This is a genomic window from Ureibacillus aquaedulcis (assembly GCF_030418165.1).
GTDB classification, from domain to species: Bacteria; Bacillota; Bacilli; order Bacillales_A; family Planococcaceae; genus Ureibacillus; species Ureibacillus aquaedulcis.
Window position 1 is genome coordinate 115,343 of record NZ_JAUHTQ010000004.1, and the last position, 178,894, is coordinate 294,236.

Annotated in this window: 182 protein-coding genes, 1 pseudogene and 1 other annotated feature (1 of these 184 only partly in view); of the genes and pseudogenes, 134 read left to right on the forward strand and 49 right to left on the reverse strand. The window is 37.7% G+C overall.

From position 1 onward, the window contains the following. The 6 genes from QYB95_RS07485 to QYB95_RS07510 all read left to right on the forward strand — a co-directional run. A protein-coding gene (locus tag QYB95_RS07485) for a threonine synthase (protein ID WP_301137880.1) crosses the window boundary here: on the forward strand, positions 1-693 show its 3' portion. The gene continues 411 nt to the left of window position 1, outside the view; the window shows 693 of its 1,104 coding nt (coding positions 412-1,104); the start codon falls outside the window, past its left edge; its stop codon occupies positions 691-693. A gap of 1,226 nt (positions 694-1,919) precedes the next feature. After that, positions 1,920-2,813 (forward strand): SDR family oxidoreductase, encoded by an 894-nt coding sequence (locus tag QYB95_RS07490; RefSeq protein WP_301137682.1) that lies wholly within the window; start codon positions 1,920-1,922, stop codon positions 2,811-2,813. Positions 2,814-3,144: 331 nt separating this feature from the next. Next, positions 3,145-3,843, forward strand: a complete 699-nt coding sequence (locus tag QYB95_RS07495; protein WP_301137683.1) for a S1 family peptidase — start codon at positions 3,145-3,147, stop codon at positions 3,841-3,843. A gap of 231 nt (positions 3,844-4,074) precedes the next feature. Beyond that, positions 4,075-4,431, forward strand: a complete 357-nt coding sequence (locus QYB95_RS07500) for a phage holin (protein WP_301137684.1) — start codon at positions 4,075-4,077, stop codon at positions 4,429-4,431. Positions 4,432-4,560: 129 nt separating this feature from the next. Continuing rightward, on the forward strand, positions 4,561-6,132 hold the full coding sequence (locus QYB95_RS07505) for a flagellar assembly protein A (RefSeq protein ID WP_301137685.1): 1,572 nt from the start codon (positions 4,561-4,563) through the stop codon (positions 6,130-6,132). After that, entirely contained in the window at positions 6,133-6,861 is a 729-nt protein-coding gene (locus QYB95_RS07510; protein ID WP_301137686.1) for a glycerophosphodiester phosphodiesterase, read from the forward strand. A 78-nt stretch (positions 6,862-6,939) separates the two neighbouring features. Here QYB95_RS07510 and QYB95_RS07515 read toward each other — a convergent pair whose 3' ends face one another. After that, positions 6,940-7,170: a DUF2627 domain-containing protein gene (locus QYB95_RS07515; protein ID WP_301137688.1), complete on the reverse strand. Its 231-nt coding sequence runs from the start codon at positions 7,168-7,170 to the stop codon at positions 6,940-6,942. A gap of 283 nt (positions 7,171-7,453) precedes the next feature. On the opposite strand from QYB95_RS07515, the gene QYB95_RS07520 reads away from it, so the two are divergent. The 10 genes from QYB95_RS07520 (at position 7,454) to QYB95_RS07565 (ending at position 20,348) form a co-directional block, all read left to right on the forward strand. Next, positions 7,454-8,548: a Leu/Phe/Val dehydrogenase gene (locus QYB95_RS07520; protein ID WP_301137689.1), complete on the forward strand. Its 1,095-nt coding sequence runs from the start codon at positions 7,454-7,456 to the stop codon at positions 8,546-8,548. A gap of 75 nt (positions 8,549-8,623) precedes the next feature. Beyond that, complete coding sequence (gene lpdA, locus QYB95_RS07525; RefSeq protein ID WP_301137690.1) at positions 8,624-10,042, forward strand: dihydrolipoyl dehydrogenase; 1,419 nt, start codon at positions 8,624-8,626, stop codon at positions 10,040-10,042. A 171-nt stretch (positions 10,043-10,213) separates the two neighbouring features. Further along, entirely contained in the window at positions 10,214-11,164 is a 951-nt protein-coding gene (locus tag QYB95_RS07530; RefSeq protein WP_301137882.1) for a thiamine pyrophosphate-dependent dehydrogenase E1 component subunit alpha, read from the forward strand. After that, entirely contained in the window at positions 11,164-12,147 is a 984-nt protein-coding gene (locus QYB95_RS07535) for an alpha-ketoacid dehydrogenase subunit beta (RefSeq protein WP_301137691.1), read from the forward strand. Before QYB95_RS07530 ends, QYB95_RS07535 begins: the two co-directional genes overlap by 1 nt. A 14-nt stretch (positions 12,148-12,161) precedes the next feature. After that, positions 12,162-13,469, forward strand: coding sequence for a dihydrolipoamide acetyltransferase family protein (locus tag QYB95_RS07540; RefSeq protein ID WP_301137692.1), 1,308 nt, complete (start codon positions 12,162-12,164; stop codon positions 13,467-13,469). Between the two features lie 215 nt (positions 13,470-13,684). Then, positions 13,685-15,379 (forward strand): methylmalonyl-CoA mutase family protein, encoded by a 1,695-nt coding sequence (locus tag QYB95_RS07545; protein WP_301137693.1) that lies wholly within the window; start codon positions 13,685-13,687, stop codon positions 15,377-15,379. Further along, positions 15,376-17,526, forward strand: coding sequence for a methylmalonyl-CoA mutase (gene scpA, locus QYB95_RS07550; protein ID WP_301137694.1), 2,151 nt, complete (start codon positions 15,376-15,378; stop codon positions 17,524-17,526). Before QYB95_RS07545 ends, scpA begins: the two co-directional genes overlap by 4 nt. Then, a complete protein-coding gene (gene meaB, locus QYB95_RS07555) occupies positions 17,526-18,620 on the forward strand; it encodes a methylmalonyl Co-A mutase-associated GTPase MeaB (RefSeq protein ID WP_301137695.1) in 1,095 nt (364 codons plus the stop codon). Before scpA ends, meaB begins: the two co-directional genes overlap by 1 nt. A gap of 54 nt (positions 18,621-18,674) precedes the next feature. Then, the gene (locus QYB95_RS07560; protein WP_301137696.1) at positions 18,675-19,115 is read left to right on the forward strand and encodes a BrxA/BrxB family bacilliredoxin; all 441 of its coding nucleotides are present in this window, start codon (positions 18,675-18,677) and stop codon (positions 19,113-19,115) included. A gap of 222 nt (positions 19,116-19,337) precedes the next feature. Continuing rightward, positions 19,338-20,348, forward strand: coding sequence for an aromatic acid exporter family protein (locus tag QYB95_RS07565; RefSeq protein ID WP_301137697.1), 1,011 nt, complete (start codon positions 19,338-19,340; stop codon positions 20,346-20,348). 16 nt (positions 20,349-20,364) lie between these two features. Here QYB95_RS07565 and prli42 read toward each other — a convergent pair whose 3' ends face one another. After that, positions 20,365-20,457: a stressosome-associated protein Prli42 gene (prli42, locus tag QYB95_RS07570; protein ID WP_156967325.1), complete on the reverse strand. Its 93-nt coding sequence runs from the start codon at positions 20,455-20,457 to the stop codon at positions 20,365-20,367. A 124-nt stretch (positions 20,458-20,581) separates the two neighbouring features. Here prli42 and mce point away from each other — a divergent pair, with 124 nt between their 5' ends. Together mce and QYB95_RS07580 are read left to right on the forward strand one after the other, a co-directional pair. Next, positions 20,582-20,995, forward strand: coding sequence for a methylmalonyl-CoA epimerase (gene mce / locus QYB95_RS07575; protein WP_301137883.1), 414 nt, complete (start codon positions 20,582-20,584; stop codon positions 20,993-20,995). Positions 20,996-20,998: 3 nt separating this feature from the next. Next, complete coding sequence (locus QYB95_RS07580) at positions 20,999-22,546, forward strand: acyl-CoA carboxylase subunit beta (protein WP_301137698.1); 1,548 nt, start codon at positions 20,999-21,001, stop codon at positions 22,544-22,546. Between the two features lie 48 nt (positions 22,547-22,594). On the opposite strand, the gene tatA (QYB95_RS07585) is transcribed toward QYB95_RS07580, so the two are convergent. From tatA (QYB95_RS07585) to tatC (QYB95_RS07595), 3 genes are all read right to left on the reverse strand, one after another. Then, complete coding sequence (gene tatA, locus QYB95_RS07585) at positions 22,595-22,777, reverse strand: twin-arginine translocase TatA/TatE family subunit (RefSeq protein ID WP_301137700.1); 183 nt, start codon at positions 22,775-22,777, stop codon at positions 22,595-22,597. A 128-nt stretch (positions 22,778-22,905) separates the two neighbouring features. Beyond that, the gene (locus tag QYB95_RS07590; RefSeq protein ID WP_301137701.1) at positions 22,906-23,133 is read right to left on the reverse strand and encodes a twin-arginine translocase TatA/TatE family subunit; all 228 of its coding nucleotides are present in this window, start codon (positions 23,131-23,133) and stop codon (positions 22,906-22,908) included. Between the two features lie 26 nt (positions 23,134-23,159). After that, positions 23,160-23,900 (reverse strand): twin-arginine translocase subunit TatC, encoded by a 741-nt coding sequence (tatC, locus tag QYB95_RS07595; RefSeq protein WP_301137702.1) that lies wholly within the window; start codon positions 23,898-23,900, stop codon positions 23,160-23,162. 173 nt (positions 23,901-24,073) lie between these two features. On the opposite strand from tatC (QYB95_RS07595), the gene QYB95_RS07600 reads away from it, so the two are divergent. The 3 genes from QYB95_RS07600 to QYB95_RS07610 are packed head-to-tail and all read left to right on the forward strand — an operon-like array spanning position 24,074 to position 26,857. Further along, positions 24,074-24,325, forward strand: a complete 252-nt coding sequence (locus QYB95_RS07600) for a hypothetical protein (RefSeq protein WP_301137704.1) — start codon at positions 24,074-24,076, stop codon at positions 24,323-24,325. A 22-nt stretch (positions 24,326-24,347) separates the two neighbouring features. Beyond that, the gene (locus QYB95_RS07605) at positions 24,348-25,124 is read left to right on the forward strand and encodes a gluconate 2-dehydrogenase subunit 3 family protein (protein ID WP_301137706.1); all 777 of its coding nucleotides are present in this window, start codon (positions 24,348-24,350) and stop codon (positions 25,122-25,124) included. Positions 25,125-25,138: 14 nt separating this feature from the next. Beyond that, entirely contained in the window at positions 25,139-26,857 is a 1,719-nt protein-coding gene (locus QYB95_RS07610) for a GMC family oxidoreductase (RefSeq protein ID WP_301137707.1), read from the forward strand. Between the two features lie 163 nt (positions 26,858-27,020). On the opposite strand, the gene tatA (QYB95_RS07615) is transcribed toward QYB95_RS07610, so the two are convergent. Both tatA (QYB95_RS07615) and QYB95_RS07620 read right to left on the reverse strand, forming a co-directional pair. Then, positions 27,021-27,206 (reverse strand): twin-arginine translocase TatA/TatE family subunit, encoded by a 186-nt coding sequence (tatA, locus tag QYB95_RS07615; protein WP_425609184.1) that lies wholly within the window; start codon positions 27,204-27,206, stop codon positions 27,021-27,023. A 71-nt stretch (positions 27,207-27,277) separates the two neighbouring features. Beyond that, the gene (locus QYB95_RS07620; RefSeq protein WP_301137708.1) at positions 27,278-27,505 is read right to left on the reverse strand and encodes a twin-arginine translocase TatA/TatE family subunit; all 228 of its coding nucleotides are present in this window, start codon (positions 27,503-27,505) and stop codon (positions 27,278-27,280) included. 272 nt (positions 27,506-27,777) lie between these two features. Between QYB95_RS07620 and QYB95_RS07625 the strand changes: the two genes are divergently transcribed. Together QYB95_RS07625 and QYB95_RS07630 are read left to right on the forward strand one after the other, a co-directional pair. Next, complete coding sequence (locus tag QYB95_RS07625; RefSeq protein WP_301137709.1) at positions 27,778-28,035, forward strand: hypothetical protein; 258 nt, start codon at positions 27,778-27,780, stop codon at positions 28,033-28,035. Between the two features lie 221 nt (positions 28,036-28,256). Then, on the forward strand, positions 28,257-29,369 hold the full coding sequence (locus tag QYB95_RS07630) for a M20/M25/M40 family metallo-hydrolase (RefSeq protein ID WP_301137710.1): 1,113 nt from the start codon (positions 28,257-28,259) through the stop codon (positions 29,367-29,369). Positions 29,370-29,579: 210 nt separating this feature from the next. Here the strand turns inward: QYB95_RS07630 and tatA (QYB95_RS07635) are convergent, their stop codons facing one another. From tatA (QYB95_RS07635) to tatC (QYB95_RS07645), 3 genes are all read right to left on the reverse strand, one after another. Then, on the reverse strand, positions 29,580-29,762 hold the full coding sequence (gene tatA / locus QYB95_RS07635; protein ID WP_301137711.1) for a twin-arginine translocase TatA/TatE family subunit: 183 nt from the start codon (positions 29,760-29,762) through the stop codon (positions 29,580-29,582). 126 nt (positions 29,763-29,888) lie between these two features. Next, positions 29,889-30,116, reverse strand: a complete 228-nt coding sequence (tatA, locus tag QYB95_RS07640; protein WP_301137713.1) for a twin-arginine translocase TatA/TatE family subunit — start codon at positions 30,114-30,116, stop codon at positions 29,889-29,891. A 26-nt stretch (positions 30,117-30,142) separates the two neighbouring features. Further along, the gene (tatC, locus tag QYB95_RS07645) at positions 30,143-30,883 is read right to left on the reverse strand and encodes a twin-arginine translocase subunit TatC (RefSeq protein ID WP_301137714.1); all 741 of its coding nucleotides are present in this window, start codon (positions 30,881-30,883) and stop codon (positions 30,143-30,145) included. Positions 30,884-31,085: 202 nt separating this feature from the next. Between tatC (QYB95_RS07645) and QYB95_RS07650 the strand changes: the two genes are divergently transcribed. The 4 genes from QYB95_RS07650 to QYB95_RS07665 all read left to right on the forward strand — a co-directional run bounded on the left by QYB95_RS07650 (position 31,086) and on the right by QYB95_RS07665 (position 34,653). Further along, on the forward strand, positions 31,086-31,337 hold the full coding sequence (locus QYB95_RS07650) for a hypothetical protein (protein ID WP_301137715.1): 252 nt from the start codon (positions 31,086-31,088) through the stop codon (positions 31,335-31,337). Between the two features lie 19 nt (positions 31,338-31,356). Further along, the gene (locus tag QYB95_RS07655; RefSeq protein ID WP_301137716.1) at positions 31,357-32,124 is read left to right on the forward strand and encodes a gluconate 2-dehydrogenase subunit 3 family protein; all 768 of its coding nucleotides are present in this window, start codon (positions 31,357-31,359) and stop codon (positions 32,122-32,124) included. A 69-nt stretch (positions 32,125-32,193) separates the two neighbouring features. Beyond that, complete coding sequence (locus tag QYB95_RS07660; RefSeq protein WP_301137717.1) at positions 32,194-33,909, forward strand: GMC family oxidoreductase; 1,716 nt, start codon at positions 32,194-32,196, stop codon at positions 33,907-33,909. Between the two features lie 255 nt (positions 33,910-34,164). After that, entirely contained in the window at positions 34,165-34,653 is a 489-nt protein-coding gene (locus tag QYB95_RS07665; protein ID WP_301137718.1) for a chemotaxis protein CheW, read from the forward strand. Positions 34,654-34,692: 39 nt separating this feature from the next. Here QYB95_RS07665 and QYB95_RS07670 read toward each other — a convergent pair whose 3' ends face one another. After that, the gene (locus QYB95_RS07670; RefSeq protein WP_301137719.1) at positions 34,693-35,361 is read right to left on the reverse strand and encodes a VTT domain-containing protein; all 669 of its coding nucleotides are present in this window, start codon (positions 35,359-35,361) and stop codon (positions 34,693-34,695) included. Between the two features lie 228 nt (positions 35,362-35,589). Between QYB95_RS07670 and QYB95_RS07675 the strand changes: the two genes are divergently transcribed. From QYB95_RS07675 to QYB95_RS07695, 5 genes are all read left to right on the forward strand, one after another. Then, a complete protein-coding gene (locus tag QYB95_RS07675; RefSeq protein WP_301137720.1) occupies positions 35,590-36,099 on the forward strand; it encodes a DUF1648 domain-containing protein in 510 nt (169 codons plus the stop codon). Between the two features lie 159 nt (positions 36,100-36,258). Continuing rightward, positions 36,259-36,618 (forward strand): fluoride efflux transporter FluC, encoded by a 360-nt coding sequence (locus QYB95_RS07680; protein WP_301137721.1) that lies wholly within the window; start codon positions 36,259-36,261, stop codon positions 36,616-36,618. Beyond that, positions 36,606-36,950 (forward strand): fluoride efflux transporter CrcB, encoded by a 345-nt coding sequence (gene crcB, locus QYB95_RS07685; protein ID WP_301137723.1) that lies wholly within the window; start codon positions 36,606-36,608, stop codon positions 36,948-36,950. Before QYB95_RS07680 ends, crcB begins: the two co-directional genes overlap by 13 nt. 45 nt (positions 36,951-36,995) lie before the next feature. Next, a complete protein-coding gene (locus QYB95_RS07690; protein ID WP_301137724.1) occupies positions 36,996-37,487 on the forward strand; it encodes a nucleoside 2-deoxyribosyltransferase in 492 nt (163 codons plus the stop codon). Beyond that, a complete protein-coding gene (locus tag QYB95_RS07695) occupies positions 37,484-37,963 on the forward strand; it encodes a DUF4064 domain-containing protein (RefSeq protein ID WP_301137725.1) in 480 nt (159 codons plus the stop codon). Before QYB95_RS07690 ends, QYB95_RS07695 begins: the two co-directional genes overlap by 4 nt. Before the next feature lie 126 nt (positions 37,964-38,089). Here QYB95_RS07695 and QYB95_RS07700 read toward each other — a convergent pair whose 3' ends face one another. Then, positions 38,090-38,608: a methylated-DNA--[protein]-cysteine S-methyltransferase gene (locus tag QYB95_RS07700; protein ID WP_301137726.1), complete on the reverse strand. Its 519-nt coding sequence runs from the start codon at positions 38,606-38,608 to the stop codon at positions 38,090-38,092. 248 nt (positions 38,609-38,856) lie between these two features. On the opposite strand from QYB95_RS07700, the gene QYB95_RS07705 reads away from it, so the two are divergent. The 5 genes from QYB95_RS07705 (at position 38,857) to QYB95_RS07725 (ending at position 43,791) form a co-directional block, all read left to right on the forward strand. Then, positions 38,857-40,761: an FUSC family protein gene (locus tag QYB95_RS07705; protein WP_301137727.1), complete on the forward strand. Its 1,905-nt coding sequence runs from the start codon at positions 38,857-38,859 to the stop codon at positions 40,759-40,761. A gap of 214 nt (positions 40,762-40,975) precedes the next feature. Beyond that, complete coding sequence (locus QYB95_RS07710) at positions 40,976-41,515, forward strand: NADPH-dependent FMN reductase (protein ID WP_301137728.1); 540 nt, start codon at positions 40,976-40,978, stop codon at positions 41,513-41,515. 155 nt (positions 41,516-41,670) lie between these two features. Beyond that, positions 41,671-42,507 (forward strand): ABC transporter ATP-binding protein, encoded by an 837-nt coding sequence (locus QYB95_RS07715; RefSeq protein ID WP_301137729.1) that lies wholly within the window; start codon positions 41,671-41,673, stop codon positions 42,505-42,507. Between the two features lie 63 nt (positions 42,508-42,570). Continuing rightward, positions 42,571-43,140 carry a signal peptidase I gene (lepB, locus tag QYB95_RS07720; RefSeq protein WP_301137730.1) on the forward strand — a complete coding sequence of 190 codons (570 nt, stop codon included), beginning with the start codon at positions 42,571-42,573 and terminating at the stop codon, positions 43,138-43,140. Between the two features lie 159 nt (positions 43,141-43,299). Beyond that, on the forward strand, positions 43,300-43,791 hold the full coding sequence (locus tag QYB95_RS07725) for an SRPBCC domain-containing protein (RefSeq protein ID WP_301137731.1): 492 nt from the start codon (positions 43,300-43,302) through the stop codon (positions 43,789-43,791). 60 nt (positions 43,792-43,851) lie between these two features. Here QYB95_RS07725 and guaC read toward each other — a convergent pair whose 3' ends face one another. After that, positions 43,852-44,835, reverse strand: a complete 984-nt coding sequence (gene guaC / locus QYB95_RS07730; protein ID WP_301137732.1) for a GMP reductase — start codon at positions 44,833-44,835, stop codon at positions 43,852-43,854. 268 nt (positions 44,836-45,103) lie between these two features. Between guaC and QYB95_RS07735 the strand changes: the two genes are divergently transcribed. Both QYB95_RS07735 and QYB95_RS07740 read left to right on the forward strand, forming a co-directional pair. After that, positions 45,104-45,337: a hypothetical protein gene (locus QYB95_RS07735; RefSeq protein ID WP_301137733.1), complete on the forward strand. Its 234-nt coding sequence runs from the start codon at positions 45,104-45,106 to the stop codon at positions 45,335-45,337. A 180-nt stretch (positions 45,338-45,517) separates the two neighbouring features. Beyond that, positions 45,518-45,733, forward strand: coding sequence for a hypothetical protein (locus tag QYB95_RS07740; protein ID WP_301137734.1), 216 nt, complete (start codon positions 45,518-45,520; stop codon positions 45,731-45,733). A 112-nt stretch (positions 45,734-45,845) separates the two neighbouring features. Here QYB95_RS07740 and QYB95_RS07745 read toward each other — a convergent pair whose 3' ends face one another. Next, the gene (locus QYB95_RS07745; protein ID WP_301137735.1) at positions 45,846-47,513 is read right to left on the reverse strand and encodes a sigma-54-dependent Fis family transcriptional regulator; all 1,668 of its coding nucleotides are present in this window, start codon (positions 47,511-47,513) and stop codon (positions 45,846-45,848) included. 398 nt (positions 47,514-47,911) lie between these two features. Between QYB95_RS07745 and QYB95_RS07750 the strand changes: the two genes are divergently transcribed. The 7 genes from QYB95_RS07750 (at position 47,912) to QYB95_RS07780 (ending at position 55,143) form a co-directional block, all read left to right on the forward strand. Further along, complete coding sequence (locus tag QYB95_RS07750) at positions 47,912-48,700, forward strand: 3D domain-containing protein (protein WP_301137736.1); 789 nt, start codon at positions 47,912-47,914, stop codon at positions 48,698-48,700. A gap of 491 nt (positions 48,701-49,191) precedes the next feature. Beyond that, positions 49,192-50,496, forward strand: a complete 1,305-nt coding sequence (locus tag QYB95_RS07755) for an ammonium transporter (RefSeq protein WP_301137737.1) — start codon at positions 49,192-49,194, stop codon at positions 50,494-50,496. Positions 50,497-50,575: 79 nt separating this feature from the next. Beyond that, positions 50,576-51,538 (forward strand): DUF294 nucleotidyltransferase-like domain-containing protein, encoded by a 963-nt coding sequence (locus tag QYB95_RS07760; protein ID WP_425609185.1) that lies wholly within the window; start codon positions 50,576-50,578, stop codon positions 51,536-51,538. A 28-nt stretch (positions 51,539-51,566) separates the two neighbouring features. Continuing rightward, entirely contained in the window at positions 51,567-52,289 is a 723-nt protein-coding gene (locus tag QYB95_RS07765; RefSeq protein ID WP_301137739.1) for an exonuclease domain-containing protein, read from the forward strand. Positions 52,290-52,641: 352 nt separating this feature from the next. Then, on the forward strand, positions 52,642-53,385 hold the full coding sequence (locus QYB95_RS07770; protein WP_301137740.1) for a GTP cyclohydrolase II: 744 nt from the start codon (positions 52,642-52,644) through the stop codon (positions 53,383-53,385). An 18-nt stretch (positions 53,386-53,403) separates the two neighbouring features. Next, positions 53,404-54,510, forward strand: a complete 1,107-nt coding sequence (ribD, locus tag QYB95_RS07775) for a bifunctional diaminohydroxyphosphoribosylaminopyrimidine deaminase/5-amino-6-(5-phosphoribosylamino)uracil reductase RibD (RefSeq protein ID WP_301137886.1) — start codon at positions 53,404-53,406, stop codon at positions 54,508-54,510. 81 nt (positions 54,511-54,591) lie between these two features. Further along, positions 54,592-55,143 carry a 5' nucleotidase, NT5C type gene (locus QYB95_RS07780; protein ID WP_301137741.1) on the forward strand — a complete coding sequence of 184 codons (552 nt, stop codon included), beginning with the start codon at positions 54,592-54,594 and terminating at the stop codon, positions 55,141-55,143. Positions 55,144-55,207: 64 nt separating this feature from the next. Here the strand turns inward: QYB95_RS07780 and QYB95_RS07785 are convergent, their stop codons facing one another. Further along, complete coding sequence (locus QYB95_RS07785; protein ID WP_301137742.1) at positions 55,208-55,756, reverse strand: biotin transporter BioY; 549 nt, start codon at positions 55,754-55,756, stop codon at positions 55,208-55,210. Between the two features lie 343 nt (positions 55,757-56,099). On the opposite strand from QYB95_RS07785, the gene trhO reads away from it, so the two are divergent. The 4 genes from trhO (at position 56,100) to QYB95_RS07805 (ending at position 60,273) form a co-directional block, all read left to right on the forward strand. Then, positions 56,100-57,059 (forward strand): oxygen-dependent tRNA uridine(34) hydroxylase TrhO, encoded by a 960-nt coding sequence (gene trhO / locus QYB95_RS07790; protein WP_301137743.1) that lies wholly within the window; start codon positions 56,100-56,102, stop codon positions 57,057-57,059. 584 nt (positions 57,060-57,643) lie between these two features. After that, entirely contained in the window at positions 57,644-58,882 is a 1,239-nt protein-coding gene (locus tag QYB95_RS07795; RefSeq protein ID WP_301137744.1) for a DNA polymerase IV, read from the forward strand. Positions 58,883-58,940: 58 nt separating this feature from the next. Beyond that, a complete protein-coding gene (gene rnz / locus QYB95_RS07800) occupies positions 58,941-59,879 on the forward strand; it encodes a ribonuclease Z (protein WP_301137745.1) in 939 nt (312 codons plus the stop codon). 163 nt (positions 59,880-60,042) lie between these two features. After that, positions 60,043-60,273 (forward strand): acyl-phosphate glycerol 3-phosphate acyltransferase, encoded by a 231-nt coding sequence (locus QYB95_RS07805; RefSeq protein WP_301137746.1) that lies wholly within the window; start codon positions 60,043-60,045, stop codon positions 60,271-60,273. Between the two features lie 254 nt (positions 60,274-60,527). On the opposite strand, the gene proC is transcribed toward QYB95_RS07805, so the two are convergent. Continuing rightward, entirely contained in the window at positions 60,528-61,334 is an 807-nt protein-coding gene (gene proC, locus QYB95_RS07810) for a pyrroline-5-carboxylate reductase (protein WP_301137747.1), read from the reverse strand. A gap of 313 nt (positions 61,335-61,647) precedes the next feature. After that, positions 61,648-61,868 (reverse strand) — a binding site (T-box leader). Positions 61,869-62,019: 151 nt separating this feature from the next. Between proC and QYB95_RS07815 the strand changes: the two genes are divergently transcribed. Beyond that, on the forward strand, positions 62,020-62,961 hold the full coding sequence (locus QYB95_RS07815) for an MBL fold metallo-hydrolase (protein WP_301137748.1): 942 nt from the start codon (positions 62,020-62,022) through the stop codon (positions 62,959-62,961). A gap of 49 nt (positions 62,962-63,010) precedes the next feature. Here the strand turns inward: QYB95_RS07815 and hmpA are convergent, their stop codons facing one another. Next, entirely contained in the window at positions 63,011-64,183 is a 1,173-nt protein-coding gene (gene hmpA / locus QYB95_RS07820; protein ID WP_301137749.1) for an NO-inducible flavohemoprotein, read from the reverse strand. Between the two features lie 229 nt (positions 64,184-64,412). On the opposite strand from hmpA, the gene QYB95_RS07825 reads away from it, so the two are divergent. The 4 genes from QYB95_RS07825 to argH all read left to right on the forward strand — a co-directional run bounded on the left by QYB95_RS07825 (position 64,413) and on the right by argH (position 68,512). Continuing rightward, a complete protein-coding gene (locus QYB95_RS07825; protein WP_301137750.1) occupies positions 64,413-64,856 on the forward strand; it encodes an RrF2 family transcriptional regulator in 444 nt (147 codons plus the stop codon). A gap of 82 nt (positions 64,857-64,938) precedes the next feature. After that, complete coding sequence (locus QYB95_RS07830) at positions 64,939-65,688, forward strand: SDR family NAD(P)-dependent oxidoreductase (RefSeq protein ID WP_301137751.1); 750 nt, start codon at positions 64,939-64,941, stop codon at positions 65,686-65,688. Between the two features lie 173 nt (positions 65,689-65,861). Beyond that, positions 65,862-67,076, forward strand: coding sequence for an argininosuccinate synthase (locus QYB95_RS07835; RefSeq protein WP_301137752.1), 1,215 nt, complete (start codon positions 65,862-65,864; stop codon positions 67,074-67,076). Between the two features lie 65 nt (positions 67,077-67,141). After that, on the forward strand, positions 67,142-68,512 hold the full coding sequence (gene argH, locus QYB95_RS07840) for an argininosuccinate lyase (RefSeq protein ID WP_301137753.1): 1,371 nt from the start codon (positions 67,142-67,144) through the stop codon (positions 68,510-68,512). Positions 68,513-68,895: 383 nt separating this feature from the next. On the opposite strand, the gene QYB95_RS07845 is transcribed toward argH, so the two are convergent. Then, positions 68,896-70,353, reverse strand: coding sequence for an aldehyde dehydrogenase family protein (locus QYB95_RS07845; protein WP_301137754.1), 1,458 nt, complete (start codon positions 70,351-70,353; stop codon positions 68,896-68,898). A gap of 173 nt (positions 70,354-70,526) precedes the next feature. Here QYB95_RS07845 and QYB95_RS07850 point away from each other — a divergent pair, with 173 nt between their 5' ends. Then, positions 70,527-70,877 carry a DUF3889 domain-containing protein gene (locus tag QYB95_RS07850; RefSeq protein WP_301137755.1) on the forward strand — a complete coding sequence of 117 codons (351 nt, stop codon included), beginning with the start codon at positions 70,527-70,529 and terminating at the stop codon, positions 70,875-70,877. A gap of 34 nt (positions 70,878-70,911) precedes the next feature. Here QYB95_RS07850 and QYB95_RS07855 read toward each other — a convergent pair whose 3' ends face one another. Beyond that, a complete protein-coding gene (locus QYB95_RS07855; RefSeq protein WP_301137756.1) occupies positions 70,912-71,397 on the reverse strand; it encodes a hypothetical protein in 486 nt (161 codons plus the stop codon). 183 nt (positions 71,398-71,580) lie between these two features. On the opposite strand from QYB95_RS07855, the pseudogene QYB95_RS07860 reads away from it, so the two are divergent. From QYB95_RS07860 to QYB95_RS07870, 3 genes and pseudogenes are all read left to right on the forward strand, one after another. Next, positions 71,581-72,057 (forward strand): annotated as a pseudogene (locus tag QYB95_RS07860) (RNA polymerase sigma factor); the annotation flags it as partial. Beyond that, on the forward strand, positions 72,047-72,934 hold the full coding sequence (locus tag QYB95_RS07865; protein ID WP_301137757.1) for a hypothetical protein: 888 nt from the start codon (positions 72,047-72,049) through the stop codon (positions 72,932-72,934). The pseudogene QYB95_RS07860 and the gene QYB95_RS07865, both read left to right, overlap by 11 nt. A 31-nt stretch (positions 72,935-72,965) precedes the next feature. After that, the gene (locus tag QYB95_RS07870; RefSeq protein WP_301137758.1) at positions 72,966-73,748 is read left to right on the forward strand and encodes an alpha/beta fold hydrolase; all 783 of its coding nucleotides are present in this window, start codon (positions 72,966-72,968) and stop codon (positions 73,746-73,748) included. Between the two features lie 86 nt (positions 73,749-73,834). On the opposite strand, the gene QYB95_RS07875 is transcribed toward QYB95_RS07870, so the two are convergent. The 5 genes from QYB95_RS07875 to QYB95_RS07895 form a co-directional block, all read right to left on the reverse strand. Continuing rightward, entirely contained in the window at positions 73,835-75,100 is a 1,266-nt protein-coding gene (locus QYB95_RS07875; protein ID WP_301137759.1) for a glutamate-5-semialdehyde dehydrogenase, read from the reverse strand. Between the two features lie 38 nt (positions 75,101-75,138). Further along, positions 75,139-76,221: a glutamate 5-kinase gene (gene proB, locus QYB95_RS07880; RefSeq protein ID WP_301137760.1), complete on the reverse strand. Its 1,083-nt coding sequence runs from the start codon at positions 76,219-76,221 to the stop codon at positions 75,139-75,141. Positions 76,222-76,652: 431 nt separating this feature from the next. After that, a complete protein-coding gene (locus QYB95_RS07885) occupies positions 76,653-76,790 on the reverse strand; it encodes a hypothetical protein (protein ID WP_301137761.1) in 138 nt (45 codons plus the stop codon). A gap of 85 nt (positions 76,791-76,875) precedes the next feature. Continuing rightward, positions 76,876-76,998 (reverse strand): hypothetical protein, encoded by a 123-nt coding sequence (locus tag QYB95_RS07890; RefSeq protein ID WP_301137762.1) that lies wholly within the window; start codon positions 76,996-76,998, stop codon positions 76,876-76,878. Between the two features lie 379 nt (positions 76,999-77,377). Further along, a complete protein-coding gene (locus tag QYB95_RS07895; protein WP_301137764.1) occupies positions 77,378-77,914 on the reverse strand; it encodes a GNAT family N-acetyltransferase in 537 nt (178 codons plus the stop codon). Positions 77,915-78,208: 294 nt separating this feature from the next. On the opposite strand from QYB95_RS07895, the gene QYB95_RS07900 reads away from it, so the two are divergent. From QYB95_RS07900 to QYB95_RS07910, 3 genes are all read left to right on the forward strand, one after another. Next, the gene (locus tag QYB95_RS07900; RefSeq protein ID WP_301137765.1) at positions 78,209-78,631 is read left to right on the forward strand and encodes a MarR family winged helix-turn-helix transcriptional regulator; all 423 of its coding nucleotides are present in this window, start codon (positions 78,209-78,211) and stop codon (positions 78,629-78,631) included. A 73-nt stretch (positions 78,632-78,704) separates the two neighbouring features. After that, complete coding sequence (gene hslO, locus QYB95_RS07905; RefSeq protein WP_301137766.1) at positions 78,705-79,598, forward strand: Hsp33 family molecular chaperone HslO; 894 nt, start codon at positions 78,705-78,707, stop codon at positions 79,596-79,598. 119 nt (positions 79,599-79,717) lie between these two features. Next, on the forward strand, positions 79,718-80,833 hold the full coding sequence (locus QYB95_RS07910; protein WP_301137768.1) for a PQQ-dependent sugar dehydrogenase: 1,116 nt from the start codon (positions 79,718-79,720) through the stop codon (positions 80,831-80,833). Between the two features lie 62 nt (positions 80,834-80,895). Here QYB95_RS07910 and hpaB read toward each other — a convergent pair whose 3' ends face one another. Next, entirely contained in the window at positions 80,896-82,347 is a 1,452-nt protein-coding gene (gene hpaB / locus QYB95_RS07915; protein WP_301137769.1) for a 4-hydroxyphenylacetate 3-monooxygenase, oxygenase component, read from the reverse strand. Positions 82,348-82,773: 426 nt separating this feature from the next. Between hpaB and QYB95_RS07920 the strand changes: the two genes are divergently transcribed. From QYB95_RS07920 to QYB95_RS07960, 9 genes are all read left to right on the forward strand, one after another. Then, positions 82,774-83,151, forward strand: a complete 378-nt coding sequence (locus QYB95_RS07920; protein ID WP_301137770.1) for a MerR family transcriptional regulator — start codon at positions 82,774-82,776, stop codon at positions 83,149-83,151. Between the two features lie 36 nt (positions 83,152-83,187). Further along, complete coding sequence (locus QYB95_RS07925; protein WP_301137771.1) at positions 83,188-84,498, forward strand: hemolysin family protein; 1,311 nt, start codon at positions 83,188-83,190, stop codon at positions 84,496-84,498. A gap of 112 nt (positions 84,499-84,610) precedes the next feature. Next, on the forward strand, positions 84,611-85,030 hold the full coding sequence (locus QYB95_RS07930; RefSeq protein ID WP_301137772.1) for a hypothetical protein: 420 nt from the start codon (positions 84,611-84,613) through the stop codon (positions 85,028-85,030). Positions 85,031-85,250: 220 nt separating this feature from the next. Next, the gene (locus tag QYB95_RS07935; RefSeq protein ID WP_301137774.1) at positions 85,251-85,637 is read left to right on the forward strand and encodes a retroviral-like aspartic protease family protein; all 387 of its coding nucleotides are present in this window, start codon (positions 85,251-85,253) and stop codon (positions 85,635-85,637) included. Between the two features lie 115 nt (positions 85,638-85,752). Further along, positions 85,753-86,427 (forward strand): GNAT family N-acetyltransferase, encoded by a 675-nt coding sequence (locus QYB95_RS07940; RefSeq protein WP_301137775.1) that lies wholly within the window; start codon positions 85,753-85,755, stop codon positions 86,425-86,427. Between the two features lie 266 nt (positions 86,428-86,693). After that, positions 86,694-87,758, forward strand: a complete 1,065-nt coding sequence (locus QYB95_RS07945; RefSeq protein ID WP_301137777.1) for a branched-chain amino acid aminotransferase — start codon at positions 86,694-86,696, stop codon at positions 87,756-87,758. Between the two features lie 204 nt (positions 87,759-87,962). Then, the gene (locus tag QYB95_RS07950) at positions 87,963-88,112 is read left to right on the forward strand and encodes a YfhE family protein (RefSeq protein WP_301137778.1); all 150 of its coding nucleotides are present in this window, start codon (positions 87,963-87,965) and stop codon (positions 88,110-88,112) included. A gap of 160 nt (positions 88,113-88,272) precedes the next feature. Continuing rightward, positions 88,273-88,935, forward strand: a complete 663-nt coding sequence (locus QYB95_RS07955; protein ID WP_301137779.1) for an MOSC domain-containing protein — start codon at positions 88,273-88,275, stop codon at positions 88,933-88,935. A 240-nt stretch (positions 88,936-89,175) separates the two neighbouring features. Next, positions 89,176-89,631, forward strand: a complete 456-nt coding sequence (locus QYB95_RS07960) for a helix-turn-helix transcriptional regulator (RefSeq protein WP_301137780.1) — start codon at positions 89,176-89,178, stop codon at positions 89,629-89,631. Positions 89,632-89,779: 148 nt separating this feature from the next. Here QYB95_RS07960 and QYB95_RS07965 read toward each other — a convergent pair whose 3' ends face one another. Next, a complete protein-coding gene (locus QYB95_RS07965) occupies positions 89,780-90,283 on the reverse strand; it encodes a GNAT family N-acetyltransferase (RefSeq protein WP_301137781.1) in 504 nt (167 codons plus the stop codon). A gap of 126 nt (positions 90,284-90,409) precedes the next feature. On the opposite strand from QYB95_RS07965, the gene prpE reads away from it, so the two are divergent. After that, complete coding sequence (prpE, locus tag QYB95_RS07970; RefSeq protein WP_301137782.1) at positions 90,410-91,201, forward strand: bis(5'-nucleosyl)-tetraphosphatase PrpE; 792 nt, start codon at positions 90,410-90,412, stop codon at positions 91,199-91,201. 52 nt (positions 91,202-91,253) lie between these two features. Here the strand turns inward: prpE and QYB95_RS07975 are convergent, their stop codons facing one another. Together QYB95_RS07975 and QYB95_RS07980 are read right to left on the reverse strand one after the other, a co-directional pair. Then, positions 91,254-91,646: an RDD family protein gene (locus QYB95_RS07975; RefSeq protein WP_301137783.1), complete on the reverse strand. Its 393-nt coding sequence runs from the start codon at positions 91,644-91,646 to the stop codon at positions 91,254-91,256. A gap of 358 nt (positions 91,647-92,004) precedes the next feature. Further along, positions 92,005-92,169 carry an aspartyl-phosphate phosphatase Spo0E family protein gene (locus tag QYB95_RS07980; RefSeq protein WP_301137784.1) on the reverse strand — a complete coding sequence of 55 codons (165 nt, stop codon included), beginning with the start codon at positions 92,167-92,169 and terminating at the stop codon, positions 92,005-92,007. 769 nt (positions 92,170-92,938) lie between these two features. Here QYB95_RS07980 and QYB95_RS07985 point away from each other — a divergent pair. The 4 genes from QYB95_RS07985 to QYB95_RS08000 all read left to right on the forward strand — a co-directional run bounded on the left by QYB95_RS07985 (position 92,939) and on the right by QYB95_RS08000 (position 97,012). Beyond that, entirely contained in the window at positions 92,939-93,409 is a 471-nt protein-coding gene (locus QYB95_RS07985) for an SRPBCC family protein (protein ID WP_301137785.1), read from the forward strand. Between the two features lie 202 nt (positions 93,410-93,611). Beyond that, a complete protein-coding gene (locus tag QYB95_RS07990) occupies positions 93,612-95,135 on the forward strand; it encodes a DEAD/DEAH box helicase (protein ID WP_301137786.1) in 1,524 nt (507 codons plus the stop codon). Positions 95,136-95,204: 69 nt separating this feature from the next. Next, a complete protein-coding gene (locus QYB95_RS07995) occupies positions 95,205-95,975 on the forward strand; it encodes a YqhG family protein (protein WP_301137787.1) in 771 nt (256 codons plus the stop codon). Positions 95,976-96,181: 206 nt separating this feature from the next. Next, positions 96,182-97,012 carry a carbonic anhydrase gene (locus QYB95_RS08000; RefSeq protein ID WP_301137788.1) on the forward strand — a complete coding sequence of 277 codons (831 nt, stop codon included), beginning with the start codon at positions 96,182-96,184 and terminating at the stop codon, positions 97,010-97,012. A 66-nt stretch (positions 97,013-97,078) separates the two neighbouring features. Here the strand turns inward: QYB95_RS08000 and cbpA are convergent, their stop codons facing one another. Beyond that, positions 97,079-97,729 (reverse strand): cyclic di-AMP binding protein CbpA, encoded by a 651-nt coding sequence (gene cbpA / locus QYB95_RS08005; protein ID WP_301137790.1) that lies wholly within the window; start codon positions 97,727-97,729, stop codon positions 97,079-97,081. A 215-nt stretch (positions 97,730-97,944) separates the two neighbouring features. Between cbpA and QYB95_RS08010 the strand changes: the two genes are divergently transcribed. Next, the gene (locus QYB95_RS08010) at positions 97,945-98,361 is read left to right on the forward strand and encodes a DUF378 domain-containing protein (protein WP_345783710.1); all 417 of its coding nucleotides are present in this window, start codon (positions 97,945-97,947) and stop codon (positions 98,359-98,361) included. 121 nt (positions 98,362-98,482) lie between these two features. On the opposite strand, the gene QYB95_RS08015 is transcribed toward QYB95_RS08010, so the two are convergent. Continuing rightward, on the reverse strand, positions 98,483-99,124 hold the full coding sequence (locus tag QYB95_RS08015) for a hypothetical protein (protein ID WP_301137791.1): 642 nt from the start codon (positions 99,122-99,124) through the stop codon (positions 98,483-98,485). A gap of 323 nt (positions 99,125-99,447) precedes the next feature. Between QYB95_RS08015 and QYB95_RS08020 the strand changes: the two genes are divergently transcribed. Together QYB95_RS08020 and QYB95_RS08025 are read left to right on the forward strand one after the other, a co-directional pair. After that, positions 99,448-99,933, forward strand: coding sequence for a hypothetical protein (locus tag QYB95_RS08020; RefSeq protein ID WP_301137792.1), 486 nt, complete (start codon positions 99,448-99,450; stop codon positions 99,931-99,933). A gap of 5 nt (positions 99,934-99,938) precedes the next feature. After that, positions 99,939-100,463 carry a D-glycero-alpha-D-manno-heptose-1,7-bisphosphate 7-phosphatase gene (locus tag QYB95_RS08025; RefSeq protein ID WP_301137793.1) on the forward strand — a complete coding sequence of 175 codons (525 nt, stop codon included), beginning with the start codon at positions 99,939-99,941 and terminating at the stop codon, positions 100,461-100,463. 59 nt (positions 100,464-100,522) lie between these two features. Here QYB95_RS08025 and QYB95_RS08030 read toward each other — a convergent pair whose 3' ends face one another. Continuing rightward, entirely contained in the window at positions 100,523-100,741 is a 219-nt protein-coding gene (locus tag QYB95_RS08030; RefSeq protein ID WP_301137794.1) for a hypothetical protein, read from the reverse strand. Between the two features lie 237 nt (positions 100,742-100,978). Here QYB95_RS08030 and QYB95_RS08035 point away from each other — a divergent pair, with 237 nt between their 5' ends. From QYB95_RS08035 to QYB95_RS08050, 4 genes are all read left to right on the forward strand, one after another. Continuing rightward, positions 100,979-101,815 carry an N-acetylmuramoyl-L-alanine amidase gene (locus tag QYB95_RS08035; RefSeq protein ID WP_301137795.1) on the forward strand — a complete coding sequence of 279 codons (837 nt, stop codon included), beginning with the start codon at positions 100,979-100,981 and terminating at the stop codon, positions 101,813-101,815. Positions 101,816-101,963: 148 nt separating this feature from the next. Next, entirely contained in the window at positions 101,964-103,526 is a 1,563-nt protein-coding gene (locus tag QYB95_RS08040) for an alkaline phosphatase family protein (protein ID WP_301137797.1), read from the forward strand. A gap of 126 nt (positions 103,527-103,652) precedes the next feature. Continuing rightward, on the forward strand, positions 103,653-105,131 hold the full coding sequence (locus tag QYB95_RS08045; protein WP_301137798.1) for an aldehyde dehydrogenase family protein: 1,479 nt from the start codon (positions 103,653-103,655) through the stop codon (positions 105,129-105,131). Between the two features lie 179 nt (positions 105,132-105,310). Next, complete coding sequence (locus QYB95_RS08050) at positions 105,311-105,718, forward strand: hypothetical protein (RefSeq protein ID WP_301137799.1); 408 nt, start codon at positions 105,311-105,313, stop codon at positions 105,716-105,718. Positions 105,719-105,756: 38 nt separating this feature from the next. Here the strand turns inward: QYB95_RS08050 and QYB95_RS08055 are convergent, their stop codons facing one another. Beyond that, on the reverse strand, positions 105,757-107,499 hold the full coding sequence (locus tag QYB95_RS08055; RefSeq protein WP_301137800.1) for a B12-binding domain-containing radical SAM protein: 1,743 nt from the start codon (positions 107,497-107,499) through the stop codon (positions 105,757-105,759). Between the two features lie 265 nt (positions 107,500-107,764). Between QYB95_RS08055 and QYB95_RS08060 the strand changes: the two genes are divergently transcribed. From QYB95_RS08060 to QYB95_RS08110, 11 genes are all read left to right on the forward strand, one after another. After that, positions 107,765-108,391: a nitroreductase family protein gene (locus tag QYB95_RS08060; RefSeq protein WP_301137801.1), complete on the forward strand. Its 627-nt coding sequence runs from the start codon at positions 107,765-107,767 to the stop codon at positions 108,389-108,391. A gap of 254 nt (positions 108,392-108,645) precedes the next feature. Beyond that, positions 108,646-108,750 carry a YjcZ family sporulation protein gene (locus QYB95_RS08065; protein WP_301137802.1) on the forward strand — a complete coding sequence of 35 codons (105 nt, stop codon included), beginning with the start codon at positions 108,646-108,648 and terminating at the stop codon, positions 108,748-108,750. A 311-nt stretch (positions 108,751-109,061) separates the two neighbouring features. Continuing rightward, positions 109,062-109,331: a hypothetical protein gene (locus tag QYB95_RS08070; RefSeq protein ID WP_301137803.1), complete on the forward strand. Its 270-nt coding sequence runs from the start codon at positions 109,062-109,064 to the stop codon at positions 109,329-109,331. Positions 109,332-110,265: 934 nt separating this feature from the next. Continuing rightward, complete coding sequence (locus QYB95_RS08075; RefSeq protein ID WP_301137804.1) at positions 110,266-110,769, forward strand: tripartite tricarboxylate transporter TctB family protein; 504 nt, start codon at positions 110,266-110,268, stop codon at positions 110,767-110,769. 12 nt (positions 110,770-110,781) lie between these two features. Further along, positions 110,782-112,302: a tripartite tricarboxylate transporter permease gene (locus tag QYB95_RS08080; protein ID WP_301137805.1), complete on the forward strand. Its 1,521-nt coding sequence runs from the start codon at positions 110,782-110,784 to the stop codon at positions 112,300-112,302. Positions 112,303-112,325: 23 nt separating this feature from the next. After that, the gene (locus QYB95_RS08085) at positions 112,326-113,333 is read left to right on the forward strand and encodes a tripartite tricarboxylate transporter substrate binding protein (protein ID WP_301137806.1); all 1,008 of its coding nucleotides are present in this window, start codon (positions 112,326-112,328) and stop codon (positions 113,331-113,333) included. Positions 113,334-113,440: 107 nt separating this feature from the next. Beyond that, entirely contained in the window at positions 113,441-114,970 is a 1,530-nt protein-coding gene (gene garD, locus QYB95_RS08090; protein WP_425609188.1) for a galactarate dehydratase, read from the forward strand. A 42-nt stretch (positions 114,971-115,012) separates the two neighbouring features. After that, entirely contained in the window at positions 115,013-115,951 is a 939-nt protein-coding gene (gene kdgD / locus QYB95_RS08095; RefSeq protein WP_301137808.1) for a 5-dehydro-4-deoxyglucarate dehydratase, read from the forward strand. Positions 115,952-116,033: 82 nt separating this feature from the next. Beyond that, positions 116,034-116,999, forward strand: coding sequence for a hydroxyacid dehydrogenase (locus QYB95_RS08100; protein ID WP_301137809.1), 966 nt, complete (start codon positions 116,034-116,036; stop codon positions 116,997-116,999). A gap of 3 nt (positions 117,000-117,002) precedes the next feature. After that, positions 117,003-118,079 carry an Ldh family oxidoreductase gene (locus tag QYB95_RS08105; RefSeq protein WP_301137811.1) on the forward strand — a complete coding sequence of 359 codons (1,077 nt, stop codon included), beginning with the start codon at positions 117,003-117,005 and terminating at the stop codon, positions 118,077-118,079. After that, complete coding sequence (locus QYB95_RS08110; protein WP_301137812.1) at positions 118,079-119,146, forward strand: Ldh family oxidoreductase; 1,068 nt, start codon at positions 118,079-118,081, stop codon at positions 119,144-119,146. Before QYB95_RS08105 ends, QYB95_RS08110 begins: the two co-directional genes overlap by 1 nt. Before the next feature lie 217 nt (positions 119,147-119,363). On the opposite strand, the gene QYB95_RS19305 is transcribed toward QYB95_RS08110, so the two are convergent. The 3 genes from QYB95_RS19305 to QYB95_RS08120 form a co-directional block, all read right to left on the reverse strand. Next, positions 119,364-119,666, reverse strand: coding sequence for a DUF7010 family protein (locus QYB95_RS19305; RefSeq protein WP_425609189.1), 303 nt, complete (start codon positions 119,664-119,666; stop codon positions 119,364-119,366). A gap of 443 nt (positions 119,667-120,109) precedes the next feature. Further along, positions 120,110-122,062: a methyl-accepting chemotaxis protein gene (locus QYB95_RS08115; RefSeq protein WP_301137813.1), complete on the reverse strand. Its 1,953-nt coding sequence runs from the start codon at positions 122,060-122,062 to the stop codon at positions 120,110-120,112. Between the two features lie 258 nt (positions 122,063-122,320). Continuing rightward, positions 122,321-123,439, reverse strand: a complete 1,119-nt coding sequence (locus QYB95_RS08120; RefSeq protein WP_301137814.1) for an S-layer homology domain-containing protein — start codon at positions 123,437-123,439, stop codon at positions 122,321-122,323. A 284-nt stretch (positions 123,440-123,723) separates the two neighbouring features. Between QYB95_RS08120 and QYB95_RS08125 the strand changes: the two genes are divergently transcribed. After that, a complete protein-coding gene (locus QYB95_RS08125) occupies positions 123,724-123,927 on the forward strand; it encodes a hypothetical protein (RefSeq protein WP_301137815.1) in 204 nt (67 codons plus the stop codon). Between the two features lie 60 nt (positions 123,928-123,987). On the opposite strand, the gene qoxD is transcribed toward QYB95_RS08125, so the two are convergent. The 5 genes from qoxD to QYB95_RS08150 form a co-directional block, all read right to left on the reverse strand. After that, positions 123,988-124,269, reverse strand: a complete 282-nt coding sequence (gene qoxD / locus QYB95_RS08130; protein ID WP_301137816.1) for a cytochrome aa3 quinol oxidase subunit IV — start codon at positions 124,267-124,269, stop codon at positions 123,988-123,990. A 1-nt stretch (position 124,270) separates the two neighbouring features. Beyond that, the gene (qoxC, locus tag QYB95_RS08135; RefSeq protein ID WP_301137817.1) at positions 124,271-124,867 is read right to left on the reverse strand and encodes a cytochrome aa3 quinol oxidase subunit III; all 597 of its coding nucleotides are present in this window, start codon (positions 124,865-124,867) and stop codon (positions 124,271-124,273) included. Continuing rightward, on the reverse strand, positions 124,867-126,813 hold the full coding sequence (gene qoxB / locus QYB95_RS08140) for a cytochrome aa3 quinol oxidase subunit I (RefSeq protein ID WP_301137888.1): 1,947 nt from the start codon (positions 126,811-126,813) through the stop codon (positions 124,867-124,869). Before qoxB ends, qoxC begins: the two co-directional genes overlap by 1 nt. Before the next feature lie 70 nt (positions 126,814-126,883). Continuing rightward, the gene (qoxA, locus tag QYB95_RS08145; RefSeq protein WP_301137818.1) at positions 126,884-127,804 is read right to left on the reverse strand and encodes a cytochrome aa3 quinol oxidase subunit II; all 921 of its coding nucleotides are present in this window, start codon (positions 127,802-127,804) and stop codon (positions 126,884-126,886) included. Positions 127,805-128,163: 359 nt separating this feature from the next. Next, positions 128,164-128,304 carry a hypothetical protein gene (locus tag QYB95_RS08150; protein WP_301137819.1) on the reverse strand — a complete coding sequence of 47 codons (141 nt, stop codon included), beginning with the start codon at positions 128,302-128,304 and terminating at the stop codon, positions 128,164-128,166. A gap of 168 nt (positions 128,305-128,472) precedes the next feature. On the opposite strand from QYB95_RS08150, the gene QYB95_RS08155 reads away from it, so the two are divergent. The 20 genes from QYB95_RS08155 to QYB95_RS08250 all read left to right on the forward strand — a co-directional run bounded on the left by QYB95_RS08155 (position 128,473) and on the right by QYB95_RS08250 (position 149,760). Further along, positions 128,473-128,991, forward strand: a complete 519-nt coding sequence (locus QYB95_RS08155; protein WP_301137820.1) for a hypothetical protein — start codon at positions 128,473-128,475, stop codon at positions 128,989-128,991. Positions 128,992-129,512: 521 nt separating this feature from the next. Further along, entirely contained in the window at positions 129,513-130,679 is a 1,167-nt protein-coding gene (locus QYB95_RS08160) for an acyl-CoA dehydrogenase family protein (RefSeq protein WP_301137821.1), read from the forward strand. 143 nt (positions 130,680-130,822) lie between these two features. Continuing rightward, positions 130,823-131,962, forward strand: a complete 1,140-nt coding sequence (locus QYB95_RS08165) for an acetyl-CoA acetyltransferase (RefSeq protein WP_301137822.1) — start codon at positions 130,823-130,825, stop codon at positions 131,960-131,962. After that, positions 131,963-132,361, forward strand: coding sequence for a Zn-ribbon domain-containing OB-fold protein (locus QYB95_RS08170; RefSeq protein WP_301137823.1), 399 nt, complete (start codon positions 131,963-131,965; stop codon positions 132,359-132,361). A gap of 299 nt (positions 132,362-132,660) precedes the next feature. Continuing rightward, positions 132,661-133,872, forward strand: a complete 1,212-nt coding sequence (locus tag QYB95_RS08175) for an MFS transporter (protein WP_301137824.1) — start codon at positions 132,661-132,663, stop codon at positions 133,870-133,872. Positions 133,873-133,957: 85 nt separating this feature from the next. Further along, complete coding sequence (locus QYB95_RS08180) at positions 133,958-135,508, forward strand: class I adenylate-forming enzyme family protein (protein ID WP_301137825.1); 1,551 nt, start codon at positions 133,958-133,960, stop codon at positions 135,506-135,508. Between the two features lie 33 nt (positions 135,509-135,541). Next, positions 135,542-137,581 (forward strand): dipeptide ABC transporter ATP-binding protein, encoded by a 2,040-nt coding sequence (locus QYB95_RS08185; protein WP_301137826.1) that lies wholly within the window; start codon positions 135,542-135,544, stop codon positions 137,579-137,581. Continuing rightward, positions 137,578-138,525, forward strand: coding sequence for an ABC transporter permease (locus QYB95_RS08190; RefSeq protein ID WP_301137827.1), 948 nt, complete (start codon positions 137,578-137,580; stop codon positions 138,523-138,525). Before QYB95_RS08185 ends, QYB95_RS08190 begins: the two co-directional genes overlap by 4 nt. 45 nt (positions 138,526-138,570) lie before the next feature. Continuing rightward, positions 138,571-139,476, forward strand: coding sequence for an ABC transporter permease (locus tag QYB95_RS08195; RefSeq protein ID WP_301137828.1), 906 nt, complete (start codon positions 138,571-138,573; stop codon positions 139,474-139,476). A 40-nt stretch (positions 139,477-139,516) separates the two neighbouring features. Next, positions 139,517-141,139, forward strand: a complete 1,623-nt coding sequence (locus QYB95_RS08200) for an ABC transporter substrate-binding protein (RefSeq protein ID WP_301137829.1) — start codon at positions 139,517-139,519, stop codon at positions 141,137-141,139. 96 nt (positions 141,140-141,235) lie between these two features. Continuing rightward, positions 141,236-142,204: an MBL fold metallo-hydrolase gene (locus QYB95_RS08205; protein ID WP_301137830.1), complete on the forward strand. Its 969-nt coding sequence runs from the start codon at positions 141,236-141,238 to the stop codon at positions 142,202-142,204. Between the two features lie 95 nt (positions 142,205-142,299). Further along, on the forward strand, positions 142,300-143,064 hold the full coding sequence (locus QYB95_RS08210) for a beta-ketoacyl-ACP reductase (protein ID WP_301137831.1): 765 nt from the start codon (positions 142,300-142,302) through the stop codon (positions 143,062-143,064). 18 nt (positions 143,065-143,082) lie between these two features. Further along, complete coding sequence (locus QYB95_RS08215; protein ID WP_301137832.1) at positions 143,083-143,532, forward strand: MaoC family dehydratase N-terminal domain-containing protein; 450 nt, start codon at positions 143,083-143,085, stop codon at positions 143,530-143,532. After that, positions 143,529-143,927, forward strand: coding sequence for a MaoC/PaaZ C-terminal domain-containing protein (locus QYB95_RS08220; protein ID WP_301137833.1), 399 nt, complete (start codon positions 143,529-143,531; stop codon positions 143,925-143,927). Before QYB95_RS08215 ends, QYB95_RS08220 begins: the two co-directional genes overlap by 4 nt. Before the next feature lie 90 nt (positions 143,928-144,017). Beyond that, on the forward strand, positions 144,018-145,193 hold the full coding sequence (locus QYB95_RS08225) for a thiolase family protein (RefSeq protein ID WP_301137834.1): 1,176 nt from the start codon (positions 144,018-144,020) through the stop codon (positions 145,191-145,193). 38 nt (positions 145,194-145,231) lie between these two features. Next, positions 145,232-145,810 (forward strand): TetR/AcrR family transcriptional regulator, encoded by a 579-nt coding sequence (locus QYB95_RS08230; protein ID WP_301137835.1) that lies wholly within the window; start codon positions 145,232-145,234, stop codon positions 145,808-145,810. 41 nt (positions 145,811-145,851) lie between these two features. After that, positions 145,852-146,316 (forward strand): peptidoglycan recognition protein family protein, encoded by a 465-nt coding sequence (locus QYB95_RS08235; RefSeq protein WP_301137836.1) that lies wholly within the window; start codon positions 145,852-145,854, stop codon positions 146,314-146,316. 379 nt (positions 146,317-146,695) lie between these two features. After that, the gene (locus tag QYB95_RS08240; protein ID WP_301137837.1) at positions 146,696-147,028 is read left to right on the forward strand and encodes a hypothetical protein; all 333 of its coding nucleotides are present in this window, start codon (positions 146,696-146,698) and stop codon (positions 147,026-147,028) included. A 206-nt stretch (positions 147,029-147,234) separates the two neighbouring features. Continuing rightward, positions 147,235-148,014, forward strand: a complete 780-nt coding sequence (locus QYB95_RS08245; RefSeq protein ID WP_301137838.1) for a gluconate 2-dehydrogenase subunit 3 family protein — start codon at positions 147,235-147,237, stop codon at positions 148,012-148,014. Between the two features lie 30 nt (positions 148,015-148,044). Beyond that, complete coding sequence (locus QYB95_RS08250; RefSeq protein WP_301137839.1) at positions 148,045-149,760, forward strand: GMC family oxidoreductase; 1,716 nt, start codon at positions 148,045-148,047, stop codon at positions 149,758-149,760. Positions 149,761-149,826: 66 nt separating this feature from the next. Here the strand turns inward: QYB95_RS08250 and pabB are convergent, their stop codons facing one another. The 3 genes from pabB to QYB95_RS08265 all read right to left on the reverse strand — a co-directional run bounded on the left by pabB (position 149,827) and on the right by QYB95_RS08265 (position 152,500). Further along, positions 149,827-151,566, reverse strand: a complete 1,740-nt coding sequence (pabB, locus tag QYB95_RS08255; protein WP_301137840.1) for an aminodeoxychorismate synthase component I — start codon at positions 151,564-151,566, stop codon at positions 149,827-149,829. Beyond that, positions 151,563-152,144, reverse strand: a complete 582-nt coding sequence (locus tag QYB95_RS08260; RefSeq protein WP_301137841.1) for an anthranilate synthase component II — start codon at positions 152,142-152,144, stop codon at positions 151,563-151,565. The genes pabB and QYB95_RS08260 overlap by 4 nt, the downstream gene beginning before the upstream one ends. 146 nt (positions 152,145-152,290) lie before the next feature. Continuing rightward, positions 152,291-152,500 carry a hypothetical protein gene (locus tag QYB95_RS08265; protein WP_301137842.1) on the reverse strand — a complete coding sequence of 70 codons (210 nt, stop codon included), beginning with the start codon at positions 152,498-152,500 and terminating at the stop codon, positions 152,291-152,293. A gap of 149 nt (positions 152,501-152,649) precedes the next feature. Here QYB95_RS08265 and purU point away from each other — a divergent pair, with 149 nt between their 5' ends. After that, positions 152,650-153,555, forward strand: coding sequence for a formyltetrahydrofolate deformylase (gene purU, locus QYB95_RS08270; RefSeq protein WP_301137843.1), 906 nt, complete (start codon positions 152,650-152,652; stop codon positions 153,553-153,555). 84 nt (positions 153,556-153,639) lie between these two features. Here the strand turns inward: purU and QYB95_RS08275 are convergent, their stop codons facing one another. Further along, entirely contained in the window at positions 153,640-154,464 is an 825-nt protein-coding gene (locus QYB95_RS08275; protein ID WP_301137889.1) for an EcsC family protein, read from the reverse strand. 207 nt (positions 154,465-154,671) lie between these two features. Between QYB95_RS08275 and QYB95_RS08280 the strand changes: the two genes are divergently transcribed. The 6 genes from QYB95_RS08280 (at position 154,672) to QYB95_RS08305 (ending at position 160,253) form a co-directional block, all read left to right on the forward strand. Next, positions 154,672-155,412: a hypothetical protein gene (locus QYB95_RS08280; protein WP_301137844.1), complete on the forward strand. Its 741-nt coding sequence runs from the start codon at positions 154,672-154,674 to the stop codon at positions 155,410-155,412. A 155-nt stretch (positions 155,413-155,567) separates the two neighbouring features. Further along, positions 155,568-156,218, forward strand: coding sequence for an SDR family oxidoreductase (locus QYB95_RS08285; RefSeq protein ID WP_301137845.1), 651 nt, complete (start codon positions 155,568-155,570; stop codon positions 156,216-156,218). A 250-nt stretch (positions 156,219-156,468) separates the two neighbouring features. After that, positions 156,469-157,968: a malate:quinone oxidoreductase gene (locus tag QYB95_RS08290; protein ID WP_301137846.1), complete on the forward strand. Its 1,500-nt coding sequence runs from the start codon at positions 156,469-156,471 to the stop codon at positions 157,966-157,968. Positions 157,969-158,206: 238 nt separating this feature from the next. Then, positions 158,207-159,502 (forward strand): arsenic transporter, encoded by a 1,296-nt coding sequence (locus tag QYB95_RS08295; protein WP_301137847.1) that lies wholly within the window; start codon positions 158,207-158,209, stop codon positions 159,500-159,502. A 15-nt stretch (positions 159,503-159,517) separates the two neighbouring features. Beyond that, on the forward strand, positions 159,518-159,940 hold the full coding sequence (gene arsC, locus QYB95_RS08300) for an arsenate reductase (thioredoxin) (RefSeq protein ID WP_301137848.1): 423 nt from the start codon (positions 159,518-159,520) through the stop codon (positions 159,938-159,940). Between the two features lie 4 nt (positions 159,941-159,944). Beyond that, complete coding sequence (locus tag QYB95_RS08305) at positions 159,945-160,253, forward strand: ArsR/SmtB family transcription factor (protein ID WP_301137890.1); 309 nt, start codon at positions 159,945-159,947, stop codon at positions 160,251-160,253. A gap of 168 nt (positions 160,254-160,421) precedes the next feature. Here QYB95_RS08305 and QYB95_RS08310 read toward each other — a convergent pair whose 3' ends face one another. The 4 genes from QYB95_RS08310 to QYB95_RS08325 form a co-directional block, all read right to left on the reverse strand. Further along, entirely contained in the window at positions 160,422-161,426 is a 1,005-nt protein-coding gene (locus QYB95_RS08310; protein ID WP_301137850.1) for a nucleoid-associated protein, read from the reverse strand. A 234-nt stretch (positions 161,427-161,660) separates the two neighbouring features. Then, positions 161,661-162,272 (reverse strand): methyltransferase, encoded by a 612-nt coding sequence (locus QYB95_RS08315; protein ID WP_301137891.1) that lies wholly within the window; start codon positions 162,270-162,272, stop codon positions 161,661-161,663. 27 nt (positions 162,273-162,299) lie between these two features. Further along, positions 162,300-163,298, reverse strand: coding sequence for an LLM class flavin-dependent oxidoreductase (locus tag QYB95_RS08320; RefSeq protein WP_301137851.1), 999 nt, complete (start codon positions 163,296-163,298; stop codon positions 162,300-162,302). A gap of 18 nt (positions 163,299-163,316) precedes the next feature. After that, the gene (locus QYB95_RS08325) at positions 163,317-163,601 is read right to left on the reverse strand and encodes a DUF3219 family protein (RefSeq protein WP_301137853.1); all 285 of its coding nucleotides are present in this window, start codon (positions 163,599-163,601) and stop codon (positions 163,317-163,319) included. 453 nt (positions 163,602-164,054) lie between these two features. On the opposite strand from QYB95_RS08325, the gene QYB95_RS08330 reads away from it, so the two are divergent. From QYB95_RS08330 to proS, 12 genes are all read left to right on the forward strand, one after another. Continuing rightward, entirely contained in the window at positions 164,055-164,528 is a 474-nt protein-coding gene (locus QYB95_RS08330) for a spore coat protein (protein ID WP_301137855.1), read from the forward strand. A 23-nt stretch (positions 164,529-164,551) separates the two neighbouring features. Beyond that, a complete protein-coding gene (locus QYB95_RS08335; RefSeq protein WP_301137857.1) occupies positions 164,552-164,983 on the forward strand; it encodes a spore coat protein in 432 nt (143 codons plus the stop codon). Between the two features lie 242 nt (positions 164,984-165,225). Then, complete coding sequence (locus QYB95_RS08340; RefSeq protein WP_301137858.1) at positions 165,226-165,417, forward strand: spore coat protein; 192 nt, start codon at positions 165,226-165,228, stop codon at positions 165,415-165,417. 144 nt (positions 165,418-165,561) lie between these two features. Continuing rightward, positions 165,562-166,218, forward strand: coding sequence for a ribonuclease H family protein (locus tag QYB95_RS08345; RefSeq protein ID WP_301137859.1), 657 nt, complete (start codon positions 165,562-165,564; stop codon positions 166,216-166,218). A 178-nt stretch (positions 166,219-166,396) separates the two neighbouring features. Then, the gene (scpC, locus tag QYB95_RS08350) at positions 166,397-167,902 is read left to right on the forward strand and encodes a succinyl-CoA:acetate CoA-transferase ScpC (protein ID WP_301137860.1); all 1,506 of its coding nucleotides are present in this window, start codon (positions 166,397-166,399) and stop codon (positions 167,900-167,902) included. 129 nt (positions 167,903-168,031) lie between these two features. Beyond that, positions 168,032-169,981: an elongation factor G gene (locus QYB95_RS08355; RefSeq protein WP_301137861.1), complete on the forward strand. Its 1,950-nt coding sequence runs from the start codon at positions 168,032-168,034 to the stop codon at positions 169,979-169,981. A 107-nt stretch (positions 169,982-170,088) separates the two neighbouring features. Further along, on the forward strand, positions 170,089-170,292 hold the full coding sequence (locus tag QYB95_RS08360; protein WP_301137863.1) for a hypothetical protein: 204 nt from the start codon (positions 170,089-170,091) through the stop codon (positions 170,290-170,292). Positions 170,293-170,612: 320 nt separating this feature from the next. Further along, on the forward strand, positions 170,613-170,891 hold the full coding sequence (locus QYB95_RS08365) for a hypothetical protein (protein ID WP_301137865.1): 279 nt from the start codon (positions 170,613-170,615) through the stop codon (positions 170,889-170,891). A gap of 357 nt (positions 170,892-171,248) precedes the next feature. Beyond that, positions 171,249-172,958: a methyl-accepting chemotaxis protein gene (locus tag QYB95_RS08370; RefSeq protein WP_301137867.1), complete on the forward strand. Its 1,710-nt coding sequence runs from the start codon at positions 171,249-171,251 to the stop codon at positions 172,956-172,958. Positions 172,959-173,132: 174 nt separating this feature from the next. Next, on the forward strand, positions 173,133-173,963 hold the full coding sequence (locus QYB95_RS08375; protein WP_301137868.1) for an MBL fold metallo-hydrolase: 831 nt from the start codon (positions 173,133-173,135) through the stop codon (positions 173,961-173,963). A 78-nt stretch (positions 173,964-174,041) separates the two neighbouring features. Beyond that, the gene (locus QYB95_RS08380) at positions 174,042-174,983 is read left to right on the forward strand and encodes a hypothetical protein (RefSeq protein ID WP_301137869.1); all 942 of its coding nucleotides are present in this window, start codon (positions 174,042-174,044) and stop codon (positions 174,981-174,983) included. Positions 174,984-175,627: 644 nt separating this feature from the next. Then, positions 175,628-177,064, forward strand: coding sequence for a proline--tRNA ligase (gene proS, locus QYB95_RS08385; RefSeq protein ID WP_301137871.1), 1,437 nt, complete (start codon positions 175,628-175,630; stop codon positions 177,062-177,064). 638 nt (positions 177,065-177,702) lie between these two features. Here proS and QYB95_RS08390 read toward each other — a convergent pair. Beyond that, on the reverse strand, positions 177,703-178,608 hold the full coding sequence (locus QYB95_RS08390; RefSeq protein WP_301137872.1) for a cation diffusion facilitator family transporter: 906 nt from the start codon (positions 178,606-178,608) through the stop codon (positions 177,703-177,705). Between the last annotated feature and the right edge of the window lie 286 nt (positions 178,609-178,894).

The window sequence follows — 178,894 nt, forward strand, 5'->3', positions numbered from 1 at the left end:
CGTTGTAATATTGCCTGTGATATATATCTAAGCGATGAAACTTCACCGAAAAAGATTGCTCAAATAAAAGCCCATGGAGCAACGATTAAAGCAATTCGTGGTACACGAGAGGACATTGCAGCTGCGGCACAAAAAGCAGTAGACGAAGAAAAAGTTTTTTACGCAAGTCATGTGTATAACCCTTATTTTTATGAAGGAACGAAAACATATGCCTATGAAATTTATGAACAATTAAATGGTGCTCCTGATGCTTTAATTGTTCCCGTTGGAAACGGTACGCTTCTCCTGGGTGCATATTATGGCTTTAAAGAGTTATTTGAAAATGGATTAATTGATAAAATGCCGAAAATCGTTGCCATTCAAGCGGTAAACTGTGCACCTCTTGTAAAAGCTTACGAAACCGGGGAGGAAACAGCACAACCTGTGACGAATAAAGGTACTTTAGCGGAAGGGATAGCCATTGCTGCACCAGCGCGTTCTCAACAAATTTTAGAAGCTGTACGGAATACCAATGGCACATTTATTGATATTGAAGAAGATGAGATTCTGAGTGCACGAACTGAACTAAGTGACAAAGGATTTTATGTGGAAGTGACATCAGCAGTAAACTATGCTGGCTACATCAAGTATAAAATGGCAACAGAAGAAAAAATAATCATACCACTTTGTGGAGCAGGTATTAAATCAAAATAAATCATAGCTACTATAAAAATAAGAGTTGATGTATTAATGTCTAAATAAAAAGTAATGCAAAAAAACTGAGATGATGTACATTAGTATCAAAGTGGGCAAATATAGGGTGGGTGAGAATCTCTGTAATAAGTATGTCCTGGAACTAATAGGGAAGTGTTATAAAAATCCTTACAAAAGTAAATCCATATTTTGGTAATTATCTATTCTATGTACTATATAATAGATTAAAAGGGGTTTTTTCATGTTGGTAAATTCCATCATCTATTGGTGGCCGATACTAATTGTATTTGTTTTTATTATTTTGCAAACGGTGGTTACTATTAAAAAAAAGGTACTGTGGAGTTTAGCTCTTTCAATACTTTTTACAGGATTTACATTCTTTGCATTCTCCTTTTTTGATCTAGTTGTCATACTAGTTTTTGTCTGTGTTATATCCTGGGCAATCCCACTTGTAACATATTTTACCAGGTAATTAAGCAATGTAAACTTTGTTTTATGATTATTAATAATGCTGACAAGCTCTAATATAAGATAGTACAGTACAAACCTAAGCTAGGGAAAGTTACTGTATGTTAATAAAATCCATTACATATTGGTGCCTGTTTTAGTTACCAATAGTTAGGCTGTGACGATTATAGATAAGAAGTTTAAAAAATATGAATTATTAACTATCTGAAAGCATTATGCAATAGATTATTCAACAGTCGGGCACATTTCTATAAGAAATGTGTCTTTTTCCATTCAAGGGGCATATTGTTGAAACACATTCAATAAGAAAGCATTTGTAGCGCTAGAACATTTGGATTATCAAATAATAGAAGGAAAACTCGGATAATAAACTCCTTCGATGTAAACGAAGGTGAATATGTTCTTGGGGCTCAGTTTAAAATTAAAGAATAATAGTTTTAGTGAATTTATATTTCAACAGGGGCTTTAGTTAAATTACGATTTTCTGCAATCTTGCGCTTTCCTTGTACGAGGAAAGTGTTTTTTGCTATACAACCGAATAAGACCTGCTTGGAGCTATCTGCATGGTTTTGGTAAGGGTGATAATCACAGTAGTTCTTATTAATTTATGGATTTGAAAAGTGTAAAAAATCGGGAGCAGTTTAAAGTAATGCGCACAGGGTAAAAAATGTACCAGAGATTAATCTGTGAATGTTTAAAGTCTTAGTGAATTTTTTATTCATGGCTTTAAATATTAAACAAGATAGGAGATGACTTTGATGAAAAACCCACATCTAACCGATCCACGTAAGAAATTTTATACACAAAAATTCCCGGATCAAGAGCAGGACACTCCAGCGCTGCAGAGTGAAATGAGCCCTAAACCTGACTGCGGAGAAGAGTCATATAAAGGATACAATCGCCTGGAAGGGCGCAATGCCTTGATTACCGGTGGCGATTCCGGAATTGGCCGTGCCGCCGCCATTGCCTATGCCCGCGAAGGTGCAAATGTGGCGATCCAATTCTTCCCTGGTGAAGAAGAAGATGCGAACGAAGTCAAAGAACTAATTGAAAAAGCAGGCAGAAAAGCATTGCTGCTACCGTATGACTTGCGGGAAGATGGCACAGCGACGGAAATTGTTACAAAAACTGTGGAAGCTTTTGGCGGATTGGACACGCTAGTATTGAATGCTGCGCAGCAAATCGCACAGCCAACCCTGGGTGATTTAACAATGAGTCAAGTGCAGGATACCTTCAAAGTAAACATCATCAGCATGTTTGAGACCGTAAAAGCTGCCGAAGAACATCTGGAACCAGGAAGTGCGATTATTACTACCACATCCGTGCAATCTTTCAATCCGTCCACATCTTTAATGGATTATGCCGCTACAAAAGGTTCTATAAGCAACTTTATGATAAACCTTTCCTCATACTTTGCTTCCAAGGGGGTGCGTGTCAATGGGGTTGCGCCAGGACCAATTTGGACACCATTGCAGTTGGATAATGGACAATTGGAAGGGCAAATCCCAGAGTTTGGCCAAAACACTCCACTTGGCCGTGCGGGACAGCCTGTAGAACTTGCGCCTGTGTATGTTCTTCTAGCATCCGATGAAGGGAGTTATATCACGGGGCAGATTTATGGGGTGACCGGTGGCGAGCCGATCGACTTATAATCTTAAGTGTGAGTCAAAATAAAAACACCTTACTCGAATTCAGAGCGCTTTCTACTCCTCTTTTATCACGGTATGGCAACAAGTAAAAGAAGATGGACAAATAGCTTTAGCATTGATAATTTAAAACGCCGTAGTTAGTGTTTAAATCACCTCGAAATAAATATACCGAGGTGATTTTTTTTGTTTTATTTATCTATTTCAAAGCTGCTTTTTTTAAGTCCAAAAGATAATTAACGTGGCTATCAATCTTTTTGGAGAGGAAAACCGCTGGTTACATTTTTTCATATAATACCTAGAAAAGAGGAGACGATAATTTTTAGGAGGATTAGGAATGGACTTTTCAAAACAGTTTGACAGGATAAAAGGGTCGGTGGTAAATATCTGTGTTCTCAATAATGCGGAAGATAAAAAAATTCTGTCCTCAGGGTCGGGGGTATTAATCGGTGATGGCACTAGAATCATCACTTGTTCCCACTGTATTAAGCCTGATCTTATAAATGTTGCCAGGTTTTCAGGTGAAGATAGTGCGAAAGAATGTAAAATTGTTTTTAATGATCCCAATAAAGATATTGCAATTCTAGAAGTTGATAAATCTCTTGGTAAAGGGGTTAAAATAGGCGATTCTTCGTCGGTGGAAATTGGGCAGGAAGCATTTGTCGTTGGATTCCCTTTGAATATAAAAAAAATAACTGCCCTTTCAGCCAATATTGCTGGATTTGAACCATTGAATGGATTTGAATTAATCAGGATTGATTCATCTATCAACCATGGTAATTCAGGTGGACCGTTATTTAATGCGAAGGGCGAATTAGTTGGAATAGTGAATGCAAAGCACGGAGGGTTATCTTATATTTTGACCGAAGTCCAACAGGCAACACCAAAAGAAATGGAGGTAATTGGTGGGACAAATCTTGTTAAATTTATTCAGGTCTTGATGAAACAAATGCAAAGAAATTTGAACCTCGGCATTGGCTATGCCATCCCTATAAATACGGTAGTGAACAGTGTAAGATCGTCAAATTCATTGTAAACAAGATATTAATAGATAGTTTAATAAATTATTTGCACTATTATTTATTGGGTTATAAAAATCCAATTAATGAGGGTGCTTTTTTTAATCCCCAACCCACAAAGCACACCCAAATCACGTCAATAGATATGTTTTTTGCATTTGAGTAGGCAGTTACTTCTATTCTCTATCAAACTGGAAAATAGTATAGAAACAAGAGCTCCTATACTTTTAGCGAAAGAGGAACAGATCATGAAAATAAATTGGAAAGTTCGTATTAGACATAGACAATTTTGGGTGGCAATCATTTCAGCATTCGTTTTATTGGCCAATCATGTTGCATCATTATTTAGTATGGATATCACTTTAATTAGTACAAAGATACAGCAATTATTAGAAACGATTTTCCTCATACTAGCCCTTTTTGGTATTGTTATTGATCCGACAACAGACGGAGTTCAGGATAGTTCCCAAGCGATGGATTATTCAAGGCCAAGAAAAGAAACAGATAAAGATGAAGCAAGCGTGAAAAAAGCAGGAGAAGCAAAGCAAGAAATGAAAACAGAAGTGGAACAACAAGAAGAAGCAAATCATGAAAAATTAAAATAAACGCCGGCAAAATAACATTAAAAAAATGGAGTGTGTATCGAAAGTCATTATTTTGCTGATTCAGGATAATGCTCTAAACAAACTGGAAAATTTTATTTATACTAGGACATGGGAGTGGGGTGTCTTACGATGATTATATTTTCCAATAACTATGTAAAACTTATAGAAGAGAACAATAAAGTATTTTTATATACCATCCAGCCTAATTTTAAGTTGAAGGACTTTGATGAAGTTTTAAGAAAGTACCCACGGATTCGATTAACTAATTTTGCGTTATTAAAAAAAACATTGGAAGCAGAATCTCTGCAACAGGTTGAAATTGGTCAATGGCTCCCAGTCATTGAGTTAGAAATATCTAAAGACAAAATGTCAGCCAATATCTCGGTCAATGAAACGACTGAAAACGTAAAGAATAATCAACATACCATCCTTCAAAATTTAGAGGAATTACTATCCAAAAATCAAATTAAGCATGGTATTAAAGAAATTGAAATTCCTGCACTCATTACCGGAAAGTCCTACTGCATTGCTGAAGGTACACAGCCTGTAAAAGGTGCGGATGCTATTGTTAAGTATCTAGAGATTCCGGAAAGAAAACCAGTCATTCATGAGGATGGAAAAGCAGATTATTTTGAAATGAACTTTATTTTTGAGATTAAAGAAGGGGACTGGCTGGGTGAAAAAATTCCTCCTCAACCAGGAATCGAAGGGGTAAATATTTTCGGCGACAATGTGCCTGCACCTTTTGGTGAAGATGTACCTCTTCAATATGACCCACAGGCTGCAAAAGAAGTACAAGAAAATGGAAAAATTATTCTATACGCCTCAAAAACTGGGGCAGTTGAAAACCTCCAAGGACTACTGACGGTTACAAACCATTTAATAATTGATGGGGATGTAGGAACTGCTACAGGGAACATACAATTTGATGGCTCCGTCTCGATACGTGGAACAGTAAATAGCGGGTTTTCTGTGAGAGCAACCGGGGATATCTCGATCGAAAGTCCAGAAGGAATAACGGGTGCCAAGCTTCTCAAATCAGAAAAGGGGGATATTTTTATAAAAAATGGCCTCTTTGGCCTCGGCGATACAGAGGTTGAGGCAGGAGGAAGCATTTTTGTAAAACATGTAAACGATGCAAAACTATTTGCACAAAATGAAATCGTGATCGGATTTTATTCGTTAGGTTCCTATTTAGTGTCAGATTCCATTCTATTGGATGAAAGAAATGGCAAGATTATAGGAGGTAAGGCAGTTGCCAAGAATTCGATTATCACGGCTTTTTCAGGGAACAGATTAGAAAGGCGAACAGAATTGATAATCGAAAGCTTAGGTAAACAGGAAACGTATGACAAAATTCAGGAGAAAGCAGCCCTCTTAAAGAGTACGCGTGAAGAAACTTATGAATTAACGATAAAAGTAAATGAGGCAAATAAACATATTAGCAAGCTGAATCGACAGCAACTTCAAAGCTTAAAGATTTTGCAACAAGAATTGGAAAAGAAGAAAATGCACTGTGACCGGATTGATAAAGAAATCCAGCAGTTAATGCACGCTATCAAAAATATCGGAAAAGAAGAAATTAATGTTACGAAAGAGGCCCATCCGGGTACCTTTATTAGGATTGGCAAGAAATCCTCTTTACTTAACAAAAGTAAACAGGGGAAGTTTATTATAGAATATGGAGAGTTGAATGTATAAATGTTAAGTAGAATCCCAATCTATGCCCACAGGGGAGCATCTGGCTATGCTTTGGAAAATACATTTAAGGCCTTTGAAAAAGCCAGGATTCTTGGCGTAGATGGTATAGAATTGGATGTACAATGTACGAAGGATAACCAGTTGGTTGTGTTCCATGATTCAGATTTGTTTCGCTTGACTGGCGTAAGGAAGAGAATCAATGAATGCACTTTAAAAGAGTTATTGAATTTCCCGCTGGGCAAACACTTTTTTCGGCGCTTCTCAAAAGAACGGATCCCCACTTTACAGAAAGTCGTGGAATGGGCCAATTACTACAATATGCCCTTAAATATCGAGTTGAAGGAAACATTGCTTGATAAGCATAAGGCAATTACAGATTGTCTGCAAAGATTGGAATTGCCAAGGGGCAGTCATTTTTCTTCATTTCATGACGAATTGATGAGAGTAGTGAAAATGCAAAGACCGGATTTTCAAACGGCTATCATTGTAACTAAGAAATTCAATTGGCAGGAGTTATCAAAACTATCCCATATAGATGCACTCCATGCCCATAGAAGATATTATAAACCGCCATATTTAAAGGCAGGCCTTGAGGCGGGAAAGGGACTTCGGTACTATGGCATTACAGGAAAGGAACCATATCTAGCCGATCCAGATCCATCTGTTATTGGTTGGATAACAGATTTTCCGGATATTGTAGCAAAGGCAGCAAAAAGAAAATTAAAATAGACGTTCAATTTAGAAGGAATTTGGTTATCCTCAAGTTGAGCGTCTTTTTTATGTCGGAATAAAGTATAAATTTCTTTTTTATTGAACCTTTGGCGGAATTTTTCCGTTTTTACGATCTCGATGGATTAAAAACCCAGCAAAAAATCCAAGCCCAACGACCAAGAAAATGATCCCGATACTGAATTGTAGCCATAACCAGGGAAACGGTGAAATTAATTTGCCGAATAATGTATCTCTCATAAATTTAATTCCTGCGCCAGCCATCAATGCGGGAATTAACATAATGATAAACGCTAACATTCTTGCCATGTCTTAACACCTCACTATAACATTAATTGTACAATGGACAGGCTGAAAGTCAAGAAACACTAGCTTTTTACATAAAATAGAATAATGTTTTTTGATAGTTCGAAAAATTCTTAATATAACAATTTTGGCATTTATTATTGCCTAATTCCGGAATAAAAAGTATGTTTAGATTAGGTTATAAAATTTTTGGAAGTACCAGTATGATTTTAGCAGTTCAGTACATTTTTAACGAAATAAAGTAATATTCGAGAAAGAAAACGCTTACTTAATTGGAGGGAATGTTATGGAAATTTTCAAATATCTAGAGAAGTACGATTATGAACAAGTTGTTTTCTGCCAAGATAAAACTTCTGGTTTGAAAGCCGTAATTGCTATTCATGATACAACACTTGGTCCTGCATTAGGTGGTTGCAGAATGTGGACGTATGCAACAGAAGAGCAAGCAATTGAAGATGCACTCCGTCTGGCTCGAGGAATGACTTATAAAAATGCAGCTGCAGGTTTGAACCTTGGTGGTGGAAAAACTGTTATTATCGGAGATCCTTTCAAAGACAAAAATGAAGAGATGTTTCGTGCGCTGGGTCGTTTTATTCAAGGGCTGAATGGGCGATATATTACAGCAGAAGATGTTGGGACAACTGTTTCCGACATGGATTTAATCCATGAAGAAACGGATTATGTAACTGGAATCTCACCAACATTCGGTTCATCAGGCAACCCATCCCCGATTACCGCTTATGGCGTATACCTTGGAATGAAAGCTGCTGCTAAAGAAGCATTTGGCAGTGATAGCTTACAAGGCCGGACAATAGCTGTGCAAGGACTTGGAAATGTGGCGTATACCTTATGTGAATACTTATATAAAGAAGGCGCTAAATTGGTGGTTACTGATATCAATCAGAAGGCAATTGATAGAGTTGTCAATGATTTCAATGCGATAGCGGTCGAGCCTAACGAAATCTATCAACAAGAAGTTGATATTTTTTCTCCTTGTGCCTTGGGAGCAATCATCAATGATGAAACGATTCCACTATTAAAGGCAAGAGTGATTGCAGGTTCTGCAAATAACCAGCTTAAAGATTCGAGGCATGGCGATATCATTCATGAAATGGGCATCGTTTATGCACCGGATTACGTAATCAATGCTGGAGGCGTTATTAATGTTGCAGATGAATTATACGGTTATAATAGAGAACGTGCTATGAAACGTGTAGAAACAATTTACGACAGTATTGAAAAAATATTCGAGATTTCTAAGCGCGATAATATACCGACATATCTAGCAGCGAACCGTCTTGCCGAAGAACGGATTGAACGTATGTCAAGATCGCGTTCACAATTTTTAAAGAATGGAAAAAATATCTTAAACGGAAGATAATTTTATATTTATTTGAAAGTATCTACGGGGAGTGAAGAGTTTCTTTGCTTCCCCATTTGGGTAGGAGGGATTTATTTGGCTCAAGAATATGATTTAGTTATTCTGGGTGGTGGAACAGGAGGCTATGTAGCCGCGATAAGAGCATCACAGCTAGGTCTTAAAACGGCAATTGTAGAAAAGGAGCAGTTGGGCGGTACTTGTCTTCATAAAGGGTGCATCCCAAGTAAAGCTTTGCTGCGAAGCGCCGAAGTTTACCGACAAACAGCTAATGCTCATGCCTTTGGTATTGAAGCGCCTGAAGTGAAACTGAATTTTACGGCAGTCCAAAATAGAAAGACTGGCATAGTTGAGCAACTTCATAACGGTGTGAAAGCATTGATTAAAAAGGGGAAAATCGATGTTTATCATGGTACGGGCAGAATTCTGGGGCCATCCATTTTTTCGCCGATGCCGGGAACGATTTCAGTGGAAATGGAAGGGCAGGAAAATGAAATGCTGCTTCCGAAAAATGTAATTTTAGCAACTGGCTCAAGACCTAGAAATTTAGATGGGATCAATGTTGACGGACAAACAATTCTTTCATCTGATCATGCTTTAGAATTAGAAGCGTTGCCTAGTTCCATCATCATTGTTGGCGGAGGAGTCATTGGGATTGAATGGGCTTCAATGTTAGCAGACTTTGGGGTGAAAGTATCGGTTTTGGAATATGGCAATCGAATTCTTCCAGGTGAAGATCAAGAAGTGTCGAATGAAATGGAAAAACACCTTGTAAAAAGAGGTGTTGAAATAATAAAAAATGCTGAATTGCTGTCCGATTCCATTGAAGTGGGGGATGGAATCAAGATTTCTGCCAACATAAAAGGGGAGCATCAATCTTATTTTGCGGAGAAGCTGTTACTGGCAGTGGGTCGCATCGGTAATATCGATGGAATTGGATTAGAAAATACCGAGATTGAGACTGAATCACATTTCATCAAAGTAAATGATGTATATCAAACAAAAGAAAAGCATATTTACGCGATCGGTGATGTGATCGGGGGTATGCAACTTGCACATATCGCTTCACACGAAGGCATTGCAGCTGTTGAACATATTGCGAGTGGCGAAAAGAAACCGATCGACTATACAAATGTTGCCCGCTGTATATATAGCTATCCGGAAGCTGCTAGTATTGGGTTGACGGAAGAACAAGCAAAAACAAATGGGTTCGATATCAAAGTTGGTAAATTCCCGTTTAAAGGAATTGGTAAAGCTTTGGTTTACGGGGATGCAGAAGGATTTGTTAAAATTATAGCAGATAAAGAAACTAACGATCTATTAGGTGTTCACATGATAGGACCCCATGTAACAGATCTTATTTCAGAAGCTGCATTAGGGAAGTTATTGGACACTACTGCTTGGGAAATCGGCCAAACCATTCACCCCCACCCTTCATTAAGTGAGATAATGGGGGAAGCAGCTCTAGCCGTAGAAGGAAGAGCAATACACTTTTAAAAAATAGATTAATAGATGTTCGAGACTAAGAAGGTAATTGGTACCAACTAAATTATATGGATTAATGGTAATGAGATGAAGCTTTCCACTTTATTGAAAGGGGATGTTTATGTGGGAGAAGCAAAAAATCAACATCAGCAATTAGGGCTATCTGATAAAGATGTGCTCAAAATGTATGAGACGATGTTAATGGCAAGACGCCTCGACGAAAGAATGTGGCTGCTTAATCGTGCTGGTAAAATACCGTTTGTCATATCTTGTCAAGGTCAAGAAGCTGCACAAGTAGGAGCGGCATTCGCACTTGACGAGACTAAGGATTATATCGCTCCATATTATCGAGATATGGGAGTAGTACTACATTTTGGAATGACGGCAAGAGACCTGATGCTATCAGCGTTTGCAAAAGCCGAGGATCCGAATTCTGGTGGACGTCAAATGCCCGGACACTTCGGACAGAAAACAAATCGTATTTTAACGGGTTCATCTCCTGTTGCGACTCAAATACCCCATGCAGTTGGCGTAGCACTTGCAGGCAAAATGAGAAAACAAGATTATTTGGCATTTGTTACTCTAGGTGAAGGCTCTACGAATCAAGGAGATTTTCATGAAGGGGCTAATTTTGCAGGTGTTCATAAGTTGCCGGTCATTATTATGGTTGAAAACAATCAATATGCGATTTCTGTGCCCATTGAAAAACAATTAGGCTGTGCAAAAGTATCCGATCGAGCAATCGGCTATGGAATGCCGGGTGTTACGGTGGATGGCAAAAATCCATTGGAAGTTTACCGTGTAGTAAAAGAGGCTGCAGATCGGGCAAGACGAGGAGAAGGGCCAAGTTTGATTGAAACGGTTACTTACCGTCTGACAGCGCATTCATCAGATGATGATGATAGACAATATCGTACGGCTGAGGATATTGCCGAAGGTAGAGCCAAAGACCCGATTAAGTTATTTGAAACTTATTTAATAGAGTCGAATACGGCAACAGTAGACGATTTTACACAACTCAATGAAAAAGTGATGGCTGTCGTTAATGAGGCCACGAACTATGCGGAGAATGCTCCTTACGCAACTCCAGAGCATGCACTGAAATATGTGTACGAGGAAGGAGAAGAGGGCTGATGGCAGTGATTTCTTATATTGAAGCGATTCAACTGGCAATGAAGGAAGAAATGGAAAGAGACGAAAATGTCTTTATCCTAGGGGAAGATGTCGGCCTCAAAGGTGGCGTATTTAAGGCAACTGCCGGCCTATATGATCAATTTGGAGAATCTCGTGTACTTGATACACCATTAGCAGAAAGTGCGATAGCGGGCGTAGCAATCGGTGCAGCGATGGTTGGAATGCGTCCTATTGCCGAAATGCAATTTGCCGACTTTATTATGCCAGCCGTAAATCAAATTGTGTCAGAGGCTGCAAAAATTCGCTATCGTTCAAACAATGATTGGCATTGTCCAATTGTTATCCGTGCTCCTTTTGGCGGGGGAATCCACGGTGCACTTTACCATTCCCAATCCGTGGAAGCATTATTTGCCGGTACACCTGGCTTAAAGATTGTAATTCCTTCTTCACCATATGACGCTAAAGGCTTATTGAAGGCGGCTATTCGAGACGAAGATCCCGTATTATTCTTTGAACATAAACGTGCCTATCGATTAATAAAAGGTGAAGTACCTGCAGATGACTATGTACTGCCTATTGGTAAAGCCGAAGTAAAACGAGAAGGCGATGATATTACGGTAATTACCTATGGCTTGGCAGTAAATTTTGCTATCCAGGCAGCGGAGCGACTTGCAGACGATGGGATTCAGGCTCATATCTTGGATCTACGAACAGTTTACCCATTAGATAAAGAATCAATTATTGAAGCAGCAAGTAAGACAGGGAAAGTATTATTAGTTACGGAAGATAATAAAGAAGGCAGCATTATGAGTGAAGTTGCAGCGATTATCGCAGAACACTGCTTATTTGACTTGGATGCACCGATTAAGCGCCTGGCTGGTCCGGATGTTCCTGCTATGCCATACGCACCGACAATGGAAAAATATTTCATGATTAATCCTGAAAAAATAGAACAAGCAATGCGAAGCTTGGCGGCGTTCTAGAAGGGGGATATTAGATGTCTATTGAAAATATTTTAATGCCACAGCTGGGAGAAAGTGTGACCGAGGGGACAATTGAAAAATGGTTGGTAACGCCTGGCGACAAGGTCAACAAATATGACCCGATTGCGGAAGTGGTAACCGACAAAGTAAATGCAGAAATCCCTTCCTCCTTTACTGGAACGATAAAAGAACTAATTGCAAAAGAGGGCGAAGCATTACAGGTTGGCACAATCATTTGTTCAGTTGAAGTAGCAGGTGAAGCGACTGAGGATACCCCAGCTACCCAGCCGTCAAATTCTAGTGTCAGTTCAGACAGTATAAGTGCAACTAATCAGGTTCAAACAGAAAAGGCGGAACCGGCTAAAACTGCTTCTAGTTCTTCATCAAAAAAACGCTATTCACCAGCTGTTTTACGTCTGGCCGAAGAACATAATATCGACTTGCAACTAGTAGAGGGTACAGGTTTGGAAGGTCGCATTACTAGAAAAGACCTTCACAAACTCATTGAAACTGGCCAAATACCGCAAACAGAATCTTTATCTAGCGTAAAGCCTGTACAACTACCAGAAGAAAAGACAACAGTGGTTCAAGACAAAGCTGCTGCATTTGAAAGTGCTGTCCATGATATTGAAATTCCCGTTTCATCAGTACGCAAAGCTATTGCCAAGAATATGGTGCGGAGTGCACAAGAAGTGCCCCATGCCTGGATGATGATGGAAGTGGATGTAACGAACCTTGTAGCTTACCGCGATGCCATCAAAAATGATTTCAAGGCTAAAGAAGGATTCAACATAACTTATTTCGCCTTCTTTATCAAAGCGATTTCAAGAGCACTAAAAGAGTTCCCGATGATGAACTCAGTTTGGGCGGATGACAAAATTATTCAAAAGAAGGACATTAATATTTCCATTGCAGTGGCTACGGAAGATGCCCTATTTGTTCCTGTAATCAAACATGCTGATGAAAAATCCATAAAAGGCATTGCAAAAGAGATTCATGAGCTATCTACAATTGTCAGAGGCGGAAAGCTGCGTTCAGAGCATATGCAAGGCGGAACATTTACAGTTAACAATACGGGGTCATTTGGATCTGTACAATCAATGGGAATCATTAATTATCCACAAGCTGCGATTATACAAGTCGAGTCAATCGTAAAAAGGCCCGTAATTATGGACGGTGGGATGTTTGCTGCACGTGATATGGTAAACTTATGCTTATCTCTTGACCATAGAATATTAGACGGGCTTGTTTGCGGGAAGTTTCTGAAAAGAGTAAAAGATATTCTCGAAAATGTAAATAAAGACACGATGTCCGTGTATTAAAAGTAAAAGAAGCCTTGTCCATTAAGGCTTCTTTTATTTTTGTACTTTAATGGAAAGCTTTTCTAATGTAGAATTGAATTATAAAATGAACAAAAGTTGGTGGAGTTGACTACGCTCAACGAACTACTTGTTCAAATGGCGGGATATTAATGGGAGAATCCTGCAGTTTATTAAAATGGGATTATAGGTAAAGGGGGAAGCTTTTTAGCGAGAATATGTCAATTCAAATGAAGAATATTCAATTTCCATCAGCTAGTTATGATGAGTGGAAAGAACAAGCAATAAAAGCATTAAAGGGGAAGCCCTTCCAATCATTATTTACAGAAACAATTGAAGGGGTCACACTTGAACCCCTGTATACACAAGAAATGTTGATGGACAAACTAGGGGATAATTTAGAAAAGCAAATTTCGACTATCAGGTCGTTAAAGGACAGCGCCGGCTTTAAAATTTCACAACAAGTTTACGGTGAGACCTCATCACAGTTCTTCACATTGCTACAAGAAAGTGTGGAAAGAGGAAACGATTGTGTAACAATCCACAGCCGAGTTCCTTTTAAATGGGATGAGGAAAATTTAACGCTATTAGCGAAATACTTAGCTGAAAATACGTTTAAACTTTTTATAGAAAATGAGAAAGACCCAATCTTGAATGTTTTTAATAAAATCAATGCACCATCCGTAAAAGGTTTTATTATTTCGCATCAAGGAAATATGTTGAGTAATTTTGAGAATGTAAGATCTATTTCGATAAATACCATTCCTTATCATCATGACGGGGCGAGTGTCATAGAAGAATTGGCCATTTCCCTTGCATTGGCAGCCAAATATGCAGAGCAAGAGGGAAGCTATGAGAAAATGATCTCCAAATCCTTTGTCAGCTTTGCCATTGATACACAGTTCTTCCTGGAAATTGCAAAACTCCGTGCCTTCAAAGTATTGTGGAAAGCGTTTTCAAAAGCCTATAAAGTTGATAAGCCTGCTGCAATTCCAGTGATGGCGGAAACCTCTTTGCGCAGCTATACAAAAGCAGACCCATATGTAAACCTATTACGTGCAGGAAACGAAGCATTTGCTGCCCTGATCGGCGGAGCGGATTATTTCACTGTTCATCCACATGATTGCTTAACAAAGCCAACAGAAAAATCGATCAGAATCGCCCGCAATGTTTCATTGGTATTAAAAGAAGAATCGTTTGTTGAAAACGTTCTTGATGCATCGGGAGGATCATATTTTATCGAAACCTTAACAGCCGACTATGCAGAAAAAGCTTGGGAGCTATTCCTGGAAATCGAAAAGGCTGGGGGTATTGATGCATATACCCAATCCGGTCAACTACAAGCAAGATTGGACCGACTATTCGAAAGTAGACTTGATGCAGTACAAACAAGAAAAGATTCACTTATTGGAACAAATATTTATGCAAACCCAGCAGACGAAGTACCAGCAGAGACAAATCCTCAATTTGCCCAGATTAAGCGATTAGCGATTCCATTTGAAAAATTACGGGTGAACTATAAAGAATTCAAACCGAGAATTGCCATCTTGACTTATGGAAAACTAAAAGATTTCAAACCTCGTGCAGATTTTGTTGATGGATTTTTTGCTACCGTCGGAATCGTGCCGGAAAAATCAGGCGAAATTACTAACATAGAAGCTGCAAAAGATTGGATGGAACAAGCAAACTACGATTATGTGGTAATTGCTGCAAAAGATGAGGATACAAAACTGTTACTACCTTCAATTCTTGAGCTTCAACCAAAAGGCATATTAGTGGATGTTGCCGGCAAGTATAAACAGGAGCAAGAAGAATGGCTAGAAAAAGGTTTGAACGGCTTTATATATGCAGGTCAAAATATTGTTGAGAAGCTAACAGAAGTTCTTGAAAGCTTGAAGGGGGTACAACAATGAGTAAACCACATTTCGAATCCATTCATATAAAAGATATTTTGGAAAATGAAAACCTGCAATCTAAAGGCAACTTTATGACCAATGAGGGCATCGAGGCCAATGCATTCTACAATAGGGAGGATATCCATCATCTCAAGCATCTAAATGACGTTTCAGGTGTTGCACCAAATACACGTGGGCCGTATCCGACAATGTATGTTGCCCGTCCATGGACCGTTCGCCAATATGCAGGGTTTTCGACGGCAGAGGAATCGAATGCATTCTACCGCCGTAATTTAGCGATGGGTCAAAAAGGGTTATCAGTCGCATTTGATCTAGCTACACACCGTGGATATGACTCGACACATCCCCGAGTAAAAGGGGACGTAGGGAAAGCGGGCGTAGCAATTGATTCGATAGAAGACATGAAAATACTGTTTGATGGCATTCCTCTGGATCAAATGTCTGTGTCAATGACAATGAACGGTGCAGTATTGCCTATCATGGCCTTTTATATTGTAGCAGCCGAAGAACAAGGCGTTGCCCCGGAGCAACTTGCCGGCACGATTCAAAACGATATATTAAAAGAATATATGGTTCGTAATACGTATATCTACCCGCCGGAAATGTCCATGAAAATTATTGCTGATATCTTTGAATACACAAGCAAGTTCATGCCAAAATTCAATTCCATTTCTATTTCCGGATACCATATTCAAGAAGCAGGTGCCACAAACGACATTGAACTAGCATACACACTAGCTGATGGACTTGAATACGTACGTACTGGCTTAAAAGCGGGAATAGATATTGATTCATTTGCACCGCGTTTATCGTTTTTCTGGGCGATTGGGATGAATTATTATATGGAAGTCGCGAAGATGAGGGCAGCTCGACGGATCTGGGCACAGATGATGAGCACATTTAACCCGAAAAATCCGAAGTCCTTGGCTTTACGTACCCATTCGCAAACTTCGGGGTGGTCTTTGACTGAACAAGATCCATTTAATAATGTGACAAGAACATTGGTTGAGGCAAACGCAGCAGCCATGGGGCATACGCAATCTCTCCATACCAATGCACTTGATGAAGCAATTGCTCTGCCAACAGATTTCTCTGCCCGTATTGCCCGTAATACACAACTATTCCTGCAGGAAGAAACAGGAATGACGAAAGTTATTGACCCATGGGGCGGCTCTTATTATGTCGAGAAATTAACAGATGAACTAATTGAAAAAGCTTGGACATTGATTGAAGAAATCGAAGGACTTGGCGGCATGGCTAAAGCGATTGAAACAGGCTTGCCGAAAATGAAAGTCGAAGAATCGGCAGCAAAGCGCCAAGCAAAAATTGATTCTAAAACGGAAACAATAGTAGGAGTCAATAAATATTTGTTGGATGTGGAAGAACCAATTGATATTTTGGATATTGATAATTCCATTGTTCGCCAAAAACAAATTGAACGATTGGAAAAGCTTAAAGCGGAACGAAATGAAGAGGAAGTCCAAAAACATCTAGCCCGCCTAACCCATGCTGCACAAACAGGTGAAGAAAACCTTTTGGCAGTTGCAGTCGATGCGGCCCGTGCACGCGCTTCCCTTGGTGAAATTTCAGATGCCATTGAACAAGTATCGGGTCGCCACAAGGCGGTTATCCGTTCGATTTCCGGTGTGTATTCTTCCAATTTCTCAGATGATGAATTAATTCGGGAAGTTAAGCAAATGACGGATGAATTCCTGGAAAACGAAGGCCGCCGTCCGCGAATCCTTGTCGCAAAAATGGGGCAGGATGGTCATGATCGCGGAGCAAAAGTAGTAGCGACAGGTTATGCGGATTTAGGCTTTGATGTAGATATATCGCCATTATTTATGACACCTGAGGAAGCAGCACAAATGGCTGTTGAAAATGATGTACATTGTGTGGGCGTTTCTTCCCTTGCGGCCGGACATAAAACATTAGTACCTGAACTAATCGAGGAACTCAAAAAACTTGGACGACAAGATATTATCGTCATTGTTGGGGGCGTTATTCCGGCACAAGATTACCAATTTATATACGATGCCGGTGCAGTAGCAATCTTTGGGCCAGGAACGGTTATCCCGGTATCCGCCATAAAGATCATCGAAGAAATTTATCGACGTTTAGGCTACGAGGAAGTGCAAGGTTAATGGAGCGCAACAAAAACTTGCAGGAAGACAGAGGCGCTTTAAGTGTAAGGAACGGAGTGAAGGGTGGTCATGATGGGATGGCCATCAAGCCAAAAAGATTCAAGAAAACCAGCCAGGGTGCAATAGACATTCCAAAATTGGCAGGTGAAGTCCTAAGTGGACAACGAACATCCCTGTCAAAAGCTATCACGCTCATTGAAAGTTCGAATAATGAACACAAAGAACAAGCTCAAATGCTGCTGCAAGAGCTTCTTCCATATACAGGCGGGAGTATTCGGATAGGAATAACAGGTGTCCCGGGCGCTGGAAAAAGTTCTTTTATTGAAGCCTTTGGAACAATGCTTTGCAATATGGGGAAAAAGGTTGCAGTCTTGGCGATCGATCCAAGTTCCACCCTTTCCGGGGGGAGTATACTGGGAGACAAAACCCGAATGGAAGAATTGAGCCGCAACAAAAGTGCTTTTGTACGACCCTCTCCAAATGCGGGTACCTTGGGCGGAGTGCATAAGAAATCCAGGGAAACCATGCTTCTTTGCGAAGCAGCGGGGTATGATGTCATTCTGATCGAAACAGTCGGAGTTGGCCAAAGCGAGACATATGTACGCGGGATGGTTGATTTTTTCCTATTATTAGTGTTAACAGGTGCAGGTGACGAATTACAAGGAATGAAAAAAGGCATTATGGAACTTGCTGATGGTGTCGTTGTTCACAAAAGTGATGGAGATAATGTACAAAAGGCGAGAAAGACTGTACGGGAATATATGCAAATCCTCCACTTTCTGCAGCCGGCAACACCAGGATGGATGAGTAAGGCATTGCCAGTATCCTCAATTGAAAAGACAGGTATTACCGATGTTTGGGAGATGATTTGCCAGTTTGAACAAACCAGCAAGGAAACTTTAGTATGGGAATCCAGACGTCTCAAACAGACAAAAGAGTGGTATCATTCTATGATCCGCGATACATTAATAGATACGTTTTTCCAAAATACTGATCGTAGAATTCAAGTAAAGTCAATTGAAGAAGCCATACTGCGCGGAGAAATTACTGTAACACAAGGGGTTTCAAAGTTGTTTCCAAAAGAAGCAAGATAATCTGCAAATGGCCGTCTTTATGTTAAAATGTATAGTTGAGAGGAGCGATAAATCATGAATATGGATTACGATTTATTTATGGAAGAAATTAAAAGAACAGCACGTGCAGAAATTGAAGGAGCAGGCTATGAACAGCTTAAAACTCCCGAAGAAGTTGAGGAAGCATTCGCACGTCCTGGAACTACACTAGTAATGGTGAACTCTGTATGTGGCTGTGCTGGAGGCATTGCACGTCCAGCTGCTGCTAACGCTATTCATTATGATAAACGTCCAGATCACTTGGTAACAGTATTTGCAGGACAAGATAAAGAGGCAACAGCAGCTGCACGCCATTTATTTGGGGATAATCATATTCCATCATCACCAGCGTTCGTTTTGTTAAAAGACGGTAAAGTAGTAGCCGATATCGGTCGTCATGAAATCGAAGGACACGACCCAATGTCTGTTGTTACAAATCTTCAAGGCAACTTTGAAGAATACTGTGAAGAAGTATAATTATTAATTTCTTTCACAAATTTTTCTGGAACTGTTGGTTGGGAGATAAATGCTAACCTACGTCCAAAAATTCCTTTAAACAATAGTTTTAAGGACATATCTGCAGATAAGAAGGGTGAAACTTCCTTGTCAGCGTTGATAAACTAAGGCTGATCGCTTATATATTGGCAATCAGCCTAGTTTTCTAATGATTTATTTTGTCGCAATTTTCAGTCGCGAAGCTTGAAGGAGGAAGTCGATATTAAAAGGTACAAAATCGGCTATCGAACGATTAAAACAGCTGTAGGTGCAACAATTGCCATCGCCATCGCGAGTTATTTTAAGTTGGATTTTGCATCCTCTGCAGCCATCTTGACGATACTTTGTATTCAAACTACGAAAAAGAAGTCAGTGCATGCAGTATATACAAGATTTGTCGCTAGTTTGGTAGGTATGGCATTTGCCTATCTTTTATTTGAAACATTTGGCTACAATCCGATTGTACTCGGAATTATGATCCTCATATTTATTCCGACAATCGTCTCCATCAATGTATCAGCAGGCTTTATATCAAGTGTTGTGATTATTATGCATTTATATTCCGAGGCAAATTTTACAGTTGGATTATTTCTAAATGAGCTAGCTTTAATGGCAATCGGATTTGGAACCGCCTTGGCAGTGAATATGTATATGGGTGATTATCAAAAGGACCTGGAGCGTTACATTGACGAGCTGGAAGCTATTTACCGGTCAATATTCTCGGAAATCGTAAAATATTTGCGTAATGGAGATACTTCCTGGGATGGAAAAGAAATTATTGAAGCCGAAAACCTGTTGAATAAGGCAAAGTCTCTAGCCTTCAAGGATGTTGAGAACCATTTGACCCGTAAGCAAAATGAATTCTATCTTTATTTTGATATGCGGGAGAAACAATTTGAAATTATTGAGCGAGTACTTCCAAAAATTACAACCCTGCCTGTTATGGTACAACAAGCGGAACTGGTAGCGGATTTTATGGAGGATTTGGCGGAAAATGTCCATTCGGGAAATACAGCCAAAAGCTTTAGGGAGAAATTAGAAAGGGTTAAAAAGGAATTTGCAAAAATGCCTTTACCAGAAACGCATCAAAAATTCCTCGCTATGGCATCCCTTTATCAATTCATTGAAGAGATGGATGAGTATTTGGTGATCAAACAATCTTTCAAAGGATTTAAGAAGAAGGAAAAAAAGAAGGCGATTACAGAAAAAGTGTAATCGCTAATGGCAGGATTTAGAAGAATGATAGTCCAAATGCTAAAGTAGAGATTACCATAATTGCTATCATGCTATATACAACGATTTTCTGAAATTTTTTATTACTCATAAGCGTTTCTCTCCTTTGTTTCTTAATTTTAAGTTTAACAAATTTAGAAAATAACACAAGTACGTAGCGAATAGTTTTCAAATTAGTTAAAATATATATGTACTATAACAGAAGGGGTGCTATGATGGAGAAGGTGGATCATATTGGGATTGCTGTTAAAAACTTGGGTGAACAAGTTACATATTATACGGAAACACTTGGATTGAAATTACTGAAAATTGAAGAAGTTCCTTCACAACAGGTTCGAGTAGCTTTTATAGATGCCGGAAATGTGAAACTAGAACTACTGGAGCCAATGAGTGAGGAAAGTGCAATCTATAAACATATTGAAAAACGCGGCGAAGGGATTCAGCATGTAGCTTTTGGCGTAACTGGAATTCGAGAGAGGATGCAAGAATTGCGCGGTAAAGGGGTGCGTATTCTCTCGGAAGAGCCAAGTCCGGGGGCAGGGGGAGCGGAAGTAGCCTTCCTGCATCCAAAGGATTCTTTTGGTGTTTTATATGAGCTTTGCGACAAAAGTGGAAAAGGGGATAAATGAGCGATGGATATGTTTGAAAAGATAAATGAAATGTATGACCGAAAGCGTGAAATCGAGCTTGGAGGGGGAGACCTACGAATTGAAAAACAACATGAAAAAGGGAAACTGACAGCTCGGGAACGTATTGATTTATTGCTTGATGAAGGTACCTTTGTGGAGATCAACCCTTTTATTACTCATAGAACAACAGATTTTGGAATGGACAAGCAAATTGGACCTGGTGATGGGGTAGTGACAGGCTTCGGGAAAGTTAATGGACGAAATGTCTATCTATTTGCACAAGACTTTACCGTATTTGGCGGTGCACTTGGAGAAATGCATGCCATGAAAATTGCCGCTGTAATGGATTTGGCTGCGAAAAATGGAACACCTTTCATCGGGATTAATGATTCAGGCGGGGCTCGTATTCAAGAAGGAGTACTTTCATTGGATGGATATGGTCATATCTTTTACCGCAATTCAATCTATTCAGGCGTAATTCCGCAAATTTCGGTAATTATGGGACCATGTGCAGGAGGAGCTGTTTATTCACCTGCAATTACTGACTTTATATTAATGGTTGATAAAACCTCGCAAATGTTCATTACTGGACCAAAAGTAATCGAAACAGTAACGGGTGAGAAAATCTCCTCCGAGGATCTAGGTGGTTCAAAGGTGCATAACACGATTAGCGGTAATGCACATTTCCGTGCTCCTTCTGAAGAGGAATCTATTGAACAGATTCGCAGATTGCTAAGCTACCTGCCTCAAAGCTATAAAGAAAAGACACCAAAGCTGGAAAGACCGCAAACAGATGATTACCGCCCCGATATCATCGATTATGTACCAATCGAACCTACTAAACCATACGATGTTCGTAGAGTAGTAGAACAAGTGGTGGATGATGGGTCATTTTTGGAAGTGCATTCTGAATTTGCCAGGAATATTGTAGTAGGTTTTGCTCGAATTGCGGGTGAATCTGTTGGATTAGTTTGTAACCAGCCTAAGGCACTTGCAGGCGGTCTGGATATTGATTCATCGGACAAAGCCTCCCGATTTATCAGAACATGTGATTCCTTCAATATTCCAATCATTACATTTGAGGATGTTTCTGGTTTCTTCCCGGGTGTAAAACAAGAGCATGGTGGAATTATTCGACATGGTGCAAAAATTCTATATGCTTATTCGGAAGCAACAGTTCCGAAGATTACAGTTATTTTGCGTAAAGCATATGGTGGGGCATATGTGGCATTAAACTCAAAAGCAATTGGCGCAGATTTAGTATTTGCTTGGCCAAATGCTGAAATCGCCGTTATGGGTGCTGCTGGTGCCGCGAATATTATCTTTGCAAATGAGATTGCCAAATCAGCGGATCCGGAAGCAACGCGTGCTGCAAAAATCGAAGAATACAAAGAAAAATTTGCTAATCCATATGTAGCTGCTTCCCGAGGAATGGTAGATGATGTCATTGACCCACGTGAAACACGCATTAAATTAATTCAGGCACTTGATATGCTTTCAAATAAAGAGGAAACAAGGCCTTCAAAAAAACATGGGAATATCCCGTTATAGAAAAGAAAAAGAGTTGTTCCAAAATTACTTTTGGACAACTCTTTTGTATTATATCTTTTCTTCTTTAATATTGTCTTCTTCGTCTTCTAAAACCCCTTTAGTAGAATCTTTGAAGTTTTTCATAGATTCACCAATAGAGCGTCCTAGTCTAGGTAGTTTAGAAGGACCAAAAATGATTAAAATTATCACTAAAATAATGATTAAGCCTGGAATCCCGATTGAGTTAAGCATAATTATTTCCTCCAAATTGAAAAACTGCACTGTAAATAAATTCCTATTAATCTCCTCTAGATAACATTGCACTAAAAAGTTCCACTTTTATCTAGAGATGACAAATTTCTTAACGTGATAGTTAGGAATTATTTTTTTACAACCTCTTCTTTCTTGTTATCGACTAATGTAAATTCTTTTTTAACTTCCTTGAACTCACCAGTTACATCATCTACAACATCTTTTGTAGAATTTTTGAATTCTTTTAATGTTTGTCCAACGGCTTTACCCAATTGTGGCAGTTTAGATGGCCCGAATAATATTAATGCAATTACTAGGATAATAACTAATCCTGGTACTCCGATTGATTGTAACATAAGAACCCCCTTATATTGGTTAATGCTCAGTTAGTAACTTCATCAGCATTGTTTAATTGCTTTTTATAAGTTTTCTCCGAAACTATAATACTTATTTCAAATAAAAGCAACAAAGGAATAATAATTAAGAAATCAGAAACAAAATCAGGTGGAGAAATCATAACACCAACTATAATTAAGATAAAGTATGAAACTTTTCTCATTTTTCGTAAACGAACTGGAGTGACAATTCCTAACTTTGTTAAAAGCAAGATTATAACTGGTAGTTCAAATACAAGGCCTACAGGAATTAATAGATTAAACATTAATGTAAAGTATTGTTGTATCCCATAAGTTTCAGTTGCACCGATTGATTCATTTATATTCGACATGAAATTTAGCATTAATGGAAATAAAATGAAGTAACTAAAAGAAACACCAATTATAAACAGGATAAACGCAATTGGAATAAATATCCCAGCACTTGTTGCTTCACTATTAGTTAGACCTGGTTTTGTAAATTGCCAAAGCTGATGCATCCCTACAGGTAATGTGAAACAAATTGCTACTAAAAGTGCACACTTAACATAGATGGAAATGCCATCAGTATAACCAAATACATTCCAATCAACCTGTTTTGCAGCATCCTGAGATTTTAAAAACTGTAAAATATCAGGTGCGAAAAAGAAGCCTAGCAATAACGTAATAACGAAAATTATACAAATCATTATAAGGCGTTTGCGTAACTCTTCCAAGTGTTCTACTAATGTATATTCTTTTTCCTCCATACTTTCATCACCCATTCGAAAAATACAATATTAAAATAAAAATTTGATTTTAGTTTGTTTTTTGTTATAGAATAAAATAGTTTCAAGGAGCCATGTAAATTATACACACTTGAAACGAAAAGTAAATAGATTAGTACTTTAAGATTAAGGTGCATAAGGGGGAGGATTAAAACTTGACAGAATATAACCGTGACGAGTTAATCCAAATTATACAGATGTTAGCAGGATTACTGCTTTTTAGTGGGTATGCCTTAACACTTGATTACTTTTTTGGAGATGTAAAGACATTTTCTCTTTTTGGTTCAGGTTTGGGATTAGCTATAATACTAGCTTGCTGGATTGGTAGAAATCATCTAGCATTCATAGTTAGTTCAGTCTCTATGTCATTAGTATTATCAATTTTTTACACTTTAGGAGCAATTTAGTACTTTTATTGGAGGAGCTATTATGTCAGAAAAAGAACAAAATTTTACAGCAAAAAAATCGACTAGACGTAATTTCTTGAAAAACTCAGGATTAACTCTAGGAGGCTTGGTTCTAGGGGGAGCAGTAACAAGCCTAGTTGTAAAGGATACAGAAGAAACAGTCACAACTTCTGGACCTGCACATTCAGCAAATCAAAATGAAACGGTCAACCATAACAAAGCTTTAATGTTCTTTACACCAGAACAGTACTCTACTATTTCCGCAGCAACAGAACAAATCTTTCCAGAGACAGAAGTAGGCCCAGGCGCCGAAGCACTACTAGTACCTTATTTCATTGACCATCAATTAGCAGGAGCATATGGATTGATGAGTAAAGAATATACAAAAGGTCCATTTTATCCTAAAGAAGCAACCCCATTATTTGGCCACCAAACACATCTAACACGTCAAGACATTTTCGTATTAGGAATTAACCTATTAAATTCCGAGGCTACTAAAAGATACGAAAAAAAATTCTATGAACTTGAAGCTGAGCAGCAAATTGAGATTCTAACAGCGGTAGAAGCAGATGAAGTGGAGTTAAATGCTGCAACTACACCGTCTTACTTCTTTAAATTATTGCGAGCAGCCACACTTGAAGGTGTATATTCTGATCCATTGTATGGCGGAAACAAAGATATGGGTGGTTGGAAAATGAAAAAGTTCCCAGGTCACCAAATGTCATATGCAAACATGGTAGAAAAAGAAGAATTTGTTGAAATTGAGCCGCAAAGCTTAACTGCTCAACATAATCATTAATTGGGGGTACAACAATGGCAACAACATTACCAAAAACAGATATCGTATTAGTAGGAGTAGGTTGGACAGGAGGAATTATTGCTGCAGAACTTACAAAGAAAGGTTATAAAGTAGTAGGTCTGGAACGTGGTAAAACGCGTTCAACGAGTGATTACTTGATGGTCCATGACGAACTTCGTTACGCGAATCGAAATGAGATGATGCAAGATCTATCTAAAGAAACTTGGACTGTTCGACATGACCCGAGTCAACGTGCATTACCATATCGTAATCATGGTTCCTTCTTAATCGGAGATGGATTAGGTGGTTCTGGTGAGCACTGGAATGGTTTAACATATCGTTTTATGCCTTATGATTTTGAAATACGTTCGAAAACGATTGAACGATATGGTGAAGAGAAAATTCCTGCTGATATGCCACTGCAAGACTGGGGTATTACATATGATGAATTGGCTCCTTACTTTGACAAATTTGATGAAATGATCGGTTTATCCGGAGAAGAAAATCCACATCCTGATATGCCAAAAATTAAATATCCAACAGCTCCATTAAAAGAAACTCCTGCAATGAAAATGTTCCGAGAAGCAGCAACTGCGCTTGGGTATCACCCGTATACAGCACCAGCTGCAACTTTGTCTGAAAGTTATACGAACAAAGACGAAATCACACGTGGAGCATGCCAATATTGTGGGTTCTGTGAAAGATTCGGTTGTGAATATGGAGCAAAAGCATCTCCAATCGTGACTGTTCTACCTGTAGCTGAAAAAACAGGTAATTTTGAAGTTCGCACTGAATCCTCAGTTCGTCGCATCCTCCACGAAAATGGAAAAGCGACAGGTGTATTATATATCGATACAAAAACAGGTGAAGAATTTATTCAACCAGCGACTGTAGTTGCAGTAACAAGTTATATTTTGAACAACGTACGTCTTCTATTATTATCAAAATTAGGTAAACCATATAATTATGAAACAGGTGAAGGAGTTATTGGTAAAAACTATGCATATCAAATGACTTCTGCATCATCAACTGGATTCTTTGAAGATAAAGAATTCAACTCATTTATTGGTACAGGGGCACTAGCTGGAGTATTAGACGATTTCAATGGTGATAATTTCGACCATACAGATCTAGATTTTATTCACGGTGGTAATATCGCATTAGGCCATTATGGAAGACGTCCAATCGCAAATAATGCAACACCAAAAGGAACTCCATCTTGGGGTAAAGAGTTTAAAGATGCATCTATCTATTGGGCAAATAAATATATGGGCGTAGGTTCTCAAGGTTCAGTAATGCCTAATAAAAACAATTTTTTATCGCTGGATCCACAATACACAGATCAATATGGCGACCCATTATTAAGTGTTACATTCAACTATAAAGATAATGAAAGAAATCAACAAAAATATATCCGTGAAATCACTACTAACATCTTAAAAGAAATGGGTGCAACGGAAGTTACAACACCAGGAGATCAAGAGGACTGGGATACTACAAAATACCAAACAACTCACAATACAGGTGGAGCTATTATGGGTGCAGATCCAAAAACTTCTGCGTTAAATAATTATCTTCAAATGTGGGATTGTGAAAATGTATTCATACCTGGTGCAAACGCTTTCCCTCATAACTCAGGTATGAATCCAACAGGTACAGTTGGGGCTTTAGCATACCGTGCTGCAGAAGGTATTGAAAAATATCTTGCAAACGGTGGAGGATCATTAGTTTAAAATAAAAAAATTATTTTGATGAAATTCTGCATCAAATTTTAGTCAACAAAAAGGTAGTTGGAGAAGTTCTCCTTCTACCTTTTTAATATTTAATAATCTAACTTAGCTTACTTGATGATCGTATTTAATCAAATTGTATTGGTACTAATGAATATTACTATAATTATTTAAATTTTGTCTCTTTATTATTATCTTCTTCGTCTAATACACCTTTAGTTGATTCCTTGAAGTTTTTCATGGACTCTCCAATAGAGCGGCCTAATTTTGGAAGTTTAGAAGGGCCGAAAATAATTAAAATAATAACCAAGATAATGATTAATCCCGGAATGCCGATTGAACTTAACATCATAATTTCCTCCAATGATGAACTACATAGATAAACTAACTGGTTTGAATCATTACATGCAGTTCATTTAAAATTTACTTTTTTGTAGTATCTTCTTTTTTTAGATCGACTATGGTGAACTCTTCTTTGACTTCTTTAAATTCTCCTGTCACATCATCCACAATATCTTTTGTGGAATTTTTGAATTCTTTCAATGTTTGTCCAACGGCTTTTCCCAACTGCGGCAGTTTCGATGGACCAAATAATATTAGAGCAATAGCTAGTATAATTACTAATCCTGGAATTCCGATTGACTGTATCATAATCAATCCTCCTTTGTTTGTTAGTAGTTAGTGTGTCCAGCTTTTATTTTTTAACTTATTATTTATAAGTTTGTTCAGAAATGCTAATACTTATCTCACTATAATGATACTGATACTAAAAAAATCAATTATCCTACTAGCTTAGTTTGACTTTGGAGTAACTAGTTATGATTAACAAATACCCTTTTTAGATAAAAATAATCAGCAAGATTAAAAAAGACTATTATTTACGGATGGGCTATAAATACAGAAAGTTCTTATGGAGGGATAGAATGACTCAGTATAACAGCGAAGAATTATCATTGATATTACAAGTTATAGCAGGGATTACATTAACGATGGGGATGGCATTTACTTTATCTGTTTACCATGGTTCAGTACCCGGCTTTGCATTAATAGGGGCTGCAGTTGGTTTAGCAATCATAATTGGTTGTTGGGGTGGGATGAAGCATCTGGGATTTATGGTAGCGATTATCTTGGTATCAATTGTTTTATCCATTTATTTTAACTTTAGCGCTTTATTGGGATAAAATATGTAAGTAAATAATGTGGGAATTTTTATGAACGGCCGCCTTAAAAAAGGGGCCATTTTTTGTATTTAATTTAATCCGTTCACTGAAGAGGTGCATTGATAATAAATTACAGATGTTTGAACTATGATCTCTTCAACCAAAACAAGTAGTGTTGGGTTGTCTTCATTCCTTTAGAGGCGTAAAATAAAAGAATATTGACTTATAAGGGAGTTTTTTATATGAATAGCCGCTTAGTAAATGAATTTCTGGAATTGGTACAAATTGATTCTGAAACAAAACATGAAGAGATTATCGCACCAATCCTTGTTAAAAAACTGGAAGAGATGAGATTCGATGTCCATCAAGATGATGCACATACTCGAAATGGCCACGGTGCGGGAAATATCATTGCTACATTAACTGGGACACTGGATGCGGAACCGATCTATTTCACTGTCCACATGGATACAGTAGTCCCAGGGGCGGGAATCAAGCCTGAAATTCGGGAAGACGGTTATATCTACTCGGATGGGACGACGATTTTAGGAGCAGATGATAAAGCCGGGATGGCGGCCTTGTTTGAAATGGCCCGTCGATTAGATGAACAAAAAATCGAACATGGAACAATTCAATTCATTATAACTGCTGGGGAGGAAAGCGGCTTGGCAGGTGCTAAAGAATTGGATCCATCCTTGATCCAAGCGAAGTTGGGCTTTGCAGTAGACAGTGATGGGAAAGTAGGTGGAATTGTTACAGCAGCGCCTTTCCAAGCAAAGCTGGAAGCTAAAATTATTGGTAAAACAGCACATGCTGGGGTAGCTCCTGAGAAGGGGATTTCTGCTATTACTCTAGCAGCAAAAGCAGTAGCGAAAATGAATCTTGGCAGAATTGATGAGGAGACGACAGCAAATATAGGCCGTTTTGAAGGTGGGAAAGCGACGAATATTGTTTGTGATGAGGTTTATATTTTGGCTGAAGCTCGTTCCATCAACAAAGAAAAATTAGATGCTCAAGTGAGCCATATGAAAGAAACATTTGAAAGTGTTGCACGAAATCTAGGTGGACGAGCAGAGGTTGATATTAAACTAATGTATCCAGGTTTTTCGGTAACCGAGTCTGACCGAGTTGTACAAATTGCAATACAGGCTGTAGAAAACATTGGACGTAAAGCCCAGCTTGGAACTTCCGGCGGTGGAAGTGATGCAAATGTAATTGCAGGGTTCGGTATCCCGACAGTGAATCTTTCTGTGGGTTATGAAGAAATTCATACAACGAATGAACGCATGCCGATTGAAGAATTGGAGAAGTTGGCGGATTTGCTAGTTGAAATCGTTAAATGCTCAGCTAAATAGTGTGCAAATTTCGTAAAGGGGCTAGTAGGGGAAAGATTCCTATTAGCTCTTTTTACTTTTTTGGTTCTTCTTTAGGATTGAAAAATTAGAATTTTGATGTTGTTTGTTGGGAGATTGTCTCATAAAATTAGTTATATAAGATAACCAAAAGTGCTCATACTTACGGATTCTCATCGATTCCGCAAGTATGAGCACTTTAAAATTTCCTGATTATAGCTTTTCTTCTTTTTTCACTTCGTCATCATCATCCATGACACCTTTAGTAGATTCTTTGAAGTTCTTCATTGATTCTCCAATAGAACGGCCTAATTTCGGTAATTTTGATGGACCAAAGATAATTAAGATGATCACCAGGATAATGATTAAACCTGGGATACCAATTGAACTGAACATATATTTTTTACCTCCAACAATAACTGCTGTTAAGCAGATTCACTTTATATATATCCTCTAATATAGTTTGCCCCGTAATATAACAGGTGCAAGCATTTAGTGGATCTATAAGTATATTTGTGCAGCTTATTTTTTTGCAGTTTCTTGAGTTTTGCTTTCAGTTAGTTTGATTTCTTCCTTAACTTCCTTAAACTCCTCTGTTACATCCTCAACTACATCTTTTGTTGAATCCTTGAACTCTTTCAAAGTTTGTCCAACAGCTCGTCCTAGTTGTGGAAGTTTAGATGGTCCGAAAAGAATTAAGGCAATAACAAGGATTATAATTAATCCTGGAACTCCGATTGATTGAAACATATGATGATCCTCCTATGAATTGTTGCTTATTCTGTTGCTTCGGTTTGTTTCTGCAAAGATTTTTTGTAAGTTCTCTCAGAAACAAGAATACTTATCTCAAATAATAGTAATAGTGGGATAATAATTATAAAATCTGACACAAAGTCAGGTGGTGTAATACTTATACCTACTACAATCAATATAAAATAAGAAAGCTTTCTCATCTTTCTTAAAAGCTTGGGATTAACAATACCCAATTTGGTTAAGAACAAGATCACTACTGGCAGTTCAAACACGATACCGACTGGAATTAACAAATTAAACATTAAAGTGAAATATTGCTGCATCCCGTAAGTCTCGGTTGCTCCGATAGATTGATTTATATTAGCCATAAAGTTCAGCATAAGCGGGAATACAACAAAGTAACTGAACGATACACCAATTATAAATAGAATAAAGGCTAGTGGAATAAATTTTGCTGCACCAGATGCCTCTTTATCTGTTAAACCAGGCTTTGTGAATAACCAAAGCTGATGCATAGCAATGGGCAGGGTGAAACAGATTGAAATTATTAAAGCGCATTTCACATAAATAGATATGCCATCTGTGTAGCCAAATACATTCCAATCAACATGTTGAGCAACTTTTTGTGATTTAAAGAACTGTAGGATATCAGGCGCGAATACAAAACCGATAAGCAGTGTCACAACGAACACAATACTTATAATTATGAGCCTTTTCCGAAGTTCAGTCAGATGCTCAACTAATGTAAATTCTTGATCTTCCATATATTCAACCCCCTTTCCAAATAACCTAAGTGCCTAAAATCCTATGCAGGCAAAATAAAAAAATAAAAAATGTATACAAAAAAATTGAATATTATACTAATCTGTTATAGAATGAAATAGTTTTTCAGGAACATCAATAAATTATACACTCTTTAAACAAAAAGTAAACTGATTTCATTGAGTGTAAAAGGGAGGGGTTTATGTGACAGAATATAACCGCGGTGAATTATACTCAATCATACAAGTATTAGCAGGAATTACACTAATAACTGGATATGCTTTAGCAATTAATAACTACAACGGTAATGTACCTGCATTCTCGCTGATTGGATCGGCATTAGGCTTAGCAATTATACTAGTTTGTTGGATTGGTAGAAGACATTTAGGTTTCATCATTAGTTCAGTCGCAATGTCTGTCGTTTTATCGGCCTTTTTTATTGTAGGCGCAATTTGATTTAAGGAGGATTCTGATTATGTCGGAAAAAGGACAAAATTTTACTGAAAAAAAATCAACAAGACGTAATTTCTTAAAAAACTCAGGATTAACAATTGGTGGGGTAGTTCTAGGGGGAGCAGTTGGTAGTCTTTTAGGAAAAGATAATGCTACTGTAACTGAAGAGACAGGGCACCAACAGCACGCTGCTGAAACATCTTCATCAAATACAAATGCAGCCTTGATGTTCTTCTCGCCGGAACAGTTCCAGATTACAGAAGCTGCAGTGGAAAGAATTTTCCCTGCTGATGATAATGGCCCTGGTGCAAAAGAATTATTGGTGGCTTATTTCATCGATCACCAATTAGCAAGTGGATGGGGTACAGGTGCGAAGGAGTATACTTCGGGACCATTTTTCCCAGGTGAGGGAACACAAGGTTATCAAAGTTCATTAAACCGCCAAGATGTTTTCACGATTGGTTTAGCAGCTCTTGAAAGTCAAAGTAAAGCTACATATGAGAAATCATTTATAGAGTTATCAGAAGAAGAGCAAGATGCAGTTCTTACAGAATTCGATGATGGTAAAGTAAAAATGAAGGGTGTTTCTTCGGACTTCTTCTTTAGTTTACTGCGCTCAACAACAATTGAAGGTGTTTATGCCGATCCTCTATATGGCGGTAACGCAAATATGGCAGGTTGGAAAATGAAAAACTTCCCAGGACACCAAATGAGCTTTATGAGCATGATTGAAAAAGATGAAGTTATTAAATTGGACCCAATTCCATTATCTTCACAACATGGTCATTAATTTTAAACAAGATATAGAGATTCATAAAATTACGTATGATTTATAATAGATACTTAGGAGTGGAATATAATGGTAACAACTTTACCTAAAACAGACGTCGTAGTAGTCGGTGTTGGTTGGACAGGCGGTATCGTAGCTGCTGAACTATCAAAAAAAGGCTATAAAGTAGTTGGACTAGAGCGTGGTAAAGGTCGTACTACGGCAGACTACTTAATGGTGCACGATGAACTGCGCTATACAAAACGTCATGAAATGATGCAAGACTTATCAAAAGAAACAATTACATTCCGTAACCATGAAAAAATGCGTGCACTACCTATGCGTCAACATGGTGCGTTCGTTGTTGGTACTGGTGTAGGTGGATCCGGTGCTCACTGGAGTGGACAAAACTACCGCTTCCTTCCTTATGATTTCCAAATCAAGACAATGACTGAGGAAAGATATGGTAAAAACAAACTGGACTCTAACTACATTTTACAAGACTGGGGAATTACTTACGATGAGTTGGAGCCATATTTCGACACGTTCGAGAAAATGGCAGGTATTTCCGGTGAAGAAAATCCACTTGGCGGATTTAGATCAAATCCTTACCCAACAGGACCAATGAAAACATCACCACTTTTACAAACATTCAAAGATGCAACGACAAACTTAGGTTGCCATCCTTATATGGTTCCTTCTGCGAATCTTTCTGAAGATTACACAAATCCAGATGGAATTAGCCGTGCTGCATGTCAATATTGTGGTTTCTGTTCACGTTATGGCTGTGAGTATGGTGCTAAAGCCGATCCTGCAGTGACAGTGGTTCCAACTGCCGAGGCTACAGGTAATTTTGAATTGCGTACACACTCACAAGTAGTGGAAATCCTTCACACAGGCAATAAAGCTACAGGCGTACGCTATGTAGATGTTCAATCAGGTGAAGAATTTATCCAACCTGCAGAAGTTGTAGTGGTATCAAGTTTCACATTAAACAACACACGTTTACTATTATTATCAAATATGGGTACTCCATATGATTCAAAGACTGGTAGAGGTGTAATCGGTAAAAACTACGCATACCAAAACAACTGTGGTGAAACAGTTGGGTTATTTGATGATCGTCAATTTAACCTATACATGGGTGCTGGTTCAATGGGTGTTGCAATCGATGACTTCAATGGAGATAACTTTGACCATACAGACCTAAACTTTATTCATGGTGGTAGTATCTTCCTGCTGCAAACGGGTAAAGGACCAATCGGATTCAACCCAACAAAAGATGGTACGAAAAACTGGGGTAAACAATTTAAAGAAGAATCTATTAAATACTATTCTAGTCAAGTTGCTATCGATGCTCAGGGTGCGAACCTTGGCCACAGATATCACTACCTAGATCTTGATCCAACATATAAAGATGCTTGGGGTATGCCACTTTTACGTATGACTTATGATTACGAAGATCAAGACCGTGAAATGGCGAAATTTATCGGTGACCAAACTGAAAAAATTGTAAAAGAAATGGGTGCAACTCATACTTATACAAACAGAGAGCAAGGACCATTCGATATCGTTCCTTATCAATCGACACATAACACTGGTGGCGTAATCATGGGTTCTGATCCAGAAACAAGTGCAATCAACAACTACATGCAAATGTGGGATTTTGATAACGTATTTGTTCCAGGGGCAAGCGCATTCCCTCACAACGGTGGTTATAACCCAACTGGTACAATCGGAGCATTATCTTACCGTGCTGCTGAAGGTATCGATAAATACTTGAAAAATGGCGGTTCTTTAGTTTAATCTATCAAACTAACTATATAACTATAAATTAATCTAATAAGATTCTAGTCAACAAATTTATCCTCTCTAAGTAGACAATGAATATGCTATGGAACGAATGGCTATTACATTTATACTTAGCGGGGATTTTTTTATGAAAAAGTGAAATAGGCATGCGAACATTAAATACTCGTAAAAATCTGAACTATTTTAAGCCGATTTCTACGGATAAGTTGTATAATAATCTTTAAAGTCTTTTTAGCCTGAGGTGATTCAATGTCATTTGAAAAAGTAGTTATTTTTAGTAGCGGTCAAGAAGAATACGCGGTACCGGTTGAGCAGGTCGTATCCATTGAGAAATTGAGCCCCATTACACCTATTCCTCATTTGCCAAAGTATTTGCTTGGTTTTGCAAGAGTCCGGGGAGAGCTCATACCAGTCATCGATTTCAAACGTATCTTATACAATCAATCGAGCCAGGGAGATTTATGTCGAATTGTTGTGCTCAATACGGATATCGTAAATTATGGTTTAGTCGTGGACGAAGCAAAAGAAATTATTAACCTAACAGAAAATGAAATTAAACAAGTCGGGCTTGTAAACTATTCAAAAACACGCTACTTTACTGCGATAGCAAATTTGGAGGAGCGAATGATTGCCTGCGTGGATCCAAAGATATTAGTAGATTCGCTGGAGGGAATTCGGGAAATTATTGAGTACTTACATAAACTGCTTGAAGACGAAAGAAATCAGCTGGACTCATAAAAATAAAGAGCTAGTAGGGTAAAGCATCCTACTAGCTCTTTATGATTCACTGTTTTTGGTAATGGCTATATTCTTTTTATGGAAATGAGCGAGAAAACCGTAAATACTCGGAATAAACATGATGACGGTAATTAAGGCGAGTGTAAATAATAAGTTTTCTTCAACCCAGGGGATATTCCCCAATCCAAAACCAGTCCCTAACCAAATCAAGGTCCAGATTAATGCACCAAGTACATTATAACGGACAAAATTTATATAAGAATGGTCAGTAAACCCTGCAATAAACGGAATCATCGTTCGCATTAAGGGTATAAACCTTGAAAAGGTAATCGCAACTTTCTCATACTCATTCAGGAAATCGCTTGCTTTTTCAATACTGGATTGTGAAATCATTCTTTTTAGGTAATTTTTATCAGCAGGTATTTTTTTGAATACTCTTCCTAACAAAAAATTATTGCTATCTGCCAATGAGGTGGCAACAAATAGTAACGGGAATAATAATACTAAATTTAATTCGCCGACAGCAGCGATTGCGCCACTGGCGAATAAAAGTGAATCACCGGGCAAGAAAGATAGAATAACAAATCCTGTTTTGCCGAAGACGATTAGAAATAGCAATAGGTATATATAGATTCCAAACTCGTCTATGTAATAATATAGTTCAGAATCAAGCTTTTGCAGTACTTCAAAAATTTCAGACATACTCATATAGCTAGCTCCATTTCTGTCATTTCTAACTATTTCTTCTTAAATTATATTCTCAAAATGAAATAATTAACCTGCATTTATCCTTTTATTTACTAAATGTATCAAAATTCTATCTAAATTAACGTGTTTCACTTCTACTTTTCACATAATTGCAGATCTTGAAACTTTTTCAATTCAAAACCGTATAGTAGAGAAACCAATAAAATGTAAGTATTTGAGGTGAAATGAATGCCGAACAACTTACCCTACAGGCCAATTCTAAAATTACCAAAAACCAAACTTGAAAAAATCATGGATGGCATCGGAATTTTATTTTTTGGAGCTGCGATTATTTTCCTAATGCTGAATTGGAATGCCATTCCTGGACAAGTGCCTGCTCATTTTAATGGAGCTGGGGAGGTGGATCGTCTTGGGTCGAAGTATGAGTTGATTATCCTTCCCATTATCGGTCTGTTTATTTATGCGCTCATGGGCCTGTTGGAAAAAGCACCTCATATGCACAATTACCCTGAGCGTATCAATGAATCGAATGCAGAACTTTTTTATTTGCATAGCCGCAAATTATTGAATATCGTCAAAAATATACTTTTAACGGTGTTTGCATTTTTAATCGTTCAAATCAGTCGTGTATCCTTAGGGGAAATCGATACTTTAAGTATTGGGTTTGTCCCAATTATCCTGCTCGTATTATTTGGTACTATCGGAATCGGCTTATACAAGCAATCGAAAATAAAATAAAATAAAACAAAAGACTGCAATGCTGCCATCTCCAATTTACTGGGAACCACTGAAAGAATATACTATAATACAGATAATACAGTGAAATTAACGTGGCAAGATGATTGAATTTAAACAAATAATCTGCTGTGCTAAACATTCTGGATGGGAGAAAAAGTTTTGAAAAATGGTTTGCATGTATTTTTTGGTGGTATGCTTGGGAGTCTTTTGCGTTACATTGTGCAACTTTATACATCTACATCGGTAATGCTTTGGATCGTCAATCTAATAGGCAGCTTCGTCCTTGGTAGTTTAAACGGTTTTTTCTTAAGGAATGATAAGCCGGCTAAGCTTTTTTTAACTACAGGGATGCTGGGTGCATTCACTACCTTTTCCACCTTTACCGGCCATTGGTTTACTAGACTGCAAGAACATTTTCTATTAGGTGTCCTATATGCTCTAGCCATGACCTTCTTATGTTTTGCTGCAGCTTATTTTGGGTACTTTCTGAATCGGGGTAAACAAACATGGAATGGATAATTGTGGCGCTGGGAGGAGGCGTAGGGGCAACGCTTAGATATTTTGTTCAATTGTGGATTGGAAAAATGAAATTGCCCTCCTATTGTGCAACAGCAATCGTTAATATATTGGGTTCCTTTATACTGGGCATTACAAGTCATATAATGATTGAATCAAGTTCACTGATGGCTTTTTTAACCATGGGAGTTTTAGGAGCTTTTACTACTTTTTCGACGTTCGCATTTGATATTGTAAAACTAATGGAAGTAAAAAATAGGGGAATGGCGTTCCTATTTATCGCAGTGAACTTGGTAGGCGGTATTTTAGCCTTTTGGCTGGGGTGGATCCTTTAGTTATAGATAGTGAATGAAATACATACATTAAAGGCGGTAATTAAAATGAAAGCATATTTGGCAAATGGATTATTCTCGATGGGGGATCGATTGGTAAACGAATTGCTTGCTAGTGAAATTAGGAAGGAAATACCGGAAATCGAGCTATATGTTCCGCAAGAAAATGATGCAATCAATGATAAACATGCATTTGCAAATAGCTTGGCAATTGCGGATGCCGATATGAATAAGTTGCAGGAAAGCGATGTGCTTATCGCCGTTTTGGATGGGATTGAAATAGATTCTGGCGTAGCAGCTGAAATCGGGGTATTTTCTACTTCTGGTCGTCCAATTATTGCGTTATTTTCGGATGTCCGACAGCTGGGGCGAGACAATCGCGAAAAAATCAATGCTCTGATTGAGGACGGTACAGAGAATCAGTTTATTTATCGCAACTTATTTGTGGTAGGGCTAATTAAACGGAATGGTGTCATTGTTAGTACAGTGACAGAAGTGGTTGAAAATGTGAAGAAATATTTGAGGGAGGAAGTATTATGAAAAGAACCGGGGAAAGAGTGCTAAGCATTATCGCGTCTGTACTTAACGTCCTATCAGTAGTTTTTTTAATCTTTATCCTATTTAGCAGCAAGATCCTGCTGGATACGGGCATGAACGATCCGATGATTCAAAGTGAAATTGAAAGCGAGATGTATGCAAGTGGCTTAACGGAAGCGGAAATGGATGAAGCTTTATTATTAATGGGGGATTTTGTATCCTTTATGGGTGGAATCGGCTGGTTATTTGTTGTTTTGGGCGTCATTGCAATTATCCTGGGAATTATTGGTGCAGTGAAAGTCAATAAAAATGCAAAATTAGCAGGGATCTTGTTTATTATAGCAGCAGTTTTATCGGGGATCATTTCATTACCTGGTATTTTATTGATTATTGCAGCGATTATGTGCTTTGTTAGAAAACCACAATCAGGGGAAATCTCACTTCAAAAGACCGATGAAAATGGTTATATCATTGATTAATTTGAAATGTTAAAGTGTATTTTAGCATAGCTTGATGTTGTAGAGAGGCATTCGGAGTGTTCTGTTCTGAATGCCTTTTGTGATTTCTATTTATTCTACTTTTTTATACTCCAGGTTCGACTCTTTTTATTTATATTGGATTTTTTCAAGTGTCAAAAGTTTCTCTTTCACATCCAATCCTCCACTAAAGCCTGTAAGTGAACCATTTTTGCCCAAAACACGGTGACATGGGATGGCAATGGCAACCGGATTTGACCCAATTGCCATTCCGACTGCTCGAACTGCGTTTGGGTTACCAATTTTGTTTGCAATATCAGAATAACAAAAAGACGAACCATAAGGGATTGAACTAAGGGCCTTCCAAACGTTCATCTGAAAAATTGTCCCGCGAACGTCAAAGTTAAATGTAAATTGAGTTCTTGAACCATCAAAATACTCTATTAATTGTTCTTTATATAAGGTTAATTCATCTGAAGATTCCCTTAGTTCACAATTAGGAAATTGCTTATTGCATGTTTTTATTAATTCATCTATTGATGAATGCTCGGTTCCTAGATAACACAATCCATTTTCGGTTGCAGCAATATAGACCTTCCATTGATTATGTATAATCATTTGATAATAAACAATCGTTTTTTTATCCATGAATACACCTCCATTTTCTATATATTATCATGAAAATGTTATCTTATAATGTAATTTTCTGATTGTATACATTTTAGAAAATTGCCCTTACTCGTTATGTTATAATTGAATCTAGCAGAAATCGTTCTGTTCTTTTAAAAGAACCGGGCGATTTTTATTTATCACCTGAGTCTTCCAAAGTCTAAGTATTAATACATAGATAAAATTTGGGAAATCTAACTGTAAATTCGATTTAAGGAGAGAGTTATATGGGGGAAACAAAAGCAGTAACACCATCGATTTTTAGACAGGCATTGACAGTGAATAAAAAACCGTTTCCCTGGTTGAAAGCACTCTTAGCTGGCATAGCAGCGGGACTTCCTATTGCGATTGGATTATTATTTGGTAATTTTCAATATGGATTGATTGCAGGATTAGGAGGTTTTACTTTTCTGTATGTTTTTCCTATCCCTTATGCGCAGTTAGCCAAGAAACTTGCATGGTGTGTTTTAGCAATAGCCATATGTGTTTTTTTAGGTACCTTATTGGCCCCATATCCCTTTATAACAGCGATTATGATGGGACTTATCGGATCAATCGGGGTATTTGTATTCGGGGCATTCAGATTAGTGGGGCCGTCTGCTTTCTTTTTTGTCCTTATTTTTGCAATGGTAACCGGAATGCCGGTTGCACCCGAGGAAGCCTTTACCCGATCAGGGTTGGCATTTCTGGGTGGTCTATTATCATGGAGCATTGCTATGGGTGGTTGGCTATTTAACCCTCATGGTCCGGAGAAGAATATTGTGCAAAGAAGCTATCTGGAATTGGCTAATTATTTTGAAGCGATTGGAACTGTACATGAAAATGCCGTACAACATCGAGTAATATCCACTTTGAAAGAAGCTAGTGAAACGATGACTTCCGGCTACATTTCCTGGAAGAAATCGGATATGTACAATTATTTAGTAGTATTAAATGACTTTTCCCACAAAATTTATCTATTCTCCGTTGAACAACAGCTTACAGAGCGTAAAGATATTCCCGAAGAATTAGGACAATCCTTGAGGAAAATGGCGGAAATTATCGATTCCAAAAATATCTACGATGCAGCATCAATAAATTTACCGCATCCCAATGAGATGGATGAAAACATCGCACAAATTTTTATTGAAATGAATGCCGTGAAAAATAGTTTATTGAAGTCAAGCGTTCCATTAAAACAACAAGCCGATGTTCAGATGAACTCAGCCAAAAGAATCTTGCTTGGGGCATTCGATAAAAACTCCATCATTTTCATTAATGCACTAAGGTTTGGTGCAATTACAACATTGGCCGCCATTTTTGCTTTTGAATTTGAATTTAATCGCTCCTTCTGGATTCCTCTTTCATGTGTCGCCGTCATGTCTGGTGCGACGGTGATAGCTTCTCTCCACCGTGCAATCCAACGCAGTTTTGGGACGATTTTTGGGATATTGATAGCAAGTGCGATATTATTTTTTCAACCAACTGGATATATGGTTGCTCTACTAATTTTCCTCTTAACCTTCATTACCGAGTTGTTTATCGTGAAAAATTATGGATTGGCAGCACTATTTTTTACTCCGGCAGCACTGATTATGGCGGAAGCTGGCTCGAATGGAAAGGCACCGTTTTCATTTATAGCATCCGCCCGTTTGGTTGATGTAGTAATAGGTATAATCATTGGATTGATCGGAGTTTGGTTTGTCGGGAGGAAATCGGCCTCAAGCAGGACGCCACATTTAGTTTCGAAAACGATACGATCTCATGCACAAGCATTTTATACGCTGTTTTCAAAGCAGGAGATTTATCACAATGAAATTAACAAAATGGAGACCAATATCCGAAATTTAAGAACCATCTTTGATACAGCTACAGGAGAGCTACCGAAAGATGAAAAAACAATAGACTATTATTGGCCAATTGTCTATTCGCTGGAGGAACTTGGATTTCTATTGGAGAAATGTGCAAAGTCTAGCAACCGACCTTTGTTGAATGATAGCGAGCTTGCACAATATTTATTAGCTTTCGAATCAATGGCAATTGCTGCCGATCGAAGAAATTATGCAGAAAAACGAAATCTGCCCGAAATAGCAGGGTTCCAAAGTATCGTAGAAAAAATTGAACAATTGCAAAGCAGCATGCTAAAACACTAATTGGCAGTAAAATTAACATTTTCGATATAAATTTAATCTATTGCAGGATTTTCTAATTGTTAGTTTAAAAATAGAAAACTTGGAAAAAGTAATATTGGATAGCATTTTCGCTAAGCGAAATCTTTTTTAAGCTTGGTGGATACCATGATGGTATTTACATCCTATTGGTTAGAAGCTATGAATATGAGACTGCTTATAAAATGGAGGAAATCAAATGTTGAAAATCGGTATTATTTTAGGAAGTACACGTGAAGGTCGAGTAAGTCCGCAAGTTGGGGAATGGGTGAAGAAAATAGCTGATGGGCGCGGGGATGCAACTTACGAGATTATTGATATTGCAAAGTTCAAATTACCCTTGTTAGGCGAGCCAGGTGGAGATGCTTCCGGTGTTGGCGAATGGTCGGCGAGTGTTGCAAGTTGTGATGGTTTTGTTTTCATCGTATCAGAATATAACCATTCCATTTCGGGGGCATTAAAAAATGCACTGGATTTCTTGCGTGAGGAATGGAACAATAAAGCGGCAGGAATTGTCAGCTATGGTTCTGTCGGGGGGGCTCGTGCTGCGGAACATCTAAGAGGTATTCTAGGTGAATTGCTCGTTGCGGATGTTCGCGTCCATCCGGCATTATCATTATTTACAGACTTTGAAAACGGAACAGTCTTCAAACCAAAAGAAGTGCAAAATCAATCCGTCAATGATATGTTGGATCAACTTATTCCTTGGAGCACTGCCCTTAAAACAATTCGTAAGTAATTGTTATATCTTGCACCCATTTACCGTAAAGTAAGTGGGTTTTTTATTTTGTCTATTTTAAATCATTTTTTCTATACAGCCTATGCGAAAGAGGTATAAAATGAAATAAATAGTTAGAAGATTGCTGCATGGGCATCTAGTGCGGATAGGAGGAAATGCTGTTGATTAATTTGTGTGAAGTAACAGTTACTAAAAATAAGAAGAATATTCTAAGCAACATTAACTGGCAAGTGAAAAAAGGGGAGCACTGGTCGATTTTAGGATTAAATGGTTCGGGCAAAACAACGCTGCTGAATGTAATCAATGGCTATATACATCCAACGATTGGCCAAGCAGAGATTTTGGGTGAATCATTGGGTAAAACATATATCCCCGACCTGCGTAAGCAAATCGGTTTAATCAGTACATCCATACAGCAACAGATTCAGAATTTTGAAAGTGTCCTAAGTATTGTTTTAAGTGGAAAGTTTGCATCAATCGGACTGTGGGAAGCGGTTGAAAAAGAAGATGTAGAAGCTGCTCAAAATTATATGAAAATATTAAATTGTACTCATTTGCAGGAGCGGGAGTACGGAACTTTATCGCAAGGGGAACGTCAAAGAGTATTAATAGCAAGGGCATTAATGGCGAATCCAAAAATACTGATATTGGATGAACCATGCAATGGCTTGGACATTATCACTAGGGAAGAATTATTGAAAATAATCGATGATTTATCAAAAACGAGAGACTGTCCTACACTTATATATGTGACACACCATGTAGAAGAGATTCTTCCATGTTTCACGCATAGTCTTTTATTAAGGAACGGGGAAGTATTTAAAAAAGGAGGATCTTCCGAACTGCTGACGGAAGAAAATCTGTCCAACTTTTATGGACGGGCTGTATCGGTTCAAAGAGAACAAAATCGCACCTGGGTTGCCTTAAAGGAGAGTGTGGAAGAAAAGGGGCTTGAGAACCAGGAACAACAGTATTCTCTTCATGTTAAATGAGATGGAACATATAGTATATAGTTAGTCTGAATACAATAGTCGAAAAGTAAAGGGGGGATATATATGACACAAGCTAAAGAGCCCAAACAAAAAAACGAATTTATGTCTTGGTTGGTTGCAATTTTATTTGGGATTGTCATTTCTTTTATTTGCCGTGAATTTCTTTTTTCCCCGCTTGTGGTTAAAGGAGCTTCCATGATGCCTACATATGAGAATCAAGATGTCATTATTGTTAGTAAAATAAGTGAAATCAATCGGTTTGATCAGATTGTTTTTGAAGCTCCGGACGAAGATGAATATTATATTAAACGTGTTATTGGCTTACCCGGCGATAAAGTCGAAATGAAAGATGATATCTTAATAGTAAATAACAAAGAATATGAAGAATCCTATGTAAAACGAGATAATAACAATCCTTTGCAAAATAGGGTTACCGAAAACTTTACTCTGAAAGGAATTACTGGGTATGACGCTGTCCCGGAAGGGTACTTATTTGTTTTAGGAGACAATCGTTTGAGAAGCTCCGATAGCCGGCACTTTGGATTGATACCAATTGATTCAGTGTTGGGTGAATCAAAAATTAGAATTTATCCATTCAGTCATATTAAACTCTTCACAACTTCTGATGAATAAAAGAATGAGACCTAACTTGGTTGGTCTCTTTTTTGCTTTTAAGCGAGGAGTATTTTTGGATTTTATGGGTTGCACGAATAAATCATGGGTCTATTATTTGAAGTTTATTCTTTATACATAGAATGGATATGAAGTTGCCAAGTTGAGGAGGAATTTTTCATGCTAGCAAAGATTTACAAAAGTGATGCAGGTTATACGGCAGAATACGAACATAACTATGAAGTTCCAAGTGAGAGAGTTTGGTCCTCGCTAGTCAGCAATGAGAACTATCGATTTTGGATGGAACATCTTGAAATAACGGATCTAAGTAAAGGTGGGAATATTAATTTTCATTTCAACGATGGGTCAGGAACTATCGAGAAAATAACCATCACAGATTATATGGAGGGGAAGGTTCTGCAATTTGAATGGGGAGAGGATACTGTTAGATTTGAAATCATTCCAGCATACACCTCCTCTCGATTAATCATGAAGCAATTTCTAACGAAACTAACAGATCACACGCCCAAGGACTTAGCTGGATGGCATGTTTGTTTACAGAAGTTTGATGATGTTGTAACAGGGGAATCACATTTTTTGCCTGAAGACGAGTGGGAAAAATGGTATGCGGAATATAAACTGTTGGTTAATAATTTAAATCATGCTGATTGAAAAAACGAGTAGAAGTCAGGGTTAACTGAACTTTCTACTCGCTTTTGGTTTATTTAATAATTAGTATACTTTATCACCATTGAAGATGGAGTTTTTAACTACTACATAGTCAACAGTACGAATTGATTCCAACTTGCTTCCGCCGGCATATGAAATCGAAGATTGTAGATCTTGCTCCATTTCCACTAAAGTATCCATTAGAGAACCTTTATGCTCCACGTACATTTTTTTACCTTCAACGTTTTTCTTTTCACCTTTTTGGAATTCAGACGCAGAACCGAAGTATTCTTTATATAACTTGCCATCTTTCTCGACTGTTTGGCCAGGAGATTCTTCATGTCCAGCAAATAGTGAACCAATCATGACCATTGAAGCACCGAAGCGGACCGATTTTGCAATATCACCATTTGTACGAATTCCGCCATCTGCAATAATTGGTTTTGTTGCAGCTTTTGCACACCAACGAAGTGCCGCTAGTTGCCAGCCGCCTGTGCCGAAACCTGTTTTAATTTTAGTGATGCATACTTTACCTGGTCCGATACCAACTTTTGTTGCATCTGCACCAGCATTTTCAAGTTCGCGCACTGCTTCAGGAGTTCCAACATTACCTGCAATCACAAAACTTTTTGGTAAGTGCTGTTTAATATGTTTGATCATATTAATAACCGCATTTGAATGTCCGTGTGCAATGTCGATTGTAATAAATTCAGGAATTAGCTCTTCTGCTGCTAATTGTTCAATGAAAGTGTACTCTTCTTCTTTTACCCCAACAGAGATTGAAGCAATGAGTTTACGGGAGTGCATGTTTTTAATGAATTCTGCACGAGTTTCTGGATTGAAGCGATGCATGATATAAAAATAACCATTTTCGGCTAGATTAATCGCGATTGATTCATCAATAATTGTCTGCATATTTGCAGGGACTACTGGCAGTTTGAACTTGAAACCGCCAAAAACAATCGAAGTATCACATTCTGAACGGCTGTTTACTATACATTTATTTGGAATTAGTTGAATATCTTCATAATCAAAAACGTTATCCATTTAAGAACACCTCTAAATCACGAATATTTTTTAGTAATGAGCAATAATTGTTCGCCCTTTGGTAATTTACCTTATTTTTAAAGTGTTGTCAAAGCATTTCTATTAAAATAATTTATTTTTTAGCTTCTCCACAAGAAAAGAATTATTAAGTGAACAAGGTAAATGTTTCGCAAAAAATTCAAAAATGGTGTTAGAAATTATGACATAAATCAAATTTTTTGAATAAAAAATATCCAATGTTGTCATATTAAACAACGAAGGAGATGAAATGATGATGCCAAGAAACTCAGAAAATCAACATGTTGAATCGACACCACATTTCGATGGCGAAGAAACCTTAAATAATCCTCCTGGGACAGCACAGGAAAAGTTAACTTTCTTCACTCAGCAAAATTCACGTGAAGAATTGGGTATGGAGAGAAATCCTTTTAAATTTAAGCCAAAAGTAGATCCGATGATGCAACGATTCGAGAAGTTAATGAGAGGGACAAGAAAAAGCTAGTGGATACATCTCGTTCAAAAACTTGAACGGGATGATTTTTAATTTAAGTAAGCTATACTCATTAATATTTCTATATTTTACTGAATAAGTTTTTTTTAAAAATATCAATTCATCTATAAGGCATTCGCACAATAGGCTTTCATCTCTCCTCATAAAATAGAGGAAGGAGGGAGCTAATCGATGCTTGATAAAATCAAACTATTAATTGGTCAGCCGATTGGCATTGCGTTTAAGAATGGGCTTGGCGTCTCTGGGGTGCTATGTGATGCAGATGAAGATGAAATCTGTTTATTGGAATACTTATACCAAGCAAAATTTGTCCGAAAGTATTATGACTACGAACTAATACAGGGGATTTATATCTTCCCCAGCTGCGACAATGATTTACTAAACTAATTAGGCAAAGATGTCATATATAGATGGGGTATCTCTAATTTTGGGATATCTCATTTTTTGTGGAAACAACAAGCGTGGACAAGCCATATCAACTATTTCCACGCTCCCTGCATCACTCTCTAAGTTTTCTCCATAAAGTTGCCCGATTAATGCCTAGTCGTTCGGCTGTTTTTGACTGGTTAAAGTTCTCTTCCTTTAACACAAGTTCTATTATCTCTTTCTCGATATCCTTCAAACTACCCTTGAAGGAAAGAGTTTTTAGATTAAGCTTTTCCTCGCTTAACACTTTTTCCACGGATTCATGTTCTATGACGAGATGATTTTCATTTAACGCAACTTCCTTAATGATCAACTTTAAATCATCAAGATTATTCGGATATGTTGTTTCTATAAGTAAAGACAAGGATTCATCCCTCATTTTGACAGCAATCGTTCCATATTTTTCATGATAAGTCGATAAAAAATAATGGACAAAGGCCGGGATATCCTCTTTTCGTTCTTTTAAAGAAGGAATTTTTACTTTATTGGAAAATTTCATGGAAAAAGGATCATTTTGCTCTTCTAATAGAATAAAGACATGTATCTTCAATTCGACGCACATGTTGATAAATATCGGTAACTTGTGATGATTCCTTTTTACATAGGACAAATTTCGTAATTTGACCGTTCGTACGCCTTTTAATGGTATTTCTTTCAACTGGTTGATTTCGAACTTATCAAAGTCTATGGTCAAAAGCAACCCGTCTTCAAATTGGGAATGAATGTAGGTGGAAATAAAATCCTTGCCGGTTCCTTTTTCGCCAATTAAGACAATAGGTTCATTTTTTTGATAAAGTGTCCGAATTTGCTTAAGGGTAAAACGCATTTGGTCTGAGTCTGCAATTAATGGCTTATATAAGTCTTCTGTATGAACTTTTAAGCCTTCTTGTTTTAGTAGGTGATCATGCTTATTAAAGATAAATAACTTGAATGAAAAATCCGGCAGATAGAAACCGTTGATTTCCATCAGATAATCGTCGGCTACATACTTTTTTGAAGCTTTTACTCTATTTAGATCAATATCCGTGTTGAGAATGAATAATTGCCTCTTTAGATCATCGGTGAACTGTATAGTTGTAAAATGCTCATAGACGATATGGTTCCGGTCATCTAGAAGAACTATGTTTTTATGCTTATTTTGGACGAGTGTTTCAAAGATTTTGCTTGGAATGTTAACTCTATTGATGTAATTATAAAGTTCCTTGGCCTGTTCCAGTGCTTTCATGATCGTTATTTTACTGGCATGAATCAAAAATCCTCTAAGACCATATTCTTCACTCGTTTTAACGGTAATCGTATCCCCAATAATTTGTTGATAGCCATGGTTCTTTAGGTCAACAACCAATGGAGCGATTTCATCGATGTGGTCGATTGTAAACACGGAGATGGGAATCTCCATTAAATCGATTGTCGGCAGTGCAAATGAAGTGATATCCGGAAAACTGATAAGTGCAGATTTATTGCTTAAATTTGATGCTGACAAAAGGGAACGCATCATATCGTAGCCAGTGATATTCATATCAATAACGGGTTTTTTTATGGCCTCTTTTATAAGTTTGGCAGTCGTGCCTCTACTAATGAATATATCTGTATTACATTCATTCGATAATGCGATATCAACCCCTGCTTGTAGTTCTGCAACTGAAACACAGATTTTCATTTCGGGAAAAAGAGGTGTACATTCTTTTATAATAGGCAACATTGCTTCATATGGCGCAATAATATGTAGATTTATTTTCATACCTTCAGCCACCTTCTTAATTTTAAGTCTGTACAAATTCACTGTCGTTTTCAAAAGACTATTAGAATCAATTGTAACATGAAGTCAAAAGAGTAGAAATGAATTGATGAAAAAACAAGTTCCGATACTCTTTATCCTATTTTAATAAAGATTTAAACCCATAATTTAACTGATTTAAAAGCGGAAATAGCTTTTAAATCAGTTTTTTGCTTTAAAAATGAAATCAGGAACTCTAGAGAATCATACTAGGAATAACATTATAAAAATATTTCATTTATTACAAATATTACATTTATTTCTATTTTTATATCAATATGTATATTTTTGTAAGAGCGTGGACAGTACTGAATTCGTAATTAGCTTACAAAATTCGAGATTAATTGTCAGGAGGACATAAAATGAAAATTAAATTTACTTTCATGTTGTTACTAATGCTATTTTCAATATCAACCACTAATGTATATGGGATGGAGATCGACAGAGCAGCAATGCACACGGATGATGAAAATGAACGTTTGCTTATAACGGATAATTTGGGTGGAGGATTTTTCGATGATGCGTTAGATCGAAATGTTGTTTTCTTTAAAATGTTGCAGCCCGAAGTATATGAAGTGAAAGAAGGAGATAATTTATTCCGAATCGCTGCAAATAATCAAGTGGAATTAGAGGACTTGATGGAATGGAATGATCTATCAGATTATACGATTCACCCAGGTAGAGAGTTAATTCTTTATGATAACGGAAGTGAACAAATAGATAGTCCTGTTGAAGCTGAAGCTTCAATAACTAGCCAGAGTCAAAATGATGACAAGAAAATAGAAACTCAGCAAGCTAGCAAATCTAAATCCAGTGAACCTAAGGTGGCGAAAAGTACAATAGAAGAAGAACCGGACTCCGGGAAGGAATTTATGGTAACTGCCACAGCTTATACTGCATATTGTGAAGGGTGTTCCGGTACAACGGCAATAGGTATTGACCTGCGCTCCAACCCGAATCAAAGGGTAATTGCTGTTGACCCAAATATCATTCCGCTTGGTTCTAGGGTCTGGGTAGAGGGATATGGTGAAGCAATAGCAGGAGATACAGGCGGTGCCATAAAAGGAAATAAAATCGATGTTTTCATTCCAACACAAAACGAGGCATTGCAATGGGGTCGAAAGCAAGTAAAGATAAAAATTCTTAATTAATAATATTGAAATAGAAATGTAGAAGGCTCTGGAGATTTGACTCTCTGGAGCTTTTGTTATGTCAATAATGAACTCAAAAAACATAAAAATGAAGATTCATATTTATACATTGCTATGTTGGATGGTGTTATTAAATATTACATAGGAAGATTCCGAAATATCTTAATTCTTCCTTTCCTGAGTGAACCTTTGTCCCTATTAATACACTTGGATAGCTAAAAGATACGTAAGGAAATTTCACTGATTTTCTGTAACTGCATACAAGTAGGGCGACTAAAAATCCTTTGTTCAATGAAAAAACTCCTATAAATCAGTTATTTTTATTTCTGTGTTACGTTTTCTAACATTAATGAAAATAAGTTATGAAAATTGTATTGACATAAAGGGAATATAATGTAAAATTAATTTTAATAAAACGTGTTACATTTCCTAACATCATAGAATAATATAACGTAACATGGAGAATTGATTTTGAAGGGAGAATGAATTATATGGAAGCTGTTGTAGTACTGATGGATAACCTGTGGGTAGCAATTGGTGCAATTTTAGTATTCTTTATGTTAGGTGGATTTATTTTACTTGAAGCAGGTTCAACAAGAATGAAAAATGCCGGTCACGTAGCTGGTAAAACAATTTTTACGGCAGGTCTTGGAACTTTAGTGTTTTGGGCTGTGGGTTATGGCTTTATATACGGTGACGGAAATCCATTCATCGGATTATCAAATTTCTTCTATGGAGATACAACGACTGCAGAAGAAGCGGGAGGATTGACTCCGGCGGTTGACTTCTCTTTCCAAGTAATGTTTGCATTAATTTCCCTTACAGTTGCATTTGGCGGATTTGCTGAACGTGCAAAATTATCCGTTTATGTAATCTTTGCAATTCTGTTTTCTGCTTTCATCTATCCGGTAGTTGCTCACTGGATCTGGGGTGGCGGCTGGTTAGCTGAACACGGTAAACAAGACTTTGCTGGTTCGACAGTTGTTCACTTAACAGGTGCCATGGCTGCGTTGGCTGCAACAATGATCTTAAAACCTCGTATTGGTAAATATAACAAAGACGGCTCATCTAATGTCCTGGCTGGTCATAACCAAGTATATACTACTCTAGGTGTTTTAGTTCTTTGGGTAGGTTGGTTCGGTTTCAATGGTGCAAGTACATTCGGTGTTGCTGATGGATTCCTGGGTTATGTTATTTTAAATACGCAATTGGCTGCTGGAGCTGGTGCCGTTGCAGCAATGTTTACGGCTTGGGTTAAAACAGGTAAAGCGGATGTGCCGTCAACATTAAACGGAGCACTCGCCGGTTTGGTTGCAATTACTGCTTCTTGTGGATTTGTTGCTCCTTGGGCTGCGGTAGTCATCGGTTTAATCGGTGGTGTGATGATGGTATTCAGTATGCAATTCTTTGAAAAACTAAAACTTGATGATCCAATCGCTGCATTATCAGTACACGGTACTGTTGGTGTTTGGGGCACACTTTCTAATGGCTTATTTGCTTTGCCGGCATTATCGACTGATATTGATTGGGGTCAAGCAGGATTATTCTATGGTGGTGGCTGGGAACAACTGGGAGTTCAAACTCTGGGTGTAGTTGCTGCTGGTGCTTATGCATTTGTAGTTTCATTTGTTATACTTAAGATCATGGATAAAGTTATGGGTGGTCTTCGAGTTACTGAAGAAGAAGAAATCATGGGCTTGGATATGTCGGAACACGGAAGTTATGGATATCCAGAGCAAATGGCTTTGGAAGAAGCAAAATTAGCTACGGCTGCAACGAAAGAAAAATTCTCATAAACTACTATTTATATAAGTTTATACTTAAACAAAAAGCCTCTGATTTTCAGAGGCTTTTTCTATAAAGGAAGTGTTCTTTTTGGAAACGTATGAGTCAATAAAAGTATGGAAGGATGCCAATATTTCCTCCTTTTTAGCAGATAACGTTTCACTCAACACATTTCATGATCAAGTCATGCTGAAAGTATTGGAAGTTGCAAAAGAAAATATGGAAGAAAGAGAGGTGCCCTGCAGTTTTACCTGGTTTATAACTGGCAGTGGCGGACGTTTAGAGCAAGGGCTAATTAGCGACCAGGATCATGGGATTATTTATGAGCAATCCACTCCTGAGAATGATTTATACTTCAAGGTTCTTGGAGAAGAGTTATCCAGGGGCTTGGATATTGCTGGGTACCCTTATTGTACGGGATATATCATGAGTTCCAACCCGGTCTGGTGTAAATCGTATAACGATTGGAAAAAACAAATTAGCAAGTGGATGGAAGATGAAAGTTGGGAATCCATCCGATATCTGCAAATTTTTTATGATGCAAGGGTTTTATATGGAAAAGAAGATTGTATAAAACAATTAAAAACAGATATCCATCAATATCAAAAAGAGCATCCGTTATTGCTGGGGAGGTTTATGGCTAATGTTAAACATGTCAAAAATGCCATAGGTCCCATGGGGCAGATATTAGTGGAACAACATGGAAAGTACCAGGGATCTATTAATTTAAAATACGTTGCCTTTTTACCATATGTCAATTCCATTCGTCTCCTATCTATTAAAGAAGGTCTGTGTGAAACGGCGACATTAGAGAGAATGAAAGAACTGCAAAAAATAGCGGAATATGAAGGATTGCTAAAAAGCAGTTACGGAAACTTTTCTGCGTTAATGAATTATCGATTAACTTTACTTCATGTAAATGAGTATGATGATACGCATTACTTAAATGTTAAGGATCTAACCAGGGAACAAAGAAAAGAGATCAAAGGGATCTTGAAGGGCGGAAAAAAACTGCACGATGCGGTTATTGAGCTGGTCAGCGATAACGAGTGAAAAGCGTGCATAAGAAAAGGGTGTTAAAATGGCATTTGAACCATTTATGCAGTTACTGAGAGGGATACAAGGGAAACGTGTACATGGTGGCATTGGTGGCATTCAAAATTCTCAACAAATGGCATACTTGAGACATCTTCAAAAAGAAATTAATAAAGACGATGCCATGAGTACACCATTGGATAAATTGAAAGTGGTGATCTTCGATATTGAGACAACAGGATTCTCTCCCGAAAAAGGTGATACGATTTTATCCATCGGAGCAATTAAAATGCAGGGGACAACGATTATAGAAGAAGAGCAATTTTACTCTCTTGTCTACTATGATCAAGAAGTTCCGGAAAATATCATCAATCTGACGGGAATTACGACCGCTGACGTCCGTGAAGCACCAATTTTATCGGATGTTCTAATTAACTTCTTTCAATTTGTGGAAGATGCTACTCTTGTAGCGCACCATGCAACCCATGAACGAAGCTTCATGCAGCATGCAAGCTCGAAAATTTTTAAAACACCGTTCAAGCATCGTATTGTGGATACATCCTTCCTCTATAAAATAGTAGATCGCGATTTTCATAATTTATCATTAGAGCATCTATGTGAGCAGAATAGCATTCCCATCATGGACCGCCATCATGCTTTAGGGGACGCCAAAATGACGGCTCAAATATGGAGTGTTTATGTCGAAAAAGTGATATACTTGGGTTGTGAAACATTAAATGACGTATATAATCATTTTGCAAGAATTTAATAGATGTTATTTAAATAAAGAGTGTATATAAAGTTTTTGAACTTTGTATATACTCTTTTTTGCCAATAAAATAGAGATTGCTTCATTGATACATGAAAAGAAACCGATATGAAATAGCGTCCGATTTCTTCTGGTTTTCTTTTCTGGTCTTTTGTGTGGAAACACTGCTTTTGATTTCAGTTTCTACATAAGCTATATTTAAAGTGCAAAGTCATATACCATATTAAGATAGTAAGAATTAGATATTATTGAATTGACCTTTTGTAGTTATTATTATATATTTAGTTACGAAAAGTAAGTGGTATGCAAAAAGTTCCTCACGAATGATTACAAAAAGATAGGTGATAGAATAATGAAGAATTTTACAAATGCGAATAAAATTTTAAAAGAGAAGATGAATATTGTTTCATTTAATGATAAAGAAAATCTAGCTGTGGTGGGTCCAGTGAAATTGCCGGTGAAACAAGGGGAGTTCGAGACAACGTTCCAATGGTATACATGGGCAACAGTAGGCAAAGAATTGAATACAAAGGAATCCATTCTGCAATCGATCGTTAATGCGGATTTAGCTTCAAAACAACAATCGTCGGTCCTGGTTTATGGAGATTTTGCAAATGCGGATGATGCGATTATCCGTATGCATAGTATTTGCCATACCGGCGACATTTTTGGAAGTCAACGTTGCGACTGTGGCTATCAGCTACATGAATCAATGAAGATGATTAAAGAACATGGCTGTGGCGCCATCTTTTATTTAGCAAACCATGAAGGAAGAGGAATTGGTTTGTTCTCTAAATCCTTGGCATACATTTTACAGGAAGAAGGCTACGATACTGTAGAAGCAAATAATGCACTGGGATTTGAAGATGATACACGCAATTATGAAGAAGCGGTTCGTGTTTTGGAAACGTTAAGAGCAAAACCGGTTACATTGATTACAAACAATCCCAAAAAACTTGCTGCCTTAAAATCGCATGGTTTACTTGCACATAATCATATTCCGCTATGGGGTGGCTTAACTGAAACGAATCGTCATTACCTTGAAACCAAGGTGAAAAAATCGGGTCATATACCCAAAGAGCAACTAACCGTATAGGGAGTGTGTAAGTGAGTGATGAAGAGTGACCGTGAATATATGCAATTAGCTTTAGACCTTGCTGCCACAGCCAGGGGGAACACGAATCCAAATCCTTGCGTTGGGGCAGTCCTTGTAAAAGACGGCGTCATAGTTGGGACTGGCTTACATCGCAAGGCAGGAGAACCACATGCCGAAGTACATGCCTTTAATATGGCTGGAGATCATGCCAAAGGTGCTACTTTATATGTTACGCTGGAACCGTGTTCTCATTATGGAAAAACGCCGCCTTGCGCAAAATTAGTAAAAGAATCGGAAGTTAGTCGTGTGGTCGTAGCAACAATGGATCCAAACCCATCAGTTGCAGGTCGCGGGATCAACTTATTAAGAGAAGCCGGGATTGAAGTAGAGGTAGGTTTATTGGAAGAAGAGGCACGTAAGTTAAATGAGCGTTTTATCCACAATATGATTACTAATAAGCCATTTGTTATCTCGAAGTTTGCGATGACAATGGATGGGAAAATTGCAACTCACAGTGGGCATTCAAAATGGATTACAAGCGAAGAAGCACGATTGCAGGTTCACAAGCTTCGTCATGCAGTAGATGGCATTCTAGTAGGTGTGGGGACAGTATTGGCGGATAATCCATCACTAACAACAAGACTCCCACATCGTGAGGGGAAAAATCCTGTTCGTATCATTCTGGATAGCGAATTGAAAACCCCGTTAAGTTCAAATGTCGTAAATACAACTGAAGCAAAAACGATTATTGTTTCCGCTAATGGTGTCGAAGGGACAAAGGTTGAGCAACTAACCGAAAAAGGTGTTCACATCCTGACTGTCTCAAAATCCGAGCATGGATTAAACCTGAATGAAATGCTGGATGAACTTTATAAACTGGGAATTACGGATGTACTGGTAGAAGGTGGAGCAGAGATCAATGCATCCTTCTTAAGAGGCGGGTTAATTAATAAAGTACTTTTATATATGGCCCCCAAGATATTAGGTGGAAGAAATTCAAAAACTCCATTTGCCGGAACGGATATTGAAAGTATCGATGAAGCGCTTCAGCTGGAATTCGATTCTATTGAACAAATTGGACCGGACCTTTGCATTACGGCATATCCATCGGTTGAAATTGGCTAATGAAAAAGTATAGTACTTTAAACCAAATAGCCTTTTAAATTTTAAAATGATTGAAGCAAGATGAGAAAGTAGGAATTTTTTGTGAGATTTGGTTTTGATATAGATGATACACTCATTAATTTAAGAGAACATGCCTTCCACATTTATAATCGTAAACTTAATCAAAATGTTGGGGTTGAGATTTTTCGCGAATTAAAAACGGTTGAAATCCATGAAGCATTTGGGTTGGATAAAGTGGCAGGAGGCGAAATGTGGAACAGCTTATTGGAGGAAATCTATTTTACTGATTGTCCTTCTTTTGACGGCGCGCTGGAATTACTGAATCGACTTGAGAGAGAAGGGCATGAAATCTTTTATATTACATCCCGCCCAAAACAATATTGCCAAAAAACGCAAGAATGGGTAAAAGATCAAGGTTTTCCTGTTCATGAGCAGCGGTTTTTCTGTGGTATGCAGGATCAAGAGAAAATCGAGATTATTAGACAGCTAGACCTTGATTTCTACTTTGATGATAAACCGGCAGTTCTTCACACATTAAGCGACATAGCGACGAAGGTATACGTTAAAGACCAATCGTATAATCAAGATGTTGGCATTCCTAGAGTAAAGGAATGGACGAGTTTTACTTATTAACGTGAGAAACCGAGCTATTCAATTGAATAGCTCGGTTTCTATGTTTATGGGTTGATTTTTGACTCTATGCAAGTTGCTTAAGCAATTGGGCACTTTCCAATCGATTGCGAACAATAACTCCAAGCCAAGCCGCTGCTACCGCTTTAATAATTCCAACGATTATAAATGGATAAACTCCACCCATAAATGCAGCAGTCCAAGATAAGTCCCCGACAATTTTCAACCATGTTGTACCAAATGCAAGTGTAATAACCATCCCGAATAGATTGGCAATAGTTGAATGTGTAAAGGACACGCCGAATTTCTCCATATACAAGCCCATTAAATAAGCTTGTACTAAAAATCCGATGATATAGCCGCCTGTTGGTCCTACGAGAACAGCAAGTCCGCCGGAAAAGCCTGAAAAAACAGGCAAGCCGATTGCTCCAAGCAAGATATACAGTAGAACTGCAATGGTCCCATTTTTCTTTCCTAAAATTGTGGCAACAAGTCCAACAGCAAGTGTTTGGCCGGTAATTGGAATAAGCGGCAGTGGAATCGTGATTTGGGCAAGTACAGCGATAATGGCTGCACCGAAAGCGGTAACTACATATGAATATGTTCTAGATTGCATGTATTCATCCCCTTTTGAGTTAACCTTTTATATTTTTAGTTTACAAAAAAAGATTAGTATAGTTTGAAAAAGTTGTCAATCTGATTTTATTCTTTCATTATTGTTAAATTAATATCTGATAGAAAACGAGAATTCAGACCTATTTATGATGGAAACGTTAATGTTTTTATGATATATTGGATATCTGGTGTCTTGAAATGAAAGTTTTCTTGCATCATTCGACGGTGTGATATATAATTATATCCGCTGTTTTTGTTTGGTTTCACGCTTGACCGAAGCCTCCAAAGAACGAAAGATATACTATCAATATATCTTGCAAATATACATGATAGGTGGAATATATATGGATTACAGAGTTTTGCTTTATTATCATTATACAACGATTGAAGATCCAGCTGCTTTTTCAGCTGAGCATCTAAGTGCATGTAAAGAATTAAATCTAAAAGGCCGTATTTTAGTAGCTAATGAAGGGATCAATGGGACTGTTTCAGGAACTATCGAAGATACAAATGCCTACATGGAAATGATGAAAAATCACCCATTGTTCGAAGGAATTGTTTTTAAAATCGACGAAGCAGACAAACATGCTTTCAAAAAAATGCATGTACGTCCACGTCCGGAGTTAGTGAACTTAAGCTTGGAAGATGATATCAATCCACATGAAATTACAGGTCGATACCTTTCACCTGAAGAATTTTTAGATGAAATGCAAGACGAAAATACAGTAGTACTAGATGTGCGTAATACCTATGAATATGATGTGGGCCACTTCCGTGGTGCAATCCGCCCGGAGGTAGAAACTTTCCGTGATACACCTCAATGGGTTCGTGACAACCGCGAATTGTTCGAAGGTAAACGCGTATTAACATATTGCACAGGTGGAATACGCTGTGAGAAATTCTCAGGTTGGTTAAAACGTGAGGGAATCGGTGAAGATGTTGGGCAACTGCATGGTGGTGTTGCGACTTACGGTAAAGACCCAGTTGCAAAAGGACAATTATGGGATGGTCAAATGTACGTATTTGACGAACGCTTAACTGTGCCGATCAACCAAGTTGAACATGTAATTATCGGAAAAGATCATTTCGATGGCACTCCTTGCGAACGCTACATTAACTGTGCAAACCCTGAATGCAACAAACAAATTATCAGCTCCGAAGAAAATGAATTAAAGCATTTAGGTGGCTGTACGATTGAATGTTCAAAACACGAACGCAACCGCTATATCGTAAATCACAATCTATCTGAAGAATTCGTTCAACAACAAATCAAATGGCTTGAAGAGCAACAAGTAAAAGCCTAAGTATATAGTGAAGAGAGGTGAGGAGAAAATTATTTTCCTCACCTATTTTTTATTTCTGGTGATTTTGAATGGGGGGGACGGGTCAGGGCGTGATATTAGTTTAAGAAAATGCATCAATGTCATGAGGAAGAACTTTCGATACTGCGACTAGGTTGGAGAAGTGCATCATAATGTGATGAGGCACTCTGTGTTGCGAGATTAAGTCAGGGAAGTGCTTCATAAGAGGAATGAAGCACTTTGCGTCGCGAGATTGAGTCAAGGAAGTGCAACATAAGTGTGATGAAGCACTTTGTGAAGCGAAATTAGGCTGAAGAAGTGCATCATAGGAGGGAAGAAGCAGTTTTAGTGGCTGATTCAGATTAGAAAAGTGCATCATAAGGGGGATGAAGCACTTTGTATCGCGATATTGAGTCAAGGAAGTGCATCATAAGGGAGATGAAGCACTTTCCAAAATTAGACAAGCTTGAAGAAGTGCATCTAAATCATTCTTCAAATACTGTTTAAACCACCTTACTAAAATGCAACTGCCAAAAGAGTATGCTAATATTTACATAAACACTTGATCATGATTGGGAGGTGAGGGCATGGGAAAGGCACGGATTATTTTTCACGTTGATATGAATAGTTTTTATGCATCGGTTGAACAGGCTCATAATCCAGATTTAAAAGGGAAGGCGATCGCCATTGCAGGCAACCCGAAAGAACGCCGAGGAATTATCGTTACGAGTTCTTATGAAGCGCGCCAAAAAGGTATTTATACAACGATGAATGTTGGAGAGGCCCTTCGCAAATGTCCTGATTTAATTTTATTGCCTCCCGATTTTCCGAAATATCGAGCTGCATCAAAGGCAATGTTTACAATATTGCGAAGTTACTCGGAACTAATAGAACCTGTATCCATTGATGAAGGGTATATAGATGTTACCAATAATGGAACAGGGCAGCATCCGATTGATATTGCCAAAGAGATTCAAATGAGGATTTTAAATGAACTCGACCTTCCTTGTTCGATTGGCATTGCACCGAATAAATTTTTGGCTAAAACTGCTTCCGACATGAAAAAACCGATGGGCATAACGGTATTAAGGAAACGAGATGTAAAGGAAAGGTTATGGCCGTTGCCTGTAATCGAGATGCATGGTGTTGGAGAAAGTACTGCCAAAAAGCTTGCTGCAATAAAAATAAATACAATTGGCGAGCTTGCAAATGTTGATGAATATCTTATTCGGCAAGCTTTGGGTAAAAATGGAGTTCGCTTAAGAATGCGTGCGAATGGGGAAGATTCTCGAGAGGTGGATCCCAATGCGATCTACGAAACAAAAAGTGTCGGAAACTCCACGACGCTGCCATTTGATGAAACAGATATGGAGGAACTCGAAAAGACTTTCTTAAAACTGTCCGAAAAAGTAGCGGAACGGTTGGATGCGAAAAAGTTATGCGGATCCACAATCAGCATTCAAATCCGGGATGCGGATTGGCACAACCACTCAAAGAGCAAAACCTTCCAAAACCCTATTTATAATAAAGAAATAATTTATGAAGAAGCAATCCAATTATTTCATAAATCTTGGAATGGAGCACCGATACGACTTTTGGGAATTACGATTTCCAATGTACTGGATCGAAAGCAATCAGTTGAACAGTTATCCATCTTTAACTTTGAACAATTTGCTAAACAAGAACCAATCTATGAGCTAATCGATGAGATAGAAAAGAAGTATGGAAAAGGTGCAATTCAAAAAGGAATCGCAATTAATAACCCTAGCTATGCTTCCAAAACAAGTTTTAGTAAAGACTTCCTCGAAGATTTAAAGGACCACTAGATAAATATTGAATATAGTCTCTATGGAAAAAAAGAAATATAAGAACGGGAGAGTTTAAATGCAGCTACAGTTTTTAGGAACAGGGGCGGGAATGCCTTCGAAAGAAAGAAATACAAGTGCCCTTGTATTAAAATTATTAGAAGAGCGCGGCACTGTTTGGCTTTTTGATTGTGGGGAAGCAACACAGCACCAAATTTTACATACAACGATACGTCCCCGAAAAGTGGAGAAAATTTTTATTACCCATTTACATGGGGACCATATCTTTGGACTGCCTGGCTTCTTGAGCTCCCGCTCCTTCTTGGGTGGGGAGGATACATTAACCCTATTTGGTCCAAAAGGGTTAAAAGAGTGGGTTACTGCAACATTAAATATTTCAAAGACGCATTTAACTTATTCAATTGAATTTGTCGAAGTACAGGATGGCGTGATTTTTGAGGATGATCAATTTACTGTTCGAGCACAGCTGCTTGAACATGTAATCCCTTGTTTTGGTTATCGAATAGAGCAAAAACCATTAAAAGGAGAGCTTCTGATTGATAAGGCAAGGAATTTAGGTGTTCCTAAAGGGCCGCTGTTAGGAAAATTAAAGAATGGTGAAGATGTTATATTGGAAGATGGAACGAAGGTGTTAAGTCAGTCGGTTACATCACCACCTAAAAAAGGATTTACAATTACTATTTTAGGGGACACGAAGTACTGTGAAACCGCCAAAATCCTGTGTGAAGATGCAGATGTTGTTGTACATGAAGCAACATTCGATCATAAAACCGAGCATTTAGCAGCAAGCTATGGCCACTCAACAAATGTGCAGGCAGCACAAATAGCAACAGAAAGTAGAGCCAAAAATTTAATATTAAATCATATTAGTTCCCGTTTCCTGCCCCATGATATTGAAGCGTTATTAAATCAGGCGAGAGAGGTTTTTCCCAATACTTTTATCGCTCACGATTTCTCGCATTATGAATGGAAAAGCGGTGAACTGTCCGAGGTATAATAACAGTAAAAGCAAGCTTTAGAAAAAGCTTGTTTTTTCATTCGCATAAACGCACTAAGATAGTAACGAACATTTTGTAACTTGTAATGGGAATTCGATAATTCCAAGAAAATTATAGATTATTCGAGAATTTATATATAAGATTAGAATAGGGAGGGATTTGATGAATCAGCCAAAAATAAGTCCCGCACTTTTACGTTTACTAGTAATTTTTCCGAATGTACTTAGTTATTTATTGTTGGTTGGAGTATTGATTTATATCGCAACAAACTTTACGGCATTAAAAACAGCAGATGCACTTAACTTCTGGTTCTTATTAGCTGCACTTTTATGTCCTATGGCGATTTATACGACATACTCAATTCTAAAACGTATTCGAGCGGGTGTTTTATAATTAAGAAAAAAAGCAAAACGCGTGTGCAAATTTCAACATTGTTCACGCGTTTTTAATTGAAAAAGATAGATATTTGTAAAATAGTGAAAGATAAAGATAGGAAAATATACACTTTTCGACATAAAATAATAGTAAAAAACCACATTTCCTAGGAAATATAATGCTTTAGTGAAGAAAAATCAACATAGAAATAACAAATAGATGTTGCAAGATGACCCAGTTGGTCAAATGATTGCACTTAGAAACTCTTTAAGTTATTGACCTTTTGCTAATTCCCTTGACCTTGCTTCAGCGCTTTTTATACAAGCATATACGGCTTCATTAAAATGATTATTTTCAAGAGCCGTAATACCCGCTTCGGTTGTCCCCCCTGGACTTGTTACTTTTTTTCGTAAAGCAGTTGGCTCTTCTTTTACTGATTGAAGCATGGCTGCAGAACCAGCAATTGTTTGCACCATTAATTCGCGAACTACCTCTTTTGATAATCCAAATTCAGCTCCTACGGCTTCCCAAGCTTCCAGTAGATAATAAAGATAAGCTGGACCGCTCCCTGAAAGAGCCGTAACAGCATGCAATTTATCTTCTTCCACCTCAATAACAATGCCGATTGCTTCAAGCATCTGCAAATACAGCACTTTTTGATAGTCATCTACTTGTTCATTGAATGCAATCCCACTAGCGGACATACCAATTGTAGCAGAAGTATTAGGCATTACCCGTGCAATAGGCCGCCTACCAATGCCTTCTTCTATCGTTTGAATGGGTATTCCTGCAAGTACAGAAAGTATTGCGGTATCTTCGCTTATAAAAGGTTGTATTCTTTCCATTGCTGGTTGGACATCTTTTGGTTTCATGGCCAAAATGATTAAATCCATTTCACGAATCTTTTCATGATCAACCAGTATATTGACAGCATAACTTTCATTTAATTCAATTAATCTTTCAAATTTCGAACGATTCGTTACATAGATGTTTTCGCTTGGAATCACTTTTTGCTCTACCCAACCCTGGATTAAAGCTTCAGCCATTGAACCTGCGCCAACAAAAAGTATTTTTTGCATATCGATCCCTCCATATAGTGATATTTATCCTGTTTGAACTTCCCTTAGAACCACCAAACCAAAAAAGGACCAAAGCAAATGATGTACTAATTTCGATTGAAAGTATAAGTCCTGTTTGTTTTACAAAGAACCTGAAAAAGATTACTCTAGAAAGACCTTTAATAGGTCCAGTTCATTTCATAAAGCAGATCTATAATGCACCATTACGCCATTATGAATGAAACGGAGTAATCAATCAAAGGACGAAAATTAACGAGCTATTGAAATTAGCCAAAAAATTCCATTTCAATATAAAAAGCGTTTCCATCCTTATACTAAGGACGAAAACGCTAATAGCAATTTTTCCGCGGTACCACCTTTGTTTGCCCAAATCATGGGCACAACTTGAATCCTCTTTATCGCAGAGGGGACGGTTATGTTTTCATAACTACTCCGAAGTAGGTTCAATGAATTAGCGGGTTATGCCACTTGCACCGAAATGTAGCACTCTCTGGAACCATAAGTTCATTTACTTGTCTTCATCATCGTTTTATAAATTTTTGAATTATGAAAATTATATGCACACTTTTTCAATCTGTCAATTACATAGGTGACGAATTACAGAAAAAGAGATAAAATGAATGGATGAATAGATATTCATTATATGGAAAAAATAGTTTTACTTTCACTACTAGGGGGATGATCCATGAATATACATAAAATAATTATACCTACTCCATATCCGATAGGGGATGTAAATGCTTTCTTGGTAAAAGGGGATAAGTTATCGCTTTTTGATGTCGGACCTAAAACACAAGATGCATTAAATGCGTTAAATAACGGCATTCAGGAAGCGGGTTACAAGCTAGGGGACATAGAGCAAGTTGTTTTAACCCACCATCATCCAGACCATGCTGGCTGGGTGGATGCATTTCCCGAAGCCGAAATCATCGGTCACGAATATAATGACCATTTCTTGCTTAGGACGCCTGAATTTATGGCCTATCGTTCGAACTTCTATCGACATCAGATGCAACTGCAAGCGGTTCCTGAAAAGTATCTTGAAAAAATAGTAGAGTCAAAAGATGCTTTGAAATTATATGGTTCAACCCCTTTAACAAAATACCTGAAGGATGGAGAAGAAGTTCCTGGACATCCTGGACTAAAAGCAATCTATACACCGGGTCATGCACAAAGCCATCTAATCTTTTTGGAGGAATCTACAAATGAAGTTATTGGCGGCGATCTCTTATTGGACAAAGTTGCTGCAAACCCCTTGGTTGAACCGCCGACAGATCTTTCAACTATTCGGCCCAAAGCTTTGATACAACAGCAAGAGTCATTAAAACATCTGTTTGAGTTGAATGTTGCAAAAGTATATGCGGGTCACGGAGAAGATATACTGGGAGTCAATGAATTGATTAAGCAGCGTTTAGCGAAAGATGATATCCGTCTTAATCAACTGATTAAACATATGGATCGCCCCAAAACGGTTATTGAGCTTACTATGGATTTATATCAGGCGCATTATAAGACAGAATTGGGGTTAACATTATCAAAAACCCTAGGATACCTGGATTGTTTAGTTAGGGATGAACTTGTACGTGAAGAAATCGTGAATGGTGTAATGGTATATACTCGTCTATAAAAAAATCCACAGGTAGGTTAGGACTACTTGTGGATTTTGCTTTTATATTTTAGTTGGCGTTTGCTAGTGAATCTAAGGACATTGCAGGACCAAAGAATTCAAAGTGGATGTTATCACCAGGCAAGCCTAGCTCACGAGCGATTGAAATGACTGTTTCCATGAATGGTGCTGGTCCGCAAATGTAGATTTCAGTATTTTCTTTAATGAACGGCGCTAAATCTTCTTTTGTTACATAGCCATTTTCATCAGAGAATAAGACGCGATACGTACCATTTAATTCGTTTACTTTTTTATCAATTTGTTCTTTAAATGCTACCGCTTTCTCATTGCGTGCACATTGAACAAATGCTACTTGTCTTCCAAGTTCCATAGTTTGAAGCATTGTATTTAATGGTGTTACACCGATGCCACCGCTTACAAATAGCACAGGGTTGCTGTTATCTTCCAATGTAAATAGGCCTGCAGGAGCGCTTATTTCAATTGTATCGCCAACGTTTACTTGTTCGTGAAGGTAGTTTGAAACTACGCCTCTTGGATCTACTGCATCTTCTCGTTTCACACTGATGCGGAATTCGTTTTCATTTGATGGTTGCGATAATGTATAATGACGGTTAGAAGTATATTCGTCACCAGGTACTTTTACGCGAACTGTGATATATTGCCCTGCTTTATATTCTGGTAATTTTTCACCATCTTCTGAAACTAAGTAGAATGAAGTAACTTCTTCGCTTTCTTCTTCTTTTCTGGCTACTTTGAACGATTTGAATAATCTCCAGCCGCCATCTTTCTCAGCTTCTTTGTATAGATCTTCCTCAATCGAAATAAATACGTCTGCAATAACGCCATAAGCTTCTGCCCATGCATTAATGATTTCATCCGTAGCAGCATCACCAAGTACTTCCTTAATCGCTGCCAACAAGTTTTCACCGACGATAGGGTAGTGTTCAGGCAGGATTCCAAGTCCGCGGTGTTTATGTGCAATCTGCATAACGGCTGGAACGATGGCCTGCAAATTATCGATATACTTAGCAGCTGCCAACACTGTATTAGCCAAAGCGGTTTGCTGGCGTTCTCTTGCTTGGTTTGCACGATTAAAATAATTTAATAACTCAGGGTGTTTTCTTAACATATTGCTGTAAAAAGTTTTTGTAATTGTTACACCGTGTTGCTCTAATACTGGTACTGTTGATTTTATAATGTCTATTGTTTGTTGTGATAACATACAATCACGTCCTTTCGAAGTCATCTTACTCCTTGCAAATCTTAAAAGCAATATTAGAAATGCATCTTTAACAAATCTGACACAAAGTAGTACTCAAAATACATCTTTAACACATTTGACACAAAAGAGAGTATTCCATACAGTTTTAATATGTTTTATTTCAAGATATTTTAGTAAAAATTAAAAAGCAAAGTGATATAATAGGATAGGAAAGAGTGGTGTTTTTAAGTTGCGCTTAACTTTATATACGGATTATTCCCTCAGAGTATTATTATATCTTGGTATTAAAGGGAATGATCGTTTATCAACTATACAAGAAATTGCAGATAGCTATCATATATCAAAAAATCATCTTATGAAAGTTACTTATGATCTGGGACAACTCGGCTTAATCGAAACGATTCGTGGTCGGGGCGGTGGTATTCGCTTGAAAGTACAACCGGAAGACATTAATATCGGACAAGTCGTAAGGCATACGGAAGAAGATTTCCACCTTGTCGAATGTTTTGATTCAGAAAACAACCTATGTAAGTTATCACCTGCCTGCAAGCTGAAATTTGCACTCAACGAAGCATTAAATGCATATTTACAAGTTTTGGACCGCTATAGTTTAGCCGATTTCTTGATCTCCAAGGATGAGATGTTCAGATTACTCGGAATGGAACCGTCTTAAAAGGGTATAGATATAATCTATACCCTTTTTTAGTGAAGTTCCGACATAGTATCAACGTTAAGGAAAGGAATATACATAATTAATGAATAAGAAAACAATATTTATAACAGGCGCAACAAGTGGAATCGGAAGAATTATAACAGAGCTTTGCATTAAAAAAGGTTATGTTGTATATGCAACCGGCAGAAATGAATCATCTCTTGCAACCTTGTCAAGAATGGGAGCAAAAGTTTTCCAGGGGGATTTATCCAATTTAGTGGACATCGATCGAGTATACTCTCAATTACCTCCCATTGATATTGCCATTATCAATGCTGGAGTAGGTACTTTTGAAAGTGCCTATGACCTCTTGGATGAAGAGATTGACAATATGATTGATATCAACATAAAAGCACCTATCTACTTAACTAAAAGATTGGCAAAGCAAATGATCATTCGAAAATCTGGACACATTATATTTATTGGCTCGCAAGCAGGGAAAGTGCCAACAAAAAAAGCGAGTGTATATGCAGCGTCCAAACATGCAATTACCGGTTTTGCGAATGGTCTAAGAATGGAATTGTCCCCATATAATATCCAGGTTACTGCTGTTTATCCAGGTCCAATCGATACTCCATTTTTACAAAAAGCAGATTCTACTAATAAGTATCGTGAAGTAATGGAAAGATATCTATTAAAGCCTGAAAATGTGGCAAGAGAAGTAGTGAGGACTATAGATAAACCTGTTAGAGAAGTAAATTTACCCAGAATTATGTCGGCCACAAGCAAACTTTATGCAATAGCCCCTCGATTGGTAGAAAAGCTGGGAAGCGGTTTCTTTAATAAAAAATAATACATGAAAGAGTATATATGAACGCCTTGACTTGGGCGTTTTTTAATTTATTATAAAAATCCAACATTTTATAAAAATACACTTGAATTAATTTTTATAAAATGGTACCATTCGTGTATAAACAATTAATTGAATGTATAAAAATACATATAACATAACGGAGGTACGAGATAATGGCAAATAAAAAAGTCGTTTTAGCTTATTCAGGTGGACTTGATACATCAGTTGCAATTCCATGGTTAAAGGAGCAGGGGTGGGACGTAATCGCGGTATGCCTAGATGTAGGTGAAGGAAAAGACCTTGAATTTATCAAGAATAAAGCCCTTCAAGTAGGGGCTATTGAATCGTACATGGTGGATGCAAAGGACGAATTTGCTGAAGAATATGCATTAATCTCCCTGCAAGGCCATACTTGGTATGAACAGAAATATCCATTAGTTTCTGCACTTTCCCGTCCGCTTATCTCAAAAAAATTAGTGGAGATTGCAAATGAAACAAATGCAGATGCTGTAGCACATGGTTGTACAGGTAAAGGGAATGACCAAGTTCGTTTTGAAATTTCGATTAAAGCGTTAAACCCTGATTTAGAAGTTCTTGCACCAGTACGTGAATGGGGTTGGAGCCGCGATGAGGAGATCGAGTATGCAGAAAAACACGGTGTACCAGTTCCAGCAACAATCGATTCGCCATTCTCCATTGACCAAAACCTTTGGGGTCGTGCAAACGAAGCAGGCGTGATGGAAGATCCATGGGTAGCTCCACCAGAAGAAGCATATGGATTAACTGTTTCTCTTGAAAATGCACCTGACAAACCGGAATTTGTTGAAATCGAGTTCGTGGAAGGGAAACCTGTTTCATTGAACGGTCAGGAAATGAAGCTTGCAGATCTTATCCAGGAGTTAAATAAGGTGGCAGGTGCCCATGGGGTTGGACGAATTGACCATGTAGAAAACCGCTTGGTTGGAATTAAATCACGTGAAGTGTATGAAATTCCTGGTGCAAAAGTACTTTTAACTGCCCATAAGGAATTGGAAGATATCACATTGGTAAAAGAATTGGCTCATTTCAAGCCAATTATTGAACAAAAGCTTTCAGAAGTGATTTATGAAGGTCTATGGTTCAACCCAATCCGTGTAGCATTGGAAGGTTTCTTAAAAGAAACTCAAAAATATGTAAACGGGACAGTTCGCGTGAAATTATTTAAAGGCCATGCAATTGTTGAAGGACGTAAATCACCAAATTCATTATATAGTGAAGAGCTTGCAACATACTCAAAAGCGGACCAATTCAATCATGCATCAGCTGTAGGATTTATTGAATTATGGGGTCTTCCGACAGTGGTTGCTGCAGAAGTTAACAAGAACAAAGAAGTAGTAGCTAAAAATTAATTTTTATCGAAATCGATTCAAACTCCCAGGTTTCCAGAGAGTCTGAATAGAAGTAGGTGTAAGAAATGACGAAATTATGGGGCGGCCGTTTCCAAAAGTCTGCAGAAAACTGGGTAGACGAATTTGGAGCATCGATTGGCTTTGACCAACAATTAGTAATGGAAGATATCGAGGGCAGTATTGCACACGTAACAATGCTGGGTGCTCAAGGAATTTTGGACTCTAAGGATGTAGAGCAAATTCTGGGAGGCTTGGCAGAGTTAAAACATTCGGCAGAGGCAGGGGAACTCGAGTTCAGTGTTGCAAATGAAGATATCCATCTAAATTTAGAAAAAATGTTGACGGACAAAATCGGGCCGGTTGGAGGCAAACTCCACACTGGCCGAAGCCGTAACGACCAAGTTGCAACAGATATGCACCTTTTTCTGAAAAAGCGTGTTGCAGAAGTTGTTGACTTGATTGAAACTTTCCAGAAAACGATTCTTAAAAAAGCAGAACAGCATGTAGAGACGATTGCTCCTGGCTATACGCACTTGCAGCGAGCTCAACCGATTAGTTTTGCCCATCACTTAATGGCATATTTCTGGATGTTGGAACGGGACAAAGAGCGTTTTAATGAATCGATGAAACGTATCGACATCTTACCATTAGGTGCAGGTGCAATGGCTGGAACGACTTTCCCGATTGACCGTGAAAAGTCTGCTGAGCTGCTGGGATTTAGCGCTGTATATGCGAATTCAATGGATGCAGTTAGTGATCGCGACTTTATTGTGGAATTTCTTTCAAACGCATCGCTCTTAATGACCCATTTGTCCCGTTTTGCTGAAGAAATTATTATTTGGTCAACTGATGAATTTAAATTCATTGAATTGGATGATGCATTTTCAACAGGCTCATCGATCATGCCTCAAAAGAAAAATCCGGATATGGCTGAACTTATTCGTGGCAAGACAGGTCGCGTATACGGCAACCTAATGGGATTGTTGACAGTGTTAAAGGGTACGCCGTTGACTTATAACAAAGATATGCAGGAAGATAAGGAAGGAATGTTTGATTCAGTTCATACCATCCTTGGTGCCTTGAAAATCTTTGAGGGTATGGTTCGAACAATGACTGTAAAAACAGAAAAGCTTCACCAAGCGGTTCATAGTGACTTTTCTAATGCGACTGAACTTGCCGACTACTTGGCAACAAAGGGTATGCCATTCCGTGAAGCGCATGAAGTCACAGGAAAACTTGTCTTTACTTGTATTCAAAGAGGCATTTTCTTATTGGATCTCCCTCTGGAGGATATGCAGAGTGAAAGCAAGTTAATTGAGCAGGATGTATATGACGTACTGTCACCAGAAGCTGCAGTAAGACGCAGAAATTCACTGGGCGGTACCGGCTTTGATCAAGTACGTCTGCAACTTGAAAAAGCAAAAGCTTGTCTTTAATAATGGAAACGAACCTAAACTTTAGGATTTGTTATAGAGGCCGCTATTAATGTTGTACAGGGATGCACAATAGTTTGCCGACTTTTATCTGGAAGCCAGAGGGTAACTTGATAAAAGAATAACTTTATAAGCAATCTTTACTTTTCTAAGTATAGATGAACATATAAAGTTACATAAACCGTTCTCGGGGTCGCGAGGCGGTTTTTTTGTTGAAAAATTACAAAATTCCATCCCTTTATTTAATTTGACTTGGAGGGGTAACCCTTCAAACATTTTCTGCTAAGGAAATAGAAAATGACCCACATCAAGTTGATGAGGGCCTTTTTTTGAATCTTTGCTGAAAGTATCGATATCAATCAATATCTGCGTGTTTGCTCTTGTATTTAGAACGGATATTCTCTTGGTTTTGTTTGTACAGAAATCCACTTGGTTACTGTAAATTCATCAACAATCCAAGGATTACCGAAACGTCCAACACCACTATCCCGCATACCCCCAAATGGAGCCCTTGGTTCATCATTCACGGTTTGGTCATTTAGATGGGTCATGCCAAACTCAATATGAAGGGCATATTCACGTGCTCGGTCCAAATCACCGGCAAAAATTGCCGAACTTAATCCGTAAATAGTATGATTTGCAAATTCAATTGCTTCATCATCAGAGGACGCCTTGATAAGGGGAACGATTGGACCGAATAATTCTGTTTGGGCTAGTTCACTGTTATTTTCTACATTGCCGAAAATTGTTGGCGTAAGGACATTGCCGATTAACTCTCCATTCAATAACACTTCAGTTCCTTGAGCCTTCGCTTTAGAAATATTTTGTAAGGAGAAATCAATTTGTTTTTTGTTAATTATTGGTCCGATGATTACCTCATGATTTCGGGGATCACCGTATTTTAATGATTTTACACGTTCGACAAATTTTTCGGCAAATTGGTCGTAAAGGTCTTCATGAACAATAATTCGATTTGTAATCATGCAGATTTGACCTTGGTGGAGGAATTTCCCGAATACCGCCGCCTTTACAGCCTGATCCAGATCGGCGTCAGACAAGACAACAAACGGGGCATTTCCGCCAAGTTCCAGAGCGACCCGCTTAAATAATCCTCCTGCCACTGTACCAATATGACGGCCCACTTCCGTCGAGCCAGTAAAGCTCACAAGGCGAACAACTGGGTGCTCGACCATCATATCACCAATAATTGAAGTTTTTGTTAGGACACTTTGGAACACACCGGCAGGTATCCCGCCTTCTTCAAAAGCTTTTGCAATTAACGAACCCGAGGATAAGCTCACTTGTAGATCTGCTTTATGAACTACTGTATTTCCTAATGCAAGAGCTGGTGCTATCGTTCGCATTGACAAATATAATGGAAAGTTGAAGGGTGCTATGGAAGAAACAACACCTAAAGGTAAGCGGTGGATTTCATTTATTTTATTTGGCACAACAGATTGTTCAGTACGAACTTCATGTACTTGATTAATTGTAGTAAGCGCTTCTTGAAGGACGCCGACGGTACTGCCATATTCTACATTTGCCTTGATGAAGCTGCTGCCGGACTCGACAATTAGCAGCTCTATGATTTCATCTTTATTACTTTCAAAGAAGCTGATTGCCTTTTCAATAACACTTCTGCGTAAATCGGGTGATTTTCCCCATTCTTTTTGAGCTTTATGAGCGTTCTCAAATGACTGGTTGACTTGTTCTTTTGAGGCCATTTGTATGGTAGCCAGTAGAGTGTCATCAAAAGGGTTTGTAATATCAAAATTTTTCCCTGAATCACCATCAACCCATTGTCCATTTATATAGCTTTTATTTAATGTGGTGAATTGGTTCATTTACATTCCTCCAAAGAATTGCCAGTATGAATCATTCATAATTGGATGATACTTATTTAGATTGCTCATTAATTCCTTGATTATGAATGTTTTTATTGTTAATTAATACATATGCAATGTACGAATATCCGCTTTCGATTAGAAAACACTAATCGAAAGGAGGATTGAGGTCGATGAAAACAAAAATTGCTGTTTCTGTGCTGTTGGTTTTCAGTACGATTGCACTTGGAAAGATCTTGACGGAACCTCCGGAAGGTGAAATGGCAAGTGCGGAGCAGGTTGCCCCATCCTATGCAAAATGGGGAAGAGTTGCCATGAAAAATGTGATGGCCAAATATCCAACCGCGGATATAATTGACTATTTGCATATCGGAAGAGAAGTGGGAAGTGTCACATCTGTTGAAAAATTCAAGCTTTGGCTAAAAAAAGAAGACAGTAGTGAATTTGGCGTCTTTGTCGATATTACATTTAATAACCAAACCGAAGAAATTGTAGATATTAAATATACGGAAACAAACCAATAAAATTTTAAGGAGAGGTGCGAATTTTGCACCTCTCTTATTTATCCACCTCAATCTTGAATATATATGAGCTATCCCCGCTTGTCTCCGTATCGTCTTTTTCCCATATTGCGTAGTAGTTAAAAATGTAGACTCCGGCTGTTTTAGGAGCCTTAAATTGGTTGTCCTTATTTAAAGGTATCTCCTCGTCTTGCTCGGACTCCACATTTGTCATCGCGAGGGTTTGTTGAGAAGGTTGGCGCTTTGGGAGGAGGGAGATTGTTTTATTAACCGGAACCTTTATTGGCTCGATATTTTCAGCAATTTCAATGGGAGAAGCAAGACTCAAACATTCCGCTGAATTTTCATTCCTCCAACAGTAAGACCCTTGTTCGGTAGAGTAGGTTGAATCCTCAATTTCCAATTCCACGGTAGGGGGAAGGAGATGATGGTGGGAAATCCCATTTGATGGTTCCAATTGTGCTCCATTGGAACAACCCGAAACTAATAATAAGAGAATTAAAGAAAACAAGGATTTATACAAATTTCCAGCTCCCTTCCCTTTTCAATATTCTTTTACGCTTAAAATCAAGCGGATATGATGATGCTTTGCAATTGTTTTGGGAATTTTCGTTTTATTTGAGTAATTATTCCATCATAATCGTCTATAGAGATAAGGTGGTGAAAATTGTTGGCTTTTGATTTTGAATAGGAGTATGAGTTACATAATGGTCGTATTTATCAATACATATATTTTTTGGTAGGAAAAACGGAAATAGCAGAAGATTTGACACAAGAAACGTTTATGAAAGCATTTAAGCAGAGACATACATTTAGACGAGATTCTAGTGCATTGACTTGGCTGATGAAAATTGCACGAAACCTAGCTTATGACCATTATCGGAGGAAGAAAATCATCTCTTTTTTCCCTTTTACGAAAGTGCATGAAGTAAAAGAAACAACGTATGTACCTGAAAAATGGTTGGTACAACATGAGGAGTCAAGAATTCTATATAGGGCACTTCAGCAACTGAGCTTTGATTACAGGGAAGCCATAGTTTTACGAAAAATAGAAGGATTTTCTATAAAAGAGACAGCCAGAATATTAAGTTGGAACGAGACAAAAGTAAAAAACTCTACTGAGCGTGGGATAAAGGCATTAAGAAAAATTTTAATGGAAGGGGGAGATCATCATGAATCTTGATGAACAATTACGAAATCTTACACGAGCAGAACGTTCAACTAGTGAAAAAGAAAAAACACTGCAACTTATTCAATCGAAGCTTGAAAAAAATAGAAGGAAATCCAGTTGGTCCTATGGAATCGTATTAGTAAGTATGTGTACTGTGTTTCTCTTTTTATTATTAACGAGTACTGCCACTTTCCCCATAAATGAAGTCGAGAACACGTCTGCTCCATTTGGGGAGATAGATGAACAAACTACGATTGAAAAAGTGTTTGTATTAGAAAATACCAATCCTCAAAGCAATCTAAACTTGAAATCAATCTTTTATCCTTTAAAAGAATCAACTGCAGAAAGTGAATCTTTTGATGAAATTTTTCAAATCTTACACAAAGCCAAAGAACATGCGGTCCCGTGGGATGGTACGATTTTTGATGAAAACTCAGGGAAGGATTTCCATTTTCAGTTTTCTAATGATAAGGAGCTGTATGTAAAACTAAATACCGAGCAGACAAAGGTATTAATTGACCCTTATGCAAAAATGAAATACGTTCTAGCAAATGAAGAATGGAAGGTATTAAATTTATTTTATTATGAGACTGCTGAAAATCAGCCATGGTCAACAACTAAAAAAGTAATTTTGGCTTCCGCGTTTATATTGTTCATTGGAAGTGGAATCGTCTTTCAAAGGCTAGAAAAAAAGTCATTAAAAACAAGAACAGAGTCAGAGGACAACCAAAAATCATACCCATTTTTAAAGGGGACTATTAGTATTATAGGAGTCCTTTCTTATGTCATAAAATATCTTATCCAAAAACAACCGATACTTTGGAATTACAAAATGATTCAATGGTCAATATGTATAAGTTTTCTTGTGTTTCTTGTATTCTTCATTTGATTCAATAGATTGAAAAGAAGAGGTGAACCAATTGGCTTTACTTTATAAAGAATACGGTGATAACCAGGCTTCACTGATGGTTTTTTTACATGGAGGCGGAGTTAGTGATTGGATGTGGGATCAACAAATTCAATACTTTTCTCATTATCACTGTATTGTTCCCATCCTGCCCGAACATGGGTTGAATAATCATGAAATTCATTTCTCTATTAAAGGTAGTGCGGAAGAAGTAATACGACTAATCGAAGAAAAATCTAATGGAAAAAAGATAATTTTAATTGGCTTTTCCTTAGGATCCCAAGTCATCATTCAAATCTTGAGCATGAAACCTAATTTAATTGATACTGCCATCATAAACAGTGCGTTGGTGCGACCGATGGCATACGCGAAACATTTAATAAACCCCCTTATCAAACTTTCGATGCCATTCGTTACAAATAGGTTTTTTTCCAAACTACAGGCCAAAACCTTGTACATAGATGAAGAGTATTTTGAAAGATACTATGAAGAAAGTGTCCAAGTAAAATTTGACGCTATGATTAGAATATTGAAAGAAAACATGGCATTTGAAATACCTGAGGAGTTTAGAAAGGCTAATTCCAAGATTTTGGTTACTGTTGGTGAAAAAGAAAAGGCGATTATGAAAAAGTCTGCAAAAGATATTGTGGCAGCTAATTCAAATTCTACAGGGATCATTCTACCTAATATCGGTCATGGAGTGCCTATGGCGATGCCGACCTTTTTTAATGGATTGGTTGAAGAATGGTTAGAGGAAGGCAGACTACCAAAGCACTGTAAATTGGTTAATCGATAATTTGTAAAATGTGATAAAAAATAATAAAATAATAAAGTTTATAAAGGCACTTTAAACAGCTTAAACAAGTTTAAAGTGCCGTTCTATTATTCTCTTATTTGCCCATTTCCGAAAACAAAGTATTTTGTTGATGTTAATGCAGGTAACCCCATTGGGCCACGAGCATGCAGCTTCTGGGTACTAATCCCAATCTCTGCACCGTAGCCATATTCAAAGCCATCTGTAAATCTTGTAGAAGCATTGTGATAAACGGCTGCTGCATCCACACTATTCAGGAAGGTGTTGGCTGCCGCAATATCTTCCGTAACGATGGATTCGGAGTGGTTTGTGCCATATTGATTAATATGTTCAATTGCTTCGTAGACACTTTCAACAACCTTCACACTCAATGTTAAGCTCAGAAACTCTGTTGCATAATCGTCATCGGTAGCTAGTGTTGCAGACGGGGATACTCTGCATACATGCTCGTCTCCAATAATCTTAATACCTTGTCCTTCCAAATCCTTTAAAAGCTTACCACCGTGCTGCGAAAACCAATTGCGTTGAATGAGCAGACTTTCTGCAGCATTACAAACAGAAGGCCGTTGTGTTTTTGCGTTAAGAATGATTTTTAACGCCATTTCATAATCTGCACTCCCATCCACAAAGACATGGCAATTACCGGCACCAGTTTCTAATACAGGAACAGAGGCTTCACTTACAACCAAGTCAATTAGACCTTTTCCGCCCCGAGGGATTAAGACATCCAAGTATTCTTTTAAATGGAATAATTCCTTTGCCGTTTCGTGACTCGTATCTTCTATTAATTGCACGGAGTCCAGTGGAAGGGAAGTGTGCTCCAATGCACGGTGAATTGTTTCAACAAGTACAAGATTTGAGAATTTGGCTGAAGAGCTTCCACGTAAAATCACGGCATTTCCGGTTTTTAAGCTGAGTGTAGCTGCATCGATTGTTACATTTGGGCGTGCCTCATAGATCATTCCAATAACACCGATTGGAACCCGGCGTTTCTCTATCAGAAGTCCATTTTCTTTGGTTGTATTCTCCAATAGCTCGCCTACAGGATCTTTTAGTTTGATAAGTTGATGAATCCCTTCTGCCATTGATCGGATACGGGCTTCATTTAACATAATCCGGTCAAGTGTAGAATCTGTTAAACCTTTTGCTTTCCCGGCATCTAAATCTTTTTTATTTTCTTCTATTATCGCAATATGATCTATTAATAATTGATCAGCAATTTTTTCAAGCGCTTCATTCTTTTCAATGGTAGTTTTGGTATTCAAGATGTAGCTTGCTTTTTTAGCCAGTTTGCCTTTATGGCGAACTTCACTTTCGGTTGTAATTCCAGTCATATATATCCTCCTAAGTAAGATTATTTTTTCGCAAGTATTTATACTTTGACCCACCGATCTCGATGAATCACTTCTATTGAAGTGGTGACAATTTCATTTGTCCGCTTCCCAAGTGCAAGCGCAAGTTCATCACTGGAATATAGCACTTCTCCACGGCCTAGCAACTCCGTTTCGCTATAAACTTCAACGACGTCCCCTTTGTAAAAGGCACCCTCTAATTTATATATCCCTGCAGGAAGCAAGCTTTTTCCTTTAAGTAAAATTGCCTCAGCCGCTCCTTTGTCGATGTACAGTTTTCCAGAAACTTCAGTAAATGAAATCCATTGTTTCGGATTGGGAAGGGGGGAGTTTTGATCATTTCCGATATAAGTACCATCACCTAGTCCTTGTAGTATATCGATTAACTTTCTTTCTCCCTCTCCCTTGCCAATGAAGACTTTGACACCAGCTTGCAGGGCAGTTCGGGCAGCCAGTAATTTAGACTGCATGCCTCCTGTACCGACTTTGGAACTTGAACCAGCTGCGACTTTCAACGAATCTTCCGTAATAGTCGTTAGATACTGAATTTGTTTGGCATTCGGATTTTTAGGGTTGTGGTCATATAGACCATTGATATCCGTTAAGATGATCAGGTGGTCTGCGTGAATAAGCCCACTGACTAAAGCTGACAACATGTCATTGTCTCCAAATGTCAATTCGGAAACGGAAACAGTGTCATTTTCATTGATAATGGGAATAATGTCTCGTTCCAAAAGTTCCGTGAAGGTCGCATAGGCATTTTTATAGCGATCCTTTTTTGAAAAGTCTGTACGCGTAAGAAGTATCTGTGCTGTTATGATTTGATGCTTACTAAAAAGCTCAGAATAATATTGAATGAGTAAGCTTTGGCCTACTGCAGCCGCTGCTTGTCTGCCTTTTAATGTAACAGGCCGTGATGGGTAGCCTAACCTTCGAAAGCCGGCAGCTACTGCTCCTGATGAAACAAGCAAAACATCGTGGCCATCCTGCTTTAATGCGGCAAGTGCCGAAATATGATCGCAAAGCTTGTCATGGTCAATTTCGCCTTTGGAGTTGGTAAGGGAGCTGCTTCCTATTTTAACGACAATACGTTTCTTTTCCACGAAAGTTCCTCCTATAAGTTTTGTTGGCAACACTTAAAAGTGATTGCTTTAAATAGGGGTTACACTCATTAAAAATACAAAAAGCCCTTTTCACCCCATTGATTAGGGCGAAAAAGGCTACTTTTCCGTGGTACCACCTAGATTGGAATGCAAAAAGCAATTCCCACTTGTGCTCATAACGCTTGAGTCTGCGTCTAGTTTTGCTAGAGGCTGGCGAAGTAGGTTCAGTAATCCTTTTTGTACGATGTCTTTCAGCCGGTGAACATCGCTCTCTTGCCAATAGGGTTTAACTTACTAGTCTTCGTTGGGCTAATTAATATTGAATCTAATATGCAATAATTTTGCAAAATTGTCAATAAGTTAAATGAAAGTTCTGAATTTTATTCCATCCAAAAAAAGAGACATCGGGAATACCGATGTCTCCGGTAATATTAAGCTACCAATGTTAATTTTGTATAAGAAAGAATCGCTGGTGATTCGATTGTTTCTAAAACCATCAAAGCTTCTTCTTTTGTCTCAAATTCAAAAATGCGATAAGTTTTTTCCTCAAAAATTGTTACTACCCACATGTCGGGTCGCCTCCTAGTGTTTTGTTTTTATTTATTCTGAATGAACGCTGCAATCTGGTTAATCAAAATGTCGATGAATTAAGAGTTAATTGGTATAGGATAAAATGGCGGAGCTTTTTAATCCCTCCAGGGCAAGATTTGCTTGCTTTTCGCTTTCATACTCAAACATACGATACGTGTTATTCTCAAATACAGTGATTACCCACATGATAGGATCTCCTCCATTTAATAGATTTATATGTTATATAACAGAACGCTTTTATTAATGTTAACCGGTTGTTGTTATATATCAACTTGATTTCATTTTACACCTATAAATGGGAAAAGAAAATAGCTAGTGAAACATTTCACATATTGTTCATATTGAGTACGGTTTCATGAAATTTTGGCAAATTATCCATGGAAAATTCGGTATAAAAATAAAAAGGAGGGTAGAAGTATATTTTTGAAAGTCCCATTGCTCAACGTTAACTGCTTGCATAGACTTAGTTGATGGGGAATAGGAGGTTTTGAGTCTAAGAGTTAAAGAGTTTCTTGGCAAAAAGGAAAAAGAGCTCGACATTAAAGTCCAACTCCTTACAAGGTTTTTAATTCATCCCTGCCCATTCTTCTCTTAATAGTCCCATACGAATCGAGTCATAGTATTGTCCATTAAAAAAGCGAACCTTACGAATACGGGCCTCTAGAGTCATGCCGAGTTTTTCGCCTACTCGAATCATGCGATCATTTCCTGACCATGTGGTAAAGCCTACCCGTACAAGTGGCATTGTGGAAAATAGATGATCAATCCACAATTTCATGGCCCGTGTACCCAGACCTTTTCCCCAAGAAGGTGACTCATGGAAAACAATTCCCATTTCAAGCCATTTAGAAGGTTCATGCTCCCAATAATATGAAATAGTGCCCCGAACTTCACCGTCTACTTCAATAGCCCAGAACTGATCATTATTTATTAAAGATTTACTTTTCGGCTGAAATTCTCCATAGGTCATCGTCTGATGGGGGTAGTAGGGTGCGTCCCATTTTTTCCATTCAGGCTGGTCTTCACTATACATTAGTTCCCAAAGTCTTGGTAAATCGCATTCTTTGATAGGGCGGATTGTTAAATGATTATCTGTATACATGGTTAACCTCTCTTCGTTAGTAAATGGTCAGCTATTAGATTGAAAAGAGCTTTCTTGCAGATCACTTTTCAATCACTTTTTTATTTTTATTCATACTCATCACAACCTTCCACAGAGTTAAGTCTATTATAATCAGAAGTTTCTAGTATTTCCATGGATTTCCAGATGAGCCGATTATTCTTTATATTTGCTTTCAAGATGAAAACAGATTATATTATTGAGGGGTCAATGATTGATGGCTCAAAGATCAAGTAGCAGAAATGGAATTTAAACGTGGGACTGGGAGGGATTCGGATGAAGTTCACAATTTCAGAACAGGAAGAACTGTTGTTTCTTTTTAAAACCCTTAATAACCAACTCGGTCCAAAATTTGAGAGAAATACCAACTTTAGCTTATCCCGCTTTGAGCTTTTGTATCAGCTAGTGCAGTATGATGAAATTTCGCAATCTCGACTACAGAAAATTATTAATATCGATCATGCCGCAATTACGCGCCATCTAAAGCAATTGGAAGCGGATGAGTTAGTATCCAGACGACGAAATCCTACTGATAACCGTGAAACAATCGTTCATTTAACAGATGAGGGCTACAAACAAATCATGAACTGTCAGCAGGATAAATCAAGTTTCGCTAATCAAATGTTTCTACAATTCAGTGATGAAGAATTACAAAGTTTAATGGATATGCTTAAACGTATCCAAGAGAATATTAGGTGATGCCATAACCAAGGGTACACCCAAAAAATTGTAGTTAAACAAATAATAGATTTAAAGTAAGGAGCTTCTATAGATGAAAGATTATTTAGTAAGAGCAGTAGGATATAATGGAGAAGTTCGTGCATTTGCTGCACGCACAACAGAAACGGTAGGAGAAGCACAAAAAAGACATAACACATGGCCGGTTGTTTCAGCGGCGCTTGGTCGTTCTATGACTGCAAGTGTAATGATGGGTGCGATGCTCAAAGGTGAAGACAAAATTACCGTAAAGGTAGAAGGAAATGGCCCAATTGGTGCAATGGTCATTGACGCAGATGCAAATGGAAATGTCCGTGGCTTCGTATCTAATGGACAAGTTCATTTTGATCTGAATGAACACGGAAAATTGGATGTTCGGGCTGGCGTAGGAAATGAAGGGTTCTTATCTGTTGTAAAAGATTTAGGAATGAAAGAGATGTTCTCAAGCCAGGTACCAATTGTTTCTGGCGAAATTGCTGAAGACTTTACCTATTACTTCGCTACTAGTGAACAGGTGCCTTCATCAGTTGGGTTAGGGGTTCTCGTTAATCCCGATAACACAATTTTGGCAGCAGGCGGGTTTATTATTCAGTTAATGCCTGGTTGTTCGGAGGAAACAATTGCAGCATTAGAAAAGCATCTGGCAACAATCGAACCCGTTTCGAAAATGATTGAAAAAGGGATGACACCGGAAGAAATTTTGGCAGCAGTCCTGGGTGATGAAGGAAACGTACAAATTCTGAATACAATGCCGGTACAGTTCCAATGTACATGCTCCAAAGACCGTTATAGCCGTGCTCTAATGGGATTAGGTGTGAATGAATTGGAAGAAATCATCGAAGAAGAAGGCAATATTGAAACACAATGCCACTTTTGTTTAGAGACATATGATTTCACTGAAGCTGAATTGCAAGGCTTGGTAAATGAAATTAAAACTCAATTAAATTAATATCTAAGACCTGTTTCAAATTCTGCGTAGTTTGAAACAGGTTTTATTTATGGTTAATATTAGGGGGGATGGTAAATAATATATCTAGCATATTTTATGAGAAAGGAGACTAGTACCTCTTGAAAAAAGTAATTTTTCTGGTTTTCGTTGTTAGTTTTCTGCTAGTAGGTTGTTCGGTCTTTACGACACAAGATTCTACTGAACCAGATCATCAAGATCAAATGATTGAAGTAGCGAAGCAAGAGAACGAAAAAATTGATGAAGTAAAGAGTAAGCTAGAACCAGAAATTATCATCGAAAATCTCACCATTCCTTGGACGATTGAAAAAATGGGAGATGTCATTTACTTGTCTGAAAGAACAGGCGGCATTGTAAAGATTCAAAACGGAGAAGCAGTGAGGCAGGAAGTTAACCTTGAAAAGAATTTATCTGCAGCAGCGGAAGCAGGCCTTTTAGGCTTTGTTCTGGCTCCGGATTTCGAAGAGACCAGATCGGCTTTTGCTTATTACACTTATAATGATAGTTCTGGTCAATTTAATCGGATTGTTATATTACAATTGCAAGATGATACTTGGAAGGAAGAAAAAGTTTTACTGGATAAAATACCAAGCGGACGTGTTCATCATGGAGGCCGTCTTGAGATAGGGCCGGATGATAAGCTTTATGCAACAGCAGGCGATGCGCTTGAATCGTCCATTGCACAGGATGTGAATTCATTGGGCGGGAAAATCTTGAGGATGAATTTGGATGGGTCCATCCCGACAGATAACCCCATTTCAAACTCTTATGTCTATAGTTTCGGTCATCGTAATCCTCAAGGGATTGCATGGTCTGATGATGGTACAATGTATGCAAGTGAACATGGAAACGATGCAAATGATGAAATTAATAGAATAGAGGCAGGCAAAAATTATGGCTGGCCCATTATTGAGGGAAGCGAGAAACGGGAAGGCTTGGTTTCTCCACTTTTCACATCGGGACCAAATAAAACTTGGGCTCCTTCAGGAATTTCATACTATCAAGGGAAATTGTATGTTGCAGCTCTAAGAGGGCAGGCAGTTCTGGAATTTGATTTGACTACCAAGGAGTCGCGAGAGCTAATTACAAATCTAGGCAGAATTCGAGATGTATATGTGGACGGTTCATCTTTGTATTTTATTAGCAATAATACTGATGGACGAGGCACGGCTTCTGCTAATGATGATAAGTTATACCGTCTCCAGCTCCCAAAATAATTGTTGTATAAATGAAAAACTACTTACAATGGTCATCCAGTAAGTAGTTTTCCGTTTTAAGTTTAATCTGAATCGAAATCTAGAAAACGGTTGACGCGATCGACATAAGAGTCGATGGGGTAGGTGTTATAAAGCTCACTGGATAAACGAATTGGATCACCAAAAAAATATCTCTCATATTGTGTTTGTCTAGTTCCAAAAGCACTCATCGTTAAATCCCATGCTAACCGGAAGATTTTAACTCGGTCAAAAGCTGGTTTCGATGCTGCTTGAAGGTATTGATCTAAATCTTCACGTATAGAGGAGTGAAATGCGTTTTCTGTCGGTAAAGTAATCAATCCACTTGCACCGATTAGCTGAATAATCTCCATAAATCGTGGATAGATTTTGGGGAACAGATTTCCAGCAACCCGTAAAGTCGAAACATCCGGTCTCATATAGCCCCATTCATCCACAGCTGCATGGTTTTCCGATTTTTCCAGCAAGGCTCTTAATGTTTCAAGACCAATTATAATTTCTGACATTTTTTCTTGAATATGATGATATTCTCTAACCTTGATAGTGTTTACCATTAGCTGTGCAAGCCCTAGAACAAATTCGCTTTTCACGATTTGTCGGGTTAAAGCTTGATGTTTTGCAAAGGCATGGAAGGAACATTTCTCTAAAAATTCTTCTGCTACCTCACCATTGTTATAAAAGAAAACTCTGTCCCAAGGTACTAAAACATTATCAAAAACAACAATTGAATCCATTTCCTCATACCTTGAACTTAAAGGATGATCAAAATTGGACTCGCCGCCTATAAATGAATCTCTACAAATGAATTTTAAGCCTTTTGTATTTGAAGGAATGGAGAATGCAAAAGCTTCATCTTCATCGGTGAACAGGAATTTCCCCACACTGAACACTAATACTTCATCGGTTAATCCACCTTGTGTTGCAAGAAGGCGAGCTCCTTTAATTACAATTCCTTGTTCATTTTCTTCAACTACCTTCGCTGCAATCGGCAAATTGCTATTTTCAACGTAAACTTGAGAACGATTTACCTGAGGTGTAATAAAGGTATGCGTAAAAGATAAGTCTCTTTCTCTTGCATTTTCAAATACATTGGTGAGATTTTCAGGAAAACTATTCTTTCTTCCTTGCAAGTATTCGGCACCGGAAGCAAAGCTCATTAACACAGTATTCAAATAATCCGGACTTCTCCCCATTATCCCATTTGTGTGGGTAGCCCAATGTTCAATCATTGTTCTTCTTTTTAGAATGTCATCTTTTGTTCTGGGTGCTAGAAATGAAAGACCAACTGCATTTCCGGTTAAAGGAGATGGAAAGGTCATTTCATCCTTAATATTTTTATTATGTTGTAAATCATAAAGCGAAGCTTTTGATTGTAGTATGCCTTTAAAGCAGGGATGTTCTGAAAGTAACCCGCTGATTCGTTTTCCATCAATCCAGATTTCAGGATTTAATTGATCCATTCGACTAATAAATTCCTGCCCGGTTATAGCCCCCATGTTTTACACTCCCAAAAATTAAATATTAAGCTGAAAAATATAATCATAAGTCATTAACATGTTAGGTAATTCCTAATATTTTATTTGCTTAGAAACAAAATGATACCTTGTTGAATAAAATTATCGATATTTTGTAAAATTATTTTGAATCTTGATCTTTTCAAGAGTCCAATTTAATTTAGTTACTAAAAATTAAACAAAAGGGGATCGCTAACTTGGTCTGTTGAAAACTTTTCTGAATATAATAAAGAAAAAGTGCCAATTCAATGGAACCCGCTCGAAGTTTATTTAAATCTGCTCTGTATTGATTTCATTAAATAAATAGATCTTTATGTAGAAATAATAATAGAATGCCAGTATAATAGAAGTATAACGTGATGGTTTGGAGGAAAGTAAATTGGGATCGAGAAACTAAAAATTGGCGAATTGGCTGAAATAACCGGGATCACTAAACGGACAATCGATTATTATACTAATCTTGGCTTACTGAAAGCTGAACGTTCTACTTCAAATTATCGTTTCTATACTTCTGAAACAATTGAACGCATTCGTATTATCGAAGAAATGAAATCAAAGGGCATGTGCCTAAATGACATAAAAAATTCTTTTGAAAAAATGAATACGCAATCGGAAGAAATGGATTTACAAAACATATGTCAGCATATGAAAGCATTAAAAAATGAAATTTCACTCCTGGTAGAGCAAATGCAGCAACAAGAACAATCGAAAAAGGATTCGATAAAAAATAAAGTTTCGTCTGAAAGTGTAGCCTTAATGCAATCTTTATTATTACTTATAACCTAGGAGGTGAAGTCTTACTTTTTTAAAGTAAGACGATGATTGACCGCATTAAATTTGACTATATTTGCTATTTTGATAGCTTTAACTGCATTCTTTGTGGCAACTGAGTTTGCCATTGTAAAAGTAAGGCAGTCAAGGATTGACCAATTGGTAGCTGAAGGAAGAAAAGGCTCTTTGGCCGCCAAACATGTAACGACCCACCTAGATGAATACTTGTCTGCCTGTCAATTAGGTATTACTGTCACGGCACTTGGTATTGGTATGGTCGGAGAATCAACGTTTGAGTTTATCCTGGAGCCTTTCTTTGGAATGCTGGGAATTGGTGAGCAGTATATCCATTATTTCACCATTGGGGCTGCCTTTATAATTGCAACATTTTTGCACGTTGTAGTGGGGGAACTTGCGCCAAAAACCGCGGCCATCCAAAAAGCGGAAACAATAACACTCTTATTTGCAAAACCAATTATGATCTTCTATAAGATTCTTTACCCATTTATTTGGTTTTTAAATGGAGCTGCCCGCATTCTGGTAGGGATTTTCGGTATGAAACCAGCATCGGAGCATGAACTTACACATACAGAAGAAGAACTCCGTTTACTAATGACAGAGAGCTATAAAAACGGCGAAATCAATCAAAACGAACTGAAATATGTGAATAAGGTGTTTGAATTCGATGATCGAATTGCCCGTGAAGTTATGGTGCCAAGAACTGATATTATCGCATTCGACAAAAATGCGACATATGAGGAAGTACTAACGACAATTCAAGAAGAGCGCTATACAAGATATCCAGTATACGAAGATGACCGTGACAATATTATCGGCTTTATTAATATTAAAGATTTCCTAACTCAAGGGTTAAGCAATCGCATTACTGTTGAAAATTTTACCATGGAAAGATTTATTAATCCTTTGATTTATACGACAGAAGTAACAGCGATTCAGGATCTACTGACAAGAATGCAGAAAGAACGTACTCCGATTGCCATTCTTTTGGACGAATACGGGGGGACTTCGGGTCTTGTTACCGTTGAAGATATTCTAGAGGAATTGGTTGGAGAAATTCGTGATGAATTTGATGATGATGAGGTTCCTGAAATTCGCAAGGTAAAAGAGGGGCATTTTATTGTCTATTCAAAAATATTATTGGAAGAAATATCGCGATTCCTTAAGATTGAGATTGATAATCCAGATGTGGATACACTTGGTGGGTGGTATTACTCCCAAGATGTTGAATTAAAGCAGGAAAATGTTATCGAACATGCGGGCTATACATTCTCGATTCATGAAATTGATGGACTCCAATTACGCTATATCGAAATTAAACAAAAAACGAATATTGCCGTTTAAGGCATTACTCAACCTCTTATGTCTTCTACCAGACTTAAGAGGTTTTTTTCAGTGACTTTTTAAATTGCATTGCAAAGTTAAGTCTTTAAGATCCTGCCTGAGGGGGTATATTTTGAAGAATCTTCGTTCCTTATTGCTTCTTTGTTTAATGGGAATCCTATTAGTAGCTTGTGCCAATGAGGATGAAATCTATTTGTCGAGAGTAGATGTTCTTGCAGTAAAGGATGAAGCTATGGAAGAAGAGAATATGATCATTGATTTGGTAACACTCGACTCCATTAAAAGTTTGCTGGGAGAAATCCGTTGGGAACCTAATTCAGATCACGAAATAGAAGGTTCAGAAGATTTCATCGCTACACTGTTTTATACTGATAACGAGGATCAGCATGATCAGCTCTATCTATATAGAATGTCGTTTAATTCTGATGGTAGCCTAAGTATTGTCAGCAATAATGAAGAAGAGGGTTATGGTATTCTGGATGAAGAATATGCCGAGAAATTAAAAACTCTTCTAGAGGGTTACATATACTGATAGCAAAAAGAGGTGTTCCTTTGTAGGAGCATCTTTTTTTGCTATTGCCGTCGTTTACCTTTTAAGTGACTGTGCTTTATTTAGACCCGTGCCATTAATTCCCTCAATAATTAACGTACTACCCTGATTGGGACAAGCATATATTGGGTCAATCATTGTTACGGTAATTCGAACAAAGTAAGCAAACTAAGAATCTATACTCTCATAGGTAGGTGGCCCAATGAAAAAATTAATTATCGATGGAGGATTATTATTAACCGATATGGAAATCCAATATAAAGAAAGAAACATACACTTAACTCGCGTATTAATCGATACTGGTTCATCCTGCTCCATAATTTCCTCGGAGATAGCGGAATCAATCGGCATTTTTCCTGAAGCAGACGACCCTATTTACAGGGTTTGTGGTGTAGGCGGTTCAGAAATTGTGTATGCAAAGGTATTGGATTCTATTACAATCGGTCATATAAAAACGGAACAAATCCAGATAGAGATAGGATCCATGAATTACGGATTCGATTTGGATGGCATTATTGGCTTGAATTTGTTAAAGCGTTTGAAAGCATCGATCAATATTGAAAAATTGGTTATTCAATATGAGTGTTAAGTATATCCTAAGTTGGGCATAATTTTGATGTTTTCAAAAAGGACTTTGGGATGGAATGTCGAATAAGTAAGATATCTTTTCTATTAACTAAATTACAAAAGGAGTGGCATTGAAGATGGAATTTATTCGTATTACTGACATAAATGATCCTTTATTTGCTAAATTACATACACTTTTGGGAGAAGTTTTCCCTCCGGAAGAGGTACTGGAATTTGAACTTTGGAAGGAGCCGTTGGAGGATCCGGGAATTCGGGTTTTTGTCGCTGTTCATGAAGGAGAGGTAGTGGGTGCTACGGAATACCGCTATTATCCTGGATGGTCTATTTCGATGACAGACTTTACGATTATAGGGAAGCCCGGACTTTCTATTGGACGTTTTTTAGCTCAAGAACGTCAAAAGGACTTAATGAGGTTAGCAGAAGAACAAGGCGAAGTGTTAAAGGGCGGCTTTGCAGAAATCTACAATCCCTACTTGATGAAAGAGCATTTCGACTTTGGAGGCGTGATGCCCATGAATCCTTTCGTTCGTCGTGAAGTACTATCCCATTTAGGCTACAAACGTATTGATTTCCCATATGTTCATCCATCATGGAAAAATGATGGAGAGGCGGTAGCAGGACTGGATTTCTGTTTCATGCCAACAGATGATGCTTTAAGTGAAATCCCAGCCTCGTTGGTAGTGGATTTCTTGAAAATTTATTACTCGGTACTGCCAAATAAACCTCAGGAATGGCTTGAAATGATTGCGAACTTGGAAAAACAAGAGACATTAAATTTGCTTCCTTTATAGACGATGGAAAGTCAGTAGAAAGAGAAGTCGGAAAGAATTTTTCCGGCTTCTCTTTTTTGCCGGAAAAATTTCAATAGGCTGGTGTATATCTTTATTAAAAACCTAGGAAAAATTCTAATTTTATCGCAAGTGCGCAGAATTTTGAATTTTCTATCAGAATTTTTTAATATTTAAGACTAGTATGTTAGCTAAAAAAGTGTAATATTAACAGTGAGAAGTTTATTATATAAAATTTCTGAATTTTCATGAATATCGGAGGCAAAAAAATGTTTGACATTAAAACAGAGTTAACAACAAATCCAAAAGAAAAGCCTGCATCGGATGTATTGGGTTTTGGCCATTACTTTTCCGACCATATGTTTGTCCTGGATTATACGGACGGTATTGGTTGGCACGATGCCCGTATTGTACCGTACCAACCAATTACACTAGATCCTTCGGCGATGGTTTTCCACTATGGTCAATCTGTATTCGAAGGTTTAAAAGCTTATGTAACTGTTGATAAAGAGGCGTTATTATTCCGAGCTGACCAAAACTTTAAACGGTTAAATAGATCAAATGAACGTCTTTGTATACCAGCAATCGATGAAGAGTTAGCTTTGGAAGGGTTAAAGCAATTGGTATCAGTGGACCGTGAATGGATTCCAAGTGCTCCAGGGACTTCATTATATATTCGTCCCTTTATTATTGCGACAGAAGCTAATTTAGGTGTACATCCTTCAAAAAAATATCAATTTATCATTATTATGTCTCCGTCTGGTTCATACTATAAAGAAGGCATTAACCCAGTCAAAATAATGGTAGAAGAGCAGTTTGTACGTGCAGTTAAAGGTGGAACAGGGGAAGCGAAAACGGGTGGAAATTATGCAAGTGCCTTAAAAGGGCAAGAAATTGCAAGCCGTGAAGGTTATGCCCAAACGTTATGGTTGGACGGCAAGGAAAACAAATATATAGAAGAAGTAGGCAGTATGAACATCTTCTTTAAAATTAATGGAACGGTAGTTACACCAGCGTTAAACGGCAGTATTTTGCCTGGAATAACACGCGACTCCATGATACAAGTTTTAAAATTTAGAGGTGTTCCAGTGGAAGAACGCAAAATTACGATTGATGAAGTAGTTGAAGCATACCAAAATGGTACACTGGAAGAGGTTTTTGGTACTGGTACGGCAGCAGTAATTTCTCCGGTTGGAGAGTTAAAATATCTTGATGATAAAATGACGATCAATAACGGTGAAATCGGTGAAATTTCCCAAATGTTATATGATACATTAACAGGTATTCAATATGGATCCATAGAAGATAGTTTTGGATGGACGATTCGATTATAAGAACAAAATCGCGGGCAGCTCTTTTAGCTGTTACGCGTTTTTTTGTTTTGTATTAAAAGTCAAAAATCCAGCCATACAACATGAGCGGAACTATGGTTTGAAAAACTTTAAGCTCTTTTTACTATCCTTTTTTTACAGTAGGAATATCAATGAAAACAAAGGTCAAACTATACAATGACTAAATTATGAGAGGAGTGTTTACACATGAAGGAGCATAAGCAGCCACATGAGCAATTAACAGTTCAAGACAACCAATTGACGGCAACTCAGGAAGTTCTGTACCACGATGAATTTAAACGCGCGGACAACGCAACGAAAAAGAACAACCAAAATCAGCGTAAAAAAAATTTATAATTCATTACTCCAAAGTAGTCGACTGCTTTGGAGTTTATTTTTTTGGTAAAGTTCTATATTCCTAAAAAGCAGCCACCGTTCCAATAACTACCATTTGTTAAGATGATACATTATAATTTAAATATCAAATAAGAAAAATATGAAAGTGAGTACTATCCGGATGACAAAACAAGAAATAATTTTAAAAAGTTTTTCTATCGGGTTACCGAAAACTATGACTTATGAAAATGACCGATTATTAGAAACGGGAATCTGCAAGGAATCCGTTGACGAGGCCTTGTTGACCAAGGACGGATTTTCGGGAGATGGAGTGGCGAATTTAAAGCATCATGGTGGACCAGATCGGGCTGTATGTGTCTACCCTTATGAACATTATGCACTATGGGAAAAGGAATTTGGGACGTCTTTGCCAGCTTCGGCTTTCGGTGAGAATATCACTGTTACAAACATGCTGGAATCGGATATATGTATAGGAGATATTTATCAGCTTGGTGATGCAGTCGTTCAGATAGCACAAGGTCGAGTACCTTGCAGCACAATCAATAAACGGACAGGTCTTCCAACTTTGATGAACTGTATGGTAGATACAGGACTCACTGGCTATTTTTGCCGAGTACTTAAAGAAGGAAAGGTACGAAGTGATTCTAAAATCACCTTAATTGAGAAAGATCCAAAAGAGATATCAATTTTATGGGCCAATGAAGTGTATTTCCAGCGTCCAACTGATATAGAAGCAATGCAAACTCTACTTTCTGTCGAGGCACTTGCAGATAAGTGGAAAGGGTATATGACGAAAAGATTATCAAAATTTACTACAGCATAAATAAATGGGTTGCAGTTTGAGAACGTAATCCTAAACAGGTGTAAACGAAGTTGATAATCAACTTTTGTCTACACCTTTTATTGATGGGTATTAGTAGGAAAGAACTAATTAAAAGTAGGAATTTAAAATATTCAGAAAAACTGTAACCTTTTTGTCGTTTTTATAGTCTATATTATGAGAAGATTTTGCATAAAAAATGTCGAAAAACGAAAATTAGTTAAAAAGTTTTGGGGTGATACAATGGATCGAGATTTTATTATCCAAATTGTTTCAGATAATCTAAAAATATTAAGAAAGGAAAATTGCTATACGCAGGATAAGATGGCTGAAATAGTGGGTGTGACTAAGAAAACCATCATTCAAGTTGAAAAAGGCCGAGCATTGGCAGATTGGACGACAACCATAGCAATTTGTGCGTTATTCCGAGAGAGTAAACTTTTACGAAAGCATTTTGGTGGCGATCCTATTGAGATCATTGAACTTACTGTTCAAGATGTAACGATTCGACCGCAAGAAAAGACTTTAGGCGGCCATATTATGTGGAAGAATATCGATGAGTATAAAGGATTCAAACTTCAAAGAAATTTGATAAGTAAACATTTTCGGATTTTAGACGAAGAGAATTACCGATTATTCAGTACTTTTGATGCGGAAGTAGCACAAGAAATGTGGAAAGACATTGAAAAGACAATATAAAGAATTCATTTTTCTATACAATGGATGAAGAAGTTTTGCTTTCTACTACAAAACTTCTTTTATTAATTTTAAGTTGTTTTAAACCCCGCAGGTAAACCTAAAAGAATGGCCAAAACAGGATTAGATTTAGGGAATTAAGCTATGGTTATTATTCATTTATTAATAATTTGTATAAATAATATTCATTCCTTGGTTCTCCGTTAATCATCAACGAATTTACCTTTTCTCCTTCTAAAACAAAACCCATTTTTCGGTACAAATTAAAAGCTTTATGGTTATCTTTGATTACAGTTAGTTCCAAACGTGTAATACCAGATTTCTTGGCCCATTTAAACAAATGCTTGAATAGTTGTGAGGCAATGCCTCTCCCTTCAAAATTTTCCTTAACTCCGATTACCACGGTAGCACGATGTTTTGTTCGCTTTATGTTATTTCCAATGGCCGCGATAAAGCCTATAAGTTGATGATCTAAATCTGCAACTAACATTGTTGAGTTTTTATCTGCCAAGATTTTCTCTATAATCTTTTTCTGTTGTTCATAAGAAATTTGTTTTTCACCAGGTTCATATAGCATGAAGCCCGATTCATCAATTGCTTTGTTTAGTTCCAAATAATTTGCAGTATCCTTTACTTCTATTGTTCGAATTAACACTTTAACAACTCCTTTACTTTAAAAGTTTACCATATTTAGTAAATGTCGCGGCGAATGAATTTCAATGCAGAAAAACTGCTATTTTAGTTATACTAATAAGAATGCTGCAAAGGGGAGCGAGTAGTTATGCGAATTGAATTAGGTTCTGGTTTGGATATTATAGGAGATATCCATGCGTGCTATGAAGAGTTCATAACATTGCTTGAGAAATTAGGTTATGAACAGAATGAAAAATGTCTATATGTTCATCCTGAGGGACGGAAAATCCTATCATTAGGTGACGTGATGAGTAGGGGGCCCCAATCGATTGAATGCATGTTGTTCTTTTTAAGACATGTGGAAGAAGGAGTTGCCTATATGATTGATAGCAATCACGGGTGGAAAATCGCACGTTGGCTGGATGGTCGGAAAGTTCAAATGAAACATGGTGATGAAAAAGTTGAAGAAGAGTTTAAGCAATTCGAGAAGAAACATGGTGCAAAAGAAACAAGTGTTTTAAAAGAAAAGCTCAAAAACTTATTAATGGGAGCCCCATCTCACTTTATCATTACAGATGAGGGAAATGAAAAGGTCGTCTGTACGCATGCAGGAATAAAAGATGATTTCATAGGAAAGGAAAATTCAAGAATCAAAGATTTTTGCCGATACGGTGATGTAGCCGGAATGGATGAAAAGGGAAAGCCCATTAGACGAGATTGGTTTAAGGAACATAGGGGGGAACTGCTCATTGTATGGGGGCATGACCCAAAACCTGAACCGATGGTGATAAATAATACCATTAATATTGACCAAGGTGCTGTTTTTGGCGGAAAGTTGACTTGTTACCGATACCCTGAAAAAGATTTTGTATTTGTGCATGCATTGAAAAACTACTCAGGTAAAGTTGGGGCGGATAATCCCATAGGAAGAAGAGATTGAAACTAAAAAGGGTCACCACAGGCTATTAGCTTGGTGGTGACTCTTTTATCGGTTATTTTACTTCTTTCACAACGGTGCCGGCAACTCGATCATGGGGAAGTATTTCACCATTCTGCCCCTCGAAGGATTTTCTTCTAAAAACATAGTCTACAGTACCAATCAAATCACGGTAGGCCATGCGTTTGACAATTTGAGCAGGGGTAATGTCCGCTCCGCTGGCATTTTCCATTACTAGTCCTGCAGCTTTGTATCCAAGAGTTTGCCCGCTTTTGCGTAATTGTACATACTCGAGTGTCCATAATACAGCAGTTGGCGTTACAAGTGCGTGGAAAGCTTCATTTTTTATCTTCTTTCTTAACAAATATTCTACGCCTGCGTTTACGGCCCCTGATATTGCTAAATCAATTAAAAAGGCATTTCTTCGTTTTTTTGTTATGGCCTTCAATAATGTCACTCCCTTCCTCTGTGTGCAATCTTTCTTTTTATACGTATTGCCTTGTTGAAAAGTTTCAATACTTTTAGGAAATACAAGTTTGATTCTAAATATGGAAGGTACTAATAATCAAGAAAATGGGGCAGATAAACTTATGCTTAGATTCTGTATTGGTGCAGATTATAAAAGAGGATTAAATTATATTGGATAGATTTATATAAAATGGGAGGAAGCCTGGAACAGTGGATCATTTAAGCGGAAATAGACTCTGGAAAATATATAAACCCAGTTAGACAGATTAACTCTTGTCTAACTGGGTTCATAATCGGATTTATACTGTATTGTCTTAATAAAAATTCCTCCTTAACCCTTAAGCTGCTTTATGGCCATAGATATTTAGCAATGCGTCTAATTCTTGGCTGCAGGTAACAGTTTCTGGATGTGTAAAGCCTAAATTATTAGCTTTTTTATACATATCTTTTCTTTTCATTTCAATTAATAGTTTTAATATTTGTCTGTAAAATCTACTTCGCATTCTAGTAGTCCCCCATGAATTTGTATTATATTAATCGCTTAATATAATTTGTTTTTACTTTAGTAATTGTATATTACTTGATCTGAAAATTATGTCGGTTCGTGGTTGAAAATTGGAAATTCACAAATTTGTCACATTTTATACAAATATTCTATATATACATCTATTAATAAAGAAGCAGCTATTTTTTTTCGCTGCGTAAATCAAGTAAACAATTGATATTTCCTAGTAATAGGAATATTCAAGACTTGATTTTGCTTTGGGGAAAAAGTCAAATTATTTTGTCTAAATGCCGATTTTCTTAGTCGACACAAGCTCGAAAAATGACGATTTTTTTGGAAAAGATTAGGTTGAAATATGAATAAATAAAACGATTTATTTCTGTTGGAATTTAATAAATCTAAGGCCTGCTTACTATATTAAAATATCAATTTTGTACGAAAAATTAATCTTTTCCATTAATATTCTTCATTTGTTAATAGATTATGATAGTTTTGAAAATGCAAAAGTCTATGTAGTGATATAGAATGTATAAAATAGTATACAAAGGGTGTACTAGAATATTTTAATAGATTGGTATAAAATTTACAATATTTTTCTTTTTTTATATACTTAGGGAGTTTTTAAAGAAGGAAACAAGTACTTGAAGCATGCAAGAGTTTATAGAATTTAATGTCCCTTAAGAATTATCTTTTATGGTAAAGTCATGCTACGATTAAAAAAATATTTTATAGGGGTTCGACGAAATAAATTAACGTGGAGGATAGAAATGAAGTCTTGGACAAAGGATATTGAGATAAAAGCGCCAATTGAGCAAGTATGGAATTTGTTAAACGGCAATTTGGCGGAGATGCAAAAAATTATGCCGCAAGTAATAGCGCATGAACCGCTTAAACTTACAACTGAAAAAATCGGCAGTGTTTATCTTCAAAAATACCGTGAAGGAAATCGCGTACAAGAATATGAAATAGTAACCTTGGATTATGTTAATGAAAATAACTATAAGAGGCTGAAAGTAGGTTTTACTTTGGCTAACATGTTTGAAATTACAGCACAATACGAGTTAAAAGAAATCGGGTTTGATACGACTTATTTTAATTACTCAACCACCAACAAGCCGCTGAAATGGTTTTTAAAGCCACTTGTAATGCTGGGTTCCAATAAGGTTGTTATTCAATTTGTGGAACAAGTAAAAAAAGTGGCAGAAGCAGAAGCGCAAAAAATAAAAAACCGTGGGTAGTTTTACACTGCCCGCTTCCTCATTTTAGTCCCAAACAGCACTACAGCTCTATTTAATGCAATTCCCCAAATTACAAACTTCAAAAAACAACCTTTTTACTCATGTTAAATACTATTCAAAAAAGTCTATCCTTCTTATTATTAATATTCATATGTTTTTAATTTTTGGACAAGATAAAAGGTACAACAAGCGAGGTGTTGTTATGATTATTGAAAGGTCTTCAAACTGGCGAGAGGACTTTATCCAACGTTTTGAGCAAGATGGTCCATGGGATAGTTGGACACTTTATAACAAGAGCTATGAAATTGAAAAGATGAATCTCATTCCCGAGTTTTCAGGATTACAAGCACCGAAATTTCTGACAAATATACAATTGTTGCCCCATCAAGTTGAAGCAGCGCAAACTGTCATCGAAAAAATGAATGGAAAAGCGATACTAGCTGATGAAGTAGGGCTGGGTAAAACGATTGAAGCCGGACTTATCATGAAAGAATATATGATTCGCGGAATTGTAAAAAAGGTTCTAATTTTAGTGCCGGCCTCCCTGCAAAATCAATGGGTAACAGAGTTGAACATGCGTTTTTTTATTCCGGCCATTGCCTATAGAAAAAATACGCCGATCGAGCATTATGATGTAGTGGTTATGAGTATGGATACAGCAAAAAAAAGTCCGCATCGCGAAAAAATATACGAGCAGGACTATGACATGATTATCATAGATGAGGCCCATAAACTTAAAAATCATAAGACTCAAATCTATGAGTTTGTTCAAAGTTTAAAGAAGAAATTTTGTTTATTATTAACTGCTACGCCGATACAAAATGATGTCTTTGAAATCTTTTATCTGGTTTCATTATTAAAGCCGGGTCATCTGGGGAACTATGAATCATTCCAGGCATCCTTTTCAACTACGAAAAATTCGACGGATGGAGAAAAATATCTAAAAGAGCTAGTTAACCAGGTGATGGTCAGAAACCGAAGACAAGATACCGGTATTGAATGGACAAGCCGAAAGGTTGAAACAATACCAATTCAGTTTACGCCTGGGGAAAGAGAAGTCTATGAAATGATCGGTGCATTAAAATCCGTGTCGGCAGTCTTTTCTAGTTCCTTCACAATGGTAACGCTGCTTAAGGAAATGTGCAGCAGTAAAGAAGCAACATTTTTGACGCTCAATAAAATGATTCAAAAGTGCGTTACAAACGAAGAAAGTGAATATATCGAAGAGATACTAGCGAAGCTGATGAAGCTCGAAATCAATTCAAAAGCCGAAAAAGTAATAGAAATAATTGAAAAAGCAAACGATAAAGTAATTATTTTCACAGAGTACCGTGCTACGCAAGCATACCTGCAGTGGTACTTGTATACAAAAGGAATTTCAAGTGTACTATTTAACGGGAAATTTAGTAAAAGTAAACGTGACTGGGTTAAGCAACTATTCCGTCAACGAGATCAGGTATTAATTGCCACAGAATCCGGCGGCGAGGGGATTAACCTTCAATTTTGCCACCATGTTATCAATTATGATCTGCCATGGAATCCAATGAAACTCGAACAGCGCATTGGACGTGTGCACCGTCTGGGACAAGAAGAAGACGTGCATATTTACAATTTGGCAATTGAGGATACCATCGAACAGAAAATCCTGGATTTATTGGGTAGTAAAATAGATGTCTTTGAAAAAGTAGTCGGGGATTTGGATGATATACTAACGCGGAAAGCGTAGGGAAAACCAAAAGACAAACTGAAGAAACATAAGCAAAGATAGTGAGTGAACAAAAGGAGGAAGCATAGGATGTATGCAGAACAGGTTCATGACTATTTAAGAACATTTTTTAAGGAGACCGATTGTGAGCTGCTTTCGGATGAAGGTTATATGCTTTCTGTTCAATTAACTGCCGATATGGATAAAAGAATAATGAACCGCCCATTTTATTGGCAATATATAGAAGCGACGAACAGTCCAGCAAATCCGGCCCGATTAAATTTAATTACCGATCGTACGAAAGTGCAAAATCAATTCATTGGTGAAATCATTCACTTCGGTTCAGGCAGGCTACATCAAATTTTCAAAGCAACGAAGGAACTAGGCTCCTTTGTGCAAATGTATCAGCAGAGTAATGATCGTAAAATGCTGACGCCTTATTTCTGTGTAAATTACAAGGTTTCTTATTATTGTGATCAAACGAAAGAAGTCCTTTATTCGCTGGGGATTAATCTAATCAACGGTGACATAGAGGATCATTTTCACGAATTTGTCAGTCAGCTGGATCTGAAGGGCAATATCCCTGAGAATAGCTTCTGTCTACAATATATCATTAAACCGGCAAGAGCATTGGAACGTCTGGACGGCATGATCCAAAACATCATACAAAATGATGATCATTCATGGGCTGAGGAAGCAAAAAAAAGATGGGCAAAAGAATTGGAAGTACTAGACTTCTTTTATGATGGGGTTGAGGAAAAGCCGGAAAGCTACGAAATTGAAAAAAAAGGTCTGAAAGAAAGATTTAACCCCCGTATAAAAGTCGAAATCATCAATGGTGGGTTGTTCTATTTGCATTAAATGAACCTTTCGACGGAGCCACAAGATAGGCTTGAAAAAGCATGTCAGGAATTCAGCATAGCATGTGAGCTTTTGTCAACGTTCAGGTCTATTTCCTGAGCGTTTTTTTAGTTGGTTTTCGATAATTAAATTTCTCTATTGTGAATAGAAAGGCTTCTAAGTTGGCTAACTTGATAGAAAAGAGCAATTAAAGGAGAATATGAATCATGCGTAAAAAGTACATCTATGCCTTGTTATCAATTGCTGTTGTAATTGGTGTCATCGGATACTTTGCAATTGATACGACTGAGCAGGCGCCTGTTGAAAATGAACAACAATTGACTGCAGCTGACGTTTATTGGTCCTACACAGGTGAGACCGGCCCTGAACAATGGATAAATGTAAATTCAAATTATGAAGCATGTGGCAGAGGAGAACTTCAGTCTCCTATCAACATTGAAATAAAAGAAACGGCAGACCAACAGGAAGCAGTGAAATTAGCGGAACAAATTTCACTAAATTACGATCAGGCGATTTTCACTGTAGAGAATATTGGGCATACTATAGAGGCAAATTCAACAACCCTTGAAAACTCCTTATTGATTAATGATAAAGAATATAAATTAACGGGTATTCATTTTCATTCACCAAGTGAACACCAATTAAATGGGCAATATTTTGATATGGAGGCTCATTTGTATCACAAATCAGAAGAAGGGGAAATGGCAATCATCGGATTGTTCATTGAAAGTGGAGAAGAAAACCTTGTATTAGCTGAGATGTGGGATGAGATACCAACAGATGGTGATGAAGCTGCAAAGATATTGAAAAATCCAGTCGACCTGCAATTGCTATTACCTGAACAAAAAAGCGTTTATCAATATATGGGCTCTATAACAGCGCCTCCGTGTACTGAAGGGGTGAATTGGTTTATCTTGGAGCAGCCAATTGAAATGTCGGATGACCAGATTAATCGATTCAGTTCAATATTTTTGCAAAACAATCGACCGATACAAGAATTAAATGGCCGAGATGTTTATAAATTTAATCTTAACTAGCAAAAACGCGATCGGGAAAATGTTCCCATCGCGTTTTTTAATTATCTCTTTCGAAGTGGAGGAATTCTATTCTTTTGAAAATTTATCAATATTGAATATTTCGACATCGATTAAACGGGCACCGACTTTATGAAGTAATTCTTCAATTTCTTTGATCGTCGGTTGATGGGCATCTTTTCCCAGCGTAAGAATCACTCTTCTTAAATACCAATTATCATCATCAATGGTAAAGACACTATGAACTGAAGTTTTTTTCTTAACAAGCGTCAGTACTTTTGTCAAAATTCCTTCTGTGTCAGGTAAAGCAATTGTTAATGCGCAGCTCCCTGTTTTATAGCCCCAAGCTTCTTCCAATAATTCAAATACCTTTGAATGAGTTAGAATTCCTGCGAAATTCTGCTGTTCATCCAGAACAGCTAGATAGGGCAAACGCTTAATGGAAAAAAAGCTTCTGAAGAATGAACTTTCCTCGTAAATTGTCCCATCTTGGTCCCGGGCTAGATCGGCAATTGGTATTTCTTCTTTTTCATGCTCCAGCATGTGCTCCAGAATCGATACTTTATAAGCATTTCCGACAAACTTTTGTCCACTATCGTCCAAAATAGGGATGCAACGGTAACCGGAAGTCTTCAGCTTCTCCAATACTTGGGAATTAGTTTCCGATTCTTTACACCATACGACATCATTTTTCTTTAATAATCTCTGTTTGATAATCATTTCAAAGTCGTCCCTTCTATCTTGCAGCCATCTCTATACTAATTAAAACTTAAGTGTAAATTTAGGCAAATGAATTTCAGTATATTTTATATTATGAACACACATTTAGAGATATACATATTTGAGTGTATAAATTAAAAGAAATTGCAAAAGATAAGTGAACACAATATTAAAAAGATTGTGTACTTCAAAAAAATTATCATAGGAGGGGAAACATGGGAATTATATACCGACTTGCTTTAGTTCTTGTCATTGTTGGTGCAATTAACTGGGGATTGATTGGTTTATTCCAATTTGATCTTGTGGCAACACTTTTTGGTGGTCAGGATTCAGCTTTATCTAGAATTATTTACAGTTTAGTCGGATTAGCCGGATTACTGAGTATCCCATTGTTATTTAAGGCTTATGACGAAAATGATGTAGAAGTTGCTAACAATACCCATAGCAATGCATACACAAATATGAATTATCAGACTGAGTTTGGCGAAGAAGCCGACTTTCCGGAAGTACAGAAAAGTCGAACTGTAGACCTGGACAAATCATCGGATAATCCAGAAGTTCGAAACAATCGAGCTACTGAATTATATGAGAATGATGGTAAGGGTAAAAGTGACAAGAATAACCTTGTTTAAGTTAGTTTTTATAAATGGTTGATCATCTCAAGGTATAGACAAAGCCAATATTCCTTTGTCTATACTTTTTTCATGCATAAAAAAAGGTACCCTCTTATTGAGAATACCAAACCAACCTTTTTTATTTCGTCAGGAATTCGAATTTTTTAGGGAGACTTACACCTAGTTGTTCAAGTTCGCCTTTTGCTTGTTCTATACGTTCTTTTACTTTTGTTTTTGCTTTATCATCCAGGTTTTCAAAGCTTTCTTTCATTGGATGATTCGGCACTTTAATCCCCAGTTCCGCAAGTTGTTTATGTGCTTCTTCTTTCGTTATTTTCCCCTCTTTTTTATCTTTAAATATGGCTTTTACTTTTGCTTTTGTTTCCTCATCCAGGTCTTCAAAAACTTTGCAGTCTCTATGTTCCGGAGGCTCAATACCTAGTTCTGCAAGTTGTTTATCTGCTTCTTCTTTCGTGATTTTCTCTTCTTTAACTTGTTTGAAAATTTCTGTTACTCTGCCCTGTGTTTCTTTATCTAATTTTTTTAGTTGTTCATGGAATTTAGACTGAGGAACTTCTATCCCCATTCCTTTTAAATCGTTCTTTAATGAGCTTAAAACCTCATCGACTTTTGCTTTGGTCTCACTATCTAATTGATCATACTCTTCGTGGAATTTGTGCATGTCTTCATGAGCTTGTGCTGATGGTATGCTTGCCCCGAACAATCCTATGGAAAGAATGGCGGCAAGGAAACCAATCCAAAGCCTATTATGTTTTTTCAATATACTCACTCCTAATTGTTTAAGTTAATAGATAAGAGGGAAGTGAAAAGAATAGATATAGCTCACCACCTTGGTTTCTTTTCAATGCCTTACTTTTCCCAACATAAAGATGATGAAATTAGTCATCACCATCTCTATTCTGTGTCAATTCAGCTTGGATATGTAACTATATTGAAAATTTTTTGGTAAATAGCAATAATTGAAGTCTTGTAAAAGTAAGCAGTTTACTGTCATGGGCAGGTAAGTCAAAATGCTTTTTTGCATGGGAATGAAAAACCATTTTTTGGTTAATAATATATAAAATTGGAAAAAGAGGTGAATTTATGAGTTACCCTTATCTATTGCTGATTTGTTTGCTTATAATGTTATCAATCGCTCTTGTTATGTATTATCTGGGAACAAAAATTTCATATAATTACATTCTGTATAACGCTTCCGTTACAACCGGCTTTGGTGTTATTTTCTTTTTATTCAAGATGATCTTCACAGTGGACACTAGCGCCCCTATTGAACAAATACTGGATATTGTTATAACGATGCTTCTCTTAACCGTCTGGCTTGCTACCTTAATGGAAACTTTTACAGTAGAAGTGATGGAAAACGGGCGAGAAATAAAAGGAAATCTAATAACGTTGGCGAAGAAGCTGAAAGATGTCGAAATTAAAAAAATTCCTTCCAATATTGCAAGGCTATTTAAAGTAATATTAGTTAACACAAAAACTTACTTGACGAAACAGAAGCTTACGTTAAAAATCCAAAAATGGATTGACGGATACAGCAAAAATAGAGAAGTGAATAAGAGGGTGTGATTGATTTGAAAAGGGGTGTTTTTTTAGATCGAGATGGTGTAATCAATGAAGTACTGACAAATCGCGTTAAATTCGTAAATAAACCAAAGGATCTTTATTTTTTGCCTGGTGTACCGGAAGCTATAAAGAAATTAAATGTTTATTTTGATTATGTCTTTGTGGTAACCAATCAGGGAGGCGTAGGGCTAGGATTTATGAAAGAAGCCCAACTTATCAAGGTTCATGAGCATATGATCAAAGAATTAAAAAAATCTGGTGCTATAGTCCATGATGTAGCATATTGCCCACATAAGCCAAAAGCAGGCTGCGAATGCAGAAAACCTGGCAGTAAAATGATTGTAGATCTAGGAAAAAGGTACAAGATTGATTTAGCGAGATCATATATGGTAGGAGATACCGATACCGATATCCTTGCCGGGAAAAAAGCTGGAACCAAAACCGTTTTCCTAGGAGAAAGCGACCCGTTAGCGGACGCAATATTCCCGGATTTGGCAATGGCCGCAGATTGGATTATTGAAGATGCCAAGTAGAGATCATTAAAAAAATCAACCACTTTGTACCAATTAAAAGTGGTTGAGAAATATACAGCTTATTTTCTTTTCTTTTTATCAACAGGATCCACATAAGAAGCCTTCTTAACCACTTCTAATTCTACTTGTACACGATATTTATTTTCCTCTACCTCAGTTACCTCCGATATTTTACCTTTTCGGCCCTTGAGTTTTACCTCTGAACCAACTGCAGGAACTTCATTTAATAATTTACTAATGAAAAGTGTGTTTCGTTCGTAAAAATGCACTGCGAACATAATCTATCTCCCTTCAACTAAATATACTTACATTCTATGAATCTAATTGAATTGTAGAAGGAAGAAAAATGTAAAAAGAGAAATAAATATCGAGAATTTCAATAATGGTAAATTTTTAATTGTTGTCTCTGTTTACATCATTTATCCATATTTAATTAATAGATTGTATTTTTACACCAGAATGTTTTCTGGCAGTTAAAAACCTTTCGCATATACTATTTCCAAGGGTGATGAAAATTGATTAAAGTTGGTTATGATGCCGGGCATGGATTCCATACAGCAGGTAAACGGACGCCGGATGGTGAAAGGGAATGGTCATTTAACGATAAAGTTGCCCGAGCATTTGCAAATGAATTGGCTCTTTATAAAGGCGTAATGACTAGAAGGTTTGATGATCCGACGGGTCAAAGGGATGTTCCGCTAAGAGAACGTACAAATGGGGCAAATAATTGGGCAGCTAATTTTTATATTTCCTTTCATCACAATGCATTAGGGAGTCGTTGGGGAAATCATACTGGTGTAGAGACCTTTATTCATACAAACCCCCAACCTCGAAGTATTGAGTTGGCAAATGCAATCCATCCTGCAGTCGTTACCTCTTATGGTCTTAGAGATCGTGGCATAAAACGCGGTAATCTGCACATTGTCCGTGAAACAACCATGCCCGCAATTTTAATTGAAGGCGGCTTTATGGACAGTCTGATCGATATCACCAAACTCAGAAAAGATGCCGTTTTGGCAAGTGCCGGTAGAGCTGTCGCGCAAAAACTTGCGAAGTTTGTTGGATTGTCTAGAGTGTTTCCGGAAAATAGGGAGGAATTGTCGATGGCACAATATGAGGAATTAAGACGTTTAATAGATGCCCAGGCTAGGAGAATTCAAGAGTTGGAAAGGCTTATTGGGCTAGAAGAACGTGAACCGCTTGCCACCCATGCAAAAGAGTGGGAGTGGGCTACAAGAATTGGTCTGTTAACTGATATTTATCCGAACCGTCCACTTACCAGGGAGCAGTATGCAGAGGTTGAATACCGAAAAGCGTCAGGTGAAATTCAACTGAAAGTTGAGCCAGAATAAAATAAATAAAAGGCTTTAAAATTGGCCTTTGTAACTTTCTTACTCTGAATTTAGTATCGACTAGATTCAGATTTTTTTATGTACACATGAACTGTATGATTAACACGCATAATAACAAACATAATCTTAATTTAAATCAGGTGATTACATGAAAAGAAAAATAGTGGGTTTCGTATTCGTTGTCCTCTTTCTGCTCGCTTTCGTTGTCATATCGATTTCTATGACACCGACAAAAAAAATGAGTGGAATTGAAATTCAGTCCTCTGCAAAGCCGGTCATTCTGCTTACAGTTGATTCCCTAATGAGTGAACCACTCAAAGAAGCAGTAAATGATGGCAGCGCACCGGCTTTGTCTTTTTTAATAAGGAACGGACGATATATCCCGGATATGATCAGCTCATATCCAACCATGTCCGTCGCCATCGACAGTACCATCTTGACCGGTACCTACCCTGACCAACATAAAATACCTGGGCTTATTTGGTTTAGCCAACAGGGGAACAGGATGATTAGCTATGGTAGCGGTATGAGGGAAATATGGAACAATGGCGTGAAAAATGTAGCAAGAGATAGTATTGTCCGATTAAATAATGATCACCTAAGCAGTGGGGTGAAAACCATTTATGAAGAGCTTGAAGAAGCTCAAATTCCATCTGCATCAATAAATGGGTTGATTTTTAGAGGCAATGAGCCCCATCAATTGAACGTACCCAAGATGCTATCGGTCGTGCAGTTGCTTCCCAGTGAAATTAAGGTAAGTGGACCAAGGATTATGTCACTTGGTGCCTTATCGCAATATAATCCAGATAACAACAAGCATAAATTTATTTGGAACCGCTTGGGTGTAAATAATGATTTTACTATTAACGAGTTAAAATATTTAATTGACCACAATAAATTGCCTCCTTTCACGCTTGCTTATCTGCCGGATCTCGATGCAAAGGTGCATAGAAAAGGAACCGAAGAGGGGAGTGAGATTGAAAAATTAGACCAATCCATTCAAGAACTCTTTAATCTTTTCGATTCATGGGAGGAAGCAGTGGAAAAAGTAACATGGATTGTAATGGGGGATAGTGCACAATCCGTCATTCAAAAGGATAAGGACAAGGGGTTAATTGATCTTAACCAAACACTAAAGGATTATTCATTTTGGAGCGGAGATAACCGCGAAGGACAATTAGCCATTGCAATTAATGAACGTATGGCCTATATCAATTTGAATGATGAAACTATCAATATAAACTCGATTATTGAAAAACTAAAAACAGATAAGCGTATTGGATTGATAGCATGGAAAGACAAAGATATCAATTATGTAATAAATCCAGAACGGGAAACGATACTTTCATTCTCAAAAGAAGGACAATCCCAAGATATATATAATCAAAATTGGGATTTGGATGGTGATTTATCGATTTTAGATCTATCATTATCGACAGATGGCCTACTTCAATATGATGCTTATCCGGATGGGCTTGCTAGACTTTATGGGGCGCTGAATTCTCATGAAGGCGATTTCGTTATAGTGGATGCTAAACCCTCCTTTGAATTTATAGAAGAACATAGTCATGACCACGCAGGGGGAGGGGCACACGGTTCTCTGCATAAGATCGATTCAACTGTTCCCTTAATTTTTACTGGGACCAACACACAACCAAAGTATAACCGTCTTGTGGATATAAAGGAATGGATAATGGGAATCGTTAGGTAAATTGCACACCAATTTTGCAATTGTTTGCTATTTGTATGCTTATAAAGATTATTCATTTGAATAATTCTGGGAATGAGTTTTCATACTAGTGATTATAGGAATTAAAAATTGGAGGTACGAAAGACAGTGGCTAAAGAACCTATCACGGTAAATGCGATTATAAATGGCGAGAAAATACAGACGGAAAAGAAAATAGAACGTGAAAATCCAACACATCCTGAAGAAATTGTCGGTTATGCGCCGAATAATACAAGGGAAGAGACAATAAAAGCAATTGATGCTGCATATGATGCATTCCAGTCCTGGGCATGGACAGACGTTGAGGACCGAATTAATCGAATGAAGTCAGCTATTCAGAAAATTAAGGATGCGACACCCGAAATTGCTGAGTTATTATCTCGTGAGCATGGAAAAGCATTATATGATGCACAGGGAGAAATTGCCATTTCCCTTATGTGGATGGAATTTGCCTGTGATCATGTCAAGAAAGTAACTGCACCTGAAACTAAGGAACATGAAAGTGGCAAAACAATTATCACCCATGACCCAATAGGAGTGGTATCTGCCATAACGCCTTGGAACTATCCCATTTCATTATCCACTATAAAAATTGCACCTGCTTTATTAACAGGGAATACAATGGTGCTAAAACCAAGTCCATTAGCTCCATTGGCTGTTAGCCGGGTAACGGAAATAATATCGGATGAATTTCCTCCTGGTGTACTAAATCTCGTAAATGGTGATGCAGAAGTTGGCGTGGAACTAACATCGAATGAAAAGGTGGCGAAAATTGCCTTTACAGGTGGAACAAAGACAGCCAAACATATCATGAAAGCAGCATCGGATACAATCAAGAAAATGACATTGGAACTTGGAGGCAATGATGCAGCCATCGTACTGGAAGATTTTGATGTGAATGATGAACGTGCATTACGGAGAATGGTTATTTCTAACTTCTTGACGGCTGGTCAAATTTGTATGATTGCCAAGCGTGTATATGTGCACCGTTCCATCTTTGATGCATTTGTGGAAAAATATATTGAAGCAGCAAACAAATGGATCCGGGTTGGAGATCCATTTAATCCGGATGTAACGGTTGGTCCTGTTAATAATAAAAACCAGGTACAATATGTACAAAGTCTAATTGAGGACGCGAAAGGTAAAGGGGCTAAAGTAATTCCCCTCGGGAAAATACTGAATCCGGAACTTATGGACAATGGCTATTTCCTGCAACCAACTCTTGTCCTTGGTGCGGATTATCGTGACCCAATTGTGGTTGAGGAACAATTTGGTCCAACTGTTCCAATCCTTCCTTTTGATGACGAAGAGCAAGTGATTAATCTTCATAATGAAAGCATTTACGGGTTAACAAGCTCTGTTTGGGGAGAAGAGGAGCATGCAGTGAAAGTTGCCCGCCGAATAGAAGCGGGTACAACAATGATTAATACAGCAGCAGTTCAGGGACTTGATGTTCGCTTCCCATTCGGAGGAGTGAAACAGTCCGGCGTTGGGCGCGAATATGGGGAAGATGGCATTAAATCTTATACAGAAACACACGTAATCAATTTACCGAACAACCTTGAGTTACCATATATACCTGAGTAAATATCAAGTAAGATTGAAAATAAATTAACTTTGTTAAGCTTCTGCAAAACTTGCAGAAGTTTTTTAATTCACGCGATATGGCTTTAATTTGTATATTCTGCTCGAAGTCTCACAGTCTAAATAGTAGCTTCAAAATTAGTATCCATTCCAAGCTCCTCATTTCGAAAGGAAGTTTTACAGTGAACCTGTTTCGGGGCGATGCACATAAGATTTATTGCCATTTGAAAAAGAATCCTGCCAATATACCTCATTCAAAGTATCTAAAAGAGATGAAGGAAGTGAGAGATTTTTATCAATCCGTTGATAGTGAGCTATTAAAGCTGATTTTTTATCGATTGATTAAAGAAAAGAATGGTTCGGGTATGATTCCTGTGTATGTTTCATCAATTCCATTTTTGTTTTTGATTTTTTCAAATAATTTACAAGAAATTTTATTCGCACAGGGAAGTAAGTATTGGTTAATTTTTGTAATCATATATATTGGAGGGATTACTTTTAGTTTATTTCTTCATTTTCGTGAAAAGGCTTGGGCTGCTTCTCATATCGAAATTATTCAGGATATACTAAATGAACGAAAAGAAAAATAATGGAGCCCTTCCACACGGTAGATAGGCTCCATTTCTTCTTATAGTGCTTTTTGCAGAGTCGCAAAGTAAGGTGCTTGTCCAAATCGGAAATATGTGAGTAAGTAGCCGTCTTTTGCCACTACCTGGCCATTTTGTAATGGGTCATAATCAATGGAAAATGGTATTATAAGCGAATGCTTGAAGAATTCCTTTTCACTTAAATCGAATTGTGCAAATTCCTCTCCGGCTACGGTTGGTGTTTCTTTTAATAAAGAATAGATTTGTTTTTGAACATCGCGGGAGACACGTTCTTCCCACCAAAGCTTGCGGGGCTGGAATTGCTGCTTCGACAGATAATCCAGCTGCATTAGGCTGCGAACAATTTCCAGGTTTACATTAGCTTGAGTAGCTAGGAATTCTTCAAGGCGCTTAAATAGATCTTCTAGCTGATGGCCGATGCGAGACCATCCTTTTTGCTCCCAGTACGTACCGAAGTTTTGGAAGAAATCAAATGGCGTTTCAAAGACTTCCGTCACTAGGTATTCAATCGTATAATCCATGCGATGATCATTCCAATACTTTTCAAGAACATCCTCTGCATGTTTAATCCGTATGATTTCATCGAAGGTAAGAACGTTATTTGAGAATATCTCATAAGGTGCCAGATCTACATAAGTGTAGCCATATTGTTTAGCTTGAACTCGTAGTCCTGTACCGCGCAGAAGCTTTAAGAAGCCTAGTTGCAGTTCTTCCGGACGCATGGCAAACACATCGTTAAATGTTTGACGGAAGCTAGTGTAATCTTCTTCTGGAAGACCTGCTATTAAATCTAGATGCTGGTCTATTTTGCCGCCTTCTTTCACCATGGTAACAGTTCGTTTAAGCTTTTCAAAATTTTGACGGCGCTTCACAAGCTCATTTGTTAAGTCATTTGTCGATTGAACCCCAATTTCAAATCTGAATATTCCACGAGGTGCATTGTCGTTCAAGAATTGAATAACTTCCGGACGCATAATATCCGCTGTTATTTCAAACTGGAACACAACACCTGGTTTATGTTCATCGATTAAAAATTGGAACATTTCCATGGCGTAGCTGCGGCTTATGTTAAATGTACGGTCGACAAATTTAATCGTTTTGGCTCCATTATCCATTAAGTATCGAATTTCTTCTTTGATTTTATCTCGGTTAAAATAACGAACTCCCACTTCTATAGAAGAAAGACAGAATTGGCAGGAGAAGGGGCAGCCACGGCTCGTCTCAATGTATTGGATTCGCTTGCCCAGTGAAGCACGGTCCTCTTCAAATCGATAGGGGCTTGGCAACTCACGCAAATCAACTTTCTTTGGTTGGGCATGAATCTTCATTTTCCCATCCTTTAAGTAACAAATCCCAGGAACATCCTCCAACGGAATTTCTCCATTAAGATATTGCAGCAAGTTTTTGAAGGAAAGTTCGCCTTCCCCCATAACAATATAATCAACTTCCGGAATACGACGTAACCAATCATGTACATCGTAGGAAACTTCCGGTCCACCCAAAATGATTTTCGTATTCGGCGAAACAGTTTTGAGCATTCGGATAACCCCGATCGTCTCTTCAATATTCCAGATATAACAACTAAATCCCACGACATCCGGTTTATATTGATACAGGTCGGAAACAATATTAAAAGCTGGATCTTTAATTGTATATTCAATGATTTTTGGATCAAATTCAGGCTGTGCAGCACCCTTTAAATAACGCAGCGCCAAGTTCGTATGGATATATTTGGCGTTCAAGGTTGTTAAAACTATATTCATTAATGAATCTCCTTTTTAGACACTTATCAAGATATAACTATACGATTTTTAATGGTCAACGTCTAGAGATTATACGTTTTTACAGGGGGAGGGGAGTTCTTTCAAAAAAAATATCTATTTTATCTCCTATTTGTTTGCTTTATCGCCTTTTTGCACTATAATTGACTAGTCAATAATTGACGGGTCAAACAATTTTGATTAAATAAATTGATGAATCTATACGAAAGTGACATTATAAATAAATTAATTGAAAGAGGTTCCTAAAATGGTAAATACACTAACAACAATTCAACAATTGATGCATGAGAGAAAATCGGTTCGAAAATATAAAGAGGGTGTTGAAATTGCTCGGGAAAAACTACAAACATTATTGAAAAATGCCATTTCAGCACCTTCATCCAGCAATATGCAGCCATGGCGCTTTATCGTGATAGACGATCAGCTGCTAAAAAAAGAGTTGCGCCACATTGCAAATGATCAAGAACAAGTCGAAACATCTTCAGCGATTATTGCGGTCCTTGGCGATATGGAAATGTACAAAAAAGCACAACAAATTTATGATGCTAATTATACAGAAGGCTTCATGAGCAGAGAAATTGCTGATTTGATGATAAAAAATTCGGTATCCTTATATGGTAACCTACCTGAGGAAAAATTAGCGAGCCTAATTCATTTTGATGCTGGACTGGTATCGATGCAAATCATGTTATTGGCAAAAGACATGGGTTATGATACCGTGCCGATGGGTGGCTTTGACAAAGCTAAGTTCGCTGAAAAATTTAACTTGCCGAAAAATGAAATACCTATTCTACTGATTGCAATTGGCGAAGCAGCTGCTCCTGCATACGGATCATCACGTTTGCCGGTTGAACAAATAGTGAAGTTCCTTTAAAAATTACCATATCTACTATTTTATAGATATCCTAATAAATGTAGGCAAAGGTGATGCTTTGTCTTTGTCCATAATCTTTTGCAGGCGGGAAAATTTCCACCTGCTTTTTTAATGCACAAAAAAGTTTGCTTCCTATCGGTGTTTTCTTAATGTTTTTCTGCTAATATTACTATTTTTTTAATAACTAAACGTTTACACATTCAACAAATAGAATCTTCCATATTATAAAGTATCCTAACTAGGGAGGTGAAACGATGTCTTATAACTACGAGGGAGGCAGTTACAACAATCAATTTGTATTAATCGTTGTACTGTTTATTTTACTAATTATTGTTGGTGCATCGTTCATGGGTTATTAATTTTACAGGGAAGACCAGGCTGTTTTTGCCTGGTCTTTTTTACTGTTACATACAACCACTATGCAATCGAGTCAATCCAGATATGAATTCTGGGAACACTTGCTGTTCTTAAGTAACAAGTAGCAGGGAAATAAGATACGGTAGATTTTGCAAAAGTCAGGAACTCATTGAATCTCCAAAAAGTATAGCAGGGAAAATTCAAAAAGGTTAAAGAACTTTTTAAAATTGTTAGTTTTTACTTACCATAAGAGGGAAAATAAATAACCGAATCAATCATAAAACAGAAGACAAAAAGAGAGAGAAGGGAATGTATGACTGAGGACTTATTAGAGCTCTATGATATTTTGATCAGAAAAGAGCGAAAGATGAATGACGCGCTTCAAATCGTCAGCAGTTTAAAGGGGAATCAATTTTTAGGAGAATTAATTATACGCACGGAAAAACTCATCATAAGGTCATTGGGCGGCGAAAACGAGCATTGGATCGAAATCAATCAATTTAATGACGCCTTCTTCCAATATCGGCAGGGTTTTATAAAAAAGGAACAGTTAATCTCAATAATTAAGAAAACAATAGATTAATGGTTAAAGGATATAATTTAATAATTCTTTAATTATGATTCTTTTATATTTGTTTCAAGCTATAAAGGTGCGTCCAGAGAATTTTTGGACGCCTCAGCTTTTGAAAAACGCTTTTCATCTGCGTGATTAATCTTTGACGAAGCACCCACATAGGCTAAATTCCTCAAATTTTACTCCTTATCTTATTCATCTGTGTTATCAAGATTTTTAGTATTCTAAGTCTTTAGGAACAGCTAAAATATTTTTTTCTTTTGTATGATTTTTAAAACCAACTCAAAAAATTTTTTTCTCCTCCATCATAATTTTTTCATAATTTACTATAAATATATAATTTTATACCTATATTGGAAAAATGAACGGGAAGTTGACAGCTTCTCTTTTTGTTATTTTTAGCTATTAGCTGGAAGTAACCTATAGTAACTTCATAACTATTCAATAATGAATAAAGAGAAGAATAATATGCTTGTATATTTAAAACTGTATCGTTTATGCTTTAATTTTCTTATTAGAACAATATTTTTTCTGTTTAGTGCAAAAAAAATGGATTGACTTGAGGTGTATTATTGTCTTACAATTTAGAAAAATTAGAATAGTGAGAAATATTACTCAAGCATCATTTTTATGTAAACACTTACATTTGATTCTATTTATCTAGTCTTACTATTACTTTTCCTCTTAAGTTAGCAGCACAATTTTTTATTGGATTAGCGTAGTGAGGGTGAGTAACGTTAATTCTCTTTCTGTTTTTTTCTCTTTGAAGCAGTTATATAACCGTCACCACATGCGGATATACCAATATAGGTTTCTTTAGGTAATCGCTAAGTTTCCAACATAGAATGATCAGCCAACTCCAATCCCATTAGCGTATTAAGTTGATATTTTTGAACAATCGATTAAAGGTTTCATCAGCTCAGGAAAAGGAGGTGACAAACAAATGCATGAAAATAAATCTGTAGACATGATATCAAGCATAGTTTTGATAGCGGTTTCAATTATTCTTTTTATTGCTACTTTTTCATTCAGGGCAATGACTGTTTCCGATATAGGACCAGAATTCTTGCCTAGAATTGTGGCGATCACACTATTTATACTTAGCATTTCCCTTTTTATCAAAGCATACGTGCAGAAGAAAAAGGAAGGGGAAATCCAAATAGCAGAGGAAATTGAAAGTGTTCCGCAAAAGGAAAGTAAAAAGGAAATTTATTTATTAGTTATTACTACTCTTATATTAATTGTCCTTTATTTAATAGTATTGCCCTCTTTAGGATTTTTAATAGCTACTACTGTTTACTTATATATCCAGATTTACTTAATGGCACCTGCCGATAAAAGGAACCACATTAAAATAGGATTAGTTTCGGTGCTTTCCTCAACAATTATTTATTTTGTTTTCAGAAATGTATTTTATTTAATGCTGCCATCAGGAATTTTAGGTTAAGGGGGGGGAATTATGTTTGATTTAATTATTGAGGGGTTTTCGCTTGTTCTTAATTTTCACACGATGCTGCTGATTTTAGGCGGAACACTTCTCGGGTTAATGTTCGGATTGATACCGGGTTTATCCGCGACTATGGCAGTTGCAATTTGTTTGCCAATTACTTATGGAATGGGCCCGGTTGAAGGATTTGCGTTGTTGATAGGACTTTATATCGGGGGATCATCAGGAGGATTTATTCCCTCTGTACTGCTCAATCTTCCCGGTACTCCATCATCGGTAGCGACCACTTTCGATGGATATCCAATGGCTCAAAAAGGATTGGCAGGCAGGGCATTTGGGATATCCATTATCACTTCATTTTGGGCAGGATTAATCAGTATCATTGTTCTGGTTTTAGTGGCGGAGCCTTTAGCAAAATTCGCCTTAAATTTTGGACCTTTTGAGTTTTTTGCTGTAGCACTTCTTGCTTTAACTTTAATTTCAAGTCTTTCAGAGGGTTCATTATTAAAAGCGCTTATTGCTGCTCTACTTGGATTAACATTTGCTTTTGTTGGATCTGCGCCAATTGATGCATATCCAAGATTTACATTTGGTATGAACGAACTTTCCGCCGGTTTTAATATGCTGCCGGTATTAATAGGTATATTTGCGATATCGGAAATGCTGAAAATAATAGAAAACAAAAACAAAATAAGCACTCCCGGCAGTCAATTAAATATAGATCAGGCGAAAATTAAAGGATTAGGATGGCCGCTAAAAGATTTCTGGAAGCAGAAATGGAACTTCATTAGATCAACTATCATTGGTTTAGGTATCGGGATATTACCAGGTATCGGAGGCGGAACTGCCAATCTAGTCGCATACGGGACTGCGAAGAAACAATCAAAATATCCTGAAAAATTTGGCACAGGTATAGATGACGGAGTTGTAGCTTCAGAGGCTTCAAACAATGCCACTATTGGGGGAGATATGGTTCCATTAATATCACTTGGAATACCAGGTGATACGGTTACGGCCATGTTATTGGGAGGCCTTATGCTTCACGGTCTTCAACCGGGACCGCTTCTTATCGAACAGAACGGTCCAATTGTTTACTCGATTTATGCGGCTTTATTTATCGCCAATATATTTATGGTAATTCTCCTATACCTAGGTATGCGTGGTTTTGTAAAGATGCTTAGTATTGAAAAGTATTACCTTTATCCGATTATTATCGCACTATGCGTAGTAGGTGCGTTTGGGGTAAATAATCGTTTGTTTGATGCTTTTGCACTTTTAGGTTTTGGAATCCTTGGATATTTAATGGTTAAAACAAAATTCCCTCTTGTACCTCTAATTCTAGGTTTTATTTTGGGACCTTTATTAGAAACGAATTTAAGAAGAGGATTGCAATTATCAGACGGAAGCTTCATGCCATTTGTGACTGAACCAATTTCCGGGTTGTTCTTGCTAGCTACAGTTTTATCGATTGTGTTCAGTGTTATAAAAGAAAGAAAATCACGTATGAACAAATCTGCTAATATAGCAGGATAAAAAACATAAAGGGGCAATGGGATATGAAAAAAAGTTTTAAATTAGTAGCGGTCATTTTGGTAGCGCTGTCAATGTTATTAGCAGCATGCAGCAGCAGTAATGAAGGCAGCACTAGCACTAGCAGCAGTAGTGGTAATTCTGACGGGGGCGAATCAAACTATCCAACAAAACCTATTAATATTATAGTTCCAGCTGGTGCAGGCGGGGATACTGATAGAAATACTCGTATTACTGCTGAATATTTGGCAGAGGAATTGGATGGCAATTTAGTAGTAAGCAATGTAAATGGTTCAGGTGGTACGGTTGGTGCACAACAAGTATTGGATGCAGACCCTGATGGGTACAATGTATTGGCATTCCATAACTCAACAATCATTAATAGTTTGCTAGAATTGGCGGACTTTGGATTTGAAGATTATCAACTGGCTGGTTCGGCAATTACAGACTTGTCAAACTCATTTATTGTCAATGCAGATTCAGAATTTACAGACCTGCAATCATTAATTGATGCAGCGAAAGAAAAGCCAGGCGAAATTACGATTGCAACAGAAACTGGTGCATTTACTCACTTGCAGCTGTTGGCATTCCAGAATCTGACTGATACTGAGTTTAAAATTGTCGATGTTGGAAGTGCTTCAGAAAAAACTACGGCATTATTAGGTGGACAAATTGATATCATTCCAACTCAGTTGGGATTAGTGCAAGAGTATATTGAGTCCGGAGATTTCCGTACACTAGGTGTTATGTCAGAAGAACGACTTGCTGGTGCACCGGATGTTCCAACTTTTGTTGAACAAGGTGTTGACCTGAAATTTGATAAATTCTTTTATTGGGGCTTCCCTAAAGATACTCCTCAAGAAGTGGTGGATAAATTCAGTAAAGCATTAGAGATTGTGACGAACAATCCGGAATTCCAGAAAGAAATCGAACCTCACTTATTAAATGCAAACTATCTGAGCCCTGAGGAATTATTCGAGCATTTTGAAAAAACAACAGAAGAATATAAGGCATTGCTTGACGCCGCTCAATAAACGGATTTACGGTTGATACCTAAAAAATAATTGGAAACTGATAGGCAAATTGTAGACTATCCAGCTCTGGATAGTCTACTACAGATTGAAGGAAAAACCTTTTCAAGGTGGGATTGCAAATGGTTGTAGGAACAAAACCGCTCTATATAAAAGTACATCCAAGTGATAATACAGCAATTGTTGTGAATGATAGAGGAGTGGAACAGGGAGCCAGGTTTGATAGTGGCATAGAAGCAATTGAAAAAATTCCTCAAGGTCATAAAATTGCACTGGAAACAGTGGAAGCAGGCGGTATGATAAGGCGATATGACGAAATTATCGGCTATGCGGTTAAACGTATCGAAAAAGGAAGCTGGATTAAAGAGTCAATGTTGACACTGCCAACACCGCCTTCACTTGAAAACTTAGATATTGGTACAAATATTAAAGAGATACTAATAGAACCAACAAAGCGCACTTTTAAAGGGTTTCGAAATAGCAATGGCACGGTTGGGACAAAGAACATTCTAGGGATTACTACGAGTGTGCAATGTGTCGTTGGAGTCCTTGAATACGCGGTTGAAAAGATAAAAAAACAACTACTTCCTCTATATGAAAATGTCGATGATGTGGTTGCTTTAAAACACGCTTATGGTTGTGGTGTCGCGATTCAAGCTGAAGACGCTGATATTCCGATTCGAACGATTACGAATCTATCGACACATCCCAACTTTGGCGGAGAAGTAATGGTCGTTGGATTAGGTTGCGAAAAATTACAGGCTTCGGTGATTACCGATGATGCAAAAAATATATTGCTGCTGCAAGAAAAGACCGGTTTTCAAAATATGGTGGAAAGTATTTTGGAAATGGCTGAAGAAAAACTGAAAAAATTAAATGTCCGCAAGCGGGAGGATTGTCCGATTAGTGATCTGGTTATCGGAGTCCAATGTGGAGGAAGTGATGCCTTTTCCGGTGTTACTGCAAATCCGGCTGTAGGTTATGCTTCCGATTTATTCATTAAAGCCGGAGCAACTGTATTATTTTCTGAAGTAACAGAAGTAAGGGATGCCATTCATTTACTAACACCCAGAGCAATAAATGACCAAGTTGGAAAGGCTTTAATCAGGGAAATGAAGTGGTATGATGATTATTTAGCTAAAGGAAGTGCAGACCGAAGCGCAAATCCAACTCCAGGCAATAAAAGAGGAGGACTTTCCAATATTGTAGAGAAAGCGTTGGGCTCTGTCGTAAAATCTGGTACATCACCCATTGTGGATGTACTTGCTCCAGGAGAAAAAGTAAGGCAAAAGGGATTAGTATTTGCGGCTACACCTGCAAGTGATTTCGTATGCGGGACCCTTCAAGCCGCATCCGGCATTCATCTTCAAGTTTTTACAACCGGCAGGGGGACTCCATATAACTTACCTGTAGTACCGGTACTTAAAGTTTCTACGCGCAGCTCATTAAAAAAGGAATGGCACGATTTAATTGATCTAGATGCCGGGACTATTGCGACTGGCGAGGAAACATTGGAGGAAGTAGGTCAAAAAATCTTCGAATCTATTATTCGCATTGCAAGTGGTGAGGAAAAAACGTGGGGCGATCACTGGGGGATTACAAATGATCTAACATTATTTAATCCTGCTCCCATCACGTAAATGTATGTCTAACCATATTACGATTGAAAAGGTGGAATTAAAATGACAGTTGAACGACCGATTCCTACAGGGATATTAGGTTTCCCAGTAACGCCGATGAATGAGGACCTATCCATAAATTATGAAGGCTTTCAAAAAAATATAGAATTTCTAATCGAAAATGGTTTGAATTCTATATTTATTGCATGCGGGGCAGGGGAATTTCATGCCATCAGTGAAGAGGAGTATGAACAACTCATTATTAAAGCAAAAGAAGTGGTGCAAAACCGGGTACCTATCTATACGGGTGTTGGCGGTAAGATCACGGAAGCTTTGAGACAGACAAAAATTTCTGCCAAACATGGGGTAGAGGGGTACTTAATATTACCACCATATCTAATCGATCCTTCACAGGATGGAATCTTTGCATATTTAAAAATGATTATTAAGAGCACAGACTTAAACGCAATTGTATACCAACGTGATAACTGTATTCTAACGCTGGATACACTGAAAAAATTAGCCGAATTACCTCAACTGGTCGGCTTCAAAGACGGTGTGGGCAATATTGAAACAAATGTCGAATTTACCCAAGCATTAGGAAATCGATTGGCATGGATCAATGGAATGCCGCTGGCGGAAGTGACAATGCCGACTTATTTGAATATAGGTTTTGATACGTACTCATCTGCAATTTCAAATTATATTCCTTTTGTATCTCGTCAATATTTGAATGCGCTAATCAGCGGCAATCATGAAAAAGTAAAACAAATATATGAAGACGTAATATTCCCTATTCACAATATCAGAAAACAAAAGAAAGGGTATGCCGTATCCCTCATTAAAGCGGGGATGAATATTGTCGGTCTTTCAGTCGATACCCATGTCCGTCCGCCTATTGCTCCAGTGGAACAACAACACTATGAGGCATTGGCCAAAATTATTGAACGGGCAATAGAAAAATATGCCGAAGTACCAGGCGGAAATGTAAGTTCCAATTAATTGACAAAACGAATTATAGTCACCATGGGAAAGAAGAGATAATTTTATATCTCTTCTTTAATTTTTAAAAGGATGTGGAAAAATGGAAAAATTTAAAGTATTAATTCCTTTACCCGTTTCTCAGGAAGCGTTGGATATTTTTGAACAACACGATTGTACGGTTATTTGTTTACCGAATGATTCTGAACAGGAAATTGAAAAATATATAGAAGAAGTCGATGCTATTCTTCTTCGGACAACAAATTTTAGAAAAGAAATGATCGATAAGGCCAGAAATTTAAAAATCATCGCTAGGCATGGTGTCGGGTTTGACCAAATTGATGTGGAGTATGCCATTTCAAAAGGAATTCAAGTATGCTACGCACCATTATCCAATATTAATTCTGTAGCTGAACATACTGTTATGCTTATGATGGCATTGGCAAAACGCGTAAATGAAGGGCAAATTGCAGTCAGAACAAATCAATTTAATAAACGTAATGGTTTGTTAGGTATAGAGCTGAAAGATAAAACCGTAGGACTCATAGGTCTCGGAAATATCGGAAAGCTGGTGGCGCAAAAGTGCCACTTTGGATTTGGAATGAATATTATCGCCTATGATCCGTACGTCAAGGAATTGAATGAAGAGTATATCCACCTTGAAGATTCATTGGAGAAGTTACTAAAGAGTGCGGACTTTATTTCTCTTCACGTACCTTATCTACCTGAAACCCATCACTTAATTGGTGAAAGGGAGCTCGAACACATGAAGCCTACCTCATATTTAATCAATGCCGCACGAGGAGGCATTCTCGATGAACAGGCGGTTTTGACTGCTATTCATAACGGAGTGATTGCCGGGGCGGCATTAGATGTATTTGAAGGGGAGCCCTTTGACATTAATGAAGGATGGTACTCTGTAGAGCAAGCTGTACTTACACCGCATGTTGCAGCCTTGACAATTGATGCAATGAGGGATATGGCGATCGTAACGGCTACTCAAATAGTCGATGTGAAATGTGGAAATCAGCCATCTTTCAGCCTGAACGAACAAGTAGCGAGGAGGTAGTATATGGGGAAATTGCTTGTCAAACAACAACCATTACAATCGTTGTGCAGAGAAATTTTGGCAAAACCATTAAATCGTTCAGAAGCGGAAATTATTGCAGATTCTCTCGTTTTTGCCGATTTGTATGGAGTCCACTCCCACGGTGTTATTAAACTAAAAGCCAGCCTGGATCGCTTAAATAGTAAACTTATAGAGCCCAAAACGGAGATTCAATTAGAGCGTGACATGAATGCCGTTGCCCTACTCAATGCGAATAACGGCTGGGGTCAAGTGGCTTCTGTGCAAGCAATGGATCTTTGTATTGAGAAAAGCAGGACGTTTAACGCAAGTTTCGTTGGTGTCAAAAATTCCAATCATTTTGGAATTGGAAGGTATTATACAATGAAAGCTGCCAAAGAAGGAATGATTGGTTTTGCTTGCTCGAATGCCTCGAATTATATGGTGCCGTTTGGAGCCAAGACACCAAGCATTGGAGCAAACGCATTCAGTATGAGTGTTCCAACGAAAAATGACTTTATAATAACCCTGGATATGTCGACGAGTAATGTAGCAAGAGGCAAAATTGCAATCGCACAAAGAGATGGGAAACCCATTCCAAATGGATGGGCCATTACGATTGATGGGGAAGATACTACAGATCCAGAAGAAGCGATGAAAGGGTATTTGTTGCCTCTTGGCGCCAAAGGTTCCGGTATGGCCATTATGCTGGATATTCTTTCGGGGATATTAACTGGTTCAAACTTCGGTGCCAATATTCCTTCCCAATTTGAAGGGAATGAACCTCAAAAACTGGGTCATCTCTTTGGTACCATGAATATTGAAAGTTTCATAGATATGGACAAATTTTATGAACGAATCGAAGTCAAAGTAAATGAGACCGTTTCGACAGAACCAATGGAAGGGTTTGATCGGGTGGTTATGCCGGGTCAGCAATCGTATGAAACGTATCAGAAAAATAGTCGGGAAGGGATTCCTTTGGATAAAGCTGTTTTGGAAGAATTAATTTCATTGGCGAGAACATATGAAGTGGATGCAATATTTATAGAAGAATTGCTTTCAGCCATTGGAGGTGAAATCTGATGGGAAAAATTATTATAAAAGAGGATATCTTGTCTTCTCTTTGTGTAGAAGTTTTTTCCTGTAAAGTCCCACTTCATGAAGCAAAAATCATCGTTGATAATCTAATTGAAGCTGAACTGACCGGTGTCTCCTCTCATGGAGTGACCAAGGTATTTGATTACCTAGTAAGACAAGAAAAAAATTTGATTTCAGCAACTACTGAAATTGAAGCAGAACGAGATGAAATAACAACTTTTACTTGGAATGCCCATAATGGCTGGGGTGCGGTAGCAGGGAAGCAGGCCATGCAGGAGTGTATTGAACGTGGCAAATTATATGGCGTAAGTTTTGGAGCAGTAAACCATTCAAATCACTTCGGCATTGCATCTTACTATACAAAAATGGCTGCGAAAAAAGATATGATTGGTTTTGCATTTACGAATTCCTCAAGTCTTATGGTTCCTTATGGCGGAAAAACACCATCTTTAGGAACAAATCCGATTTGTATAAGTATACCGACAGGGACAGATGTTATTGTGACCCTCGATATGTCGACAGCAATCACAGCGAGGGGGCGCATTAATTTGGCGCAAAAGTTAAATCAAAAAATCCCCAATAACTGGGCCATCACTGCTGATGGAAATGAAACAACAGACCCGACAGAAGCGTTACAGGGCTATATTCTGCCTATGGGTGCGAAAGGCTCCGGCTTAGCGATCATGGTTGATATAATCACAGGCGTATTAACAGGTGCCAACTTTGGAAGTGGTGTGCCAAGACAATATGAAGAGGATATCCCTCAAAATTTAGGTCATCTTTTTGGAACAATCGATATTTCGAAGTTTATCGATTTAGATGATTTTTATAAAAATATGAAAGATCGAATCGACCAGATCGTTAATTCAGAACCCATGGAGGGCTTTAATCGTGTCATGTACCCTGGTCAAATTGAACATGAGAGAAAATGCGAACAACTCGAAAAGGGTATAGAGTTGGATAAGGAAATTTATTTGGAACTCATTTCATTAGCAAAAAAATATAATGTTAACGTGGAACAGTATGAACATATATTGAATGAAGTAAGATAAACAGAAGCTGTGGCAGGGGTGAATGTCAAAGAAGCCTAAAAACTAAATCATGCTTATTCTCTATTGATGTATAAGATAAATTAAGGAAGCGAAGAGGAGAAGGTGTGGTATTGCCGAAACATATTTATCATTGGCCATACCTCCTATTTTAAGAGGATTATGGCTCTTTTCAAATGTATGTGTTCTTCAGTTTGTAGAATTCAAATCCCTAGTAAAGTCAGATATCATAGACACTTTTTTTCTTGTAATCTACTAATAGAAATAAATTTAGAATCAACAGAGAAATGAACATCGTCAATGGAATTACCCATAAATATGCATCATTCAAAATCAAACCAACGAAAAAAACCAACAAAACCAACAGGGGAGATAGAATGTAATAGACTTTGGTATTATACAGCCAACCATAAGGAAAGAAATGCGCACTCGTAATGAGGGCAAAGAATATAAGTGCATCGTTTGGATTGGAAAAGAATACCCAAGAAATTAAAGGAAAATAAACCAACTGTGCGAGGTTCAAAATTAAGCCTAAATTTCCTAGTGGGTTGCTCTTAGCCTTCCAAAACTGCCAGCGGAAACATCAAGCCTGTAGAATACAAAGCAAATATATTCTTCATATTGATTTCAAATGATTGTTAGGAATAGGTCGGTGATGATTCCCCATATTATTACCCCTCATAACAAGAAGGAGGTACCGTTTTTGCTCTTAAGAGATAGTTCATTTTTCATTGTCAATAAATCCATAAATTTAATCCCCTTTAAACTCTGTTAGTATTTAACTCTTCTAAAATTTTGTTATGCTATTATAATCTATTTTAGCATAAATTATCTATTTACTTTCCCGATAATAATTTAGTAAAAAAGTATATATGTATTCTAGTAAGCAATAGTAAGCAGGAAATTGAAACACAATCAAAAAGAAAACAGCTGGACCAATTTTAGGTCCAGCTGTTTCTTTAGATATTATACTTTAAATTTATTAATTAAAGATTGTAATTCATCAGCCATATGTTCAAGTGTTTGTGCAGCGGCACCCATTTCTTCCATAGAAGCATAAATTTCTTGTGTGGATGCTGCAGCTTCTTCTGCGGAAGAAGCATTATTTCGTGCTAGATCTACTAATGAAACAGCTGTTGCAGTTGTTTCTTCTACAGAAGCAGCAATCTCCTGTGAAGTCGACGAAATTCCAGTAATTTTTGGCGAGATTTCTTTTAACCCTTCATAAATTTCTTTAAACTTGGCTGACGTATCGTCGGTTAGCTCCAACCCTTTGTTGACATTTATGATGGCTTTTTTCATTAAAGTTACTGAATCTAAAGTGTCTTGCTGGATTCCTTCAATTAAATTATTAATTTGTTCTGTTGATTGTTGTGAGCTTTCTGCTAATTTGCGAACTTCTTGGGCCACTACTGCAAAGCCCTTACCATGTTCACCTGCTCTTGCAGCCTCAATGGCAGCATTAAGTGCCAGTAGATTAGTTTGATTTGCAATTTCTTTAATAACATCCAAGATAGTTCCAATTTCTTGAGTGCGCTTTGATAATGAGTTGATCATTCGATCGGATTGCGCTACCGAATCATTAATAGAGTGCATTTGAGAAACGGTATTTTGAACTGCTGTATTTCCATGATTCACTGTTTGCATGGCGTGTTCCGAAAGTTTTGCAACCTCCGTTGCATTGTCGGCAATTTCAACCACCTTACTAGTCATTTCTTCCATTACGAAAACATTTTGCTCGTTTCCTTTTAATTGATGATCTGAATTTAAAGCTACTTCCTGAACGGTTTGTGATGCTTGTTCCGAAGCTGCAATGGTTTGATTTGAGCTTTCAGAAAGTGAAAGGGAGGACTCACGAACACTTTGAACGCTGGTATTCACTTGTTTTATTAATGCTTGTAAATTTTCACGCATTGCATCAAAGGAAGAAGCAAGTTGTCCGATTTCATCCTTGGAAGAATGATCTACTTTAACGGTTAAGTCACCTTCACTTATAATTCTTGTTTTTTCATTTAAAATACGTAGGGGTCTTACAATTGAACGGATAATGATATAGACGAATCCCGTGCCGATAACCAATGCGGCAAGTGCAATCATACTATTCAAGAGCAATGTTCTGCTGGCAGCATCATTAGCCTCTGAGTTGAAAACTGTTCCAACAATTTTCCATCCAGTAAGTTCATTAACAAAATATACTGCCGAATTCTCTTCATTTTGAAAAATCCCTTTATTCGAATCGATTGAATTTAAATAAGTTTCTTCTGCGGGAGTTCCGCTCTCAGTATCTGGTTTGGAAATGTAATTGTTGGCGTTATCAAGAAGCATGATAAAGCCCTGGTCTCCTATTTTTACGGAATTAGTCAATTCTGCCAACCGTTGAATACTTATATCCATACCAAAGACAGCCGATTGATCTTCAAGTTGTTTAGCAACTGTCACGACCAGCTCCCCGGAACTAGTTGAAATATATGGTTCTGTCACGATGGCAGTTCCACTGTTTTCCACTGCTTTTATGTACCATGGCCGTTCACGTGGATCATAGCTTGAATCATACGTATAGGCAGGGCGGCGGAACATTTCGCCTTCTTCTGACCCGACATATGCGATTGCTACTTCAGGATGAAGAGCCAGATATTCATCTAATAAAGAATTCAATTTTCCAATGTTGGACTCAGTCATTTGTTGTGTTATGTATTGGGCAAAAAATGTAGCTTGATCAAGCTTTGGCTGTATGGTAGATGTTATATTCCCATTAACTAAATTAAGACTAGCTTCAGCACTTGCAATCTGTTCAGTTTCAATCTGATTTTTTGCACTATTATAAGAAATTATAGCAATAGAAAAGGTTGGAACAATTAAAATAATAATAAATGAAAGAATTAATCGATTCTTGATCGACCATTTTGAAAAGATATTCACTATACATTCTCCTTCTGTTCTAGATATTATAATTTAATCAAATCTTTACAATAGATATTATAATGTAATAATTATAATATCTATTCTCTTAAAAAAGTATAATTTTCAAAAAATAATATTTTTTATAAGTTAAAGAGCTTAAATCAATTTTAGGTTTATGAATTATGGTCCAATAGAAGGGAAGAGGAGTATCAATTTTTTCATAGAAAAAAGACTAAGTTCAATTACTGAACTTAGTCCTAATTTTAGTATAAATGATTATTGGATTTCAGAGGCTGCAACTTCTTCCCAATTCTCTCCATTTGCCTCTTCGTCGTAAACTATGTTGTAAATTTTCCATTTACCGTCATTGCTTTTCTTTAGATAAGCTGTTCCAGATAGGTCTACTGTCATATTAAATGACATATCTGGAGCCGTCATGGACATATTATATCGTAGATCTTCAATGCGCACCTGAGCAAAATTCTTGTTTACGGAAGCTGGATTAATTGAATGCTCACCAACTTGTTCCATCGTGAATGTAGTATCCATGTCTTCAATCAAATCTTCAGTATCCAGACTTTCCAGAGAAGCAGCTAGATAGTAACCGATTGTTGTGTCACGATATAGGGCTTCCAAAGCTTTTGAATCTTGCTGTTCAGTGAGGGTCATTTCTTCTTGAATATTACGGGCAACTGTTTGTACAACTGCAAGTTTATCTTCATCAGAACCAGGTTGTAAATGTAGGGCACGGTCAATCATTACGATAGCCTCAGCACGTGTCGCATTATTGCTTGGCTTGAATACATCCCCATAACCTTTGATTATCTCAACAGCGGCTGTTTTCCTAATCGCTTCATAAGCGAAATTTCCCTGAGGTACATCTGAGAATACTTTACCAGTTCCTGAAAAATTAATCGTTGTCCCGAATGCACGATAAATCATTGCCGTAATTTCGGCACGAGTAATTTTATCATTCGGGCGGAAACTGCCGTCTGGTGTTCCGTTAATAATACCAAGACTGCTGGCAACTTTAACAGGCACATAATACCAGTTTGTTGGTTTTACATCAGGAAATGATTTGCCAGGGATGTCCGAATTTAAATTCATCGCATAAACCAAGATTTTTGTGAATTCAGCACGAGTAATTGTATTATTTGGCTTCAAGTAGACGTATGAGTATTCATATACTTCACCGTCTTCCTCAAATTCTTCACTTTCTACATATCCGTCAACGATGTCCGCATTCAGGAAGCGTTCCAATTCATCGTATGCCCAATGATCGTAATCAACATCATCGGAATAGTAAAGATCGATGGATTTTTCTGCTGCTAATGCCGGCGTAACAGAGAAACCAAATACTACTAGAGAAGTTAAAAAAACATATAATCCTTTCAAAGACCTTCCTCCACTTTCTTCTATTAAACTTTTACTAACATTTGAAGTTTACATGAATAATAAAAATAATACTATGTGGAATATATGGTAATTAGGGTTTGTTAACTTAGTGACAGATTTAAAGAAAGGGGATTAACTTAGTAAAATAAATTGAAAATTACTGTCAATACTAAATTTTGAATAAATGTTGAATAAAATGTGACGAATTTGTTAATAAAATGTGGCTAAATTGTGAAAAGGGGGGTATAATATATATAAATAATCCAAGAAGGAGTGGCTCTAAAATGTTTAATTTATACACAAAACTTTCTGGGATGCTTGTGGTTCTAGGTATAATTCTTGTTGTTGCTAGTTTCTTTGTAAACTTTTCGATTTGGTATGGAATTGAAGTTGCGAAATGCGGTGGCGCTTTATTTATTATGTTCCTATTTTTACATCTACTGTCAGAGCATGAATCTAAAAAAACAGAACGAAGTATAGCAGAATAAATCATAGTATAAATAAATAAAAAAAAGCTTGAGAAAAGATCTCAAGCTTTTTTTAATATCTTACATATCCCAAAGAAGTATCAGCAGAGTTCCGAAAACGGTAACAAGTGCGATGAATACTGCATATAAAATATTTGTATAGATGGATTTACCATCTTTGGATTCACCAGCATGCATGAATACAACAATTTGCAGGAATGCTTGGATAAAGGCTGTTGCTAAAAGAATGGTCATGCCTACTGTAAATGTCATATCAGTGAAATAAACCAATAATGCTACAGCAGTTAGGACTAAAGAGGCAACAAAGCCTACTACCTGTTTTGCAGGAAATAATTCTTTCATATTACATCATTCCTTTCAGATAGATGAAGCTGAAGATGAAAATCCAAACTACATCTAAGAAATGCCAGTAAAGAGAGAAGATAAATGATTTATTTGCTGTTTCAGGTGTTAATCCACGTTTTTTTACTTGAAGAAGGATAAAAGTTCCCCAGAATAAACCTAAAGTTACGTGCCCACCGTGTGTTCCTAACGTTGTAAGAAGTGCTGCTGTAAAAGCACTTGTTTGATATGTTGCTCCAACATGGTAGTAATGCATGAATTCAAATACCTCTACTCCCAGGAAGCATAGACCAAGTAGAAGGGTAATGCCAAAGAATGTCATCATGGCATTTTTGCGACCAAGTCTCATAGCATGAATACCAAGTCCTATTGTAAAACTACTAGTTAAAAGAACAAACGTTTCAATCAAAACTGGCGTGATTTCAAAAATCTCCGCAGGTGTCGGACCAGAACCAGTACGGCCTTCAAGTGTGAAGTATGCAGTAAAGAGGGTAGCAAACAGCATAATTTCAGCACCTAAGAAAATCCAGAACCCCAGTATATTTAACTGATTTTGTTGAGTACTATACTCAAGAGGCTGCGAATGATCGATATGCATTATTTTGCACCTCCAAGCTTTTCTTCAGTTTCTTTAATTTCTTTCACGGAAATATGACGTCCATGATCTTTTTCGAACGAACGCATCGCCATACAAACAAAGATACCGATTAACCCGATCACTGCTGGAACCCATAAAGCAAAGATGAATGAGAAGCCTGCAATGAAGAAGATAATACCCATAATAAATGGAACTCCACTATTATTCGGCATATGAATTTCTTCGATTTCACCTTTGAATAATACATGGCCATTTTTCTTTGAATCCCAGAATGTTTCACTTGAACTGATTTGTGGTGTTCTAGCAAAATTGTATTCTGGTACTGGCGTGTGAGTAGCCCATTCTAATGAGCGAGCATCCCATGGGTCACTGCCGATATCTCTTGATGAGTTTTTAAAGCTATAGTAAACATTATAAACAATAGTTACAAAACCGATTGCCATTAGAGCAGCACCGATGAATGACAGCATGTTTAATGGTCCGAAACCAGTTGCTTCAGAATAAGTGTACATGCGGCGTGCTTGACCATCTAAACCAGTAAGATACATAGGGAAGAAGGCAAGTACGAAACCAACTGTCAATAACCAAAATGTAACTTTACCGATTTTTTCATTTAACATAAAGCCAAAGAATTTTGGCCAATAGTAAGTTAAACCAGCTAGCATAGCGAATACTACACCAGGAATAATTGTATTATGGAAGTGGGCAACCAAGAACATTGTATTATGATATTGGTAGTCTGCCGCTGACATTGCAAGCATTACTCCTGTAACCCCACCAATAGTAAACAGTGGGATAAAACCAATTGAATAAAGCATCGGGACCGTAAAGCGGATTTTCCCTTTCCACATCGTGAATAACCAGTTAAAGATTTTAACCCCTGTCGGTACAGCAATCGCCATTGTCGTAATGGAGAAGATACTGTTTGTAAGCGCTCCTTGACCCATTGTAAAGAAGTGGTGAGTCCATACCAAGAACGATAGCAAGGAAATTAGAATCATTGACCAAACCATTGATGAGTAGCCATAAAGGTTACGTCTTGAGAATGTTGAAATGATTTCACTGTATAATCCGAATGCCGGTAAGATTAAGATATATACTTCAGGGTGACCCCAAATCCAGAAGAAGTTGGCCCAAAGCATATCCATACCGCCGCTTTCTGTAGTAAAGAAATTCGTTGCGAATAATCGGTCTGTTGTACCCATGATTAAAGCAACTGTCAATACAGGGAAAGCGAAAACAATAATTACGTTCGCAATAAATGCAGACCATGTAAACATAGGCATTTTCATAAGGGTCATACCAGGTGCACGCATTTTTAAAATCGTTGTACACATGTTAATACCCGTCATTAACGAACCGATCCCTGAAATTTGGATTGCTAGCATATAATAGTTCGTACCTACTGATTCACTGAAATCATTGCCTGCAAGAGGGAAGTATGAAGTCCAGCCTGCATCCGGTGAACCACCGACTACGAATGAAATATTAAATAGCATAGCTCCGGCAAAGAATAACCAGAAGCTTAAAGCATTTAATCGTGGGAAGGCCACGTCTCGTGCACCGATTTGCAGGGGCACGATCAAGTTCATAAATGCAAAGATGAATGGCATCGCCATAAAGATAATCATTACAACACCGTGAGTAGTAAAAATCTCGTTATAGTGTTGTGCGTCAAGTAATTTTGCATCGGGTGTAGCAAGTTGGGCACGCATCATGATCGCATCTGCACCGCCACGGAAGAGCATTAGTAGGGCAGAAACCAAGTACATAATCCCGATTTTTTTATGGTCGACTGTTGTTAACCATTCGCGCCATAAATAGCCCCATTTTTTGAAATATGTTAAGCCTGCAACAATTCCAATACTAGTTAAAGCAATGGCAACCATTGAAGCATAAATAGCCGGGCTTGGATGAGGGATAGCAAAACGCTCAAAGAATTCCAAGAATTCCATCCTTTTTTCTCCTTTCAAGATAAAATACCAATCTATAAAACCCTGGTTTTATCTTTTCAAATTAATGACCGCTGTGATCTGTTTCTTCTTCAGTATGATTTTCGTGATTAGAATGTTCGTGACTTTCATCGCTGTCTTCATCAGAAACTTCGTTATGTGCATGCTCTGGAGCAGGACTGAATTCCAAATGTGTTCCTGTGAATGTCATTTGACCAAGGTGACCAGGTTCTAATAATGTTTCAAATTCATCTTCTGTAAGTGGTTTAGCTGTATCGTGAACTTCATCCACCCATTCGTCATAATCTGCTTGAGACATAGCCGTTACATTGAACGTATTTTCTGCAAATCCTTTACCACTAAAGTTTGCATTTCGTCCCATATACTCACCAGCTTCATCAGCAGCTAAGTGTAATGTAGTGACCATATCGGACATTGCATATTTCTGACCGCCAAGTTGCGGAATCCAGAAACTTGTAATCGGACCGTAAGAATAAAGTTTGAACTCTATAGGACGGTCAGTCGGGATATATAGATAGTTCACAGTTTCGATACCTTCTTCAGGATAACTAAAATGCCATTTCCAGTCAGAAGAGGAAGCGTATATAACTAAGGGTTCTTGATTTTCATAACCTTCTGGTGTTGATTCAACAATATAATTACTTTTTACTGAGACAAATGATAAATAAGCTACTATTAATATAGGAACACCAACACAAACGATTTCAACCCATTTATTTCCGTGAATGTGTGGCGGTTCGTAATCATCAGGTTGTTTTGAAGCACGATATTTAAATAAGATATATGCCAAGATAACCATGACAACGATTACAATAACAGACATGATGCCAATTGATAACATAATATCATTTGCTTGTCTTTCGGCTTGTGGTCCTTTCGGATCTAATACTAAAAGTGGTTCACACCCAGCCAGTACAAAGACAAGTGCCATCATGGACGTTAATAATGTCCATTTTTTTCTCATAAAGATATTCACCTTCCCTTATTCGTCAAAAGAAAATCACCCATCGACTTCCTCCAACACTATAACTCTATTTTAATCATAGGAATAGTAAAATCTCTGTTTTTAAGATGAATTCACAAAAGGTTCACCTCTTATTCAAAAGTTATTCACATAAAGTTCACGATTTATCAATAACTATACCGAAATGTTAAAAACTGGTATGAAAACGCGTTCATTTTCCTTTTTTTATGTTGAAAACAGGCATTACTTTAAATTGGTATGGAAAATATATTATATAGAAATAAAAAAGATCCCTTTTTAAAAGAGATCTTTCAGTACATGATGAAATTGATATTCAATTTTTTTGATATAACTTTAAGCTAATCGTTAATTTTATTGTCCTGGAATTCAATTTTCTTTAACGCCCTGTCAAAATTTTGTTCCTGGGAAATCTCTTCGCGGCTGTTATGTTTCTTTGGTTTTTTCATGTTCCTGAATGTTGTGCTAGATTTTTTAGCCATATTTCTTCACCTCCGTCTTTGTATTTTGCACTTTTTTTGGATTGCGATTCATTCGCAAGGCATCAATCAGGAACTCACCTTTGCTAAAATTTTCCTCGAATATTAAGCTATTAGCCCTTCCAATTATGTGCAAACAGCATTAACTAGTAAATAGAAGGAGGGCTGAAAATGGGTTTGGACTGGAATACCAATAAAGATACAAATGATGATCGCGGGAGTAATCGCATTGAAAGCGAAGTGATTTTTGAGAGAAATTCGCTCATCATCGGTCAAAACTTTTGTGTGAATGCGATGATCGGCGAGGCGCAAAAATTGGTTATTGAAGAAAATAATGATTCAAAAAAAATTGAAGAGTCATCGGAATTTGAGGATTCCTCCGTTTTTTTCCACGAATCAGAAACGGTACAAGAAGCACCTAAAAATCAGGATTACACACTCATTTATGCAGCTCCAGCGTCACCCATGCGTGCACCACTTCTGATTACTGTAATCGCGCGAAATTTATCTGAAAACGATGTCTTGATAAGTATAGAAGATGATGAAGAGGTGTTGGTAGAAGAAATTGTTCCAGCCCGTTCGGAATTGGCATTAACTGCTCAAAATGCCCTATTTTTAAGAGCATTGGCACTTTCCCCGAGTCAGGTGCAGTTTTTCATCAGTGTCTATCATCCAACAAGTTCGTATTAGCAAATGAGACAGCCAACACAAAATCGGTAATTACTGCCTAATTTTAAATGCTCCAATTAGTTGGAGGTTCGGGTATGCATCACTGACCTCTATTATTTGGAAACCTGGAATGAACTTCTACATACGAATTTAGAAGCTCAAAAAATTACAAAATCAAAAGATGAAATTAAAATTTAAAATGTAATATCATTCAAGATATGGCGAATTACAAAATTTGCTAAAGAGGTAATGTTGCTGGAATATTTAAGCTAATGGGGCCATGAGGGGATTGCAATATACTATATATTTGAAATTTGGAAAGCTAAAAAATCTTATTGAAAAGGTTGGCGTATACCAGCCTTTTTTTCATTTTCCCCATTAAACAAGATAACCATTAAATAAAAAATGAAAACGCTTTTATTTTTTTGCATAAGTAGGTTTCGATCTTCATACCGTGTTGTAAATGAGTATTCTAAGAAATTGTGAATGTTGTTTGACAATTTTATACTCAAATAAATTTAGTACTAAGGAGATGTATTTGTATGGATTTTACATTAACTGATGAACAGAAAATGATTCAAAAAACTGTTAGAGATTTTGTAAATAAAGAACTTAAACCGTTGGAACAAGAAGTTTTGAAAAACGAAAGAGAAGGCAGACCGGGTATCTCGCGTGAAAAAGTAAAAGAATTAAGAGAAAAGGCTAAAGCTATTGGTTTCTGGGGCATTAATACGCCTGAAGAATATGGTGGAGCTGACTTGGGACCGATTATGTCGGTATTGATTGCAATGGAATTGGGAAGAACCTATGTACCATTTAACTTTGGAGGTTCAGCCGACAACATTTTATATCTGTGCAATGAGGAACAAAAACAGAAATATTTGATTCCTACTATTAATGGAGAAAGACGATCTTGCTTTGCTTTGACGGAACCAGGCGCTGGCTCGGATGCGAGAAGCATCCAAATGCAGGCGATCAAAGATGGCGATCATTGGGTTTTAAACGGAGAAAAAGTATTTATTACAAATGGGAATGAAGCAGATTTTGCGATGGTTTTTGCCGTTACCGATAAAGAAAAAGGTGCTAATGGTGGAGTAACTTGTTTCCTTGTAGACCGAGAAATGGGTTGGAAATCGGAATATATTTATACAATGGGAGAATGGGGACCGGCAACCCTGGTATTTGATAATGTACGGGTTCCGGAAGAAAATATTTTAGGAGAAATCGGTCAAGGGTTTAACCTAGGTATGCAATGGATTGGTCAAGGTCGGTATATGATTCCGGCAGGAGCGATTGGGGCTGCAGAACGACTATTGCAAATGGCCATCGATTATTCAAAAACACGTGTAACCTTCGGAAAACCAATAGCTGAACGTCAGGCGATCCAATGGATGATTGCTGATTCGGCTGTAGAGATTGAAGCAGCTAAATGGATTGTGTTCAAAGCTGCATGGATGGCTGAAAATGGAATGGATGCTCGTCACCAATCATCGATGGCTAAATTAAATGGCGCAATTATGGCAAACGAGGTTGTTGATCGTGTGCTGCAAATTCATGGAGGAATGGGTTATACAAAAGAGTTGCCGATTGAACGCTGGTATAGAGAGTTAAGACTATATCGTATTTTTGAAGGTACTGACGAGATTCAACGCCGCACAATTGCACGTAATCTATTAAAAGGTCATGCAAAAGTCGGGGAGTTATTATAACAGCTTCTTGCAATACGTTGTTTTATTAACATACTACCCAGTCAGTTGTTATACCGTAATAATACTAACCGGTTAGTTATGGTCCGTACTCTTAAATGAATAGATTGTTAGTCACATTTTTATCGTTGGAAAGGGGGGCAAATATGAAATCGGATAGAATAGCGGCCATTGTCGGCGTTGCCGAATCTGACATAGGTAAAATCCCAGGCAAGAATGTCTTGCAGCTCCAGGCACAAGCAGCGAAATCAGCGCTAGAGGACGCCGGGTTAACAAAAAATGATATTGATGCTGTGTTCACGGCAGGGAATTGGGCATGGGCACCAAACCTGATGTTAGCTGAATACCTGGGAATCCAGCCCAAATTTACAGATTCCACAAACATCGGGGGTTCCTCTTTTGAGGCCCATGTCGGCCACGCTGCAGCAGGTATAGAGGCAGGATTATTTGAAGTAGCACTCATTACTTATGGGAGCACAAACCGAACAAATCCATCCAATTCCACTTTTAAATCGCCACTTACGGCTCAATATGAATTGCCTTACGGTTTGCCGACACCTGTTGGAGCATACGCATTGGCTGCTATGCGACATATGCATCAATATGGTACAACATCGGAACAATTGGCAGAAATCGCAGTTGCAACAAGAAAATGGGCGCTATTAAATGAGAAGGCATACATGAAAGAGCCGATTGAAATAGAGGATGTGCTAAACTCACGAAAAATCGCTGACCCCTTGCGTTTACTAGATTGCTGCTTAGTAACTGACGGTGGTGGGGCAGTAATAGTTGCTTCCAAAAATGTTGCATCTAAACTTAACAAAAAACCTGTATGGATCTTGGGTCATGGTGAATCTCATTCTCACAACACGATTGCCAATATGCCTGACTTAACTGTTACAAGTGCAAGGGAATCAGGAAAAAGAGCATTTGAGATGGCAGGAATCACACAGGATGAGATCGATGTGGCAGAAATCTATGATTCTTTCACTATAACGGTATTATTGACACTTGAATCACTTGGTTTTTGCAAACCTGGAGAAGGCGGTGCATTTGTAAGCGGGCAACGAACAGCTCCAGGGGGTGATTTCCCTATGAATACTAACGGTGGTGGGTTATCTTATTGCCACCCTGGGATGTATGGCATCTTCTTGTTAATAGAGGCAACTCGTCAATTAAGAGGTGAATGTAGTTCACGCCAAGTGGAAAATGCAAAGCTTGCTTTGGTTCACGGAACAGGTGGAGTTCTATCCTCAACCTCAACCGTGATTCTAGGAGGGGATTAAATGATAAAAGATTTGATTCATTCGGCGTTTGATGAAGAATCAAAACCATTTTGGGATGGCTTGATGAATGAAAAACTGCTCATTCAGTATTGTAGCGATTGTCATCAATATATCTTTTATCCAAGAACAATTTGCCCTCATTGTTTTTCAGAAGATATAAGCTGGCAAGAGTCATGTGGAAATGGCAGAATCTATAGTTATACTGTTGTACACCAAGCATTTGGCCAATTTAAGGGCGACACTCCTTTTGTAGTAGGCATCATTGAACTTGACGAGGGAGTAAGGATGATGTCAAGGATTATTGGTGATAAAGAACAAATTGCTATTGATCAACCAGTCTCTGTTGTGTTTGCAAAGGTTGAAAATGAGTTGGTTCTTCCATATTTTCAAGTAACTTAGTAAACTTCCAGGTACTCGCAAAGCAAAAGTACAAAACGGAAGAAAGAACCTCTTCCGTTTGTTTTTAAAAGAAAAGAAAAAGTCAAAAAATCTTGAGCTAGCAGTATTTAGCAGCAGGTGCTAGCTCCAGGAGGAAACTTGAATCGCCGTTTTAAGAACATAAAGTGTATTTTGGCTATTCTAAGATCCCACAATGATCTGCTAGTGCCCATCTACTTCTGCAGATGGTCTCAAGTTTTTTCGGAGCTGGCGAGCACTTTTGCGCTTTTTCTAAAAAAAGTGAAAGAAGATGAATAGTTATGATGGATAGGAAGGCGTTCTTTTTACTGGGATTCATAATGTTTTTAACGATGACAGGTTATGGAATAGTACTTCCTACATTACCATTCTTAGCAGACGATTTACACCTTACATCCGTTCAAATGTCATCACTCATCATTGTTTGGGCAATTGCACAGATGATTACTTCACCAATGTGGGGGCGTTTAGCTGATAGAATAGGGAGAAAACCAGTGTTAATAATGGGGGTTTTGGGTTTTGGTATAGCCTTCCTAATGTTGATTTTTGCACAAAATTATTGGCAGTTGCTATTAGTAAGGCTAATTGGAGCAGCAATCTCATCTGGTGCTCACCCTGCTGCTTTTGCAATGGTAGCAGATCAAACGAAAAAGGAATTTAGGAATGAATCTATCGCAAAAATGGGAGCGGTGAATGGTCTGGGTTTCTTATGTGGTCCAGCAATAGGTGGGTTATTTTCTCCTCTAGGAGTAGTTGTTCCTTTCATTATTGCAGGTTCACTAGCTTTAATCACGCTGCCCTTTGCTCATTTCTACATTCAAGACAAGGTGATTAGTGAGGAAGAAAGTGAGACATCTTCCCAAAAAGAAACGATTTCTTTTTGGAAATCAATCTTAATGATCACAAAAACCGGTTATTGGAACCATTATACAATTATCCTGGGGTTATCCATAGCTGCCTCTAGTTTCTTTGGATTATTAGGTTATTTCATGATTGAACGATTTGATGCTACTCCTGTTTTTGTCAGCCTGGCGTTTAGTGCGCAGGCAGGAGTTTCTGTAGTAGTGCAATTCTTTATCCTAAAGAGATGCTACGAGCTATGGGATGAAGAAACCATTACGAAAATAGGATTGGTCATTACAACTATAGGATATTGTTTCATCAGTTTTGCACCCTTTATTTGGGTAGCTATATTAGGCTGTGTACTAACTGGATTTGGTCAGTCCTTGGTGCGTCCAACTACGATTGCGATGCTATCTAAACGTAACGAGATGGGGCAAGGGATAACAATGGGACTCCAAAATTCCATGGATAGTCTCGGAAGAATACTAGGTCCTCTTTGGGGTGGATGGGTATTTGTATTTCTGGCATCGGCTCCATTTATAACTTCTGCACTGATTACTGCACTTCTACTTGGCATAGCATTTTTGACTGCCTACCGGCAAAAAATCCAAATTACTTTACCTGATCGAAAAGACACTAGTAACTCATAATTAGCGAAAAGTTGGCTCCTTGAAATGTAAGCGTTTTATATTAAGTTTTTACAGCGAAAATAGTAAATTTTATTAGGAGGGTAACATGCTATTAACTGAATTATTAGGTGAGAATATTGAAAAGTTTGGTGAGTATAACCTTCTTTACTATAATGAGGAAACTTATACAAATTCCGAGACTGAAATCATTTGCAAAAAAGTCTCAAGCCTTGTTCATTCCCTAGGAGTTGAAAAAGGTGATCGGGTACTGATCTGCATGCCGAATTGTCCAGAAGTAATCTTCTCTTATCAAGGTGTATTGGGAGTGGGGGGGATTATTGTTCCTGTTATGTACCTCCTTCATGAAAATGAAATTAATTATATTTTAAGAAATTCAGAAGCTAAAGTGGTCATCACCTCATCTACACTTCTTCGAAAAATAATCAATTCGACAAATGGTTTGAGTGTTGTACCAAAGGTTATATGTATCGATCAACCAGATGAAGCTGACTTGCAAGAAGGCATTAAGGTGATTGAATGGAATCAGGCAGTGCCAAATATGCCAATCTATGAAAATAATTCGTTGAATATGAAAGAATCGGATGTTGCGGTCATTTTATATACATCTGGAACTACAGGTGTTCCAAAGGGAGTTATGCTGACACATAAAAACTTGTACGCCAATTCAATGTCGGGGTTAGCCCTTAGAGAGGAAGAGGATACAAGAGGCACAACAATCGGGGTTCTTCCATTGGCACATATTTATGGATTCGGGATTATGAATGGGATGTTTTTGCTTGGAAGTTCAGTTGTAATTTTTTCAAAATTTGATGCAGAAGAAGTATTTAAAGTAATCGAAAAATATAAGGTAAAATCTTTTGCTGCTGTTCCTGCTATGGTGCATGCAATGCTTTACCATCCCAACGCCGAGCAATATGACTTATCGAGCTTAGAAACAGTCGGTTCTGGTTCTGCAGCTCTTGCGGTTAGTTTGCGCCACAAATTTAAAGAAAGGTTTGGAGCAGAGGTACGCGATGCCTACGGACTCTCGGAGGCTTCTCCTGGTGTTGCAACACAGCGCAATAATATGCCGATTAAGGAAGGCTCCGTAGGCGTCCCGATGCCGGGGGTCAGCATCAAAATTGTGGATGAACAAGGTCAGGAAGTAGCTGTCGGTGATGTTGGAGAATTACTTGTCCAAGGCGATAATGTAACGCCTGGTTACTATAAAAATGAAGAAGCAACAGAGAAAGCGCTGCAAAATGGCTGGCTCCATACAGGCGATATGGCAAAAGTCGATGAAGAGGGCTATTTATATATTGTAGATCGCAAGAAAGATTTAATCATTCGAGGCGGCTTCAATATTTACCCGCGTGACTTAGAAGAATTATTAGTCAAACATGAGGCGGTTCTAGAGGCTGCCGTCATCGGTATTCCTTCTGAAAGAATGGGGGAAGAGATTCTTGCTTGTATTGTGAAGAAGCAGGGCTTCAACATAAGTGAGAATGAAATAATTCAGTATTGCCAAAAGAATTTGGCAAAATACAAGACGCCACGACATATTGAGTTTATCGATGAGCTTCCTAGAAATGGTGTGGGGAAAATACTGAAGACGAAGTTGCGAGAGCATTTTGCCACCCTCACTTTAGACAATTAATGGTATGTCATAAAATTGAAAGGAGGAATTCGATTGGCGCTAAACTCCGACACACTTTTAAAAGTTGAAGAGATGAAAACGGTATTCAAAACGAGAACGGGGAATCTAGAGGCTGTTGATGGTGTTTCTTTTAGTATTTCAAAAGGCGAAACGGTTGCTATCGTTGGAGAATCGGGATCCGGTAAAAGTGTTTCTGCACTTTCCATTTTAAGATTGCTGGATAGTAATGGTGAAGTGATTTCAGGGAAAATATTATTTAATGATTTAAATTTGAAAGATTTAAATGATGAAGAAATCCGAAAAATTCGGGGCAACGAGATTGCGATGATTTTTCAAGATCCGATGACCTGCTTGGACCCTGTCTATACCATTGGAGACCAAATAATTGAGACGATAAAAATTCATGAAGACCTAAGCAAAAATCAATTACGGAAACGTGCACTTGAATTGTTGAAGCTAGTAGGATTGCCAGATCCAGAAAGCAGAATTGATGCATTTCCACATCAACTTTCCGGTGGTCAAAGGCAAAGGGTAATGATAGCGATTGCTCTTGCATGCAGACCCAATCTAATAATTGCAGATGAACCGACAACAGCCCTTGATGTGACGGTTCAAGCACAGATTATGCAGTTATTGAAAGACTTGCAATCACAATTTGGAACAGCAATTATTCTTGTTACCCACGATCTTGGTGTCGTAGCCGAAATGGCGGACAAAGTGGTTGTTGTCTATGCAGGGCAGGTTGTTGAACAGTCATGTGTGAAGGATTTGTTTAACAAACCAGTACATCCATATACAGAAGCCTTATTGAAAAGTATTCCCAAAATGGATACAGATAAAAACCGCAGACTCCAAACGATAAAGGGAAATGTACCAAGCTTAAAAGATATGCCTGCTGGCTGCCGTTTTCACCCTAGGTGCCCCATGGCTACAGAAAAATGCAAAAATGAAGAACCTCCACTTTTTGAGGTATCTAAAAATCGAGTTAGTAAGTGCTGGACTGCAGATCCGGAAGTTCAAGAAAAAAAAGAGATTCCTGCATTAATCGAAGAACAGGAGTCTGACTTTGAAGTAAACGAGCATCTAGCAAGTAAACAATTGCTGTTGGATGTAAGAAACTTGCAAAAATACTTTCCAATTACAAAAGGAATTTTATCGAGAACGGTTGGTCACGTGAAAGCGGTTGACGGGGTTTCACTTAATATTAATAAAGGCGAGGTTCTTGGTCTTGTAGGAGAATCAGGTTGTGGGAAGTCAACAGTCGGTCGGTTAATAACCGGACTGATCGATTCAACGAATGGTGAAGTCAACTTTGATGGAAAGCAATTATCAAGTGCTAATCGAAAAGAAAAGAAGGGGATTCGGAAACGTATTCAATTTGTTTTTCAAGATCCTTATAGCTCACTAAATCCGAGAATGACTATCTTAGATATTATCGGTGAACCTTTGGAAGTTCACAATTTAGCCAAAGGAACTACCAAACGACAACGGGTAGCAGAGTTGCTTGAAATTGTTGGATTATCCAAAAATGATATGCATAAATTTCCTCATCAATTCTCTGGGGGTCAACGGCAAAGAATTGGAATTGCCAGGGCATTGGCAACTGAGCCAGACCTCTTAATCTGTGATGAGGCAGTATCAGCGCTGGACGTTTCTGTTCAAGCCCAAATCCTGAATCTATTGAAGGATCTTCAACTTAAGATGGGATTATCCTATTTGTTTATTTCACATGATTTGAATGTGGTCAAATATATATCTGATCGAATCGCGGTTATGTACTTAGGGGAAATTGTTGAGGTGACAGATGCCCAATCCTTATTTAAGGAGCCATTGCATCCTTATTCAAAGGCGCTCATTTCAGCTGTCCCAGTTCCTAATCCCAATATTGAAACCGACAGGATCATATTAAGTGGAGAAGTACCAAGTCCGTCAAATCCTCCAAGTGGCTGTAAATTTCATACTAGATGTCCTTTTGCAATGGACGTTTGCAAGCAACAAAAACCTGAATTGAAAGATATATCTGAAGGGCATACAGTTTCATGTCATCTCTATGGGGAGGAGCAAAGGACATGATTGAATATATTGTTAGACGCCTAATTTTCGGAATATTCGTATTATTCATCATGACAACTTTTATTTTTATCGTCATGAGAGCCGTTCCGGGTGATGTTGTTACACTGCAATTGGCTAATTCCGGGGCTACAGCTGAGCAGATGGACGCATTGAAGGCTGAAATGGGTCTTGATAAAAGTGTGCTGGGTCAACTGGTTGATTGGGTATCGAAAGCAATACAAGGGGATTTGGGAAATTCGCTTTGGTCAGGTCAGCAAGTTTCGCAAATTATTCTAGAGAGATTGCCAGTGACCATACAATTGGCGCTTATGTCAATAGTATTAGCCATTATCATTGGGATACCGATTGGGGTCATTTCAGCTGTCAAACAGAATTCCTTTATCGATCACTTCTTAAAAATTATTTCAATAGGCGGATTATCTATTCCGAATTTTTGGTTGGGACTAATTATGCTAACTGTTTTATCTTTGGCCTTAAACTGGATTCCTCCATTAGGCTATCAATCTTTTGCCGAGAATCCCTTTGTAAACTTACAACAAATGTTTTTACCGGCAATCTGTTTAGCCATTACCCTCAGTGCCAGTATTGTTCGGATGACCAGGTCCGCTGTACTTGAAGTGCTGCACTCTGAATTCATTAGAACGGTTCGGGCAAAGGGAGCAAAGGAAGGCATTGTAATATTCAAGCATGCCCTTAGAAATTCCTTGGTTTCCGTTATTACACTGATTGGTTTGCAAATCGGCTATTTGCTTGGTGGAACAGTGGTGCTTGAATCGATTTTTGCTCTACCCGGTTTAGGCAGCTTGATCTTCGAATCGGTATTAGTGAGGGACTATCCAATTGTTCAATCGACTGTTTTGGTGTTCGGTGGAATGTTTTTATTAGTAAACTTAATCGTTGATGTGATGTATGGCTGGGTAGATCCACGGATTCGAGCTAAATAAAATAGTGCATCAATATTCTTGTTTCAAGAAAAGGAAGTGATTCGCATGTCCCAAGTTCAATTAGACTCTGAATTGCCAAACGGGAGGATAAAGGCGGGTAAGAATTTGCATTTGAGTAAACTCAAACAGGACTGCAAACGCTTTATTATCACTCAAAAAATTGGTTTCGTGTCTCTTTTAATTATCCTTGTTGTGGTGGCGATTGCAATCGTTGCCCCGATCATAGCACCTTATGACCCTATAAGTCAGGATCGCGCTGCTTTTCTGGCAGCTCCAAATGCACAACATGTCATGGGAACGGATGACTTGGGTCGAGATGTGTTCAGCCGACTCGTTTATGGTTCCCAAATATCGTTGCTCGTCGGAATTGTGACAGTAGTTATCTCAATCATATTAGGAACTTTGATAGGAATGATTTCGGGTTACTTTGGTGGAATCGTTGACATGATCATTCAGCGTATAATGGATGCGATTATGTCCATCCCGGCATTAATACTGGCATTATTTATCGCAGCATTATTAGGACCTGCAATCCAAAATGTCATTATCGCACTGGTCATAATAGAAGTACCTCGTTTTGCAAGAATTGTTCGGGGAGAAATGCTGAGAATCCGTGAATCGAATTATGTCGAAGCATCCCGTTCGGTAGGGGCAGGCTCATTCAGAATTATCATGAAACATGGGTTGCCAAATATGATGGCCCCGATTATTGTCATGGCAAGTCTTGCTTTTGGCCAGACAATTATTGCAGAAGCATCACTTAGTTTTCTTGGAATTGGAACACCGCCCCCTAATCCTTCATGGGGTTTGATGCTTAGTGATGCGAGCATGTATATGGAAAGTGCTCCTTGGCTCGTTCTTTTCCCTGGATTAGCTCTTAGTATATTGGTTTTGGCTTTTAACCTATTCGGGGATGCTCTTCGTGATTTCCTCGATCCAAAGATGTCTTAGAGAATTATAAGAGATTACTATTTCATAGGAGGGAATGGTTATGGATAAAAAGTTGAAATCAATTTTAGGCCTATTGATTTTGGGATTGCTCATACTAGTAATGAGTGCATGCTCCTCGGACACACAGAAGAATGAGACGGTATCGGAAAATCCGGGAGTTGAAACCTCGGAACCTAAGAGTGGTGGAACCTATACGATTCTCTCTGCTGCCGATCCGGATATGCTCGACCCGCATAAACAGTCATCGATCTATACACATATGATGGCAGGGTTGGTATATAACAAGCTGGTTTCTTATGAAACTGGGCCAGGCGTGGATTATACAGATTACAATGTTGTACCGGATCTTGCAGAACGTTGGGAGATTTCAGAAGACGGGAAAGTATACAAATTCTTTTTACGGGAGGCGTACTGGCATGATAAAGAACCGGTAAATGGAAGGCAGGTTACAGCAGAGGATGTTGTAGCAACTATGGAAAGAATTATTAATTTACCGGGTCATCAGGCGGCAATTCTTTCAGAGGTGGAAAGTATCGTGGCTGAAGATTCACAGACAGTTGTCTTTACATTAAAACAACCTTTCGCTCCTTTTTTAAACTTTATGGCAAATCATTTTATGTGGATTCTACCGAAAGAGGCGGTGGATGGTGATGTTGATTTAGCAACTGATGCAATCGGAACGGGACCATTTGTATTGGAAGAGTGGGAAGATAATGTGCAGGCAACCTATACAAAAAATCCAAAATACTATGAAGAAGGAAAACCGTATCTAGATGAAGTAATTTATAAAGTCGTGCCAGACCAAGGTTCTCGTATTGCTGCATTTAGAACTGGTCAAGCAGATGCAATTGGTGCACTATCACCAGAGCAGCTTACGCAACTTCAAAAAACAAATCCTGATGTTGAAATTTTTGAAGCATTGTTTGCAACTCAGGAACAGTTATATATGAATATGGAAAGAGAACCTTTTAATGATATAAAAGTTCGAAAAGCAATCAGTATGGCGGTCGATCGTCAATCAATGGTAGATGCCATTTATGGAGGCGGCGAAACGAGTGGACCTGTCAACCCATCTTTGGGTGATTGGGCTTTGCCTTTGGAAGAAAGGGAAGCGTTGCTGCCATATAACCCTGAGGAAGCCAAAAAGCTGCTGGCTGAGGCTGGATATCCAAACGGTTTTGATACAACGATGATCGTAACGAATGGATATGGAGAACAATTAGTGCGTGTTGCTCAATGGGTGGCGGAGGATTTAAGAAATATCGGGATTAATGTTGAAATGGAAATCGTAGAATATGCCACTTACTTCTCGGAAAGATGGCCAAATGTAGATTATGACATGGGTGTAGGCTATCAAACTTATTTCCAGGAGCCTGATGAATGGCTTCGTACACAGCTGCACACAAATGGTTCGCGAAATTGGTACAACATAAGCGATCCGGAATTAGACAAGATGCTTGATGAACAAAGACTTATCCTGGACGTGGAAGAGAGAAAAGAATATGTATATGATATTCAACGTTATGTTTTAGAAAACTTGGTTAACCCTGTACCGCTTTCTACCTACTATACAAAAACTCCGAGACACGCTTATGTAAAAGATTCTTATCCGCATGCTTCCTATGGATACGGATACCTGAAGGATGTTTGGTTGGATAAATAATCTATCAATGAGTATGAAAGCATGTAAGTTCCTAAAATTAATCGTTTGGTGAAAGGTATGTGAGAACACATTCTTATAAAAAAGGGATTGAGTACTTTGCAAAAAATTGAAAGATTGGAGCTAACAACCAACTTTCCCATTGGTCCAGTATATTCATATGTTGTGTTTGGTGAAAAACTGACACTGATAGATGCCGGGTTAAAAAATGAAGAGGGATGGAATCAGTTAAATAGCGGCCTACATCGTTTAGGAATTAGCATTTCCGATATCGAGCAAATTGTATTGACTCATCATCATAATGACCATACCGGTATGGTTGATTGGATTCTGGAAAGGAATCCATCGCTTTCCATCTTTGCCCATAAGGATACCGAAATGATTTTAAAAGATGAGTACTACCTGGAGTGGAGCTCCGAATTTTTTGAGAAGTTATTTATCGAATTCGGATTAACAAGAGAAATGGCAGCGCAATGGGCCTACCGTAAAGGCCATCGTGATTATTTCGAGATTGCAACCGTGGATGGAGTCCTTAAAGAGGGAGATTATGTACCTGGTTTACCCTCTTTCCAAGTAATTGAAACGCCGGGTCACTCACAAGATCATATTTCGCTTTATTGCGCGGATGAACAACTGTTTCTTTGTGGAGACCATATCATTAAAGGGGTACACGGAGGTATATTTTTAGATGCTCCCGTACATGGAACTGAACGGGCAAAACCATTGCTGCAATATCTTGACAGTTTAGAGAAATGCAGGGGACTCCCCGCAAAACTAACTTATTCAGGCCATGGCCCCATTATAGAGAATTTGGATGAAGCCATTGATGGACATATAAATAATATTGAAAACCGTGCACAGCGCGTTATCAACACACTGAAAAAAGCAAAAGATTCGGCGACAGGATTTGAAATCATTCAGGACATGTACAAAGGCAGATACGAAAAGGCTGTTATAACATTCGTGTTTGAAATCGTTAGTGTACTGGATTTATTGCTCGAGCGAAATATCGTGGCTGCCCAAAAACATAATGGAGTCTATCAATACCGTTTAGTAAATGGTTTTTGAAGAGCTTAAAATGACTTTTCTGTTTGAATAATTCTACAAAACTACTAATAGAATGTTAGGAAATAGTTTTAGTATAAAGTTGGGAGGAATTCGATTTGGCAGGAAAATTCGATAATAGAGTGGCATTTATTACAGGCGGCAGTCGGGGAATAGGCAAAGGGATTGCGGAAACTTTTGCTGAAGAAGGGGCTAAGATCGCCATCATTGATATAAATGAAGAAGCATTGCACGAAGTTCAATCGCAGTTTAAGGAGAAGGGCATTAATATTTTGGCTATCCAAGCAAATGTCGTAAAAGCTGATGAAGTTGAAACAGCTATGGAGCAGGTTGTGAAGGAATTTGGTTCGCTTGATATCCTGGTTAACAATGCTGGGATTATAAGGGATAACTTATTGTTTAAGATGTCTGATAGTGACTGGGACCAAGTTATTGATGTTCATTTAAAAGGAGCCTTTAATACAACTCGTGCGGCACAAAAATATATGGTGCAGCAAAAGTACGGAAGGATTATTAATATTTCTTCAACTTCGGCTCTCGGAAATGCGGGGCAAGCAAATTACTCTACGGTAAAAGCCGGCTTGCAAGGATTGACAAAAACGCTGGCAAAAGAACTTGGGAAATTTGGGATTACATCAAACGCAGTTGCCCCTGGTTTTATTGAAACAGATATGACGAGAGCAACGGCAGAAAGAATTGGTGTACCTTTTGAAGATTTCTTAAAAGCTGGTGCAAGTAGAATTCCGGTTGGCAGAACCGGTAAACCCAGTGATATTGCAAATGCGGTTGCCTTCTTTGCAGATGAAAAATCTTCTTTCGTCAGTGGTCAGGTAATTTATGTTGCAGGTGGGCCGACTAATTAATAGAAAGGAGTGGGGAAAATGTATAAAGAATATATTGGACTGACTTCAAGCAAAACCAGAAATGTTGTAGAGAGAGAGTTGGTTAGGCGTTTTGCCGAGTCAATTGGAGATAGCCACCCGATTTATATTGATGAAGAAGCAGGAAAACAATCCAGATACGGAAAGAATATAGCACCTCCAACATTTCCCCGGGTGTTAAGATCGGGTTCAATTGAAGGACTGAAATTACCTTTAAAAGGGTTGATTCACGGTGAGCAAATCTATCATTATGAGAGACCTTTATTAGTAGGTGAAGAAGTATTTTGTTATTCAAAAATAGAAGACTACTATGAAAAAGAGGGCAGTACTGGAAAAATGGGCTTTCTGAAAATGAAGAGGTATGGAGAAGACTTAAACGGTCGTTTAATTTTCACAGAAGAATCCATCATCATAATAACTGAAACAGTAAGGAGGTCCTTAAACGTATGACGGTTTTAAAGGAGATAAATATTGGGGAATCTGTTGAGACCACTCTTGAACCTGTTTCACGAATGGATCTTATAAAGTACTCTGGTTCTTCAGGTGATTTCAATCCTATTCATACAATAGATGAAGAAGCAAAAAAAGCGGGTTTGCCGGGAATCATCGCCCATGGCATGTGGACGATGGGCAATCTAGCAAAATTATTCACTCCCTATCATGAAGACGGATTTATAAGAGATTATAATATTCGATTCTCTGGAATGGTATTTTTAAACGATGTCCTAACATTAAAGGCGGAATTAGTAGATAAAACGGATCGGCTACTTATTTTTGATGTAAAAGCCACAAATCAAAACCATAAAGATGTTGTTAGTGGAAATCTTAAATTTGAACTTAATTAATCAAGAAGGGTTTGTCTCAATCGTACATTCACAATAAGAGGCAAATCCTTTTTATTCAAAATGAATAACGGAAAGGAAAGGAATGAATTAATGAAAAGAGACGCTGTTATTGTATCGGCTGTTCGTACGGCAATCGCGAAACAAGGTGGAGCATTGGCAAGCATTCCTGCGCATATTTATGGTGGGGAAGTGATTAAAGAAGCAGTTAGGCGAGCAAATTTAAACCCGGAATCAATCGAAGATGTCATTCTGGGAAATGTTCTGAGTGGTGGTGGCAATATTGCCAGATTGACGGCTTTACAAGGTGGTCTATCAGTCAATGTACCAGGATTGACGGTTGATCGACAATGCGGATCTGGTATTAATGCAGTTGCTTTAGCCGCTCAAGCAATCCAATCCGGGGCTGGTGATATTTATGTTGCCGGCGGTGTTGAAAGCATGAGTCGTGCACCTTATCAATATGAGCGCCCAGAGCAAGCTTATAGTTCCATTCCGCCAAAGTATCGAAAAACACTCCTTGCCCCTGAAGAAATTGGGAACCCTGCGATGGGGACTACAGCCGAAAACCTGGCAAAAAAATACGAGATTACAAGAAAAGAGCAAGATGAATACTCACTAAAAAGTCAGCAAAGGATGGCAAGGGCCATGGAGGAAGGCCGTTTCGACGAACAAATCGTGCCGATAAGTATTCCGGTGCGCAAAGGAGAACCAATACTCTTCAACAAGGACGAACATCCCCGTCCTAATTCGACTCTAGCAGCATTGGCCAAATTGCCGCCTGCCTTTCAAAGAGATGGTACTGTAACGGCAGGGAGCAGCTCGGGCCTGAATGATGCTGCCTCTGCACTAGTCATTATGTCACGGGAAAAAGCTGAGGAATTGGGTGTTCAGCCTCTAGCGACAATAAAAGGGTCGGCTCTAGCAGGTGTTGACCCGAACATTATGGGAATTGGTCCTGTACCTGCAACGCAGAAGTTAATGGAGAAACTCGGCCTCTCTTTATCTGATATGAATATTATTGAGCTAAATGAAGCATTTGCTGCACAAGTGATTGCTTGCGATCGTGAATTAGCATTTGACCCAGAAAAACTTAATGTCAATGGGGGCGCTATTGCGCATGGACATCCATTAGGAGCAACAGGGGCCATCCTGATAACAAAAGCGGTGTATGAATTGAAGCGCACTGCTGGTCGATTTGCTTTAATAACGGCATGTATTGGAGGAGGACAGGGAATTTCTATAGTGATAGAAAGGGAGTCAAATTAAAAATACAGTGAAATCTTTTTTTCGAAGGGAACAAAAAGATGAGAGGAAGAATTATAAAAGAAAGTATAGATCTTTTTGATAAGAAGGGCTTCAGTAAAACTTCAATACAAGATATTGTTGATGCAATCGGCGTAACTAAAGGGACCTTTTATTATTACTTTAAAAGCAAACAAGAGTTATTAAGGGATATCCATTTAAATTACATCCTGGAACTACTAAAAGAACAAGAGATTATCCTGAATGATGAGTTTATTAGCTGTAAAGAGAAAATGAATAGGCTGATCTACTTAATTATCAGGAATATAAAAATTCATGGAAAAAGTGCGAGGGTCTTTACCAGAGAAGTTCGCCACCTGGATAATGAGCAAGTAAAGTCGGTAAATGCCTATAGAAAAGAATTTCGCCTCAATCTTCAGAAATTAATCGAAGAGGGAATAGCAAAAGGTGAATTCAGGGAAAATCTTAGAAGCGATATAGTTATTTTTGGAATCTTGGGCATGGTGAACCGTTCTTATAATTGGTACAATCCAGATGGTGAAGTGTCGGAGGAAGAACTTGTGAATATCTATATGGATTTAATACTAAATGGAATAAAAAAAGAAACAAATTGTACATGATATAGTTGAACTTTTCAAAAAACATTTGCCATAGGTGATTTATGAAAATTATACAAACCAACTTTCACTTTTTAGAGCCATTTGAACCTTTGGAGAAGGTGCAAAATATCATTGTTCATCATTCTTCAAGGAAAAATATGACAGCAGAACAATGTCATGAATTTCATCAGCACAAACGAGGGTGGAGTGGTATAGGCTACAACTATTTCATCGAAAAGAATGGGGATATTATGGAAGGAAGAGGCCAACATGTTGGTGCACATGCGTACGGACATAACCGAAGTTCCATTGGTATTTGTATGACGGGGGATTTTGACTTGGAAATGCCTACCAACGAGCAATGGACATCCTTCCTTTGGTTAAGTGGCTATATGATGAAATTGCATGATTTACACCCGCATCAAGTGTTGGGCCATCGGGAATTAGAAGGAGTAAAAAAAAGTTGTCCGGGATTATTGATCAATTTGCATGAGGTGAGAAGTCAAGTTATGGAATATCTGCAATAGTAAGGCTCGTCAGTTGAAAACTGGCGAGGTTTTTTGTTTTTTGTAGATTTAAGAGGAATAAATGTGGATTTTATAGAAATATGAGGTATGTGGGAAGTTTGTTAATACTGGGAAGCCATTAATTAATTTTAAAGGAGCTGATCGTTTGAAGAAACGTAATCTACTCGCATTTATTCTATTTTTCCTTCTGCTTTTGGTCGGATACTTTTATTCACAACACCCAATTTAATTTTATTCCCATTAAAACAAGGATTGTATAGCCAAAAATCTTTCCAAGCAATATTTATTGATTTATATGATAATGTACCAATTGATTAATCTGCGAATAATAATCCTGAACACTCACATAATAACTCCAAATTATTATGGAGGTTGTTAAATGAGAAAATTATGCTATGTACCATTTCTACTAATGTTGATGTTGGCTTTAGTCGGCTGTAATACAGATTCAGACAATGCTTCAGAAACAAGCGATAATGTTAATGAAACAACGGAAGTCATTGAAGAAGATCTGGAAGAAGTTCAAGAGAAATCTTTGAGGCAAAATGATGACACAAATAATAATACATCAACTGATAGTCAATTAGAAAATGAACCACAAGGGAATACAGGTCCGAATTCTGAGCAGCAACCACCTGTAACGAATGATGTTGGCGGTCAAGGGATTACGGATGAAGGACAAAATAACGATGCAAATAATGAAGCAGACTAAAAAAACGGCCCTTTGAGGGGCCGTTTTTTTATACAAAATTCCAAATGCTTTATTTATAAAACATGGTTTACTAAAAAAATTTTGGATTAAACAGTATTAAAAAGAAGATTTAATACAAAATACTTATGAACTCTATTTTCTTATCTACTTTATCAAGTATATAGAATGGTTTTTATTATTTCAAAGTTTTATTAGGAGGTAGCTTCATGGCAGATCAAGATAAGAAAGATCCATTATTAGAGAAACGTTCATCGAGACGTTCATTCCTTAAAAGTTCCGGTTTAACAGTCGGTGGACTAATTGTCGGTGGTGCCGTTGGAACATTAATAGGTAAAGAATCCAACGAAACAACGACAACGGAAGATACAAAAAAAGCACCAACTCCGCAAGGAACAGGGAATGCAAATCCGAATGCCGCACTTATGTTCTTTACACCAAATCAATTTGATATCACAAATGCGGCGGTGGAAAGAATTTTCCCTGCCGATGATAACGGTCCGGGAGCACAGGAGTTATTGGTAGCTTATTTTATTGACCATCAACTAGCAAGTGGCTGGGGGATAGGTGCAAAAGAGTACATGGCCGGCCCGTTCTATCCGGGCGAAGAAACACAAGGGTATCAAGGCAGCTTAAATCGACAAGAAATCTTTACTGTAGGGCTTGAAGCGATTGAAAGGCATAGTGCCGAAAAATATGAAAAATCCTTCCCTGAATTATCTGGAGAAGAGCAGGATGCGGTATTAAATGACTTCCAGGAAGGTAATGTTGAGATGAAGGGAGTTTCTTCAAACTACTTCTTTAATTTACTTCGTTCTACAACAATCGAAGGCGTATATGCAGATCCACTTTATGGCGGTAATGCAAATATGGGTGGTTGGGAATTGAAGAAATACCCAGGTCACCAAATGAGTTACTTTAATATGATCGAGCAAGAAGAATTTGAAGAAATTGAACCAAAGTCTTTATCCTCGCAACATAACCATTAATCGAATTGAACTATACAGGAGTGATATAAAATGGCAACGACATTACCTAAAACGGATGTTGTGTTGATCGGTGTTGGTTGGACAGGAGGTATTTTAGCTGCTGAGCTAACTAAAAAAGGTTACCAAGTGGTAGGCCTTGAGCGTGGGAAAGGACGTAAAACTGCCGATTTTATAATGGTCCATGATGAACTGCGCTATGCAATGCGCTACGATTTAATGCAGGATTTATCAAAAGAAACGATTACATTCAGAAATAACGAAAAGATGAGGGCCCTTCCCATGCGTCAATATGGTTCTTTCTTATTGGGGACGGATGTAGGCGGATCTGGGGTCCACTGGAATGGCCAAACCTGGAGATTCCTGCCGTATGATTTCCAGATTAGGACTATGACAGAAGAACGCTATGGAAAAAATAAAATTCCGGAAGATATGCAGCTGCAAGACTGGGGAATTACTTACGACGAACTAGAACCTTATTTTGATCAATTTGAACAAATGGCAGGTATTTCAGGGGAAGAAAATCCACACGGCGGAAAACGTTCCAACCCATATCCAACGGGTCCAATGAAACATACGCCAGCAATGAGCCTATTTAAGGAAGCTTGCGAGAATCTTGGTTATAAACCATTTACACAACCATCAGCAAATTTATCGGAAGCCTATACAAATCCTGATGGTATTGCCCGTGCAGCATGTCAATATTGTGGATTCTGTGAGCGGTTTGGTTGTGAGTACGGGGCAAAAGCAGACCCGACTGTAACTGTTCTTCCAGTAGCCGAAAGTACAGGGAAATTCGATTTACGTACACATGCAAATGTTGTTGAAATTCTGCATGAGGGAAATCGAGCAACCGGGGTGCGATTTGTTGATACCCAATCTGGAGAAGAGTTCATTCAACCTGCCGAGGTAGTAGCTGTAACGAGTTATGTGTTGAATAATGTAAGATTACTCCTCCAATCAGGAATTGGGAAACCTTATGATCCTAAAACGGGTACAGGTGTCATTGGTAAAAACTATGCTTATCAAAATATGTGTGCTTCCACTACAGGTTTCTTTGAGGAACGCGAATTTAACATATATGCAGGTGCAGGTTCACTTGGAATGTGTGTTGATGAATTCAACGGAGATAATTTTGATCATTCCGATTTGAATTTCCTTCATGGTGCAAATATTTTCTTGGGACAACTAGGAAAACGACCAATTCAAAATAATGCTGTAAGACCTGATACACCAAGTTGGGGTGCAAAATTCAAAGAGGAATCGGTTAAATATCATAATCGTTCTTTATCATTTAATGCTCAAGGAGCTTCTATGCCATTCCGTTATCATTATTTAGATTTAGACCCAACGTATAAGGATGCATTTGGAAATCCATTATTGCGAATGACATATGACTTTAAAGAACAAGATAACGAAATGTCAAAATTTATGGCAACCAAAACGGAAGAGATTATGAAGGAAATGGGTGCATCTGAAGTAATCGTACAAAGGGAAAAGGGCCCATATAATATAGTTCCTTATCAGTCTACACATAACACTGGGGGCGTAATTATGGGGAATGATCCGTCAACAAGTGCCTTAAATAATTACATGCAAATGTGGGATTTCGAAAATATTTTCGTACCAGGTGCCAGTGCATTCCCACATAACTCAGGATATAATCCGACAGGTACAGTAGGAGCATTATCTTACCGTGCTGCAGAGGGAATTGATTTATATCTGAAAAATGGCGGTTCTTTAGTATAATCAATCAAATTACTGAAAATAAAAAGAGAATGTCATCAAAATAAGATAACATTCTCTTCTTCTATCTTAAATTAATTCAACCTCGATCCATTTACGCACACTATTGATGAACCAAACTTTTGAACTGTTTTCAAGGTCGGTCAAAAATAGTACTTTTTCTTGTATGATCTCTTCCTTTATTAGCTTTTCACGGAAAGTTCCTGCAAGAAGTCCACATTGAATAGGAGGGGTATAAAGCACTCCATTTATTTCAAGAACAATATTACCGTTCGTGAACTCAGTTATTTCTTCTTTTTCATTCCATAAAAGAACATCAAATACATCCGCCTGCTGGAATTGGGAATAATTATCACGATGAGTTGTTTTATGATAGTAAAATACATTCTTTTTTTGGATAGGGCCGTCTGCTAATTTAACAATTTTGGATCCGGCTTGATTGGATATAGGCTGTGATCCCAAAGTGATCTGCCCGGACTTTGCTAAAAGTAGCCGAATCTTAAAATCGCCTATAGGGTAGACTTTTGTATAATTTAATAGACTGGTTGTTATCTCTTTGCGATTAAATGAATAATTAAAGAATTTTGATGATTCCTCAAGTCGATCTAGATGCTCCTTAAGCAAATAGATTTTTCCGTTCGTTAAAAGCATGCTTTCGAGCAAGTCAAAGTTGGGTTTTTCTTGTTCAAGCAAGCTAGCCTTTGTTAGAATCTCCTCATATTCGCCTGAAGCTGTTGAATCCCATGTAATCCCACCACCAACACCATAAGTAGCGGATCCTGTTCTTTGATTGATAACCACTGTTCGGATAGGGACATTAAAAATCGCTTCGTGGTTAGGTGTAAAATAACCAATCGCCCCACAATATACATCCCGTGCAGAAGTTTCTAATTGAGAAATAACTTCCATTGTACTGATTTTAGGTGCCCCAGTAATGGAGCCGCAAGGGAAAAGTGCCTTAAACAAGTCGAAATAAGAAGTGTCATGCTTTACTTCCGCAGTAATAGTAGAAGTCATTTGGTGAACAGTAGGGTAGTGTTCAATATCAAAAAGTTTTGGCACTTGCACGGACCCTTGTTCGGCAATAATGCTTAAATCATTTCGCAATAGATCCACAATCATGACATTTTCAGCACGGTTTTTTACGGATCCGTAAAGCCACTCGGCATTTTCTTTATCCTCTTTCAGTGTTTTGCCTCTGGCAATGGTACCTTTCATCGGCCGGGTTGTAATTTGACGATCCTTTAAATGAAAGAAAAGCTCTGGAGAGGCAGATAAAACACTAAATTCACCTGTATTGATATATGCACAATAATTTGAAGATTGGGCCCTTTTTAACTGATTAAAAAAGGCGATATCATCCCCGCTGAACTGGGAATTTAATCGAATTGTATAATTTGTTTGATACGTATCCCCATTTTCGATCGAGGTTCTAATAGATTCTATCGCAGAATCGTAATGTTCCCGAGTGATATTTGGCGTCCATTTCGTATGTTCATAGCTTTCTTGGCTATCAAGGCTTTCATGTATAGGGTCTGAAAATATGCCAAACCATAATAACGGCATATTACCCTTTTGCTTTACTTGGAAAGCTTGATCAAAAGCTGGGGCACTTTCATAGGAAATATATCCGGCTGCATAAAATCCATGTTCAACAGCTTCCTGGATTAATTGGAAGCTTGGGTAAATTTCTTCTATTGTATTGGCAACTATCGTCTTTATCGGGTTTTTAAATGTAATAGGCTGCACTTCACCAGTGGAAGAAGCAAACTCGAATGATAGAAGTGGTTTTGTAGTAGTATTTTTCATGATGTTATCCTTTGGTTATTAGTAAAGAAATTTTGAATCATTTGAAGTCCATTTTCCGTAAGAATTGCTTCAGGATGAAATTGAACACCTTCAAGAGGGAATTGTTTGTGTCGAATAGCCATGATCTCATTGTCCTCGGTTTTTGCACTGACTTCCAAGCAGCTTGGCAGGGATGATTCGTCTACAATTAATGAATGGTAGCGCGTTACTGGGGCAGGAGATGGTATATTCCTGAAAATATGTTTTCCATCATGAATGATAACTTCCACTTTTCCATGCATGGGCTTGCTTGCTCTATGTACTTTCCCGCCAAATGCTTGTGCAATGATCTGATGCCCAAGACATACACCCAAAATTGGTATTTCTTGATGAAACTTTTTGACGATACTTAAGCAAATTCCGGCAGTATCCGGATTGCCAGGTCCCGGAGAAAGAAGAATTGAATCAGGCTGCATTTCCTTGATGTCTTCCAGGCTTATCTTATCATTTCGAACGACAACAACTTCCTCACCTACTGATTGAATATATTGAACCAGATTAAAGGTAAATGAATCATAATTATCAATGACAAGTATCATTCTAATCATCTTCCTTTCAAGGTGGGTAATATGAATCTATTATAGAAGAAATAGTACAGAAATGCGAAGAAATTTGAAATATAATAGAAAATCAACTAGGCTCAAAAAATGAAACCTCGATAGATAATCGAGGCATGGGTTGGGTGTTATTTATTATCATTTATGAATTTTTCAACCTTTTTCATAATGGAACTGTTCTTGATTTTTTCCATGATCGGGTTTTTCTCTTCACCATATTCTTCATTCGAGTTAGTTGTGTTTTGGTAGGGATTAGTTGACTTAGTAGCACTGCTTTGGCTTTTTAATCCGCGATCATCAAAGTTGGAGTATTCATCAAAGTCTTTGTTCTGGCTCATTATCTCATCTCCTTTCTTTCTTTCTTATCTTTCTTTCTTAATATGCGAATATTTTGTGTAGATTATGTAAACAATAATTCAAATTGTTGCTCCTCAATAGAAAATATTAGATAATAAAAAAATTAAGAATAAGTAGGGGTGTACATAGAATGCAAGCGGAGACAGTAAAATCAGAGAAGAAACAACAAAGTTTCAAAGTAGAGGATAGAGCAAGACTATTGGTAAAATGTCCGGATAAACCGGGAATTGTATCTGTTCTATCAAGTTTTCTCTTAAAATATAATGCGAATATTATAGAATCCAGTCAATATTCGAGTGATCCGGAGAATGGGACATTTTTTATCCGATTGGAATACTATTGCGACCACCTTCAAAAGAAAGCTCCAGAGATGGAACAGGAGTTTAAACAAATTGCGGATAACTATGAAATGACCTACCATTTTTATTATTTAAATAACCGTCAGCGTTCGGCCATCTATGTATCGAAAGAGTTGCACTGTTTACTTGAATTGCTGTGGGAATGGCAAAACGGAGATCTGCAAACGGACATTGCCGTTGTCATCAGCAATCACGAAGATGCTCGCGCTGTAGTAGAGTCATACGGAATACCGTTTCATTATTTGCCTGCGAATAAGGATATCCGCAAAGAAGTGGAAGCACAACAGATTGCATTAATGGAAGAATACGATGTGGATTTGTTGATTTTAGCACGCTATATGCAAATTTTAACACCTGAATTCGTCAATCATTTTGAAAATCGAATCATTAACATTCATCATTCCTTCCTGCCGGCATTCATAGGGGCAAATCCTTATGACCGTGCATATAAAAGAGGGGTGAAATTAATCGGCGCAACTTCCCACTATGTTACAAATGACCTTGATGAAGGCCCGATTATCGAACAGGATGTAGAGCGCGTGGACCATCGCGATGACGTTGCGACACTAAAGAAAATCGGTGGCAAGATTGAACGTCGCGTGTTAGCGAAAGCAGTGAAGTGGCATTTAGAGAATCGGATTATTGTGGAAGGTAATAAAACAATCGTATTTCATTAATCCTTGAACATGCAAAAGCTGGAAATCCGTGAAATTGGTTTCCAGCTTTTTTACCGGGAAGCACCAGGAATTCGAATAAATCCCCTACTCAATTGGTGTATTATTTGCAATTTCTATATCGTGTAACTTTTCGTAAATTCTTCTTTTCCTGTAAAGCATTGTTCCGGCTTCTGATACGTCATCCATCATGCCCTTATTAATAATTGCCCCAAACACCATCCCTGCGATTGGTACCATTTGAAATAACTTTTTCCACCCAAAATTATCGCGATAGGTGAAGAATACCTCTTGCCAACCCTTTAATTGACTGATCATACTTTCTGCTGAATCTTTTTTCTGATTCATGCTTGCGAGTTCATTCAAAATAGCTTCTTTTCCGACAATATCTGCTGAAGCAAATTGCAAACACTTCACTATGAATACTCGCTCTTGTTTTTCGTTTGGATTGTAGCCGTGAATAATTGCAATTTCTTGCAAGGTCTTCAAAGCCATCCCCAGAATGACCGGAATATCAATGACCAAGGTAAAGATACCGCCAATACCTGTAGAAGCTCCTTGTACAGTTGCTAATTTACCTCTTTCGTTTTGCAGGGCATGACTCATTGAAATCATATCTTCAATCGGCATGGTCCCTATATCATCAAATGTCTCGATAGGGTGTGAAGTGGACTTTTGTATTTTTTTCATCATCTGTTTTTCACTAATTAAATATTTACCGCCTGTTTGAATATAGCTTCCCAATTCATTTACCAAAATACCAATTTTGGCTTGTATGAATTTTGGTGTTAACTTATCAATTACCTTAAAGGGCAGACGCCCCAGCTTCTCCCAAAAGAATAATCCCTTCTGGTCATCCTCCCACTTTTCAATTTCCTCCAAGTATACGGTCAATTGTTCTTTTGATTCCAATATCATATCTCCCATCCATTCTCCAAATCTTTATAAACTTTTACGTTTTATATGCTATAAGGTTTCATTTAAAGTATGTACATTTTAGGTCATGTTTAAATTATGACAAAATCAAAACAAAATGAATGTCACTGAAAGCTGGGTCGTATATATAACTGATACCCATTTTAGTTGCTATTGATGCTAGATAAAATTGGGAGGGACGTAATGGGAAGTGTATCGCAAAGCGAGATGTTGCAGTTCCATGACCACTTCAGGGATTCGTTGATTATAGATAAATTCGATCCCCAGCTGGAAACTTGGCATAATAGAAGGATGGAAAAATTGCAAAGTGAAACTCGGGAAGATGCAATGGTTTGGAATGTTTTTCGGACATTAAACCAGATAGAACGCAAACTTTGGGTTGAACAACTATTTTATAAAGCATTCAATAAAGAGCTTAAGCATTCGCCGGAACAAATACAAATCAAGTTATGGAAAAAAATTCACCCACCCAAAAGCCTTCCACTAAATGAAGGCAAGTCGGATATTGATATAATCATAGAGTCTGATACCTTTGTTTGGTTTATTGAAGCAAAGTATAGGACGGATATTGCTTTAGGTACCCATTCCGACCCGACAAGAGATGAAATCATTCGGTATATAGATGTAGGTACAAATTATGCAAGAAAAAGAGATTTTTATTTTTCGCTATTACTATTAGATAGGTTTAATAGTCCCATTGGTTATCGATTGGCAAATGAGTATGGAATTTCCGAAGTTAAAGTGAGGGAATTACTGCCACACCGGGTAGAACTTCCATTTCCAAGTGGCATTAGTGCATTTCAGTGGAAAGAAGTTCAAGCACTTCTCAAAACTATCTATCTTTATAGTAAGAATAAGCACGAAAGGTTCATTGCTGACCAGGTTAGCTATTGGTTATTCGAAAAAATCAGGGATGATCAATAATAGTTCAATCTTTATAATTTTTTAGCCGACATTCATTTAACTTGTGTCGGTTTTTCGTGATGCTTCAACAACTTCGATTATAATTTTCATGGTTAAATTTATCATTTTTAGCCCATTATGTAGTTAGAAGATTTAATCTAAAGGTTGTGAGGGAATTGTATATTCTTGTGATTGGTGCGAGTAGCCAAATCGGTAGATGTTTACTTAACCTGATTATTGAGGGGGGAAACCACCGGGCAAAAGTTTTGCTGCAGAACAAGGCACAGGAAGCTTTTTTCAATGAGAAGGGCATCAATAATTTTATATATAGAAAAGAAGAGCCGATTGGGAAGTTTATAAAGGCTGTTCACAATCTTGATGCCGTTGTATTTGCAGATTATAGTATAGAAGACCTGCAAACTGATGCTTTAGATGAAATTGATGAGACCATCAAATTATTGGAAGCTTTAAAATATACTAAGGTGAAACGGGTGGTTCACATTAGTACATTTGAAACGAGTAAAGAAGATTGGCATCACTTTCCTGAATATTTCCGTCCGGCAATGATTAAAAATTATTACATTGATCAGTGGCTAAGGTTGTCATCACTCGAATATACGATCATCCATCCGGGGGAATTGAATGATAAAAAGGGAACGGGATCTGTCAAAGTCGTGGATAATGATGTCAAGAGAGGTGAGATTTCAAGAGAAGATGTTGCCAATGTTGTACTTGCATGCCTAGAAAGCCAGTCCACCATTAAAAAAGAATTTAAAGTCATCTCAGGCAAATTATCCATCACGGAAGCCATAAATACAGCCAATTAAGTTCTGAACAAAAAAAGTAAAAAAAAAACATTGCATGTTTTACTAGAGTTAGCACTTAGAATGCTATTTATTTCACCTTTTATAAACGAAAATTTTATTATATAATAGTAGATATTTTAATCTTAGAAGAAATGTATTATAATATTATACGGTTATAATTAATACAGAGAAGGTGGGTCCTGGATGTATTTAATTACAAGGGGTTTTCACCTACATCTTTGCAAATATAGGGGAGATAAGGAAGGTAATCATGAGTACTAGATATGAAAAAACAGACGTTATCTTAATTGGTGCCGGTGTTATGAGTGCTACATTAGGGTCCATGCTAAAAGAATTGGCACCTGAGTGGGAAATCAAGGTTTTCGAAGCACTTGATAAGCCAGGTGAAGAAAGTTCAAACGAATGGAATAATGCTGGTACAGGACACTCTGCACTATGCGAGCTTAACTATACACCAGAAAAACCAGACGGTACGGTTGAAATAAAAAAAGCTATTGATATTAATGAACAGTTCCAACTTTCAAAACAATTTTGGTCATTCCTTGTAAAGAACAACTTGATCAGCAATCCGGAAGATTTCATCAAAGCAATCCCGCATATGAGCTTAGTTATGGGAGAAGATGATGTAAACTTTTTAAGAAAACGATTTGAAGCGCTTTCAGTCAACCCGTTATTCAAAGGTATGGAATATACTGAAGATCCGGCAAAACTTAAAGAATGGATGCCGCTTGTAATGGAAGGCCGCAAAGAGAACGAACGTCTTGCAGCAACTAAAATCGACGGCGGTACGGATGTTAACTTTGGTGCTTTAACACGCATGTTAATCGAATACTTAGGCAAACAAAATGTTGAAGTTAACTATAAGCACTCCGTTTCTGATATCAAACGTTCAAGCGATGGTATGTGGGAAGTAAAAGTACATGATCTTGATGGATGTAAAATGGAGTATCATAAAGCGAAATTTGTCTTTATTGGTGCTGGTGGCGCAAGTCTTCCTTTATTGCAAGCAACAGGTATTCCTGAATCAAAACATATTGGCGGATTCCCTGTAAGCGGTTTATTCATGGTATGCAATAATCAGGAAATCGTTGAACAACATCATGGTAAAGTGTATGGTAAAGCAAAAGTTGGTGCACCACCAATGTCGGTACCACACTTGGATACACGTTTTATCGACAATAAAAAATCATTACTATTCGGACCATTTGCAGGTTTCTCGCCGAAATTCCTAAAAACGGGTTCAAATATGGATTTAATCGCATCGGTTAAACCAAATAATCTTTTAACAATGTTATCTGCCGGCGTAAAAGAAATGTCATTGACAAAGTATTTAATCCAGCAGGTTATGTTATCAAGCGAACAACGCTTAGAAGAGCTGCAGGAATTTGTTCCAAACGCCAAGCTTGAAGATTGGGATATCGTTGTGGCTGGACAACGTGTTCAAGTTATTAAAGATACAGATGCAGGCAAAGGAACACTTCAATTTGGTACTGAAGTAGTTACAGCTGCTGACGGTTCAGTCGCTGCATTACTCGGAGCTTCTCCAGGTGCATCTACTGCTGTAAAAGTAATGCTGGACGTTATGAATAAATGCTTCCCGGACCGTATCAAAGAATGGGAACCAAAAATCAAGGAAATGATTCCTTCATATGGTATGTCACTTGCAGAAAATCCTGCTTTACTAGAAGAAATTACAGCTTCAACTGCTGAAGTTCTCGGACTTAACGAAAAAGAAGCAGTTCATAGCTAATTAAATTAAATTCCGGACCATCAATCAGTAACTTTGCTGATTGATGGTTTTTTTGTAGAAAAAGTATGCTGATGGTAAAATTCGACTTACAATTTAGGAGATATTCCTAAAAATAATTGATATCTATATATAAGTTAATTATTATATAAGAGGTTGGTTATATATAGAATGGTAACTGATATTTTACTAATTTCAGCATCAGCACTTTTTTTGCTTATGATCTAGGAGGAAGTCTTCATTGTTTACAGCTATAGCAGCAACGCTTATTTTTCTAGTTACACTTATTTTCGTTATTTGGCAGCCAAGAGGGTTAAATATTGGTTGGACTGCATGTGCAGGGGCCATTCTTGCTTTAATTGCAGGGGTGGTGGATCTAGGGGATGTAGGGGAAGTTGTGGGAATTACCTGGAATGCCACAATCTCTTTTGTAGCCATTATACTGATTTCTTTAATTTTAGATGAGATTGGGTTATTTGAATGGGCTGCATTACATATGGCCAGAGCAGCTAAAGGCAATGGGCTAAAAATGTTTGTTTATGTAAGCATTCTAGGGGCGATTGTAGCCGCGTTATTCGCAAACGATGGAGCTGCATTAATCTTGACGCCAATTGTATTAGCGATGGTTCGAAACTTAAATTTCCAGGAAAAAATGATTTTTCCATTCATTATGGCTAGCGGATTTATTGCAGATATGACATCGCTGCCCTTCGTGGTAAGTAATTTGGTAAATATCGTGTCGGCAGATTTTTTTGATATTGGGTTTTTGGAGTATGCGGCAAGAATGATACTGCCAAATCTATTTTCATTACTTGCAACGGTTACGGTTTTACTAATATATTTTAGAAAAAGCATTCCTAAAAATTACGATATGTCAAAATTAAAGCGGCCAAACGAAGCCATAAAAGATCAAAAATTAGTTAGTGTTTCTTGGTATGTACTTGCTTTATTATTGATAGGATACTTTTCAAGCGAATTTATAGGCATCCCGGTTTCATTTGTAGCAGGTACTATAGCAATCTTCTTTATACTAATGGCCAGAAAAAGTCCTTCGGTCAACACGGCATCAGTTTTGAAAGGCGCTCCTTGGAATGTGGTCTTTTTCTCGATAGGAATGTATGTGGTGGTATATGGATTGGGAAATGCATGGTTAACGTACTCCTTGGCAGGGGTTATTCAGTACTTTGCAGAGCAGGGTTTGTTTACAGCCACAATTTCTATGGGCTTTATCGCTGCAATACTCTCTTCTGTTATGAATAACATGCCAACTGTCATGATTGATGCACTAGCAATTGCAGAAACCAGCACAAGCGGAATTGTAAGGGAAGCTTTGATTTATGCAAATGTCATCGGTTCAGACCTAGGACCGAAAATTACACCAATTGGATCACTGGCCACATTGGTTTGGCTGCATGTACTTTCCCAGAAAGGCATAAAAATTTCTTGGGGTACCTATTTTAGAACGGGTATACTGCTTACAGTACCCATTCTGTTCATTACATTACTTGGATTATTTATAACATTAATTGTTTTCTAGAAGGAGTATTCTAATATGGCGAAAAAGACACTTTATTTTTTATGTACAGGCAACTCCTGCAGAAGTCAGATGGCTGAGGGATGGGCAAAAAAATTATTATCAACCGATGAATGGGAAGTAAAGAGTGCAGGTATCGAGGCACATGGTCTAAACCCCAATGCGATTAAGGCAATGGATGAAGTGAATATCGATATTTCGACTCAAACCTCCGATATTATTGACCTGCAAACACTAAATAATGCGCATCTAGTCGTTACTTTATGTGGAGATGCCAACGATAAATGTCCTGTAACACCACCGCTTGTCAAACGGGAACACTGGGGATTTGATGACCCAGCCAAAGCGCAAGGAACCCCTGAAGAAAAGTGGGCATTCTTCCAACGTGTACGTGATGAAATAGGAGAGAGAGTTCAACGTTTTGCTAGTACAGGGAGGTGAGGATATGGACCTTCAATTAATGGAAAAACAGCTTAAAGCAGTATCAGACTCCAACCGGTTAACGCTCCTAAGTTGTTTAAAGTCCGCAGAAGTTTGTGTCTGTGATTTTGTCGATATTCTCGGAATTTCTCAACCCGCTGTCAGTCAGCATTTAAAGAAACTGGAGGAAGCAGGCATTATAACAGCACGTAAAGTTGGTACTTGGAAACATTATCGACTTATTGAAAATCAAACACCCATTATTCGGGCGGTATTAGATGAATTAGAAGAACGGCAAGCATGTAACTGTGGTACAGGAACTTCATGTGATTAATGACAATCAGCTGTTGAAATAGGTGTTTCTGAAGATATCCCGTATTCTAGGGATTGAATTTATGAATCTAGCCACTTTCCAGAGTAATGCAGCCACTTGTATAACTTTCAAAAATTATATAAAAACCGGAGAGAAAATAAAATTTTTCTCTCCGGCTAAACAAGCCTGCTAAGCTTCTTCTTCAAAATAAATTTTGTAATATTTACGATTTGTTGCCTCATCATAGCCAATCTCAATTAGTTCGTCAACCTGATCGATGTTTTGTACATTTACTTGTATTTCAATGTTTGAATCGAGTTTAATTTTTCGTTTATACGTTTTTTCAGACTTCTCAATCGCAAAATCTGATATAACCGTTTCATAGGGTTTTACGGTATTCACAATCACATCTTTTTGTGTAGAATCCGCTTGGGCAAAAACTGTATCGATATAATCATTAACATGGAACTCTTCTTCATTTCTGAAATAATCAAGGGTTTTATTCAAGAGACCGAGCTTTTCTGTATTGCTGAAGCTTTCTTCTTTTAATATATATTTTTTAACTTCCGTTAGTGCTAAATTTGTTTTATGATAATGTTCATCTGCTACCCTGATCTTTAAGAATCGCTCCTGCCAATAGACCACATCTTCTTTTCTCTTGGTTTTTATAAATACAGCAGGCGGTGCGTCCTCACCCATATCGACTATAACAGCGACATTATTGACTTTCTTTACGTTTATCCCATCGATTCCATTTACAATCATTCTATCCTCGTCATTTTTCACATCCAAGAATATCTCTTTTTCATCAATCTTAACAATGGAGATGGCCTTTTTTACGGCATTATTCCAAATGCAATTGTCAAAGAGACCGATAAACAATTCTCCATTTTTAATATTTGGATGCTGGGAAGCGCTGTGTAAATGTGTGGCAATATTTTGTGATTGTTCTAGAAAACTACTTTCATCATTAAAAATTGATTTGGAATATGTATAAATTTCATTTAAAATGATATCTGTTTCATGAAAAAAATCGAATTGCTGGTCTACATCAATTTTGTTGAATGCCAGTTGCGTAAAGGCTGCTTCAAGCAGGACCTCTGGTTGAGGAAAAGCCTCTTCACCCATAATGAGTGTATCACCTACATAATGCAAGACGTATTGAGTTAATTTACTTTCACTTACCTCTAACAAATTCTTCTCACCTACTAAATTATGATTTCCGGAGAATATACCATACCATATACTAAAGATATTTTCATAGCTAATCTTGCATCTAATAATTGCCAAAAGCAATAGAGAAGTAAAACTATACAATCATGATAAAATACTATATAATAACTTAAAGAATACAAGCGATTCAAATTAGAAAACCGTTTCCGTTAAGTGTTTGGTAACACTTAACAAGAGGAAACGGTTTTTTATATTTTAGCTAAGGGCCAGTCGATAGATTAAAAATCTTTCGTAAGTATTTTTAAGATACAGTTCCGGGAGTGGTACCTCTTTAATCAATTCAAACCCGGTATGCCTTTCTAAATAATAAGTATAATCGTCAGCAGCATAATAGAGGATTATCTCAATTTCACGCTTATGATTTTCAACAGATAATAGGATATTATTTAAAACCTTCATAAAAATTTGTACCGAAAAGGGGTTAAAAAAGTAAAATCTGTTATCACTGGGTTGAACCTCATATTGTTCTGCTAAGCAGCAATGAAATTGAACATCTTCCGACTTTCGGTGTGTCTTGTCTAAATAGCAATTCCTATTTTTCATGGCTTCCTGAAAAAAGGATGTATTCATTTCTATTCCCGTAACTGGTACTTGAAATAAATAGTTAATATAAAAAACTAATCGTCCTTTACCACAACCGAAATCCACTATGCGATCATTTGAGTGTACTTGGTAATGTTTGAATAATTCTTCCAAGGCAGAGTAAGGGGTTGGTTCGTAAGGATGATAATGTATTGAATGATTGATCTCTGTTTTTTTTCCGCGTGTATTAATATTCAGCAATTCCTCATAGTATTCTTCCAAAATTTCTGCAGCTCTCCAATCTTATATTTTCTAATTAGATAAAATCTCCTCGGCCATCAGTTTATAGGATTGTATCCGGTCGATTGGGGAGTGGGTTATCGTTAGTATCATGAATTCATCGACATTGTAAATCGATTGCAGGTTGGCAAGTGAATTTTTTACTTCATATGGAGTCCCAATAATCATTTTCTGTTTTAATTTCTTTAGTTGCTCTTTCTCCTGGTCTGTAAGTTCATAGCTTTTTGCCTCTTGAATGGAAGGCACTGTTTGTCCTTCTCCGCGGTCTTGCATTATTTGCCAAACAAGCGGACTCCATGCTATTTCCTCAGCTTTTTCCGTTGTATCGGCACAAACTACTGGAACTGTTAACAAAACTTTTGGAGCAGGACTAAATTGATTGCTATTAAATGTCTTTCTGTATTTATCAATTATCGAAACGGCATCCAAATCACTCATAAATAGGCCAAAAGCATATGGTAAGCCATTTTGTGCAGCGAGCAGTGCACTTTTTTCGCTGGTGCCCAGCATCCAGGGGATAGGTGGATTTTCTGGAACTGGAGCAGCCGTTATTTTGGAAAATTGATGTTCATTTGAAAAATCATTTTTCAGAAAATGAAGTAATTCATCCACTAAATCAGACATCTTAAAAACCTTTTGTAAAAAATTATCTGATAAGGCATTGGTTGCCTCAGCAGAGCCCCCAGGTGAACGGCCGATTCCCAGATCAATTCGGTTCGGGAAGAGTGTCGAGAGCATATTATAGATTTCGGCGACTTTATAGGGTTTGTAATGAGGCAATAATACAGCACCACATCCAATGCGAATTTGTTTTGTATTTGCCCCAATTAAACTTAGCATCACCTCAGGGGCTGAGCATGCCAATCCAGGTAAATCGTGATGTTCTGCAATCCAATAACGTGTATATCCAAATTGGTCGCATGCTTTAGCAAGGTTAAGCGATTCATTTAAAGCATCGCTTGCAGTTTGATCGGATGAAATTGGGGATTGGTCCAAGATACTCAATTTCAATTTAAACAACCTCTTTTCTTAATTCTTCACTTCTTGTAAAGACACATGGTAATCGCCAATTTGTCCTTTTTCATAAAGATTTGTGATGGATGTCGAGTATTGAATGATGCTTCCTTTGAATGATAGGTCCTTCACCGGGACTGTTATCTGAAATGTCCCTTCGTATAACAGGACGGCAATGTCGTGATAATCCTCACTCGCCACTTTGAAGTCGATAATAATATTATGTAAACCATTTACAGTTGTTTCTTCGTATTTCTCGATTGGTATCACGGTATCATTTAATATAATCTCTTTTACCAAAATTAGCCCTCCTTTAGGGAATTTGCATAGAAATCATATCACTGATTAGAAAGAAGAGACAATTAAAAGGAATTATAGAGTAGGACTTATTCCATTTAAAAATGCAATTGCCCCTGTTTTTCAAATCCAGCAATATTTGAGCAATACTCAAATGTCCCCGAACTAAACTAATGGCCCAGACTTTCATGGACACGACCCTGATCACGAATAAGTTGGCTACTTCACTTTATATAAAATTTTCATAACAATGATATTCAACTATACCAACTATTTAAATATCCATATTCTATTAGTGTCAAGTTGATAATAGGTTACAGCTTGAATCTACCAGGAAAGGAGGAGGCATAAATGGGACGTTGGGAATGTACAAATTGTTACCACAAAAACGCTAGCAAGAAAAAGAAATGCAGGCACTGTGACACTCCTAGTTTAGTGATGGAGGAGGAAAGTGTCATGGCTACGGAAATGGAATCGGTAATGGTTGCTGAAACTGAATCAGTAATGGCTATGGATGCTAGACCGATGAAGACTAACAGAAAAAACTGGCACGAGGATGCTTTCGTAGATCAGGAGTTTGACCAAATTTTTAAAATGCAGCAAGAATCAAACGAAGTAATATGGATCAAGGATTCTTGTGACGTGGAGGTAAAAACAACTGATACTCAAGCTGCTGTTTCTCTTCAAGTAGGATTACAACTTGCAATTGCTTTAGTTATTAGCATTTCACTTGGAGATTCAGACCAGGGCCGTGCGGTGGCACAAGATATCTTCCAAAAATTTGATGATGAGCAAATAAATAGACAAAGAATTTATGTAGATAACAGTAAAGATGTTCATATCCACACAACAGATACTGATTTATCAGTTAGCATTCAAGCATTGCTGCAAGTTCTACTTACGTTAGTAGTGAAAATCGATGTACTTTAATCAAATTTAAAGGGGGGAATAAAATGGCAGAAAAAAAGTGGCGAGCTTTAGATCACTGTGATGACCACTGCAGAAATAATGATGCAGATGTAGAGCAAGATGCTGTCCAAAAACAAGTAACAAAGCAAATCTCCGACGAATGGATTATTGTTAGGGATTCTGAATGTGTTGAAGTAACTACCACTGATACACAGATAGCTTTATCATTGCAACTTGCAATCCAAGCAGCAATTGTCGCTGTTATCAGTATAACAATTGGTGATAATGAGCAAGGAAAGAATGTGGCTCAAGACTTAAAACAATTTATGAAAACAAAGCAAAGCAATAGGCAAAAAACAATTATTGAAGGCAGTAAGAATGTTAAGGTTAAAACAACTGATACTGATATTTCTGTAAATATTCAAGCGCTTCTTCAAATTCTAGTTACTGTTGTTGCTAAATTAGATGTGCTGTAACAGCCGGTACTAAAATTAAATTTTTTATGACATTCAATCATAAAAGATTGGGTGGAATTTATAAATAATACAAAACTTTCCACGCAACAAATCCAATTCCCGATGTTGCGTGGAAATTCTTATATAGAGAATCAATGATTGGGCTTAAAGAAATTAGATGTACAAGACTCTTATAATCTACTCGTTTCTCAGGTTAATTGCATATACTTATAAAAAACGTCATTTCGAGAAGGAGTGATAAAATGAGTGCAATTCCAAATAAGGTTGTTGATTTACTTGTAAGTGAAATTTTTCGAAAAAACAACGTTAATATTGAAAATGCTAAATCAAAGTTGACCGATGAGCAAAAACAGGCAATCAGGGATTTAGTCGATGAATTAAAATCGCAAGTAGACACATTTGTGAAAGAATCGTCTTCCTCGACAAAGGAATAAAAAGTACCTTTTTAAACGTCTCGGAATAGGGACGTTTTTCTTGTAGAAGACGAACAATGGTTGCATAATTGTTACATACTGTTGAAAAATAATCTTGCTATTGGCCATAATATTTATAAGTAGGATACTTTTAGGAGGGCTTCCATGAAAATAACAATTGAATGGACATACAAAACGAAAAATGGGGTTGAAACAATATTCCGTTCCGATGAAATGCCACCTGCACATGCTTTAACAATAGGGGAAGATTTGGAGAAAACCGGACGAGCGAAAAATATTCAGTTTATGGATCAACATGACAGTACTTGGATGGCTAAAGAGCTTAAAAAATATATAAAAGAAATCGAGACGGAACCACATAATGTAAAAGTTTATTTTGATGGGGGGTACGATATTCAAACGAGTAATGCTGGTTTAGGGATTGCTATCTATTATGAACAAAATGGAAAATCGTATAGACTAAGACGCAATGCCCCGGCTTCCGGATTGAATTCAAATAATGAAGCAGAATATGCGGCACTCCATTTGGCTATTGTTGAACTTGACTTGTTGGATGTACATCATCAAACCGTTCAATTTTTGGGAGATTCACAAGTTGTCATCAACCAGATGAGCGGCGAGTGGCCGGCTTATGAGAAAGACCTTTCAAGCTGGGCGGACCGAATTGATGAAAAATTAAATGAACTCGGAATTACACCGGAATTTGAACTCGTTCCACGCAAATTAAATGCAGAAGCGGATAGACTAGCTACTCAAAGTCTTCAAGGAGTTGGAATTACTGGACAAATCGAACTTCAATAGGTAGGTCAGGATTTATTATTTTGCAAGTTTAATTCAATTCTACGATATTATTATTATGTAAACCAAAGCAACCTAGTACCCATCATTTTTCCACTTCTTTCGTTCTATTTTAAACTGTCCCTGCATAAATAAAATGGGTGAGAGAATCTATCATTTTACAATAATAGGGGGAGAAGGAATGGAAGAAGCAGTAGTAAAAAGAATTGGTATCAGTGATCTAGTTGACAAAGTTTGTTCACCAGAAGCAGCAGCGTCATTAATTCAAAATGGTGATATCGTCGGAATGAGCGGTTTCACACGTGCAGGTGATGCAAAAGTAGTTCCATTGGCTCTGGCGGATCGTGTGGAAAATGAAGAATTAAAAATCGACGTTTATACTGGAGCTTCTTTGGGACCGGAAGTCGATCAAGTGTTGGCGCAAGCAGGTGGCATCCGAAAACGCGGACCTTATCAAGGCGATCCTGCCATTCGAAATTTAATCAATACCGGGGAAGTTTTATATGTGGATGCTCACCTTTCCCATAATGCGGAATTAGTGCGTCAGGGAATCATTGGACCAATTGATTTTGCCATTATTGAAGCGACGGCGATTACAAGCGATGGTTTTTTAGTACCAACAACCTCTGTTGGAAATTCCCCAATCTATGCGAAATACGCAAAGAATATTATTGTTGAATTAAATTTAGCGCACTCTGAGTCACTGGTTGGGGTTCATGATATTTATATCCCCGAAGACCAAGGCGAAAGAAAACCAATTCCAATATTGAATCCAACCGACCGCATTGGGGACATCGGCATTAAGGTTGATCCGGAAAAAATTATAGCGATTGTTGTTTCCAACGAACAGGATGCTCCATCACTTATTGTGGATCCTGACGATGAAACACAGGACATGGCGGATCATTTACTGAATTTCCTTCGCAGTGAGATAAAAGCAGGCCGCCTTACTAATAAATTGGCACCGCTGCAATCGGGTGTCGGTTCTGTTGCGAATGCTGTATTGGAAGGATTTAAAGAGTCTGAATTTGAAGATTTGGTTATCTTCTCGGAAGTGTTGCAAGATGCGGTATTTAACTTGATTGATGCTGGGAAGGTATCCTTTGCGTCATGCACTTCCATTACAATCTCTGAAGAATTGCAGAAAAAAGTCTACGGAAATATTGAAAATTATTCTGACAAGATCATCATTCGACCACAAGAAATTTCAAATCACCCCGAAGTGATCCGTCGCTTGGGTCTGGTTGCCATTAACGCAGCATTGGAAGTTGATATATACGGAAATGTAAACTCCACACATGTGGGTGGGACAAGGATGATGAATGGTATTGGAGGATCGGGTGACTTTACACGCAACTCACGATTAAGTATATTTGTTACGAAGTCCTATGCAAAAGGCGGAAAGCTATCTTCCATTGTGCCGATGGTTGCGCATCATGATCATACAGAGCATGATGTACATGTCATTGTCACAGAACAGGGAGTAGCCGATTTACGCGGCCTGGCACCGAAAGAGAGAGTGCCTTTAATTATTGAGAATTGTGTACACCCGGATTTTAAAACGCAACTTTGGGATTATTATAATGAGGCTGCCAACTTGACAGGCAACGCACATACGCCTCATAACCTGGAAAAGGCACTATCCTGGCATGTAAACGCAGCTAAAACGGGAACAATGAAATTGTAAAAAACATACGAGCGCAAGCCTTTTGTTAGAAGAAATTTTAACAAAAGGCTTGTTTTATTTGGAATTGTTAATCTAATCCCTATAATCTGCTACAATCATTTTAGCGAACAATTAGAAAGTAGGATTTTTATGTATAAAACAATCGGTGTTCTTGCTCACGTGGATGCTGGAAAAACAACTTTTTCAGAACAGCTCCTTTATCATACGGAGAGTATTAAAGAACGTGGTCGTGTGGACCATCAAGATGCCTTTTTGGATAATCATTCAATTGAACGTAAGCGTGGCATTACGATTTTTGCGGAACAGGGCAGGATCGACTATAAAGGCGATACATATACTTTAATCGATACACCGGGACATGTCGATTTCTCACCGGAAATGGAGAGGGCCATCCATGTCATGGATTATGCGGTTGTCATCATTAGTGCCATTGATGGCATAGAAGGCCATACAGAAACGGTATGGAATCTATTAAGGCAATATCATGTACCGACCTTCATTTTTATAAATAAGATAGATCGTGAAGGAGCGGATGTTTCTGAAGTCATGAGGGCCATAAGAAAAGAACTATCGGGGGATGCAGTTCTGCTAAATGAACAGGTGACTTCAGATTATATACCGGAATATATTCTTGAGTGGTTAGCTGAACGGGACGAAATGCTGCTGGAGCAATATATGGAGGGTAAGATAAACTTCCCTTTGTTTTTTTCCGCCTTTCAGTCGATGGTCAAAAATGAGCGTACATTTGTATGTATGGCAGGCTCAGCACTGAAGGATATTGGTATAATGGAATTCTTTGACCAGTTGTCGCTATTAACACCAACCGATTTTGACGACAGTTTATCCTTCAAAGGGCAAGTATTTAAAATCCGGCATGTTGACAACAATCAGCGGATTACTTTTATAAAAGCAATTCAAGGAACCTTGGAGGTCCGTCATGAGTTCAAGTTTCCGCACACAACCGAAAAAGTAACCGAAATTCGAAGATACAACGGAAATCGATATGATACGGTACAAAAAGTGGCAGCAGGAGACATTTTTGCAGTTAAGGGACTATCCCATCCACAAATTGGGGATGTAATCGGAAATGAAACAATTACGCAAGAGAAGGTTGAACTTGTTCCAACGCTGCAGGCAAAGGTTGTGTATAACGGCACAGAGCATATAAAGGAAATTCTTCGTTTTTTCCGTATATTAGAATCGGAAGAGCCGACTTTAAAAGTTGTATGGAGTGAAAAATTCCAGGAAATTAACGTGCATGTAATGGGGATTATCCAACTTGAGGTCTTAATTGAAGTGGCAAAGGAACGTTTTGGCATTACGATTGAATTTGGCAACCCGGAAATTTTATATATGGAAACTATTCAAAATAGTTGCGTCGGTTATGGACACTTTGAACCGCTAAAGCATTATGCCGAAGTACACTTGAAAATGGAGCCGGCTAAAAGAGATTCAGGAATTTTATTTAAAAATGTTTGTCATGCGGATGATTTATCTATCGGCCATCAGCGGCTGATTGAAAAGCATTTATTCGAACGGGAACATCACGGTCTGCTCACTGGTTATCCCGTGACGGATATTTGCTTTACCTTATTAACGGGCCGTGCGCATAATAAGCATACGGAAGGTGGAGACTTCAGGGAAGCAACTTTTCGGGCATTGCGTCAAGGACTTGAACAGGTGGAGAATGTGTTGTTGGAGCCTTACTACCGTTTTAAAATGAAAGCTTCTATAGACTATATGGGACGGATGTTGACGGATATTCAGCAAGCAAGCGGGATTTTTGAATCACCAAGTATAGAAGACGACCAAGTGACGATTACCGGAAAGGCACCGGTCTCAACATTTATGAATTACAGTACAACGTTTGCTGCATACACGAATGGGAAAGGTATAATTTCACTTCAATTTGGCGGATATGATGTATGCCATAATGCTGAAGAAGTAATTGAAAGTATTGGCTACGATAAAAATGCAGATCCCGAATATACATCCACAAGCATTTTTTGTGCAAAAGGGAAAGGATATTCAGTTCCATGGGGTGAAGCCGAGGAAGCAATGCACTGCATAAAAAAATAGGTTTCCTTTATAACATATCCCCAAAAATCAGTTTTATTTAAATGCAGTATAAATGAATCAAAGAAAAACAAACTAATTTTGTAATTTAAAATTAGGAGGTTATTTCAATGAAACAAAATCCACAAGATGTGGCAGGAAGACCAAAAAAATTTGTTAGCAAAGAAGAAATGATAAACAACACAAAGGACAATATGCGTGAAGCTGAAATCAGCATGGAATTTGCTGGTGAAGAAGAACTGGAACACCTCCAGGAAAAAAATGAACGCCGAAAACATGCAATACAACGAATGAAAAATGAACCATTAACTTAAACTTTTTAGCTAATCCCAAAAGAACATCTCAAAATAGAGCGGGCATGGAAGTATCGTTGTGTTCATGTTAGGGACCCCATGCAACCAGAGCGGTGTTAAATAAACATTAACACTGCTTTTTTGTATGATGCTAAAAAAATTATAAAAAATAAAAAGTGGAATGTAAGTAAGCCAGTTTTATGTTAAAATAATTGGACGGCATAACCACATGAATTTGTGTTTTTTAAATTGCTTATTGAAACTAACATACACTTTCATCGCCCTATCAACTTATCAGCGACAGGGACTGAACAAAGAAGAGAAAGTTTTATTGGAGGCTTATGATGAACTATAAAATTATTAACAAACCAGTATTCGAACAAGCACAGGTTCGTTCAGTATCAGATGTTGAATTTACTGAAGAACAACTGCAGGAAGGAATGAAGTTGGCTGTTTCCAAAGTGGATCCAACACTTGCCCTGTATTTAATTGATGCTGAAGGTAAAAAGAAATTTGAAGTTCGTTGGGACGATTCTTCTGAATTGTTTAACGGATGGTATTCTGCCTGGGATAACTTTACGTGGTGCCTAGGAATTGTAGAACCACCAAAAGAACAATAAATTTAATTCAGAGATTCAAATTCAATCTAAGAGCTCCTGCTATTAAAGTAGGGGCTTTTTTCTTTTTTACATTTTAAATTGCTTTATCTATTAAACATTGGCTTCACCGGTGCGATAAATATATAGGAAGATATCTAGGATGAATTATCTATCCCTAAAGATAAATAGGACAATTCATTTTCCTGAATTGTTCATCTGTACGGTAGGTGCTATTAGAATTTTGATATGTGTGTCAATCAAATGATGGGATGATAAAGGAACTTTTTCATATCTATTGTAAAATTTAACATGCTTATATTATATATCTTTTAGTAGTATGATAATTCTATTATTGGAGAAATAGAAGGTGTGATAAAAATGAAATTTAAAAACTCGCTAACATTTCAGCTTGGCACAATTATCGCGGGTATACTTGTTGTAATGATCCTGATTACATCAGTTGCTACATACAATACGGCATATAGTAAACTATATGAGGCAGCAGGAATAGAAGCATACGGTTGTGCCAATATTACGACTGGCCTTATCGAGCCAGCCCAGCTAATAAAAGCGGTTGCTGGCGACGAAACGGCCCAGGCCAATATTGGGGAACAATTAAATTGGACAACTGCCCACAAAGATATTTTTGAAAATCAATACATACTTGATTTACAAGGGAATTTAGTAGCAGTAGATGACCATTTAAAAGAACAGGGATTTAAACCAGGGGATTCATTTGAATATGATGAGGAAGCTGTCTCAAATCTTGTCGAAATGGGTCATCCGACTTATTCAAAACCCTATGAATTTGCGGGAATCAAACGCCTTTCGGGTTATGCACCAATATACGAAGATCATGATCCAGCCAAAGAAATTATCGCTATTAGCGTGATCGATTTTAATGCGGAAATTGTAACGGAACGTACCAGGGGAGTTGTAAGTGAAGGAATCCTTATAAGTATAATTCCAATGCTTATTGCTGCACTGGTTACAGCGTATCTAATACGACGTAAAACTAAACCTATTTCACTATTGATTGCTCAAGCAAAAGAAATTACAGAAGGAAATTTGACAGTAGAACCGACGGAAGTAAAAAGCAAGGATGAGATTGGTGACTTGGCAAGTGCATTGAATAGTATGACCTCCAAGTTGCAGAGCATGATTGCTACAATGAGTGCCACATCCCATCAAATTACTGAAAATGCCAATGAAACAGCAAGCTCTTTAAATGAAATTAATCAATCAATGCAAATCGTTTCCAATAATATAGATGAAGTATCCAGTGCAATGACGGATGGCATGCATCACGGCGATAATGCTTCAACTGCTCTAATGCAATTGGCAAGTGATTTGCAAAGTATGAAGAGCAAGGCAGATCATACAGTAGAAAACTCCAATAAAACGATGCAAGTTGCAGCACAAGGGGAAGAACGCGCGAAACAAATCCGCCTTGATATGGAAAAAATCCGTAAGGGTTCCCAGGAGGTAAATAGTACCATTCAACAGCTCGTGAATTCTGCCGAAAAAATCCAAAATATTACGGCATCTATTGCGGGAATTGCTTCCCAAACTAATTTACTGGCTCTAAATGCTTCCATTGAGGCTGCAAGAGCAGGAGAACATGGTAAGGGATTTGCTGTAGTAGCAGAGGAAGTTCGTAAACTTGCTGAGCAATCCAATGCAGAAGTAAACGAAGTAGAAAAGTTAGTAAAAGATATTATGATTCGTATCGGAAATGTCCTGATTTCATCTCAAGAAAACGACAAGTATATTGAAATGGGCAGTCAAACGGTTCAGGTGACCACAGACGCCCTACACCAAATATACTCAGCTGTTTCCGAAACAGTAGCAGAGATTTCGATTATGTCGGAGCTATTATCTACCGAAACGGCAAAATCCGATGAAATTGTTCAAAGAATCCAGGAACTGGTACATTCAATTCATGAAATTGAAAGTATGATGAATCATATTGCTGCAGCTTCTCAGGAATCTACTGCAAATATTCAAGAAATATCCAGCCGTTCGACTGAATCTACCAATATGGCAGAAAAACTAGAGAATTATGTAAAAACTTTCAAAGTTAAATAGCAGAAAATTAAGAAGTAAACTAAAATTAGTAGTAGAATAATAGAATCAAGCATAAATAAGAAGTGTACCATCAGGAAAAGGATGCGTACACTTCTTTTATACAATCAATCATTTTTACCACAAATCCTAAGCTTTTATATAAAAACAAAATCGTAATCTTTAGGGGTGAGCTTTTTGATAAAATATCAAACAAATCATGTAACAATTTTTCAAAGTGTATTATATAAAACAACATCCCTTGTTATTCGAACCGAAGATTGCATAATAGTAGTTGATCCAAACTTACTCCCAGATGAAGTCCTTGAAATACGGCAATATGTTGACAAGTTTAAGGAAGATAAACCAATTTATTTAGTTTTTACTCATTCTGATTGGGACCACATTGCTGGGTTCGGGGCTTTTCAAGATGCTGTCGTAATTGCCGCCGAAGCCTTACAAACAAGAGAAGGTAAAGAAGATATACTAAATCTGATTCGACAATTCGATGATCAATATTATTTGGATCGTACCTACCCGTTACTTTTCCCAACCGTTGATATCCCTGTCTTGGAGGATGGACAAGTGTTTGATATCGGTCAAACCAAGCTTACGTTCTATCTAGCTGAGGGACATACTGATGATGGGATATTTGTGGTGGTGGAACCACTTGGTATCTGGATTGCAGGGGACTATCTATCGGATGTTGAATTTCCATTTATCTATCATGATAGCGAGAAATACGAACAAACAATTGGGAAGACAGATAGGATCCTGGGTTCCCATGATATCAAATTACTGGTACCAGGCCATGGAACGGCAACAGATATCAAGGAGGAAATTATCTTCAGAAAAGTACTTTCCTATCGCTATATTCAAGAACTCCGAAAAGCTGTAAAGGAAAATTCAGACCATCAGTTTTTGATCCAGGGGTATAAATATAAGCAAGATCAAATGAATAGCCATAACGAAAATGCAGCTTTAGTTAGAAGAGAGCTGCATAGGTCCAATGAAATTTCTAAAGCTTAAAATGGAAATTTTTCTTTAGTACACTCCCGGCAAATGCCGCATAAACTATAGAGGTGTATAAAAGGGGGTGTCCATGAATTGGCCATTTATATTAACAAAGAGCACCCAGGAGTGTTTTGTAATAACCAACCAATTCCTGAACCAAATCAAGTTGAGTATCGAAGAGATTACTTATCCGAGGTCATCAATCAACAAATGATTGAAAATCGTAAACTTCAGCAGAGTTTCGTTCATATGCAGCTTTCACAAAATGACTGGAATCAGCACCAAGCCATCCAATATAAAAAATTAAACAAACGCTTTAATGAGTTAAGAGTACTTCAAGAGCAGCAGGAAGCAATGGAGCACAGAGTAATCGATTGGCTAGAAAAAATAGAAGATCAAAACAGCATTTTGCAACAAACCATAAACTATGATCAACGCATTCAAAATGAGTTGTTGCAACAAGTAAACCAAATCGACCATCGCTTGAATGATGAGCTGCTTCAACAAGTAATTCAAATTGACAAACGGATTCAAAATGAGTTGCAACAACAAGTAAATCAAATTTACCAACGTATTCAAAACGAACTAATGCAACAGGTAAATCAAATTGATCAACGTATCCAAAATGAATTGCAACAACAAATAACGCACTTAAGTCAAACTCAAAGTGACATGTCCCAGCAACTTAACGTTGTAGGAGAGGAACAAAAAGAATTTGTCAAAATAATAGCAGATTTCACTTTGTACAATGAAGGTATAATCACACGTTTAGAACAAATGACTAAGGCAAATGGGAAGATGGAAGTACAGATGGCAGGGCAAAGTGATTTTAATCTGCAAATTGCCGATCAACTAAGAAGTATTGAAGAAACTCAAAAGGATGCATTGAGTCGAAAAGATAATCATGAGGGGCTAATGGAAAAAATAATGCTCCAGTTAGATCATTTACGTTCCATAGTGTTTGAACGCACGAATTTCTTGGAGGAAAAAGTAGAGAAAATTATACAAAATTCGGCTGAATATTCCCAAAAATAAAGAACTAAGTATTTGAAGAACCACGAATTGCTTAAATGGCATACATTCGTGGTTATTTTATATAGAAGATATTAAAATAAAAAGAAAATTTTACACTTGGATTGAATTAATTCCTTATATTTGATACAGTATAAGAAATATGAATCAATGATGTGACCAAGTAAATGGAAATTGTGAGACAGAAAATATAGCAATTGCTGAGAGCTATATCACCACTTTTCGTTGAAACCTATCACGGAGATGCACAACTTGCCGAGTCGTTAACGTTACAAACGCTTAGAGGGTAATTGCAATCAGTGTCTATAGTAGGACTTAGAAATATTGCTATTGCCAAAGTAAGGTGGTACCACGTCTATTATGCACAAAGGCGTCCTTGTCATGAGGGCTCTTTGTGCTTTTTATTTGCTTAAATATAGAGGATACTGGGAGCTTCCCCGATAACCTCGTTGTTTTTGGATGGATGTTTAACCAGAGGGAATATAACCAAAACTTGGAACAACTACCAGCAATGATAGATATGTACACCAAAATAGGGCATAGGGCAGATCAGAAAGTAAAAGATGTGTGATTTGTATAGGTGCAGTGATGGACAATCATCAAAAAAGATTCACATACCGAGTTTTCAAAATTTAGGAGGAAACAAAATGTCACAACAAACGAATGATTTTTCGAAATGGTATATTGATACAATCCAAAAAGCAGATTTAATGGACTATACACCAGTGCGTGGATGTATCGCTTTTAAACCGGATGGCTATGAGCTTTGGGAGCATATTCAAGGGGAAATGGATCGCCGATTTAAAGAAACCGGCCACCGAAACGCCTATTTCCCAATGTTGATTCCTGAGTCTTTCTTCCAAAAAGAAAAAGATCATATCGAAGGATTTTCACCGGAGCTTCCATGGGTAACCGAAGCAGCAGGGGAGCAGTTAGAGGAGCGTTTAGCACTTCGCCCAACTTCCGAAACAATGATCGGTCACTTATACTCCGATTGGATTAAAAGCTATCGCGATCTGCCAGTATTAATTAACCAATGGGCAAATGTATTCCGTTGGGAAAAGAAAACACTGCCATTCATCCGTACTTCTGAATTCCTATGGCAAGAAGGGCATACTGCACATGTGGATGAAGAGGATGCCCGCAAAGAAACAATGCAAATGCTGAATATCTATAAAGAAGTGGTGGAAAACTTCTTGGCGATTCCTGTATACGATGGTCAAAAAACACCTTCTGAACGTTTTGCCGGGGCGGTGGATACGTATTCGATCGAAGCGATGATGAAGGATGGAAAAGCTGTACAAGCAGGTACTTCACATTATTTAGGTACAAAATTTGCTGAAGCATTTGATATTAAGTTTTTAAGTAAAGAAAACAAACACGAATATGTCCATACAACATCTTGGGGTACTTCAACTCGTTTAATCGGTTCAGTCATCATGGTACACGGTGATGAACAAGGGCTGGTATTGCCTCCAACGATTGCACCAACACAAGTTGTCTTAATTCCGGTAGGGCCATGGAAAAAGAATCCTGCAATTATCGAGAAATTGGATGAAATCTTTGCCAGCTTAAAAGAAAAAGGTATCCGTGTTCGCCTGGATGATTCGGATCAATCACCTGGTTTCAAATTCAACGAATGGGAACTAAAAGGGGTACCAGTCCGCATCGAACTTGGGCCACGCGATCTGGAAAACAACCAAGTATTATTAAAGGCACGTGATGAAGCTGACAAACAATCAGTAGAATTAGGATCAGTTGTCGAAAAAATTGAAGCGGAACTAAAAGAAATGCAGACTCGTCTATTTGAAAAAGCAAAAACATTCCGTGATGCCAATTCTCATACACATATTGATTCATTGGATCAATTAAAACAACACTTGGCGGATTCAGAGAAAAACGAAACAATCCCTGGTTGGGTACTTGCCGGATGGTGTGGAGATGACGCATGTGAGTCAAATGTAAAAGACGAAACAAAATTCACTACACGTAACATTCCATTCAATCCGCCAGCAGAAAAACATACATGCATTAACTGTGGCAAAGAAGCGAAACACACAGTTTGGTTCGGCCGCGCATATTAAAAAAAATTCGAAACACTGCTCTCTTATAAAAAGGGGGTAGTGTTTTTATATTTCTCTTTATAGCTAAAAGTGGGAAGCTACCTAGGGTAGAAATTTCACAATATATTTTGGGGATTAGGGAGGTTCGCAATTTTGGAATGTGAGAAGATCGTAGTTAGTAGGACAAAGAACGGGTTCATAATGAATGGCATATCACAATATAGCGATTAATAAGTCAAATAAGGGAATCGCAAGAATGGAATGTCACGAAAAAGCACTCAACGAGATAAACCGGACTGTATTCTAGGTTCAAATGTCCCCATACAATGGCCACCTTGATAAAAATGTATCTACCAACCCACAAAAATATCCACCTATAATAGGCGGATACAAATTCATACTATTTTTTCATTTTTTTAGCAAAGGGAATAAATTAGAGACATGATTAATGATTCTAATCTTTCTTGTGTCATATTTATCAGCTCCCTTTGTTTAATTATGAGTCTTGCATACGAATAAATGAGCGATATATGCGATAGTATGAACTTCTTAAATTAGTTTGCAACTCGGGACAAATTTCATACACTAAACTTGAATCACGTAAAAAACCGCCTTATCCATATGAAATAAGGCGGTTTCTTTAGTTAAATTAAGTATAATCAATTACACCGATGATGTTCATATTGGTCTAACTGTGCACTAACACGCTCAACTTGTATGGTCGCGTGTTCAATATGAAAGTCATCATGCAATATTTTTAAAGCATCTTTTATTACCTTATCATGTTCGTTCCGCACAATTTCTAAGTGGCAACTGACGGTTGGGAAATCCGAGGTAATACTCCACACATGAAAATCATGAATACCAACAACTCCTTGTATATTAAGCAAGGCCTCCCGGATTTGTTTGACATCTGTATTCAGCGGAGTTCCTTCCATTAATATGTGGAAGGATATGGCCGTAATTTCAAATCCATTTCTTAAAATAATGATGGAAATAAGGAGACTTGCAATTGGATCGGCTATTGACCAGCCGAACAGCAGAATTAGAAGCGAAGCGACAATAGCGCCAACCGATCCTAGTAAATCGCCCAAAACATGCATAAAAGCTGCTCGCACATTGATATTTTCGTTTGTATCGGCTCTTGTTAAAATGAAAGCAACAATAATGTTAACAATGGTACCGGTGATGGCTACTGCCAGCATACCTACACTTGAAATTTCTTCTGGATTCGCAAGTCTTTGTAAAGCCTCATAGATAATTACTAGAGCAATCCCCACTAGTAAAATACCATTAAATAATGCAGCTAAAATCTCCAGTCGTTGATAACCGAAAGTCATTTTACTATTTACAGCTTTCTCGCCTAATTTAAAAGCCAGCAATCCTATACCTAATGACAAGGCATCACTTAGCATATGTCCAGCGTCCGATAGTAGGGTTAAACTATTGGTTAGCAACCCGCCGATGAAAACGACAATGACAAAACAAGCAATGATGAAAAAGCTAATTAATAGTGCTTTTTTATTTTTTGAATGATGATGATTATGGGAATGAGAATGCGCCATTGATAGACCTCCAATTTAGTTTTGTTGAAGAGGGAAGTAGCAGTTTATTCTTGTTGGAAATTGTCCGCTCTTTTGAACCCAGATATTTATGTTTTCTTTAAAAGGTATTCGATTGATAAACTCAGTATGCCTGTTTAATAGAAATTGTGATTGATGATTTTGATTGCCAAGTAGAGTGGAAGTGAGCCCATCCTATTGAAGTTGAAAATTATTAAAATTCAAGCTTTCATAATGCGAAATTAATGATATCTTTCTACACCATCAAAAAAATAAAAAAGGCCCAAAA

Bases quoted from the DNA above. Each gene is read 5' to 3' on its own strand.
- QYB95_RS08100 (WP_301137809.1), top strand. From the start codon at position 116,034: ATGGAAAAATTTAAAGTATTAATTCCTTTACCCGTTTCTCAGGAAGCG.
- meaB (WP_301137695.1), top strand. From the start codon at position 17,526: ATGGAGCGCAACAAAAACTTGCAGGAAGACAGAGGCGCTTTAAGTGTA.
- QYB95_RS07610 (WP_301137707.1), top strand. From the start codon at position 25,139: ATGGCAACAACATTACCAAAAACAGATATCGTATTAGTAGGAGTAGGT.
- QYB95_RS08085 (WP_301137806.1), top strand. From the start codon at position 112,326: ATGAAAAAAAGTTTTAAATTAGTAGCGGTCATTTTGGTAGCGCTGTCA.
- QYB95_RS08390 (WP_301137872.1), bottom strand. From the start codon at position 178,608: ATGGCGCATTCTCATTCCCATAATCATCATCATTCAAAAAATAAAAAA.
- QYB95_RS08290 (WP_301137846.1), top strand. From the start codon at position 156,469: ATGAGTACTAGATATGAAAAAACAGACGTTATCTTAATTGGTGCCGGT.
- purU (WP_301137843.1), top strand. From the start codon at position 152,650: ATGCAAGCGGAGACAGTAAAATCAGAGAAGAAACAACAAAGTTTCAAA.
- QYB95_RS07935 (WP_301137774.1), top strand. From the start codon at position 85,251: ATGAAAAAATTAATTATCGATGGAGGATTATTATTAACCGATATGGAA.
- QYB95_RS08060 (WP_301137801.1), top strand. From the start codon at position 107,765: ATGGTAAATACACTAACAACAATTCAACAATTGATGCATGAGAGAAAA.
- QYB95_RS07945 (WP_301137777.1), top strand. From the start codon at position 86,694: ATGTTTGACATTAAAACAGAGTTAACAACAAATCCAAAAGAAAAGCCT.
- QYB95_RS07990 (WP_301137786.1), top strand. From the start codon at position 93,612: ATGATTATTGAAAGGTCTTCAAACTGGCGAGAGGACTTTATCCAACGT.
- QYB95_RS07520 (WP_301137689.1), top strand. From the start codon at position 7,454: ATGGAAATTTTCAAATATCTAGAGAAGTACGATTATGAACAAGTTGTT.
- hpaB (WP_301137769.1), bottom strand. From the start codon at position 82,347: ATGGGGGCTATAACCGGGCAGGAATTTATTAGTCGAATGGATCAATTA.
- QYB95_RS08165 (WP_301137822.1), top strand. From the start codon at position 130,823: ATGAAATCGGATAGAATAGCGGCCATTGTCGGCGTTGCCGAATCTGAC.
- QYB95_RS07620 (WP_301137708.1), bottom strand. From the start codon at position 27,505: ATGATACAGTCAATCGGAATTCCAGGATTAGTAATTATACTAGCTATT.
- QYB95_RS08070 (WP_301137803.1), top strand. From the start codon at position 109,062: ATGACTGAGGACTTATTAGAGCTCTATGATATTTTGATCAGAAAAGAG.
- crcB (WP_301137723.1), top strand. From the start codon at position 36,606: ATGGAATGGATAATTGTGGCGCTGGGAGGAGGCGTAGGGGCAACGCTT.
- QYB95_RS08245 (WP_301137838.1), top strand. From the start codon at position 147,235: ATGGCAGATCAAGATAAGAAAGATCCATTATTAGAGAAACGTTCATCG.
- QYB95_RS07605 (WP_301137706.1), top strand. From the start codon at position 24,348: ATGTCAGAAAAAGAACAAAATTTTACAGCAAAAAAATCGACTAGACGT.
- QYB95_RS07580 (WP_301137698.1), top strand. From the start codon at position 20,999: ATGGATATGTTTGAAAAGATAAATGAAATGTATGACCGAAAGCGTGAA.
- QYB95_RS07750 (WP_301137736.1), top strand. From the start codon at position 47,912: ATGAAAATTAAATTTACTTTCATGTTGTTACTAATGCTATTTTCAATA.
- QYB95_RS08340 (WP_301137858.1), top strand. From the start codon at position 165,226: ATGAGTGCAATTCCAAATAAGGTTGTTGATTTACTTGTAAGTGAAATT.
- tatA (WP_301137713.1), bottom strand. From the start codon at position 30,116: ATGTTTCAATCAATCGGAGTTCCAGGATTAATTATAATCCTTGTTATT.
- QYB95_RS07705 (WP_301137727.1), top strand. From the start codon at position 38,857: ATGGGGGAAACAAAAGCAGTAACACCATCGATTTTTAGACAGGCATTG.
- QYB95_RS07850 (WP_301137755.1), top strand. From the start codon at position 70,527: ATGAAAACAAAAATTGCTGTTTCTGTGCTGTTGGTTTTCAGTACGATT.
- QYB95_RS08240 (WP_301137837.1), top strand. From the start codon at position 146,696: ATGAGAAAATTATGCTATGTACCATTTCTACTAATGTTGATGTTGGCT.
- QYB95_RS08195 (WP_301137828.1), top strand. From the start codon at position 138,571: ATGTCCCAAGTTCAATTAGACTCTGAATTGCCAAACGGGAGGATAAAG.
- QYB95_RS08225 (WP_301137834.1), top strand. From the start codon at position 144,018: ATGAAAAGAGACGCTGTTATTGTATCGGCTGTTCGTACGGCAATCGCG.
- QYB95_RS07530 (WP_301137882.1), top strand. From the start codon at position 10,214: ATGTATGAGACGATGTTAATGGCAAGACGCCTCGACGAAAGAATGTGG.
- QYB95_RS08105 (WP_301137811.1), top strand. From the start codon at position 117,003: ATGGGGAAATTGCTTGTCAAACAACAACCATTACAATCGTTGTGCAGA.
- QYB95_RS07940 (WP_301137775.1), top strand. From the start codon at position 85,753: ATGGAATTTATTCGTATTACTGACATAAATGATCCTTTATTTGCTAAA.
- QYB95_RS07710 (WP_301137728.1), top strand. From the start codon at position 40,976: ATGTTGAAAATCGGTATTATTTTAGGAAGTACACGTGAAGGTCGAGTA.
- QYB95_RS07510 (WP_301137686.1), top strand. From the start codon at position 6,133: ATGTTAAGTAGAATCCCAATCTATGCCCACAGGGGAGCATCTGGCTAT.
- scpC (WP_301137860.1), top strand. From the start codon at position 166,397: ATGGAAGAAGCAGTAGTAAAAAGAATTGGTATCAGTGATCTAGTTGAC.
- QYB95_RS07670 (WP_301137719.1), bottom strand. From the start codon at position 35,361: ATGAGTATGTCTGAAATTTTTGAAGTACTGCAAAAGCTTGATTCTGAA.
- QYB95_RS07770 (WP_301137740.1), top strand. From the start codon at position 52,642: ATGAAGAATTTTACAAATGCGAATAAAATTTTAAAAGAGAAGATGAAT.
- QYB95_RS07560 (WP_301137696.1), top strand. From the start codon at position 18,675: ATGAATATGGATTACGATTTATTTATGGAAGAAATTAAAAGAACAGCA.
- QYB95_RS07490 (WP_301137682.1), top strand. From the start codon at position 1,920: ATGAAAAACCCACATCTAACCGATCCACGTAAGAAATTTTATACACAA.
- cbpA (WP_301137790.1), bottom strand. From the start codon at position 97,729: ATGATTATCAAACAGAGATTATTAAAGAAAAATGATGTCGTATGGTGT.
- hslO (WP_301137766.1), top strand. From the start codon at position 78,705: ATGAAAGATTATTTAGTAAGAGCAGTAGGATATAATGGAGAAGTTCGT.
- QYB95_RS07630 (WP_301137710.1), top strand. From the start codon at position 28,257: ATGAATAGCCGCTTAGTAAATGAATTTCTGGAATTGGTACAAATTGAT.
- QYB95_RS07995 (WP_301137787.1), top strand. From the start codon at position 95,205: ATGTATGCAGAACAGGTTCATGACTATTTAAGAACATTTTTTAAGGAG.
- QYB95_RS08075 (WP_301137804.1), top strand. From the start codon at position 110,266: ATGCATGAAAATAAATCTGTAGACATGATATCAAGCATAGTTTTGATA.
- QYB95_RS08180 (WP_301137825.1), top strand. From the start codon at position 133,958: ATGCTATTAACTGAATTATTAGGTGAGAATATTGAAAAGTTTGGTGAG.
- tatA (WP_301137700.1), bottom strand. From the start codon at position 22,777: ATGCTTAACTCAATCGGGATTCCAGGCTTAATCATTATTTTAGTGATA.
- QYB95_RS07665 (WP_301137718.1), top strand. From the start codon at position 34,165: ATGTCATTTGAAAAAGTAGTTATTTTTAGTAGCGGTCAAGAAGAATAC.
- QYB95_RS07625 (WP_301137709.1), top strand. From the start codon at position 27,778: ATGACTCAGTATAACAGCGAAGAATTATCATTGATATTACAAGTTATA.
- ribD (WP_301137886.1), top strand. From the start codon at position 53,404: ATGAAGAGTGACCGTGAATATATGCAATTAGCTTTAGACCTTGCTGCC.
- QYB95_RS07805 (WP_301137746.1), top strand. From the start codon at position 60,043: ATGAATCAGCCAAAAATAAGTCCCGCACTTTTACGTTTACTAGTAATT.
- QYB95_RS08030 (WP_301137794.1), bottom strand. From the start codon at position 100,741: ATGTTCGCAGTGCATTTTTACGAACGAAACACACTTTTCATTAGTAAA.
- QYB95_RS08080 (WP_301137805.1), top strand. From the start codon at position 110,782: ATGTTTGATTTAATTATTGAGGGGTTTTCGCTTGTTCTTAATTTTCAC.
- pabB (WP_301137840.1), bottom strand. From the start codon at position 151,566: ATGAAAAATACTACTACAAAACCACTTCTATCATTCGAGTTTGCTTCT.
- tatC (WP_301137714.1), bottom strand. From the start codon at position 30,883: ATGGAAGATCAAGAATTTACATTAGTTGAGCATCTGACTGAACTTCGG.
- QYB95_RS08265 (WP_301137842.1), bottom strand. From the start codon at position 152,500: ATGAGCCAGAACAAAGACTTTGATGAATACTCCAACTTTGATGATCGC.
- QYB95_RS07500 (WP_301137684.1), top strand. From the start codon at position 4,075: ATGAAAATAAATTGGAAAGTTCGTATTAGACATAGACAATTTTGGGTG.
- QYB95_RS08280 (WP_301137844.1), top strand. From the start codon at position 154,672: ATGGGAAGTGTATCGCAAAGCGAGATGTTGCAGTTCCATGACCACTTC.
- tatC (WP_301137702.1), bottom strand. From the start codon at position 23,900: ATGGAGGAAAAAGAATATACATTAGTAGAACACTTGGAAGAGTTACGC.
- QYB95_RS08175 (WP_301137824.1), top strand. From the start codon at position 132,661: ATGATGGATAGGAAGGCGTTCTTTTTACTGGGATTCATAATGTTTTTA.
- QYB95_RS07960 (WP_301137780.1), top strand. From the start codon at position 89,176: ATGGATCGAGATTTTATTATCCAAATTGTTTCAGATAATCTAAAAATA.
- QYB95_RS07495 (WP_301137683.1), top strand. From the start codon at position 3,145: ATGGACTTTTCAAAACAGTTTGACAGGATAAAAGGGTCGGTGGTAAAT.
- QYB95_RS07830 (WP_301137751.1), top strand. From the start codon at position 64,939: ATGAATAAGAAAACAATATTTATAACAGGCGCAACAAGTGGAATCGGA.
- QYB95_RS07700 (WP_301137726.1), bottom strand. From the start codon at position 38,608: ATGGATAAAAAAACGATTGTTTATTATCAAATGATTATACATAATCAA.
- proS (WP_301137871.1), top strand. From the start codon at position 175,628: ATGTCACAACAAACGAATGATTTTTCGAAATGGTATATTGATACAATC.
- tatA (WP_425609184.1), bottom strand. From the start codon at position 27,206: ATGATGTTAAGTTCAATCGGCATTCCGGGATTAATCATTATCTTGGTT.
- QYB95_RS07765 (WP_301137739.1), top strand. From the start codon at position 51,567: ATGGCATTTGAACCATTTATGCAGTTACTGAGAGGGATACAAGGGAAA.
- prpE (WP_301137782.1), top strand. From the start codon at position 90,410: ATGCGAATTGAATTAGGTTCTGGTTTGGATATTATAGGAGATATCCAT.
- QYB95_RS08365 (WP_301137865.1), top strand. From the start codon at position 170,613: ATGATGAACTATAAAATTATTAACAAACCAGTATTCGAACAAGCACAG.
- QYB95_RS08200 (WP_301137829.1), top strand. From the start codon at position 139,517: ATGGATAAAAAGTTGAAATCAATTTTAGGCCTATTGATTTTGGGATTG.
- QYB95_RS07980 (WP_301137784.1), bottom strand. From the start codon at position 92,169: ATGCGAAGTAGATTTTACAGACAAATATTAAAACTATTAATTGAAATG.
- QYB95_RS07505 (WP_301137685.1), top strand. From the start codon at position 4,561: ATGATTATATTTTCCAATAACTATGTAAAACTTATAGAAGAGAACAAT.
- QYB95_RS07740 (WP_301137734.1), top strand. From the start codon at position 45,518: ATGCTTGATAAAATCAAACTATTAATTGGTCAGCCGATTGGCATTGCG.
- QYB95_RS08335 (WP_301137857.1), top strand. From the start codon at position 164,552: ATGGCAGAAAAAAAGTGGCGAGCTTTAGATCACTGTGATGACCACTGC.
- kdgD (WP_301137808.1), top strand. From the start codon at position 115,013: ATGACAGTTGAACGACCGATTCCTACAGGGATATTAGGTTTCCCAGTA.
- QYB95_RS08150 (WP_301137819.1), bottom strand. From the start codon at position 128,304: ATGGCTAAAAAATCTAGCACAACATTCAGGAACATGAAAAAACCAAAG.
- QYB95_RS07895 (WP_301137764.1), bottom strand. From the start codon at position 77,914: ATGTATACAGATAATCATTTAACAATCCGCCCTATCAAAGAATGCGAT.
- QYB95_RS08125 (WP_301137815.1), top strand. From the start codon at position 123,724: ATGTTTAATTTATACACAAAACTTTCTGGGATGCTTGTGGTTCTAGGT.
- scpA (WP_301137694.1), top strand. From the start codon at position 15,376: ATGAGTAAACCACATTTCGAATCCATTCATATAAAAGATATTTTGGAA.
- QYB95_RS07690 (WP_301137724.1), top strand. From the start codon at position 36,996: ATGAAAGCATATTTGGCAAATGGATTATTCTCGATGGGGGATCGATTG.
- QYB95_RS08155 (WP_301137820.1), top strand. From the start codon at position 128,473: ATGGGTTTGGACTGGAATACCAATAAAGATACAAATGATGATCGCGGG.
- QYB95_RS07955 (WP_301137779.1), top strand. From the start codon at position 88,273: ATGACAAAACAAGAAATAATTTTAAAAAGTTTTTCTATCGGGTTACCG.
- QYB95_RS07795 (WP_301137744.1), top strand. From the start codon at position 57,644: ATGGGAAAGGCACGGATTATTTTTCACGTTGATATGAATAGTTTTTAT.
- guaC (WP_301137732.1), bottom strand. From the start codon at position 44,835: ATGGATAACGTTTTTGATTATGAAGATATTCAACTAATTCCAAATAAA.
- QYB95_RS07875 (WP_301137759.1), bottom strand. From the start codon at position 75,100: ATGACTGGAATTACAACCGAAAGTGAAGTTCGCCATAAAGGCAAACTG.
- QYB95_RS07845 (WP_301137754.1), bottom strand. From the start codon at position 70,353: ATGAACCAATTCACCACATTAAATAAAAGCTATATAAATGGACAATGG.
- QYB95_RS08330 (WP_301137855.1), top strand. From the start codon at position 164,055: ATGGCTACGGAAATGGAATCGGTAATGGTTGCTGAAACTGAATCAGTA.
- QYB95_RS07660 (WP_301137717.1), top strand. From the start codon at position 32,194: ATGGTAACAACTTTACCTAAAACAGACGTCGTAGTAGTCGGTGTTGGT.
- QYB95_RS08020 (WP_301137792.1), top strand. From the start codon at position 99,448: ATGAGTTACCCTTATCTATTGCTGATTTGTTTGCTTATAATGTTATCA.
- QYB95_RS08305 (WP_301137890.1), top strand. From the start codon at position 159,945: ATGGACCTTCAATTAATGGAAAAACAGCTTAAAGCAGTATCAGACTCC.
- QYB95_RS07590 (WP_301137701.1), bottom strand. From the start codon at position 23,133: ATGTTACAATCAATCGGAGTACCAGGATTAGTTATTATCCTAGTAATT.
- qoxD (WP_301137816.1), bottom strand. From the start codon at position 124,269: ATGAAAGAATTATTTCCTGCAAAACAGGTAGTAGGCTTTGTTGCCTCT.
- QYB95_RS07865 (WP_301137757.1), top strand. From the start codon at position 72,047: ATGAATCTTGATGAACAATTACGAAATCTTACACGAGCAGAACGTTCA.
- QYB95_RS08230 (WP_301137835.1), top strand. From the start codon at position 145,232: ATGAGAGGAAGAATTATAAAAGAAAGTATAGATCTTTTTGATAAGAAG.
- hmpA (WP_301137749.1), bottom strand. From the start codon at position 64,183: ATGTTATCACAACAAACAATAGACATTATAAAATCAACAGTACCAGTA.
- QYB95_RS07985 (WP_301137785.1), top strand. From the start codon at position 92,939: ATGAAGTCTTGGACAAAGGATATTGAGATAAAAGCGCCAATTGAGCAA.
- QYB95_RS08360 (WP_301137863.1), top strand. From the start codon at position 170,089: ATGAAACAAAATCCACAAGATGTGGCAGGAAGACCAAAAAAATTTGTT.
- QYB95_RS07785 (WP_301137742.1), bottom strand. From the start codon at position 55,756: ATGCAATCTAGAACATATTCATATGTAGTTACCGCTTTCGGTGCAGCC.
- QYB95_RS08160 (WP_301137821.1), top strand. From the start codon at position 129,513: ATGGATTTTACATTAACTGATGAACAGAAAATGATTCAAAAAACTGTT.
- qoxC (WP_301137817.1), bottom strand. From the start codon at position 124,867: ATGCATATCGATCATTCGCAGCCTCTTGAGTATAGTACTCAACAAAAT.
- QYB95_RS07675 (WP_301137720.1), top strand. From the start codon at position 35,590: ATGCCGAACAACTTACCCTACAGGCCAATTCTAAAATTACCAAAAACC.
- QYB95_RS08220 (WP_301137833.1), top strand. From the start codon at position 143,529: ATGACGGTTTTAAAGGAGATAAATATTGGGGAATCTGTTGAGACCACT.
- QYB95_RS08040 (WP_301137797.1), top strand. From the start codon at position 101,964: ATGAAAAGAAAAATAGTGGGTTTCGTATTCGTTGTCCTCTTTCTGCTC.
- mce (WP_301137883.1), top strand. From the start codon at position 20,582: ATGGAGAAGGTGGATCATATTGGGATTGCTGTTAAAAACTTGGGTGAA.
- tatA (WP_301137711.1), bottom strand. From the start codon at position 29,762: ATGTTCAGTTCAATTGGTATCCCAGGTTTAATCATTATCCTGGTGATC.
- QYB95_RS07655 (WP_301137716.1), top strand. From the start codon at position 31,357: ATGTCGGAAAAAGGACAAAATTTTACTGAAAAAAAATCAACAAGACGT.
- argH (WP_301137753.1), top strand. From the start codon at position 67,142: ATGACGAAATTATGGGGCGGCCGTTTCCAAAAGTCTGCAGAAAACTGG.
- arsC (WP_301137848.1), top strand. From the start codon at position 159,518: ATGGCGAAAAAGACACTTTATTTTTTATGTACAGGCAACTCCTGCAGA.
- QYB95_RS07515 (WP_301137688.1), bottom strand. From the start codon at position 7,170: ATGGCAAGAATGTTAGCGTTTATCATTATGTTAATTCCCGCATTGATG.
- QYB95_RS08355 (WP_301137861.1), top strand. From the start codon at position 168,032: ATGTATAAAACAATCGGTGTTCTTGCTCACGTGGATGCTGGAAAAACA.
- QYB95_RS08250 (WP_301137839.1), top strand. From the start codon at position 148,045: ATGGCAACGACATTACCTAAAACGGATGTTGTGTTGATCGGTGTTGGT.
- QYB95_RS08260 (WP_301137841.1), bottom strand. From the start codon at position 152,144: ATGATACTTGTCATTGATAATTATGATTCATTTACCTTTAATCTGGTT.
- QYB95_RS08345 (WP_301137859.1), top strand. From the start codon at position 165,562: ATGAAAATAACAATTGAATGGACATACAAAACGAAAAATGGGGTTGAA.
- QYB95_RS08170 (WP_301137823.1), top strand. From the start codon at position 131,963: ATGATAAAAGATTTGATTCATTCGGCGTTTGATGAAGAATCAAAACCA.
- QYB95_RS07735 (WP_301137733.1), top strand. From the start codon at position 45,104: ATGATGATGCCAAGAAACTCAGAAAATCAACATGTTGAATCGACACCA.
- QYB95_RS08370 (WP_301137867.1), top strand. From the start codon at position 171,249: ATGAAATTTAAAAACTCGCTAACATTTCAGCTTGGCACAATTATCGCG.
- QYB95_RS07900 (WP_301137765.1), top strand. From the start codon at position 78,209: ATGAAGTTCACAATTTCAGAACAGGAAGAACTGTTGTTTCTTTTTAAA.
- QYB95_RS08010 (WP_345783710.1), top strand. From the start codon at position 97,945: ATGGGAATTATATACCGACTTGCTTTAGTTCTTGTCATTGTTGGTGCA.
- QYB95_RS08190 (WP_301137827.1), top strand. From the start codon at position 137,578: ATGATTGAATATATTGTTAGACGCCTAATTTTCGGAATATTCGTATTA.
- trhO (WP_301137743.1), top strand. From the start codon at position 56,100: ATGGATTACAGAGTTTTGCTTTATTATCATTATACAACGATTGAAGAT.
- QYB95_RS08235 (WP_301137836.1), top strand. From the start codon at position 145,852: ATGAAAATTATACAAACCAACTTTCACTTTTTAGAGCCATTTGAACCT.
- QYB95_RS08065 (WP_301137802.1), top strand. From the start codon at position 108,646: ATGTCTTATAACTACGAGGGAGGCAGTTACAACAATCAATTTGTATTA.
- QYB95_RS07835 (WP_301137752.1), top strand. From the start codon at position 65,862: ATGGCAAATAAAAAAGTCGTTTTAGCTTATTCAGGTGGACTTGATACA.
- QYB95_RS07755 (WP_301137737.1), top strand. From the start codon at position 49,192: ATGGAAGCTGTTGTAGTACTGATGGATAACCTGTGGGTAGCAATTGGT.
- QYB95_RS08110 (WP_301137812.1), top strand. From the start codon at position 118,079: ATGGGAAAAATTATTATAAAAGAGGATATCTTGTCTTCTCTTTGTGTA.
- QYB95_RS07745 (WP_301137735.1), bottom strand. From the start codon at position 47,513: ATGAAAATAAATCTACATATTATTGCGCCATATGAAGCAATGTTGCCT.
- QYB95_RS07950 (WP_301137778.1), top strand. From the start codon at position 87,963: ATGAAGGAGCATAAGCAGCCACATGAGCAATTAACAGTTCAAGACAAC.
- QYB95_RS07885 (WP_301137761.1), bottom strand. From the start codon at position 76,790: ATGTGGGTAGTAACAATTTTTGAGGAAAAAACTTATCGCATTTTTGAA.
- QYB95_RS08215 (WP_301137832.1), top strand. From the start codon at position 143,083: ATGTATAAAGAATATATTGGACTGACTTCAAGCAAAACCAGAAATGTT.
- QYB95_RS07535 (WP_301137691.1), top strand. From the start codon at position 11,164: ATGGCAGTGATTTCTTATATTGAAGCGATTCAACTGGCAATGAAGGAA.
- lepB (WP_301137730.1), top strand. From the start codon at position 42,571: ATGACACAAGCTAAAGAGCCCAAACAAAAAAACGAATTTATGTCTTGG.
- QYB95_RS07890 (WP_301137762.1), bottom strand. From the start codon at position 76,998: ATGTGGGTAATCACTGTATTTGAGAATAACACGTATCGTATGTTTGAG.
- rnz (WP_301137745.1), top strand. From the start codon at position 58,941: ATGCAGCTACAGTTTTTAGGAACAGGGGCGGGAATGCCTTCGAAAGAA.
- QYB95_RS07545 (WP_301137693.1), top strand. From the start codon at position 13,685: ATGTCAATTCAAATGAAGAATATTCAATTTCCATCAGCTAGTTATGAT.
- QYB95_RS07815 (WP_301137748.1), top strand. From the start codon at position 62,020: ATGAATATACATAAAATAATTATACCTACTCCATATCCGATAGGGGAT.
- QYB95_RS07695 (WP_301137725.1), top strand. From the start codon at position 37,484: ATGAAAAGAACCGGGGAAAGAGTGCTAAGCATTATCGCGTCTGTACTT.
- prli42 (WP_156967325.1), bottom strand. From the start codon at position 20,457: ATGAGTAATAAAAAATTTCAGAAAATCGTTGTATATAGCATGATAGCA.
- QYB95_RS08000 (WP_301137788.1), top strand. From the start codon at position 96,182: ATGCGTAAAAAGTACATCTATGCCTTGTTATCAATTGCTGTTGTAATT.
- QYB95_RS07725 (WP_301137731.1), top strand. From the start codon at position 43,300: ATGCTAGCAAAGATTTACAAAAGTGATGCAGGTTATACGGCAGAATAC.
- qoxA (WP_301137818.1), bottom strand. From the start codon at position 127,804: ATGAGAAAAAAATGGACATTATTAACGTCCATGATGGCACTTGTCTTT.
- QYB95_RS07715 (WP_301137729.1), top strand. From the start codon at position 41,671: ATGCTGTTGATTAATTTGTGTGAAGTAACAGTTACTAAAAATAAGAAG.
- QYB95_RS08055 (WP_301137800.1), bottom strand. From the start codon at position 107,499: ATGAATATAGTTTTAACAACCTTGAACGCCAAATATATCCATACGAAC.
- proC (WP_301137747.1), bottom strand. From the start codon at position 61,334: ATGCAAAAAATACTTTTTGTTGGCGCAGGTTCAATGGCTGAAGCTTTA.
- QYB95_RS07540 (WP_301137692.1), top strand. From the start codon at position 12,162: ATGTCTATTGAAAATATTTTAATGCCACAGCTGGGAGAAAGTGTGACC.